Origin of the sequence: Agrobacterium vacciniicorymbosi, from assembly GCF_040427045.1 — a bacterium.
Classification (GTDB): domain Bacteria; phylum Pseudomonadota; class Alphaproteobacteria; order Rhizobiales; family Rhizobiaceae; genus Agrobacterium.
Genome location: NZ_JBETMF010000005.1, coordinates 57179 through 285074, shown reverse-complemented (window position 1 = coordinate 285074; position 227896 = coordinate 57179). Strand labels below are relative to the sequence as shown.

Genomic DNA, 227896 nt, shown 5'->3' with positions numbered 1-227896 from the left:
GGACCTGATCGCGGTCCACGCCCGTAACGATGAGCTTTGCCATCAGCGAGTCAAAAACGCCTGATATGGTGGAGCCTGATACAACACCGCTATCCAGACGGATGCCCGGGCCGGATGGCGGATCGAAAACCGTGATCGCGCCGGGTGTCGGCAGAAAGCCGCGACCGGGGTCTTCGGCATTGATGCGGAATTCCATGGAATGGCCGCGCGGCTCCGGCGTTTCCACAATGCGCAGCGGATGACCTTCCGCAACGCGGAACTGCTCGATGACGAGATCGATGCCCGTCGTCTCCTCGGTCACCGGATGCTCCACCTGAAGGCGGGTGTTGACTTCGAGGAAGGAAATCGTGCCATCGACGCCTAACAGGAATTCCACCGTGCCGGCGCCGGAGTAACCCGCTGCGGCGCAGATCGCCTTGGCCGCCTCATGGATTTTCTGGCGTTGCTCAGGTGTCAGGAAGGGCGCTGGCGCTTCTTCGATGAGCTTCTGATTACGGCGCTGGAGCGAGCAATCGCGCGTGCCCAGCACGACCACATTGCCGTGCTTGTCGGCAATGACCTGCACTTCGATGTGGCGCGGGCGGTCAAGGAACCGTTCCAGAAAACATTCGCCGCGTCCGAAGGCAGCTGTGGCTTCACGCACGGCGGATTCGTAGAGATCGGCGATCTCTTCCATTTTCCACGCAACCTTGATGCCGCGTCCACCACCGCCATGCGCAGCCTTGATGGCAACCGGCAGGCCGTGTTGTTCTGCGAATGCGACGACCTCAGCCGAGGTCGAAACCGGACCGTCGCTGCCAGCAACGAGCGGGGCACCAACGCTGGTGGCGATGCGCCGCGCTTCGACCTTGTCGCCCAGCACCTTGATGACATCAGGATCAGGGCCGATCCAGATCAGCCCCGCATCGATAACAGCCTGTGCAAACTCCGCGCGCTCGGACAGGAAGCCGTAGCCGGGGTGAACCGCATCGGCACCGGAGCGCTTGGCAATGGCAATCAGTTTTTCGATATCGAGGTAGGTTTCGGCAGGGCGCACACCCTCCAGCCCATAGGCCTCATCCGCCAGACGCACGAAAAGCGCATCCTGATCGGGATCGGCATAGACGGCCACGGAGGCGATATCGTAATCCCGGCAGGCGCGGATGATGCGCACCGCGATCTCGCCGCGATTGGCGATCAGCACTTTTTTCATGGCTTGTCTCCCGAAATTTCTGTGTTCTTTTTTACCGGAATGTCCGTGAATGGCCCGAGCGGGCGAAACTGGATTTTGGCGTTGATGGGTATCTGACCGGCCAGATCGAGGTGATATTCCGCAACGGCGCCGATGACAGGATATCCACCCGTCAGCGGGTGGTCGGCCAGAAACAGAACTGGCTGACCGCTATGCGGAATCTGGATTGCGCCGGTGGCCGTACCTTCGCTCGGCAGTTCTGCACTGTCCTTGCGTTCCACCGGCACCTCGCCTGCAAGGCGAATGCCGACGCGGCTGGACTGCGGCGTGACCTGCCAGTGCTGGCTTGTCAGCGTTTCGATGCCCGTTTGCGTGAACCAGTCGGTGCGCGGCCCGTAGACGACATCAAGCGTGACGACGTCGCCTGCCTTGGGCAGATCGAAAGCTGGAACCTCATCGATGGAGACACTGGAAAGTCCGCTTTTTTCATCGCGCAGATTGACCACGGAACCGGCCACCACACTCTCCGGTCCAACGACGGCCAGTGTATCGGTAGCAGAACTGCCCAGAACCGGCGCGACATCGAAACTGCCACGGACAGCGAGATAACAGCGCATGCCAGCCGAGGGATTGCTGAACGTTACGACATCGCCGGGTTCCAGCGAGATCGGCGCATAGGGGGTGGCTTCGAAGCTGTAGGCTTCAGATTTCACGGTGATCGTACAGGACGCGCCCGCAACGCCGATCACGGCGCGGCTTGAACTCCTGAAGGAAAAGCCGCCAAGCGTGAGTTCAAGGCAGGGAGTATTCGCCGGGTTACCGACGATGCGGTTTGCAGCGTTGAAGGCCGAACGGTCAAGAGCACCGGAGGCGGAGACGCCCTGCCCTGTCTGCCCGAAACGTCCGAGGTCTTGGAAGACTGCGGGCATGGGTGCTGCCAGCACTTCGAAATGTGCGGCATCACTGTTTGCGACAGCTTTGGCAGTAGCAGGTTTGGCAGCGGGAGCCTCGATGCTGCGTCCCGCCTTATCCATGTCGAAAAACCGGACACGGTAACCGGGCTGGAAGAGTGCACCCGGTTCGCGTTCGATATCCCACATTTTCAGTGGCGTGGTGCCAAGGATTTGCCAGCCGCCGGGGCTGTTTTGCGGATAGACGCCGCTGAAGGCACCGGCGAGCGCAACCGATCCGGCTGGAATACGGGTGCGTGGGCTTTGGCGGCGCGGCACATGCAGCGCGGGATCGCCACCCACGAGATAACCGAAGCCGGGGGCAAAGCCGCAAAAGGCAACGGTGAATTCGCTGTCCGTATGACGTCGAATGACCTCTTCGACGCTGAGCCCCGTCAGTTCAGCGACATCGGCCAGATCCTCGCCATCATAACGCACCGGAATTTCGACCAGCTTGTCGGATGGCGCAATCTTGGCAGAGAGATCGCGCGTGGCGATTTCGCCAGCCAAGGCTTCCGCCGTGATCCTCTCCGGCCGGAAACGGATCATCAACGTGCGGGCTGCCGGAACCGTCTCCTCGATACCGTCGATAGGGTCGGCCTCAAGCGATGCGAAGAGCGCAAGCGTCTGATCGAGATCGGCTAGCTCCACCAGAATGGTCGTGAGGCTGACGGGTAAAAAGCGCATCTTGTCCTCACGCATGATAGGCGGAATCGGGAATGTCGGTGATGAACATATGGCCGGGAGAATGGGTGATGGCAAAGGGTACGCCCGACGCCATGACCGCCGCCTGTGGTGTTACTCCGCACGCCCAGAAGACCGGCACTTCGCCGGGTTCGATCCGCACCGCATCACCAAAGTCAGGCTTGCCAAGATCGGCAATGCCGATTTCTGCTGGCGACCCGACATGCACGGGTGAACCGTGGACGGCGGGAAAGCGCCCGGAAATCGTCGCCGCATCCGCCACGCGCGAGGCGGGGATGGGACGCATGGACACGACCATGTTGCCCTTCAACCGACCTGCCGGACGACAGGGCTGATTGGTGAGATACATCGGCACATTGCACTTGTCCGTCATGTGGCGGATTTCGATGCCAGCTTCCACCATCGGCGTCTCGAAGGTGAAGCTGCAGCCGATGAGGAAGGCGACGAGATCGTCCCGCTCGGCCCATGCGCTGGTGGCATCCGCCGTTTCCTCGACCAGCTTGCCGTCGCGCCAGATACGGTAGAGCGGCAGATCGGTGCGAAGATCGGCACCGGGCGCAAGCAAGGTGGTCGGCACGCCCGGGTCGGACACATCCAAAACCGGACAAGGCTTGGGGTTGCGCTGCGCATAGAGCAGAAAATCGAAGGCCCAGTCGCGCGGCAGCACAATCATATTGGCCTGCGTGAAACCGGGGGCAATGCCGGATGTGGGCGCGACCAGACCGTTGCGGTAATCGGCCCGCGCCTTGCGGGCGGCTGTCGCATCCGTGTGGTTGAGATAAGATGTCGGGATCGTCATGGACGCTCCTTATGTGCTGGACGCGAAAGAACGGATATCGATGCCTTCGGCTTCGAACCGCTGCCTGATTTGCTGGGCAATGGCAACCGCGCCGGGACTATCGCCATGAACGCAGATGGATTGCGCCTCGATCTTGATGCTGCTGCCATCGATGGCTTCGAGCGTGCCTTCGCGGGCAAGCTGCACCATGCGGCCAGCAATTTTCTCCGCATCATGCAGCACCGCACCAGCCTCACGACGGGACACGAGCTGGCCTTGCGGCGTATAGGCGCGGTCGGCAAAGGCTTCCGCCACCACCGACAGGCCGGATTTGCGGGCAAGGTCGAGAATGGGCGCATTGGCCAGCCCCATCAGCACCAGCGATGGGTCGATGGCCTTGATGCCATCGATAACCGCCTGCCCCTGCTTTGAGTCATTGGCGATGCGATTGTAAAGCGCGCCATGCGGCTTGACGTAACGCACCGTTGTTCCGGCAGCGGCTGCAATGCCTTGCAGCGCGCCGATCTGGTAGATGACATCGGCAATCAATTCTTCCGACGTCACATCCATATCGCGCCGACCGAAGCCGACGCGGTCTGGATAGGAGACATGGGCTCCAACGACGACACCGTTTTCGGCGGCGGCTTTGACCGTGCGGTAAATGCCCGAGGGATCACCCGCATGGAAACCGCAGGCGATGTTGGCGCTGGAAACGACTGATAGCATCGCGCCATCGTCTCCCATGCTCCATGCACCGTAGCTTTCGCCAAGATCGCTGTTCAGATCGATGGAAGCCATGTCTCTCTCCTCATGCCGTCAAAAGTGCAAAAATGGGACCGATGGAGTTGTAGCCCATGTACCAGGTCAGTGCACAAACGATGATGCCGAGTACCAGAAGCCAGCGCGGATAACGATAGCCAGCCATCAGATCGGATCTTGCCCAAGCCGCGTAGATGAAGATGGACAGACCGATTGGAAGGATGAGACCGTTGAGGCCACCGACGAAAACCAGCATCTGTGCGGGCGGCGTGGTGATGACCAGATAGAAGAACAGCGAGACAGCGATGAAGATCACGGTTGCGATATTGCGACCGCGCTCGGTGATGTCCTTGTTGAAGACGGTGATGAAGGAAACCGATGTATAGGCAGCGCCGATGACGGAGGTGATGGCAGCGGCCCACAGAACCACGCCGAATATTCTCAGACCGATATCGCCTGCCGCGACCTGGAAGGCCTGCGCCGCAGGATTGGCACCTTTTCCAGAAACGTCGATCACAACGCCGTTGGCGACAACGCCCAGAATGGCAAGGAACAGCACATAGCGCATGACGCCTGTGACGGCGATCCCCGTCAGGGCAGCACGATTGACGGCACCGAGGTTCTCGGCACCAACCATGCCCTTGTCCAGCAAGCGATGCGCGCCGGAATAGGTGATATAGCCGCCAACGGTGCCTCCGACGATGGTGGTGATGGTTGCGAAATCGATGGTGGATGGCAGGAAGGTCTGGAACAGCGCTTCACCGACTGGAGGGCCGGACGCGAAGGCAACATAGATCGTCAGAACGATCATCAGAATACCCGCGAAGATGATGAACCGGTCAACCGCCATGCCTGCGCGTTTGGACAGGAAGATGCCGATAGCCAGAAGTGCACTTAGCGCTCCGCCCCACTTCGGATCGAGACCCAGCATAGCGTTGAGGCCGAGGCCGGAGCCGCCGATATTGCCGATGTTGAAGAAGAGACCACCGACGATGACCAGAATGGCCAGAACGTAACCCGAGCCGGGTATCGCTGCATTGGCGATATCGGAGGCCCGCATGCGGGTCAGCGTTACGATTCTCCAGATGTTCAGCTGTACGACGAAATCAATCAGGATCGACGCAAGGATGGCGAAAGCGAAGGCCGAGCCGAGCTTTGCGGTAAAGGTCGCCGTCTGCGTGATGAAACCGGGCCCGATGGCCGAGGTCGCCATCAGGAAGATCGCGGCCGTTAGCGACGCGCGCCTGGATTTGGCAAATTCGACAGTTTGGGCAATTTTTGTTTGCTCCATGGATGTTCTCCGCTCCATTGGCAATCCGCCCCTCGCGGATGCATTGAGGGGATTTTGGCCGCATCTACAAAATTGTCAATATTGTTGAACAATTAAATTCTATCGTTCTTTCATTCTGCGCAATATTTGGGACGAATGCGTTGAAAATAAGCAGGATTTTTACGTGTACTGCTCATAATTTGTGGTATTGCAACCGATATACAGGACGCCAACAACCGCGATTGCCCGCCACAGACGATCAGATGAAGGACCGCCATGACTGAACCTTTGCCGCTAGCGGACCGCGTGGCCAAAGACATTCGCGATCTTCTGATCATTGGTGCGCTGACGCCTGGCCAAAGACTGTCGGAAGCCGCCTTCAGCGAACGTCTGGATGTCTCGCGAAACTCCCTGCGGGAGGCCTTTCGGCTTCTGACCAAGGATGGGCTGCTGCGGCACGAGGCCAATCGCGGCGTGTTCGTCTCAGTGCCTAGCACGGAACAGATCATCGATATCTACCGCGTGCGACGCATGCTGGAATGTGGCGCCCTGCGTCAGGCCTGGCAGAAACATCCGTCGGTGGCCACCATGCGGCAGGCGGTGGAACATGCCAAGAAACAGCGCGAGTTGGGTGACTGGCGTGAAGTCGGCAGCGCCAATATGCGCTTCCACGCCGCCGTGGTCGATCTTTCCGACAGCAGCCGATTGAGCGATTTTTACGCGCGTGTCGCAGCCGAACTGCGCCTCAGCTTCGGGCTTCTGAACGATCCGGAACAGTTGCATTCTCCCTTCGTGGATATGAATGACCAGATACTCGGCCTCGTTGAAAGCAGCAAAGTGGCGGAAGCGGCATCGCAGATGGAGCTTTATCTGAACCTTTCCGAGCGCACCGTGCTGAAAGCGCTGGAACGCGCCGGGAAATAACTGCCCTATCCTGCACTGCGACATAGCAGTGGAAAGCGGCGGGCCAATATGCCATGACGGGCCGGGAATGCTGCCAAAGACGTGACGTCAGACGCAGCACCGGTTGCCAAACTGAATGAGTACGCCATGCAGGAAAACACCAACGGCTCCGTCATTGTTATTTCCAGCCACGTCATGCGTGGCTCCGTCGGCAACAGGGCCGTCGTTTTCGGGTTGGAGACCCTCGGTTTCCCGGTCTGGGCCGTTCCGACCATCGTCATGCCCTGGCACCCCGGCCACGGACCTTCGACGAGGTTGCGCTTCGACAACGGCGAATTCGACAAGGCCATGCAGGATTTGGCCGGCTCCAAATGGGCGGGCGAAGTCCGCGCCATCCTGACCGGCTATTTCGGCAGCGCCGATCAGGTGCACTCCGTCGCCCGGCTCATTCGAAGCATGAAAGAGCGCAACCCCGACCTCATCTATGTCTGCGACCCCGTGATGGGAGACAAGGGCGGGCTTTATGTGCCGATTGAAACGGCACAGGCCATTCGTGACGAGTTGGTGCCGCTGGCAACCGTCTGCACGCCCAACCGCTATGAGCTGGCATGGATGAGCGGTGCGGAGCTTGAGACCAACAACGAGATCATGGATGCGGCTTTGGCGCTTGGACCGGCGAAGATGCTGGTAACATCAGCCGTGCCGATGATGGCGGGCGGTATTGGCAATCTTTTCCTCAGCGGCCGTCACGCGCTGCTGGCCGAGCATCGCGCCATTGAGAATGTGCCGAATGGTCTTGGCGATCTTCTCGCCGCGCTGTTTCTGGCGCGGTTGCTGCAAGGCATGGACGATGAAAAAGCGCTACAACTGGCAACCGCCAGCGTCTTCGAAGTGCTGGCGCGCACCATGAAACGTGGCGTCAATGAGCTGACTTTGGAGACGGATGCGTCCAGTCTTTCCACACCCATGGCCATGGTTCAGATGCGTCATCTCTTGCATCCTTCGCGAAGCAAGCGCAAATAGCGGAGCGAAAAACGGGTTTCAACATAGGCCGGTTCATTGACGAGCCCGGCCACAAGACAACGGTACTGCGATATCATGAGCGATTTTCCAGAATACCTTCTCACCGGCTACACCAACTTCATGACCGGGCGTTACACCGATGAGCGCGAGAGATATCGCGCACTGGCAGATACCGGCCAAAAGCCGCAGACCCTCATTATCGCCTGTTGTGACTCCCGTTCCGCACCGGAAACCATTTTCGATTGCGGCCCGGGAGAACTCTTCGTCATGAGAAACGTCGCCAATATGGTGCCGCCCTTCGAGCCCGACGGCCAGTTCCACGCGACATCCGCGGCCATCGAATATGCCGTGCAGGTTTTGAAGGTCAAAGACATCGTGGTCATGGGCCACGGTCGTTGCGGTGGTATTCAGGCCGCGCTCGACCCCAACTTCGAATCCCTGTCGCCTGGCGATTTCATCGGCAAATGGATGAACATGGTCAAGTCAGCCGCCGAGCAAATCCAGAGCAACGACGTGATGACCGCCTCCGAGCGCCAGACTGCGCTGGAACGTGTGTCCATCCGCAATTCCATCAGCAACCTGCGCGCCTTCCCCTTCGTCAAGGCGCAGGAAGTGGCAGGCAAGGTCAAGCTGCACGGCGCCTGGTTCGATATTTCCACCGGCGAATTGTGGGTGATGGACGGCAAAACGGGCGACTTTCGCCGCCCGAATGCCTGATCAAGAACAGTGAAGCTATCGTTATGCTCACGACGCCGTCACCACGCACCTGATGCGGGGTGACGGAAGAGACCTCTAGGCCTATTGACCGTCGATAGCCTTGCCGATGTAAGCAATCGACTGCTGGTAAACGCTTGCCGCGTTCCAGCCCTGAATGGCAGAGAAGTTCGTCTGGCCCTGCTGATATCCCGCACCGCGCTGCCAGCCGTGACCGACGAGGAAGTTGGCGGTGGATGCCAGAGCATCGGCACGCGAGCCGACCAGATCGATGCGACCGTCACGGTCGAAATCGACGCCGTAGCGCACGACGTTGAGCGGCAGGAACTGCGTCTGGCCGATTTCGCCATGGGCAGCGCCCTTTGCAGTGATGCTCAGATTTCCGCTTCCCACCAGTTTCAGGGCTGCGTAGAGCTGTTCGGTGAAGTAGTCCGAGCGACGGCAGTCATAGGACAGCGTAGCGACGGCAGACAGCGTGTGCTGGTTGCCCATGAAGCCGCCGAAGCCGGTTTCCATGCCCCAGATGGCCAGAAGCGGGCCAGCTGGCACGCCGTAAGCGCGCTCGATATTGGCAAACAGCGCTGCATTGTTTTTCTTCATGGCCTTGCCACGAGAAATGATAGCCTGGCCGCCACGCTTCTGCATGAACTGGTCGAAGGAGAGTTTGAAGCTGTGCTGGCCACGGTCCGCACGGATCGTTGCCTGATTATAGGATACATTCGAGAAGGCACGGTCCAGAACGGAGGCGCTGACACCACGGCCAGCCGCTTCCTGCTTGAACGCGCCGACCCAGGCATTGAAGCCTGCCGATGTATTGCCGCATTGCGCCGCCAGAACCGGCGTCGCCGCCAGTGCCGCAACCATTACCACGCCAACGGAAAAAGCTTTCATTGCCCGCATCAGAATCTGCCTTCAATATTTTGGGATTATACCCAGCCCTGTCGCAACACCACAGAGAATTCGCCGAGTTTCAAATTGCCTAGCTATGTCATAACCGGCAAATAAACTGCCCGTGATAACAAAACATCAGAAAACCCGCCCATTCTAGCAGTGTAATGGACGGGTTATAGTTAATGTTTATTAAAAAACCGTATCAGGCTGCGGCCTTGCGCGGCTTGATCAGGCCACGATTGACGAGAAGCTCGGCAATCTGGATGGCGTTGAGGGCAGCGCCCTTGCGAAGGTTGTCGGAGACGACCCAGATGTTGAGACCGTTTTCAACGGTTGCGTCCTCGCGGATACGCGAAATATAGGTCGCATCTTCGCCAGCGCACTCGACGGGGGTGATGTAGCCGCCGTTTTCATGCTTGTCGATGACGAGGCAACCCGGTGCTTCGCGCAGGATGTCACGTGCCTGATCGGCGGTGATTTCGTTTTCGAATTCGATGTTGACCGATTCCGAGTGACCGATGAACACAGGAACGCGCACGGCGGTGCATGTCACCTTGATCTTCGGGTCGAGCATCTTCTTGGTTTCGGCCAAAACCTTCCACTCTTCCTTCGTGTAACCATCTTCCATGAACACATCGATGTGCGGAATAACGTTGAAGGCGATGCGCTTGGTGAACTTCTTGGCTTCGATCGGGTCTGCCACGAAAACCGCACGGGTCTGCTGGAACAGTTCGTCCATGCCTTCCTTGCCGGCACCGGAAACGGACTGGTAGGTGGAGACGACGACGCGCTTGATCTTGGCGAAATCATGCAGCGGCTTCAGGGCAACGACGAGTTGCGCCGTGGAGCAATTGGGGTTGGCAATGATGTTTCGCTTGGTGAAGCCTTCGATGGCATCGGCGTTGACTTCCGGCACGATCAAAGGAACGTCCTGATCGTAGCGCCATGCGGACGAGTTATCGATAACGACGCAGCCCTGCGCGCCGATCTTTGGCGACCACTTCTTGGAAACATCGCCACCAGCCGACATCAGGCAAATATCCGTATCGGAGAAATCGTAATTCTCCAGATTGGAAACCTTCAGCGTGCGGTCGCCGTAAGAAACTTCCGTGCCCTGGCTGCGGGCAGAGGCCAGAGGAACGACTTCGTCTGCTGGAAACCCGCGCTCGGCGAGAATATTGAGCATTTCACGACCGACATTGCCGGTAGCGCCTGCGATTGCAACTTTGAAACCCATGATAAAGCTCTCTTTCTGCCTCTCCTCTTTTTGGTGAGGGGAACCCGCATGACTGCGGCTTCCTTCTTCCCCGACCAAACCGGGGAGAGAGCGGCGGGCCAGAGACGTTAGACGGTTTTAATCGTCGTTTTGGCCGTAATTCGGATGAAACCAGAAAAGCGCGACAGATCACCGGCAGGCTCTGCCGGATTGTGCATGACAACCATGTCGTGGACATGTCTGATCAAGATCGTGCTCCTTTTCGTGGCAAAGCTATTATGGTGTTTGTCTTTTCTGTCAAGCGCAAACAGATGGCAATTCCGTTCGGACGCAGGCAAAGCCGCGCGGGATCGCAAGATTTATGATGCTCAACATTAGACTAAAGTCATAAGCCGAAAGCATCGCTCTTCCTTTTGTTAATTTTCTGTCAATCTGTGGTCAGGTGCATCGCGCCGAAAGGGCAGCCTGGAGGAGAGTCGGGCTGCTGCGATGTGTCGTTTTGACATCTGTGGAGGACAGACAATGGCGAATGTAGCAACGGCGACAGCGGAGAAGGCCCGTCCCATGACGGGGGAAGAGAAGAAGGTGATTTTCGCCTCTTCTCTGGGAACAGTGTTCGAGTGGTACGACTTTTATCTTTACGGCTCGCTGGCCATCTATATCGGTGCGAACTTCTTCAGCCAGTATCCGGAAACGACGCGCAACATCTTCGCACTTCTGGCCTTTGCCGCAGGCTTTCTCGTCCGTCCTTTCGGCGCGCTGGTGTTCGGGCGTCTTGGCGATATCGTCGGACGTAAATACACCTTCCTCATCACCATTCTGATCATGGGTTTTTCGACCTTCGTGGTCGGCATTCTGCCAGGTGCAGCGCAGATCGGCATCGCAGCCCCCATCATCCTCATCATCCTGCGCATGCTTCAGGGCCTGGCGCTGGGCGGTGAATATGGCGGTGCGGCAACCTATGTGGCTGAACACGCGCCCAATGGCCGCCGCGGTTATTACACCTCGTGGATTCAGACCACCGCAACGCTCGGTCTCTTCCTGTCTCTCGTCGTCATTCTGGGCGTCCAGTTTGCCGTCGGTCGTGAGGCCTTTGCCGATTGGGGCTGGCGCATTCCGTTCCTGCTGTCCGTCATCCTGCTCGGCGTGTCGGTCTGGATTCGTCTGAAGATGAACGAATCCCCTGCCTTCAAGAAGATGAAGGAAGAGGGCAAGACATCGAAAGCACCGCTCAGCGAAGCCTTCGGCCAGTGGAAGAACGCCAAGATCGCCATCATCGCCCTCGTCGGCGCCGTCATCGGTCAGGCTGTCGTCTGGTACACGGGTCAGTTCTATGCGCTGTTCTTCCTGCAAAGCATTCTGAAGGTCGACGGGCAGTCCGCCAACATCATGGTTGCCTGCGCCCTGCTTCTCGGCACCGGCTTCTTCGTTCTGTTCGGCTGGCTCTCCGATAAGATCGGCCGCAAGCCGATCATCATGGCAGGTCTCGTTCTGGCCATGCTGACCTACTTCCCGCTGTTCAAGGCACTGACATGGGCAGGTAACCCTGCACTCGCACAGGCTCAGGCCTCTGTTCGTGCGACCGTAACCGCTGCGCCTGGCGATTGCCGCTTCCAATTCAACCCGACTGGCACGGCGAAATTCACCACGTCCTGCGATATTGCCACCTCGTTCCTCACCAGAAACTCGGTGCCATACGATGTGGTGAATGGTCCTGCCGGCCAGCCCGCAACGGTCAAAATCGGTGACAAGACGATCACTGGCTACGACGCCGTCGCAGCGGGTGCCAATGCCGCCGCCAATGACCGGGCGTTCCAGAAGCAGATCAACATCGCACTTCATGACAGCGGTTATCCGCTGGTGCGTGGTGCCGCACAGGTGCCGGCTGCCAAGCTCGACGCCTTTATTGCTGCAAACCCTGAACTCGGCCTCAATGCCGATGCGGTTCGCGCAACACCGGCAAAGACGGTGCCAGCCGACAAGCTCGTGGCAGACAAGCTGATGACACCTGCGGAACTGAATGGCGCGGCAGACATGGCCGTCTACACCGTGGCTGGCGGTGGCGCCTTTGCCATGGTTGCCGATCCTGCGGCGGTCAACTGGATCGTCATCATCGCTGTTCTCACCGTACTCGTCATCTATGTGACGATGGTCTACGGCCCGATTGCAGCATTGCTGGTCGAACTCTTCCCGACCCGCATCCGCTACTCCGGCATGTCCCTGCCTTACCACATCGGTAACGGCTGGTTCGGTGGCCTTCTGCCCGCAACCGCATTCGCCATGAGTGCCGCCAAGGGCGATATCTACTACGGCCTCTGGTACCCGATCGTCTTCGCAGGCATCACACTGGTCTTCGGCCTGCTGTTCCTGCCAGAAACCAAGGACCGTGACATCCACAAGATGGAATAGTCTGCTGAAATGAAGGCACGCCTTCGCCCTCGACGTCATCCTCGCGCTTGTCCCGAGGATGACGACAGGGAAAGCCTAATAATGAAAAACCCGGTGATGATCTCGCCGGGTTTTTGTTTCTGAATCAGGCTGAAAGCTTTTGCAACTCGCCATTGACAAAATCCCGCCAGTCACGGTTCTGAACCAGCTCCGGCAAGAACAATCCCTCGACAGCGAAAAACGCGGCTGAAGGGTCATTGCCATCCACCCGCTTCGCCGCCGCCAGAATCTCATCGCGGCGTGGGTCGTTCAAATCACCGCGCTTGTGGATGGACGCAATCCAGAGCGCGACGACATAAGCGAATTCGGCAGCGTTACCGCCAGCCTCCAAGGTTTCCACTGCTGCTGCCAGAATGCGTTGCGGCAGTTTCTGGCTTGTATCCATGGCAATCTGTTCGTTGCGATGGGCAATGGTTGGGTTGGCGAAACGTTCGAGAAGCTGGTTTCTGTAGAATGGCAGATCGATGCCGGGAACCGGCTCCAGCGTTGCCGCAGCGGCCTGCATGTGCCGCTCGACGATTTGAACGAACTCCGGCACGGCCATGACGTCTCGAACGAACTCCAGATCATGCAGAATGCCCAGATGTGCGATCAATGTGTGAGAACCATTGAGCAATCGCAGCTTCATGTCTTCGTAAGGGGCAACCGCCTGTGCAAACACCGCGCCCGCCGCTTCCCATCGAGGTCTGCCGGACACGAAATCATCCTCGATCACCCATTGCATGAAGGGTTCGGTGTCGAGCGCTAAACTGTCTTCCACGCCCAACACCTGCGCTGCGCGCGCGCGCGTTTCATCCGTCGCGGCGGGCACGATGCGATCCACCATGCTGCATGGGAACCTGCCCTCTTCTTCTATCCAGCGCGCCAGCCCGGCGTCTCGCCGCCGCGCCATGTCCAGCACCAGACGGCGCACCACATGGCCATTAGATGGAAGATTATCGCAGCACAGAACCGTAAAAGGGGAAATGCCCCGCTCCCGGCGTCTGACCAGCCCCTCCACCAGAAAACCGATGGCACCGACAGGTGCCTGCGGGTTTGCAAGATCCGCGGCGATGGCAGGATGCTTGAGATCAAGGCCGCCCGTCACAGGATCGAGCCCATAGGCCTTTTCGCTCACCGTCAACGTCACGATGCGAATATCCGGGCTGGAGAGATAGTCGAGCACATCCTCCCGCTGGTCCGCTGCGCACAGCCAGTCAACCGTCGCGCCGATGACCTCGGCGCTGTCACCTTCAGCACTGCGCACCATGATGGAATAGAGCCCGTCCTGCTCAGCCAACGCCTTGACCGGCTCAGCCGAGCGCAGATTGACGGCAACGATGCCCCAGGGGCCAAAACTCGTTTCCAGCGCTTTTTGTGTGTAGACGGCCTGATGGCACCGATGAAACGCGCCAAGCCCGATATGGACGATGCCCGGTTTCAGCGCCTTGCGATCAAAGGCTGGAACCGAGACAGCCGCAGGCAGGGCGGCGGAGTTGGAAAGTCTGTTCATGGCGTTACACTCGACCAAATTGGGGATGAAGAAGCGCGCGCTCGATACCACGCAGTTCCGCCAGGCCCTTTAGCCGTCCGATGGCTGGATAACCGGGCTGTGCGCCGCGTGAGAGATCATCGAGAATTTCCTGCCCATGGTCCGGGCGCATGGCAATGCGGTGGTCCTCGCGACCCTCGGCACGCCTTCTCTTTTCCTCCTCCAGCAGCACCGCAATGACGGCCACCATATCGGTTGCTCCCTCGAGATGTTCGTCCTCGAAAAAGGAGCATGGAACGGTGTCCGTATCGCGCGTGACATTGCGCAGATGTACGAAATGAATGCGATCGGCAAAGCGCTTGGCGATGGCAGGCAGGTCATTGTCCTTATGCGCGCCAAGCGAACCGGTGCACAGCGTCACGCCATTTACCCGGCTATCGACCTGACCCAACATATGCGCATAATCCGCCTCCGTGGAGAGAATGCGCGGCAGGCCCAGGAGCGGCCAGGGCGGATCATCACCATGCGCGCAGATATTGATCCCCACCTCCTCGGCGACAGGCACGACCTCTGAGAGAAAATCCACCAGATTGGATTTAAGCCTATCGCGATCGACACCTTGATAGGTTCTGAGCTTTTCCAGCAGCTGATCCAGCGTATAACCATCTGCCGAACCGGGAAGGCCTGCACCGATATTGAGGCCCAGAGCGATGATCTTGGTGTCCGGCATATCAGAGAAACGCTTCGCAGCCTCCTCCACCAGCCAGTCCGAATAATCGGCCTTCGCGTCAGGCCGTTTCAGAATATGAATGTCAAAGGCGGCGAAATCGGTGAGATCGAAGCGCATGGCCTTGGCACCGTGGCGTGCTTCCGAGCGCAGGTCGGTGCGTGTCCAGTCCAGAACCGGCATGAAATTGTAGCAGACCGTGCGAATGCCGCTTGCTGACAGCCGCCGCAGGCTTTCTTGCCAATTGGCGATATGGGCCTTCCAGTCGCCCGTCTGGGTCTTGATATCTTCCGAGACCGGCACGCTTTCCACCACGTCCCAATAAAGACCACCGGCCCTGATCTCATCATGTCGCTTGGCAATCTCCTCTACGGGCCAAACGGCACCGGTTGCGATGTGGTGTAGCGCACTGACGATGCCCTCAGCGCCAGCTTGCGCCGCATCCCGCACCGTGACCTTATCGACCGGCCCAAACCAGCGCCATGTATGCTTCATTGTCTTGTCCTTCAGATATCAGTTGGAGCCGCCAAAGGTGATCTGCACCTTGCAGGCAACGGAACGGTCACCGGCCTGTTCGAAAGCCTCGACGGCCTTTTCAAGCGGAAATTCGTGGGAAATGATCGGGCGCACATCGATGGTGCGCGACGCGATGAGTTTGACGGCCTGCGCAAATTCCTGATCGAAACGCTGCGAGCCGCGCCAGACGATTTCCTTGCCAACCAGCGCATTGAGCGGGATCGTCATATCTCCCGTCACCCCCACCTGAACGATGGTGCCGCGTGGCTTGACGGCGGCAAATGCGGAGCGCAGCGCAGGTCCTGCGGCTGAACAGTCGAACACGACGTCGAAGACGCCTTTTCCTTCCTGATAGGGCGCAAGCCCTTGCGGGTCGGTCAGAACATTGACTGTGCGGCTGGCCCCCATGGCAGGCGCGCGGGAAAGCGCCGCATCGGCAAGATCGGTCACGACAATCTCCTCGGCACCGGCATATCGGGCAGCAGCCACCGTCAACAGTCCGATGGGACCGGCACCGGTAACCAGCACACGACGTCCGGTCAGATCACCCGCTTGGGCCACGGCATGCAGGCAGACGGCCAGCGGCTCGGCACAGGCTGCTTCTGCGGGCGTGGAGTTGCCGTCAAAAGCGAAGCATTGTTTGGCGGGCACCACCAGCCAGTCGCGGAACATGCCTTGTTCATGCGGCAGGCGCATGGCGCTGCCCATGAAGCGCATGTCGAGGCAATGGATCGGCTGCCCGACCTTGCAATAATGGCAGGTGCCGCAGGGTTGCGACGGGTTGACGGCGACCAGGGCACCGATGGCAAGGCCGCTGACGCCCTCACCCAGCGATTCGATATAGCCTGACGCTTCATGTCCTGAAATGATCGGCTCACGCACCTGAATGGGGCCGAAACCGCCATCCTGATAATAGTGCAGATCCGATCCGCAAATGCCGCCTGATGCCATGCGCAGCAGCACCTCTCCGGCACCCGCTTGCCTCACATCCTGTGTTTCGACCTTGATATCCTGTTTGCCGTAAAGACGCGCGACGCGGGTCAACATGCACTTTGCTTTCCTGTGTGTGGACGAAGAAACCCGCGCGACGGATCGCGCGGGCGTCGCTTTTTAGCGGATCAGCCCCATTTCCGTTGGCAACCACAATGTGATGGCGGGAATGAAGGTGATGAGGATGAGCGCCACGAAAAGTGGCACCAACCATGGCAGAATGGCCATCGTCGTGCGTTCCACCGACAATCGTGCCACCCGCGACAGGACGAACAGCACCATGCCCAACGGCGGATGCAGAAGGCCGATCATTAGGTTCAGCGTCATGATGAGGCCGAAATGCACGGGATCGATATCGAACTGCAGCACTAGCGGCAGAAGGATCGGCACCAGAATGGTGATCGCCGCAATCGTATCCAGGAAGCAGCCGACAAACAGCATCAGCAGATTGACCAGCACGAGGAATATCCACTTGCTGTCCGTCAGTGTCAGAATGGCGCTGGACAGCACCTGCGCCGCCTGACTGACCGTCAGAAGCCAGGCAAAGACCGAAGCCGCCGCCACGATGAAGAGAACCGAAGCGGTCGTCTCAATGGTGTCGAAGGTGGCTTTCGCCAGCGTCTTGAACGTCATGGTGCGATAACGCACAAGGCCGAGGAACAGGGACCACAGAACGGCTGCGACAGCGGCTTCCGTTGGTGTGAACCAGCCCATGGTCATACCGCCGATCAGAATGACCGGTGTCATCAACGCCATGACGGCGGAGAAGTCGAAATACCAGTCACAGGCAATCAGCACCGCAAGCACGATGACGATGGCAAGGTTGAGCGACATGCCGAACATCGTCAGCAGATAAATGCTGATCGGCACCAGCATGACGACGATGACTTCCAGCGATGCGCCGAAGATGGTGCGCAGGCTGAAAGGCGTATCCGAGCCCCAGTTCTTGATATAGGCGAAGGCGGCAACGGTAATCATCATCAACAGCGTCATGACGACGCCAGGAACGATGCCCGCCATGAACAGCGCGCCGATGGAGACATTCGCCATCATGCCATAGATTACGAATGGCAGGGATGGTGGAAAGATCGGGCCCAGCGTGGCCGAGGCGGCGGTGACGCCAACGGCAGCCTCCACCGGATAGCCATGGTCCTTCATGGCCTTGATTTCGATGGTGCCGATGCCGGCGGCATCGGCCAGTGCGGTGCCTGACATGCCGGAAAAGATCACCGAGCCGATGATGTTGACCTGCGCCAGACCGCCCTTCATCCAGCCAACGAGAGCAACCGCGAAGGAATAGATACGGCCCGTGACGCCCGCCACATTCATGAGATTGCCGGCCAGAATGAAGAAGGGCACCGCCAGCAACGGGAAGCTTTCCACACCGGCGATCAGGCGCTGTGCAGCGATGATATCAGGGGCGACATTGTAGGAGACGATGTAAAGCAGCGAAGACACCGCCATGGAGATGGCAACGGGCAGGCCGATGAGCATCAGAAGCAGGAATGAACCGATCAGAACCAGCATTTCACAGCTCCTCCAGATTCTGGAATTCCTCAGGCCGTTCCAAGACGGAATAACCGCGCCGCAGATTGGCGACGAAGACCTGAATGGACCGCAGGAACATCAAAACGAAAGCGGCAAACACCGTGTAAAAAACGATGCCGCGCGGCAGCGCCACCGTCACCATTTCCTCATCGGCAACGATTTCCAGATAGCGCCACATCAGCCATGATCCGTAGGCAAAGAAGCCGATGCGCAGCACATCGACGGCCAGCGACATGACCCGTGTCAGATGTGTAGGCAGATAATGGTAAAGCACATCCACCTGAATATGGCGCGACATGCGTACGCACATGACCGAGCCCAGGAAAACGACGCCGATCAGGCAGTTGACGGCTATTTCTTCCGTCCAGGCGTAGCTGTCGTTCAGCACATAGCGGGTGAAGAATTGCAAAAACACGCAGCCCGTCATGCCCCAGAACAGGCCAAGCGTGACCCAGTCTTCAAAGGCATAGACGGAAAGATCGGCATCGGGCGGTGCTTCATCGAATGTATGGGCGAGTTCCTCAGGTGACACCTGAGTATGAGTTTCCTGCGACATTGAATTGTCCCTGCTGAGAAGGAAGGGCGGCGCGGCCCGTAAACCGCGCCGGACGCGGCTTTACTTGATGGCGCGAATGGCTTCCCAATCGGCCTTTTCGTAACCGAAGTCCTCGAACTTCACCTTCTCGAGCACGTTCTTCTCAAAATCGGCCTCGTCGACCTCCGTCACCGACAGGCCTCGGGCCTTGAAATCATCGACCAGCTTTTTCTCACGCTCTTCGATGATCTTGGTCGTCTTGGTCGCTGCTTCCTGCATGACGTCAACGAAGATTTTCTTGTCTTCATCCGAGAGGCTCGCCCAGCGGCTCTTGGAAATCACCGTGTTGAGGTGATCGACAATATGGCCGGTGAGAACGATGTTCTTCTGCACTTCGAAGAACTTTTTCGCCTCGATGGTGGTCAGCGGGTTTTCCTGCGCATCGACCGTGCCGTTCTGGAGCGCCAGATAGACCTCGGCAAAAGCAATCGGCGTGGTGTTGGCACCGCAGGCGCGTGGCATGGCGAGATAGGCCGGAACATCGGGAACGCGCATCTTCACGCCTTCCAGATCACCGCAGGTGGCAATCGGCTTGTTGGCGGTGGTGTGGCGCGTGCCGTAATAGCTGACAGCGGCAATCACGTTGCCGGTCTTGTCCTGATATCCCTTAGCGAGCCGCTTGAAGATATCGCTTTTGGTATAGGCGATCAGGTGCTCAGGATTGCGGAAGATGTAAGGAAAATAGGTCACGCCGATAGGCTTGTAATCACGGGCGGCGAAGCTGGAGCCGGAAATGATCATATCGACCGTGCCGAGCTTCAGACCCTGATTGATATCGACTTCCTTGCCAAGCTGCGAAGCCGGGAAAACATCGATCTTGTAGCGTCCATCCGTGCGCTTTTCGATTTCCTTTGCGGCCCAGACGGATTCGGTGTGGAACGGTTCGGTGGTTTCATAGACATGCGCCCATTTCAGCGCCGTCTGTGCCTGCGCGGCGCAGGCGGATGCCAGTGCTATGGCCGTTGCACCCAGCAATGCGTATAATCTCGATGTCATCGTTTTCCCTCCCGGATTGATGTCATATGTCTGTTTTCCGGCACCGCCCTCTCTCCCGACGGCACCATCTTTTTCTTACGGCTCCTCTCCGAAGCTTTCAGAAAATCTCTTCTGCGACAGCGTCAGATGACGGCGCATCGCATCACGCGCACCAGCGCCATCATGGGCCGCAATGGCATCACGGATGATGCGGTGTTCTTCCAGCGCCAGCCGCCATGTGTGCGGGCCTTCGAAATGGCTGGCCAGTCGCTCGAAATAGGGCGTCATGCGCCGGTCGAAGATTTGGCCGGTCAGGCGGTGCAGCGTGGCATTGCCGATGATGTCGGTAATCGCGGTGTGGAAGGCACGGTCCTGAACCAGCATATCGACCGGATCGCCAATCGCCTTCTCCATCTGTCGAAGGCAGTCATCCAGACGCTCAATGCTTTCAGGCGTTGCCACGCGGGCAGCTTCCTCGGCAATCGCGCTTTCGATGATGCTGCGGGCTTGCAGGATTTCGAACGGGCTGTCGTTTTCATCGACAGGCAAAACAGTGGATGTCTGGCTGGGGCGCTGGCTGACATAGACACCCGATCCAACTCGGATCTGAATATGGCCTTCCACCTCCAGAACGATCAGCGCTTCACGGATGGTAGGGCGAGACACGGCAAACCGTTCGGCGAGATCACGCTCAGCCGGGAGTTTTGCACCCGGCGCCAGCTCTCCCGCTTCAATGAGTGCACGAATCTGGTCCGCGACCTGCCTGTGCAGGCGGCGCGGCTCCAAAGCCACGAACATGAAATCCTCCCACGATCCCATCTGGTAAAATGGTCTTACCAATTGCAACCCAGTAAAGACGAGATTTCATCAAAGTCAATTGCTGATTTATCGATTGTTAATATTTGCGGGCGTGCAGGTACCACGCCGTGTGCCATTCGGTGCACGGTCTTTCAGGCGATATGTGTGCCATAATTAATGTGGTACGCCGGATTCAGTTGCCCCGACGGACCGAGCGCTCACAGATGACGATAAGCGCGTTTAAAATAGATAAGGGCCTCTTCACCGCCATTGATGACGGTGTCCATTACATCGCAAATCAGAATGTCATGGGTGCCGCCATCATGAATGGTGCGAATGCGGCAATCGAAAGAGGCAAGTGCGCCGACGAGCAGCGGCGCACCGGTCTCGCGCGTCGTCCATTCGCCAGCCGCAAACCGCGCATCGATGGGGGTTTTCCCGCCGAACAGACTGCTCAAATTTTCCTGATCGGCAGCCAGCGTGTTGATGCAGACAACGCCGTTGGACACCACATATTTATAGGCCGAGGAGTTGCGGTTGAGGCAGACGAGCAAGGTCGGAGGATTATCCGAAACGCTGCAGACCGCGGTTGCCGCAAAACCGGCCTTACCTTCCGGCCCATCGGTGGTGACGATGTTGACGGCACCGGCCAGTTGCGACATGGCGTTGCGGTAATCCAGGCCGCGTTGTTCCGCAGTCTTCGTCTCCATGACGGCTTCCTCTTTGAGAGACAATGTCTGCATCTAACCAACCTTTCCTAAAACTTCATCAAACCAGTACGCAGGCGTCATCAAACGGCAAACGCGGCAGGCGACCAAACAGCTTGGATGGATCGCCATAGCCGAGATTGATCAGGAAATTGGATTTCCATGTCGTGCCGGCAAAAAACGCTTCGTCCACTTTGGGCTTTTCGAAACCCGACATCGCGCCCGTATCCAGCCCCAGCGACCGCGCCGCCAGAATGAGATAACCAGCCTGAAGCGTAGCGTTGCGAAACGCCGTTTCTTCCGCCACCGCCGGGCTGGAGGTGAACCACGATCTGGCATCCGCATGCGGAAACAGGGCCGGAAGCTTTTCGTAGAACTCGCTGTCGATGGCGGCAATGACGGTCACGGGTGCGGCCATGGTCTTTTCGAGATTGCCTGACGACAGCGACGGTTTCAGCTTTTCCTTACCCTCGGGCGAGCGCACGAACACGAAGCGCGCCGGGCAGCAATTGGCCGATGTCGGGCCCATCTTGGTCAGATCGTAAACTTCGCGCAGCAGCGCATCGCTGACCGGCTTGTCCAGCCAACCATTGTGAGTGCGTGCTTCCGTAAACAAGGTGGCCAGCGCCTGATGATCCAATGTCATGAAAAAACCCTCGCTCTATATCGATGCCGGGGCGAGCAGAAATTTCTCCAGCCCCGCGTTAAAACCAGCAACGTCGGTAATATTCACCGCGTGCGCGCCCTCATCGAACACGACAAGCTCCGCATTTGGCAAGCCCTCGGCCAGCCGTAAAGAGCGCGTGTAAGGCACCAGCAGATCGTCTTTTGCGGCGATGACGAGTGTCCTGTTCGCGACTTCGGCCAACCTTTCATCCACATCAAACGCCCTCAATGCCGCGATGCGGCGCAGCACATTATCCCTGCCCTGAAAATGCGCGACGCCATGCGCATCGTCTTTGGCCAGCCGTTCCGCGTTTTCCGACATCCATACCGCCGGATAGAGAAACAGCGGCTGTGCTTTCACGAAAGCTTCGACGCCAGAATTTTCCAGCAGCGAAATGCGCGTGTCGAAACAGCGCCCGGAATGGGCATCCCCCCTGCTCCAGGCGTTGATCAGCACCAGACGGTCGATCAGACCGGGTTTACGAAGCGCGATATCGAGCCCGACCAGACCACCGAGCGCATGGCCCATGAAGTGAAATTTCTCGAGGTTCAGCTCGCTGGCAATCTCCAGCACATCATCCGCCATGGCGGAAATGCCGCCATCCTGCGGCACTTCTCCACCGGTCCGGCCCGTGCCGCGATGGTCATAGGTGACGACCCGGAAATGCTGTTGCAGCATTTCCATCTGCGGCGCCCAATAGCTGCCCGATCCGCCAAGACCCGACGACAGAAGAATGGTGGGTGCGTCCGGCTCTTTTCGGCCCTGAACCTCGAAATACATCGTCACCGATCCCGCAGTCCCTTATTTGCCGATATGGGCGACAGTTGCGATCTCGATCAGCGCATCCGGCTTCACCAATCCGCACTGAATGCAATAACGCGCCGGTTTGTCGCCCGGAAAATATTCCGCATAGACCTTGTTCACGGCCTGATAATTGGCCCAGTCGGTGATGAAGATGTGGTTCATGGTTACGTCTTCCATGGTCCCGCCAGCGGTCTCGATCACAGACTTGATGGTTTCCAGCACGTGCCGCGTCTGAGCTGCGGCATCGCCCACATGGACGACATCATTGTTCTTGTCGAAGGGCAGCGTGCCCGACACATAAACGACACCATCCGCCAGTGTTCCCGGCGAAAAGGGTGCGATTGGCTTGGATGTACCCTCAGGGACGATAATGGTCTTCGGCATGGTCTGTTCTCCTCTTATAGCGTTGGTCAGTCTTCTATGGGTGCGGCCTGCGAGATGACGGCGCAGAAATCATTGACCGTCGCCACCCAGCCGAAAAATTTCTCGACATTGTAGACGGTCGCCTGCTGGATGAAATCCGGGCCCAGATGGTGGGTCGCATCTTCCAGCATCACGCCGAAATATTCGAGGTGGAAGGCATCGCGAAGCGAGCTTTCGACGCAGACATTGGTGGCGATACCGACGAAGACGAGGTTTCGAATGCCCCTCGCCCGCAACACGCTGTCCATATTGGTGTTGAAGAAACCGCTATAACGGGTCTTCGGCACCAGAATATCGCCCGGCTGCGGCTGGAGTTCGTCGACGATGGCATAGTCCCATGTGCCCTTGGCCAGCAATTTGCCTTGCAAATCCGGTCGCGCCCGCATGGTTTTCAGCGCATTGGACTTGTGCCAGTTGGGAGAGCCGGGACCGCCCGCCTCCACATAATCGCTGTCCCAGCCATTCTGGAAATAGATGACCTGCACACCTGCCGCGCGAGCGGCATCCAGCGTCTTGCCGATATTGGCGATGGTCGATTTCGCGCCCGATATGTCGAAGCCTGCGAGATCGACATAACCGCCTTCGGTGGAATAGGCGTTCTGCATATCCACAACCACGACGGCGGTTTCGCTTGGTTTCAGCGAAATCGGTTCAGGGCGCGCGGGAAGGGTAACGCTCTCGGAACGGCTTTTGGGTGGATGATAGCCAGCAACAACGGCGTCCGTCATTCTGCGGCCTCCAGAGCAGCCGTCACATGCTTGCGGCTTTTCATCAATGGCTGCACATATTTCCCGAACTTCTCGACGCCTTCCACGAAATCGTCAAAGGTCAGCATTACGCCGCCGGTGCCCGGCACCTCGCTCATCTCATCCAGCATGGCCGCGACCTCTTCATAGGAGCCGATGAGCGTACCCATGTTGATGTTGACGGCAGAAACCGGATTGGACATGTGCCGAACATTGGTGTCCGAGCCCGACTTGGTATCCACTGAGCTTTGCAGGCCGAGCCACTTGATAGCCTCCTGATCCGCACCCGCCTTGTAATGCTCCCATTTGGCCCAGGCATCCTCGGATTTTTCTTCCGCCAGCACCATGGTCAGCACCACGGAGCGCACATCGCGGCCCGTCTTTTCGGTCGCAGCCATGAGGCGCGTGTTCGTTGGAGCAAAGGCGGTGGGCGTGTTGACGCCAACGCCAAAGCAGAAGCTGTAATCCGCAAACTTGGCGGAAAAGGCCATGCCCTTGTCGGACGAACCGGCGCAGATGAGTTTCACATCTCCCTCCGGCACCGGCTTCATCCGGCAATCATCCATGGTGAAATATTTACCCTTGAGGTCGGACTGGCCAGTCGTCAGCAGGTCCTGAAGCACGGTGGTATATTCGCTGAGATATTCGTAGCGATCGCCAAAATAGTCGTCGCCGGGCCAAAGACCCATCTGGCTATATTCCGGCCGCTGCCACCCGGTGATGAGGTTGATTCCAAAACGACCTCCGGAAATGGAATCGATGGTCGTTGCCATGCGCGCAACGATGGCCGGTGGCATGACCAGCGTCGCCGTCGTGCCAAAAAGCTTGATCTTGGAGGTCACTGCAGCAAGCCCTGCCATCAGCGTGAAGGATTCCAGATTGTAGTCCCAGAATTCCGTCTTGCCGCCAAAGCCGCGCAGCTTGATCATCGACAGCGCGAAATCGAAGCCATATTTCTCCGCCGCCAGCGTGATCTGCTTGTTCAGTTCGAAGCTTGGCTTGTATTGCGGTGCGTTTTCCGAAAGCAGCCAGCCATTGTTTCCAATCGGAATGAAAACACCGATTTCCATTTGCATCCTCCAGTTCCTGTTCCCGTGTTGAACTTTTGAAAGATAAAATGCAGGTTCCGTGCCAGTCTCTGATGCCTAGTAAAAACAATGATTTATAAGGTAGCTGAAAAGCGGCGTTTATCAAATGATAAATTTTTTACCGTTTGATAAAAATACTGCTCATTAAATCGGCAGCTGTTTTTCGGTCATTTCAGGGAAATTTTGGGCGTATCTGAACCTCAAAACGCATCATGGCGAACGGTTGCTACACCGTCCGCCATGAGAAAACTCAGCCACTGGCTTTAATCGCCTCAGTCCATCTGGACATTCGCGTCCTTGACGACCGGTCCCCATTTGGCAATTTCCTGCGCCACATGGGTTTTCAGCTCGTCCGGTGACGAGCCAACGATCTTGGCGCTGAAGTCAGCCATGCGCGCAGCAACACCGGGGTCGGCAAGCGCCTTTTTCGCAGCCGCATTGAGCTTATCGACCGCTTCCGGAGGGGTTCCGGCTGGCGCAAACAAAGCGTTCCAGGTGTAGGTTTCATAACCCGGCACCGTTTCTGCAATCGTCGGAACATCCGGGAAAGACGAAGCCCGCTCCGCCGTCGTGACACCCAGCGCGCGCAGAGTGCCGGATTTCATGTGTCCTGAAGACGATGGCAAATTATCGAACATGATCGACACCTGGTTGCCCAGAAGATCGTTCAGCGCAGGCCCGGAGCCCTTATAGGGCACATGCTGCATGCTGACGCCCGTCATCGCCTTGAAGAGTTCACCCGAAAGATGGAGCGGCGTTCCGTTGCCGGAGGACGCATAGGCATATTTGTCCGGGTTTGCCTTCAGAAGGGCAACGAGTTCCGCAACGTTATTGACCTTTAGCTGCGGGTTGACCACCAGCACATTGGGCACGACGACCAAAAGGGAAATTGGCGCAAAATCCTTTTCAGGATCGTAGGGCTTGGTCTTGAGGATCAGCGGGTTGAGTGCGTGGGTGGCGACGGTACCCATCAAGACCGTGTAACCATCCGGCTCGGCCCGCGCGACCCGGTCTGCGCCAAGATTTCCGCCTGCGCCAGCCACATTTTCAACGACGACCTGCTGGCCGAGTTCATCACCCATTTTCTGTGCGATGACGCGAGCAACGACATCCGTGGACCCACCGGCAGCGAAGGGTACGACCAGCGTGATGGTCCGATCCGGGAAAGTCTGTGCCTGCCCTGTGCTGCTAAACGAAAGAAAGGACAGTGCAGATGCGGCGAGCGCCAGAGCAGCACGCCGTTTGAAAAGCGAATGTGTCATTGAACCTCCTGTAGAGTGGCCTCCCCGCCACCGTAACAGTGTAGCTCAACAGCGCTTGAGAGCAAGTTACGCGAAAGTCTATGCCTTCGCGCGCTGGTATCAGGCCATCATACGCTTTGCATGGGCATGCACTGCACGGAATGCGGCTTCGGCACCGGCAATGACCCTGCCCTCTTCCGCTTCGCTCAACTCGATGGCATCGAGCGCGGCCACGAATGTGCGCCAATGCAACCCGCGTCCTTCCGGTGCACCAGCCAGATGGCGCGCGCCGAATGTCTCTCCAAGGCCGAGTTTCGCTGCATCCTTCAAAAGAAAGGCAGCGCCGAGGTTGGACCCTTCCACGACATAAAGCCAGCCCAGAGCCTCTGGCAGATCGAAAGCAGCATCATTCTGGCTGAAGTGGACATTTTCGCTCTCAGGTGTCGAAATCTCCAGATCGGCAAGGTCCTGCTCGATGAAGCCAAGACGGCGGCGGCCCTTCAGGTCGGGAAGAAGTCCGTCCAGAGTTTCGTTGAAAAAGAAGACATCGAGGTCGTTGTGAAACAGATATTGTGTCTGCACGAATTTGCCGAAGTTCTCGCGGCTTTCGAAAGGTTTTGCAGACATGATGAAACCGTCAAGCACTTCATGGGCTTCACGCGTTGCTGCTTTCAGACGTTTCGTCCGGCTTGGTTCAAGCTCGGGTGTCTGAATGGCCAGTTCTGCAGCAGTCATGTCTTGATCCTTTTCGTCATCGCTCCAGCGCACATAAAAATCTTTCCTTTCAGAGTCAAATTTTATCGGCGCTATCTGTTCTTTAAATACATGCTTTTCATGAGCAAAGGGAATGACTGCTCGAAGATGGTGGCGATAGCCGTGTTCTCAGCAGCGCCATCAGCATGGGCTTGATCGAAAATTGCTTCGCTCGCGATTTCTCGGTGAGGCTGCGCAGATATCCTCCTGCCGATTGAATGGCGCTGGAACGCTCCAATATACACGCTATGATTGCGTTCGTGTTCTGTGATCCCATGGCTTTCTCCGCCTCATCATAAGCAGACTGGCTGATGGAGAGCATGGTTTTGACCACATTGGTGGCCTGTTTCAGGTCGTTCCAGCTCCTCACGGTGCCATTTGGGCCGTAGAAAGCGATCTCCGGGCAGGCCTTCAGCAGTGTTTGAAGATCGAAACCTTCACCTCTGGCTGGTTTGGTCACATCGATCTGATTGTTTCCCGCACTCCACTTTTTCAAAGCTGCTCGCCTTTCCACTTGCTCGGCAGCAGTGTGGCTTTCCTCGTTATCCACATGTTGCACTTCAATAATGGATTCGGATTCTGAACTCTGTATAAGCCGCTCATTTTGATAGGCATTGGCGCTTATTTTTTGTTTTTCTACATGTTTTTCCAACTGGTTAGCCATCTCCTCGCGCAAATGGCTCAAATCTTCCAAAACCAGTTCCAGATAAGGAGCCTTGGATTTACGATCGAGCGCGGAAGTGACGATGAGATATTGCTGGCGATAGCGATCCCAATCACCGTCGATGCCGTCGGCAATGGCGATCTCACCGAACTTGATAATGTCGCGACGGCAGAGGCTGATCTTTTCGCGCAGTCTTTGGAGCTGCAAACGCTCTTCGACGACCTGTTCGGCAATCGACTGGATTTCATCCGCACGCGCAATCAGGGGAGCGAGCGAAAACCCATATGCATCGCTGATACCACCGCTTCGGTCTTTGCGGGCATAGCGTTTTCCGTTCGGACTGTCCTTGCGCAGAATGAGGCCGGCTTCGACAAGTGCCGCGAGATGACGGCGCAAAGTTTGTTCCGGCATACCGTGGGCGCGAAGAGAAAGCTGCTGGTTCGACGGAAAGACCACCAGGCCGTTTTCCTCGGACAGTTCCGCTTTTGGGTAGAAACTGATCAGCGCGTTGAGCACAGCCAGTGATCTGTCGGATATACCGAGCAGAGGACGGGCTTCGCACGTGGCACGAAACAGTTTCCATTTATCGATCGACCGCGCAGGATCGATGTCTCTCGACGCGAACTGGCTTGCGAGAAGGCCAACAGAAACCCCTCGCCGCCCGAAAGGCGTCGTTACAATATGGCTATTCATGTCTTTCACCTTCAAAAAGGCAAAAGAAAATCGCTCACCGAAGAAATATCGATGCCAAGACTCTTGACTATGATTCGCGGAAATGAGATTCTTTGGGTGCTTAGATCAAAGAAAGGCTTCCGTGCGGCAACGTTCGGGGGCTTTTTTCTTTTGTGCTTGCTGCTCCTGTTAGTGGTTCAATCGAAATGGCTGCTTACTGTCTGGAGCTATGCTCTTCGAACAGCGATTGCAGATGCTCAAGAACGAAGGCAGCGAATTCCGGCGCTTGCCTACGGTCGATGGAAATATCGAGACGATTGTCGGTCTCGACGATCTTTGCGAGTTTCTGGCCGCTTTCAGTCGACAGAACGCCGGTCTTCTTAGGCTCTGCCTTGGGCTTCAGAAACTCGAGAATGGATTTAAACTTCTCTTCAGACGGAAGCCGAGCAACGGTCTCGTCGCGCAGATAAGCACGAGCGGCTTCATTGACCTTCGATGAAGAAAGCTGCTCAGCCAGATCCATCCAGTTGCGGCGTCCAACACCCGGCGCTGGGCCGATGCTGTCAACGATGTCATCAGGTATGCGTCCGACAACCGAGAGCATGTTGGACAAATCGCCCTTGTAGAGAGACATGGCCGCCATGATGGTTTCGCGGGTAAAGCGCATTTGAAGCTTCTGGGCAAAGCGCGCCTTCTCGATATAGCTCAGGTCACGGCGTTCGTTGTTTTCCTGTCCCTGCGCAACGACGAGCTGCTCATCCGTCAGGTTACGAACGACAGCGCGAACGGGAATACCGATCTCAGCCACGGCACGCAGACGGCGGTGACCGAAGGCGACCTGATAACGACCAGCATGCTCAGGGTGGGGACGAACGAGAATCGGAACCTGCTGGCCCTGCTCACGAATGGCTTCCACCAGACCGACATCAGCCTCGATGGAGGACGGCATACGGTCAGGGATAAAGGATGGATCGACATCAGCAGGATCGAGCGCAACGATGGTCAGGCCTTCGGCAAGCTTCTTCTCGATCTCTTCGGCGCGTTTGGAGCGCTCCGAAACTTCGTTCAGCGATTGACCGATCATACCAACGGGAGAATTCACGACATCCGTGACCAACTCCGGCGAACCGAGGATTGGACGGATACGTGGACGTGCGCGCTCAACAGGCGCTTCCGTGTTCTCGTTGGACTTACCGCCCAGATTGGCGAAGATTTCTTTTCTGCTCATGCGGCCCTACCCCAGGCTTTCTTGATCAAGCCTTCAATTTCGGCATTTACATTGGTCATGGATTCCAGCGCGCGGTCATAGGTGGACCGGGTGAACTGCGTGCGCTCCACCTCGAACAAGGTCTGGTTCGTCAGTCCAGCATCGGAAACGGCGGTGGTTTTGAGCATGGGATGGTTCAACACATGCTCACCGAAGATCGAGCGCAAAAACGCGACCATCTGGTTCTGCGGTCCGTCGCTGGGTTCAAAGCGGGTCACGAGATAACGCATCCAATGATAATCCGAACGTGCACCGGCTCTGCCGATTTCGGCCAGGAGATCACCGGTCATTGCCAGAAACTGGTTCATGGACATGACATCCAGCATCTGCGGGTGAACCGTCACCAGAACCGATGTTGCAGCTGTCAAAGCCGAAAGCGTCAGATAACCAAGCTGCGGTGGGCAATCGATAACGACCACGTCATAAAAGTTTTGCGCTTGGGCGATAGCTTGGCCAATACGGGCGAAGAACAATGTGTCCCCCGGCGCGCGGCGCATGAGAGCCCTTGGCGTATCATGCTCGAATTCCATCAGTTCCAGATTACCGGGAATGATATGGAGATCGGGAATGTAGGTTCCACGAACGATCTCGGCGATAGGGCGCTGCTCGCTATCGTAACGAATTGCGCCGTAGAGCGTCTCATTCGGCCCGACATCGAGTTCAGGCTGATGACCAAAAAGCGCCGACAAACTGGCCTGCGGATCAAGATCGATGGCAAGCACGCGGTAACCGCGCAGCGCCAAATATTGTGCAAGATGCGCAGATGTCGTTGTCTTGCCGGAGCCGCCCTTGAAATTCATCACAGCGATGACCTGCAAATCTTCACCTTCACGACGATGCGGAAGATAGCGACGCGTGCCGCGTGCGCCCTGATCAAGGAACTTGCGGATCTCGTGAATGTCTTCGACGGAGTAGCTTCGCCGTCCACCGCTTTGGGACGCGCTGAGGTCCGGCTGCTCGGCGGCGATCTGGCGAAGATAGGCTTCACCGATACCGATGAGCTTGGCGGTTTCAGACGGCGAAAAATTTCGCATGCTTTTTTCCGCAAGCGGTGCGAAGGTATTTGCGTTGTGCGCTTGCAGCTGCGCGGACAGCGCGGCCGAATGCTGTAGGATAAGGCCCGTCAAATCGGGTGCCTTGTCAGCAGATTTCAGATCGGCGCTTTGTGTCATATCTCGTCTTTTCCACTTGTTGGATCAGTTGCGTTTTTTTCCGCTGAAATCGGTTTTTTCCGCAACTGAGATATAAGCGCCGATTCTCTTTTTGGTGCAATAGCCATTCGTCCTGCCTAAACATGAATCTTTTCAGCCGGCTAAGAGTCATTTTTGATGTTGGAGATTGAAATATCTCAGCGTTTTTCATCTCAACCTCATCAGGAACGTATCGAGTTAGCCGCGGCTAACTCCCTGTCAGCGGCGATCCAGCTGTCACTTCTTCGACGTCGGAACCTTGTAGGCTTCATTGAATTGATGTTTGCCTTTGAAGGTCTTTTCAGGTCTTCTGCGCGGCGCATGAATGAAGAGGAGATATTAAGTGATCTATGATGTCGCTGTCGTCGGCTCCGGGTTCTCCGCAATCAGTCTCGTCACCAATCTTCTCCAGTTGCTTCCTGCCACGGCGTCAATTGCGATTGTGGGTGACGACTCCGCTTTTGGGCGCGGTACCGCTTATCGAACGGAGCTACATCTCCATCGCCTCAATGTGCCAGCTGCGCGCATGAGTGCCTTCACGGACAAGCCGAATGATTTTCTTGAGTGGCTGACGAAGAGAGGGCGCTCTGTCGATGGGAGCAGCTTTGCCTCCCGAAATGATTATGGTCTTTATCTCCGGGACACGCTGGCGTCTCAGTTGAGAAGCAAGCAGCAGCGCGCGCGGGTGGATTTCATTAAGGCCAAAGCCGTGTCCTGTTTGTCGCATAGTGATGAAGGGTCGGTTTTCAAACTGGGTGACGGTCGCGAGTTTCGCGCGCTCAATGTTGCCCTGTGTCTTGGTGTTGGCACCGCAAGTTTGCCGCGGCTAACTTCCGATGCGGATATTGCGCTGCTGCGGCGTGTGGTTCGAAATCCATGGCGGCTGGGTTGGCTGTCGCGGGTGAAGCCTGACGATACTATCGCCATTCTGGGGTCAGGACTGACGATGATCGACCAGGTCCTGTCTTTGCGCAACAAAGGACACCGCGGCAAAATCCATGTCCTGTCCCGGCGTGGGCTCGTGCCGCATTCGCATAGCACTGTGCCCGTTCCACCTGTGGAGCCCTCCATTGATATGTCGCGGCTTGAGATCAGCCAGATTCTGGCTGGGCTCAAAGCGCAGGTGAGGGGAGGCGTCGCGTGGCGAGCGGTCATGGATGGATTGCGACCGAAGACGCAAACACTCTGGCAAGGCCTGGGGCAAGAGCAACGCTCGCGCTTTCTCCGCCATGCCTTGGCATGGTGGAACATTCACCGCCACCGGGTCGCGCCGCAGGTCCACGAGGTGTTCGATGACCTCATGCAAGATGGGACGGTTATGGTTCATGCTGGTTTCGTATCTAAGATCTCACGCAGCGAGGACCAAAACATCCTGACCTTCCGCCAGCGTGGCTCAACTGAGGAGACATCGCTGGACTTCGACTGGCTTGTGAATTGTACCGGTATGGAGCGCGCCGGGATCGGTCACTCACCGTTGCTGCAGGATATGCAGAAGCAGAATATGCTCGACACGGATGCTCTCGGGCTGGGTATTCGTGTGGACGACCATTTCCGCGTTCTGTCCTGTGAGGGTGATCCACGGCAAGGGTTGTTTGCGGTAGGTGCCTTGACAGCGGGGCAGTTTTGGGAAATTACTGCTGTGCCTGACATAAGAATACAGACTCGCAAAGTGGCTGAAGAGATAGCCGAACTTTCAGCCAAGTCTCACGCGCAGGCTCTTCCAGAGTATACAGATTTGTCCATACGAAGTGGTGAAATGTAAATGCCGCTTAGGTTTCGTTTGGCGGTTTTTCGTCAACGAAAACAACGGCGTAAATTTCTAAAAAATTAAGTCAAAGTCAATGAATTTATGTGGGGAGCGACGAACATCGCTCCCCACATTTGTTTGGTCAAGCCACGCGCTTGAGAGCGTCGGCAATGATCGAAACAATATCGCCAATCTGGCTTTCCTCAACAATGAGAGGAGGCGACAGCGCAATGATGTCGCCCGTGACGCGGATCAGCAGACCCTTCTGGAAGCAGTCCACAAAGACGTCATAGGCGCGGGTGCCCGGCGCGCCATCACGCGGTGCCAGTTCGATAGCACCGACGAGGCCGAGGTTGCGGATATCGACAACATGCGGCAGGCCTTTGAGGGAGTGGAGGGCATTTTGCCAGGCTTCGGCCAGATCGGCGGCGCGGGTGAGCAGGCCCTCTTCCTCATAGATTTCCAGTGTTGCAATACCAGCGGCGCAGGCAACCGGATGGCCGGAATAGGTGTAGCCGTGGAAAAGCTCGATCTGGTTTTCTGGCCCCTGCATCAGAGCATCGTAAACAGCGCGCTTGGCGAAGACTGCGCCCATGGGGATTGCGCCGTTGGTGATGCCCTTTGCCGTGGTGATGAGATCGGGCACAACGCCGAAGTAATCCGTGGCGAAGGGTTTGCCGAGGCGACCGAAGCCGGTGATGACTTCATCAAAGATCACCAAGATGCCGTGCTTGTCTGCAATGGCGCGCAGACGCTCGAGATAACCCTTCGGCGGCAGGATGACACCGGCTGAGCCCGACATGGGTTCAACGATAACGGCGGCAATGGTTTCTGCGCCGTGCAGAGCGACCAGCCGTTCCAGATCTTCCGCCAGTTCCAGACCATGTTCCGGCAGGCCTTTCGAAAAGGCGTTGCGTTCCACGTCCAGCGTGTGGCGCATATGGTCAGCGGGAATTTGCGGAAAGACGCGGCGGTTGTTGACGAGGCCGCCGACAGAAATACCGCCGAAGCCGACACCGTGATAGCCCTTTTCACGACCGATGATGCGGCTGCGCGTTCCCTGTCCGATGGCACGCTGATAGGCAATTGCGATCTTCAGCGCCGTATCGACCGACTCGGAACCGGAGCCTGTGAAGAAGACGCGGTCGAGCTGCGCCTCTGCGCCACCGGGCGCATTGGCTGCCAGCTTCTCGGCAAATTCGAAAGCGATGGGGTGACCCATCTGGAAGGTCGGGGCGAAATCCATGGTCGAGAGCTGACGCTCTACAGCCTCCGTGATGCGGCGGCGGCCATGGCCGGCGTTGACGCACCACAGGCCCGCCGTGCCATCCAGAACCTTGTTGCCATCGACATCGGTGTAATACATGCCTTCCGCGCTCGCCAGAAGACGCGGCGAGGCCTTGAACTGCCGGTTAGCCGTGAACGGCATCCAGAAATTGGCAAGGTTGGGCATGTTGGGTTTGCTGCTGTGGTCCATCGAATTTCCCTCTTTGAGATGACGTATCAATCCTGACTTCTCTCGACCGAACAAGTCTTTTTCTTTCGTCCTCTAATTCATTGTAATCATTGAGGTGATCTGTAAGGTTTGCGATATATCGAACATATGCAAATCGCGGAGCTTAAGGTGGTCGTTGATATTGGTAACAGGTTGCGCCATCTGCGCTCCATTCACAAACTCTCACAACGCGAATTGGCACGACGTGCGGGCGTGACGAACTCAACGATTTCGCTGATCGAGTCCAACTCGGCCAACCCGTCCGTCGGAGCATTGAAACGCATCCTGGACGGCATTCCCATCGGGCTTGCGGAATTCTTTGCCTTCGAGCCGGACAAACCGCGCAAGGCTTTTTACGCCGCTGAAGAGCTGGTGGAGATTGGCAAGGGACCAATTTCCTATCGCCAGATCGGTGATAATCTGTTTGGCCGCAGCCTGCAGATTTTGAAGGAGTGCTACCAACCCGGTGCCGGAACTGGGCGCGTGCCCCTGGTGCATGAGGGAGAGGAGGGCGGTATCGTGCTGTCCGGGCGGCTGGAGGTCACCGTGGATGACGAGCGCCGCATTCTGGGGCCGGGCGATGCCTATTATTTCGAGAGCAGGCGACCCCATACGTTTCGATGCGTGGGGCCGGTGCCGTGCGAGGTGATCAGTGCCTGCACGCCTCCGAGCTTCTGATCGTGGTAGTATAAAAAGGTAGCCGACGAATTATTTTGTGTGGTTTATTAAGAGATCATGTCGGTGGCCATAAAAGGCGCCGATGCCAGAAAAGTTTTATTCTAAAACTGGTTGTATCCGCTGTTGTATTTCGCCTGTTAATTCTTCCTATTGCCACGTTAAGACACCGTTAACCCTCCTCAAGCGAGCATTAGCATATTCTTATTACCCGCTATCGGCGTGACTTTTTGCCGCCTGTGGGGTAGCATCGGCGATGCATCAGCCGGGAGGGAGCGAGCATGAAGTTCACCACAACAGGCTATGGAATGGTCGTTGCAGCCTTGATCTTTGCGCCGAGTATGGCAGTTGCGCAGGTCGCGACAACGGATTTCAACGTCCAGATCACCATTCAGGCGGAATGCCGGATCAACTCGGCCAGCGCGTTGAATTTTGGCACCCGCGGCGTGATCAATGGCAATGTCGATGCGCAAAGTCAGATCATCGTCCAGTGCACGAACAATACGCCCTTCTCAATCAGTCTGGGAATAGGGGCTGGTAATGGCGCTACGGTTGCGACCAGATTGATGACGTCTTCTGCTGCCGGTGCACCGACGATCGCCTATTCCCTCTATCGCGACTCCGACCGCGCGAATGTTTGGGGAGTGACAGAAAACGTCGACAGGCTGACGGGAACGGGGACAGGCGCGACCCAGTCCTTCAACGTTTATGGCCGCGTCGCAGCCCAGACGACGCCCGCGGCTGGCACCTATAACGACACCGTCAGGGCCACCATCAATTACTAAAACGCTCAAGGGAGGATTGCCTATGCGTCTTTTAACCTTAGCGGCTGTGTTCCTTGCCGGTCTGTCCGTGTCGCCGGTCAATGCTGCGTCGCTGCGGGTGTCGCCCGTCATTCTCGACCTCAAGGCCCCGACCGCATCGTCTACTTTGCGCGTATGGAACGATGCCAAAACGCCGATCAATGTTCAGGTGCGCATCTTCCGTTGGACGCAGGAGAACGGGTCGGATGTTCTGACCCCTGCAAATGATGTGGTTGCCAGTCCGCCGATGACGCTTCTAAAACCGGGCGCGGAAAATGTGGTGCGCATTGTCCGGCTTTCCAAAAAGCCGGTGAAAGCGGAAGAGAGCTACCGCATCATTGTCGATGAACTGCCGCCGACGGGTCAACAACCGTCAGGCACGATCAATCTCGTTCTCCGCCACTCGATCCCGGTTTTCTTCTCAGAGAATACGGCCAGTGAGGCGCAGACGGTCTGGTCGGTGACGCCACAGGCGAATGGCTACCGGGTGTCGGTTTCCAACAATGGCACCAAGCGACTGCGTGTCGCCAATCTGAAACTGCTGAATGAAAGCGGCAAACCCGTGGCGGGGCAGGATGGGCTGGTGGGTTATGTGCTGGGCAAATCCGGCGCCAGTTGGCTGGTTCCGGCGGCAGGCGGCAAGCGATCCGGTGGCGCATTGAAGATTTCGGCAGACAGCGAAGGCGGCCCCGTCAATGCGACGGCGCGCGTTACAGGCGGATAGCCTCGCTGTTTTGGCGATTGCAAGTTTGACGATCCTTTCATCGAGCCGTTTTTCCGTGGCGCAGGATGTTCCTGCGGCACCGCCCGTCTCTGTTGCCGCCGAACAGGCCGGACAGTTACAGCTCGAAGTGTACATCAACAATGTGTCCACGGAACTGATCGCTACATTTCGTCAAGACAGTGCCGGGTCGCTGCTAATCGAGCCACAACAGTTGACCAATGTCGGGATCACGCCGGTGGAAACTGCGAAGGCCGATAACGGCTGGATCGATATTTCCAAATTGCCCGGTGTGACGTCACGCTACGATGAAGCCAGCCAGTCCATCTATTTCGACCTGCCGATGGAGGCCCGCGCCAGCAAGGTGATCGATGTCTCGGGCCGTCCGAAGCCAGCCGAGGAGGATGAGGACGGCGAGAGCAAACAGAGGGTGGCGAAGGACATGGGTGCGCTCGTCAACTACACGCTCTATGGTGCCTCCGGTGGAAATCGCTGGTCTGATCTGACGGATTTCAACGGGGCCTCCGCTCTTCTGGAAAGCCGCGTGTTCGGGCCACTGGGGGTGATCTCGTCCTCTCAAATCCTGAGCACATCGCAAAACGAACAATTCGATACCAAGCGCCTGGATAGCTACTGGACCTATTCGGATGAGGAAAACCTGACCACCTACCGGGCGGGCGACATGATCACCGGCGGTCTTTCCTGGACACGACCGGCAAGGCTTGGCGGCATACAGATTAGGCGCAACTTCGATTTGCGGTCCGATATCGTGACCATGCCGCTGCCCGAATTTGCAGGTTCGGCGGCAGTGCCTTCGACCGTGGATGTCTATATAGATAATGTGAAGCGCATTTCTCAAAAAGTCCCCGAGGGGCCGTTCTCCATCACAAACCTTCCGGTCATCAACGGGTCGGGCAATGCACGGCTGGTCGTGCGCGATGCACTGGGCCGCGAGACCGTGTCGGAAACACCGTTCTTTGCCTCCACCAATCTTCTGGCTCCGGGCCTGCTGGATTTTTCCGCCGAGCTTGGTTTTGCGCGGCGCAATTACGGTCTTGAGTCCTTCGATTATGATGAAAGTCCACTCGGCTCGGCAACGGTCAGATATGGATATTCCGATAGGCTGACAATCGAAGGGCACGCGGAAGGGGGAGAGGATTTCTACAATTTCGGCGTCGGGGGCGTCTTTTCGATTGGCACCTACGGCTTGGGAACCCTGTCCGGTTCTTCCAGCCGATTTGGCGGTGAAAGCGGCTATCAGCTTGCCGCAAGTGCGGAAGCCGAGTTGTTCGGTATGAATTTCTTCGCGCGATCCCAGCGGACCTTTGGCGACTACAATGATCTGGCGTCCGTTTCCGCAGACACGAGCAAAATCCAAACGCCATCGGGATTGCTAAGTGCGCGTGCGCCGCGTGCCGTGGACCAGATATCGGTTTCCACCCCGCTCGTCTTCGATGAAACGAGCTTGAATTTTTCCTACACCCAGTTCGAAAGTGCTGATGGGCAAAAATCCCGGTTGCTGGGACTGTCGGCCACGCGTCCTCTGGGCGAAAACGGCAATATCTACGTCACCGCCTATAAGGACCTCGAAGACAAGAATTCCTACGGTATTTTTGCCGGGCTTTCCTGGGCTTTCGGGGGCGGCATCTCGACGTCGGCGGCTTTGTCGGGCGATGCCAACGGGTATTCGATGACGGCTGACATTGCCAAATCCGAAGAGCAGAAAGAGGGAAGTTACGGCTGGCGGATGCGCGGTTCCAGGGGTGCCAACGATATCATATCGGCAGCGGGCAGCTATCGCGGCAGCGTCGCGCGCGTTTCGGCGGGGGTCGATCAGTTCAACGGCTCGACGCAGGCTTATGGGCAGATCGAGGGCTCGATTGCCGTGGCAGGTGGGGACATATTCGTTGGAAACCGGATCGACGACGCTTTTGCTGTGGTGGATGCGGGAGCGCCGGGTGTAGAAATCCTGCTGGAGAACCGCCCCATCGGCCAGACCAACCGTCGCGGCAAGATATTGCTGCCCAATCTCAGATCGTATGATGCCAACAATATTACGCTGGACCCGAGCAATCTTCCTCTTGATGCAAAAATAGACCGCACCAAGCAGGTGGTCGTTCCGGCCGACAGGGCAGGGGCGGTTGTCGATTTTCAGGTGGAAACGCAGGGGCGCGTGGCGCTGATTACGCTGAGGGACGAAAGCGGAGAGTTCGTTGAGACGGGATCGACGGGCGTTACCGACGCAAAGGGCGATTTCGTCGTGGGTTATGACGGGCAGGCCTATCTCGATGATGTCGCGGACAGGCAACGTCTCACCATCACCCAACCGACAAAGGGAAAATGCGAGGCGGACGTGGTTGCGGTAGCGGGTGAGGAAAAACGCGTCACGCTGGATGCCATTTGCAGGAGTGTTCCATGATGAGGTTTAGCCATACCATAGTCGCTTTAAGCGCAATTCTTTGTGGCTCACCGGTCTGGGCGCAAACTTGCAGTTTCAGCATGTCCGACATGAATTTCGGCTTCGTCAATCTCGCTGGCGGTGCTTCTGCGAACAGTACGGGTACGCTCAACGTCACCTGCAACAACAACTCCGGCAGCGGTCTGTCGGTCCGCATTTGCGCAAACATCAATGCAGGAAGTGGAGGGCAGGTCAGCGGTGTCCGGCAGATGAAATTGGGCAGCACGTCCACCGCTCTCAATTATCAATTGTATCAGGATGCGTTGCGTTTAACGCCCTGGGGCTCGGTTGATCAGACGGCGATTGGCTCACCTCTGGTGATCGACATGCTGCTGCCAGCATTGATCAACAGTGCCACTTATACGGTTTATGGCAGGATTTCCGCCTCACAGGCCTCGGCAGCGAAGGGCCTATACACATCCAGTTTTGCTGGCATGGAAACCAGGTTCAACTACGCCGCATATACTCTTGGGGCTCCGAGCTGCACGGGGATGACGCAAGGCTTGACCCGTGTACCCTTTACCGTCACGGCGGCGGTCGAGCCGACCTGTATCGTGTCCGCGCAGTCGATCAATTTTGGCAGTCACGGCGTTCTCAGGACAGCCGTGGATGCAACGGGCTCTATCTCGCTGACCTGCACAGCCAATCTGCCTTACACTGTTTCGCTCAATGGCGGCCTGAGCAACAGCCCGCCGGCGGCGCGCCAAATGACTCGCTCAGGCGCTTCCGTGACCTATGGTCTTTATCGTGACACAAACCGGGCCAATGTCTGGGGAAGCGCTGCGGGACAGATCGCTTCCGGCACCGGAAATGGCACGGCGCAGACGCTGACGGTTTATGGTCGTGTTCCCGCGCAAAATACGCCTGCACCGGGACTCTATTCCGATACGGTGGTGGTGACCGTCAATTACTGAGCTTGCGTCGGTCGATGCGCGCACATCCAGTGACGGTAGAGTTGGGGCGAGGGTGTTTTCGCAAAACGGTATATTAACACGTCATCCCTAAACTGCGGGCTGGCCAAATGCCGGGCATCGTTCTGTCCGGTGTCGGCAGGTGAGACTGAAAGGCTCCGCCTTTGGCGTGTCAGCCCCGATGTTTCGAATGCCAGAACACAGTGAGCAAACGTTGAAGAGCATGGCGATATCAGGACATCGCACACGGCAGCTTCCGCAAGAATATGGGATCGTAAACCGATATGGCGATTAACGACACCACGTCTTACGAGCCGCATTACCGTGAGCAAGCCAGTGGACCGAAAAATCTCCTGCGCCTGGCGGCCCTGCTGTGGCGCAACATCCTGTTCATCGTCCTTATCGGCATCATCTGCGCGGCGCTGGCATTCGGCGTGTCTCTGTTGATCCCGAACTATTACGTCGCCACGTCGCAAATTCTGCTCGACCCGGAAGGTTCGCGCGTTCTAGAAAGCGATCTGCCGGGCCAGCCGAGGTCCGTGGATTCGCACGTCCTCAATCAGCAATACATCATCACATCCGCGCAGGTGCTTTCCCGCATCGTGGAGAGTGAGAAACTCTATGACGACCCGAAGTTCGGTGCGGCTAAGCCGTTTTATCCGGACAAGGAAAGCCGCAGCAATCTGGCGCTCGATGCGTTGCGCAAGGTCATATCCGTCGATGCTGCGGGCCGAAGCTACGTCGTCAACGTGATTGTCAGGTCCGACAGCCCGCAACGGGCCGCCGACCTCGCCAATCTCATCGCCAACACCTACACGCAAGTGCGCGTCGAAATGAACAGCGATGTTCTGCGCCGCACCGGTGGCGGGCTCGCTGCACAACTCGATCAGCTGCGCAAAGCCGTGGAAGATGGTGACCGCGCGGTTCAGGCCTATAGGGCAGAGCATAATCTGGCTGATATTCAGGGCCGCCCTGACGTCGAGCAGCGCATTGCAGACGCCAATACCGAGATTTCCCGACTGTCTGCGACGGTTGCCGAAAGCGAAGCGCTTGTCGCGGAACTCAACCGTGCGAGAAACGACCGGCAATATCTGCGTTCCATTCCCGACACATCGCTGACACCAGCGATTATTTCCCTGCGGGCGCGGTATCAGGAAAGTCGCGAAGAGGAATCCGTTCAGGCGAATTCGCTCGGCGCACAGCATCCGTCCTTGCAGGCGGCGCGCGCAAGAACGCAATCGCTTGCCAATATTCTCGATGAACAACTGCGCAATTTCGCAACCGCGACTTCAGGCAATCTGGAGCGGTTGAAGAACCAGCTGACGCTGCTCAGAACCAACGCCAATACCTTGAAGACCACGCTCAACAGCGATGAGCAGACCATGGTTCGCCTGCGCGAATTGCAGCGCAAGCTGGAAAGCGACAGGGCGGTTTATGAAGCATTTCTTTTGAGAACCAAGCAGCTTTCCGAGCAGCAGGGCACATCCAGCGAAAATCCGCAGATCATTTCCAGTGCAGAACCGCCATTGCGTGCCGCTGGCCCGCCGCGCGCGCTGATAACGGCGGGTGGTGGCATTCTGGGCCTTATTCTCGCTGCCGGACTTCTAATTTTGCGTGACCAGTTCCGCGGGCAGCAGGACGAGCCAAAACAGCTTGTCCGCACGCCTTTTGTTGCAAGCGGAGATGGCAATGGCACGGTCACGCTGTTACCGGCATCCGATAAGGTCGAGGCAGTTGCCGCACCTCCTGCCGCTCACCAACCGCGCCTCATTCGGGAAGCCGATACCAAGGCATTGAATGCACCTACCGTCGAGGATTTCGGCGGGCTTGCGGCGTTTGTCTCTTCGCATATCAAACCTGCGGCCAATCATGCCATTCTGGTCGTTTCCACCGGCCCTAAAAATCGCGCGCCCTATTCCGCTTTCAACCTTGCCGTCGAAGTGTCGAAGCTGGGACGGCGGGTTCTTCTGGTGGATGGAGCAACCCACGATCCGTTGTTGACGGCCATGCTTTTACCTGAGCAGAGTGCCGCTGAAACAGAAGCAGATGATTTTTACGGCGTGGAAGCCGTTCCCTTTCTCCAATTCGCACCGGCATATCCGCAGGGTGAGATCGCGATCCGCGACCCGAAGGACAAGAATGGCGACGCTTTCGATCTCATCGTGGTCGATGGTGGTGTGGCGGCGAAATCGCGCATTCGCCCAAGCCTTCGTCGGGATCTGGCTGAAGTGTTCCTCATGCAGCATGAAGACGATACCGGCAGTGTCGTCATCGCACTCGTCACGTTGGAAGAAAGCGGAATGGACGACATCAAAGTGTTACGCATGACGCGTTCCGGTCTGCAATATTGAGGGCTGACTTTGGCTGAGAACAACGAACGGGCGGCTATGCGCATCCCTTTTCTGCAGGGACGTTCCGTCACGGGCCTGAATGTCATCTTCAATATGGGCCTTCGCGGCTCCACGCTTGTTCTGCGTTTTGCGCTGTCGTTCTACATCGTCAAATTCATCGGCCTTGAAGCGGCAGGCGTTTATGGCCTGGCGCTCGGCGTCGTCAGTGCGGCACCGGCCATTCTCGGCTGGGGGCTGAACTATTTCATCTCCCGCGATATCAGCGGTAAAACCTCTGGAATAGCCGGTCTTTACATGAAGACAAGGCTGATGGTGACGGTGACGTCACTGGCCGCGATGACAGCCATCGGTCTGATCGCGGCCTATTTCATGGGTCACCCCGTGATACCGCTCTATTTCCTCATTCTGCTGGTCGTCTGGCTCGAGACCATCTCCTGCGACATTCATGTGCCGCTGATTGCGCAGGAAATGTCCAGCCAGGCCAATGTGCTGTTTTTCCTTCGAACATCATCGTGGATCGTGCCCGTTGTTGGTCTGGGACTGGCCTTTCCGTTTTTCCGCAACATCGAAACGATCATGGCAGCCTGGGCGCTGGGCTATATTCCGATGTTTGTTTGCCTTGCATTCTTCCTGCGCAACTGGCCGTTCCGGCGTATTTTTCAGACAAAAATGCGCTATCGCTGGGTCAAGAAGCGCATGCGTAAGGCATGGCTGATCTATATCAGCGATATGAGCAATGTCGGGCTCGTCTATGCCGACCGATACATCGTGTCGCTTTTGCTGACGCTCTCCCTGACCGGCGTTTACACATTCTACTGGTCGCTGGCGAATGCCTTGCAGACGCTGATTTCGACCGCAGTGCTGCAAGTGGCGATCCCCGCGCTTTTCAAAGCCTATAATACCGGCTCCATGAAGGAGTGGCGGGACGTGATGATCTGGCAGTTTACCAAGACGGCTGCCGTCGCATTCGGGCTCGGCGTGGCGATTTTCGTCAGCGGCAATATTCTCGTGCATCTGATGAACATGCCAGAGCTGGGTCAGCATCAGGGTATCTTTGCGCTTCTGCTGCTGACCGCGGTTGTGCGGTCCTGTACCGATCTCATGGGGCTTGGCCTCAACAGCTTGCGCAAAGACAGCCATTACGCCTTCGTGAACCTGTCCAGCGTGCTTTTGTCGATCGGCATGAGCGTCTTGTTGATCAGCACGTTCGGCTTCATCGGCGCCGGACTTTCCGCATTTTTCACAGCGCTTGTGACCGCGACGATTTCCAGCACCTTGCTGTGGCGGGCCTCGCGATCTTAAGGGCTATGAGACATTTTATATTGAAGAACCATTTTATCAGGGGCGATTGAAACCATGGCATCGGATCAGCCACAGCATTCTCTCGGACGTCGCATATTCAAAAAACTTTATCATGCCGTCATTCAAAGCCTGCCGATCAAGCAGGCGACGCAGCTGCAATATTACCGCTACCACAAATTATGGGCGAACCTCGACACTCCGAAGACGCTGAACGAGCATCTGGCCGCCCGCAAGATTGCCTGGACCGGGCCGGAGTCCGATCCGCGTCTTGTCATGCTGAGCGACAAGATTGCAGTGAAGGCGCATGTTGCGAAGGTTCTGGGTGAAAAATGGGTGACGCCCATCCTGTGGCGCGGCAAGAACCTTAATGACTGCCCACCGCTGCCATTTCCCTATGTCATCAAGGTCAATCACGGCTCGGACCGCAATATCTTCGTCTATGGTCCTGAGGATCTGGTCGGCGCCAAGGAAAAATGCGACGCTTGGCTGGCGGGGCGCACCGCTTGGCGCTTGGCGGAAGAGTGGTACAACCACATCGATCCCGAAATCTTTATCGAGCCTTTCATCGGTGACGATGGCGAAGCGCCTGTCGATTACAAGCTTTTCTGCTTTGAAAACGATATTCCCTGCATCCAGATCGATACGGCGCGCTTTACCGATCACCGCCGCTGCTTTTATGACGAGCACTGGAACAAGCTCGATTTTGGACATTATTATCCGCTCGAAACCGGCGAACTGCCACGCCCACCGCATCTGGAGGACATTCTGGCGGCTGCACGCACGCTGGCACAGGGTTTCGAATTCGTCCGTATCGATTTTTACGACAAACCATCCGGCCCTATATTCGGGGAAATGACCTTCAGCCCCACATCCAGCTTCGGTGCATTCAGACCACCCTCGACGGATGCGTGGCTCGGCACCTTCTGGAAGGAAAAGCCGAGGGGGACGTTCCACACCGGACAGGAATGACGCTTAACGCGTTGCGGCCGAAACCAAGATGGTTTCGAGCTGTCCGTAATAGCCGGATTGTTCGGCAGTACCCTTGAAGTTTGCCAGACCCGGAAAAATCTCGTCGCGTTTTTCCCACCAATGCCTTTGGCCGATGGACAGGGCATTCGCCATGAGTTCCGACAAGGCGTTTGGCTTGTCGGGATCGTAGAACCAGCCCGTCTGATGTTTGCGGATGATTTCCGTCGTACCGCCCCGCGCGGTGCCGATAACGGGAATGCCGTAAATTGGCGCTTCTACGAGAATACGGCTCTGCGGCTCGTGCCAGCGGGACGGCACGATGACGACATCTGCAACACGGTAAATCTCTTCCGGTCGAACGAAACCCTTGAAATCGACGGAGGCATCTTGCGACAGTTGCTTCAGCTTTTCCAGATCGCGCGGACGACCGCGTCCCGCGATGATCAACCTCGCATCCTTGTGGTTCGGCAACGATAGGAAGGCGTTGATCAGGTCTTTCACGCCCTTCTCATCTGCAAGAGAACCAAGATAGCCAAAGGTGAAAACCGGTGCGGCGGGGGCCTGTCTGCCCATCAGTGCCGTTTCGAAACTGCTTTCGGTCGCATTGGTGTTGTGCATGACGTGCCAGTCGGCATCCTGCAACACGCCATTGCTGAGAAATCTTTCCCGCAGAGCATCGCTGACGGCGATGACGGTCATATCGCTGCCGGTCAGTTCTCGTGTGCGGCGCTTCAGCAGTGAACAGTCGAGGCAGGGGCGTTTGCAATTGTCGCCATTGCGAAACATGCTGGTTTTGGGACAGAGCAGGCCGTAATCCCTGAGATGCAGGCAAATGGGGATGTTTGCCGTCCGTGCGGCAATGAAGAGCGCCGGCTGCATATAGGCGGAATTCTGGGCATAGATCAGGTCGAACTTTTCTTTGACCAGAAACTGGGTCAGCTGTTCAGGACAGATCGCCCCGAATGCCGTGCGCAGGTGCCAGCTGGCACGTCGCAGCAAACCGGCGGAAGATTTACGGGGTAGCGGCAGATAGCTATTGTTCCAGGGAAGACGAACGACGCGGATGCCGCCTTGCAGCCGGCTCTCACCCGGCGGAGCAATGGCATCGCCTTCTTTGCCCAGCGCCAGTACGGTGACATCGTGACGCTGCCCAAGCTCCATCGCACCCAGACGCGCTGAAATCTCTGCGCCGCCCTCCTCTTGTGGAGCGAAAGTTTGCGATACGATGCAGATTTTCAAATCCGCTTCCCTTTTCCGCGAAACGCGTCGTGTTTTTGCTTACCCGTACTTATGCCCGCTCAACTATTTAAATATATTGAATGGCAGCACAGCAAAAATCATAGTCTTGAGACGTCCCATCACAATAGAATGAGCGGAGCGCAGAACTTCGAAACACTCTTAAATGTTGTGTCCACGCTGCTTGCGAAATTAGATAGGGGGAAGAATATTTCGCTCCTTCTGTTCCATCTTGATTAAGGAATTTACGATTTAAGTTATCTGCGAAATGGCAGGTCGTCATTCGATGCGATGCTGTGAATGAGGTGGATCATGATGATTCTGCGCGTTTTTGAGACGATACCCGGTGGGACTGTGACCTATTTCAACGATGTCTTGGTGGGTGTGGAGCGCGTTGAGAGACGAAAAATCGCATGACGAATTTCATCAATGGCCGGTTTTTGACTCAGAAGACCAGCGGTGTTCAGCGGTTTGCGCGAGAGATCGTCAAGGCGCTGGACCGGTATCTGGTATCCACCCAAAGCACGGATGAATGGGTTCTGCTGGCCCCGAAGGGTGCCGTGCTGGATATGCAGCTTTCTTCGATCAAACAGAGGCATGAGGGTACCCTGTCTGGACATATTTGGGAGCAGACCCAGCTTTTTGCTGCGTCCCGCAAAGGCGGGCTGGTCAATCTCTGCAATAGCGGTCCTGTTCTGCATGGCAAAAGCCTGACGGTCATTCATGATGCGATGATTTTTCGCACGCCGGAGAATTTCTCAGCTGCCTACCGTATGGTGCACGGCGCGCTTGGGAATATTCTGGCACGTCGCGGCCGGATTGCGACCGTGTCGGAATTTTCGCGGCGGGAACTGACGCAGACCATCGGTGCAAAAAACGTTTCGATCATTCCCAACAGCTGCGAGCACATGGCATCCATCAAGTCGGATGAGACGGTGCTGCACCGTCTTGGTCTGACGCCGAAGACCTATTTGCTGTTTGTCGGCTCTCCGACGCCGAACAAGAATATTCTGCGCGGTGTCGAGGCCATCGGGATCATGGGTCAGAGAGCGCCGCAATTCGTAGTCGTTGGGGCCGCAGCCGCCAGTGTTTTCAAGGGGGATGCGGAGGCTGGACGCCCGAAAAACGAGCGGGTCGTCTTTACCGGTCGCCTGTCCGACGAGGAAATCGTTGCGCTTTATGCCAATGCCGGGGCGTTGCTGTTTCCCAGTCTCTATGAAGGATTTGGAATTCCGCCGCTGGAAGCAATGTTCCTCGGTTGTCCGGTTCTGTCCTCCAACATAGAGCCTGCGCGTGAAGTCTGTGGCGATGCGGCCATTTATTTCGACCCCAAAGATGCTCAGGACATCGTCAAGGCTGTTGATCATTTGACCGCAAATCCCGATCTGCGTGGTGAGATGATTGCGCGCGGACATGCAAGGGCAGCTGCATTTTCATGGGACAGAAGTGCAAGCGCCTTGCTGAAAGCTGTCTCCGATCTTTGATGCTATGTTTACACTTGCTGAAATAATATGAGATCAGCGTCACTCCCGGCCCCGCCGGATGATGAGTGCGTGATGGAGAAGAAACGAAACCCATGAAAATCTGTATCGTCGCACAGACATTTGCTCCCCAGGAGGAGGGCGGTGCAGAGATCGTGGCACGCATGTGCGCGGCAGAGCTAGCGCGCTATCACGATGTCATCATTCTTTCCCTGGGCCTTGAGGGCGACAAGGTTGCGCCTCCGGGTGAGAGCATCAATAGCGATGGCATCAGGGTTCTGCGCGTCAACTGGCACAATAGCTATCTGCCGGGTCCACGCAAACCGGCGGTCAGCAAGCTTGGCAAACTCGCATGGCATATTCGCAGCGCACTGGGTGCGACGTCTGCAAAAGAGGTGAAGGATCTGCTGCTGCGCGAGAAAGTGGACCTCGTTTACGCCCATAATTCCGCACGCATGCAGCCTGCGATTTTTGAGGCCACCAGCGCGCTTAACATTCCGCTCTGTCTGCATCTGCATGATTATGCCCTGCTATGCCCGAAATCGAGCATGTTCCGCAGTTCCGGCAATTGCGAAAAGCCGTGTCTGGAATGTCGCGTTCTGACCGCGCGCATCAAATCCAGCGATGGCGAAGGCGTGACGGCAATTTCGGTCAGCGATGCGCTGCGCCAGAGATTTTTGCGCAATGGTGTGCTGCCGAAAGCCGACTGGCATGTGCTTTTGAACGCCAATCGCAGCGAGACGCTGTTTCACGCGCCAATGGTTGGCCGTAAAAGCGGCACGAGCGAGCGTTTCACATTTGGATATCTTGGCGCTCTGGCTGAGGAGAAGGGTGTCGAGGATTTGATCCGGGCATTCCTGAAACAATCGCATCCTGAGCCCGCGACGTTGCTGATTGCCGGGCGCGGTCGTGAAGACTATGTGCGACATTTGAAATCACTGGTCGGAAACGCTCCCATAGAATTCCTTGGTTTCGTGCCACCGGAAGAGGTCTATAAGATCGCGGACGTCGTGGTGGTGCCATCACGCTGGCACGAGCCGCAAAGCCTGATCCTGATGGAGGCCGCAACCTATGGCGTGCCTGTCATCGGAACGGAACGCGGCGGCACACCGGAGATTTTGCGCGACCTTGGAACGGGCTGGTGTTACGATCCCGACCGGGAGAACTCTCTTGTCGAGACTTTGGAAAAAGCGCTCTCTATTGGGCATGAGCGCTGGTGGCTGGAACGGGACACACATTTTCCGGGCATTGTGGGCTTTCAGGGAACATCGGAAGTCTCCCATTATTACCAGCGGCTTAATGGCATTCTGGAAACAGCACTTGCTGCCAGGAATGTAGATTCAGCCTGATAATTGTTTGAGCAGACAACAACGTGTCATTATTGAGAGCAGGGTTTCAAGATTACTTAACCTGGGTGGCGCATTGTTGCGTTGTTTTTACTTGGTGCATCCATTGGAGGGTGGAATATGAATGCCGGTTTTGGTCTGCATCAGATGAAGGGACATAGCGCGCAAATCGCTGCTGATTATCCCGTTACCTTTGCAGATACGGTTGGCCTTTTCCGGCCTGCCGACTCCATCGCATTCGGAAATCTGTCTCAGCTGGAAGGCGTGTCGCCAGCAACGAATACGGCTGTTCTTTTTGTCGGCTCATGGGGTTTTGAAGAACTTTGCGCGCGTAAGTTCTGGCAAAGGCTTGCGGTCGAATTATCGAAGCGGGGCATGGCGAGCATGCGTTTCGATTATCCCGGTACGGGCGATGCGCTTGACCATCCAGATTACAGCACAGGCCTCGATGTCTGGCTCGACACGACAAGGGTCGCCGCAAAGACGTTAAAGGAACTGTCGGGCGCGGAGCGGATTCTGCTGATCGGCCATGGCATTGGCGGTGCTTTGGCATGGCGCGTGGCAGAGGCGATGGACGATGTTTCAGGTCTGGCACTGGCAGCGCCTGCGCTATCCGGTCGCCATTGGCTGCGTGAATTCGTGGCCTTGAGCCGCATCGCCAATCAAGGTGCGCTGCCCATGACGACCTCTGCTGGTCCGGCCATGGGCGAGCAAATCATTCCAGACCCGGTGGCCGCCGGATTGCGAAAGCTGACCATAGCGTCCGCCACCCGCGCGCCTGCACCTGATATTCTGTTGCTGCAACAGGAAAACCGCCACGCGGATGCGGAGTTTGCAGAGCATATCCAGACATTGGGTGTAACGACCCGGTCTCTGCTGTTTGAAGGATATGATCGCTTTATCCGCGATGTCCTGTTCTCTGTCCCGCCCACAGCTGCCATTGAAACTCTGGCCGATTGGGCCAGCGGTATTGCCGGGCGAGGCCCAGTTACGCCAGAACTTCAAGCCAAGCGGCGGGTTCCGTTGCCTACGGCGCTGGAAGGCTTGGGCTTCAAGGAAACGCCGGTTCGCTTCGGTGAGGAAAATCGCCTCTATGGCGTCTTGTCCGAGCCGATGGGACCGCGCACCGGCGCGACCGTGCTGGTGCTACCGACCGGCTATGAGCGCGCCTCCGGTTGGGGTCGCATTACCGCACGGCTTTGTAGAGATCTGGCAAAATCTGGCATCGCCAGCCTGCGTTTCGATATGGCGAATATTGCCGATAGCCCGCCTGTTCCCGGCCAGCCGGATCAGATCATCTATGGCGATGGGCAAATGGCGGATATCGATGACGCCATGGACTTCCTGGAAGAGCGGAACCTCTTTCCCGTTGTGGCCACCGGGCGATGCAGCGGCGGTTGGGCGGCATTTCGAAGTGGGGTGAGAGACAAACGTTTCAGCGGCGTCGTGCCGGTCAATGTGTTTGATTTTTATATCCCTGACGATGCCGACGTCGAAGCATTGCTGATTTCTTCGCGCCAGCCTCTTTCAAGCTATGGCGCAAAGCTGATGTCCGGCAAGTTCTGGCGCAGGGTTTTGAGCGGCGAAGTTCGTATCAGAAACGGTATCGTCAATCTCTGGGCCATGATCGTCAGCAAAGTCGTGTCCTTCACGACGCCGATCATGGTGCGTTTCCCGTTCCTGTCTGCCCGTTTCCATCAGCTGTCTCGGGATTTTACTGCGATTGCTGCCAATGATACGCGCATGTCGATCGTCTATACGGATGGCGATATCGGGGCTGCAATGCTGGAGACGAATTTCGGCCCGCGTGGTCGGCTGCTGACCAGCCGCTATGGCAATCCGCGCATCGTCTATATTGCCAACGCCGATCATAACCTTACGACCGCCGAAGCGCGTCACGCCTGGGCTGATGAGGTCAGGGCGATTGCGATGCAGTTTCCACCATCACGCTGAGCTCTAAGGCTCACCCGTGAAAGCGGCAGACCGTCTGACGAAAGTTTTCGTGGCGAAGTTGGTCTGGATGCGCGCAACGCCGGGTACTGTCGTCAGGAAATCCAGCAGCTGCTGATAGTGTGGCAAATCCCGTACCATGGCGTGGATGAGATAATCCGAGCTGCCGCTGGTCTGGTATCCGCCGACCACCTCCGGCATGGAGGCAACGCTGTGTTCGAAAGTAACCAGTGCATCCTTGATCTGACGTTCCAGGGTGACGGAAATGAAAACGCCCATGGTGCCGAGCAGGCGGTTTTCATCGAAAACGGCGGTATAGCCTCTGATGATGCCTTGCTCCTCCAGCTTGCGCACGCGCCGCAATGTCGGCGAAAAAGACAGACCGATGCGGTCGGCGAGATCGCGCCAGCTGATGCGGCCATCTTCGCCTAAAACATGCAGAATTTTCTGATCGAAGCTGTCGAGTTCCATATTGGATCAATTGATCTAATGTTTTGGAGAATGTTAGATCAAGCCTACGTTATTGGCAATAAATGTCAATCAAATTGGCTTTGTATCCTCGTGCTTGTGGTGTTACCGTTCATGAATGGCGGGCGTTCAAGCGCTGCCACGCACTGACCCTTGGAGGAGGGTGGGTGCGACATCAGGGCTCTTTCCAGGGAGGTGGAAAGTGACTGCATCAGACAGGATTGCTATCGGCGGTTTCACGCCAGCCTTCGTTTGGGAGGCGGCATGATCCTGAGTGAATCCCAGCAACAGATCAGAGATATGGCGCGGTCTTTCGCGCAGGAACGCTTGCTACCCGGCGCTGCCGAGCGGGACAGGCAAAGCCGTTTTCCACGCGATGAATTGCACGACATGGGACAGCTGGGTTTTCTCGGCATGCTGGTTTCGGAAGATTATGGTGGCTCTGACACCGGTGCGGTTGCCTATGTTTTGGCGCTGGAAGAGATTGCGGCTGCCGATGGTGCCTGTTCTACGATCATGAGCGTGCACAATTCGGTCGGCTGTGTGCCGATTCTGAAATTCGGGTCAGAGGCTCAAAAGCAGCGTTTCCTGCCGAAGCTCAGCAGCGGCGAATGGATCGGAGGGTTTGCACTGACAGAGCCGCAAGCCGGATCGGATGCTTCCAATCTCAAAACGCGTGCTGTGCGCGATGGCGACGATTACATCATCAACGGTTCGAAACAATTCATCACATCAGGCAAAAACGGCAATGTCATCATCGTCTTTGCTGTGACGGACCCTGACGCGGGCAAGAAGGGCATAACGGCCTTCATCGTTCCAACGGATACAACTGGCTATGAGGTGGTGAGGGTGGAGGAGAAGCTGGGGCTTCATTCCTCCGATACCTGCGAGATTGCCTTTACGGATATGCGAATCCCTGCCGCGTTGCGATTGGGTGACGAGGGTGAGGGATACAGGATTGCGCTTGCCAATCTCGAGGGCGGGCGCATTGGCATTGCGGCGCAAGCCGTTGGCATGGCGCGGGCCGCTTTTGAAGCGGCGAAGCATTATGCCGGGGAACGGAAGGCTTTTGGAAAGCCGATTGGCGAACATCAGGCCGTGGCCTTCCGGCTTGCGGATATGGCCACGCAGATCGAGGGGGCGCGGCAATTGGTGCTGCACGCCGCTGCTTTGAAAGAGGCGGGTGAGCCCTGTCTCATGCAGGCTTCCATGGCCAAGCTCTTCGCATCCGAAATGGCTGAACGGGTCTGTTCCGATGCCATCCAAATCCATGGCGGTTACGGCTACATGGCCGATTACCCGGTCGAGCGCATCTATCGCGATGTGCGGATTTGCCAGATTTACGAGGGGACGAGCGATGTGCAGCGGATGGTGATCGCGCGCAATTTATGAAGTTTGTCGACCGCTTGAGGAGGCGGATGTTCTGAGGAGGAGCGGACAGCGATGACGGAAACAACGCCTTTGAGCCTGCATGTGCCGGAACCTGCGGTGCGGCCCGGTGGGCAGCCGGATTTCTCCAATGTCAAAATACCCGCAGCCGGTGCTGTGCCGAGACCGGAAGTGGATGCCGCGCCGGAGACAATGCGCGATCTCGCTTACTCGATCATCCGGGTTCTGAACCGCCACGGCGAGGCAGTCGGGCCATGGGCGGGCACGCTTTCGGATGATGAGCTTCTGGTCGGGCTTCGCAATATGATGCGGTTAAGAGCGTTTGATGCCCGCATGCTGATGGCGCAGCGGCAGGGCAAGACATCTTTCTATATGCAGCATCTGGGCGAGGAAGCGGTCAGTTGCGCCTTCCGGAAGGCGCTGTCCAAGGGCGACATGAACTTCCCGACTTACCGGCAGGCCGGGCTTCTGATCGCCGACGATTACCCGCTCGTCACCATGATGAACCAGATTTTCTCCAACGAAAAAGACCCGCTGCATGGGCGGCAGATGCCGGTTCTTCATTCCTCCAAGGAACATGGGTTCTTCACGGTCTCCGGCAATCTGGCCACGCAATATGTGCAGGCCGTGGGCTGGGCCATGGCATCCGCCATCAAGGGTGATACCAAGATCGCGGCGGCGTGGATCGGTGATGGTTCGACGGCGGAATCGGATTTTCATTCGGCGCTGGTTTTTGCCTCTACCTATAAGGCGCCCATCGTCCTCAACATCGTCAACAACCAATGGGCCATTTCCACCTTTCAGGGCATCGCCCGGGGTGGATCGGGCACTTTTGCTGCGCGTGGCCTAGGCTTCGGCATTCCGGCACTGCGTGTCGATGGCAATGACTATCTGGCTGTCCATGCCGTGGCGAAATGGGCGGTGGAGCGCGCGCGGCGCAATCTGGGGCCGACGCTGGTGGAATATGTCACCTACCGCGCGGGCGCACATTCCACCTCCGATGATCCAAGTGCCTACCGCCCGAAGACGGAATCCGAGGCTTGGCCGCTGGGCGATCCTATTTTGCGGCTGAAAAACCATCTCATCGTTCGCGGAGTCTGGTCTGAAGAGCGGCATGAACAGGCAGAGGCCGAAATCATGGATGAAGTGATCGAGGCAAAGAAGGAGGCGGAAAGCCACGGCACGCTGCATGCCGGCGGAAAACCTTCCGTTCGCGATATTTTCGAAGGCGTTTACGCCGAAATGCCGCCCCATATTCGCCGACAGCGCCAGAAGGCAGGGTACTGACATGAGCAGAATGACCATGATCGAAGCGGTGCGCAGCGCCATGGATGTCTCGATGGGCCGCGATGACGATGTCGTCGTGTTTGGCGAAGATGTCGGTTATTTCGGCGGTGTGTTTCGCGCGACCCAGGGGCTTCAGGCCAAATATGGCAGGACACGCTGTTTCGATGCGCCGATCAGCGAATCCGGCATCGTCGGAACCGCCATCGGCATGGCAGCTTATGGGCTGAAACCCTGCATCGAAATCCAGTTCGCAGATTATATGTACCCGGCTTACGATCAGATCACGCAGGAGGCGGCGCGCATCCGTTATCGCTCCAATGGCGATTTCACCTGCCCCATCGTCATTCGTATGCCGACAGGCGGTGGCATATTTGGTGGGCAGACGCATAGCCAGAGCCCGGAAGCGCTTTTTACCCATGTCTGCGGGCTGAAAGTCGTGGTGCCCTCCAACCCCTATGATGCCAAAGGGCTGTTGATTTCGGCCATCGAAGACCCGGACCCGGTGATGTTTCTGGAGCCGAAGCGGCTCTACAACGGCCCCTTCGACGGTCACCATGATCGGCCAGTCATTCCATGGTCCAAGCACGATCTGGGGGAGGTGCCGGAAGAACATTATACGATCCCCATCGGCAAGGCGGAAGTCCGCCGGGCGGGCGCGCAGGTTACCGTCATCGCTTATGGCACGATGGTGCATGTGGCGCTGGCCGCTGCCGAAGAGACGGGTATCGATGCCGAGGTGATCGATCTGCGCAGCCTGCTTCCGCTTGATCTCGATACGATCGTGCAATCCGTCTCCAAAACGGGTCGCTGTCTGATGGTGCATGAGGCGACGTTGACCTCAGGTTTCGGTGCAGAGGTTGTTTCGCTGGTGCAGGAACATTGCTTCTATCATCTGGAAACGCCGATCATCCGCGTCGCCGGTTGGGACACACCTTATCCGCATGCGCAGGAATGGGATTATTTCCCCGGCCCCGCCCGCGTTGGCCGCGCACTGACCGAACTGATGGAGGCGTGACCATGGCGGAATATGTTCTGAAAATGCCTGACGTGGGAGAAGGTGTCGCGGAAGCCGAAGTGGTGGAATGGCATGTGAAACCGGGCGATCCGGTGCGCGAAGACATGGTTCTTGCCGCCGTGATGACGGATAAGGCAACGATTGAGATACCCGCGCCCGTGGCTGGCACCGTAACATGGATTGCCGTGGAAGTGGGGGAAACGGTTGCCGTCAAAGCGCCATTGGTCCGCATTGAAACGGAGGGCAGTGGTGATGTTGCCGTAGCGGAAAAGATGCCGGAAACGGAGAAGCCCGCTGCCGCACCAATTGCTGAACCGTTGAAGGCCGCAACTCCAAAGGCGCAGCCGGCTTCCGCCCCTGCAACGCTATCCGCGCAAAAACCTCTGGCCTCACCCGCCGTTCGTCGCCGTGCGCTGGATGGGGGGATCGACCTTCGCCAGGTGCAAGGCAGCGGTCCGGCAGGCCGGATAACGCATGAGGATATCGACGCATTTTCAGGCTCCGGTGTTCGGGAAGCGAAACCCGCCGGACCCATCAGAAAGACAGCGGTCGACGAGATCAAGATCACTGGCCTGCGGCGAAAAATCGCTGAGAAAATGGCGCTCTCCGTCTCGCGCATTCCGCACATTACCTATGTCGAGGAGGTGGATGTCAGCGATCTCGAGGAATTACGGGCGAAGATGAATGCCGGTCGCAAGCCGGAGCAACCCAAGCTGACCATTTTGCCGTTTCTGATGCAGGCAATCGTCAAAACTGTTGCTGAGCAACCGGCGATGAATGCGACGTTTGATGATGCGGCGGGTGTGATCAGCCGTTACAGCGCCGTCCATATCGGCATCGCAACCCAGACACCGGCGGGGCTTGTCGTTCCTGTCGTCCGCCACGCCGAGGCGCGGGGCATATGGGACTGCGCAACCGAACTTGCCCGCGTTGCCGATGCCGCCCGCAATGGCAGCGCGCAGCGGGAGGAACTGTCTGGCTCCACCATCACCGTCAGTTCGCTGGGTGCCATGGGCGGAATTGCCTCGACGCCCGTCATCAATCACCCCGAGGTGGCGATCATTGGCGTGAACAAGATCGTGACGCGGCCGGTTTGGGATGGCAGCCAGTTCATTCCACGCAAGATGATGAACCTGTCTTCCAGCTTCGATCACCGCATTGTCGATGGCTGGGATGCGGCGCATTTCATTCAGCGCATCAAAGCGCTGCTTGAAACGCCAGCCCTGATTTTCATTGAAAGCTGAGGCCGACATGAAAGAGATAAATTGCAAACTTCTCATCATTGGCGCGGGACCGGGTGGTTATGTCTGCGCCATTCGCGCGGGCCAGCTGGGTATCGATACAGTCATTGTCGAACAGGCAAAGTCTGGCGGCACATGCCTCAATGTCGGCTGCATTCCCTCCAAGGCGCTGATTCATGCGGGCGAAGAGTTTCACAAGGTTCGCCAGATGGCCGGGGACAAAGCCCTTTTCGGCATTCGGGTGCAGCAGCCGACGCTTGATCTGGCCGAGACGATGGTCTGGAAAAGCGGCATCGTCAGCCACCTGAGCAATGGCATTGTCGGCCTGTTGCAAAAAGCCAAGGTCAAGGTGCTGGAGGGCAAAGCAAGATTTCGAGACGGCAAAACCGTGCTGGTCGAGACAGAAACGGGCTCGCAAATCGTGCGGGCGGAAAACATCGTTATTGCCACCGGGTCAGCACCGGTGGAGCTGCCTGATCTGCCCTTCGGCGGCGATGTGCTTTCCTCGGCAGAGGCACTTTCATTGCAAGAGGTGCCGCGCAGGCTGGTTGTCGTCGGTGGCGGCTATATCGGGCTCGAACTGGGAACGGCCTTTGCCAAAATGGGCTCGGACGTCACGATTGTGGAGGCGACCGGGCAAATTCTTCCGCAATATGATGCCGATCTGGTGAAGCCCGTCGCAAAGCGGCTTTCCGAACTCGGCGTTACCGTGCTGACGAATATGATAGCCAAAAGCCTCGATAACAAGGGATTGGTTATTGCTGATCCCGATGGGAACCAACAAACACTACGTGCCGACAAGGTTCTGGTGACGGTCGGCAGAAGACCGCGCACGGATGGGCTTGGCCTCGAAGAACTCGGTCTCGATATGGCCGGGCGCTTAATTCGTATCGATGAGCGCTGCCGCACCTCCATGCGCGGCGTGTTTGCCATAGGCGATGTCACGGGTGAGCCGATGCTGGCGCATCGCGCTTCGGCTCAGGGTGAGATGGTGGCCGAGATTGTATCCGGCGCAAAGCGCGTGTGGGATAAGCGGTGCATTCCGGCTGTCTGTTTTACAGATCCGGAAGTGGTCAGTGTCGGTCTTTCGCCTGCCGAAGCGAGAGCGCAGGGCAATGAAGTGACAATCGGGCAATTTTCGTTCAGTGCCAACGGCCGGGCTATGACCATGGGGGATGAAAGCGGTTTCGTGCGAATTGTCGCGCGCGCCGATAATCATCTGGTGCTGGGCATACAGGCGGTTGGTTCTGGTGTCTCCGAACTGTCTGGCGCATTTGCGCTGGCTGTCGAAATGGGCGCTCGCCTCGAAGACATTGCGGGCACGATCCACACACACCCGACGCGAAGCGAGGCATTTCAGGAAGCAGCGTTCAAGGCGCTGGGCCATGGTCTGCATGGCTAGGCGTGGGCAGGGTTTAGGAGGGAGGCGGACATGACATCCATCGCATTTATCGGTCTTGGTCATATGGGCGGACCCATGGCCGCCAATCTCGTCAAAGCCGGGCACACGGTCAGAGGCTGTGATCTGGTGGATGAGTTGCTAGCTGAAGCCGCGGCGCGGGGTGTTACCGCCTGCGGCTCGATGGAAGAGGCCTTGCAAGGTTGCGATGTCGTCATCACCATGTTGCCCGCGGGGAAACATGTGATGGCCGTTTGGACCGAACTCGTGTCTTTCGTACCATCGGGAACATTGCTGATCGATTGCTCGACCATCGATATTGAAAGCTCCCGGAATGCGCATGAAATGGCCAAGGAGAAAGGCTGTCCGTCACTGGATGCGCCCGTATCGGGCGGAACCACGGGCGCACAGGCGGGCACCTTGACCTTCATGGTTGGTGGCGAGGCCGAAACCTACGCTAAGGCGGAAGCGATCTTGCAGACTATGGGCAAGCGGATCGTGCATTGTGGCGGCGCGTCGATGGGGCAGGCCGCTAAGATTTGCAACAATATGATCCTCGGGATATCGATGATTGCCGTCTCGGAGGCCTTTGTGCTGGCGGAAAAGCTTGGCCTTTCGCAACAGTCACTGTTCGATGTCGCGTCGGTTTCGTCGGGCCAATGCTGGTCCCTGACGACCTATTGCCCCGTGCCGGGCCCCGTTCCATCCTCGCCTGCCAATCAGGATTATCAGCCCGGTTTCGCCACGGCGTTGATGCTGAAGGATCTGCTGCTGTCGCAGGATGCGGCCAAAATGGCAGGGGCGCAAACACCGCTTGGCCATGAGGCTGCGGCTCTTTATCAGCGCTTCAGTGATGCCGGGGCTGGGGCAAAGGACTTTTCCGCCATCATCCAGACGCTACGCAAAGAAACGCCAGAATAAGGAGTGACCCTCATCCTGGCGTGGGAGATTTCTTGAAAAGAAATAATAATCAGCAGTGACCGGCGCGAACAGAGGCCAGATTGACGATCTCAGCGTTGGAAAGTTCAATTTCCATTTCGCTGCTCAAAGCAGACTGAAGGGCCTGTTTGGCGACGTCGATATACCAGCTGGCGGAAGGGGCACCCAGTGATTCTGCTACGCCTTCTGCGTAGGTCAGCATGTTGATGAGGGTGAGGAAATCTTCCTGGCGTTCATTGATCTGGGCGTCAGTATGAATGGATGTCATCGGTAAGCTCATCAAATTTCGGTTGCGATGAGTCATCCTATGCGCAGACGTTGCATTTAGCGCGTTGCAAAAGCGTTGCACACGCAGTGCTAGATTTCGATAAAATCATATTCGCTTTATACGGAAACTATAAGTACATCTGCCGAAATAGCGGCGTGGCGTTGAATTCCCAGTCTCTTACGTTTCTCAGCGGCAACTCTCGCTGCATCACTTGCAAGAGTGCGATCGCGTCCAGCTTTTTCTGATCGACCTGGCACCTTGCGAGAATGGGTTTTAGCACCTCGAATTCGATGCCTGACAAATCTGCGATACTCTTCCAGTTGCGCCTTTTGAAGAAAATCTTGCGGGCCGCATCTCGCAACGTCTGGCAAGTGGCTTCGCTTAACAATGCGAGATCGGATATTTTATCGATGGTGGCGTCTACATTCACAAGCGGAATGCTCAAGGCCGGATATCCAAGCTCGGCGGGGCAATAGGTCAGGGCGACATCCGCGTCATCAACACGTTTACCAGAGGCGAAATCCTCGAAGATTTTGCCGATGCCGATCATGCCAAAGGCCGCGCATTCCGCAGCTCGCAATGCGCCCATGCTGGCCGCACCGAAAACGGGAATGTCTTTCGACAGGGCAAACAGCAATTCCTTGTGCCAGACGGGGGCCGCCATAGCGAATTGGCCATCGATCAAGCCAATGGCGGTTGCGCCATCCGCCAAGGCCCGCATGACATCTCCCTGACAGGCGGGTGGACGCAGTTCGATGTCTGGCGCGGCGAAATCTTGAGCTTTCGGCAAGCTCGGCCCGACAAAGACGATCTTCATTACAAAGCCTTGGAAAGTGCGCGGCTGCCGAAGCGGCGATGGCGGTCGCCGTCCGGATTTTCAAGCTGCGGCGCGATGACCTTGACCACGGAGGCAGGCAGCCATTCGGGCGAGAGATCGACCGCGAACAGTTCGTGGATGCCGCAACTTTCCAGACGGGTCAGAACAGTTTGAAGCGAGGCTTTTGTTGATGTCGAATCCAGCGAAGGAAGATTGTTTAGGTCCTTGCAGGCTTCTGCATTCAACGCTTCGACCGACGCGATCTCTGCGCTTTGCGAGAATATATCCGGCAAAAGATCGTCTCTCGCCCCAGCGATGAATGTCATTCGAGATTGCACCGCCTCTGTGACTGCCCTCATGGCAGCGACTTCGGGCATGGTGGAGGCGCCAGCGCCGAGCGTTATATCGACATGGCGAATGGCGCGTGGATTTGTGCGGTTTTTCGGACCGAGAAGCGCGACGATACAGGGGATCGCCAAATCCGTGGTGATATCGAACAACACGATATCGAGACCGGCGCGATCTATCTTGTCCAGAGCTTCGCGAAGGTCGGGCTGGGTGATTGTCTTCGTATCGATGGCCGATCTGTATCGTTTGGCGGCTGGGGTCACCTGCCACAGGGTGAGCGCGTCGCGCTCCACCCGCTCCAGCAGGCCATGTAACAGAGCCTCTTCCCGCGTATTGCCTGAGGCTAGCCCATCGGAGGATTGCCAATAGCGTGGCGATAAAACCGTGCGGTCAAGATGGACCGCATCATATGGCAGCCATAAGGGTTTACCGGTGAGAAGATGATTGGCGCGCACCCAGCTTAAGTCTTCTGCTGGTGTTACCGCTTTTGCGTGAGGGGAAAGCAGGCAATCCAGCGTGTGGACGGTCTGTCCTTCCGCCTCGAGATTATTCCAGTTTGTGACACGCAATATGCACGCGGGATTGGTAGCGACCGACCGTTCGATAGCTTCCATGGCGGCCGATGTTTTGGCCGCGTTGTCATCCATCCCTTTGCCCTGGGCAATGACGATAGCCTTGGCATTGGGCGCATAAGCGCACCAGACGGCAATGCCGATATCATCCAGATCAGTCTGCCGGGCGAGCCGCGTAATGCCGAGGCGACGAAGAAAAGGCGAAACCCTTTCCAGAGTTTCGCCCGCAGAACATGCCCGTTGGTTATCGAGCTGCATGATTACTCATTACTTTCGTGAACGCTGCGGCGTTGACAGATATACCATGCAGCCAGTCTGAATGGCATATCGGTCAATGTGTCGTGGATACGGAGGTTTCTGTGTTCTTCTGTGTCTCGGCTGAAGCGCTGCCGCCCAGGGACTGAACCAGTTCCAGAACGCGACGACGGACGCGGCTGTCTTCGATGGCCGAGAATGCCTTTGCGAGCGACACGCCTTCCTTCGAGTTCATGAACTGTGACAGCACGCTTGGAACGGCGAGGGCCTTGTCTTCCGTCGCATCAGGCCCACCTTCGAAGAAGTAGGAGATGTGAACGTCCAGCAATTCTGAAATGTGCTGCAGGCGGCTTGCGCCAACCCGGTTGGTGCCCTTCTCGTATTTCTGAACCTGCTGGAACGTAATGCCCAGCCCGTCGCCAAGCTTTTCCTGGCTGAGGCCCAGCATCACGCGGCGCAGCCGAATCCGTGAGCCCACATGTATATCGGTCGAATTGGGTGACTTTTTCATGATGATGCAAGACTCCAAAAACGTAAAACTTAACGCATGATTGCCGTAAACTTCAGGCGACCGCAACGGGTCGGTAGAAGGAATCACAGGTGTATTTCAGTTATAGCTTAATCTGAGGTTGGGCGGTATGGCGAATGCTCGTTTTGACTTTAAAAACGTCCCAATTCACGTCCGATATTCCCGCCTAAATTTCAGCTCTCGCCCATTACTGCGCCTTGGCAGGTGGCATTGGCTTTAGCGTGTTCATCAATGCGCCGTAGGGCAGTAGCATGACGATGCCGACAAGCACTTTCACGGAGAGATCGCCCAGGGCCCAGGAAATCCAACGCGGAGCCTCGCTTGCGAAAATCCCGAGGATCGGGGCCTGTTCGATGGCGAAAGCATCATTGGGGCCGACGAAGGAGAAGGTGGCCGCAAAGGCAATCGAGAAGAACAGGGCGGTATCCAGCACTGAGCCGAGCATGGAGCCAGCCAGCGGTGCCCGCCACCAGCTTTGACGGCGCAGGCGATTGAAGACCGAGATATCCAGCAACTGACCGATGAGATAGGCCGTGCCCGACGCAATCGCGATGCGCGGTATGGATGTCCAGAAGGACAGCGTCACGCCGACGACGAAGCCTGCCAGCACGACTCGGCGAGCGATGGATGGCCCGAATTGCCGGTTGGTCAGATCGGTGATCAGAAAGGCGATGGGATATGTGAACGCACCCCATGTCAGCAGATCGCCGAGATTGATGCCGAACAAGGTTCCGGAAAGCGGGTGCTGAACGAGAATGTTCGATGCGACGACAACGAGGGTCATCAGGAGAACGTAAATGATGGTCGAGCGCAGGTAGGGCATTTTTTTATCCTGGGTGATGCCACCAGTTGGAGCCAAATGAAAACAAGCAAAAGGCTTGAGCGGCAGATGCCAGTCAAGCCTTCTGAAAGTACGTGATATTGAAACGGCTATTAAGCGGCTTCAACAGTCTTCTTTGCGATCTGACGACGCAGCAGACGAGCGCGCATCGAAAGGTCGTTTTCGCTGGCCTTCAGCAGGAACGCGTCGAGGCCGCCACGATGCTCAACGGAACGCAGAGCAGCTGCAGAAACGCGCAGACGGAAGCGCTGGCCGAGAGAATCGGAGATCAACGTAACCTGGCAGAGGTTCGGAAGGAACCGGCGCTTGGTTCTGTTGTTGGCGTGGCTGACGTTGTTGCCCGTCTGGACGCCCTTGCCGGTCAATTCGCATACACGGGACATGGGTACACCTATTTGTTATCGTCTGTTTCACCAACGGCTCGCTACCCGGCAAAATCCGGTGAGCAATCCAACTGGCAATGATTGGAAAGTTGCGGTTCTATAGTCAGACAGGAACTTCCAGTCAAGCCGCTCGCTCTTTTTTGTGAGCGATTTCGCCGGATTTCCACGTTACTCTGCTTTTTTATTGCCATAAGTCGGCGTATATCATCGCGGCAGAGGACAGCTTTTCCTGTCTGTCGAGGTGTTACCTGAATGAATGTCAAAGCACAAAGGTTTTTCGCAGCCCTTGCCATCACGCTTGCAAGCCTGTCGCCAGCCATGGCCGCGGAAACACGCCACGATAGCGAATACAGCATCAATCTGGGTCTTCTGCCCATTGCGCGCGCGAATTTTTCGACTCGTATGGAAGGCACGACCTATTCCATTTCGGGCTCGTTCAGTTCCGCAGGCATCGCCAGCGTACTGAAGGATATTTCCGGGCGCACAAATGTCTCCGGTGCCAAGCGTGGAAACCGCATGCAGGCCAACGAATATTCGCTGGTTTACAAGGATGGCAAGCGCACCCGCACTTATGATGTGCAGTACCGCAACGGTAATGTGACCTCCACGACCGTCGATCCCGCGCCGAAAACGCGGCCCGACAATTGGGTCGATGTGAAGGACCGCGATCTGCGCTCGGTGCTCGATCCGATTTCGGGGTTGATCTTTCCCGTTGGTGGCCGCATCTGCCCCAGCCGCCTGCCGATCTATGATGGGGAATCGCGTCTGGATCTGGTCTTGAGCTCCGGCGGCACCAAGCCTTTTGCGACCAATGGATTTACCGGTGACGCCATTGTCTGCAATGCGCGCTATGTGCCGAAGTCCGGTTTCCGCAAGGGCCGAAAAGACATTGAGTATCTGAAGTCGATTTCCATGGAAATCTGGTTTGCCAAGGCAAGCAATATGGATGTCTATGCGCCGGTCTACGCGCGTATCCCCACCAAGGTGGGTCAGGTCTATATCACCGCGACCAAATATGGCGGGTAAATTCGCCTGATTTTAAAATGGTTTTGGCCGCCCGGTTCTGCCGGGCGGCTTTTTAATTCTTATCGAGACCAGATGTATGCCTGACCGGTAAGATCACGCACCGGCAGCGAAATCGGTTGAGACTGATACCGAGCGCCATTCAGACAGTATCAAACCATCCTTGTGGTGTTTGTCCTCGATTGCAGCGACTGTATCGCTACCGAGCGGCAGGCGTACCGGTGGATTTGGCGCATCCGCGAAGGCTGTCAGAACGTCGGCCAGCTTCTGCGGATCTCCGGGCTGGTTGTGGCTGAGACCTGCGGCGATGGTACGGACTTTTCCCGCCGTTGCTTCGTAATCCTCGATGACCGTGTTGCTGACGGACAGCGAAGACGAGTCCAGAAAGTCCGTGCGGAAATATCCCGGCTCTACCACCGTGACCTTGATGCCAAGAGGTGCAAGTTCGTCATGCAGCGCTTCGCTTAATCCCTCGACCGCGAATTTGGTGGAGGAATAGACACCGAAACCTGCTGCCCCGCGATAACCCCCGATGGAGGAAATGTTGAGGATGCGGCCTGAGCGCGCTTTTCGCATGAAGGGCAGCACGGCGCGAGTGACATTCAGAAGACCGAAGACATTCGTGCGGTAAACGGCTTCGACTTCTGCGGGTGTTGCTTCTTCGACGGCGCCCATCAGGCCGAATCCGGCATTGTTCAGCAGGACATCGATCTTACCGAAGCGTTCGATTGCGGCATTGGCGGCGGCAACCGCCTGCTTGTCATCGGTAACGTCAAGGGCCACGGGCAACAGATTGGGGTGTTCACCAAAGCGCTCGCTGACGCTTTTGGGATTGCGGGCGGTGGCAACCACGGCATCGCCCTGTGCGAGTGCTCTTGTGGTGACCAGTGCGCCGAAGCCGCGGGAGGCACCAGTGATGAACCATACTTTCATGATCATTATCCTTCGATGAGTGTTTGGCGCTCAGCGCCGTTTCAGTGAAATAGGACTGTTGACGTATTGAGGGCGAAAGCCGGCCTCTCGGTGAGAGGCTCAGGGCAGGACCTCGGCCAACTCGATCAGATTGCCGAACGGATCGCAGAAAAAGGCGAGGCGGCGGCTGATGGCCAGAAGTTCGAACGGTTCGGTAACGATGGTGACACCACGGGACCGCAATTCCTCGACGGTGGCATCCACGCTTTCAACGCTCAGGCAGAAGTGGTGGTAGCCTGCATAGTTGAGGCTTTCGCCGAGATCGATATAGGGGCGAACCTCCTTGGGGGATGGATCTCCGCCGCCCAGAATTTCAACATAGAAATGGTCGTCCGTGGCAGGGGCGAGGTAGGCGAGCTGCTCATCGGCATAATCCCATTTGGCAACGACGCGGAAGTCGAGCTTTTCGACATACCAGCGCTTGGCTGTTTCGAGGTCCGGCGTGCGAACCGCGACGTGATGACCACGCATATCGGCAAAGGGCGATGTGCGATTATGTGCGGGAGGAATGAAGTCGGCCATTGTCCTGTCTCCTTGTTTTTCGGCACCAGCGCCGTTTACGAGGAGAAATCTGGACCTTTTTGATCTGAAGGATTAGATGGATAATGTTTTCATCAATGCTGAGTGAGATTCAGTAATGCGCTCAACAGATCTCTCAGAACTTGCGGCTTTCGATGCCGTTGCCCGTCATCGCAATTTCCGGCGCGCCGCAGAAGAGCGCGGCGTAACCGCATCTGCCATCAGCCATGCGGTCAGCAATCTGGAGGCACGCATTGGACTTCGTCTGCTGAACCGCACGACCCGTAGCGTATCGCTCACCGATGCAGGCGCGATGTTGATTGCTCAGTTGTCCCCGGCCTTCGGGGACATCGGTTCGGCGCTCGATGCGCTCAATCAGTTCAGGGACACGCCGTTCGGGAAGGTTCGCATCAATGCGCCCAATTCCGTGGCGCCCTTTGTTTTTCGTTCCGTGCTGGGGCCGGTGATTGCGCAAAACCCCAATCTGCAACTGGAAATCGTCGCGACGGATCGCCTCGTCGATATTGTCGAAGAGGGCTTCGATGCCGGAATTCGGCTTGGGGAAAGCCTTCGCGATGGCATGACGGCGGTCAAGATCAAGCCGCGATTGCGTTTTGCGGTGGTCGGTTCGCCCGCTTATTTCGAGCAGCATTCCCTGCCAAAGTCGCCTGCGGATCTTCGCCAGCATGTGTGCATCCGAAATATCTATCCAAACGGAAAAGCCTATCCGTGGGAGTTCAGCCGCGCGGGAAAGATCATCGAATTCGAGCCGACTGGTCCGCTTTCGCTGGATGATCATGAGTTGATGGTGGAAGCCGCGCTTTCCGGCGTCTGCCTTGCCTATGTCTGGGAAGAGCGTGCGCGCCCCTATATTGCCGATGGACGGCTGACGGAGTGCCTCGCATCCTGGAGTGCGCCGGAAGACTGGCTTTACCTTTATTATCCGACACGGAAATATCTGTCGGCAGGCGTGCGGGTGCTGATTGAGGCGCTTCGCGTTTGAGACGGCAATGGGCTCAGCCCGGTGACCAGCCGGGCTCTGCCATGACGAAGCTTTCAAAGACGAAGCCCGGTGAAACGGTGCAGCCGACAAGCGTGAAATCGCCGAGGCTTTCGGCGGCCTGCCAGCAATTGGCGGGGACGATAGCCTGCGGTCTTTCGCCTTCGAAGAGGGAAGGTCCGAGCTTTACCGTCTCCACGGATTTCCCATCCATGCTCAAGTGCAGCGCAAGCGGCGCACCGGCATAATGGTGCCAGATTTCGGCAGCGTCGATGACCCGGTGCCAGTGAGAGCGTTGGCCCTTCTCCAGCAGATAATAGATGGCTGTGGAATGGCCGCGTCCACCATCCGGCGCATCGCGAAAGGTCTGGCGGTAAAAGCCGCCTTCCGGGTGTGGCTCCAGTTTCAGTTCAGCAATGATGGCCTCAGCGGAAAGCACGCTTCCCGGCATCAGAAATTGTCCTTGCGGGTTCTGATTTCCGCAAACACTTCCGCATCCGTTGCACTCTCAAAGTTGAGATGGGCGCGGATGCTGGCATCGGCCACGCGCATATAGGGGTTTGTCTGTTTCTCAAGGCCGATTGTCGTGGGAATGGTGAAGTCTCCCCGGCTCCGCAAGTCTTCCACTTCGCGCGCGCGTTGCTGAAGCGCGGCGTTGTCTGGATCGACTGTCAACGCGAAACGGGCGTTGGAGAGCGTGTATTCGTGGCCGAAATAGACCTTGGTATCATCGGGAAGCGCCATGAGCTTCTGGAAGGAATGCCACATATCGGCAGCGGGGCGTTCGAACAGACGGCCACAGCCCATGGCAAACAGCGTGTCGGCGGCAAACAGCAGGGCGTCATCCGGCAGATAATAGCAGATGTGTCCGGCGGTGTGGCCGGGTGTGGCAATGATCTGCACGCGGCGTCCGGCAAGTTCGAACTCGTCACCATCAGCGGCAGATTTATCCAGCCCGGGTATAGCGACTGCCTCTTCATAAGGCCCATGGATTTCGCAGCCGAATTTTTCCTTTAGCGAAAGATTGGCCTCGACGTGATCCATGTGGTGATGGGTGGTGAAAATATGGGTCAGCGTCCATCCGCGACGGTTGAGCGCATCGATGATGGGGGCTTCCTCGGGCGCGTCTATCGAAATGGTGACGCCAGTTTCGCTATCATGCAGCAGAACACCGAAATTATCGCTGCGACAAGAAAAGACCTCTATTTCCAACGGCTTCATGTTTCCTCTCCATCTTCGCGCTTTCAGACCATGACTATGTTCTATGTAGACCCGTCAGCCTTGAAGTCCAACCGGGGACTGCTACATTCTGACCATGAACACCGATATTGTCGATCTGCGCGAATTTTACCATTCTCCGCTTGGCCGCTCCGCCGAGCAGGCGATTACCATGGCGCTATCGACGCTTTGGCCTCCCTTGCCGGACGAGCGGCTGGTGGGTGTGGGCTATGCGGTGCCGTTTCTGGAGCGTTTTCGGCGTGACACCGAGCGGACCTTCGCTTTCATGCCCGCCGGGCAGGGGGCGGTAAACTGGCCAGCTGGCGAGCTTTCTTCGACCGCGCTTGTTTTCGATGAGGAATTGCCGTTGCCCGATTCCTCGATTGACCGGGTTTTGATGGTCCATTCGCTGGAATTTGCGGAAAATCCGCGCGAGACTTTGAAAGAGTTCTGGCGGGTTCTGGCCCCCGGCGGAAGGCTGGTGATCGTGGTGCCGAACCGACGCGGCGTCTGGGCGCGAATGGAACACACGCCCTTCGGTTCCGGTCGACCCTATTCCCGCAGCCAGTTGACATCGCTTCTGCGCGAGACGAACTTCACCCCCGGTGCCACGGCCGAAGCGCTGTTTTTTCCGCCCTCGAAAGTGCGGTCCATCCTGCGGTTTCGGCGGTATCTGGAAACGACAGGCCGCAAGCTGTGGCCGGTCTTTTCCGGTGTGATTATCGTGGAAGCGCAAAAGCGGCTCTATCAGGGCTTGCCCGTCAGCCAGCGGGCGTCACGCCGCGTTTTCGTTCCCGTTTTAGCGCCTCAGGGTGTTCCAACCACAAGGACGTCGACGGAACCGGGAAAGCCTCGCTGACACTCGACAAATAGCACATTCCGGTCTAATGCCTGCGGCATTGTCTTGCCGGGTCACTGGCGTTTTTCCGAAGGTCGATGAAATGAGTGCAGAGCTTAACCAACCTGTTCCGCGTCCAGGTATTCTGGATATCGCCGCTTATGTTCCGGGTAAGGAGCATGCGGAAGGGGTGGCCAAGGTCTATAAGCTCTCCTCCAATGAAACGCCGCTTGGTGCAAGCCCAAAAGCCATAGAGGCCTTCAAGGCCGCCGCTTCCAATCTGCAAATCTATCCGGATGGACAGGCAACCGCGCTGCGTCAGGCCATTGCCGATGTTCATGGGTTGAATATCGCCAATATCATTTGCGGCAACGGTTCGGATGAGCTGCTGGGCCTGCTTTGCCACGTCTATCTGGGTGCAGATGATGAGGCGATCATCACCGAACATGGCTTTCTGGTCTACAAGATCCAGATCATGGGCGCAGGCGCAACCGTCGTGACCGTGAAGGAAAGGGATTGTACCGTCGATGTAGACGCAATCCTAGCCGCCGTGACACCCAAGACGAAGATGGTCTTCATCGCCAATCCCGGCAATCCGACAGGAACCTATGTACCGGTTTCGGAAATCCGCCGTTTGCAAGCGGGCCTGCCCACGCATGTCCTTCTGGTGCTGGATGCCGCCTATGCAGAATATGTCCGCAAGAACGATTATGAGGCGGGTCTGGAGCTTGTGTCCGGCAACGCCAATGTCGTCATGACGCGTACTTTTTCCAAGGTTTATGGTCTGGCGGCACTGCGTGTCGGTTGGATGTATGGTCCCGCCGCCATTATTGATGCGCTGAATCGTGTGCGCGGTCCCTTCAACATGAATGCCCCGGCCATTGCTGCCGGTGGAGCTGCGATACGCGATCAGGCGTTCATGCAACAGGCTGTGGCGCATAATCTGGAATGGCTGGACAAGCTGACCAGTGCGTTTACCGAACTTGGGCTGACAGTTACGCCGTCGGTTGCCAATTTCGTTCTCATCCATTTCCCTGACGTGGATGGTAAGCGCGCGGCAGAGGCGGACGAATTCCTGACGCGGCGCGGTTATATTTTAAGAGCCGTGCGCGGCTATGGTTTTGCCAATGCGCTGCGCATGACGGTCGGCTCGGAAGAAGCAAACCTCGGCGTTATCGCTGCTCTCACCGAATTTATGGGGCAGGCGTAATGAGTGATATTCTGTTCGACCGCATTGCCCTCATCGGCATTGGTCTCATTGGCTCGTCCATCGCACGCGATATCAAGGCATTGGGGCTTGCCCGCGAGGTCGTCATTTCTACCCGAAGCGAAGCGACGCTGAAGCGGGCGGAAGAGCTTGGGCTCGGAACGTCCTATACCGTCTCCGCAGCGGATGCGGTGAAGGATGCCGATCTGGTGATCGTGTCCGTGCCGGTCGGCGCGTCCGAAAGCGTGGCACAGCAGATCGCGCCGCATCTCAAAGCCGGTTCTATCGTGACCGATGTGGGCTCTACCAAGGCATCGGTGATTGCCCAGATGGCACCGCACATGCCTGACAATATCCATTTCATTCCAGGCCATCCGCTGGCAGGTACGGAAAAATCAGGCCCGGATGCCGGTTTTGAAGGCCTGTTTCATGATCGTTGGTGCATCTTCACACCGCTGCCGGGCACGGATGCGGTGGCACTCGGCAAGCTCAAGGCGTTCTGGGAAAAGCTCGGTTCGCGCGTCGATGAGATGGAGCCGGAGCACCACGATAAGGTTCTCGCCATCGTCTCGCATCTGCCGCACATCATCGCCTACAATATCGTTGGCACGGCGGATGACCTGGGCACGGTAACGGAATCGGAAGTCATCAAATATTCCGCCTCCGGTTTCCGTGACTTCACTCGTCTGGCCGCATCCGACCCCACCATGTGGCGGGATATCTGCCTGCACAACAAGGATGCCATTCTGGAAATGCTTGCGCGTTTCTCCGAGGATTTGGCCTATCTACAGCGAGCGATCCGTTGGGGTGAGGGCGACAAGCTGTTCGAACTCTTTACTCGCACGCGCACAATTCGCCGTTCCATCGTTCAGGCAGGACAGGATGTGGATGCGCCAGACTTCGGGCGCCATACGCTGGATCAGAAGAAATAATCTGCTTCAAACTGCGGAACGAAGGCCACGGCCTTCGTTCTACCTGAACATCAGATCGGCGGGATCTTTCCGAGTGGAATGAAGCCGCTGACGGTGGCACGACCGCGATCAACCACCAGATCGACCGATGCTCTATCGCCGCCTCCGGCGAGAGCGCCGAGCAGTTTGCGGGCCGTATCGATTGTCGAGCGCAATTGCGGAAAGGCCTGTTTGGCATTGTTGGCCCAATCCCCCAGCTTCTCGATCTCCAGCTTGAACTGGCCCGAGAGATAGCCTTGATCATCGAAGGAGAAGGGGCCTGTGATGCGCATGGTGCGGCCATCGCCAATATCCAGCATGACACGACGCAATTCACCGCTGGCACCATAAAGCCCGGTGCGATCACTGCCGTCGATCATGCCAGCCTTGCCGGCAAGCGTCACATCGGCAATCGCATTCAGGCGCGGCAGAAGCTGCGGCCAGTCCTTGATGACCGTGGATGCGTCGGTCAACGTCACGGCACCATCGAGGTCTGGACCATTCTGGCGCAGGTGAACTTCCGTCTTGGCGGCATCGAAATCGATTGTCTGGCTGGTGACCGAGGACACGGCGGTTGCCTTCAGCCCGTCGATAACCAGTGATGTGCGGTCTATACCTTTCAGCTTCGTCACGAGGCTGGATTGAAGGCTGGTCCATTGCGCGGAAATGTCGAGGCCATGGCCGGTCTTGATGGTGGCTGGCGAATCCAGTTCCCAGACGATGTGGCCGGGAGCATAAAGCTGCGCAGCCGAGCGAAGCGCGCCAAAGGAGGCGGTCATGTCGTTGCGGGTATTCTGGACATCGACCTTGGAGCAGAATAAGCCGATGCGGAAGGGGTAACCCCTGAAGGCGATATCGCGGCACTCACCGGTGACGCCAGCTGAGCCGCCGGGGGCCAGTGTGCGAATAACGGTTTCCTGAAGCCTGTGCGCGGCGTAAAACCAGCCCGCAGTGTAAATGGCAACGAAAACTATTATCCCAAGACCGAGAAAAAGGAATTTTCGACCGGTTCGGGATTGGCTTGACGCTGCCATGATGATCTCCAATGGTACACACAGGTGATTTGGTTTGGCTTGCGATATGGACGATTTTTGGGTCTTTGGCTACGGTTCGTTGATGTGGAACCCCGGCTTCCCGTTTGAGGAGCGCCAGCAGGCGCGTTTATATGGATACCGGCGTTCGCTGTGCATACGCTCGAATGTGTATCGCGGAACGGATGAAAATCCGGGATTGGTTCTGGGACTGGAACGCGGCGGCTCCTGCCTCGGCGTTGCATTCCGCGTATCGAATGCAGACCGTGAGCCCGTTCTCGATTATCTGCGCGAGCGCGAGCTTGTCAGCAACGTCTATAAGGAACGGGTCTTGTCCGTTGGCCTGTCAGATGGCAGGCGGCAGATGGCGCTGACCTATGTGGCAGACTGCAAGCATCCGCAATATATCGGTGATCTGGCGCTGGAAGATGCCGCAACCATCGTGCGCCATGCGTCAGGCCGCTCCGGCCCCAATGTCGATTACGTGTTCAACACCGTTGCACACCTGAAAGACATGGGTATCCGGGACGCGCTTCTGGAGCGTGTCGTCTCCAATGTTAAGGCTCAGTCTGCGGCCGTGCCCTGAAGTTCTGCCAGCCGTTTGACGGCGGTTGGCGGCATGGGAAGATCAGGATTGTTGCGTGCGGTTTCCAGCAGCAGCTCGTCGCTTGCCTTCTCCGTGACCTCGATCAGCTGCTTGAAAAAGACATCCGGGTCGAGACCGGGCTGAATGGCGGGCAGGATGCGGACCTTGAAGTGGCCGGGATAGCGCATTGTCGAGCGGCGCGGCCAGAACAGGCCGGGATGCATGGCGACAGGCACGACGGGGACTTTCAGGTCGCGGTAGAGCCGGGCGATGCCATAGCGATATTCAGGTTCGGCACCGGGTGGGCGGCGCGTGCCTTCCGGATAGATGATGAGTTCGCGCCCCTTGGCCATTTCTTCCTTGGCGCGCTCCATGACCTTGAGCATGACTTTGCCCCGCGCGGCGCGGTTGACCGGGATCATCCGCTGCTTGGCCACGTACCAGCCAAAAAGCGGTATCCACATCAATTCCCGCTTCAGAATGTAAACGGGGTCTTTGAGATTGGGCAGCAGCGCATAGGTATCCCAGAAGGACTGGTGTTTCGGCGCAAAGATGCAGCCGGATTCGGGAATGTTTTCCAGACCTTCAATCTCGAAGGTGGTCCCGACGATGACTTTCATCAGCCAGTGATTGGAACGCGCCCAGGCTTTCGGTATCTCAAATGCCATCTTGCGCGGCACGAGGAAATAGATTGGCGTCAGCACGACCATCCGCAGGATGAGGTTGAGATAGAACAGCGTGTTGAAGAGAATGGAACGCAGTCTGAGCATGAAAAAAGCTTCTCCAGGCGCATCCGTCTCAACGAAAGGAAGCAATCTCCGATGTCGTGCGCAGGGCTGAACGCCTACACGAAAACAGGGTGTTTCAGCAAGGCCAATCCGACGTTGAACACACGGGAGCAGTCAGGTCGCGGATGAGCCGTTGCGCAGGCCGTTACCCTTGCCAAGCCCGGTCAGATCGCGGGCGGCGGCGGCAACGAATTTGATATATTCGGAGATCATCGTGCGCACCACATCCGGGTTGGAAAACCAGTTGGTGCGGGCCAGATCAGAATTGATGACCGGATAGGCAATGAAGTTCGTGTCTGGGCTGGAACTGCGCAATTCATGCAGGCTGCGGTGCATGTGGTAGTTGTTGGTGACGACAACAACCGTTGCGTAACCGCGGTCCTTGATCCATTGCGCCGCTTCACTCGCGTTGCCAATTGTATCGACAGCCTGATAGCCCATGTCCACGCAGCAGGCGAAAAGATCGGACGAACTCTGCGTCATTTTTCGGATTTGTGCGCGGGTGGTGGAAGGATTGACGCCGGAAATCAAAAGGCGTTTGCCAACACCATCGCGCAACAGGCCAACGGCCTGATCAATTCTGAGATAGCCGCCGGTCAGGACGATGATGCCATCGGCCTTGGTTGAAGATGGTGGGCGCATCGAAGCGACCGAATCAGCGAACCACAAAAAACCGCCGAAAATGGCCCCCACAATAACCACAAAAATCAGGATGGCGGCCCGCACGAACCGGCGCAAACGCCCACGCCGCGAAAACCAGCGGTTTCGCGGCGTCTGTGTTGACTGGTCATCAGGGTCTGTGCGACTCATTGCCATGAGTTATCCATAAGCGTGGATTAAGGCAAGGAACAGGCGGTTGTGACGGCTCTGCGGCGCGCTTATTCAACCTCAAACGCCCTCGCTTTTCGACGGATCGGAACGCACGCGGTCGATGTCATCAATCGTGCGGATGACGGTGACGCGGGCGGTGATGGTGGTCAACAAAGCGATGATCATCATGGTCGCGAAAATCCCGAGATAACCATCTACTCCGACAGAAAACGAGCCGAATAGAGCGCTGGCCTGATCGCTCTGCGGCGTCGCCAGTGTGCGGGACTGCCAGAAGCCGGCGGCGAGAAAGACCAAGGCCGCGAGGGCACTTCCGGCGCCCGAACCCTTGAGACTGATCTTGAGGAAATGCTTTTGGAATTCGCGGGCGACAAAGCTGCTTTCTGCGCCGACGAAATGCAAAACCTCAACAATGTGTCGGTTGCCTGAAAGTGCACCGCGTGTGGCAAAAACCACCGTCAATACCATGGCGCTGAAAACGAGGACCAGCACGCCAAGGCCGATCATGACCGTGGTATGCGCCATGGAGACCAGGCGGTCCACCCATGTGCGGTGATCATCGAGAAACGCTTGTGGAATTTCGGTCTTCAGCATGGCGCGCATCGCCTCGAAGTCCGGCGGATTGCTTTCATCGATGGTGATGATGACGAGGCGCGGCACGGGCAGTTCCGAAAGGTCAAGGCCGGTGCCGAGCCAGGGCTCCAGCAGGCGCGCGGTGGCCGCATCATCCATGATCGTGCCTTCACGCGTGCCGACGAAGCTCAGCGCAAGATTGCGGGCTTTGTTCAGCGCTGCATTCATATCCAGCCCTTCCTCCGGCTTGATCTGAATGGTGATTTCACGCGAAATCTGGCTCTGCCATGTTGCGGCGGTGGCGCGCACCATGCTGACCGCGCCCAGCGTCAGACAGGCCAGAAACGCCATGATGGCAATGACGACGATCAGCGCATTGCCCTGAATATTGGATGGCGGCAGAATAGGTGCCATGGGCCTGATGCGCATCTGCGGCAGCTTGGGAGCTGGCTTTTGTTCGGGTTTAAGCGGTTTGCGGCTTATCTCATTCATAAACGTCAAGCCGTCCTTCCGTCAGGATCATCCGCCGCGCATCGATCTGATCCATCAGTCCGAAATCATGGGTGGCGATAACGACAGCCGTGCCCAGCCGGTTCAGCTCCAGAAACAGGTTGAGCAGACGCTTGGCCATAGGCGGATCGACGTTACCCGTCGGCTCGTCGGCCAGCAGAATTTCGGGCTGGTCCATCAGGGCGCGGGCAATGGCGGCACGCTGCTTTTCCCCGCCGGACAGGATCGGCGGCAAAACATTGATGCGCTCGCCAAGGCCAACCCATTTCAACAGCTCGATCACATCATTGCGATAAGCGCTCTCTTCCTTGCCGCGCACACGCAGCGGCAGCGCGACATTCTCATAGGTGGTGAGATGATCGAGAAGGCGGAAATCCTGGAACACGATGCCGACGCGGCGACGCAGCAGCGGCAATTCGCTGCGCGGAATGCGCGACACGTCCCGGCTGAACATGCGGATATGACCACGCGTCGGCTGCAGCGACATCAACAACAGGCGCAGAAGTGTGGTTTTGCCCGCGCCAGATGGGCCGGTCAGAAACTGGAACGAGCCCTTGGGGATATCGAAGGTCATATCCCGCAGGATTTCCGGGCCCATGCCGTACCGCAACCCGACATTTTCGAAATGGATCAACGAACTTCCAGTCTTTTGCTTTCGTGGCGCGTGATTTGCGTCATCGTTGGAGCCTTTTACACGCTAGGCGGCCCTGCGGGCGGCTCATCGAACGATCTTTGCAAAGCATTAACCAATTAAATTTACGACTAGGCAGGATTTCATTCAATGCCCAGTTTTTATCGGGCCGAAAACCTGACCGAGGGAACTTCATGGGTATGTTCCGTTCATCTCGCCGGCACGCGGCACTCGATTTGGACCTTTTGATGCCGGAAACGCCGCTTCGCCAGACATGGCGAACGCGCAACGGTGATGACATCGTAGATGCCGAGTTTGTCACGATAAAGGAAACGCCGTTTCGTGACTACGGAAACGACAATCGCCACAAAGCTTATCAACAGAACGAGTCGAAACCCGTTTCAGCCTTGAGCGCGCTGCGCTCGTTCATCGACTGGGTGGACAGAAAGCTATCCGGCCTTTCCGTCGATGGTTATTCGGCCATCGTGGCAGCCGCCGTTGTCGGCGTGTTCTTTCTGTCGGGCGGCTTTACCGTGATGATGCAGGAAAAATCCGCCACCGCGGCCCCGGTTTCCCCGCTGGGGATCAGCCACATCACCGTCACGCCGCAGGACGCGGGCGGTATGGAAGTGCTTGTCATCAACGGCATCGTTGAAAACAATGGCGGTGAGGTCGAGACCATACCGGCCATCCGCGCGGATTTGTTTGCGGCCAAGGGTGAGAAGGTCGCAAGCATGCTGATCGAGCCGCCTGTGACAGAGATCGAGCCGGGTCTGAGCCATGGCTTCTCAGCAAAATTGCGCCATCCCGGTGGAAAAACGCCGGAAATCAAGCTTTCTTTCGCGCAAACGGGTGTTTCCGAGCGCTGACTGTGCTACCGGACGCCCTTCGTTCCGTCCCTGATGCCCGTATTCTTTGATGCTGGCGCCGGATAAGCGCAGGAGAAGACATGCCCGTCGTTCGTGGAAAAAATATCGAGCCGCTTTATACTGCCGAGCAGATTGCCGAGCGTAATCGCGATCTGGCCAAGCGTATTGCAAGCGGTCCGACGAATGACTTGCTGGTCATTGCGGTTCTGAAGGGCTCCTTCATTTTCGCCGCCGATCTCATTCGCGCCTTGCATGACAGCGGGCTGGCTCCGGAAGTCGAATTCATCACGCTTTCCAGCTATGGCACCGGCACGGTGTCTCAAGGTGTGAGAATCGTAAAAGACATCGACAGCGATGTGAAGGACCGCGACGTTCTGTTGATCGACGATATTCTGGAATCCGGTCGCACGCTGCTTTTCGCAAAGGAACTGCTGTACGAGCGCGGCGCGCGCAACGTGTCAATTGCCGTTCTCCTGGACAAGAAAGTGAAGCGCAAGGAACAACTCGAAGCGGATTATGTCGGCTTCGAATGCCCGGATTACTTCGTCGTCGGCTATGGAATGGACGTGGCTTACGCCTTCCGCGAACTGCCTTTCGTCGGCGTCGTCACGGGTGACGCTGAGTAGAATGCCCGTCTCAATCTGAGACGACGCCGGGTGGTTACAGCCATGGATTGTTAACCATGCCACCCGGATAGCCCCGGCCATTTACCTCTTGCAAAGGGAAATGACCGAGTTTGTTGCTCGCTGGAATGAATACCAGGAGCGATGGAAAATGGCGAAGATTCTGATTACTGAAGACGAAGATGCGTTGCGCACCTTTGTAGCGCGTGCGTTACGTCTGGATGGGCACGAAACCTATGAAGCCGCCGATGGCGAGCAGGGATTCGAGAAGCTGAGCGAACACAAGTTCGACCTTCTCCTTTCCGATATCCGCATGCCGGTTATGGATGGCATCGAGCTGGCGCACCGCGCCGCATCGCAATTTCCAAGCCTCAAAATTCTGCTGATGACGGGTTATGCCGAGCAGCGCGAGCGCGCCGACGATTTGATGGAAAAAATCATCGATGTGGTGCCAAAGCCCTTTGCTCTGCCGGATATCCGCAAGGCTGTCGCCCGCGCACTGGCATCGGTTCCGGCATAAGTGATTTTCTGGATATGCTGAAACAAGGGCGGCTTGACCGCCCTTTTTCGTTGCGCCACCTATCGTCCCATAAACCGTGCAAGAAGTGCCGTGAAGCGTCCATAGGGCGGAGTGGCCAGGCGGGCGGGGTTGAACAGCCTGACTTTGGCGATACCCCGTGCATGGGAAAATCGCTTGAAGCCTTCATAGCCATGATAAGCGCCAAGGCCGCTGGGGCCGACACCGCCGAAGGGCAGGTCATTTTGTGCGATGTGCAACAGTGTCCCATTAACGGTCACATTGCCGGAGATCGTTTTTTCGAGAACCTTTTGCTGTGTCTCGGACTCATGCGTGAAAATGTAAAGCGCCAGCGGGCGGGGGCGCGAGCGGACGAAAGCGATGGCATCGTCCAGCGTATTATAGGGAATGACAGGAAGAACCGGTCCGAAAATCTCTTCCTCCATCAACAGGCAATCCGCCGGAGGATTGATCAGCAGGGTTGGCTGGAGGCCAAGGCCTGATTTTGGCAGCGGTATGTCAACCGTGCGGATATCGATACCGCGCTCCCGGCACTCATTCAGTCCCTTTAGGAGGCGTTCATGGGCCCTCGCGCCTACAAGGCTGGTAAAATGTGCCGATCCCGTAGCGCTCGGGTAGAAGCGTTGGACCTGTTCAAAAAATGCCTCAACAAACGAATCGAGTTTGTCTTTTTTGACAAGCACATAGTCCGGGGCGATGCAGGTCTGTCCCGCATTCATCAGCTTGCCAAAAACGATATCCTGCGTGGCGCTGGCGACTGGATAGTCCGGCGCGATGATCGTCGGCGATTTTCCTCCGAGTTCCAGCGTGAGCGGCGTCAGGTTGGCCGCCGCTGCCGCCATGACTTTCTTTCCGACATTGGTGGAGCCGGTAAACAGCAGATGGTCGAATGGCAGGGCGGAAAACGCAGCGGCTACCTCCACCCCACCCTCGATAACGGTCACCTCTTCGGGCTTGAAATACTCGGCAACGAGTTTTGCCAGCAATGCCGATGTTTCCGGAACAAGCTCCGATGGTTTGATCATCGCCCGGTTTCCAGCCGCCAGAATATCGATGAGTGGGCCGAGCGCGAGCAGCAGCGGATAGTTCCAGGGCGCCATGATGCCGACGACACCGAGTGGCTGGTGCTGCACCCAGTTGGACATTTGCAGGAATTCAATCGAGCGACCGCGCCGTTCCGGCCGCATCCAGCTGCGCAGATGGGAACGGGTGTGACGCAGGGAGCCCATCATTGGCACGATTTCCAGCATCGTCGTTTCGTGCGAGGAGCGGTGTCCAAAGTCTCTGGAAACCACCTCGCACAATTCGTTGCGATGGTTCTTCAGCAAACGGCCGATCCGGTCGAGCCTGTCACGTCGGACCGCCAGAGACGGAAACGGTTCTTGCTCGAAAGCTTGCCGCTGTTGCGTCAGCATCGTGTGAAGATAGATCTGCTCTTGGCCGCTGTCGTTCAAAGCCTTGCTCCGTTAGTCCAGTCTTGCCGCGACGCGAAGGCCGCGATGTAAATATCCAAATACCATTACGCCGCAGATGGCTGCAACCGATAATGGAATGAGGCAGAGCCATGCGACCGGGAACGGTCAGGCGACATGTCCCCGTCCAGGTCTTGGAGGCACGTTGCAATTCATCTTCAGAAAATCTTGCCCAGTGTTGGGGTAAAGACAAAAACTGTGGTATGCGCCAGCCAAACAACAGCAGGAGAATTTTCGTGAGCGAACTTACCGTAGCAGATGCAACCAACCGCATCTATGAATCGCTTCAGGCGGATAATGCCGATATCGACGCTCATATCGCAACGCTCAAGGCTGCGTTGATGCAGGCTGGTTTGAAAGAGGCCGTATTCGACCCGACGAGGCTGGTTCAGAACAATCGTTCCGGCAGGAAGCTAATGCAGGCTTATTTCCGGCAACGCGGCGTGACGGTGAAATTCTCAGGGTCCTAAGCCTTTTGTCGATGTCGGGTATTCAGCAATATTGATCATCTTCGATAAACAGGAATATCCGCATTTCCTTCACTCGGTTGTGGATCAGCGCGTTACATGGAAACTTCCCTATACCTTCCCGTAAAAGCCTTTCTCGAGTCCGCGGGCTATTTGGTGAAGGGTGAGATTGCCGGTTGCGATCTTGTGGGGATCAGCGGCGACGAGCCGCCTGTCGTCGTGATCTGCGAGTTGAAGATGAGCTTCAATCTGGAGGTCGTTCTTCAGGCTGTCGATAGGGCTGCAATCGCGGACGAGGTCTGGATTGCCGCAAAAATATCCGCCAAGGGCAGGGGGCGGGAGGCCGACAAGCGCTACCGCGATCTCTGTCGTCGGCTCGGCATAGGCATGCTCGGCATTTCCGACCGTGGAGATGTCAGCGTGATCGTCGCCTCCGTCACGCCAATGCCGAGGACCAATCCAAAGCGGCGATCAAGGCTTGTGCGAGAACACCAGAAAAGACGCGGCGATCCTGTTCTTGGCGGCAGCACGCGTGTGCCTGTCATGACCGCCTATCGCCAGCAGGCACTGGGCTGTGCCGCGGCTCTTTTGAACGGACCGCTGCGTGTACGCGATATTAGGGCCGGCGTTCCTGAAGCCGGTAAGATCCTGTTGTCGAATGTTTACGGCTGGTTCGAGCGCATGGACAGAGGCGTCTATGGCCTGACCGATGCTGGTCGCGACGCCCTTGTCCGATGGCCACAGGCGTAGCCGTAGAATTAGCGGTAACTTTCCGTCCGATTGCAACCAGACCCTTCAGCGTGTGCAGAAAACCAAAGCTTCATGAAGGGCTTGATCGCAGGCACCCAATCGATCTGACGAATTTCATCGATGATCGATTGGGCCGAGGCTAGCGTTCATAACGTCTGATCTAGTCCGCCGACGCTCGACTTAACTGCATCAGAATTTTACGCGCGCTGTCAGCGTTGCGTTGAAAGGCTCACCGATCTGGTTCCCGAAGGCGGTCCCGCCAATAGAGGACGTGTAATAAGTGCGATCAAAAATATTCTTCAGGTTGAGTTGAACGGTGATTGGGCGTTCAAGCTCGAACGTATAGGCGGCAAAGGCATCGACAACTGCATAGCCGGGTAAGAAATAGGAGTTGCTGTTGATACCGGCCCGGTCACCGACCGCTCTGATGCCGCCACCGACTTTCAGGGTATTGCCAGACGCGCTGACTTCTCCCACATCATAGGCAAGGTAAAGTGACCCTGTATGGCGCGCTACGTTCACGGGGCGTTTGCCAGCATTTTCACCTTCCAAAACCTTCGCATCGGTAAAAGCATAACTTGCGATGAAGTCTAGATTGTCTGTTAACGACCCGGCGACATCTACTTCCACGCCTCGTGCTCTGACCAACCCTGCGGTTTTGACGACGGTTCCTTCAGTATAGGCGACATTCTCCTTGTCGGATGTGTAGAGCGCAAGGTTGGCGGTCAGTCCCGAAGGCAATTCGAACTTCGAGCCGACCTCATAGGACACGCCTTCCTCCGGTTTCAGATTACCGTACTCGCTTGCAATGGACGATTGTGGACGGAAGGTCTTAGCGGCATTCGCGTAAAGCGAAACATCGGGCGCTAGCTTGTAAACAATACCCGCGTTGGGAACGATAGCATCGCCGAAGCTATCAGTATTGTTTTTTAAGGGCCTGCCTCTGCCAGCCAACAAATCGTAATATTGATAACGCAGTCCACCGACCACGATCCATTGGTCACTGAGGTGAACCGAGTCCTGTACATAGAATGACGCAGTAGACAGTTTCTCGGTCTGATCACTTTCGTTGATGGAAACCGTCGTGCACTCAGGCAGGTTGCCGTAGACAGGGTTGTAGATGTTGAAATTTATCGACGGATTGCACCGGATCATATTCGTGCGAAGCGTGTCGCTATAATCATAGGATGCTCCGATCAATATATCGTGCTGCATTCCGCCGATCTCGACGTCGCCAGTTAGATCTGCTCGAAGCGCGTGGTTGTAGATTGTGGAATAGTCTGTCGCGTCTGACCTGCGTCGCAAATCGCCGGTGGCGGCGATATATTCGGTGACACGCGCCTGATTGTCCGAATACACATTCCGGCTGTAGCTGTAATCGATGCCCAGCTTCCAGTTTTCCGACAATTCGTGATCGATCTCGACCTGAAACAGATCGGATTTTCCGTCGGTGATGTTATAGGGCTCATCGAAGCGTATTTTCCGGTCCACATTGACTGGGCGGCCTGTTGTGACATCGAAGATCGTGCCGCGATCAAACGGCACGCTGTAATCCTCGTGCATGTAGGTGGCCGTAATTTCCGTGTCTTCGCCTGTCCATGTCAGCGATGGAGAAATCAGCCAGTTCTTGGTTTCGCCGAAGTTGCGCCAATAATCGATGTCCTTATATTCCCCGATCAAACGATAGGAAAAGTCGGTGCCCTCAATCGGGCCTGTAAAATCCAGCCCCGTCGTGCCGCCGCCAAAACTGGAAAGACCGCCGTAGATTTCGCCGCCGAACGTATCTTGCGGTTTCTTTGTAACCACATTCACCATGCCGCCCGGATCAAGAATACCATAGAGCGTGGAGGAGGGGCCTTTAAGAACCTCCACCCGTTCAGTCATGGCGTTGAAGGAGCGCGGCAGGGCGGTCTTCAGCCCGTTCGTCAGGATCGACCCGTCGCGATTATCGCCAAAGCCACGGCGGATAACAGAGTCCTGAGTGCCACCCAGCGTATTCGTCTGGGTCACGCCGCTGATATTGCCCAGCGCTTCATCCAGATTGCTTGCATTCTGGTCTTTAAGAACCTGTTCGCTGACGACATTGACCGCCTGCGGAATGTCGATGAGCGGCGTATCCGTGCGCGTTGCCGTGCTGGTCGACTTCGGCTGATAACCCTGCGTCGCACCGGCACCGGTGACGACGATAGGCGCGAGAACGGTTGAGGGTTCTGAGGTGACAGGTTTGGCGTTGTCCGACTGGCGCGATGTCTTTTTGATTTCAGCACGTTCTTGCGCCTGCAACGGCAAGGCAACCATTGTTCCGGCAATGGCAATCACGGCCAAAGCCGTCGATCGATCAAGTCCATGAAATCTCATCGTCATTAGTCCCCACCAACGCTCGTCTTGTCATCAGAATGCTGGCCTTCTGTATTTCATGAATGTAGTAGTCAACTTTGTTCTGTGTAGCAAAGCTTTCGAGAGGCTCGATTTTTAGTGTTTCGAGGAGAGTTTGGCGGCCAAAAATCCGCGTACACAGCTTTGAAACGTGTCTGGAAAAGAAAATTCGAGCAGGATAATTGTTGACTACTACATTCATAAATTACAGATCAAGCGCATGCTTGCGGAAAGAAAACGGCTGAATTGATGCAATCCGATAACACTGACAATGCGCTGGATACCCAGCGGGTGACGGCAGGTTATGGACGCCTGAATGTTCTTGCCGATGTCTCCGTTATCGTTCCCAAAGGAAAGTTCACCGCTCTTGCAGGCCCGAACGGATCGGGCAAATCAACGTTGCTGGCCGTGCTGTCGCGCATTCTCAAACCATCCGGCGGAACGGTCCTTATCGACGGACAGGATGTGAACCGACTGCCGACAAAAGAGGTGGCGCGCAAGCTTGCCTTGCTTCCCCAGGCGCCCATCGTGCCTGAAGGTCTCAGCGTCTATGATCTGGTGTCACGTGGGCGTTATCCGCATCGCGGCATTCTCAAATCCTGGGATGAAGGGGATGAAGAGGCCGTCACCCAAGCCTTGCATATAACCGGCATCAGCGAACTTTCTGCACGGTCGGTAGATAGTCTGTCGGGCGGGCAGCGCCAACGTTGCTTTATCGCGCTTGCTCTGGCGCAGGATACGGCGACGATCCTGTTCGATGAGCCGACGACGTTTCTCGACCTGCGGTATCAGGTCGAGGTCATGGAGCTTCTGTCAAGCCTTAGCCGCAAGGCCAATCGAACCGTCGTTGCCGTTCTGCATGATCTGAACGCCGCCCTGCAATATGCGGATCGCATCGTTTTCCTCAAGGGCGGTGCTATTCATCATGTTGCCGAAACCGTCGATCAATGCTCTGCCCATCATATAGAAAGCGTTTTCGAGACGAAGGTCATCGCTGTCAGGCATCCGACGACCGGCAGGCCTGTCTTCCTGCCCGATCCGCATTCCGGAGCATCCGTGTTGTGACGGAGGCCTTCAACATACGGGGCTCGAAAACAGCACTTTACGGTCTATGGCTCCCCTGCGGCCTTGTTGTGCTGCTGGCTCTTGGCCTCATGCATCTGAGCGTCGGTGCAAGACCCATATCACCGCAACTGATCATCGACGCGTGGACGGCCCAAGACCATACCAGTTTCGAGCAACAAATCCTTCTCAAGCTCCGTCTGCCGCGCCTGCTGGCCGCAATTTTGTGCGGTGCGTCGCTCGGCATTGCAGGTCGGTTGCTGCAATCGATCCTGAGAAACCCAATTGCTGAACCGCATATTCTTGGACTGAATGCGGGAGCAAGCCTTGCCTTGGTGGCAAGCACGGCTATGCCTGCGAGCATGATGGTGTTTCCGGCCAGCCGCCCGCTGATTGCCGCGGCTGGAAGCGGCGTTCTTTTTGCGCTTGTTCTGTTTCTGTCATCGGCAGGACGTAGCGGGCTGACGATGACCAAAGTTACTTTCTGCGGCATAGCGCTGTCTGCCCTGGCCTCGGCCTGCGTATCGGCTATCCTCATTCTCGATCAGGAAACACTTGAACAGATGCGGTTCTGGCTGGCAGGCGATCTCTCTGGAATTTCCCTTTCCGATATTCAGACCGTCCTCCCCATCGTAACTGTTGCCGCAATAGCTGCCGCCTGGATCACCTTGCGACTGGATATCATGGTATTGGGAGACAAGGCCGCGACAAGCCTAGGCGTGCCGGTGCGCCAAACCAGACTGATCGGGCTGATAGCCACCGCGCTCTTTTGCGGCTCGTCCGTCTCGCTGTCAGGCCCCATCGGCTTCGTCGGCCTCATCGTTGGCGGTGTCGCCCATCGCATGACTGGTGGGCGGCACATGGTTTCCGTCCCGCTGGCGGCATTGCTCGGCGCCAATCTCATGATCGCTGCCGATATCGCCGCCAGAACCATTGCCGCACCTCAGGATCTGGCAACGGGGGTGCTGACGGCCTTCATCGGTGCTCCTGTCTTCATCGCAGTCGTTACGCGGGTGCTGCGATGAGTGTGAAAAAGCTGGGCGGCGGCTATCGCCTTGTTCAATTCCATGCCCTGAGCGTAAAGCTGCACCCGACAAGGTTGGCTGGAGCAACGGCCTTTTTGATAGTCCTTGCGCTTCTGATCCTTCTGGCGCTTGTTTCAGGAAGCGGGCGCGCTGGGATTGGCGACCTCGTGGTATTTGTCAGCGGTTCTGCCAAACCGGGGGATTTATCCATCATCGGTGACCTGCGGCTGCCGCGTACCGTCATGGCACTGAGTTGCGGAGCCATGCTTGGGCTTGCGGGTGCGGCGTTGCAATCCCTGACGCGAAACGGGCTGGCCGATCCGGGTCTGCTGGGCGTGCGAGAGGGCGCAGCCCTTGCTATCGTCACCGTCATCATCGCCTTTCCGCAAACACCTCTGGTGCTGCGGCCATTCATCGGCATAGCGGGCGGGTTTGCGGTTGCTGCCGCGGTTGCGATGCTGGCGGGATCGTTTTCCCGTCTGCGCTTCGTCTTGATCGGCATTGGGTTTTCTTGGGCTTTGTCCGCCGCCATCTCGCTGTTGCTGACGGTGTCGGATATCGACCGCATTCAGATCGCCCTGACATGGATGGCGGGAAGCCTGGCAACAGTCACGCCGGACATGCTCCCGATTGCGCTTACGGGCTTATGCGTCGGGGCCGCACTGCTGTTTGCCACAGCACGCGCAGCGGACGTGGCCACACTTGGAGACAGCGCAAGCATAGGACTGGGTGTTCGCGCCAAGGCACTTGCAATCATAAACCTTTTGGCCCCGGTTCTGATGACCGCGACCGCCGTCTCCTGCGTTGGAAGTATCGGCTTCGTCGGGCTTATTGCTCCGCACGCGGCAAGAATGACGATTGGCGGTGGCCAGACTGCATTGCTGACGGCAAGCATGCTGATAGGTGCAGCGCTAGTCGTTCTCGCCGACACCATTGGCCGCACCGCCGTCGCGCCGCTGCAAATTCCTGCTGGCATCGTCCTCGCACTCGTCGGTGTTCCGGTTTTACTCCTGCTCCTCTGGCGCCGCCGTGATCAATTGTGAAAGGTTTTCCATGATGCGCATGCTTGTTTTTACGCTTCTGCTTCTTGTCGTTCCTAACGTTGTGGCAGCGCAGGATACGCGAACGTTTCAGGACGATACCGGACGCACTGTTATCATTCCGAGCAGCCCGCTGCGCATCGCATCGCTCCACGATATCGACGTCACCATTCCGCTGATCGAACTCGGCATCACGCCCATTGCCAGCCATGGCAGGGTCGGTCTCGACGGCAAGCCCTATCTGCGCTCTAGCGCGATCCTGACCGGCGTCGATTTCGGCAATTCCGGCATGGCTTTTCTCGGTGCGGTGGACATAGACCTCGAGGCGCTGGCCGAACAGAAGCCGGACCTGATCATAACCGCTGCTGGCCGACCGACCCCCATCGCGACGCTGGAGAAAGTAGCGCCAACCGTGGAGATTGATCCCACCAGATTTGGAACGGCGCATGCCTATCGAAAACTGGCCGAATTGACGGGAACCGAAAACAGGCTCGCCATTCTCGACCAGAGATACCGGGCGGGAATTGAAGAACTCAAAACTGCGATCGACACTGGAAACATCTCCGTTTCCGTCATCCAGCCACTTAACGGAAAGATCAATATTTATCACACCTACCGGGCGCTGGGTCAGGTTCTGCGGGATGCAGGCTTCAAATTTCCGAAGATCATCGATGATATCCCTGAAGGCGGACGCATTGAGGTCAGCGGCGAGCGTCTTCCAGATGTCGATGCAGACTTCATATTCGACCCGTATCGCTCGGATACTGGCGGCACGTCGAAACAGGAAATCGACGCCATGGAGAAGGTCGTGCCGGATTTTTGCAGTTTCCTGAAGGCCTGTATCGCGGGTCACTACATCATGGTGTCCAGAGAAGAAGCGATTTCAAACAGTTATGCTGCCATGGCTCTGATGACAGCGGTCGTAAAATCTGCAATCGCACCACGACCAGGAATGAGGTAGAGCTTTCGACTTTAAAAACTGCGGTGCGTCAGGCAGTGTGCCTGAACCGCCCCTTTTAAAGTCACAAGCATGGTATCGACAGGTCATTCCGTTCAGAAGAAACGCCATATAGATCGCTTCGGAGAGCGATTGAAGAAGAAGCGAGACACGCTATCGCCCGGGCTTCTGGCCGTGGCCGAATATATCGACAAGCATCGACATGCGGTGCTGGCGCAATCCGCGCTGGAAATTGGCCGCGAGATTGGAACGTCGGACGCCACCGTCATCAGAGCAATACAGGCACTCGGTTTCGAAGGCCTCGTGGACCTCAAGGATACACTGGAAAGCCATCTCGGAGAAACGGATTCACCGTCCGAGAAAATGGCGGCGACCACCAACGAACTGCTTGATGACACCAATTCCGCAATCGACTTCGTGGTGGCCGATATGGGTCACGCCATGGCAGCCTTGTCCTCTGACGAAAACAGGGGCGCAGTTGCACTCGCGGTGAGCTTGTTATCGGATGCCAGAAAGATCGGCGTATTCGGAATTGGCGCCTCGGGTATCATTGGAACCTACGCCTCGCGCAACTTCGTCAGATCGGGCTTTCCGTCCTATTCGCTGAACCGGACAGGCATCATGCTGGCTGAACAGCTTCTTGAGATGGAGACAGGCGATGTCCTGCTGATCCTCGCTCAAGGTCGCCCGCACCGCGAGGTCATGACGGCGATTTCGGAGGCTGAGCGCCTCTCGATACCGATCGTCGCCATCGTTGGAAAACAAGAGACGGCTCTCGCTGCGCATGCCGCAGCAGCAATCGTTCTACCGCGTGCGAAGACTGAAAAGGTCGCCATGCACGGCGCTTCACTGGTCTGCGTGGAAGTATTGACCCTTGGCCTCGCCGCCAGAAACAGGGACAAAACGCTCGCAGCGCTCGACCGGCTGGTAGAGTTGCGCCAGCAGATCAGACCGAACAAGCGGTGAAGATTTCACGCTAAAAGCACGTCGTTATGTTTGCGGTTGTAAATCCAGTATCATTGAGGTGGTGAACCAAGGCTTCGATCTCGTAGATCCGGCACGGTGCACATGTTGCCGTGGCCGCTCTTGGGTCGAACAATGGAAACGGCGGACAAAGCGAGACCATTTGCGGCGATTCCGGCAAGGGCGAATCCGCTTTGGTCAGCCATGGTCGAATCCATCTCTTGCAACTCGACAAAGGCAATTCTTATCCGTCAGTCTTAGTCCTGTCTAAGAAACTGCGAAAGGCGGAAATGACCTTGTCGGGCGCTTCCGCATGGACGGCGTGATTGGCGCCCGGAACTTCGAAGAACTCGCCGTTTTGGACGCTTTCGGCAATCAGGCGTGAATGGTTGGGTGGGCAAATCCAGTCTTCGGCGCCGCAGATGACAAGCGTCGGTACTGAAATATCCTTCAAACGGTCACGCAAATCGTAGAGCCGCTCTTTGAACAAGGCGTTATGCGTCTCTGCGTGTAGATGCATGGTGCGGGTGCGCTCGAGTGCTGCGTCGGGATCGAACTTTTCGTAATAGAGAGGCTGCAGCGCCAGCCAGATCAGCCGCAGCTCGGTATCGTCGATGACCCGGTCGGAGAACATCTTGTCGAGCATGTCCAGCGATGCGCTCGGCGCCTTGTGGATGCGCTCCTTGAAGACAACCATAGCATCGTCCTCGTGATGATAACTTGCTGCCGTACCGCGCAGAATGAGGCGCGAGAGATTGTGGCCATATTTGACCGCGTATGTCAGCGCGATCATGCCGCCGAACGAGCCGCCTTCGAGAATGATCTTCCTGCCTCCGCAGAGATTGACGCGGAATGCCTCGACATCGTCTGCCAGTTGCTCGAACGTATAGGGCGGCGTCAGGCTGGTTTCGCCGCAGCCGCGCTGGTCATAGGCGATGACCCTGTAGTTGTCTGAAAGCACCTTATAGGCGTTGAACTCGCCTTTGCGATCGCCAATGCCCCGGCCACCGTGCAGGGCGATGATTGTTTCGGCGTCCGGATCACCAGCCTCGTCATAGACGAAAGTGGCGTCATTGAGGGTCACGGTCGGCATAGAATATCTCCTCTTTGTAGTGTCATACGCGCTTTGCTTGCTCATCAAGCTGCTCGGTTATCATCTGGTCGATGCTGTCTTCGACCAATGTCATCGGAACCGGGCCAAGCGCCAGAATGCGGTCATGGAAAGCGCGGATATCGAAAGCCTGACCGAGCATTCTCTCCACCTTTTCGCGTGCGCGCTCAATGGCCATCATGCCAAGATAATAGCCCAGTGCTTGACCAGGCCAGCTGATGTAGCGCTGGAGTTCGGCTTCGACGATCGACAGCGGCAAGCCAGTCTTTTCGCTCATGTAGTCGCGAGCGCGGTCGTAGCTCCAGCCCTTGGCGTGAACACCGACATCCACAACCATGCGTACCGCCCTGAGAGTCAGCAGGCTCCACATGCCAAAGATGTCATAGGGCGTCTCGTAGATGCCCATTTCCACGCCCAGCCGCTTTTCGCAATACAGCGCCCAGGCATTGCCATAAGCGATGCCATACGTCTGCGCCCGGAAAGGTGGTCGTGCAGTGTTTTCGGCAGCAAGCGACATTTGAAAGCAATGACCTGGCACCGCCTCATGCAGCGTTAGCACAGGCAAGATATAGAGCGGTCGTGATGCCAGATTGAATGTGTTGAGCAGGTATAGGCCCGGCGCGCCGGTGCCCATCGGGTAATTTGGTGCAATATTTTCTGGCACCGGCTCAATGGCAAAGCGGCGGCGTGGCAATAGGCCAAAAAAGCTGCCGAGCTTGGCCTCAACCTTTTTGGTTATCCATGCGGCACGCATCAGCAGGTCTTCCGCTGACGTTGGATAAAATTGCGGTTCAGATTTCAGGAAGGTCAGGAATTCCTCAAGCGTCCCCCCGAAACCACTGTCGCGAACAGCGGCAAGCATGTGAGCGCTGCAGGTTTCGACTTCGGCAAGCCCGAGCTCATAAATGTCTTCAGCGGGCATTTTGAGCGTCGTGAATTCCTTTACTTTGGCATTATAATAAGCAGGCCCTTTTGGAAGATCTATCGCGGCGATGCTCGTGATTGCGCTCGGAGCGTAAACATCTCGCATGAAAGCGAGAAGCCGGGCATGGGCAGGCAGAACGGCTTCTATTATCGCTGCCTTCGCCTCCTGCAAAAGCTCAGGCCGCACATTAACCGGCACTGTCTCCGGAAACGTGTGATAAGGCCGAAAGTAATCGGTCTCCTCCGGGCTCTGCGAAAGCACGGCTTGGATGGTGCGGATCGCTGCTGGCAGAACAATCTTTGGCTGGCTGAAACCGCGCGCCAACCCGGTCTCCATATTGGCGATCGCCTCGTCGAAATACCGTGGCACGTCGCGCATCATGCTGATCGCATCACGATATTTGTTTTCGTGGTCGAAGCTCTCCTCGCGAATGGAGGCCGCGGTGTCATCCCAGAAACTGGTGAAAGCGTTGAATGGACGCTCGTATTCTCGAAATATTTGAGAGAGCCGCAGAGCCTCCACTTGCTGGCGCAGAACAAGCCGGTCCTCGCGCTCGGTTGGCGATAGCTTACTGACATCCAGTTCATCAAGTTCGCGGAGAACCGTCGTCCAGAATGCCAGCTTTTCGGCTTGGCTTACTGGATCCAGTTTTGGAAGTACGCTTCTCAGCGGCACATAGGCGCCGAGTTCGCGCACCACATGCTGACGCCGGAACGACCATTCGCGCGCAGCGATATCGGCAAGTGTCCGGTCGGCGGGAAAATCGACAGTCGGCATGGCATTCTCGGGAAAAATAGAGAGGCCGCAAATTTGGCGGTGAGGCGGCACTTCGCACAGCAGGGCGCGAAGTGCCGGTTCCGTTAGTTTGCCGCTGGCTTCATGTCGAAGGCGCGAACCCAATCGTCACCGCGGGCCGCCCAGGTGATCTTTTTCGACATGCCATAGGTGGTCGGTTGCGTGTAAAGGAAGAGGGCAGGGGCGTCATCACACATGATTTCGGTTGCCTTTTTATAGGCTTCCAGCCGCTTGGTCTTGTCCATGGTCGAGCGGCCATCGGCCAGCGCTTTGCCAAAATCGGCGTTGTTCCAATAGGCGTACATGTTACCCGGTGCAAAAAGCGTCAGAAGGCCATCGGCATCAATGGTCGGCCATGCCTGGCTCAGCAGGCTCATTCGGCCCAGGTCCTTTGCCTTTAGATATTTGTCCATATAGGTGCTGAACTGCATCTCGGTGATCTTGGTCTTCACGCCAATCTCTTCCAACTGGCTCGCAACCGCCTGAACAACTTCTTCACCGTTCAAATAGGTGCCCGTGGGAACTTCCAATTCGATTGGCTCTGCTGGCGCCCCACCTGCTTTTTCCAGCAGCTCAGCTGCCTTGTCGGGATCATACGGATAAGCCTTGAGGTCTGGATTGAATCCGAAATAGCTTTTCGACGTCACCTGGCAATGTGCGACTTCCGCCTGATCGTTGAAAATAGCCTTGACGATGCCTTCCTTATCGACGGCGTAGTTCAGCGCCTGGCGCAACAGCTTGTTATCAAGCGGGGCTTTCAGCGTGTTGAATTTGATGAACACGGTGCGCGTGCTCGGCACAGCGCCCGCCTGTGCGTTACCACTGGTCTTGATGCGCTCGATCTCGGTGGTCGGGATTGAATTGATGAAATCGACTTCACCGGCCAAAAGGGCTGCAACACGACTTGCCGCATCTGGAATGACACGAATGATGTATTTGTCGAAGGCTGGCTTTTCGCCCCAGTATTTGGGATTGGCTTCGAGCGTGATGCTGTCACCGGCCTTGACCGACGATATCACATAAGGTCCGCCCGACGTGGTCTCTGTCGCCGGTTTGTGTTCGGCGGCCCATTTGGGCGGCAGCAGGAAGAACATCGACAGTTGGTCGATCAATGCCGGGTAAGGCGAGCTGGTTTTGATCTCGATTTCTGTCGGGCTGACGACCTTGACGTCGCTGATCAGCGTGAACCATGCCTTGATGCGAGCATTGACAGCCGGGTCGCGGACGCGGTCGAAATTCCACTTCACGGCTTCCGCATCGATCTTCTCACCGTCGTTGAAGCTGGCGTCGGAACGTAGCTTGATGCGCCAGGTCAGGTCATCAACATTGCTCCATTCCGTGGCAAGCGAAGGCGCGATCTTCAGATCGGGACCACGGAGAACCAGCGACGGATAGATGTGGCTGAGCAGGCTCAGATCCGTGCCGACCGAAGCCGTCATATGCGGATCGAACGTGTTCATCATATTCGTCACGGCAATCGTCAGCGTCTTTTCCTGCGCCAGCGCCGTGGATGAAATCAATGTGCTGATAGACAAGGCGGCAATCGCCGCCAAAGGCAGTTTACGTGTCATGTTCCGTCTCCTAATGACCTTGAATTATCTTGTCTTTTTCATGCCAGTCGTGCCTTCACAAGGAACCGGTTTTCCTCTTGCTCGTCTCCTTGAGAATAAGTATTTCGCATTTTCTGATATCGCGGCGGTGGCTATGCCACAGCCACATCTTTCAGATCACTTGGTGTCCACCGGCACCGAGTGACCGAGCGTATGCATCAACCTGTTGGCCCAGCCAAAAATCGCAGCCGAGTGAATAAGATCGACAATCTCGGATTTCGACATGCCGTGTTCGCGCAGTTTCTGGATCTGTTCCTTCGTCACCTGCGACGGCGTTTGCGACAGCGTTTTGCAGAAATCGACGATGGCTTTTGTCTTCTCGTCAAACGACCCATCAAGACCCCGGACATAGATTTCCTCGACCACTTCGTTGCGATCCGAAAGTTCGACGTAACGCCGCGCATGGACCGAAGCGCAATAGACGCAACGGTTGACGGCTGAGGCTACCAGCGCTCCCAATTCCCGTTCCGCGCGGTCCAGACCGCCCTTGGCGTACATAATGGCATTGAATAATTTTGTCCGTGCAACGTAGGATTCCGGATCATGTGCCAAGGTACGGACATAAGGCGATACCTTGGTGTTGGATGGCGTCACCTGCATGGCAGCCAGCTGTTCTTCCGTTGCCGTCGCGACATCGACCGGCTCGATATAAGGCGACCACGATAGTGCTTTGACCTTGAAACGCGCGCCGCTCATGCAACCTCTCCCAAGGCTTCGAGACCCACAATGACGCGGGCTTCAAAATTGACGAAGGCAATCAACTCGGAAAGCGCGATGATCTGCGGATTGCTCATGCCTGCCGCTTTCAGCGCTTCGATATCTGCTCTGGTGTTTTCGCGCGGTGTCTTGGTGACGAGATCGACGTGACGTAGAACAGCCCGCAGAAAACCATCAGCATCGACCGGGAGGTCTGCGCCACCGGCGATGCCAGACAGAAGTGGCGTGGCACCAGTCTGAATCAACATTTCATCATAGGCTTTTCCCAGATCGTTGTGCCCCAGGAAACGAGCCATTCGGGCAGCAAGTGCTGCGCGCAGCGCGTGGCCGAGATCGAAACCGTGTACCGGTGTTAAAACCGTTTGACGGCAAAGCTCGGTGCCATCAACGAAATCCGACCGTTCCCGGCGAATTTGATACAGTTCCGAGTCCGGCGTGATACCGGATAAACGATCGATCTGATCCATGTTCTCAGTCCTCATGTTGTCACCTGTCCGATCCGTCTCCACAGACGAACCGAGATTAGACAGGAATTGGGCGCGGTAGCCTGCGACAAAGTAGAGGCAGGCGCGATGTCGGTGAGCGCATTCGGATTTCCACCCTGGTCGATGCCATCGGCACCGGGGGAATACCAACTGCCAGTCGCTAGTACGGCCACGCCTTGCATCAACCCGGCATCCACGACCAGCGCAGCGATCACCCGACCGCGGTCATTATAAAGCTCGCAAAGGTCGCCATCACACAAGCTCAGGCTGGCGGCATCGGCAGCGCTCAGCGAAAACCGTTCAAAACCATGACGTTTTGCGTTCTGACTGACTGATCCATATTCCAGCTGGCTGTGAAGCCGGTGCGCCGGTTGAGGGGACAGCAGATGCAATCCGTGCTTTGTGGCAAGTGGTGCACCAAGCCATTCCGCAGGCGGAATCCACGCCGGATGGCCCGGCATGTCGTCATATCCGAATGCCGCAATCGTTTTCGAGCCAATCTCGATACGACCACTCGGCGTCTTCAGCGGTGCCGAGCCGGGATCACGGGTGAACCGACGGAAATGATTTGCTGGAGCCGGTGCATCCTCCCCCTCGTCGAGAGCGGCAAAGCCACGCATACGGAAGCTTGGGAAATCAGGGAGTTCCGGATAACGATCCCGATACCCTTCGTAGATTTTTGCCAGCCACTCCTCGATGGTCAGTCCGCAATCGAACTGCTGGCGAAAGCCCAAATGGTCGGCAACGAGGCAGTAGAATTCATGATCGCTCAGAACGTCGGCGGGTGGGTCCATCACCCGGCGACTGTAGATCAGCCAATTATCGCGCGAGGATGCGGCGATGTCGTCGCGTTCGAACGGAAGGGCGGATGGCAATACGATATCGGCCATCTTCGCTGTCGCTGTCCACATCGGTTCGGAAACGATGATGGTTTCGGGCTTGTGAAACGCCCTTCTCAGCCGGTTGAGGTCCTGATGATGATGGAAGGGATTGCCCCCTGCCCACCAGACCAACCTGATATCCGGCAGAGAGAGAACCTGCCCGTCATAATCCATTGTTCCGCCGGGATTTTCGAGAAGCTCGGTAATCCGCGCGACGGGAATATAGTGATCAACCGGATTACGGCCCTGATCGAAAGCCGGACCTTTCAGACGCCGGACAGGCTGGCCGACGGAGTTTACGGCCGTTAAGCCAAAGGCAAAGCCGCAGCCTGCCTTACCGACATGGCCCGCCATGCATGCAAGTGCAATTGCCGACCAGAACGGTTGCTCGCCGGACTGCGACCGCTGCAGCGACCACGCGACATTGATGAGGCTCGGTCGAGCATGCAGGCTTTGGGCGATTGCCACAATCGTGTCAGTGGGCACGCCCGAAATTGACGAGGCCCATGCGGCATCCTTGACCACGCCATCGATTTCGCCGGTCAGATATGTTTCAAGTTCCGAAAATCCGACTGTGCAGCGTATCAGGAAATTGCGGTCCAGAAGGCCTTGCGTGAGGAGGGTATGGCACATGCCGAGCATGACCGCCGCATCGGTATTGGGGCGAAGCGGGATATGCCGGACGTTTACCCCGGCCGGTGCATCGTTTGCTACGGGGCTGAAGATGACGAACTCGACGCCCTTTTCCTGGCAGCGCTTCAGCCATTCCGTGGCGCGGTGGCTGCCGGTCCCGCCCGCTTCCACCTGTGCATTGGTCAGGCGGAAGCCGCCGAACGCGACCAGCAGGTCGCAATGATCGGCAATGTCGTTCCAAGACGGCGACGTATCGCAGGCATCCTTGTAATCGGCGCCGAGCACATGTGGCAGCAGCACCCCGGCTGCTCCATAGGAATAGGTATTGACCGAGGAGGTGAAGCCACCAGCAAGATTGAGCAGGCGCTTGAGCTGGCTTTGTGCATGGTGGAAACGGCCAGCACTTGCCCAGCCATAGGAGCCACCAAAGATCGCCTGATTACCATGAGTGGATGATACGCGTCGGACCTCGTTGGCGACCAGAGACGCCGCCTGATCCCAGCCAACCTCTACGAATTCATCATCGCCGCGCAGTTGCCCAGTGCCAGCCAGCGGGCCGCGTTCCAGCCATGACTTGCGTACCATTGGTGTGCGAACCCGCTGCGGATGATCAGCCAGCGCCAGATAGCCGAACCCCATTTCCGACGGGTCGGGATCATGTCGGAATGGGAGGAGGCAGAGTTTGCCAAGCGCATCCGGGCCGACTTCATAAGTACCGAAATGCGTGGCGAACAGGTGCATCGCTTAGCCCCGCAACACGAAGTGACCGCCGCCGAGTGGCTGTAGTTCTGCGGTTTCGGAGGGTAAGTGTGTGCTGACGTCGAAAACCAACGGCTTGCGACCGCGCTCGATATCGGGATCAGGCACCGGAATAGCTGACAGCAGCGCCTGCGTGTAAGGATGTTGCGGGTTTTCGAAGATCGCTTCACACGGCCCGATCTCGACAATACGGCCACGCAACATGACGGCGACGCGGTGGCAAAGATAACGGATCATCGATAGATCATGGGCGATGAACAGATACGTCAGCCCCAACTCATCCTGCAAATCCTGAAACAGATTGACGATCTGCGCCTGGATCGACACATCGAGTGCCGTAATCGGCTCATCGGCAACGATGAAAGCTGGGTCTAGCGCGATTGCGCGAGCGATGTTCACGCGCTGGCGCTGCCCGCCGGAAAATTCGTGCGGGTATCGTTTCATGAAAGACGGATCAAGACCGACTTTCCTGAAGAGATTTGCAACTCGATCCTGTCTTTCGCTACGATTACCGCTCAGACCGTGCACGTCGAGAGGTTCGGCCACGAACTCGCCGACCGTCATGCGCGGATTGAGCGAGGCATACGGATCCTGAAAGATGATCTGCATGTCACGCCGGTAAGGCTTCAGCATCGACTTGGAAAGGCCTGTAATGTTCTGGCCTTTGAAAAGAATGTCACCGCCGCTTGGCGCTTCCAGTTGGAGGAGAACGCGGCCGGTCGTGCTTTTACCGGAGCCGGATTCGCCGACGAGACCAAGCGTTTCGCCCGGAGCAATGTCGAAGCTGACATTGTTCACCGCCTTCAATAACGGCGCATTACCACCCAGAAAACGTTTTTCGCCGCCATAGATCTTGCTCAGATGATGAACGGAGACGAGCGGCTGCGCGGCGGGCGAAAAAACCTGCATGTCAGTCATGGCTGGGCCTCCTGCTTAGCTAGCTCAGCTCTCAGATCGTACCAGGCTGCGACCTTGTGGCCGGGCACACTGCCGACAACATCGACCAACGGTGGCACCTGTTCGAAGCAGCGCGGCGTGGAGAAGGGATTGCGCGGTGCAAAAGGATCGCCGACTGGCGGCTTGCTCATGTCGGGCGGATTGCCAGGGATTTGATAGAGCCTGTTGACGCCGCGCTTACCGCCATGCGGCAGTGATCTCAGAAGGCCCCAGGTATAGGCGCTACGCGGATCGTGGAAGACAGGACGAACCGGGCCGCGTTCCATGATGCGGCCTCCATACATGACCTGAACCGTATCGGCGAGGCCGGCAACAACGCCCATATCATGCGTGATCCAGATAACGGTCGTACCGATGCGGCGCTTCAGATCCCGCACCAGATCGAGGATTTGTGCCTGTACGGTGACATCCAGAGCGGTCGTTGCCTCGTCGGCGATCAGCAGTTTTGGATTGCAGGATATGCCGATAGCAATCATCACCCGCTGCCGCATACCGCCTGAAAACTCGTGCGGGTACTGTTTCGCCCGGCGCGCGGCATCGGGAATGCCGACCAGTTCGAGCAGTTCGACAACGCGGTCGCGTGCGGTCCTTGCCGACATTCCAAAATGCCTGCGCAGCGGTTCGGCGATCTGGCGCTCGATGGTCAGCACCGGGTTGAGCGACGTCATCGGGTCCTGAAAAACAAAGCCGATCTCTCGCCCGCGCACTTCGAACAGTTCGCGTTTCGACAGCGTCAGCAGGTTGCGGCCTTTAAACAGAACCTCTCCGTCAACGATACGACCGGGTGGCGAGGCGATCAGCCCGACCATGGATAGCGCATGCACGCTTTTGCCCGAACCGGACTCGCCGACAATGCCCAGCGTCTCGCCTTCTTCCAGCGTATAGGAGACGTCATTGACGGCATGCACCGTGCCTGATGGTGTGTCGAATGCGACAGTCAGATTGCGGACTTCGAGCAATGGCGCCATGTGTGCCCCTCAGACCTCCAGATAACCGCCAGCGGAGCGCGTCAGATATTCGCGTCCGTCGTCGGTGATGAGAACGGTGTCGGAAATCTGCGTGGCGCAAACGCCGGGAACGCGGATATTCGGCTCGAATGTGAAAAGCATGCCGGGCTCAAGCACCAGCGTCGAAGCGGCATCGAGCGAGGAATGCTCATGCGCGCCAAGACCTATTCCGTGACCGATGCGGCCCGGAATATTGGCACCATAGCCCCGCGCCTTTAGACCTTCGCGGGTCTTTTCAAACAATTCCTTGTAAGGGGTGCCGGGTCTGATCAGCCGATCGACCTCATCGCGAATTTCCAGAATGGCGTCGAGCGCACGACGGTTGGCATCTGGCAATGAACCCATGGCGATGGTCCGCTCATTCTCCGCGTGAATGCCATTGGCAATCGTCCAGATCAGAACGGAGACTGCTTCACCGCGCTGTGGCTTGCGTTGAGTGGGATTATCACAGTTAAAGAACATGCGAGGGCCAGACAGAACCCAGGTGGCCATGCCGTTCTGGACGCCGCCTTCCAGTGAACCAAAATCGGCAACCTCGACATCCGGATATTCCGAAGCCCAGAGTTTGTTCATCTCGTGCATGGAGGCGATGGCGACTTCGCGCTCGTTTCCACCTGCGGCCAGAACGGACACAGCCGTATCCATGCCGTGGTCAGCGACACGCGCGGCAATGCGGGCATGCGCAATCTCGTCCGGGTCCTTTATCAGGCGGCAATGGTCGATCAGGTGGCTGGCATCGGCGAAATTCGAATCTGGCAGCGCCGCCCGCAGTTGCTTCATGCGCTGGATCGAGATGAATTCTTCTTCAATGCCAACAGTTTTTCCGGCAAGCCCGAGGTCACTGAGAATGGAGGCCAGCGCGTCCTGCCAGTTCGGGCCCATCGTCACCTTGGTGGACCAGGATCCATAAAGACGAATATCTGGAACCCAGGCGCTGGCGCGGCCATGGTCGTCGCGAAGTGCATGGACGAGCATGATCGGATCATGATCGCGCGTCAGGATGGCGATAACCGGATGTGAATAAATGATCGGGTTGAAGCCTGTGAAATAAAAGCTGTTTTCCGGCTTGAAGGACACGATCACGTCGATGTCGTGTTTCGCCATCTCAGCTTTCAGACGACCGACGCGCGGTGGCAGGGCGGAAGTTTGGATCATCGCATAGTCCTCAATTTCGGATCAAAATAGTCGCGCAGCCAGTCACCCAAAAGGTTGATGCTGAGCACGGTCAGCACGATGGCAACACCGGGGAAGGTGACGATCCACCAGGCGGTCGAGATATAGACTCTGCCATCGGCAAGCATTCGGCCCCAGCTTGGGTTGGGCGGTTGTATGCCGAGACCGAGGAAAGAAAGCGCCGCGTCCATGATGATGATACGGGCCAGTTCCAGAGTTGCGATCACCAGTACCGGCGTCATGACATTGGGCAGAAGATGCTTGATCATGATGCGCCAGGTGCCAGCGCCGATCGCGTGGGCGGATAGAATGAATTCGCGCTCGCGCAGGGCCAGAACCTGACCGCGGATGATGCGGGCGTAACGGAGCCAACTTGTCAGCGCAAGAACGATGATCAGGTTCCGTGTCGATGGCCCGAGTGCGGCCACGACCAGCAGCGCAAGCAGCATCAGCGGCAAAGCCAACTGAATATCGACGACGCGCATCAGAATGCGGTCGACGATGCCACGATAATAACCGGCAACGATGCCGAGCAGCGTTCCGACGATGCCGCCAAGCACGACCGAAGCTGCAGCAATCGCCAGCGTGATGCGGCTGCCGTGAATGATACGGGAAAGAACATCGCGACCGAGCTCGTCGGTGCCGAGCGGGTGGGCACCGGGTGAGAAAATGCCCGTCCATGTGGGTTCAGCCATGCGGGCGACCAGATTTGACCGCGTCGGCGACGGCAGGCCAAGATAAGGCGCAAACACCGCTGCCAGTACGAACACGACCACCAGTATGAAACCGAACAGACCGGCGCGGCTTTTGAGGAGAGCGAAGAAAAAGGATTTCATGGCATCGCTCCCTATCGCCGACGAATACGCGGATCGAGAACACCGTAAAGGAGATCGACCAGCAGGTTGACGATGATGAAGATTGCGGCGATCAGCGCGACACCGGCCTGGATGACCGGAAAGTCCTGAGACTGGATGGCCTGCATAATGACGCGGCCAACACCTGGCCAAGCGAACACAGTTTCGATGACAACCGAGCCGCCGAGCAACTCGCCGGCAATGATGCCGATCATCGTGACGACCGGGATCAGCGCGTTACGGGCGATATGCCAGAAGAACACGGTCCTTGGCAGGAGGCCCTTCGCCCTTGCCGTTCGGACGTAGTCCTCCCGCATGATGTCGAGCAGGGAGGAGCGCAGCAAACGCGCGATAGAAGCGGAAACGAAAACGGAAAGCGTCACCCCGGGGAGAACCAGATGAGCCCATGTTCCGGCACCACCGGTCGGCAGCCAGCCAAGATCGACTGCAAAGATCAAGATCAACATGATACCGAGCCAAAAGACGGGCGTCGCCTGACCCAGCAAAGCAGCCACCATGACGATGAATTCCGAAAGCGTTCCTCGCTTGAGCGCCGCGATTGCACCGCAAACCGCACCGATAATCGAGCCGAACACCAAAGCGGTACTGGCCAAAAGCGCCGTATCAGGCATACGTTCCAGCACGATCTCCAGCGCTGGCCGTCCCTGCTGAAAAGACATGCCAAAATCACCGCGCAGCATTGACAGAAGCGAGACGAAATACTGTTCGATGATCGGTCGATCCAGGCCGAGCGAAGCGCGGATCGTATCGATATCCTGCTGGCTTGCACCGACCGGCACCAGCAACACTGCGGGATCACCCAGAACGCGACTGACGAAAAACACGATCGTCACCACACCCCAGATGGCAAGGGTTGCTTCAGCCAGCTTGACGAGAAGGTAACGGCTCACGGCGTCCCTCCCACTGATGCGGTTCTGGCTAACCTCATTCCGCTGCACCTTTCGTCAAGGTCGGGATCAGTTCGGAGGAATCTGTCCATTCGTCACCCTGCAACTCCGGTGTCTGATAGGCGACCAGATTATCAAAATGGGTCTGACGATCGGCAACGAAGAGGCTGCGGGCAATACCGCGCGCCAGTCGGCGTCCGCCATCGCTAACCGCCGGAATATCGCCCGACAGCTTGCCATGGCTAAGCGAAGCCGGGTAATTGAAGCAATGAAGCAGGCGCAGAGCCGGGCTGCTTCCCGGTACTTTTTCGGTGAACTCAAAATCTGGACCGAGATATGGCGAGGTTGCCAGTTCGCCATTTTCCATGCCGGTTTCAGGCTCAAACACATCGCTCCAGAAGCGTATCTGCGAAGCGAAATTCTTCAGTTCAGGTCGCTCGGCAAGATCGACATTGAAGCCAGTTGCGAAAATCAGAAAATCATAGCGCATGTCGCCGCGAGCGGTTTCCAGAACCACGAGGTCGCCGTCTTCGCGTGCACCATTCACGCCTGTACCGAGAAAGAAGCGGCCGTTTGGGTGACGCGACACGCGCAGCGTGGAGTCGCGTGGCGGTGGCGTCTGGGCGCCGAGTGTGTGTTGCAGAAACTTCCACTTCCAGTCATCGCTCAAGCCAGCAAAGCCGTGCACGACACCCTGGCTGGAAATTCCCGTGAACTTGTTGATGCGCGGAAGATCCTTACGGCGGATGATCATGTCCACGCCTGCTGCACCCGCCTCAAGCGCGGTCGCAGCGTTGTCCATCGCCGAGGCTCCTGCGCCAACGACAGCGATGCGCTTGCCCTTCAGCGCGGCAAAATCGATATCATCTGCCGAATGCGCCCAGAAGCGATGGTCAAGCTTTTCTACGAAGGGCGGTACGTAACCGCTGCCTAGACCGTCACGGCCGGTCGCCAGCACAACATGCCGTGCGTACAGACGTTCTGTCGAGCTGCTGTCCATATCATTCGCGGTCACTGCGATCAGGGCGTCGCCGATAGGTTCGAGGTCGCTCACGGAAATGCGGTTGCGGACAGGAAGGCCGAGCACCTTGCGATACCAAACCAGATAATCCATCCATTGGCCCTTGGGGATTTTGCCGAGCACATCCCAGGCATCAGCGCCAAACTGTGCAACATACCAGGCACGAAAGGTCAGCGACGGCAGGCCAATGGCAGGGCCGGTCAGTTGCTTTGGAGAGCGCAGTGTCTCCATGCGTGCATAGGTAATCCATGGACCTTCAAACCCTTCTGGTGAGCGGTCCAGACAAATCACGTTTCGAATGCCCAGCATTTTCAGCGAGGCCGTAGCGACCAGTCCGCACATGCCCGCGCCGATCACTACGGTATCGTAAACACGCTGACCGTCATGTGTCGTCACCGGCACCCATTCCTTGGGCGGCAGTTCGAGCAAGGACAAGTCCTCGGCAAGTCTCTGTTCGAGATTGGTAAGACCAGTGACGGACGGACGGGGCTGCGCGTTCACGTCAAAACTCCTGTTCATGAGGATCGACACCAAAAGTGGCATCGGCAACACGTTCGAGATGCGCTGGATCATGCGCAACAAAACCGGGCATGCGGGCGGATGAAATGCGGATAATCAGTTGGATCAACTCGCGAGCGCTTTCAGGCAGTGGCTTCGATGCCGCAGAAAAAATGCCCCAGAGGAATGGAATGTCGACATCGAGAGGCTTGATCTCGATGTTTTTCAACTGCACGCCATATGCCGTCGCGGGCTCTACGATCGCGACGCCAAAACCGGTCGAGGCCAATTGCAGCGCGTTGATCGCTGCGTTCGTGTCGACCAGTCGAGCCGGCCGGACATTTGCGGCTGCCAAGGCCTGATTGACGCGACGCCGCAGCCGGAAAGGATTTGCCATGGTAATGACGCAGCGCTCTGCCAGATCGCTGATGGAAATCGTCTGCTTTTGGGCCAGCGGATCACTGCTCGATACAGCCGCAACGCAAGGCGACTGAAAAAGCCCATGAACTTCCAGACCGGGATGCTCGACGGGAAGCGATGCGACGCAAAAATCTGCGGTACGACCAAGAACCGATTGCACCGCAGCCTCTGCGGAAACACTGCGCAAATGCACGTTGCGCGGGGTGATGTTCTGCGACAGCTCTGCGAGTGCCAACGGCACGAGGCCACTTGCAAAGGCCGGAATTGCAGCGATCTCGATTGGCGACAGTTCTTCGGAGAGAATTGTCTTGGCCCGCTCCTGCAACTGGCCCATTCCACTCAGAAAACGCTCGGCCTCAGAATGAAAGGAAATCGCTTTGGGTGTTGGCGTAATTCTAGGTCCGTTACGCTCGAAAAGTGAGAAGCCAATTGAAGCTTCCAGCTCCTGTATTAGTCGCGTGACTTGAGACTGAGAACGGTCGAGCAATCGTCCAGCTGCTGTAATGCTGCCTGCCGACATAACTGCCAGAAACACTTCAAGCTGTTTGATTTCCATCATCGACCTATAATGCATATTTTGCAGCATTGGCTTCAATCAATTCAAATATTGCATGATCTGAAAAATATGCAATGATTATTTTTGCTCAATAATTGGGCTTTTTAGATCAATTTTTTGTTTTAGAAGGCGCTTTTGGAAAGTTCGTTCCGTCTTGTCAGGTCAAACGAAATGACCCTATGTTCAAGCACATTTCACACTGATCGTATGAGGGCGACCGTTCGAAGAATAGAGTGGAGTGATTGGTCTTCGTGGGAGAAGGTAGAATAAAGGACGGTCTTTATCCCGCGCCGCGACGTGCGCAGCGAGTTCACGCAGACTATGGGGTGCGTCTTCGTCTTACAGAAAAAGGGAGCACCCCAATGATGTAACCATAACGTGGAGTAGGCGGAAGCCATATGATGGCTCACTATATGAGCAATCTTTTAGTCCGCGCACTCTTGATAAAAATTCCCTTTTTTAGAGGCAAATTTACACAGACGTCGTCGCCTGTTTCAAACGGTCAAGCGATCTCACAAAGAGATTTGCCCTTCATCCTCGCCGTCCCAATATCGAATATTCTTGGCTTTGACGTGGATCATAACAACGCCCGGTGTTTCGATTCCATCAGGGAAATACCGGTCCAGGTCTTTTGTCCAATGGTCCGCAAATGTGGATTTGTCATCGATGAGCGTTGCTGATCCCTCGACAGTGAGGAACAGCGGCGAACCGCCCAGCATGCCGACCGCGCCTGTATAGGTCAGGCTGACATCGCTGTTTTCGTTGATTTCAGCAATTTTGCGCGACTGCTTGTAAGCGAAGAAATAGCTGTCTCCATCATACTCCACGTCGCCATTGTTGCTCATGGGGCGAGATGTAAGACTTCCAGCGTGGGAAGACGTCGTCAGCATCGCGAAATCAAGCTTCGCCATCTTTTTCGACAGGTCATGTAGGGTGAGTTCTGACATCATTGCTCCGGAGGTTCGGGTGAAGTGTCAAACCTAACCGCCGGATTTGCTGATAGTTCCGCTGCTCACGCGTAGCTCGTAGAAATAGCGTTATGTGTCTTGGCGGTCCCCGTCACCACCGCAACAGGTATCGTCCAAGAAGGCCGCCCACAAGTCCGCAGAGCAAAATACCGAGTGTGTACCATAGGGAGACGAAGGTCAGGCCGTTTTCAATGCAGCCCCAGCTGTAGACCCAGGCACCGATTGAACCTCCCGTCATGCCGGCAATGAGACCGGCGAGACGCGGGTGGGTGGGGGCGCCGCGCCGCAGGAACCAGAAGGTCGCTGCTATCAGCGGTGCACCGGTCGTCAGGATGATCAGCGGGCAAATCCAATAGGAAATTCCCATAATGAGCCTGCGATGCTCCTCAGGCGAGGACGCCGCGTTGAGCTGGATAATGCCGATTGCGAAGACAAGCCCATAGATGATCAGCGCCGGGAATGCTGCACCCACTGGTCTTCCACCGGGCCGCGCCACTTTCATCAACGCAATGACGCCAACAATCGACAGAAACAGCGGATACGCGGATTTCACCCAAAAAACGGGCAGCGAAATAGCGGTGGAAATGTCGGGCCTAAAACCGTGGCCGAGCAGGATGAATGCTGCTGATAGTGCCAGGCCCGGCAGGAGAGCAAGCGCCAGCAACCTGCCCAATGCGCCCTTGCGCACGGGCCGCAGGTCTCTCGCCAAGCCATCCATGAAATCATCCATCTTAGCCACGTTCGCCTCTCAATCTCGCAGCCAGTGCCTTGATACCTCGGTGGACACCGATCTTCACCATCGCTTCTGTCTTGCCACCGCTGGCGGCCGTTTCTGCGACCGAAAGGCCTTCCAGTCGCACCTGCCTGATCATCGTACCTTGCCATGCCGGGAGACTGGCCAGAAGCCGGTTCACATCCATGGTGGCCGATACCGCGTCCTCGCTATAGCCGTCCTCAATCTCCTCCACTGCCTCCAACCCAATGTGCGAACGGCGTCCGCTTCGTCGAAGATGATCCACCAGCTTGTGGCGGGCGATGGTGAAGAACCATGCCGTGAACGGCCGGTCTCGGTCATATGTTATGCGTCGCTGGTGCAGCGAAAGCAGTGCATCCTGCACCAGATCATCAACATCGGCAGAAGCGGAACGGCCAATCCGCCGGGCATAATAATTGCTCAGCAGATGCCGCAGCATATCGAGCAGACAGCGATATGCCGCCTCGTCTCCGTCGAGAGACAAGAGCATCAGCGCTTTCAGTTCGGACTCGGTCAGCTGCTTCATGTCGTTTCCGTCTCATACGGGCCTGCATAAAAACAGTTACACGCCTGCCGAAATAAAAGCGAGGAAGACCCGGGACAAGAAAACACGATCACATCGCCGTGATGACTGTAACCGCTTTTGCTGAATTCCGAATGATCTCCTGTGAACCACAGCCGTGGAGTGCGGCGGGCACATCAACTGGGAGAAACACAATGACCATTCGTCTTTTCAGCACTGCTGCCTTTGCAGCCCTTCTTGGCCTCTCGCTTGCGACCGGCGCGGCTCAGGCACAGACCAGCATGGACTCGATGAAGAAGCCCGATGCCATGAAAACCGACACGATGAGCAAAAATAGCATGAAGAACGACGGCATGAAGATGAGCAGTCGCAAGGCTAACTGCATGCACAAAGCGGGCATGGAAAAGAACAGCATGAAAAAATCCAACATGATGAAGTCCTGCGAGGCGATGAAATAACCTCTCGGCGCCCTCGCATGTTTGCGAGGGCGCCGCGTCAAGACCGACCCCGTCGTCATGAGGAATAGCCATGGACGCCTCCGCCAAGCCCGCTCCGACAACACGCATGCTCATCCGTCGCCATAGCCTGACCGTGCGCTTGTCACACTGGCTCAACGTGCTGTGCATGACGGTGCTCCTCTTCAGCGGCCTGCAAATATTCAACGCCCATCCGAGCCTTTATTGGGGCCAGTACGGTGCCGATAATGATCCTTCCTTCATCTCCATGGAGGCGGTCCAGGATGGTGATGCCGTCAAGGGCATGACTCACATCGGCGGCCTCTCCTTCAATACGACCGGTGTGCTTGGTGTTTCCAATGTCGATGGTGAGCCGACCGCCCGCGGTTTTCCCGCCTGGGCAACGCTGCCGAGTTATCAGGACCTTGCCACTGGCCGCCGTTGGCACTTCTTCTTTGCATGGCTGTTCGTTATCAACGGGCTGATCTATATGGCCTACGGCTTCATCGCCCGGCATTTCCGCCGTGACCTGCTGCCGCGTCGGGACGAGCTGACACCCGGCCATCTCGGACATGAGATTGCCGATCACGCGCGGCTGCGCTTCCCTAAAGGTGAGCAGGCTCGCCATTATAATGCGCTTCAAAAGCTCACCTATCTGCTGGTGATCTTTTTGCTGCTGCCGATGATGATCGGCACAGGCCTTACCATGTCTCCGGGGTTCGATGCTTTCGCGCCATGGCTGCTCGATCTGTTCGGTGGGCGGCAATCGGCACGCACGCTGCATTTCATTACCGCTAACGCACTTGTCGCCTTCGTTGTGGTGCATGTCGTCATGGTGCTGGTTTCCGGTGTCTTCAACAACATGCGTTCGATGATCACGGGCCGTTACGCCATTCAAGTGGAGCCGAAGCCATGAGCCGCCTCATTACTCGCCGCCGGTTTCTGATTGGCTCGACATTGACAGCCTCGGCGCTCGGCCTCAGCGGTTGCGATGCGCTTGTCGAAAATCCCAGTGTGCAACAGGCTTTACGCATGGCCGAGGGGCTGACGATGCGCACACAGCGCCTGTTGCTGGGGGATAATACGCTGGCCCGCGAATTCACCGTGGCGGACATCTCTCCGACTTTTCGCGCCAACGGCACCAGTATGCCCGATAGCCCGCAATATCAGGACCTGCTCTCCCAGAAATTCTCGCAATGGCAGCTGGACATCGGCGGTCTCGTCGAACGGCCAGCCAAATTGTCGCTCGCGGCGCTGAAGGCGATGCCATCGCGTACGCAGATCACCCGCCACGACTGCGTCGAAGGCTGGAGTGCCATCGGTCAGTGGACTGGCGTGCCGCTTGGCGCACTGCTGGACAAGGTGGGGTTGAAACCGGAAGCCCGCTACATCGTTTTCCACTGCGCGGACGAATACGAAAAATCCCTTGATGGCAGTGGCTGGTATTATGAAAGCATCGACCTTGTTGACGCTTTTCATCCTCAGACCATCCTCGCCCATTCCATGAACGGTCACGATCTGGAAGTACCGCATGGCGCGCCGCTCAGGCTGCGGGTCGAACGGCAGCTCGGTTACAAGCAGGCGAAATACCTCATGCGCATGGAAGCCGTCGCCGATCTCTCGGGCATCTATGGCGGGAATGGCGGCTTCTGGGAAGACCGCGGCTACGAGTGGTACGCCGGCATCTGATGTTCAACAGGCCGGCAGTATTTGCCGTCCCTTGTGAAAAACCGGTGGATTTCCAACCCGCATCTGCCGGTAGTTTGAAACGATAGGGCTCTGAAAGGAAGAAGATATGCTATCCATTTCCAAGATTGTTTCGAGAACCGGCACATCGGTCATCGCAGGCACGCTGTTGGCCATGTCTGCGGGCTTCGCCGCGCAGGCCGCCGATCAGGTGCGGGTTCGCGGTACCGTCGAAAGCTTCGAGGGCAAGACCCTGTCGGTCAAGACGCGCGAAGGCACGGACGCCAAGATCATGCTCAAGGATGACTGGAAAGTTTCAAGCGTTGCCAAGGCCTCGGTCGATGACATCAAGCCGGGCGATTTTGTCGGTATTGCTTCGATGCCAACGGCAAGCGGTGGTGACGGCGCGCTCGAAGTGCTGATTTTCCCTGCCGCCATGAAGGGCACCGGCGAAGGCAGCTACGCCTGGGATTTGAAGCCCAACAGCTCCATGACCAATGCCACCGTCGCCGATGCGGTTAAATCGGTCGATGGCCGCACCGTGACAGTCACCTATAAGGGCAAGGAAAAGAAGATTTCGATCCCTGACGGTACGCCGGTTGTTACATTCGCGCCTGCTACCGAAGCCGATCTCAAGGCAGGTGCCACCGTGTTCGTGCCATCTGAGAAGGCAGCCGATGGCTCCATGTCGAGCGGTCGTGTCGTCGTCGGCACCAATGGGGTAGTGCCACCTATGTAATTTTCAAACCGCAAAAAGTGGCGCCGCAATCCTGCGGCGCCACTGGCTCAATATGCCGTAGTTCGTGTGCTGACGATGGAATTCACGCGCGAATCCGACATCGATGTCCGAGAAAAATGTATCGTTGGGGCAGGCGGCCCAGAGCGCAAACCATCAAGGCGAAGGCTCTGTGAAGCGCGCCTGTTCAGCTAATGATTGTGCCCGTTGGGTTGGCTTTTCAAAGCAACCTTGGATCAATCGGAAGTCGACTATTTTTTGGCGCAGCACCAAGTTGTGATCTGTTTAGGCGCTTGGGTCTTGCCCATTCTTGTCTGGCTTCTTCAGAAAGTACGAGTCCATGTCCGGGTCTGTCGGGCGCGTAGGCATAGCCGTCGCGAATTTCGATGGGTGTTTCCACCAGATGATCGAAATTCTGGAAGGAATATTCCAGCCATTCGACCTCTGGAAGCGCTGTGGCCATATGGACGCCAACTTCGAGGAAGGTGTTGCCGAGGCTGATCGGTATGCCCATTTCTGCGGCAAGCCAGCCGATGCGCATGACATCCGTCACCTGCCCGTGCACATTGAGGAGGTCCGTACCATGGTTTTCGAGAAGGATGCGCTTTCCTGGCATGTCGAGATATTCGCCGCTGTTGATCTGGGTCCAGTTGACCGCATGACGCAGAGTGCGCAGGCCTTCGAAATCATGGCGCAGAATAGGGTCTTCGACCCAGAGCAGGTCGTGCCCGGCGTCGCGAATGGCGGTCAGCTTGACCAGCGCCTCTTTCGAGTTCCAGGCCTCGTTGGGATCGATCATGATCAGCGAACCTTTCGGTACTGATTGCTGGAGCAGATCGAGCCGCTTCAGATCACGACTGAAATCGGGATGGCCGACTTTGATCTTGAACGCCGTATATCCAATGCTGGCAGCATGAGAGAAGAGCGCACAGAATGCCTCATCGCTCAGGTGAAAATCAAGGCCGCTGGCATAGGCACGGACGCGATCACGTTTGCTTCCCAGTAACTGGTGCAGCGGCATGCCGGCCTGTTTGGCGGCGAGATCCCACAGCGCAACTTGCAGTGCTTCGTGGAACGGCAGCGAAAATGCGCGCTGGTTTCCGCCACGCGGTCGATTGACACGATGCACGAGGCCTATAGCTTTCTGGCCCTTGAGCGTTGGCCAAGCCTCGTTCTCAAAAACGGCCTCTATCTCTGCCTGATCGGGCAGTGGATGGAAAAGTGTCTGGATGAATCCGAGCCCAACTTCGCCAGTTTCGGAGATCAATTCCAGTGCGGCGACATTGGTGTCGTCAGCACGAACCTGGCTGTCTCCAATTACACGGTCGCGAGCAAACTGAAATCGCGTTATACGGAATTGAGTAATGGTCATGACGAGCTCTCTGATCGCTTAAAAACTTACACTGATCTATCAGAAAGGAATTTTTCTGTCATCATGAAAAAATCGTTCGAGCGGCAAAGTGCGAAATCAGGTGCCAGTGAAGCGAGTGCGCAACGTCTCAGCGATGTCGCCTACGAGAGAATTCTGGAAAGTCTTTTCGAGCGCAAGGTGCCCGTTGGCGCCTTCATTTCTCAAAACGAACTTTCGGTCATCGTCGATGTGCCGGTCGCGCCGTTGCGCGATGCGTTGCGGGTGCTGGAGGCGGAGGGCATTCTGACCATCCATCCACGCTCAGGAATTCAGTTCATTCGTCCGGGTCTCGAACTCACTCGCTCGACCTATCAGTTTCGCTCCATTGTTGAGCGCGCAGCCGTGCGTGTCTTTGCCGAAGAGGCCGACGAGAACATTACGAATGCCCTGGAAGTGCGGCATTCACGCCTTTTGCGGCGCGTCGAGCGGGATGGTATCGGCCCTGAGCAGCTTCTTGAAATGGATGCGCTTGAGCTGGATTTACACGGTGAAATCATCCATGCTTTGCGCAATCCGCTGATAGAGAGCGCGTACCGACGAATGCACAATTACCTGCGATTGCTACGGTTGGAGCGGAAGGTGACGGCGCCGATTCTGATCCGGACACTGAAAGAGCATCTCGATATTCTGGAGGCCTGCGGCACAAGAAATGCAGATGCGGCAGAGAAAGCCTTGCAGGCGCATTTTCAAGCTGCGATGCAGCGTAACCTCGGTCTTGTATGAATTAGCAATCATTAAATTCAGAAGCGTGGATGTGCGTTGTTGCAGAGCCTGAGAATTGGTGTTAGCGTTTACTGATCGATCAGATTGGGAGTCTGATATCTTGGGAGGTTTCGATGCATCTGAGCAAACGTGAATTTATGGCAGCAAGTGCAGTGCTGGCTTTTGCCGCGAGCCTGCGCAGCGCCAACGCAGCGACAGCAATCAATTATTGGCATCATTTCGCCAGCCAGTCGGAAATGGCAGGGTTGACCAAAATCATTCAGCTCTTTGCAGCTGCAAATCCAGATATCTCCGTAACGCAGGAAAGCATACCGAATTCGGAATATATGGCGAAAGTATCGTCTGCGGTGGTGGCGGGTGGTCGTCCTGACACCGGGATGGTTGTCGCCGAACGTTTTGCCGATCTGACGGCAATGGGCGCGCTTGTCGACATCAGCGAGCGGGTTAACAAGTGGGAAGGCAAGGCCAACCTGCCGGACAACCGCTGGGCCGGGATGTCGCATGATGGCGCTATCTACGCCGTGCCCGCCTATGCCTTCGTTGACTGGATGTATTATCGGAAAGATTATTTTGAAGAAGCAGGCATCTCGGCCCCGCCCAAAACCTTTGACGAGTTTCTGACGGTCTGCCGCAAGCTGACTGATCCCGCCAAGAACCGCTATGCATTTGGCATGCGCGGTGGCGCGGGCGCTTTCAAATACGTTATCGACGTGATGGAGGCCTTCGGCTCGCCGCTCGTCAAGGATGGGCAGGCCGCTATCGACAAGCCGGCGGCAGTCGAAGCGATTACCTTCTATGCCGACTTGTTCCGCAAAGAAAAGGTTGTTCCACCGAGCGCGCCAAACGATAGCTATCGCCAGATCATGGAAGGCTTCAGAACCGGACAGACGGCGATGATCTGGCACCATACCGGTTCGCTGATCGAAATTTCGACCGCGCTCAAACCCAACGTACAATTTGCCACCGCACCTATGCCGGCCGGTCCCAAGGCGCATATTGCGCGTGTTGCTTATGCTGGCAACGGTATCTTCAAGGAAGATAATGTCGAGGCGGCATGGAAGTGGATCAGCTTCTGGGGGCAGACCGATGCGGCCATTGCGCTTCTCGAAGCAACGGGTTACTTCCCCGCATCAACTGCCGCATTGAAAGACGAACGGATCACCGGAAATCCGATTTATGCTGCGGCAACGCAGACGCTGGAATTCGGGCGTTTGCCGAACAGCTTCGTCGGCGCAGCCGGATGGTCGGAAAATATCGTCAATCCAACATTCCAGTCGGTTTTGACAGGCCAGTTGACGCCAGAACAAGCCGTTGATCGCATGATCGAGGGACTTGAAGCTGCCCTTCGCTAATCTCGTTCAGGCGCGGTACGCCACAGCGTATCGCGCGCGCCAAGCAGGGACGGCGTCAGCGCCGCGTTTCAATGACCTCACATTCAAGACGCCATCCTTTTAGCAGTCTCGGAGAAATCTCGGAAACGCGTTACTGGGTGTATCTTCTTCTTCTGCCAAGCCTTCTGCTTCTGTTTCTCGTGGTGGCTTACCCGACGATCTATGGGTTTTTCATCAGTGTGCGCGAAATGCGCCTGACGCGACCAGCTCTCAATGGTTGGGTGGGGATGAAGCACTACGTCGCGATGATGTCGGATCGCGTTTTCTGGATTTCGCTGAAGAACACCGCGATCTGGGTTGTCGCAGCTGTAACGATCGAGATGGCACTCGGCTTCATCGCAGCCGTTGCGTTGAACCGTAATGTGCCGGGAACGAAGATTTTCGGTGTGCTCATTCTGCTTCCGTATTTCCTGCCGAATGTCGTGGCGGGGCATATGTGGGCGCTTCTTCTCGACCCACGGCTTGGTGTCATCAACGACATTCTCGTTCGGCTTGGGTTCCTGAGTGCTTACAAGGCCTGGTTTGCCGATCCCAACACCGCTCTCGCCGCAACCATTCTTGTCGAGGCATGGCACGGCTTTCCATTCTTTGCACTTCTGTTTCTGGCCGGTCTCAAAGGCATACCGGAGGATCTATACAAGGCCGCAGCCGTCGATGGTGCTGGCGCCTTCACGAAGTTCAGATTGATCACCGTGCCCATGCTGAAAACGGTCATCACTGCTGCGGTCATCCTGCGCGTCATCAGTCTCGTCAACTCGCCTGATCTCTTGCTGGTGCTGACAGGCGGTGGCCCCGGCAATGCCACGCAGGTCCTGTCGCTTTATGCGTTTCAGACGGCTTATCGCGACTTCAATTTCGGTTACGCAGGCGCGCTTTCCGTTGTGATGTTCTTCATCCTGATGGTCTTCGCAACGATTTACATCCGCCTGTCGCGCATAACGAAAGAATGAGCCATGTTTAAAAGCAATCGCAGCAGGCGAATGGCCGCCGACATTCTGACCTATGTCGTTCTGTTCACTCTGGCGGCCTTCTGCCTCGGCCCCATGGTCTGGATGTTTCTGACGTCTTTGAAGACAGAGGCCGATATCGTCACCTCCCAGATGCAATATATTCCACAGCACATCACGTTCGAAAACTATGTGGCGATCTGGACCCAATCGAACTTTCCGGTGCTGATTACCAACAGCCTTATCGTCACCACTGTTACCGTTGCCATCTGCGTCGTCACCGGCACGCTCGCCGCTTACGCCTTTTCGCGTCTGGTGTTTCGTGGCCGGAATAACATCATGCTGGGATATTTGCTCATTCGCATGTTCCCCGCGGTAATGATGATCATCCCGCTTTATGTCATGATGCGAACGGTTGGGTTGGTGGATAGCCGGTTTGGCCTGGCTCTCGCCTATACCAGCTTCCTGTTGCCGCTTTTCGTGTGGATGCTGAAGGGCTTTTTCGATGCCGCACCCAAGGAGCTTGAGAGTGCAGCGCGCATCGATGGATCGACGCGTCTCGGCGCCATGGTGCGCATCGTCCTGCCTTTGGCCAGAAACGGGCTCGTGGCAAGCTCCGTCTTCATCGCCATTGCCGCGTGGAACGAGTTCATCTTCGCTCTCATGCTAACAACAGGCCAAGGCTCTCGCACATGGCCCGTCGGGCTTCAGTTGATGGTGGGAGAGTTCCAACTTCCATGGGGCGTTCTGGCCGCAGGCGGCATCCTCAGCATTCTTCCCGTCATGCTTCTCTTTGCGATCGTCCAGCGGGCAATGGTTCAGGGGCTGACCGCCGGAGCCATCAAGGGCTAAAGGAACAACATAAATGGCAACGCTTTCACTCAACAACGTTCGCAAGTCTTATGGTGCACTCGAAGTGCTGCATGGCATCGACATCGAGCTTGAAGACGGCGGTTTTCTTGTGCTGCTGGGGCCTTCCGGCTGCGGCAAGTCCACGCTTCTCAATATCATCGCCGGTCTTGATGAAACCTCGAGTGGTGACATCGCCATAGGCGGGCGCTCGGTTTCTAATTTGCCGCCGAAGGATCGCAATATCGCAATGGTGTTTCAGTCCTACGCGCTTTACCCGACGATGTCGGTGGAGCGAAATATTGGCTTTGGCCTGGAAATGCGCGGCATCGACGCTGCACAACGGCGCGAGGCCGTTACGCGTGCGGCGGATATGCTGCAGGTCACGCATCTGCTGGATCGCAAACCGGCAAACCTCTCCGGTGGCCAGCGCCAGCGTGTTGCGATGGGTCGTGCAATCGTCCGCGACCCGGATTTGTTTCTGTTCGATGAACCTCTTTCAAATCTGGATGCCAAGCTCAGGGTGGAGATGCGGACCGAGATCAAGCGCCTGCATGAACGATTGGGCACGAGCATCGTCTACGTCACCCATGACCAGATAGAGGCAATGACACTCGCGACCAAAGTGGCCGTCATGAAAGGCGGACACATTCAGCAACTGGCCGATCCGCGCACGATCTATGAACGCCCGGCCAACATGTTCGTCGCCGGTTTCATCGGTTCACCTGCGATGAATTTTTTGAAAGGGCGACTGGTGAGTAGCGAGTCTGGTTGGCAATTCAAGGCAGAAGACGTTTTGCTTGACCTTGGCCGCAGCGATACGAAACTGACAGAACAAGACGTGATCCTCGGTGTTCGCCCGGAAGAATTGAAAGTCGCCCACGACGACAAGGCCAAAGTCTTCCGCGGCCACATCGATGTCGTTGAGCCCACCGGTCCAGACACCATGCTCACCACCCTCATAGGCGGCCAAACCGTGATTGCACGAATAGAGCCGCGTTTTGCCGGAAAAAGAGGGGACTCAATCTCTTTCACCGTCGATCCTGAAAGCGTCAATCTCTTCGACCCGCAGACGCAGATCAGACTACCTTGGTGAAGCAATCGAATATGAGAATGCGGAGACTATCGCCATGCCGGTAAAAGAACGTATGGGCAGCAATCGGCAGGAATCCTTTCCATAGTTTAGGAAAACTAAATTATGGACGGCGTTGCCGACGCTCAAGAGAGATGAATCACCAGAGTAGAGGCACTGTCATCGCGGTCCAGTTCCAGCAGGCCTCCTGCCGTGAGAAGCAAGCAGTCTGTGGGAGCCAGAAATTCCAGCCCGTCCTTTTTGCAGGCGTTGAGGGCGAACACGAGTGTCACGCCGATATTGACTGCCTCGACTGGTCCCGATGGCTGACGTGTAACCGAACATGTCGCCTTACCACGGCGTGTCATGATGTTGAGATCGGTGATGGGCCCACCCAGCAGCATTGCCGTTGTGGGTGCGTCGGCGGCGAAGCTGTGCGGTGGTGAATCTGGCTGTAACTCAACTGGGTCTGATCCTTCGACGGAAAGCAAAATGCCCTCTCCGTCTAAGACAATCAGAGTTCGATCGACGTTTTCGAAGGTGGAAAAGGCTCCGTCCTCGACAACGGCAGCCATGCTGATACGCCAGTCGAAATCATCAAGGGATGCGTTCGAAGGAAAGACGGCGATCTCCACCGTCTCTCCCTTGCCGTTTTTCCACGGCATGCGCTTGTAATCACTGGCCCGCAGGATTTTCATGGGGGTTCAGTTCCCCAGAATGCCGGGCAGGCGAAGACCCTTTTCCTTGGCGCAATCCAGCGCGATGTCATAGCCCGCATCGGCATGGCGCATGACGCCGGTGGCCGGGTCGTTCCACAGCACCCGCTCGATACGACGTGCGGCATCATCCGATCCGTCGCAGCAGATGACCACACCCGAGTGTTGCGAAAAGCCCATGCCAACGCCGCCGCCATGGTGCAAGGATACCCATGTCGCGCCTGACGCGGTGTTGAGAAGTGCGTTCAGGAGCGGCCAGTCGGACACGGCGTCCGAGCCATCCTTCATGGCTTCCGTCTCGCGGTTGGGTGAGGCGACGGAGCCTGAATCGAGATGGTCGCGGCCAATGACGACGGGGGCGGAAAGTTCGCCGTTCTTGACCATTTCGTTAAACGCCAGCCCGAGGCGGTGGCGATCACCCAGGCCGACCCAGCAGATGCGTGCTGGCAGACCCTGAAACGCGATACGCTCGGCGGCCATGTCCAGCCAGTTGTGCAGGTGCTTATTGCCGGGCGTCAGTTCCTTGACTTTGGCGTCGGTCTTGCGAATGTCTTCCGGATCGCCCGACAGCGCGGCCCAGCGGAACGGGCCGATGCCGCGGCAGAACAGCGGGCGGATATAGGCCGGTACGAAGCCCGGAAAGGCGAAGGCATTTTCCAGGCCCTCATCCTTGGCAACCTGGCGGATGTTATTACCGTAGTCGAAGGTCGGGATGCCCATGTCCTGGAAGGCGATCATCGCTTCGACATGTTCGCGCATGGAAGCACGCGCCGCCGTCTCAACCGCTTTCGGATCGCTCTCGCGCTTTTCCTTCCACTCAGCCATCGTCCAGCCCTTGGGCAGATAACCGTTGATGGGATCATGTGCCGAGGTCTGATCTGTGACCATATCCGGGCGGATGCCGCGACGGACCATTTCCGGCAGAATTTCCGCGGTGTTACCGAGAAGGCCGACCGATTTGGCCTCACCAGCGGCGGTCCAGCGCTGGATCATCTCCATGGCTTCATCAAGCGTTTCGGCGCGGGCATCGACATAGCGGGTGCGCAGGCGGAAATCGATGGAATCGGGATTGCATTCGATAGCAAGGCAGCAGGCACCGGCCATGACGGCGGCGAGTGGCTGGGCACCGCCCATGCCGCCGAGACCACCGGTCAATACCCATTTGCCCGTGAGGTTGCCGCCATAATGCTGGCGACCGGCCTCCACGAAGGTCTCATATGTGCCTTGTACGATACCCTGGCTGCCAATGTAAATCCACGAGCCAGCGGTCATCTGGCCATACATGGCAAGACCCTTCTTATCCAGCTCGTTGAAATGGTCCCAGGTTGCCCAATGCGGCACGAGGTTGGAGTTGGCGATGAGAACGCGCGGCGCATCCTTGTGTGTGCGGAACACGCCGACCGGCTTGCCGGACTGCACCATCAGCGTTTCGTCTTCGTTGAGGTCACGTAGCGTTTCGACAATCTTGTCGAAATCCGCCCAGGTGCGGGCGGCACGGCCAATGCCGCCATAAACCACCAGCTCATGCGGGTTTTCCGCCACTTCAGGGTCGAGATTGTTCATCAGCATGCGCAGCGGCGCTTCGGTCATCCAGGATTTCGCCGTCAGTTCGGTGCCGCGAGCAGCGCGCACGTCGCGAATGTTGTGACGAGGATTGGTCATTTCGTTTCCCCTCTTTGTGTAGAAAGTGTCAGCGCAAACGCTTCGATGCGCGCAAGAATGTCTTTGAGATGAAGACGGAGAGTCTCGGCCTTGGCTTCGTGATAAGCAAAGGGCGTAGCTTCGGTCGTCAAATGAGTGGACTGCGCCAGTTCCATCTGAATGGCGTGAACGCCGGTCTCTGGTCTGCCATAATGACGTGTCGTCCAGCCGCCCTTGAAGCGACCGTTCAGAATGCTGGTGTAACCTTGCGCCTTGGAGGCCACGTCGAATGTTGCCGCTTCGATAGCCGGATCGCAGGTCTTGCCCATATCCGTGCCGACATTGAAGTCCGGCAGCTTGCCTTCAAAGAGGAACGGGATATGCGAGCGAATGGAGTGGCAATCGTAGATAACGGCTACCCCATGAATTGCCTTGACCCGCTCTACCTCTGCCAAAAAAGCCGCATGATAGGGCGCATGGAACTCGGCCAGACGTGCGGCGATATCCGCTTCCGTCGGCTCCTGATTGTCTTTCCAGATCGGTAGGCCATCGAAATCCGTATCTGGAATAAGACCCGTGGTGTTCTGGCCGGGATAAAGGCTCGCGCCTTCAGGGTCGCGATTGGCATCGATGACGTAGCGGTGGAAGGTGGCGCGCACGGTCGTCACGTCAGGCAGCAGGCCGTCATAGAGGCGGTGGATGTGCCAGTCGGTATCGGCGAGCAGACGACCGGTGTCGTTCAGTCGATCCCAGATCGCAGGCGGCACAAAGGTGCCAGTGTGTGGGAAACCGAGAATAACGGGTGATGAACCCTGTTTGACTTCAAAGACGCTCATTTACGCCTCCAGAACCGGAAGAATACCCGAAGAAACCGCAGCGTTGAGCGCACCGGTGGCGATCAGATCGCTGGCCGCCTTCAGGTCGTTTGCCATGTAGCGGTCGATTTCCAATGTCGGCACGACCTTGCGGATTGCAGCGATGGCATTGGTCAGTTCCGGGCTGGTGGTAAGCGGTGCACGGAAATCGATACCTTGCGCCGCCGTCAGCGCCTCAATGCCGATGATGGAGAAGAGATTGTCGGTCATCTGCAACAGGCGGCGGGCACCATGGCAGGCCATGGAGACATGGTCCTCCTGATTGGCCGATGTCGGCGTGGAATCGACGGAAGCCGGGTGCGACATCTGCTTGTTTTCAGACATCAGCGCGGCAGACGTCACCTCGGCAATCATCAGGCCGGAGTTAAGGCCGGGCTTCTTGGCGAGAAAGGCGGGCAGCCCGTAGCTGAGCGCGGGATCAACCAGCAGCGCAATACGGCGCTGTGCAATCGCACCGATTTCGCAGATGGCGAGCGCGATCTGGTCGGCAGCAAACGCCACCGGTTCGGCGTGAAAATTGCCGCCGGAAACGACGGAATTGTCCGAAAGCACCAGCGGATTGTCCGTTACCGCGTTGGCTTCGATTTCGAGCGTGCGAGCAACCGAGCGCAGAAGATCGAGGCAGGCGCCATCGACCTGCGGCTGGCAGCGGATGCAATAGGGGTCCTGAACGCGCTCGTCGCCTTCGATATGGCTGTCGCGGATGACCGAGCCTTTGAGCAGGCCGCGCAAGGCAGAAGCCGCATCGATCTGGCCCTTGTGGCCACGAAGCGTGTGGATATCGGGATGGAAAGGTGCAGATGAGCCCATGGCGGCATCGGTGGAAAGAGCGCCGGTAATCAGGGCTGATTGGGCGGCGCGGTGGGCGCGGAACAGCCCAGCCAGCGCAAGCGCTGTGGAAACCTGCGTGCCGTTGATGAGCGCGAGGCCTTCCTTGGCGGCTAGAATGACGGGTGTGAGACCGGCTCGCTCTAGGGCTGTGCGGCCATTCAGCCGCTCGCCATCGAAGAAAGCTTCCCCTTCGCCCATCATCACCGCAGCCATATGCGCCAGCGGCGCGAGGTCGCCGGATGCGCCGACAGAGCCTTTTTCCGGAATGACCGGGATGACGCCCTTTTCCAGCATGGATTCGATCAATCGCACCAGTTCAAGCCGCGTGCCGGATGCACCGCGCCCCAGCGAGATAAGCTTCAACGCCATGATCAGACGCACGATGTTGTCCGCCAGCGGCTGGCCGACACCGCAGCAATGGGAAAGGATGAGGTTGCGCTGCAGGGTGGCGACGTCGGCAGCATCGATCTTGATGCTCGCCAGTTTGCCGAAACCGGTGTTAATGCCGTAGACAGGCGCGTTGCCAGCGGCAATCTCGGCAATCCGGGCTGCGGCCTTTTCGATGCCCGCGTCGAAGGAGCGGTCGAGACGGGCGGGCTCGCCTGTCCAGTAAATCTGCTCCAGCTCTTTCAGGGAAACGTGGCCGGGCGTGAGGGTGATGGTCATCGATCTATTCTCTTTCCCTTGAAGACATGTGTGAAAAGCGGGTTGAAGCCGATGCGATAGACGAGCTCGGCGGGGCTTTCGATCGACCAGACGGCGAAGTCCGCAGACTTTCCGACCTCGATCGTGCCGGTTTCCCCCAGCAGGCCAAGCGCGCGGGCGGCTTCGCGTGTCGCACCGGCGACGCACTCTTCGACGGTTAGGCGAAACAGCGTTGCTGACATGTTCATCGTCAACAGCAGCGAGGTGAGCGGGGATGTTCCGGGGTTGCTATCGGTGGCAATTGCAATGCGCGTTCCCGCTGCCCGAAGGGCAGCGACCGGCGGCTTACGGGTCTCGTTGATGGCGTAGAAAGCACCGGGCAGCAGCACCGCAACCGTTCCGGCCTCCGCCATCGCACGCGCGCCGTCTTCGTCCAGATACTCCAGATGATCCGCCGAGAGCGCGCCATAGGAGGCGGCGAGCTTTGCGCCGCCGAGATCGGAAAGCTGCTCCGCGTGGAGTTTGACGGGAAGGCCCAAAGCCTTGGCTTCATCGAACACGCGAACGATTTCGTCCGGCGAGAATGCGATCCCCTCGCAGAAACCATCGACCGCATCAATCAGCCGTTCCGCGCGACCCTGCCGCAGCCCAGGAAGCACGACTTCATCGATATAATCAGCGTTGCGGCCTGTGTACTCGACCGGCACAGCGTGGGCAGCCAGATAGGAGGTGACGACGCGGACTGGCCGGATCGTTTCCAGCATGCGGGCGGTCTTCAGCATGCGCAGTTCGGCAGCGATGTTGAGACCGTAACCGGATTTGATCTCGATGGTCGTTACACCTTCCGCAAGCAGCGTATCGAGACGGGGCAATGCCGCCTCGACAAGTTCTTCCACCGAAAGCGCGTTGGTTGCCTTGACGGACGAAACGATGCCTCCACCGGCGCGCGCAACTTCTTCATAGGTCGCACCCTCAAGGCGCATTTCAAATTCGCGGGCGCGATTGCCGCCATAGACGAGGTGGGTGTGGCAGTCGATCAGGCCGGGTGTCAGCCAGCGCCCGCCGAGATCGTGAACGGTCACGCCCTTCGCCATGTCGGCTGGCACAGCATCCGCGTCGCCCACCCAGGCAATCCGACCGTCCCTCACGGCGATAGCGCCATTTTCAATCACGCCGAGGCCTGTCTTCGCGGCGTCGAGTGTCGCGATGCGGGCGTTGAGCCACAGGCTGGGCGGCGCATCAGCGGACCTGTTTATCGAAAAATTGTTTCCGGGCATCAGATTTACGCCTTTCATTTGCCGATAACATGTCTATACATAATAAGTGTCTTGGCAAGACAAAAATTGAAATCGCCGCGAGATGATGGTCTGGATGTCTCGCAATCGGGAGAAGGCTAAATGAACGCGATCCATGCAAAATCAGCGCTGTTGACCAGCGGCTGGGCGCGCGACGTGCGTTTCGAGATCATGGACGGAACGATCCATTCGCTGACGGTTGGTGTCGAGCCGCAACCCGGCGATGACCGAAAATCCGTGTTGCTGCCAGCCATGCCCAACCTGCACAGCCACGCATTCCAGCGTGCGATGGCGGGTCTGGCCGAAATCCGTGGGCCTGCCGACGACAGCTTCTGGAGCTGGCGCACCGTTATGTACAAGTTTGCCCTGTCTATGACGCCGGATCACGTCGAGGCGGTCGCAGCACAGCTTTATATGGAAATGCTCGAAGCCGGCTTCTGCCGTGTCGGCGAGTTTCATTATCTGCACAATGATCAAGACGGTTCTCACTACGCCAACATCGCCGAGATGGCGGAACGCATCGGCGCTGCTAGTGCTGCCACCGGTATCGGTCTGACATTACTGCCGGTCTTTTACGCCCATTCCGGATTTGGCGGTCAGGCACCTCTCGAGGGGCAACGGCGCTTCATTCATTCCGTTGAAAGTTATGGGCGGCTGATGGAGGGCGCCGCCAGTGTGGTGGCAGGCTTGCAGGGCGGCGTTCTGGGCATAGCCCCACACAGCCTGCGCGCAGTAACGGGTGCAGAACTTGAGGCCATCCTTCCGCTCGCTGCCAATGGGCGGATCCATATTCACGTTGCCGAGCAAGTGAAAGAGGTTGAAGATTGCGTTGCATGGTCGGGCGCAAGGCCTGTCGAATGGCTCTTTGACCACGCGGCTGTCGATGATCGTTGGTGCCTGATCCACGCGACACATATGACTGCCGACGAAACGCGCAGAATGGCAAGAAGCGGTGCTGTTGCAGGGCTGTGCCCCATAACCGAAGCCAATCTGGGTGACGGCGTTTTCCCTGCGCCGTCCTTCCTTGAAGACGGTGGACGCTACGGCATCGGGTCGGATTCGAACATCCTGATCTCTGCGCCGGAAGAGTTGCGAATGCTGGAATATTCACAGCGTCTGGCACTGCGGGCGCGTAATGTGGTGGCCGATGCGGGCGGTTCCACAGGGCGCAAGCTGTTCGAACAGGCGCTCTTGGGCGGCAATGCCGCGCTTCAATCCAAATGCGGACTCGTAGAAGGCGGTGCAGCCGATATGGTGGCGCTGGACACGAGTGCTGTACCTTATCTCTCCGAGGACCAGCTGCTCGACCACTGGGTGTTTGCTGGCGGTGTTATGGTGGATGCCGTCTGGTCTGCGGGGCGCAAACAGGTCGAAGGCGGGCAGCATGTTCGCCGCGCCGAAATTTCCCGCCGATTTCATGCGGCAATGGCTGATCTTCTGTCGCGCTGATGTTCCCGTTTCACCCGGTTTGAGTTAGGTCTATCGCTTGGATTCCATTGAGAGCGACCACGCGTGACAAAAGACACAGGCAGGGATGAAACCCTTCACCAGCGCATATTGAACGACATCGAAGGTCGCATCATGTCCGGAGAATGGCAGCCTGGCCATAGGCTTCCGTTTGAGGTGGACATGGCTGCCGCCTATTCCTGTTCCCGCATGACCGTCAACAAGGTCATGAGCCAGCTTGCCAAATCCGGGCTGATCGAGCGACGCAAGAAATCCGGTAGCTTCGTAACGCAGCCACGCGCCCAATCTGCTATTCTCGATATCCATGATATCAAGGAGGAGGTCCGGACCCTCAATCTAGCCTATCGCTACAAGGTGCTGTCGCTGAAGAAGCGGCAGGCGAGCGCAGAGGACAGCACCCGCCTGACCCTGTCCAAGCCGCATGCCGTGATTGAGGTGACATGCCTGCACTATGCAGGTGAACAGCCATTTTGCCTGGAAGAGCGCCTCATCTCTCTAGCCGCCGTGCCGCAGGCGGCTGATTTTGATTTCGAAAGCCTGGCGCCCGGTCCCTGGCTGTTGTCGCAAATTCCATGGACGACCGCGGAACATCGCATTCAGGCAATTACAGCAGGACCAAAAGAGACGAAGAACCTCGACATTTCCCCAAAAGATGCGTGCCTTTTGATCGAACGTTTGACTTGGGGCCCGAACGGCCCGGTGACCTATGTGCAACTGACCTATCCCGGCAATCGCCATGTGGTTACCGCGCAATTCAAGCCCGGTGGATGATCGAAGAGGCGACTAGCGTCGCCTCAAGCCGCCGAGGAATATCTCGCGATTGACTGCGCTGGCAGAAGCCTCAGAACGTCTTCGGCAAATGCGTTTGCATTTTGCAGGGCTTTGTCGAGGTTACTGACCTGAGAGGGGCTCATCATGTGGAGGTAGCCGCCGAATTCGAACATGTCCCGGAAGGCGGCGCGTTCGATGATAGGGGTGTTCAGCACGTTCACGTCGCGTTTTGCCAACAATGCCTTTGCCGCCAGCAGCGCGCGTGTCGTGACCATGGAGTTGACGCGGGAAAGGACGACGGAATGGGGGATTTTGATGGAGGCGCGGTCGTCGAGATAGCGGAGGAGTTCAAGAACCTGTGCCCCGCCCTGTGCATCCATGGTGCTTCCCTGAACGGGTATCAGCACATGGTTTGAAAGGCCGACCGCTGTTGCGAGAAGGGGAGACTGGGCGCCGGGGAGATCGATGATGACGTGGTCGAATTTTCTGCGGTTGTCCAGAACATGCTGCTGCAGGCTGGATGCGGAAACATAGGTGATGACGGAGAGGTCGACACGATAGTCGGCTGCTTCCCGCCACTTGGAAAGCCAGCGCTGCGGATCGGTATCGATAACGCAAATCTTCAACCCGCGACGTGCCAGTTCCGAAGCCAGCAGCAGAACTGCCGTCGTTTTGCCAGCGCCGCCCTTAGTATTTGCGAAAGTAATAACCGCCATAACCATATCCCGTAATGGGTGCGGCGCTCATCGCCCATGTGAAGCGCCAGAATCATGGCGCTCATCAATCATTAACCAATATGGTTAACAGGGACTGAAGATTGCAGGGCTACTTCCGGTTAGCGGCGACGGTCTTCCGAGAGGATTTCACGGGCGATATGATCTAGCGGAACGGTTTTATCGACGCCGCCGTGCGCAATCGCTTCTTTGGGCATGCCAAAGACAACGGACGAAGCCTCGTCCTGCGCGACGGTGAAAGCGCCAGCCTGATGCATTTCAAGCATTCCACGCGCGCCATCATCGCCCATTCCTGTCATGATCACGCCCATGGCGTTGGAGCCTGCCGAGCGCGCAGCGGAACGGAAAAGCACATCCACCGAGGGGCGGTGACGGGAGACGAGGGGGCCGTTTCGAACGGAAACATAATAGCGTGCGCCCTGCCGTTCCAGCAGCATGTGCTTGTCGCCGGGAGCAATCAGCACATGACCGCGCAGAACCGGATCGCCATCCTCCGCTTCCTTGATTTCGACCTCGCACAGCGTGTTCAGACGTCTGGCAAAGGCGGCGGTGAATTTTTCCGGCATATGCTGGACGATGACCATGCCCGGCGAATTGGCAGGCAGTTTTTCCAGCATCTCACGCAAGGCTTCTGTACCGCCGGTCGAGGCACCAACACAGACGACCATTTCTGTCGTTCGCGCCATGGCGCGGCCAGAGGGCGGCGGGGGTAAAACGGCATCTGCGGTCAGCTTGGCCTGCGGTCCGCTCGCAGCCGCAGACCGGGCAGCTTTGACGCCCGTCACCCTCGCATGGGCAGCACTTTTCACGACTTCGCAAATGCGCAGAGCCGACTCTGCCAGATGATCGGCAGCACCGATGCGTGGTTTGAGAATGATATCTACGGCCCCTGCTTCCAGTGCCTGAAGCAGTGTTTCCGAGCCTGCTTCCGTCAGTGAAGAACACATGACGACGGGTATGGGGTGTTGCGACATGATTTTGCGCAGGAAGGTAATGCCGTCCATTCGCGGCATTTCCACATCCAGCGTTATCACATCAGGCAAGTCTTCCTGTATCTTCTTGGCGGCCATATAGGGATCGGATGCTGCGCCGATCACCTCTATGGCAGGGTCGGCCTCAAGCACCGCCGTCAGTGTCTGACGCACACTGGCAGAATCATCGACAATCAGGACACGCGTTTTTTTCACCATGTTACGCCATTACTGTTTCATAAATACGGTATTGGCAACCTGCTTGACGGGAAGATTGATGCCGGTCACGCTTTCAGAATGGCCAATCAGAAGATAGCCGCCGGGCATCAGGCATTTGCACAGCTGGGTCAGCACATGCGCCTGCGTCTTCTTGTCGAAGTAGATCAATACGTTTCGGCAGAAAATGATCTGATAGGGATCGCCCACATCATAGCTGGGGTTCATGAGGTTGAGCCTGGCGAAACCGACTTTCGAGCGCAGTTTGGGTGTTATGCGCACCTCGTCGCGGTGCTTGTCCCTCGCAGGCATCACGTATTTTCGTGCGAGATCTGAGGGGACGGGTTCGACCAGATCTCTGGCATAAATGCCGCTATGCGCCTTTTTCAGCACATCCGTGGAAAGGTCGGTTGCCAGAATGCTGTAATCCGAGATGACCTTTCTCTCGACAGCCTCAGCCATGACCATGGCCATGGTATAGGGCTCCGCTCCGGTCGAGCAGGCAGCACTCCAGGCCCGAATGCGCTGATGCCCCTTCTCCACCAAGGCGGGCATGGCGACCTGTTCCATAAAGTCGAAATGGTTCGGCTCGCGGAAAAAGTCGGTTTTGTTGGTCGTCACCACATCGATGAGGAAAACGGATTCTGTTTCCATACCGCCATGGCGAAAGAGAAAGTCGCAATAGGCGCTGAAACTTGGGCAGCCAGTGGCCCTCAGCCGCTTGCGCAAACGGCCTTCCAGCATTGAGCGCTTGCTGTCTGGCATTTTGATGCCGCAATAATTGTAAATGAACTCGGCAAGCTGACGAAAATCTCGCGAACTCAGATTGTCGTCAAACATACTGTAAGCGGGGGCATTCAAATGTCTTTACTCCATTAAGCAGCGCGAACAGGGCCATTGTTGATTTGGGCAAGGCTACCGGCCTCGCTGGAGAAAAGCTCGGCAAGGTCGATGATGACGACGAAGTCACCTTCGCGCCGGACCACGCCAGCGATGTAGGCCGAATTCCAGCGCACACCGATATCAGGTGCGGTCTCGATGTTCTCGTGCCGGAAGGGGGTGACTTCAAAGACCTTGTCAGCCACCAGCCCCAGTGCCAGAAATTTGCCACCCACAGGAATGTCCAGCACCAGAATGCGGGTATGCGGCGTCTTGACCGTTCTGCTCATGCCAAGACGCAGGCGCAGGTCGATGACTGGCACGCCGTGTCCGCGCACATCCCTGAGACCCAGCAGGTAATCCGGCCCATGGGGGATTTTGAACGCCTCTTCATGGTCGAGAATTTCTCGCACGACATCGACGGGGACGGCGAAGACCTCCTCGCCGAGACTGAACGTTACATACTGGGTGTCAGAAGATGTGATAGCCATGGTTTAAGCGCTTTCCCGGAAATCCGCGTCGTTGGCATCAGGACCGCCCATGGACATGTCCAGTGCGAAACCCTTTGCGCGTTCCTGTTGTGTCCTCACGGTATGATCGTAGGTAGCCTTGCGAGCTGGTGCCTTCTGAGGCGCTCTATGCTGCTGGAATGCAGGCTGCTTTGCAGCAGATGGTGTTGCACGACCATTGCTACGCTCGACTTTGAAGAAGGCGATGCTCGTCTGCAACTCTTCGGCCTGTGCTGCCAGTTCCTCGGATGTCGCGGACATTTCTTCAGACGCACTGGTGTTCTGCTGTGTTACCTTGTCCAGCTGCTGGATCGCTTCGTTGATCTGGCCAGCACCAATGTCCTGCTCGCGGCAGGCTGCAGAAATCTCGGCAACCAGTTCTGCGGTCTTGCGAATATCCGGTACCAGACGGTTCAGCATTTCACCGGCATCGGCGGCAGCCTTTACCGTATCGCTGGACATGGAGCTGATTTCCGCAGCGGCTGACTGGCTGCGCTCGGCAAGTTTGCGAACTTCGGAAGCAACGACCGCAAAGCCCTTGCCATGTTCACCGGCGCGTGCGGCTTCAACGGCTGCGTTCAGGGCGAGAAGGTCTGTCTGGCGCGCAATTTCCTGAACGATGGAAATCTTTTCAGCAATCGTGCGCATGGCGACAACGGCCCGTCCAACGGCGGCGCCACTGGCTTCCGCGTCCGTGGAGGACTGACGTGCGATCTTCTCCGTCTGTGCAGCGTTTTCAGCGTTCTGGCGAATATTGGCGGCCATCTGTTCCATCGAAGCGGATGCTTCTTCCGTGGAGGATGCCTGTTCGGTTGCGCCCTGGGAGACCTGTTCGGAGCTTGCAGACAGTTCCTGGCTACCGGTGGAAACGTTCTCTGCAGCCGAGATGGAATCGGACACGACGCCGCGCAGACGCTCGATCATCGTGTTGACGTGCTCGAGAAGCGTGCCGATTTCATCGCGCGTGGTGATGACGGCCATGTTCGTAAGATCGCCTTCGGAGACATTGCGAACGGACGTGATCGCTTTGTTAAGGCCGCGGCTGATGGAGATGGAAATCAGGACCGCTGAAATCACAGAGATGATGGCGGCGACGACAGCCAGGCTGAGAAGTGTCGTGAAGGTGTTGTTGTAAGCGTCTTCGCTTAGCTTGTCAGATGCCGTAATACCTTCTTCCGTCAAGACGGCGAGGTTTTCGGTCATGGCATCGAGCTTTTCTGACGCAACAGTTCCGTCGTTCTGGTTGAGTTCCAGTGCCTGCTCACGATTGTTGGCTTTTACCAAATTGATGACGCGATCCTGAAGGGCTGTGAAGTCACCCCAGAAATCGCGGATCTCAGCCCATTTCGGCTTGAACTCGTCAGACGCGCTCTGCTCGCCAGCTGTAAGGGCGTCTGTAAAGTTTTTGCGCTCGGTTTCGATCATCTTCAACGCGTTTTGCACGCGCTCAGACGATGTTGAAAGAAGCAAATCGCTTTCGGCAAGACCAAGGCCGTCGAACGCGCCTGCAATATCATTGGCGATGTCGTCCTGTCGGATCGGGCCGCTGATCATGCTGTCCTTGAGACCGTCCATCTGTCTTAAGCCGTTAATGCCGAAGACAGCGCATGCGCCCATAAGAAGGACGAGAAGTCCAAATATCAGGCCGAGTTTCAGTTTGATTGTAAGCCGCATGGTAGGTCCTCTATGCAACGATTGAGACGATGAACATCCGGGTGTTTGCCACCCCGAAATCGCGGCTTAAGTGATACACTCACTCTCCGCGACAGGTTGCACGACAGTCATCGTCGCATTGTTCTCAAGGGTTCGGAAAAAGTTCTCCGAACCCTTTTTTTGGTTGTTGTCACGCGCTTTCGCGGAAGTCGGCGTCGCTAGCATCCGGGCCGCCCATCGACATATCAAGCGCGAAACCCTTTGCGCGGGCCTGTTGTGCCTGAATGGACTGATCTGGACGGCTCGCGGCGGCTGTGGGCTTTGCTACGGCACGATGTGCAGGAGCAGCGGCGCGTGGGGCAGCATAGGTGTTTTGTGCCTGTCGCGCGTCGCTGCGCTCCACCCTGAAGAATGCAATGCTTGCCTGAAGTTCTTCTGCCTGCGCTGCCAGTTCTTCCGATGTTGCGGACATTTCTTCCGAAGCGCCAGAGTTCTGCTGAGTCACTTGATCGAGTTGCTGGATCGCCTCGTTGATCTGGCTTGCGCCAATATCCTGTTCGCGGCATGCGGCAGAGATTTCCGATACGAGTTCGGCAGTCTTGCGGATGTCTGGAACCAGACGGTTCAGCATTTCACCGGCTTCGGTCGCAACCTGAACCGTTTCGCCAGAGAGCGAAGAAATTTCAGCGGCTGCGGCCTGGCTGCGTTCTGCGAGCTTGCGGACTTCAGATGCGACGACTGCAAAGCCCTTGCCATGTTCCCCGGCGCGTGCGGCTTCCACAGCGGCATTGAGAGCGAGAAGGTCGGTCTGACGGGCGATTTCCTGAACGATGGAAATCTTCTCGGCAATGGTGCGCATGGCGTGGACAGCACGGCCAACAGCCTCGCCGCTGGCTTCGGCGTCCTTGGAAGACTGGCGCGCAATCTTTTCCGTCTGGGCGGCGTTGTCGGCGTTCTGTTTGATGTTGGCGGCCATCTGCTCCATCGAAGCGGATGCTTCTTCAGCAGAGGATGCCTGTTCGGTTGCACCATGCGAAAGCTGTTCAGAGCTTGCAGACAGTTCCTGGCTACCGGAAGAAACATTGTCGGCAGCCGACAGCGCATCGGCAACCACACCACGCAGGCGTTCGACCATACGCTGGAGCGCCATTCCCAGTGTATCTCTGTCGGAAAGTGGCTTTGGCGTAATCGTCAGATCGCCATTTGCGATGAGGTCGGCAACCTCAGAGGTTTTCCGCAGATTAACGACCATGCTGCGCATCGCCAGGCCGAGGGTGTCCTTGTCGGACAATGGCTTTACATCTTCCGACAAATCGCCAGCAGCAATCGTGTTGGCGACGTTGGCGGTAGCGCGCAGATTGGCGGTCATGACGTTCATGCTATCGACGAGATCTTTGATTTCGTCATTCGTTTTGATTTCGATATTCTGATCCAGATCGCCAATAGCAATATTGCGTGAGGCGAAGATTGCCTTGGAAAGGCCGCGGTTGATGCCAAAGGCAATGAAGAATGCGGCTACAATTGCGATGACGATGGCTACTCCAGAGATCGTCGTGATCATCGTCCAGGTGTCGCTGTAAAGGGTGTTGGTGTCGGTATCGGCCTTTCTCATCTGGCCCTTGTTAGCTTCCACCCGCTGATCGATGATGCCACCGATCTTGTCGCTGGCCTGGCGGCCTTCATTTTTCGCCATGGTCAAGCCGGCCTGCATATCTCCCGACCGGACAAGTTTGCGGATCTGGTCATCGATCTGGAAAAGATTATTTCCAAGGGCTTCAACTTCGCGCCATTGCGCCCGACCCTCGTCTGTCGATGCTGCCTTTTCAAGCCATTCAACTTTTTCGAGGAATTCCTTGCGATACATATCGCTGTTTTGAATGGACTTTTCAGCGATAGTCAGGTTGTCGGCCGTTGTCATGTTCATTTGCGAACGGGTCAGGCGAAGCTGAATTCTGCCCACTTCCTGAGCTGCTTCAAGGCGAGCTGCTGGGCCAGCGATAAGATCGGTGATCGCGTTGTTGAGGTTATTGAGGCTGTTTAACGAGTAAACTGACGTTCCGGCCATCATTAAAATGATGACCCCGAATGCAATTGCTAGCTTAAGTTTGATGGTCAGGCGCATGAAACAGATCCTTTATAATACTATCTAAAATACAGCCCTCATCATAATTTGGCTGCCGATTGGGAACCCGCTTCGTAAAAATGAATACGAAGCGGGGATATTTGGGCGTTACGCGCTTTCGCGGAAGTCTGCGTCGTTGGCATCTGGTCCGCCCATCGACATATCAAGCGCGAAACCTTTTGCGCGCCTGTTGTGACTGAACCGAATGATCTGGAGCAGGGCGACGCACTGGAGCCGACTTTGCGGCAGGGCGAGGCGCAGGAGCCGCAGAGCGTGCAGGAGCCTGTGCCCTTGGAGCATGGCTCGCGCCAGCACGGTCCACTTTGAAGAAGGCGATGCTTGCCTGAAGCTCTTCGGCCTGTGCTGCCAGTTCTTCAGATGTTGCAGACATTTCTTCGGAAGCGCCGGAGTTCTGCTGCGTGACAAGGTCAAGCTGCTGGATGGCTTCGTTGATCTGGCTGGCACCGATATCCTGTTCGCGGCATGCGGCAGAGATTTCCGAGACGAGTTCGGCAGTCTTGCGGATGTCGGGAACCAGACGGTTCAGCATGTCGCCGGCTTCGGTCGCAACCTGAACCGTTTCGCCAGAGAGCGAAGAGATTTCAGCGGCGGCGGCCTGGCTGCGTTCTGCCAGCTTGCGGACTTCGGAAGCAACGACCGCAAAGCCCTTACCATGTTCACCGGCGCGTGCGGCTTCAACAGCGGCATTGAGAGCGAGAAGGTCGGTCTGGCGTGCGATTTCCTGAACGATGGAAATCTTCTCGGCAATGGTGCGCATGGCCGAAACAGCACGACCCACGGCTTCGCCACTGGCTTCCGCATCCTTGGAAGACTGGCGAGCAATCTTCTCGGTCTGGGCAGCGTTATCGGCGTTCTGCTTGATGTTGGCTGCCATCTGCTCCATCGAAGCGGATGCTTCTTCGGCAGAGGATGCTTGCTCGGTTGCACCCTGTGAAAGCTGTTCAGAGCTAAATGACAGTTCCTGGCTACCGGAAGACACGTTATCTGCGGCGGAAATTGCATCTGTAACCACGCCACGCAGACGCTCAACCATTGACCTCAAGGCGATGCCCAGAACGTCGCGGTCTGAAAGCGGCTGCGGAATGCTGGTGAGGTCGCCATTGGCAATCTTGTTTGCAACACTCGATGTTTCTCTCAGATTGGCAACCATGCTGTACATCGCCAGCCCCAACGTATCCTTTTCGGAAAGAGGGATGACATCCTTGGTCAAATCTCCTGCCGCAATCGTATTTGCGACTTCTGCAGTCGAGCGCAGGTTAACGACCATGTTGCGCATCGCCAATCCGAGCTTGTCCTTCTCGGAAAGCGGCTTGACGTCCTGCGAAAGGTTTCCTGTCGCGATTGTATCGGCAACATCAGCCGTTACACGCAGGTTTCCAGTCATCGCGTTCATGCTGTCAACGAGTTCTTTGATCTCGTCAGCAGAGTTGATTTCGACTGTCATGCTCAGGTCGCCAACAGCAACGGCATTTGCCAGTTCAACAGCGGAAACGATATTGCGTTTGATAGCGCGCGTAATGATGACGACAATTGCGATTGCAAGGAGCGTAATGGCGATGCTCACGCCAATCATGATCATGGTCAGCTGGCTGAATAGGTCTAGGCCATCCTGCTTCAATTGTGCTGCTGCTGTCAGTTGATAGTCCGAGAGCTTGGATATGCCTTCTGTCGTAGGGTCGATGGACTGATAGAGATCATTCTTTGCGAAGGTTTCGAGCGCCTGGGTGTCGCGATTGACCAGAATCTTCCTCAGGCGTTCAGCAGCCTGATTGGCATGTTTCATTTCTTCCTTGACGGTTTCAACGATTTTGGCTTCGTCTTCCGTCAGTTTGGTCGAGAGGTAAGCCGACCAATGCTGTTTGATCGCGTCCGTGGCATGGTCGAGATTTTTCAACGCAACGTCAAAGTCAAGAGTGCCGTTCATCAGTTTTTGAGTCGTATCGACGACGTTGATAGCATAGGCGTCGGCGACAACATTCAACTGCTGAAGAGGGACGACACGATCGTCATAGATCGTCGACATAGAGTTCGTCATGCTGCTCATGCCGTAATAACCTGCCCCACCCACCGCAGCAGCAATGCACAGTCCAGATGTAATCTGGATCGCTAGGATCTTGGCGGCGATGGACCGAAACATTGGCCGGGACTTCATTTTGCTCATTCCCCAAACTCTTCGAAATGTTGAATATTCGTCGATCATATTGCGGGGCCTACGCACGGCAGGCCCCGCAGGAGTTTGAATTACGCGCTTTCGCGGAAGTCAGCGTCGTTGGCATCTGGTCCGCCCATCGACATATCAAGCGCAAAACCCTTGGCGCGTGCCTGCTGTGACTGAACCGAATGATCTGGAGCAGGGCGACGCACTGGAGCGGACTTTGCGGCGGGGCGAGGTGCGGGAGCCGCAGAGCGTGCAGGAGCCTGTGCCCTTGGAGCATGGCTTGCGCCAGCACGGTCCACTTTGAAGAAGGCGATGCTTGCCTGAAGCTCTTCGGCCTGTGCTGCCAGTTCTTCAGATGTTGCAGACATTTCTTCGGAAGCGCCGGAGTTCTGCTGCGTGACAAGGTCAAGCTGCTGGATGGCTTCGTTGATCTGGCTGGCACCGATATCCTGTTCGCGGCATGCGGCAGAGATTTCCGAGACGAGTTCGGCAGTCTTGCGAATGTCTGGAACCAGACGGTTCAGCATTTCACCGGCTTCGGTCGCAACCTGAACCGTTTCGCCAGACAGCGAAGAGATTTCAGCGGCGGCGGCCTGGCTGCGTTCGGCCAGCTTGCGGACTTCAGATGCGACGACCGCAAAGCCCTTGCCGTGTTCACCGGCACGAGCGGCTTCGACAGCGGCGTTCAGAGCGAGTAGGTCTGTCTGGCGAGCGATTTCTTGAACGATGGAAATCTTTTCAGCGATAGTGCGCATGGCCGAAACAGCACGACCAACGGCCTCGCCACTGGCTTCCGCATCCTTGGAAGACTGGCGAGCAATCTTCTCGGTCTGGGCGGCGTTGTCAGCGTTCTGCTTGATGTTGGCAGCCATCTGTTCCATCGAAGCGGATGCTTCTTCAGCAGAGGATGCCTGTTCGGTTGCGCCCTGCGAAAGCTGTTCAGAGCTTGCAGACAGTTCCTGGCTACCGGAGGAAACGTTATCGGCGGCTGCGAGTGCATCGCCTACAACGCCACGAAGACGCTCAACCATGCGCTCCAGGGAAATGCCGAGCGTGTCCTTGTCGGAGAGCGGCTTCGGCGTGATCGTCAGATTACCGTCTGCGATTTCGTTGGCAACACTTGCGGTATTGCGCAGATTTCCGGTCATGATGTTGATGCGATTGACCAGATCCTTGATCTCGTCATTGGTCTTGATGTCGACATCCTGATTGAGGTCACCAACTGCGACGGCTTCAGCAACGGTCATGATCTTGCGCAGGCCATTGCTGATACCGACCGCGATCCAGAGTGCCGTACCTGCTGCGATGACGACAGCAATGATGGAGGCAGAAATCAGCAGAAACCGAGTGTTCTCATACTCGCTGGCAGCAGCTTGCTTTGCATTTTCAAGGCGGGTGCGGTTGTACTTGACTGTTTCATCAAGCTTCTGGGTGAGTTCGTTGGCTGCTACGCGACCGTCTCCACCGGAGTAAGCTGCCGCCGCTGCCGTGTTGCCTTCTGCAACAAGCTGACGGACACGGTCATCGCTTTCCTCGAACTTTTTCGTAGCAGCCTGAAGCGCTACCCATACAGACTGCATTTCCGGCGGTGCGGTGCTTGCCATGTCGTTGATGAGCGTGTTGAGCTGCTCACGGCTTTCGTTGCCTGCCGTCTTGAATGTCTGTACTTCTGCTGGAGATGTAGCGAGAATGATGTTTTTCTGCGCGCGTACCGTGACCAGTGCCAGTGCGTTGATCTGATGGACCTTGTCGAGACGAACGACGGTACCTTCCACCACCTGGTCCATTGCATCCTTTGCAACGCCAAGGCTAAAGATGCCGTATCCAGCAGTTCCCGCGAGCATCAAGATTAGGAATCCGAATGCGACGGCTAGTTTCATTTTGATGGTAAATCGCATTTTAGAATTCCTTAGAGTTCTACGATGTTGTTGCGGGAAGTGCCTTTCACGGATGTGTCGGGCTGTGACGTGAAGATCGCATTGAGATTGGGAAGGATGACGAATTCGCTTCCGCGTTTGACGAGGCATTTGATGTAGTCCGGCCTCCACCGCATGCCGACGCTTGGCGGCTGCTCGCTGGCGGATTTGGAGAAGGTCGTGACCTCGTAAACCTTGTCCGTGCGCAGGCCGACCAGCGTCCGTTCGCCTTCAATCGGTAGCTCGATGACAATGATGCGGCTGTCGATGGTTTTTTCAGCAGCACCCATGCCGAAGGCCAGACGGATATCGGCCAGCGGAATGACCTTGCCACGAAAATTGATGACGCTGGCCACGAATGGCTTGCTGCCGGGAACGGCGGTTTCAGGCAGAAGATCGAGAATTTCCTGAACCTGCACGGCTTCGATGGCAAAGGTTTCACCTTCGATGCTGAATGTCAGGACTTCGAGGTCGTCGCTGCTGCCCCACACGTCTTCGGGCTGTTTCAAAAGTGGCTGGTTCATCCGGCAATACGCATTTGCGCCTCCTGCTGCTGGCCTGCGGCCACGAGGTGTCCGACATCGAGAATGAGGGCGACGCTGCCATCACCCAGAATGGTTGCGCCTGAGAAGGTCGCGACATCGTGGTGCAGTTTCGACATCGCCTTGATGACCGTCTGGTGGTCGCCGATAATCTGATCGACGACGAGACCGACACGCTCCGATCCGGTGGAGATGACGACGACTTTCTGGAACTGGTCGGGCTTGGTGCCCGTATGGAAAAGCTCGCGAAGGCGAATGAACGGAACAAGGCTTTCCCGCAGCGAAATGAACGAGCGTCCGCGCGACTTGACGTCATTTTCAGGAGAAAGCTCAAGGCATTCTTCCACCGCAGACAGCGGAATGACGTAGCAGCCGGAGCCGACCCGCACGAGGAGGCCGTCGATGATCGCCAGCGTAAGCGGAATGGCAAGCGTGATTTCCGAACCTGCGCCGGGCGTGCTGGTGACGTTGATCGTTCCGCGCAGGGCTTCGATGGTCTTCTTCACCACATCCATGCCAACGCCGCGGCCGGACAGATTGGTGACCTGAGCAGCGGTTGAAAAACCGGGCTCGAAGATCATCTGCAGAAGTTCCTGATCCGTCAGCGTGGCGCCCGCTGCAACGAGGCCGGAGGATTCTGCCTTTGCCCGTACCCGCTGGCGATCAATCCCGCGGCCATCGTCGCGAATGGTGATGGTTACATCGCCGCCGGTCTGACGTGCGATCAGGGTTACCTGACCGGCAGGGCTCTTGCCCGCTGCAATACGTTCATCCGGGGTTTCAAGACCGTGGTCGCAGGAATTGCGCACGAGGTGCACGAGCGGATCGGCAAGACGTTCGATGACGGCCTTGTCGACTTCGGTGCTTTCACCTTCTGTCACAAGCTCGATCTGCTTGCCGGTTTCGCGCGCGAGATCGTGGACGAGGCGGCGGAAGCGGCCGAACAGCTGCGTGATGGGCACCATACGAAGCACCATCATCGTGTCGCGAAGCTCGCCAGAAAGGCGTTCTACATCTTCCGAGACGGAACGAAGCTGAATATCGACGCTGGTATTGGCCAGCTGCGACAGACGCGACTGGGCAATGACGAGTTCGCCGACGCGGTCCATCAATTCGTCAAGGCGCTCGGCAGGAACGCGAACGTTTTCGGCGCTCTTGTTCTGCTTGCCATCGGCGTTGGCTTGCGCGGCGGCAGGGTTTGCCTTGGCCGCCTCTTCGACCGGTGCCGGTGGCGGCACGATTTCTGCGGATGGAGCAGGCTCGCTCGAGATTTTTTTGACGTCGATTTCCATGTCGTCCATGACGAAGATGAAAACGTCGTCGATGGCCGAGCGCGGTTGATCCGTTGTCAGCGTAACCGACCAGGACAAATAAAGGTTGGTCGGGTCAATCGTATCAAGCGCGGGAATGCCTGCCGTGTTCGCAGCAATCGTGCATTCTCCAAGCTCAGCCAGTTCGTCCAGCAGGCCCAGCGGGTTGGTGCCATTGGCCATGGCATTGGCAGGCAGGCTGAAATCGATCTGCCATGTAGCGACGGATGGTTCGTCAGCCTTGGCGACCGCGGCTTTCTGGGACGTGTGCTGGACGGTGCTTGCGCCGGTTCCAACAGCTGCTTCCAGCTTTGCGAGCAGGCGATCACCCGTCTCAGGAAAAGCGGTTGCAGGATTGTCTACGAGGCGTCGCATGTGATCCTGAGCCTCAAGGACGGCTGCGATCAGTTCGCTGGTTGCAGGCACTTCTCCCTTGCGGACGCGGTCGAATGCGGTTTCGCAATGGTGGGTAAAGGCGGCCAATGCCTCGAAACCGAACATGGCTCCGGACCCCTTGAGGGTATGCAGGCCGCGGAATACGGCGTCGATCTGCCCTTGATTGGACAGGTCATGCAACAGGTCGAGCAGGCCGCTTTCGATCTGTTCGAAAAGCTCGGCTGCTTCTGTTCTGAAAACCTGAATGGGGTCCAGTATGGTCATCTACCAAGAACCTTCCTGACGATTTTGACGAGATTTTCCGGATCGAAAGGCTTGGTAACCCAGCCAGTGGCACCGGCGGCTTTTGCGCGTGCTTTCATATCCGCATCGGATTCCGTGGTCAGGAAGATGATCGGAATACCCGTATGAGCAGGCGACTGGCGCAGTGCCTCGATCATTTCCAGGCCGTTCATGTTCGGCATGTTGAGATCGGTAACGATGAGGTCGAATGAGCCGCCTTTTGCCTTGGTCAGACCATCTGCACCATCGACTGCTTCCGTGATCTGATATCCGGCATTCGTCAGGGCGATCTTCGTTGTCATTCTGATGCTTGCAGAATCATCGACGGTAAGAATGTTGGCGCTCATTGAATTTCCTTTCCATGCAGCCAGAAGAGGCGAGACGCCTCATCCATAGTCGTGAGGAAACCACCGCGCCGAAGCGTATCGACAATGCCGGGAGAGGCGGGTTTCGTCAGTGTGATGTATTTGCCTTCCGTCCGGGCATAGACTCTGGATGCCTCGATGAGCTGGATGAAGCTCAGATCGGCCTGAGCATCGTCAGGAATATCGACGGTGATGGCTTTGTTCGTCTTCAAAGCGTCGAGGAGGCTTTCATGCACGGCAGCCGCGCCGCGTATGGAAAGCGAGGGAGGTAAAGAGAGCAGTTCTGGTGTCATCAGTTTTTCCTAAACATCCTCGATCGTCTTCGATTCTATTTTCGCGTGCATGCTGCTTGACGCCGGACACGGTCCGGCAATCCTGCAATGGCTGCATTCTGGAGGCCTTTCGGCGGTAGGTCGGGTCTCAAGCGGAATGGCACAGGGCAACGAGCACGAAGTGAAAGACAAGTCTTTCGCTACCAAAGTAAGTCCTTGGTAAAGCCCAATGAAATTCAGAAACGTCCACGACTTCGCCGTCCCTGCCGAAGCAAGAAAGCGTTCCAAATCGATACATTTTTTGAGATTCGAGTCGGCGTCATGCAACTCGTCACGATAGGGTCACACTCATGACCGTCGTCATTATGTGTTTTGCATAGCTATCATATTAGCTTATTGATATCGTTCGATTGGTTAAGGCGTGGTTAATTGCGGTTGCGATTAGTCGCACGTATTTTAAGAGTTGTGGCGATATTGCCTTAATTTATTGAAATCTTTCAAAAATATGTTTTTCACTACTTTTGATATACATCAAGTCTGGCTTTGGTTGTTTAAATTTGATTTGTATTGTCGGGTTTTTACAGCCGCTTCAATGCGGTGAAATCTGCTGCAATACATGTTTTCCATTTGAACTCCTCTTAAAATAGATGTGTGCATCGATGATGGAATTTTAGGGCCAGCGACCTCTCATCGTGTTTGTTGTAATCTCGGCTCAAATTCGCCTGCTTGCCACCACGGCTATAGCAATGCCGGGCCAAAGCATACATCTAAAATATTGATTTAATTTACTTATTGAGCGCACGGTTTTTTTATCGATCATGCTGTTGCAGAACCATGATGTTTCGCATAGGTTTTTACGGCAACGTTTCAGTGAGGGAGGAGACTCATGCGCATTCGTTCTATTTTGGCCGCCTTGGCGGCTGGTGTCATGCTTCCGGCAGGTATAGCCGGAGCCACTGACCTCGAAGTGACGCACTGGTGGACATCGGGTGGTGAAGCCGCCGCGGTGGGAGAGCTGGCCAAGGCGTTTGATGCAACTGGAAATAAATGGATCGATGGCGCAATTGCTGGTTCCGGTGGTACCGCAAGGCCAATTATGATCAGCCGCATCACCGGCGGTGACCCAATGGGTGCAACCCAATTCAACCATGGGCGTCAGGCAGAAGAACTCGTTCAGTCGGGTCTGATGCGGGATCTCACGGATGTTGCGGAAAAAGGCAACTGGAAAGAGGTCATCAAGCCGGCCAGCCTGCTCGATAGCTGCACCATAGATGGCAAGATTTACTGCGCGCCTGTCAATATTCACTCCTGGCAGTGGTTGTGGCTTTCCAATGCTGCCTTCAAAAAGGCTGGCGTTGAAGTTCCGAAAAACTGGACTGAATTCATTGCCGCCGCTCCAGCGCTTCAAAAGGCTGGCATTCAGCCGCTCGCCCTGGGTGGGCAGGCTTGGCAGGCCAATGGTTTGTTCGACACGCTGATGATTTCGCTGGGCGGCAAAGACCTTTACGAAAAAGTCTATAAGGATAAGGACGCCGACGTCGCCGCTGGCGCGGACATGCAGAAAATCTTCGCTGCTGCCGATGAAGCCCGTAAGCTGACCAAGGGTTCGAACGTTCAGGACTGGAACCAGGCAACCAACATGGTCATCACCGGCAAAGCCGGCGGTCAGATCATGGGTGACTGGGCGCAGGGCGAGTTTCAGCTTGCCAACCAGAAAGCTGGCACGGACTATACTTGCCTCCCAGGGCTCGGCCTCAATGAATATTTGACAGCCAATGGCGACGCTTTCTATTTCCCGCTGCTGAAAGACGAAGCCAAGTCCAAGGCGCAGGAAGTTCTTGCCGAAGTCATCGTCGATCCCAAGACGCAGGTTGCGTTCAACCTGAAGAAGGGTTCCTTGCCGATCCGAGGCGACGTTGACCTTGGTGCGGCCAATGACTGCATGAAGAAGGGCCTGGCCATTCTGGCGAAGGGCAGTGTTCTTCCCAGCACCGATCAGCTGATTTCCGCCGATACGCAAAAGCAGAAAGAAGATTTGATGGCGGAGTTTTTCGCCAACGCATCTCTGACGGCTGAAGCGGCCCAGAAGCGTTTCGCTGATATCATCTCTTCTGCAGACTGATTGTACTGTCTGAACCGGGCGGTTCGCCTCACGGTTCAGACACCTCCTTGCCAGACCTTAAAACGCTGTTGTGGCGTGTCTGGAATGTGCCGCGGAATGGCTGCAAGCTACCCGCTGCACAATCAACCATTATGATTGATAGGGAGTGGTCATGGCAGTCAAAAGCCATTCTGGTCGTCCAAACCAGCTGTTCCGCAATCTGAATTCTAAGATTGCATCGATACCCATGATCCTGACCGCGATGGTCATCTTCCTGGGCGGAACGATCTGGACAGTCGTTTATTCCTTTACCAATTCCAAGCTGTTGCCGCGTGCGAACTTTATCGGCTTCGAGCAATATGAGCGTCTGTGGGCGGCACCGCGCTGGATCATTTCCATCCAGAACCTGGCCATTTATGGTATTCTTTCGTTGATCTTCAGCCTTGTCATCGGCTTCGTGCTAGCAGCGCTTATGGATCAGAAAATTCGCTTTGAAAATACATTCCGAACGATCTTCCTTTATCCCTTTGCCTTGTCCTTCATCGTCACCGGTCTTGTGTGGCAATGGCTGTTGAACCCGGAATTCGGCATTCAGTCCGTGGTCCGTTCGATGGGCTGGGAAAACTTCACATTCGATCCGCTCTATAATTCCCAGCTCGTTATCTACGGTATTCTCATTGCCGCGCTGTGGCAGGGAACAGGTCTTGTGATGTGCCTTATGCTTGCGGGTCTGCGCGGCATCGATGAGGACATCTGGAAGGCATCGCGAGTGGACGGCATTCCCATGTGGAAGACCTATATTCTCATCGTTATTCCCATGATGCGCCCCGTCTTCATCACCACGCTGGTCATCATCGCCAGCGGCATCGTCAAGGTCTACGATCTCGTTGTCGCGCAAACCAGCGGCGGTCCCGGCATCGCATCGGAAGTGCCTGCGAAATATGTCTATGACTACATGTTTCAGGCGCAGAATCTGGGGCAGGGCTTTGCCGCTTCCACCATGATGCTGCTCACCGTTGCCATCATCATCGTTCCATGGGCTTACCTCGAATTTGGAGGGCGCAAGCGTGGCTAATATCTCGACGCTCAACACTGTTGCTGCAGGCGTGGATGCCGTTTCGAACGACGTCAGCGGTCCGCGCGGACGCAAACCGCGCAAGCGCCTGTCCCGACGCAATATCATACTCTACGGCACGCTGACCGTTGCTGCTCTCTATTACCTGCTGCCGCTTTACGTGATGGTCGTTACATCGCTGAAGGGCATGCCGGAAATCCGCATGGGCAATATTTTCGCCCCACCGCTGGAAATCACCTTCGAGCCCTGGGTCAAGGCCTGGGCCAATGCCTGCACAGGCTTGAACTGCGATGGCTTGTCGCGCGGTTTCTGGAACTCAGTGCGGATCATGATCCCATCTACCATCGTATCGATCGTGATCGCTTCAGTTAGCGGTTATGCGTTGGCGAACTGGAAGTTCAAAGGGTCTGAGTTCTTCTTTTCCATTCTCATCATCGGTGCGTTCATTCCCTATCAGGTCATGATCTATCCCATCGTGATCGTGTTGCGTGAACTGGGTATCTACGGCACGCTTACGGGACTTGTCATCGTTCATACGATTTTCGGCATGCCGATCCTCACGCTACTGTTCCGCAACTACTTTGCCGGTCTGCCAGAGGAGTTGTTCAAGGCGGCGCGTATCGACGGTGCGAATTTCTGGCAGATCTATTTCCGCATCATGGCGCCCATGTCGCTGCCGATTTTCGTGGTGGCCATGATTTTGCAGGTTACCGGTATCTGGAACGACTTCCTGTTCGGCGTCGTCTTCACCAGACCGGAATATTACCCGATGACGGTTCAGCTCAACAATATCGTCAACTCGGTTCAAGGCGTGAAGGAATACAACGTCAACATGGCGGCAACCCTTCTCACCGGTGCCGTTCCGCTGTTCGTCTATTTCGTTTCAGGCAGACTTTTTGTCCGCGGCATCGCCGCAGGCGCAGTCAAGGGTTAAGCTTCATGAATAAAAGCGTCTCCATTCGCGACCTGTCTTTGTCATTCGGTGCGGTCAACGTGCTGACAGATCTTAATCTCGATATTTACGAAGGTGAGTTTCTCGTTCTTCTCGGCTCGTCCGGCTGCGGAAAATCCACATTGCTCAATTGCATCGCCGGACTTCTGGAGCCGACGGAAGGGCAGATATTCATCAAGGACCGCAACGTCACCTGGGAAGAGCCGAAAGATCGCGGCATCGGTATGGTGTTCCAGTCTTACGCGCTCTACCCGCAGATGACGGTGGAAAAGAACCTGTCTTTTGGCCTGCAAGTAGCAAAGGTACCAAAGGATGAGATCGACCGGCGCGTGAAGCGCGCGGCGGGCATTCTGCAGATCGAGCCGCTGCTGAAAAGAAAGCCCGCCGAGCTTTCGGGCGGGCAGCGTCAGCGTGTGGCCATCGGGCGCGCACTGGTGCGCGACGTGGATGTGTTCCTGTTCGATGAGCCACTGTCCAACCTTGATGCAAAACTGCGCTCGGAACTGCGCGTAGAAATCAAACGGCTCCACCAGTCGCTGAAAAACACAATGATCTACGTCACGCATGACCAGATCGAAGCGCTGACGCTGGCAGACCGCATCGCCATCATGAAAAGCGGTGTCATCCAGCAGTTGGATGATCCGATTTCGATCTACAACAAGCCGAAGAACCTGTTCGTTGCCGGTTTCATTGGTTCCCCGTCCATGAATTTCCTGCGCGGCGAACTGGCTGATAAAAACGGCAAGGTCGAATTCGTGGCCAATGGCGTCAGCTTCACCCTCGATGGATATGATGCCTCCACGCCACTCACCGCAGGAACCCCTGCCGTTCTCGGCGTGCGTCCGGAGCATGTGCGAGTCGATAACGACATCACTGGTGGCGACATCCACGACGCTGTGGTCGATATCGAAGAGCCGATGGGTGCGGATAACCTTATCTGGCTCAAGCTCGCCGGTCATACGCTTTCGGTTCGCGTTGGCGGGCACCGGCGCTTCTCGCCCGGCACGAAGGTCAAGCTCGCCTTCGATATGTCCATGGCCTCACTGTTCGATGCGACGACGGAAGAGCGCATCTAAGACAACCCTTCATTCCACCAGACACCGTCCCAATGTCAGGAGAGACAGATGACGAAACTCGGCTTTCAACTTTACAGCGCGCGCAACTTCCCGCCGCTTTCGGATATTCTCAAGAAGCTTTCAGCGGCAGGCTACGCCCATGTCGAAGGCTTCGGCGGCATTTACGGCACAATGGACGATGCTGCACTCAAGGCTCTGCGCGCCGACCTCGACGCCAATAATCTGACCATGCCGACCGGCCATTTCGGTCTAGACATGCTGGAGAAAGAGCCGCAGAAAGCGCTGAACATCGCGAAAATTCTGGGCGTTGAAACGATCTATTGCCCGCACCTCATGCCTGATCAGCGCCCAACCGACGCCGCTGGCTGGTTGGCTTTCGGCAAGCGTCTTCAGGAGGCTGCCAAGCGCTACCGCGACGCAGGTCTGGCCTTTGGCTGGCACAACCACGATTTCGAATTCGTGAAGCTGGAAGACGGCTCCACACCACAGGAGCAAATCTTTGAAGGCGGACCTGAGCTGGAGTGGGAAGCGGACATTGCCTGGATCATTCGCGGCAAGGCCGATCCGCTTGAATGGATCGAACGTTACGCCAGCCGCATCACGGCTGTGCATGTGAAGGACATCGCGCCAGCCGGTGAAAATACGGATGAGGACGGCTGGGCGGATGTTGGCCACGGCACGGTGGACTGGAAAGGTCTTGTCGATGTGCTGAAGAAAACCGCCGTCAAATATTATGTCGTCGAACATGACAATCCAAAGGATGTCGACCGTTTGATCACCCGATCGATCGCATCCTTCAACAGCTACTAATCCAAAATCCGGAGTGACATTCATGGCCAAGGAACTTGGCGTCGGCATCATTGGATGCGGCAATATCTCAACGACCTATTTTTCGCTCTCCCCGCTTTTCAGGGGCCTGAAGGTTCTGGCCTGCGCAGACCTTAACCGCAGTGCCGCAGAGCTGAGAGCCGAAGAATACGGTGTCAAAGCGCAATCCATCGAGGAACTGCTTCAGAACGACGAAATCGATGTGGTGGTGAACCTTACCATCCCATCCGCCCACTTTGGTGTCTCGAAGGCCATTCTCGAAGCGGGCAAACATGTCTACTCGGAAAAGCCGCTTGTGCTCACGCTGGAAGAAGGCGAAGAATTGCGGCGTATCGCAACGGAAAAGAAGCTCGCCGTCGGTTGCGCACCGGATACGTTTCTCGGTGGCGCGCATCAGCTTGCCCGCAAATATATCGATGAGGGCAAGGTTGGGCGCATCACTTCCGGTACATGCCATGTCATGAGCCCCGGCATGGAAATGTGGCACCCCAATCCCGGCTTCTTCTTTCTCGCCGGTGGCGGCCCGATCCTTGATCTTGGTCCCTATTACATCGCCAATCTCATCAATCTGATCGGGCCCGTCAAACGCGTCGGTGCTTTGACCTCCATGGCAAATCCAACCCGTACCGTCACCAGCCAGCCGCTGAACGGTCAAATCATTCCAGTCGAAACGCCTACGAATATCCATGCTCTTCTGGAATTCGTAAATGGCGCGACGATCACGCTGTCAGCCAGCTGGGATGTCTGGTCTCATCGCCACGCCAATATGGAGCTCTATGGCACTGAAGGTTCGATTTATGTGCCGGACCCCAACTTCTTCGGCGGTGTTGTCGAGGCCAGTGGTCGCGATAAGGACATCAAGCCGCTCGAAAACTGGGATCATCCCTTCGGCATCGCCAATCAGGAAAGCCCGCAGGGTGCGCGCGCGAACTATCGCACGGCAGGTCTGGCAGACATGGCCATTGCATTGACCGAGGGACGCGATGCACGGTGCTCGCTGGATCGTTCGCTGCACGGTATCGATGTCATGACATCGATCCTGAAATCGGGTGAGGAAGGTCGCTTCGTCGAGTTGACCACCACCTGCACCCAGCCAGCGGCATTGGGTATCGAGGAAGCAAAATCCCTGCTTCGTTGATGGCTAAAGGCGGGCGCAGCAGGCTGCCCCGCCTTTTCACGCGGTAAGAATATCGGTCCGGATAGCTGCTTTCAGTGGCAGATGGTCGGATGCAATGCGTGACAGCGCGCTATCATGCGCTGTCACATTATCGATCAGGCCAACGCGGTTGGAAATGATCCTGTCCAGCGCCAAGACCGGCATGCCCGATGGAAAGCTTGGAACGGCGGGCGGCAATGTGCCGAAAGCTTCGCGGAATGTATTGAGGGAAGAGCCATTCCCCAATCGCCACTCGTTGAGATCCCCAAGCAGGATGGTTGGCTGTTCGTCACGCGTGCTCAACAGTTCCACCAGTGCTTTAGCCTGTTGCGCGCGCGAGTGGCGAAGCAGACCAAAATGTGCGGCAATGATGCGCAGCGTTCCGCCCAGCTTCAGTTCTAATTCCACAACCAGCGCTCCGCGAGGTTCCAGACCGGGAAGCTTGAGGCGGTGCACGTCGCGAACGGCACCTTCCTTGAACAGAACGACATTGCCGTGCCAGCCATGCGCCTTTGTGCCGGCCGCAATGGGAACCGGTACAAGTCCGCAATCCCGCTCCAGTCTGATAAGATCGAGCAGGCCCGTACGTTCGCCGAACCGGCTGTCGGCTTCCTGTAAGGCTATGATGTCGGCACCGATTTCCTGAATGACGTGGCAGATGCGATCCGGATCGAATTTGCGATCCCGCCCGACACATTTATGGACATTGTAGGATGCAATAACGGGAAAGCCCTCTTCGCTGCATGTGTCGCTTTCACTCTGACGTTTCTTGCGATTGCGAAAGGATGTGATGAGAACCGAGGAAAGGCTTTCCGGTTTCGTGCGCATCATTTTCTTGTCTCGCATCAAAAATCCTCATTCCTCAATCACTTCAGCCGATTTCGCAAAGCTATAATGCGAATATACGACGGTCTTGCCGGGCTCCTTAAAGATACGGCGATGCCAGCCATAAAACCCGTTCGAACAGGCGAAGGACAAATGGCCTTGCCCGCAGTTCTTCCAGCTTCACCGGCGTCGCCTGTTCCATGGCTTCCGCCATTCTTTCGGAAACCGCGTGGGCAAACCTGTCATCGATAACTTCTATGTCCACCTCAAAGTTCAATCGCAATGACCGTGGATCGAGATTCGATGATCCGACATAGGACCAGCGGTCGTCGATGACGAGGAGTTTGGAGTGATTGAACGCGCCCGTGGCACGCCAGATGCGGCATTGGTTTCTCAGTATCTGATCGAACTGCGCGGTCATTGCATGGTCGACAAGCGTCAGATTGTTGTTTGCGGGAACAATGATATCGACCTGTACTCCGCGCCGTGCGGCGGTCGTCAGCGCCGAAATCAGCTCCCTGTCCGGCAGGAAATAGGGGGACATGATGCGAATGGACGAGCGCGCGACCGAAAACGCGCCCATCAGCATCTTGTGGCTGGTCTCGATGCTGTTATCCGGCCCCGATGGCACCACGCGGCCAAACACCGCTGAGCCCGGCTTGCCCTCAGGAAGGGTGACATCCCAGACCGGACCATCAAGCAATTCACGGGTGGTGAACCGCCAGTCCTCAGCCGCAACTGTAAACAGATCAGCGACGAGCGGACCTCTCACCTTGAAATGGGTGTCACGCGATTGGCGGTCACCGAAAAACTCGGCGGTAAAGACTTCGCGAATGTTCATGCCGCCGGTAAAGGCTATCCGCCCGTCGACCACCAGAATCTTGCGGTGCGTTCTCAGATTGGCATAGGGCAGGCGCAATCCCATGATCACGTTGCCGTTGAAAACGGCGGCATGGATATCCGCTTTCTTGAGGCTCGGCATGATGCTGGGAACGGAATAACGCGCCCCGACCGCATCGACCAGCACCCGCACCTCGACGCCGCGGTCGCGCGCTTGCGCCAGGGCCTCCACAAAGCGCAGCCCGATCCGATCCTGATCGAAGATATAGGTTTCCAGAATGATGGATCGTTTTGCGTTGCTGATGGCTTCCAGCATGGCGGCATAGGCGATGTCGCCGGAGATGAGCGGTTCGATCTCGTTGCCCGTCGTCAGGGCGTTGCGGGTAACCCGGTCGCCTACGTTTTTCATGGCGACGAAACGGCGACCAAAACGCTCCACCACAAGATCATGGTCTGCATCGAAACGGGCGACGCGATCCATGATCGTGCCATGCATCAGCGAGCGCTGCTGGCCCAATGTACTGCGGCGGATGCGGTTGATGCCGGCGATTCCGTAAATCACGGCCCCCACGACGGGTGAAAGCAGGATCACGCCGACCCAGCCCAGCGCCGTGCGCACCTCCTGCTTCGTCATCGTCGCATGAATGGCGGCACTGGCACCCATGATGACAGATAGCGTCGCCAATATGTGGGGCCAATAAGTCGTAAACAGATCAATCATATAGGGAATATAATGGAGTTCGACTTTGCTGCAAGTCGGACGGCTCGCAGGCCGGGTAGCGATGTGTTAAGGCTTTGTCAGCTATAATCATTGCCAGAATTTCAACGAAACCGATGACCTCATGACCGTCAATCAGGACACATTTGCCGGAAATTGGCTGCCGATCGCAAGTCGACAGACTTGTAATCAAATCGGAATTATTTTACCACCGTGTCACATCCTGCAAACCGGTGAAACGCCATGCGTTTGAGACATATTGCGCTGCTTGCCTGTACCGCTCTCATGCTGGCAGGCTGTAACGAAACGCTCGAAACCGTCGAGCGGGACGTTTCCCATGTCAAAAACAAAGTCGAGTACCCGCTGTCTCCGTCCATTTTGGCCGAGATGGACAAGAAGAATATGGATCGCAATGCGCCGATCATGATCCGTATCTTCAAGGAAGAGGGTAAGCTCGAAATCTGGAAAGCCAAGCGCGACAATCGTTTCGATATGATCGCGTCATACGATATTTGCGCGTGGTCGGGTAAGCTTGGACCCAAGGTCAAAGAAGGCGACCGTCAGGCGCCTGAAGGTTATTATAATCTGACACCGGGGCACCTGAACCCGAATTCCAACTATTATCTTGCCATCAACACGGGTTTCCCGAACCGATACGATCAGGCCAATGGCCGCAACGGCACGAACCTGATGATCCACGGCGCCTGTTCGTCTTCCGGCTGCTATTCCATGACCGATGCGCAGGTGCTGGAAATCTACGGCTTTGCGCGTGACGCCTTCAAGGGCGGCCAGAAGACCGTGCAGCTTCAGGCTCTGCCGTTCCGCATGACAGCGGAAAACATGGCGCGCCACCGCAACAGCGAGCATTTCGAATTCTGGAAAATGCTCAAGGTCGGCTACGACAATTTCGAAGTCACCAAGCGCCCGCCCGAGGTCAATGTCTGCGAAAAGAAATACGTCTTCAACCAGCAGACGGCAGGCGGCCAGTTCAACGCCTCTGCGGTCTGCCCGCAGATGAGCACGCCGCCAGCGCTGGCGAGTGCGCTTTCAAGCTACGAGAAGACCTATGATGTTGCCTATGATAAGGCAGCAAAGAAGCTCGATGGCATGGTCTGGTATGATCCGAGCGAAGCCGAGCGCAAGGCGCTGGTTGCCGAAAAGCGCAAGGGACGCGAGCCTGCCTATGCGCCGACCGGCTCCGCCCTTAAGGCTGGCAAGCTGATGAAAGAAACAGAGTTTGCTGCGCTGATGGAGAAGAAGGCCGCAAAGGGTCTGACCGCTCCAGCTGCGACCGCCATTGCATCCTCCGCAAACCCGCGCGCGACGGTCGCTCCGACCGCGACGACGCAGCAGCCCGCAACGGCCCGTCCGGCAGCCCCAACTATGGTGGCTTCCGCAGCCCCGTCACCTTCGGGCCCGCAGGTCGCAGCGGCACAAAGTGTACCGGTTCCCGCTGTCAATCCACTGGCCTTCACGGCACAGCCATCTGCTGAAGACGCCCAGAAGAAACCGTTCTGGAAGTTCTGGGCCAAGGAATGACGGCGTCCGTTCAGGATATCTACGATTTAAGGGGGCTGAAATGCCCCCTTCCTGTTTTGAAAAGCCGCAAGAAACTGTCCACTATGAGCGCGGGCGAAGAGCTTTGGGTCGAAACCAGCGATCCGCTGGCCGTCATCGACATACCGCATATGTGCCGCGAAGACGGGCAAGATCTCCTGGAAACCGTCGCAACAGACGGTGGACACAGGTTTCATATCCGCAAGACATAAGCCGCATCAGACGCCGCGTTTGTTGCCCCACAGTAAAACATGCAGTTGCGGCAGCACGCGAACATCGAACCAGCGGTCGGCGCTGACCTTGTCCACCAGCCATAACATCCGGTCCATCACACCATCAATATCGACCACCGCATTGTCGTCATCCGGCGGCGGTGGCGTATGGTTTCCGGGTTGTAGGTAGACCGGAATATGGGGATAGCGTGACGACGCAGCCTTGGCATAGTCGTAATCGACATCATCGAAGATCACGAATTTCAACGCGATCTGCGGTGTTTGCCCGGCTGCATCAAGACAGGCTTCGAAAGCTGCCCAGTCCGTCTGCATGCTGCTGGAGGGTGGTTTGGGGCTGAGAACCAGATAGTCCAGATCGGCAAACCAGTCTTTCGCGATGCTCCCCTGTGTTTCCAGCGCGAAACGGTAACCTTCGCCGTGCCCTTTCTTGATCAAAGCCCCAAGTGGCTGAATGGCCGGGTTGCCGCCGGAAAGGGAAACGGTTAGCGGTTTGCCGCCGGAAAGCCGCGTCACCTCCTGCCAGATGGCATTGACAGACATGGGTTTCCAGTCATCCCGGTATTCGCTATCGACCGCATGCAGCGTATCGCACCACGAACAGCGGTAATCGCAGCCGCCAGTCCGCACGAAGACGGTGGGAACGCCAATCAGCAGACCCTCGCCCTGAATGGTAGGGCCGAAGATTTCACTGATGCGGATCGGGGCGTCTTTGCGGTCGCTCATGGCTGGGGCCGGGGCCGATATTCCGCCCAGGTCTTTGCGGTCTCGCTAACCCGCACGGCGCTGGTTTCCGGCAGCCGTTCCTTGCACCAGTCGTAGAAATGCTGGGCGAGACGCTCCGCCGTCACCATGTCATGACCGAGAACGTCGTTCAGGTGCCGGTGGTCGAAGTGGTCATCGATGTAATGCTTGAGCGGCGTAAGTTCCTGATAATCGCGAACGAAACCATGCTCGTTCAGTTCCTCACCCGAAAGCTCCACCTCGACGATGTAATTGTGACCATGCAGCCGCGCACATTGATGATCTGCGGGCAGGCCTTTCAGTTGATGCGATGCGGAAAAATGAAATTCCTTGGTGATACGAAACATTACCGCACCTCTTGCGCGGCATAGGCGCTGGTGGCAGCCTTCCAGAAATCTGGGTCTTCATAATCCGTTGGATCATCGACGCCAGCCAGATGAAACGCTTCGCGCCGTTCTACGCAGGTGCCACAGCGTCCGCAGTGGCGCGGTCCGCCCTTGTAGCAGGACCATGTGTCGGCAAAGGGGGTGTTGTGCTTTGCGCCATCGGTCACGATGTCGGCCTTGGAAACCGTGACGTAGGGCGCGAAAAGCTTGACGCTGGCATAGCCTTCCAAAGCGTGGCGCTGCATCTCGTTGAAACTGTCGATAAAACCGGGACGACAGTCCGGATAGATGAAGTGGTCGCCGCCATGGACCGCGATGGCCACGGCATCCGCCTGCTGGGCTGCTGCCAGACCAAAGGCGATGGTCAGCATGATGGCGTTGCGGTTGGGAACGACGGTGGAGCGCATCGTTTCCTCGGCATAATGGCCGTCGGGAACCTCGACATCATCCGTCAATGCGGAACCCGTCAGATGTTCGCCGATGGTGCTGATGTCGATGATGTGGTGCGGAACGCCGAGGCGCTCTGCGCAGTGCGCCGCAAAGTCCAGTTCTTTCTTATGGCGCTGGCCATAATCGAACGAGACGAGGGCTAAAAGTTCATGTTCCGCAGCAATTCTATGCGCGAGCGAAACGGAGTCCAATCCGCCGGAGCAGATGACGATAGTCTTCATAATTCAGGATCCCTTGTTTTGACCGGGTGGGCTGCGACCGGATTACGGTGCGGCTTCTAACCCATGTCGGGACCGTTGTGAAGGGGCGCGGACACGATCTGGCTCGCGCCTCCTTGAAAGGTTATGGCGTGACTATTCGACGATGATGGTCAAGGTGGTGCCGGTGTAAACCGGGCGGACCTTGACGCCATTGGCATTTATGGAGGCGAAAGAGCCAGTCAGGCCATCAGCCGACAGCACATCAAATCGCGTTCCCGCCGCTGGCGCATCGCCCTCGAAAGTCAGCTCAAGCGTGGCATTTTCTATGTCGGCCTTGCCCTTGATGTGCAACGCGGTTTTCTTTGCATCAAGAGAGAGAGTACCACCTGTCTGGCTGTAGTTACCGTTGATACCGACCGCATCGGATGCGGCAAGTTTCAGCACTCCGCCGGACACCAGAACGCTGCCGGTTCCGAGTGCGGTTTTGGACGCTGCCGCCAACGTCCCGTCTTTGAGAACAGTACCGCCGGAATAGCTGTTGGCACCAGTCAGCTCCAGTGCGCCGGTGCCGGATTTTTCCAGACGGCCTGTGCCTGCAATATCATTCGTCCAGCGGTCTTTGGTGTTGAATCCGCCAGCGGCTGCGTCCATCGCCACATTCACGTCGCCATCGAACGATCCATAGCCGGAAGCCGCGGATACGAGATTGATACGGCCCCAGCCATTGCTGTCATCCAGAAGAGGATAGCCGGACTCTATGCCGGTGGAAAAGAGAACCGCACGGCGTTGGGCAGCGTCGAGATAGGGGAGGCGCGTTTCCAGTAGGACTTCGGCACCCTGCGGCACGACCATGGCCAGGTTCGGAGCGGACAGATCACGCTTGAAAGAGTAGGTCATACGCTTGCGATAGTCAGCCTTATTGGTGCTCTCATCTGCGAAGCGGTCTGTGGCGATATCGGCGCTGTGTGCGAAGGCTTCGAGAGTCTGGCCCTGCGGCAAACGCTTGGTGAGATAGGCCTTCACCTCATCATGCGCGGCCTTTTTCACATCGGCCACTTTCGGGTCTTGCAAGACGGCAGCAGCAATGGCGGTGGCGGTGATGCGCCCGCCGATGACATCGAGTGGCGAGTGCATGCCTGCCACGATGCGGGTTTCGCCAAGCTGCGAGGCTTTTGTCAGCAGTTCGGAAAAACGCTCCGGTACGGCATAGGCATAGGCGATTGCCGCCAGATAGGCGGCATTGGTGTGGCCGCTTGGAAATCCACCATCCTTGGCACGACCACGGTTTTCGCGCGCATAGCGCAAGGCGGGCACGGTGACGTCAGGCTCAGACTCGTAGCGCTCGAATGTCTTGTCGCCGATGGTTTCAGTGCCGGTCTCGATCACCTCGCCCTTGGCACTCATGCGCCATGGACGTGGCGTGGAGTAAAAGTATTTGGAGGGCGAGGTCGTGCCCTCCGGGCCGCGCATCAGCGCCATGAAGGCGACGAAATTCTTCAGCTCCGAGTCCGGCGAACCTGCTTCGGTTCCCTTATCGTCTTCCCGCTTGGTGATGACCTCGTTGACGTTGAAGTTGCTCAGCGTGTGGTTGATGGTGGTGGTCGCACCAGCGCCCTCCCGATACCAATCCGCCAGCGGTCCCAGGCCTTCGATGACGCTGTAACCTTGCGAGCGACGGTCGTTGAGATAGGCGTCCAGAGCGGCAGCGTCCGTGCGGTTCTTTCCGGTGACGGAAAGCACGTAACGCATATTCTCCGTCCAGACGTCTGGGTTCAGGACTGTGACTTTGCTGTAGTCTTTCGGGCCATCGCCGTTCGCGCCGCCATTGGCCCAGTTCTCATCACCCAGCGTCCAGATGTGGTTGAAGCCGGACAGGATTTTGATGACGGGATTATCCTTGTCGTCATAGGCGTTGACGCTTTCGCCCTTGGCGTTCTTGCCCGTCTGGTTGTGATAGTTTTCCGCCACAGGCAGCGGATATGCGACCGAGGGTGCAGGGACGGCAATGCTGTAGCCGTTGCCGGAAGGCTCGGCAGCGTCAAACGCTTGCGCATGTGTTGCGATGCCGAATGCAGCAACTGATGCAAGCAGGGTTGAGCGGAAAAGTGGGAAATATGCGCGTAGCTTGGCCATGACAGCCTCCTCAATTCATTTATCGCAATATGTCTTTGCGAGACACGTCATAGCCGGACGTGAGTCGATGCTGGGCAAAATGCCCAGCGATCATGACAATTTGTTTACAGCGATTGACGAATGAGATGAATGCGGCTGCATCTCAGGCGATGCCCGCGTCGTCCGGCGCGGAACTCATCCGGTGGCGGCCGATGGGAAGCATGATCGGCCTGCCCGATGTGGGGTCGGTGATGATGCGGCTTTCAAGCCCAAAGACCTCACGCACATTCCGTTCGGTCAAGACCTGCTCCGGCGTGCCGATGACATGCAGACGTCCGGCTGCCATGGCCACCAAGTGGTCCGCATAACGTGCAGCGAGATTAAGATCATGCAGCACCATGACGATGGTCGTACCGCGCGTGCGATTGAGGTCCGTCAGAAGGTCCAGAACCTCTACCTGATGGCTGATGTCTAGAAAGGTGGTCGGCTCGTCCAGCAACAGGATTTCGGTTTGCTGCGCCAGCGCCATGGCAATCCACACACGCTGCCGCTGGCCGCCGGAGAGCTCATCGACGGGCCGTTCCGCCAGTTCAAAGGTCTTCGTCGCCTCAAGTGCGGCTGCGACCGCTTCATCATCCTTTGTGGTCCAGCGGGACAAAAGTCCCTGATGCGGGTGGCGTCCTCTGCTGACGAGGTCGGCAACGGTTATGCCTTCCGGCGCGATTGGCGATTGCGGAAGCAGGCCCAGCGTCTGCGCAAGCTTGCGAGGGGCCATGCTGTGAATGGATTTCCCGTCCAGAAAAACGTGCCCCCGGCGCGGCGAAATAAGCCGTGACATGGTGCGCAAAAGTGTGGATTTACCGCACGCATTGGCCCCGACAATCACCGTGATCTGACCCGGAGGAACGGTGAGATCGAGCCCATCCAGAATGACATTGTCACCATAACCGGCGGAAAGTTGGCTGGCGGTAAGGGAATGGGCTGTCAAAGCGAGCCTCCGGTCCGGTTGACGCGAATGATCAGGAAAATCAGATAGGGTGCGCCGAGTGCCCCGGTGACGACACCGACGGGATAGCGGCTTGGCAGCAGGAATTGCCCGGCATAATCCCCGGCCAAGACAAGCAGCGCGCCGATCAGGGCGGCGGGGATAAGCAATGAGCCGCTGGGTCCGACGACCCGGGCGGCAATCGGTCCTGCGAGGAAGGCGACGAAAGCGATTGGTCCTGTAACAGCTGTGGCAAAGGCAATCATGCCCACAGCGGCCACGATGACCACGATGCGGGTGACGCCGACCCGCACGCCAAGTGCTGCGGCAGTGTCATCGCCCAGCCGCAACGCTTCCAGATCACGCTGGCGACTCAGCAGCAGACCGCCGAAGATGGCAAGCCCCAGGAGCAGCGGCAGGACTTGAGAAAGCTGCGCGCCATTGACGCTGCCCGTCAGCCAGCGCATCGCCTCTTGCAGGTTCCAAGCGGGTGCTGTTGACAGAATATAGGCGATGACGCTTTCCAGCATGGCGGAGACACCGATGCCGACGAGGATAAGCCGTGTTCCGGCAACCCCATTGCGAGAGGATAGCGCATAGACCGACAAAGCGACTCCGAGACCGGCAACCACCGCGAAGACCGAGACGACTGGCCCTTTCAGCGACAGCACGACAATGGCGAACACCGCTGCCGCGCTGGCACCGGAGCTGATGCCAATGATGTCGGGGCTCGCGAGTGGATTGCGCAGCATGATCTGAAAGGCAACGCCGCCAAGGCCGAAACTGAGGCCTGCGAGAACGGAAAGCAGCGCTCGCGGCAGCCGCAACTGGCCAACGGTAAAGCTTGCCCCCGCCACATCTTCACCCAGCAGAACGCGCAGCACGTCCGCGGGTGGGGTCAAGGACTGACCGAGAACAAGGGTAAGCGAAAATATGGCAATCAGCAGCGTGGCAAGAACCGCAATCACCGTCATGCGTCGGCGCGCGTGTTTTTTGCGCTGTTCCACGATGGAATCGATGATCGGGGACAGCACCGTCATAGGTCACGTACCCGCTGGCGTCTGACGACCCAGATGAAAAACGGTGCGCCGATCAGCGCTGTTACAATGCCGACATCAAGCTCCGCCGGGCGGGAAACGATGCGCCCGACAATATCGGCGGCAAGCAACAGGCATGCGCCGCCCAGCGCCGAAAATGGCAAAAGCCAACGGTGATCGACGCCAACCAGCAGGCGGCAGAGATGCGGCACGATAAGCCCCAGAAAGCCAATTGGCCCGCAGACCGCAGTCGTCGCTCCGCAAAGCGTGATTGCCCCAAGAGCCGAAAAAGCGCGGGCGATGGCCACACGTTCACCCAGCCCGGCGGCAAGTTCATCACCCAAGGCGAGAGAGTTTAGTTTTCTGGCCGAGAGGAGGCTGATGAGGAAGCCGACGGCCAGAAAGGGCAATATGTGCGAAATACGGTCGAAGGTCGCGCCGCCAACGCCGCCGATCTGCCAGGACCGAATGCCGCCAGCGATGTCGTTTCGAGGCAGCACGACCGCGATGACCAGCGAAGAGAAGGCGACAGAGGTCGCTGCGCCAGCAAGTGCCAGCTTGAGAGGCGTCGCACCGCCGCGACCCAGCGAGCCTATCGTGTAAACAAAAACCGCCGAACAGCCAGCGCCAATGATCGCCGTCCAGATGAAGGCATTGGCTGAGGCGATGTTGAACCATGCAACGCCGATAACGACGGCCAGCGAAGCGCCCATATTTACGCCCAAAATACCCGGATCAGCCAGCGGATTGCGCGTGACGCCTTGCATGATTGCGCCGGAAAGCCCCAGCGCCGCGCCCGCGACCATGGCAAGCACCGTGCGTGGAATGCGAACCGCAACCGCCGCCTGACCGATATTCTCCACCTGTCCGCTAAGTGCCAAGAGAATGTCGCCCCAGGCAACATCACGCGTACCGACGGCGACGGATAGCATGCACAACAGAAAAAGAGCGGCCATCAGCGCCAGAAGCCAGAGTGATCTGACGCTGTTCGAGCGCTTCAGAAGGACACCCGGCGCTTTCTGCCTGACGTATCGAAACGTCATTATTGTTTTCCAGCCTTCTCCACGGCCTTGGCAAGCATGCCGACGTAGTCTTTCAAAATCCACGAAATTGAAAGCGGTGTCGGATTGGCTGCCGTGCCCAGCGGATTTCGACCCAGCATGACGATGGAATCATGCTCGACCGCGGGCATTCTGGACAGAAGCGGATCGGCCTTCACCGCGTCCAGCAGTGCTTGGCCGCCATAGGTCACGACGATATCCACGTCGTCAAACGCATCCACCCGCTCCGCGCTGACGCTCGAGGCAAACTGGCCGGGCGTCGTTGCTTCCCTGACGCTTTTGGGGGATGACAAACCGAGATCGGCGAAGAATTTCACGCGGGTATCATTGGCGGTATAGAAATTGACCGTGCTGAGATTGGTCGTGTCCAGATGGGTGACGAACATGGCCGATTTGCCTTTGAGTTGGGGAACCTCGGCAATGACTTCAGCAATTTCAGCTTCCGTGCGTTTGATCAGTGCCTCGCCTTCCTCGGCCATGCCGAGACCAGCGCTGTTGAAGCGGATCATGTCCCGCCAATCGGTTGCCCACGGCGATTCTGGATAGGCGACGACAGGGGCGATCTGGCTCAACGTGTCATAGTCGGCTTGGCTCAGGCCGGAATAGGCAGCCAGGATGACATCCGGCTTCGTCGCAGCGACGGCTTCGAAATCAATGCCATCGCCTTCATCGAAGAGAACGGGCTTGTCCGCACCAAGTGCCTTCAGCTTCTCCGCCACCCAGGGAAGAATGCCGTCACCGTCATCATCGCCGAAATTGGCCGAGGCAAAGCCGACCGGGATGATGCCCAGCGCTAGCGGCACCTCGTGGTTTGCCCATGCAACAGTCGCCACGCGCTCGGGCTTCTTGGGAATCGTGGTCGTGCCGAAGGCATGTTTGATGACGATGGGGTAGGAAGTGTTCTCCCCGGCCAAGGCGGCATTGCCCATCACAAGCGATAGAAGCGTTACAATCACGGGCGCAAAAGCGCGGACGAAGCGCAGCATTGGCGACACTCTCTCGACGTTAAAAGTTGACTTCAAGTCTCAGCTTCACTCTACAAGGTCAAGACCCATGTGGGAGAAGCGTCGCCAAGAGCGGCGAAGTTTCCATGGTTTTTTACAAAACCGTGGAATTGTACAATACCAGACTAACGCCCTCAAGTTATCAGCCCATCAAGGGGGGCAACTGGATTTTCACCCAGCTTGCCAGACACAGCAACATGAGTTCTGGAATTTGATCATGACCATCGAAACGACAAGCGCAGACCGAACACAGTCGCAACGCCGATATCGCAGCGCCCTCTTGCTCGGCTGCACAGCGCTTGTCGCCTTCGCCCCTGTGCGCCTGCTGGCTCAAGATGCCGCCGAACAGGGTGGTAGCACGGTGCTGGAGACGATCACGGTTCAGGGCACGGGTGGGGATGACGACGAGCGGTCCATCGTCGCCCGAAAGACGACTGGCGCTGGAAAGATGCCAAGTGAGGTGCTGACGACACCCGCCTCAGTTTCCGTCATCACCGCAAAAGAAATCAAAGAGCGCGCTGCGACAAGCGTCGAGCAGGTCGTGCAATACACCGCAGGCGTGGTTACCGATTTTTATGGTTCGGACGATCGATATGACTTCTTTGATATAAGAGGCTTCACGCCTTACACTTACCGAGACGGGCTAGCAATCGGTAGGACGTTTGCTGGAATTCGCGAAGAACCCTACGCATTTGAGCGGATCGAGGTTCTAAAAGGTACCAGTTCCTCTGGCTTCGGTGCGGCTGAGCCCGGTGGGTCAGTAAATTACGTTACTAAATTGCCAAAAAGCGAGCGGTTCGGCGAAGCTTATGTGACTGGTGGGTCGTTTAATCACAAAGAGGTCGGTCTCGATTTTGGCGACAATATTACTGACGACGACACATTATCATATCGTTTGACCGGCCGACTTCAAGATGCCGACGCTGAGTACGACCACTCTAAGGATAACGAGAAGTTCATCATGGGCGGTCTAACATGGCGTCCCACAGATGTGACAAGCCTGTCTTTTGTCTTCGATCACCTTAACAGAGATGGAGTACCTGGCAGCGGTGGCCAACCACTTGGTACGAATTTCGACAGAGACATGTTCTTTGGCGAACCTGATTACTATTTCAAGAATACCAACCGTAACACCTACAGCGTAATGTTTGACCACGATTTTGGTGGCGGCTTGAGCTTTGGCTCCAACGCACGTTACAGTAAATCGAGCGATGCATTTGGTAGTGCGTATCTTAGCAGAACGCGCACAGACGGCTCGAACATCGCGGACCGCTACTTTTTTGGTAGCGACAAAGCAACTGAGCAGTTTATCATCGATGCAAACCTGCTTTACGAAACGAATTTTGAAAATATTGAAAGCCGAACGCTTGCAGGCGTTGAATATAGCAATTTCGAATCTCAAACTGATGGATTATATATTCCAGCTGCATATCAAGCTGGTGGATCGACACCGCCTATCAACTGGCTAAATCCAATCTATTCGGGTGGACCGAATTCCACCACGCCGGACTCGAGTTCGACAAACGATCAGAAAAGTAAGTCCATCTATCTACAGCAGGACCTCACGTTTTCGGATAAGTTAACCGTGAGCTTTGGTCTCCGTAATGACTGGCTTGATCTTAGTCAGGAAGGCTGGTCTTTGAATCGTGCAACCGGAGTCGTGTCGAGTTCGTCCGGTTCAGACGATCATAGTGAGTTTACTAAACGCTTTGGTCTAAGTTATAAAATTACCGAAGAGTTAGCGACTTACGCCAGTTATGCTGAGTCCGTAGCCCCTCCCGGTATCGGAACAGAACCCACTACAGGTAAGCAATACGAAATCGGCGTAAAATATCGGCCGGATGCTTTTCCCGCATTGTTCACGGCATCTATTTACGATCTGACAAAGGGAAACATTACCGTTTATGACAGCGTAACGTATCTACCTGCTTCGGTCGAAAAGGTTCGGCATCGTGGCTTTGAGTTAGAAGCTAAGGCGGAACTCACTGATAACATCAACCTGATTGCAGCCTATAGCTACATCGACTCCAAAATCGAAGAGCCCGGCGGCTCAAATGATGGGCACCGTCTCATGCGGGTTCCCAAGCACCTGGCTTCCGTTTGGGCAACTTATACCCTGGAGGGTGAAGGTGCTCGCGGTGACATGACGTTTGGCGTTGGTGCGCGTTACACCGACAGCTATTTTACGAACATTCAGAATACAATCGCTTCGGAAAGCGCTGTCATATTTGACGCGGCGTTCACTTACAAAATCAAGGAAAACACGACACTGCAACTCAACGCCAGCAATCTGTTCGATGAAAAGCATGTCGCAAGTCAGGATAGCGGGGGGGTGTACTACAACCCCGGCCGTGCGATCTACGCGACATTGCGTCAGACCTGGTAACGCAAGAAGGTCCATCCGCCTAAATGCGGGTGGACCTTTTACTCGACCTGCCGCATACGCCGCCATGCGGCAGGTGTTTCACCCGCCACCTGCCGGAACGTTTTCGTCAGATGGGCCTGATCTGAAAAGCCGAGTTGGGCTGCGATGGCGGCGACGCTGAGGTCGCTTTCGGTTAGCATGCTCTGGGCGAGGCTGATGCGTTTGCCGAGTTGCCATTGCAATGGTGTTTTGCCCGTCGTTTGCTTGAAGACATTGGCAAACCAGCTTTCCGAAAGCCCGACCGTTTCCGCCATCTCGCCCACCGTCATGCGGTAATCGGCGCGTGCATTAACCACGGCAATGAGCTTGTTCATCTGCGCCTGCGTCAGTCTCGCATTCGTCTGCTCGATGGGCTCTCCGCCGATGTCGAGTAGACCGGTGACGATGCTGCCGACAAGGCTTTCTGCATAGATGGCATGTTTCGACGGCGTGGATACTTCATCCACCAGCAGGCTGGCCAATGCCTCGATGGCGCCTGCGTCCTGTATCTCCACGGGTCGCCGCAAGGCGGTAAGCGCGACTGAGGTTCCGACCGAGGGGGATAGATATTTCAGCATCCGGTCTTTGTGCAGATGGATATCGAGATGTGAGAAGCGATGGAAAGACGTAAAACTCGTCCATAGCGGAACGCCTGCGGGAACATAAATCGCTCTCTTCATCGGGCGATAATGTTCCGCAACGCTGCTGTCGCGGTTTGTCATGCGAATGTGGGATGAGACGTCGTTGAAGAAGATGACGATGCGAGGGTCGGGAGACAGGTAATAGCCTGTGGCGCCCGAATGTCCTTCCGCGTCCCAGAATACGCTGATCAGCCCATCCAGCCCACGCCATTTGGCGGGTCCAATAGCGCGGATGCCATCGGTGAAGCATGTCATCGAGTGGAGGTATGTCACAGTCGTAAACCTGTCTCATCGGTTTTCAAGACTGGCATTTTACGCGAATTCGTTGCAGTTCAGACGCCGCTCCGCCAGCTTTCAAGCAGCGACAATAGCGGAGAAAATTCGCGAGAATGGATGCCATATTATGATAAGAATTATCATGTTTATGGCTTATAGCAAGTTACGCAGGTCATAATAAGCTGATCATCATTCACGCACGGGAACCTAAAGCGTGAAAAATGGTGGTTATTGCCGCACATATTCTGGAAATCTCTCGCTGATCAAACCGGTAATCGAAAGAGTACCGGAGAGATGTTTGCGCAAGGCTGCCGCTGCTTCTGCCGGGTTTTCCGACCGGATACCATCGATGATCGACTGATGATCTCTCAGTACCGTCTGCATTTTTCCGGGCATGGGCAGGTTCAGCCGCCGCAGGCGATCCAGATGCACGCTTTGCCTGCGCACATTGGTCCAGAGGTCGAGGATATCCGCCCGCTCATAGAGTTTCCTATGAAACTCCCGGTCGGCGGCGTCGAAACTGTCATAGGTTTCCGGTGACGCGAAGATTTTTTGTTTTTCGAGAATATCGGTGAGTTCGGCGGCGGTGGCGGCAGGGCTGTCTTTCGTCAAACGCGTGACAGCCTCCAGCTCCAGTGAAAGCCGCAGAAACTGTGCCTGCTGGGCGTGGCGAATATCGATCTTGGAAACGACAGTCGCATATTGCGGGTAGACATCCACCACGCCGTCTTCCTGTAAGCGCATCAATGCATCGCGCACCGGTGTCTGGCTGACCCCGAACTCGAGTTGTAAAGACGCGCGCGACAGCACGGTTCCCGGAACAAGCTCCACAGTCAGAATGCGCCTGTGCAATATCTCGTAAATCTGAAGCGCCACCTGTCGTGAGCGATCCAGCATCGTGTCTCTGATCATGAGTTCTTCGACCTCTTCCAAGGCTTTACCTTAGAACCATTAAATCACAATTTCACCATTGATGCACTGATGTTTTAGTGCTTCAATGCATTTACGTCTTGAGGAGGGCAGGGGGACTTCGCTGGCTAAGGCCAGCTGTTCCTATGAGGAGTTACAGAGCAGGCATCATGGAAAAGAAAAAAACAGCAGACATGCTGCGCAGCGCACGGTGGTTCGCGCCGGATGATTTGAGAAGTTCCGGTCACCGGTCTCGAACCATGCAGATGGGTTATGCGCTTGAAGAATGGACGGGCAAACCCATCATCGCCATTCTCAACACCTGGTCGGATGCAAATCCTTGCCACGCGCATTTCAAACATCGCGTGGAAGATGTGAAGCGCGGCATTTTGCAGGCGGGCGGCTTTCCCTTGGAACTGCCAGCCCTGTCGCTTTCGGAAAGCTACGTGAAACCGACCACCATGCTATATCGCAATATGTTGGCGATGGAGGCGGAGGAGCTTCTGCGTTCCCACCCTGTCGATGGCGCGGTGCTGATGGGTGGCTGCGACAAGACCACGCCGGGTCTTGTGATGGGGGCGATCAGCATGGGCTTGCCCATGATTTATCTTCCGGCTGGGCCGATGTTGCGTGGGAACTATCAGGGAAAGCCCCTCGGTTCCGGTTCCGACGCATGGAAATATTGGGATGAGCGCCGGGCTGGAAATCTGACAGAAAATGAATGGGTCGAGGTAGAGGCTGGCATCGCCCGTTCTTACGGTCACTGTATGACCATGGGCACCGCCAGCACCATGACGGCGATCGCCGAGGCGCTGGGGCTGACGCTGCCGGGTGCCAGCTCCATTCCGGCGGCTGATGCTAACCACATTCGCATGTCGTCAGCCTGCGGCAGGCGCATTGTCGAGATGGTGTGGGAAGACCTGACGCCAAACCAGATCCTCACGCAAGCCGCCGTGAACAACGCCGTAGCCGTTGCGATGGCCACGGGCTGTTCCACCAATGCCGTGGTGCACCTACTGGCGATGGCGCGCCGTGCAGGCATTAAGCTGACGCTGGAGGATCTGGATCGCGCGGGACGGACTACGCCCGTGCTCGCCAATATCCGGCCCACCGGCAAAACCTATCTGATGGAGGATTTCTATTATGCGGGCGGTCTGCGCGCCCTCATGGCCAAGCTGGGCGATAGGCTCGATCAGACGGCGCTGACCGTTTCCGGACTGTCGCTGGGTGAGACGCTGAAGGGAGCGGAATGCTTCAATGATGATGTCATTCGCTCGCTGGATAATCCCGTTTATCACGAAGGGTCTCTGGCCGTTCTGAAGGGCAATCTCGCGCCGAATGGCGCCGTCATCAAACCGGCCGCCTGCGATCCCAGATTTCACAAGCACCAGGGCCCGGCACTCGTCTTCGACACATATCCGGAGATGAAGGCTGCGGTGGATGATGAAAATCTCGATATCACGCCGGATCATGTCATGGTCTTGAGGGGTGCGGGGCCGCAGGGTGGGCCGGGTATGCCGGAATGGGGCATGCTGCCCATTCCAAAAGCGCTGTTGAAACAGGGGCATCGCGATATGCTTCGCCTGTCCGACGCACGCATGAGCGGCACCAGTTACGGCGCCTGCATTCTGCACGTCTCGCCGGAGTCCCATGTTGGCGGACCTCTGGCGCTGTTGCGCAATGGCGATATCGTCAAGATCGATCTTGAGGCGCGCACCATCGACATGCTGGTAGACGAAGATGAGCTTGCCCGCCGTCGTGCCGACTGGGTCCAGCCAGCCGACAAGATTGGCCGTGGTTATGGCTGGATGTTCGCGCGCCACGTTGCGCAGGCCGATACGGGCGCGGATTTCGATTTTCTGGAAACGGGCTTTGGCAAGACCGCTGCCGAACCCGATATTTATTGATAGGGATAAGATCGATGACAGATTACGTTTTGAGCGACGCCACCCGCCAGAAGCTGATGGGCGTGGCGACACCGACCATTGCCACGGCGCTTTTCAAGCGCGGACTGCGCAACCAGTTCATTCAGGATGTGCGACCGCTTTCTGCAAAAAAACGAAACATGGTCGGGCAGGCGTTTACGCTGCGCTATATTCCGGCCCGGGAAGATTTAAACCCGCTGAGCGTTTTTCAAAACCCTGAACATCCGCAGCGCGCAGCTGTCGAAGCCTGCCCGGCTGGACAGGTTCTGGTGATGGATAGCCGCAAGGATGCTCGGGCAGCATCCGCTGGGTCCATTCTGGTTTCGCGTTTGATGGTGCGCGGCGCTGTGGGCGTCGTGACGGATGGCGGCTTTCGGGATAGCCCTGAAATTGCCGATCTTGACATCCGCGCCTATCACAACAGGCCGTCTGCCCCCACTAATCTGACGCTCAATCAGGCCATCGACATCAATGTGCCGATTGGCTGCGGCGATGTCGCCGTGTGGCCGGGAGATGTCATTGTTGGTGATGATGAGGGCGTTATCGTCATTCCAGCTGCAATTGCCGATGAAATTGCTGATGAAACCGTTGAAATGACTGCCTATGAGGACTTCGTCACCGAAAAGGTTTTGGGTGGAGCCACCATCATTGGCCTCTATCCCGCAACAAGCGACGCGCCGCGTCAGGAATTTGCGGAATGGCGTAAAGCCAAGGGTCGCTGAATCTATTGGCTAGACGACAAACCACACGATTTTTCGCGTGGTTTGTCGTCCCACAAATCCACATGGAACCAAAAGACGATCTTCGATGTTGTTGAGGCATAAAGCTCAATACATTCAGGAGATTATTGATGAGACGGGTTGCCGTTGGTGCCGCCGTGGGCGTTGCTCTGTGTTTTGTTACCGCCGCTGTGGCTCAGGATATTGAAGTCAGCAGCCTGGATATAAAGCAGACAAGCATGAAGCACGAGAACACGCAGCCTGTTGCCAAGGATCCGCGCTACATTGTTGATGTCAGCGGAAAACAGGTTCGTCTTGTGGGGCCTCGGTTCTTTGCTGATAATTCCAATGAAGTTGAACTCCTCGGTCGTGCGCAAGCTCTCCTGCGGGAAGAAGCCAGGTCTGAAATCGCGTCTCGATAAGAAGCTTACCCGAAATATGAAGCGGCCAGTGCTGAGGGCAATGCCAGTATGAAGAATTCTCCTGCGGATCAGGGCGCGAAAACCGATCCGAAATGGCGCCTTATCCGGCAGGACGATGCCGAAGCGGGAAAGCCGACATTTCCTGAATTGTTTTTTGATCTCGTATTTGTATTTGCGCTCATTCAGTTGTCCCACACCTTGGCTAAGGATTTCGGTTCGACGGCCCTTCTGGAAGCAGCACTTCTTATCCTTGCGCTCTGGTGGCTCTGGATTCAGATCACCTGGCTCACAAATCTCCTGAATACCGAGGCCGGGCTTGTCCGCCTTTTCCTGTTTTCAATGATGTTTACAGGGGTTTTGCTTGCCATAGCCTTGCCGAAAGCTTTTCAGGAACAGAGCCTTATCTTTGCGGTGATTTATAGCGGTATGCAGATCATGCGTTCGCTTTTCGCCCTTTATGTTTTCAAAGGCGTGGATCACGAAAACTCGCTAACCTTTGCGCGAATGGCCTTGTGGCTTGGTATCTCCAGCATCTTCTGGATCGCAGGCGGTCTGTCGGGCACTCTTTTCTGGCAAATCGGATTTTGGGCCGTCGCCATCGGTATCGAGTATCTAGGGCCAGTGACGAAGTATTATTTCCCGGGACTAAAGACCGGCAAGGATGAAAGGCTGCATCTTTCGGGAGAGCATCTGGCGGAACGTTGCGCGCTGTTCGTCATCATCTGCCTGGGCGAAACGATCCTCACCACCGGTCGCACCGCAACCGATTATATGAATTCCAGCCTGACCTTCGTCGTGTTTTGCTCGGCCTTTGCCAGCACGGTTTTGATGTGGTGGATTTATTTCCATCACGGGCAGGAAAAGGTGTCTGAAAAGGCTGAGGAAACCGCAGAGCCGGAAAAGATTGCGCAGAACCTCTTCAACTACGGTCATTTGCCAATCGTGGCCGGCATCATCCTCACGGCTGTAGGTGAAGATTTCAGCCTGTCGCATAGCCATGAGCATTCCACACTGCGTGAGGCGCTGGCGATTGTTGGAGGGCCGATCCTTTTTCTGGCAGGAAATATCGGGGTGAAGATCGCGTCTTCCCACATTCGCCCGGTATCGCATTTCGTCGGTATCGCTGTGCTTGCCGTGTTGCTGCTTTTGCAAGGCATGCCGCTTTACGCTCTGCAAATCTCCGCCGTAAGCGTCCTTCTACTGGTCGCAGTCTGGGAGTATCTCGCCTTGAGAAAGAGTGCGCCAAGCGCGGCTTAAGGCTGCGTAAGCATTCCGCTTGCCAAGGCTCGAAATGCATCAAGCGCTTTGGGCAGCACGGCCTGTGGCTCGTCACTGGCGGCAACCCACAGGGCCGCGTTAAGGGCGGCACCATTCAGCAAGCGCGAGGCAGCTTCCGGGTCCACCGGCCTGACGGTGCCATCGGCAATCAAAGCCTCCATCTTCTCCATTGTCGCTTTCAGACAGCTGTTCTGGCTTGGCCATTTGGAGGGGTCACCGAGGACGGCTGGTCCATCCAGAAGCACGATGCGCTGAACCTCGCCTTCCAGCGCCATCTCGATATAGGCGATGCCTTCCGCCATCAGAGCGTCCCAGTCATTTTTCTCACGCATTCCTTGGGCCTGCGCCCTCGCTGCCAATTCTCCGTCAATTTCATCGACAACGGCCTGGAGCAATCCGGTCTTGTCTCCGAAGTGATGATAGAGTGCTCCGCGCGTTAGGCCAACGGATCCGGTCAGATCGTCCATGGAGGCGCCTGCAAATCCTTTTTCCGCAAAGGTCTTACGCGCTGCTGAAATGAGCTTGCGCCTCGTTTCCATTATCATTTCTGAACGCGTTTTTCCGGCCATTCTCAATTCCAATAAAAGGCATACGTGGCGTATGTAAGTTGACATACGCCACGTATGTTATTATTTGGCATACGTGACGTATATCAAAGCTCGACCTCGCTTGAAAGCGAAACCGATATCAAGGAGAAAATGATGACAAATAGACAGGCTATTTTTCCCGAGAACCGCCACGCACTCTATGAAAAGCATGGATACTCCGCCGCCATCCGCTCCGGCGATCTGCTCTTCGTTTCCGGTCAGGTCGGCAGCCTTGCTGATGGTTCGGCAGAGAAAGACTTCCGCAAGCAGGTGGAGCAGGCCTTCACCAATTTGAAGGCCGTTCTGGCCGCTGCCGGCTGCACGCTTGATGATATCGTGGATGTTACGACGTTCCACACCGATCCCGAGGCGCAGCTCGAAACGGTCATGGACGTGCGCAAAACCTTCATCGGGGAGCCGCCTTATCCGAACTGGACTGCAGTCGGAGTAACATGGCTCGCTGGTTTCGATTTCGAGATCAAAGTGATCGCACGTATTCCAGGTGCCTAATCAATATCGCTGCGGCAGCAGATGATTGCTGCTGGCGCGGCGCGTTTTTCGCTCAAGCGAGGAAACGAGTTTCAAACGCTTCCAAAGCAATTGGTCGCCCGAAATAATAGCCTTGAAAGGCGCTGCAGCCGCATTCGGTCATGAAGCGCAATTGCTCTTCGGTTTCGATGCCTTCGGCGAGAATGTCCAGACCCAGATCATGCCCCATCTGGCATATGTTTCGCGCCATCAATGCCCCCCGTTCGGTCGTTGTCGCACGCACGAAGCTGCGATCGATCTTCAACTGCTGAAGGGGAAGCTGGCGCAAATAGCTCAAAGACGAGTAGCCCGTACCGAAATCATCGAGCGCAATGCCGATGCCCTTGTCTTTCAGGGCCTTGATCTTGTCTATGAGTTCGTTGACCTCGGACACGAACATCGTCTCGGTCAGTTCCAGTTTCAGCGACCTTGGCGCAACCGCGGATGCTTCGAGCGCCGACATGACATTCGCTACGAAATTTTCCTGGAAGAACTGATCCGGGCTGACATTGATCGCCAGAACAATGTCTTTTGTCTCATCCTTCGTGGCCCACTTGGACAGGGTTTCAATCCCCTTGCTCAGAACCCAGCCACCCACCTCGGGCATGAGACCGGCGCGTTCCGCCAATGGAATAAAATTATCTGGCGCGACATAGCCAAGGCGTGGATGCTTCCATCTGAGCAGCGCTTCCGCACCAATCAGACGACCGGAACGATCGACTTGTGGCTGAAAGAACAGTTCGAGCTGCTCCTTGGCGACTGCTGTGCGCAACTCGCGGACAAGCCTGCTATCGGGACCGAGCTTTCGCTGCAGAAGCAGGATGCCGCCGCACAATACGGCACTCGCAATCGCCGCGTGGGCCCAGGCCGTAATCGTTCGAATTTCATCCGGCAATGGTGTTGCGAAGCTAAATCGCATCGGGCTTGCTGAAAATAGTATGAAGCCCAGAATGGATGTAATGATTATTCCAAGCTGAAGGCGCGTTGGGTCCAGCTGAAGATTCGCGAAGCCAGCCAAGGCGATGATCAACAGGTAAATATGCGAAACTCTAGGGACTGAATCATCAGGCACATCAAAGAGCAATGAAAAGCAGACAATGAATAAAACGCATGCGACTTGAGAGACCAGCATGCCGGAGGATATGTGTCCCCGTTTTGCTGCTATCCATCCCGCAAATATGATGGCGCACAACAATCCTTCGATCATTACCAGTGGCCAGTGCTGCATCAGCACAAAAACCACCAGCCACGCTCCGCTCACCGCGACGCCAACGGGAAGAGCGATACGACAGATGAATTGAAGGTGCTGAAAATGCTGTTTTTGAGTCAGGTAATGGTTGGTGCTGGGTGATTTAAACAATGGAACTCGCCACATGCTGATTGTGATGAGCTTATCAGGAATAACGCATGAAATCGACTGAACTCAGAAAATTATTTTGCATCCGATAAACTATTTTATTTTTATTGACGGATTTACTAAGATTTTAAGTGTTTGCATCGAAAGGCGTAGGAAAACTCAAAGTATCGTTCGCAAAGTGCATCTGGTGGATATTTCAACAATGCTCTGTTTTTCCCGAATCGCGACTCGTAAGGCAAAATTTAAAGGCTAGTTTCCCTTCAATTCATGCTTCTACTGCATTAATGCGCTTGAACGCAATCGTCACCTTCATGCCGTGACCGAGCTCGGATTCTACATCAATTTCTGCTTTGGCGTTTCGCCGCACCGACTCAACAATCATGGCGCTCAGTTTACCGCGCTTAGGCCAATCCGCTGCGTCAGAAAGTCCTACACCGTCATCCGTGACGATGATCTTGCAGCCTTCGTCATCCACAGTGCAACGGACGCCGATCAGGCCGCCATCGCGACCGACGAATGCGTGTTTCAGCGCATTGGTCATAAGCTCGTTGATGACGAGACCGACGGGCATAGCCACGTTGACCGACACCGGCCATGTATCGATCTTCAGTTCCAGCCGAATTCCCTCGACGGCGTGAGCGGCCATGACCGAAGACGCGATCTGGCTGACATAAATGCCCAGATCGACAGTCTCGGTTTCCTTGCCGCCATATAGGGATTTATACAGGATCGAAAGTGCGTCGATGCGGCCTGCCAATCTGCCAAACTGTGCGCTTTCTTCCTCGCTTTGAACATTGCGGGCTTCCATACGGATCAGCGCGGTGATCATCTGGAGATTGTTCTTTACGCGGTGTTGCAGTTCCTTCAGCAACACGTCCTTTTCGGCGACTGTCTCGCTCAAGACAGCGGTGACGTCGGCCCTGTCGCGTGCAGACATGGCCAGCAGCCGGAACAGCGGCTTTTCGGAGTCGTCGACAATCGTGTTCGACCAGACGTCGACGACACGGGTCGCCTCTTCCGTTTTGATGGTGAACGCACCGAGATATTCCTCATTTTCCAGCAGGGCATCGGAAAGCTCAGGCCCGTCAACCAGTGGTGCGCTTGAAGGAAGGATCGACCACGGCTTGCCTTGAATGGTTTCGGCGGTCAGATCCGTCAGGCGCTCGAATTCGATGTTGCCGTAAACGATAAGCTCTTCCTTGCCAAACTCCGCAACCGCCACTGCGAATGGAACATGGTCGAGAAACTGCCGGAACCGATCGTCATCCAGCGCTTCGGCAAGATGCGGTAAATCGGCGATGTTGGCAGGTGTCGGCGGCAGGTTGTCTGTTTCATTCATAAGGAAATGCTTTCGGTGAACGCCAACCCATATCACGGCGTCTACACTCCTCACACTGGTTTTTACGAGCGTCCGTGTGAGCCCATTTCCGCTGAAACTGCGGCTATCGCTTTCTCTTCAGCTCATCGCGGTCGATGCCGAAATGATCCAGGATCATGTGGACGTTTCGGCGGTGCGACTTGAAATAGACATCGAACACGTCGCCGACGAGCGGGAAACTGCCGATGACCGAATCTGCAGCGACATTGCCGAGCATGCGGATGAGTTTTTCGCGCGGCACGCCAAGCCGACGGGCTTCGTTGACGATGTAAAGACCGACAAGCGCGCCAGCACCATCTCCGATGAGAGGCACCAGACCCATGATGGAATCTGCACCAAAGCGAATGCGGGTGCCGGGGATGCCGATTGCCGTATCCATAAGACGGGCAATGCCGGACAGACGCTTCAAGCGGCGAAGTCGCTGTGCGCTATCGATGAATTCGTCGGAGGCACCCTCAGCTGCCCGGCTCGCATTCCATGTTCTCGTTGCCATTTGACACTCCTACACGGAAAACAGAAATCCATGTCCGCTATAGATGAATGGGGTGGGGGAGGGCCTCATTCAAGAGTGGGGGCACGAATAGCTTTGTCGGCTCAACAAAACAAAGGCTCACCGTCAGACGCCGAGATAGCGATCCTGAACATCGGCGGCCAGATCGCCGCTCGTTCCCTGCCAGACGCTTCGTCCGTTTTCAAGAATGACGCAGCGGTCGGCAACGGGCAGAAGTTCAGTTAGTGTCTTGTCCACCACGAGAATGGACAGGCCTTCGGCTTTGAGCTGGCGTATCGCCCGCCAGATATCCTGCCGGATGACGGGGGCGAGGCCTTCTGTCGCTTCATCGAGGATGAGAAGCAGCGGATTGGTCATCAAGGCGCGGCCGATGGCCAGCATCTGCTGTTCGCCGCCGGATAGCGATTTGGCCATCTGGGCATGGCGCTCCTGTAGGCGCGGGAAAAGCGCATTGACCTTTTCCAATGTCCATGGGCCGGGTCTCGCTGCCGCGACCAGATTTTCGTGGACGGATAGATTGGGGAAACAACGCCGCCCCTCCGGCACAAGGCCGACGCCCAGACGCGCGACCTTGTAGGGCGCGAGACGGTCGGTTCCTTTACCGCTGAACGAGATGCGACCGGTCTTCGGCGGCATGAGGTTGCAGATCGACTTGATCGTCGTCGATTTGCCCATGCCGTTGCGGCCCATCAGCGCCACGACTTCGCCTTCGGCCACGCTGAAATCGACACCGAAAAGCACCTGGCTGGCACCGTAATAGGTGGTGATATCCTGCACATTCAACAGCATCAGGCATGATCTCCAAGATAGGCGGTGCGGACTGTCGGGTTGTTGCGGATTTCATCCACCGTGCCCGTTGCGATGACCTTGCCGTAAACGAGAACGGAAATCCTGTCTGCAAGCGCAAAGACCGCATCCATATCGTGTTCCACCAGCAGGATCGGCGCTTCGTGACGCAGCGTATCGAGGAAGCCGATCAGCTTTTTCGACCCTTCCGGCCCCATGCCCGCCATCGGCTCATCGAGCAGGAAGGCTTTTGATTGAAGCGCCAGCGCCATGGCGATTTCCAGCTGTCGCCTTTCACCATGCGAAAGTTCGGCGGTCGGCAGGCGCGCGCGATCAGCAAGGCCGACCCTTTCGAGAATCGCCATAGATGGATCGACCAGCGATTTGTCCTGCATGACCGGTTTGAAGAAACGAAAGCTCGTCCCCTGCTTAGCCTGCACCGCCAACATGACGTTGCGCAGTGCAGAAAATTCCGGTGCGAGCGACGATACCTGAAATGTTCGCCCCAGCCCGCGTTGTGCGCGCTCAGCGGTGTTGAGCGCACCGATATCTTCACCGGCAAAGCGGATTGTGCCGGAATCCTGTCTAAGCGTGCCGCAAATCTGGTGAATGAGCGTGGACTTTCCAGCGCCATTGGGACCAATCAGCGCGTGAATTTCGCCGGTGCGAAGATCGAGCGTCACGCCATCCGTTGCGCGCAGCGCGCCGAAATTCTTGACGAGATTGTCTATCTGAAGAACTGCGTCAGCCATGTTTTGCCTTTCCGGCCAAAAGGCCGAGCAAGCCACCCCGGGCAAACAGCACTACACCGAGAAGGATGAGCCCAAGAAAGAACTGCCAGCGTTCTGTCAGTCCGCCCAAGGCGAATTCGAAGGCCACGAATAGGGCGGCCCCGGCAAGCGGGCCAAACAACCTTCCCGTTCCGCCGAGAATGATGAGGACGATCAATTCACCTGACATGTGCCAGGACAGCATTGAGGGGCTGACGAAGCGGTTGAGATCGGCATAAAGCGCGCCAGCCAGAGCGGTGATCATAGCCGAAATGACGAAGCCCACGAGGCGGATGCGGTAGGGATGGATGCCGACGGTCGCAACGCGGGTTTCGTTTTGTCGGGCCGCCTGCAAGGCTGCCCCGAAGCGGGACGCGCGGATCAGCGCGAAGAGGCCGATGGCCGCGATCAGCACCACGTAACTGACGAGGAAGAAGCTGAGCGGCTTCATGGTGTTGATGCCCGGGAGCTGGTTGCGCACCAGAATAGACAGGCCATCCTCACCGCCATAGGCAGGCCATGAGATCGCGAAATAATAGACCATCTGCGCAAAGGCGAGGGTGATCATGATGAAGTAGACACCGGTCGTGCGAAGGCTGATGAGGCCGATCAAAAATGCGACCAGACCGGATGCACAGGCCGCAACGATCCAGATGACCGGCATCTGTACCGTGCCGGGCAGGCCGAAGACCATCGGTTCGCCGGAAAAGCCGTGGCTTGCGAGAATACCGGCAGCATATCCACCGATGCCGAAAAAGGCAGCATGACCGAAGGATACGAGGCCTCCAAGGCCGAGCGCTAGGTTGAGGCCGAGCGCGGCCAATGCCAGAATGGCGATGCGCGTGGCAAGTGTCACGTAAAAGGGTTGGCCGAGCGCGTTTGCGGCCAGCGGCGCTGCCAGTAGCAAGGCAGCAAGCAGCAGATTGACTGTGTTTTCACGGGTCAGCATGGGGCCTCACGCATGGGCTGGCGGAAAGAGCCCGCGCGGTTTGACAGCCAGAATTATGGCCATGACGACATAGATCAGCATGGATGCCGCAGCACCACCGATCATGCCTGCCTGCGACGGATCGACAAAAAGACTGAGCAGTTGCGGCAGCAAAAGGCGTCCCAGCGTATCGGTGATGCCGACCAGAAGGGCGCCATAGAGCGCACCCTTGATGGAGCCGATGCCGCCAATGACGATCACGACGAAGGCGAGGATCAGCACCGGTTCGCCCATGCCGACCTGCACCGATTGCAGCGCGCCCACCAGCGCACCGGCAAGACCTGCCAGAGCTGAACCGAGCGCAAAGACCAATGTGTAGAGCGTGCGGATATCCACACCGAGTGCCCCGATCATCTCGCGGTCGCTTTCGCCAGCGCGAATGCGCATTCCGAGACGCGTCTTGCCGATGAGGAGGTAAAGACCGAGCGCGACGAATGCGCCGACGGCGATGATAGCCAGACGATAGACCGGATAGCTCGCATCGCCCGGCAGCGTCACCGCGCCTTGCAGAAGCGGCGGGATATCGAGGTAGAGCGGGAAAGATCCGAATATCCAGCGGGTGCCTTCCGAAAAGATCAGGATGAGCGCAAAGGTGGCCAGAACCTGATCCAGATGGTCCCGGTCATAGAGTCGCCGGATAACGGCGAGTTCGACAATCGCACCAGCCGCTGCCGCACAGATGAGGCTTGCGACGAGGCCAAGCCAGAATGAGCCGGTCCAGGCGGCGACGGTGGCGCAAGCAAATGCGCCAACCATGTAGAGCGAGCCATGAGCGAGGTTGATCAGCCCCATGACGCCGAAGATCAGCGTCAACCCGGCAGCCATGAGAAACAACATGACGCCGAGCTGGATGCCGTTCAGCAACTGTTCGATAGCAAGTGCAATGGTCACGCTGTGGCCTTAGATCTTGCAGTCTTGGGCGTAGGCGTCACCGTGATCGGAGAAGATTTTCTCAACCGTCTTGTTGGTCAGCACGCCGTCTTTCTTCACCACTTCGGTGATGTAGAGATCCTGGATCGGATGCTGGTTGGTGTTGAACTTGAAGTTGCCGCGCGGAGACTTGATATCGGCCTTCAACAGTTCGGCGCGGAAAGCGTCTGTATCCTTGACGCTGGCCTTGGCAGCAGCAGACAAGATCAACTGTGCCGCATCGTAAGCCTGAAGGGCATAGATGGACGGCAGGCGGTTATATTCCTTTTGGAAATCGGCAACGAATTTCTTGCTGACCTCGGTATCGAAATCCGGCACCCACTGGCCGGATGCCTTGGCGCCAATGGCCGCATCACCAATGGCAGGCAGAACATCCTGGCTGAAGGAGAAGCCGGGGCCCATGACCGGAATTTTGACGCCCGACTGTGCAAACTGCTTCATGAAGGCAATGCCCATGCCGCCGGGAAGGAACGTGAAGATGCCATCGGCACCGGATGCGCGCATCTGGGCAATTTCGGCGGCATAGTCCGTCTGTCCCACCTTGGTGTAGACCTCGGAAACCACCTCACCCTTGTAGTAGCGCTTGAAGCCAGCCAGCGAATCCTTGCCTGCCGGATAGTTCGGCGCCAGGATGAACATCTTCTTGAAGTCCTTGTTGGCATATTGGCCCATGGCTTCGTGAAGATTGTCGTTCTGATATGCGGCGTTGAAGTAAAGTTTGTTGCAGCCCTTGCCAGCCAGTGCTGCCGGTGCGGCATTGGTCGAGACATAGAACTTGCCCTGTGCGACGGCGCCCGGAACGACGGCCATCAACAGGTTCGACCAGACGATGCCGGTCAGCACATCGACATTGTCGCTCTGGATCATCTTGTCGGCAATCTGGACGGCGAGTTCCGGCTTCTGAGCGTCGTCTTCCGTCACAACGGTGACGTCCTTGTTGCCGGACTGCTTGATGGCCAGCATGAAGCCGTCACGCGTATCGACGCCGAGACCCGCACCGCCGCCCGAAAGCGTTGTAATCATGCCGATTTTCAGCGGTTCGGCCACGGCCAGGCTGGATACGCCAAGGCTGAGCGCCATCGTGGCGGTGACAAGCATCTTCCTCATTGAGATATTCCCCTTTTTGGTTTTCTACTCTGCCCGGCTGGCTGCCGGGTGGAACCATTACCTTCCACAAACACGGAAAGACTTGCAATGTCACAACATGACGAAAGTTGGATATAAGCCGATTACATCGTCTGAGCGGGCTTCAGTCTGAAGCGCTGGATTTTGCCGGACTCGGTTTTCGGCAAGGCATCGGTGAAGGCGACAGAGCGCGGATATTTATACGGCGCGATGACGGCCTTCACATGCTCTTGCAATTCTTTCGCCATCGCATCGCTGGCTTCATATCCCGGCCCAAGCACGATATGGGCCTCAACGATCATGCCGCGCGCGTCGTCGGCAGCGCCGATAACCGCACATTCCGAAACGGCGGCGTGTTTGAGAAGCGCTGCCTCGACTTCCGGACCGGCAATATTGTAGCCGGCGGAAACGATCATGTCGTCGGAGCGGGCGGCGAAATGGAAATAGCCATCGTCATCCTGCACGAACGTATCGCCCGGCAGGTTCCAGCCATTGCGAACGAATTTCCGCTGGCGGTCGTCGGCAAGATAACGGCAGCCGATTGGTCCTTTGACGACCAGATGGCCGGGCGTACCGCGCGGCACCTCGTTCATGTCGGCATCCACCACCATCGCCTCATATCCGGTCAGCGGCTTGCCGGTGCATCCCGGTTTGAAATCGTCCTGGCGGTTGGAGATGAAGATATGCAGCATTTCTGTGCCGCCGATGCCATCAAGGATCGGCTTGCCGGTCTTCTTCACCCATTCGTCAAAGACCGGCGCGGGCAGCGTTTCTCCGGCGGAAACGGCAATTCTGAGCGAGGACAGATCGGCGCCTGCATCCATCGCGGCCATCATTGCGCGATAGGCGGTGGGGGCCGTAAAACAGATTGTCGCTTTGTAAGTCTCGATGATCTCGATCATCTTGGGCGGCGTGGCCGTTTCCAGAAGGGCGGCACTCGCGCCAAAACGCAAAGGGAAAACGGCGAGGCCGCCGAGGCCGAAGGTGAACGCCAAGGGTGGCGAGCCGACGAAGATATCCTCCGGCTGAACATTCAGCACTTCCTTTGCGTAGGCATCGGCAATGATGAGAATATCGCGGTGGAAATGCATCGTCGCTTTGGGGACGCCGGTTGAACCGGAGGTGAAGCCGAGCAAAGCGACGTCATCGCGGCCGGTTTTGACCGCTTCGAACCGAACCGGCTTGTTGAGTGCTGCCCGGTCCAGTTCGGCATCATGGTTGGCGGTGCCATCGAAACCGATGACCTGGGTCAGGTAGTCGCTTTCCTTGGCCGCCATCACCAGCTCATCCATCAGGCGGGTGTCGCAGAGCGCGATGGTGATTTCGGCCTTGTCGATGATCTTGGTCATCTCGCCAGCACGCAGCATGGGCATGGTGTTGACGACGACCGCACCTGCCTTCATCGCAGCCAGCCAGCACGCGACCATGGCAGGATTGTTGGCGGAGCGGATCAGAATGCGGTTGCCCGGCTTGACGCCATAATCCTCGATCAGCGCCCGGGCGATGCGGTTCGTCCAGTCGGCAAGCTCTTTGTAGGTGCGACGACGGCCGTTGCCGATGAGGGCGGTATGATCGCCGAAACCGCGCTCGACCATCCGGTCGGTCAGCTCGACGCCTGTATTCATCCACTCGGGGTAATCGAACCCATCGAGCTTTATTTCCGGCCATTCTTCGAAGGGCGGAAGATTGTCGCGGGCAAAGGTATCCTGATGGCCTGACGGTCCCAGCATAGTTATGTTCCCAGTTATTCTTATCGATGTGGCTTTTTGCCTTTTGTCCAGAATTGCACCGGAATTTGGCTCTGGCAAGAGAGAAAGTTTAAGTTTGTAATATTTTTTTTGAAATCTTAAATTGGAATCCTGGCGTTTAAAATATATGCAAATTTGATTGCCTACACGCCGATTTACCGGGCAATGAGATTTTTGAGATGCGCCGGAAATTCGTTGTTTTTAAAGGATATTTTGAGGCTAGTTGGCCTTAGTGCTTTGTTGCCAAAATCTAGTTCAGGCATTCTGCATCCTGCCGAGGCAAACATGCGTCGGCGCTAAAGAGCAAGTTCTTTTGATTTTAATGGTGGTGGCAGAGCGCCAGATAAGAACATCGAGATTTGAGCAAGGCTCTGTGTCTCTTACACGCTCGTGGAGGCTGCCCATAACTGCGCTAAGGATTGACGCGTGTCAGGTAATCAAGCCGGGGATACTGCCTTTAAAGGTCGTCGCCTTCATCGGCAGAGAGATGGTTGTGCGCCGACCGTTTGACCTGTCCAACATGGGTGAGAAGGCCGGAGACCACGATGGGGTCCACATCCGCCATCATGTCTTCCAGCCAGCCTCCATGCGCTTCCGCCATGGCTTCGAATATTGTCCGGCCCTTGTCTGTCAGGCATGCGACGATGACGCGTCGGTCATCGGCTGGCCGTTCGCGCAGCACGAGGCCGTCCAATTCCAGTCGTTCAACGAGGCCGGTGATGTTGCCATTCGTGACCATGGTGCGTTTCGACAATTCGCCAAGACGCAAACCTTCCGGCTCCCGGTACAGCTGGGATAGCAGATCGAACTGCGGCAGGGTGGCCCCGAATTCACGGCGCAGGCGGCGGCGTATTTCCTGCGAGATCAGCTTGGTGGTGGACAGCAGGCGCAGCCAGAGGCGAAGCTCCTGCTTCTTGCCCTCTTGCGTATCGCTGATAATGATTTCGAGATCGACCGCCGACATAGTCCCGCCCCTTTCACGCCTTGAATGGCAAATACCGACTTACGTCAACATGTTTGAACATTCAAAGAACATCTGGCATATCAGCGCATCGCAATCTTTGCTAGCCAGAACAGCGGGTGAAGCAAACTTCATTCCCTGCAGAATTTATATTTTTATTCGGACGCAGAGCGATTCCTGCGTCCGAATAATTGAAGAGGCATCGGCCCTCAACTATCGGGGAAAATATTCGTCTGCGTTGCTACGCGGCGATAGGCGGCGCCTGCGGTAAACCCGCCATCAATGACAAAGTCTTCGCCGGTGATGAAGCTGGATGCGTCAGACGCAAGAAACAGCACTAACTCGGCGATTTCCTCTGGCTTTCCGCTGCGCTTCATCGGTGTCATCTCGATCATAGGCTTGAGATGCGGGCTTGCGGCATTGAGGCCGGTGACGACGAGGCCCGGGCAGACGGCGTTGACGCGGATGCTCTTCGAGACCAACTCCATGGCCGCACTGCGGGTAAGGCCGCGAAGGCCCCATTTGCTGGCGGTATAGGCCGGATCATAGTGGCCGGAAAAGCCGCTATTGGAGGAGATGTTGATGATGGAGCCACCGCCGCTTTCCGCCATGCGGTCGGTGACCGCCTGAATGCCGAGGAAGGCGCCGGTCAGATTGACCTTGAGGACACGTTCCCAGGCTTCCAGACCTGTCGAGGCAACCGTCGAGCGGTTGATGATGCCGGCATTGTTGACGAGGATGTCGATGCGGCCTTTCCACTCGGTAGCAAGGGTAACGACCCCTTCCCAGCTTGCTGGGTCGGTCACATCGAGATGGACATAGCGGGCTTCGAATCCGTCATCTTGCAAGGCCTGCGCCAGAGCGCAGCCTTCATCGGCCAGCAAATCGGCGATGATGACGGCTGCACCCTTGGATGCAAACAGCCGCGCTTCGGCTTCGCCCTGTCCGCGTGCACCCCCGGTAACGATGGCCAGACGGCCTTTGAGATCGCTCATGCTCAAGCCCTCGCTTCGATGGTGGTCTGGCGCTGTTCGCCAAGACCTTCGATGCCAAGTGTCATGACCTGACCCGGCTGAAGGAAGACCGGTGTCGGCTTGATGCCCATGCCCACACCCGGCGGCGTGCCGGTGGCGATGATATCACCCGGCATCAGCGTCATGAACTGGCTGATATAATGGACGAGATGGGCCACACCGAAGATCATGGTGGAGGTATTGCCGGTCTGGCGGCGCTGACCGTCGACATCGAGCCACAGCGCAAGATTCTGCGGATCGGCAACCTCATCACGGGTGACCAGCCATGGGCCGATCGGTCCGAAGGTGTCGTGGCTCTTGCCCTTGGTCCACTGACCGCCACGCTCCGACTGGAAGGCGCGCTCGGAGACGTCATTGACGACGCAATAACCGGCGACATAAGACAGCGCATCGGCTTCGCTCACATATTTGGCGTGCTTGCCGATGACCACGCCAAGCTCGACCTCCCAGTCGGTCTTGGCAGAGGTACGGGGTATCTCGACATCGTCATTCGGGCCGACAACAGCGGTCGTGGCCTTCATGAACAGGATTGGTTCGGGTGGTGGCTCCTTGCCCGTCTCCTTGGCATGATCAGCATAGTTCAGGCCGACGCAGATGAACTTGCCGACATGGCCGACGCAGGCACCGACGCGGTCAGCGGAAACGACCGGCAGGCTTGTCGGATCGACGGCACGGATTCGGGAGAGAGCCTCATCACCAAGCGTTTCGGCTGCAATGTCCGATACGACGCCGGAGAGATCGCGCAACGTGCCATCGTCTGCGAGAAGTGCGGGCTTTTCAGCGCCGAAGGCTCCAAGTCTCAACAGTTTCATTCTGCTCTCCTGAAGCCGGTGAGAACGCTGTCATCGACGTCGGGCAGATTGACGACGATATTGTCCGGCGTGCGGGTCGTCAGCCAGACCAGCTCTTCCGTCGTGGACATGTTGACCTCGATATGCGGCCAGTTCGGCGGCACAAAGATGAAGTCGCCCTCTTCCATGTCGAGGAACTCCTGCCAGTTCTCGCCAAAATAGATGCGCGCCTTGCCTTTGAGCACATAACCGCCGGTCTCGGCCTCGCCGTGGTGGTGCGGATAGGAGCGGTAGCCGGGGTCGTTGGAGACCTTGCCGAACCAGATTTTGGTGGCGGGCGTGTGCTGCGGGCTGACGCCGGAGATGCGCACGCAGCCGCCGGACTGGCCGGTTCCTGTGTCTTCCTCACCCTTGCGGGTAATCACGGGCCTGACGTTGCTGGTCATCGAATTCTCCTCCTCTTTGAATGGTGATCAGTCAGGCACCACGGCCAGCGACTGGATCTCGATCTTGGCGCGGTCTTCCATCAGCGCCACGACCTGAACGGCGGCCATGGGCGGGAAGTGGCGACCGATGATCTCGCGGTAGATGGCACCGATTTCCCGCATGCGGGATTTGTAGGCCTCGCGGTCGGTAAAATACCATGTCATCTGGATGAGATGCTCCGGTTTGGCATTGGCCGCTTCCAGCACGCTGACGATGTTCAAGAGCGTCTGGCGCACCTGATCGACAAAATCGTCGGAATGGAACTGGCAATGTTCATCCCAGCCGATCTGGCCGCCGACCTGAACGATGCGTCCACGGGCGCTGATACCGTTGGAATAGCCGATGGGCTTTGCCCATCCGTCCGGCTGGATGATTTCATGCATCATGTCTTGGCTCCAGATAACGTGTCAGGCCTGCGCGGATATCGTCGGGCCAGGGATGGGATTTATGGTCAGTGAGGGACGTCATGACGATGCGCTGGCGCACCGTCCAGATGATGTCACCATTGACGGTCACGATAGTTTCCAGATCGAGCGAGGCGCGACCGATGGAGCGCACATGCACGGCAAAATCCAGGACATCGCCGTAAACGGCTGGCTTCTTGAACTCGAGGTTCATGGTCACGGTCGGCAAGCCCAGCTTGCGCTCGAACATGATCTCTTTCCAAGTGATGCCAAAAGAGGCGAACATCGCTTCGTTGACGTCGACCAGCATGGACAGATAGGCCGGATGGTAGGCGATCCCGGTCAGGTCGCAATCGCCGAAACGCATCGGCTTGGAATGGGTATAGGGCATGTGTCTTCTCGCTTTTTAACTCGCTCAGCCAACCATGATTTCGCCACCGGCAATGGCAATGGCCTGTCCAGTGATCGAGCCTGCGCCCGGTGAGGCAAGCCACAACACGGTATCGGCCACCTCCTGCGGCTGGATCAGGCGTGCCTGAGGATTGGATCTGGTGAACTCGGCCAAGGCCTCATCGCGGCTGCGCCCTGTCTTTTCGATGATTGTCTCCAGCGAGCGCTGGATGATCGGCGTATCGGTAAAGCCCGGGCAGACGGCATTGACCGTCACGCCCTTCTTGGCCAGCTCCAGCGCGAGCGCCCGCGTCATGCCGATGACGCCATGCTTGGCGGCGCAATAGGCAGAGACATAGGCGTAGCCGGTCAAACCCGCCGTCGACGCAATGTTGACGATACGGGCACCGGCGCCATGGGCTTTCAGATCGGCAAGGGCCGCCTGCGTGACATTGAAGACCCCGGTCAGATCGACCGACAGCACATGGCTCCACATGTCGAGCGTGGTCTTTTCGAAGGACGCACTTGGAGCCTCGCCGGCATTGTTGACCAGAATGGAGATGGCCCCGAACGCTTTTCGCGCGCGCTCCAGACCACTCGCAATCGCGTCCGGCTGGGTGACATCGAAGCCATCGAGAACGAGGCAGTTGCTGCCGATGGCAGTGGCCACGTCTTCCAGCGGCTGGCGACGACGCCCGGCGAGCGTCACCTTCGCCCCAGCTTTTGCCAGGGTCATGGCAATGGCCGCACCGATGCCGCTTCCAGCTCCGGTCACCAGCGCATGGTGGCCTTCAAGGGTCTGCTTTACCATGTCAGCCTCACTTTGCCGCCGCTGCGCGGTCGAGATTGGCTTCGTATTGTGCTTTCGCCGACATATATTGCTTGGGCCATTCAACGGATTTCAGGCCGATCCTGGCCGCTTCATGCAAAGTCCAGGATGGATCGGCAAGATGCGGACGGGCAACGGCGCACAGATCCGCACGACCGGCCGAGATGATCGAGTTGGCATGATCGGCCTCCGAGATCGCACCGACGGCAATGGTCGGAATGCCGATTTCGTTGCGGATCTTGTCCGAGAACGGCGTCTGGAACAGACGGCCATAGACGGGCTTTTCTTCCTTCGACACCTGACCCGAGGAGCAGTCGATCAGATCGGCCCCCGCATCCTTGAACATCTGCGCATAGATCGCCGCATCCTCTGGCGTATTGCCGCCCTCTGCCCAGTCATGGCAGGACAGGCGAACCGAGATCGGCTTGTTTTCAGGCCAAGCGGCACGCACCGCTGCAAAGACCTCCAGCGGATAGCGCGCCATGTTCTCATGGCTGCCACCGTATTCATCCGTCCGCAAATTCGTTAGTGGCGACAGGAAGCTCGACAGCAGATAGCCATGGGCGCAGTGCAGCTCCAGCCAGTCGGCCCCGGTTTCGGCGGCACGCTTGGTGGCGGCAACGAAGTCGGCTTTGACGCGGTCCATATCGGCCCGGTCCATCGCTTTGGGCACGACGCTGTGCTTCAGGTAAGGGAGCGCTGAGGCCGAGAATAGCGGCCACACGCCGGTCTCCAGCGGCTGGTCGATGCCCTCCCAGGCCAGTTTTGTCGCGCCCTTGCGCCCGGCATGGCCCAGCTGAATGCCGACCTTGGCAGCACTATTGGCATGGGCAAAGGCCACGAACCGTTTCCAGCCCGCAATCTGCTCGTCGTTCCACAGGCCAAGGCAACCGGGGGTGATGCGGGCATCCGGCGATACGCAGGTCATCTCCGCAAAGACCAGACCCGCGCCACCCATGGCGCGCGCGCCCAGATGCACCATGTGGAAATCATCGAGCAAACCATCGGTCGCCGAATACATCGCCATCGGTGAGACGACGATGCGGTTGGCAAGCGTGGTGCCGCGCAGCGTATAGGGCGTAAACATCGGGGGCAGGCAGCGTTCATTGTCCTTCACCTGCAAACCGGATTGCTGGGCAAACCAGTGCTCATAGCCCTCCAGCCAGTCCTTGTCGCGCAGGCGCAGGTTCTCGTGGCTGATGCGCTGCGAGCGGGTGAGCATCGAATACATGAACTGCTCGGGCGGCAGGGTATCGGCATAGCGCTGCCCCACCACTTCGAACCATTCCATGGCATTGCGTGCAGCATTCTGGATGCGGGCGACATCGACGCGGCGAATATCCTCATAGGTTTTGAGAACATCGGCAATGCTGTCCTTGCCGTGCCCGGCCTTGTTGAACTGGTTGGCGAGCTCGATGGCGTCATCGATCGCCAGCTTTGTGCCGGAGCCGATGGCAAAATGGGCGGTATGGGCAGCGTCACCCATCAGCACGACATGGGAATTGCCATTGAAATGGCTCCACTTGCCGCAGATCAGCCGAGTAAAGTTGAGCCAGGCGCTGCCACGCATGTGGCGCGCGTTCGTCATGAGCTCAGAACCTTCGAGCGTTTCGGCAAACAGGTCCTGACAGAAGTCGATCGATTGCTGCTGGTCCATCTGGCCCAGCCCATGCGCCTGATAGGCCTCTTCCGTCGTCTCGATGATGAAGGTCGAGGTATTCTCATCGAACTTGTAGATATGCGCCTGAAACCAGCCATGGTCTGTCTTGCGGAAGTCGAAGGTGAAGGCATCGAACAGCTTGTTGGTGCCAAGCCAGATGTAACGGTTGGGCCGCACCACCAGATCAGGCTCGAAAATCTCCTGATACTTGTTGCGGATTTTCGAGTTCAGGCCATCCGAAACGATCAGAAGATCGGCGTCGGGATATTCCAGATCACTTTGAACCTCGGTCTCAAAGACTAGCTCCACGCCCAGCGCTTCGCAGCGCGCCTGCAAAATGTTGAGCAGCTTCTTGCGGCCAATGCCGACAAAGCCGTGGCCGGTGGTGCGCTGGCGCGTGCCCTTGAACAAAACCTCGATATCGTCCCAGTGGTTGAAGGCCTGCTGGATCTCGTCGGCGCTGTCCTTGTCCCAGACCTGCATGGAGGCCATGGTCTGGTCTGAAAACACCACGCCCCAGCCAAACGTATCGTAGGGACGGTTGCGCTCGACCACGGTCACCTGATGCTCAGGATGCAGCTTCTTCATCAACAAGGCGAAATACAGCCCCGCAGGACCCCCACCAATACAGACGATACGCATGTCACCCTCCGTAGCTTTTTCGACAAAATCATCGAGATAGCAATATTGTTTGAAGGTTAAACTAAATTTGGATTTTACGCTTGTCAATCGAAAGCGGAGGAGCCGTGAAAATATTTTAGGCTTCAAATATGTAGAGGCGTAAGGTGGTATTGGATTCACCAAGGCGCGCTGTCGGGCCTTGGTGATCTTGTCCATGCAGCAGCGTTTTAGGCGGGATCGCTCCAGCCGTTCGGAGGGCCGAAGTTGGCCATGGCGTCTTCTGGGCCCCAGGTTCCCGGCTCATAGGTCGCCGGGGTGGACTTATCATCCAGCACGGGCTCGACGATGCGCCAGGCAATTTCACTGGCATCCTGCCGTGTGAAAAGCTGGCCGTTGCCGTTCATCGCGTCACTGATGAGGCGCTCATAGGGCTCCATGTCGCCCTGATCGTCATCGACGGCATAGAGCTCGATTTTTTCTCCCTGCATGGCATCGCCTGCCGCCTTGCGCCGAGCGCCGATGGCGACGGAGACTTCCGGCGCAATGCGAAAGCGGATGTAATTGGCGTCCGCAGGCTTGATGTCATCGAAGACATTGAGCGGTGGTGGCTTCAAGCGGACAACGACTTCCGTTGCGTGGACGGGCAGGTTTTTGCCAGCACGGATGAAGAAGGGCACATCCTTCCAGCGCCAGGTATCGACGAAGAACCGTACTGCGGCGAAGGTTTCCACGCTTGAGGCCGGCTGAACGCCGGGCTCGGAAAGGTAGCCTTCAAACTGGCCGCGCACGACATCATCCTTCGTCAATGTGCGGATTGCCTTCAGAACCTGTACTTTTTCATCGATCAGGTCGTCAGCCGAGCGCCCGGATGGCGGCTCCATGGCCAGAAGCAGTAGAATGTTGAGGAGGTGGTTCTGGATGACATCGCGGATGCAACCGACTTCATCATAGAACCGCCCGCGCCCCTGTACCCCAAAGTCTTCCGCCATCGTGATCTGGATGCTTTCGATATGATCGCGGTTCCATATTGGCTCAAGAAATGAGTTGGCAAAACGGAAATACAGCAGGTTCTGGATCGCTTCCTTGCCGAGATAATGATCGATCCGATAAATCGATTTTTCTTCGAAAACGATATGCAGAACGCGGTTCAGCCATCTCGCCGATTGCAGGTCGCGCCCGAAAGGTTTCTCCACCATCAGCCGCGCGCCCGTGGCTCCGCCGGATTGTTCCAGCCCCTGCACCACAGGCTCGAACATGCTGGGTGGTACGGCCAGGTAATAGAGCGGATGCCGGCCGGGGCCGATTGCGTCCTTCAGCTTGTCGAATGTCGATTGATTGCGGTAATCGCCGCTGACATAGCGCAGCAAGGAGGCAAATTTCGTGAAGACACCTTCATCGATGGTGCCGACGGCTTTGGTTATGCCCTCGCGGGCGCGGGCCTGAAGTTGCCCGACATCCCAATCTTCAAAAGCGATACCGATGATCGGCTCGTTCAGCATGCCCCGCGCCACAAGGGCGTAAAGCGCTGGAAATATCTTCTTGTAGGCAAGGTCGCCAGTTGCCCCGAACAGCACCAGCGTATCGGATCGTGTCTCGGTCATGGTCATGTCCTCGATTGTGCTCAGGCGCCAGATTTCGGCTTTTCATGGTGCCCACCGAAGGCAAACCGCATGGCTGAGAGAAGCTTGTCAGCGTAAAGCGACTCGCCTTGCGAGCTGAACCGCTGGAACAGAGCGGAGGACAGGACCGGGGCGGGGACGCCGGTATCGATGGCGGCCTTGAGCGTCCAGCGTCCTTCACCGGAATCCGAGACCCGACCGCCATAGCCCGCCAGCTCTGGGTCCTGCTTCAAAGCGTCCGCTGTGAGGTCGAGAAGCCACGAGCTGATGACGCTGCCGTGCCGCCACACTTCCGAGACCGCCGCCATGTCGATATCGAACTGATAATATTGCGGCGTTGGCAGCGGGCTTGTTTCCGCATCCACATCTCGGGTCTTTTTACCGGCATTTGCGGCTTTCAGGATGTTCATTCCCTCGGCGTAAGCTGCCATCATGCCGTATTCGATGCCGTTATGGACCATTTTCACGAAATGGCCAGCACCCGTCGGGCCGCAATGCAGATAGCCGAGATGGGCAGTGCGCAAACCCTCGCTCGCCGCCTGTGTGTCTGGCGTGTCGCCTGGAGCCAGCGTCGCGAAGATGGGGTCGAGGTGACGCACGGCCTCATCCGGTCCGCCGATCATCAGGCAATAACCGCGCTCCACGCCCCAGACGCCGCCGCTGGTGCCGACATCGATATAGTCGATGCCCTTGGCGCGCAGTTGTTCGGCCTTGTCCACATCGTCATGGTAATAGGAGTTTCCACCATCGATGATGATGTCGCCCGCTGTCATCAAGGCCGCGACCTTGTCGACATTCGCGCCGGTGATGGCTGCGGGGAGCATCAGCCATGCACATGCGGGCTTTTGAAGTTTGGAAACGAAGTCTTCCATGGAGGTCGCGCCGACAGCGCCCTCGGAAACAAGAGCAGCAACGCTTGCCGGGTTGATATCGTAGACGACGCATTCATGGCCGCCTTTCAGCAGGCGCCGGACCATGTTTGCGCCCATTCTGCCCAGTCCCATCATTCCGATCTGCATGTGATTTTCCTTGTGAAATTCCGGATGTGTTTCGCGGCGTGCGGATCAGTAGGGAGGTGAGAATGTCGGAGCACACCGTGGGTGAGAATAAACACCATATGGCTCAGGGAGGTTCCGGCGGATTGGAATGTTCGAAGCGCAGTCGCTGGAACTGCGTGTTCAGGCTGTTATCTGCCATCCCGTTCTCCCGGTTTCTGGGCAACAGTATCACCAAACTTCACCAGCAATTAAGACATATCGATGTTGTGATTGACATAGGTGGCAACGGAGAGAGTTGACGAATTTTTCCGCCCTCAAAAGGGGTGAAAACATTTGGTCATTGGAACATTTGACGGTGGAGCGGGCTTTTCCACAATGACGTCGCAACCGCGAACATGTCGAGGAGCTTCCCCCATGCAGGACCAATCTACCGTTTCACCACAGAAATCTGTGCCGCCGCCACGCGACCCGCATTTGCGGGAGCTTGCCAATTGCATCCGGTTTTTGTCCATGGACGCCGTTCAGCAGGCAAAGAGCGGTCACCCCGGTATGCCGATGGGCATGGCGGATATCGCAACCGTCTTGTTTTCCGAGTTCATGACCTTCGATCCGAAGGACCCACATTGGTTTGACCGTGATCGGTTCATCATTTCCAACGGTCACGGTTCCATGCTGCTCTACAGCTTGTTGTATCTCACCGGTTATGAAGACATGACGCTGGAGGAGATCAAGCGTTTCCGCCAGATCGACAGCCGCACGGCAGGCCACCCCGAATATCACCACGCCACCGGCATAGAGACCACAACCGGGCCGCTCGGGCAGGGGCTTGCAAATTCCGTTGGTTTCTCATTCGCCGAGAGAATCATGAACGCGTCATTTGGCGATGATCTGGTCGACCATTTCACCTACGTCTTTCTGGGCGATGGATGCCTGATGGAAGGGATCAGCCAGGAAGCGATATCCTTCGCCGGACATCGCAAGCTGGGGCGTTTGATCGCGTTCTTCGACAACAATTCGATTTCCATCGATGGTGCGACCAAGCTCGCTGAGTCCGACGATCAGGTTGCGCGTTTCCGCGCGTCCAATTGGCATGTGGTGGAAATCGATGGCCACAACACGGATGCCATTCGTGACGCCATTATCGAAGCCAGGAACGTGACCGATAAACCAACGCTCATCTCCTGCCGCACGATCATCGGGTTTGGTTTTCCAACAAAGGCGGGCACCCAGAAAGCGCATAGTGATGCACCCGGAGAAGAAGAAATCGCTGGAGCCCGCAAACTGCTCGACTGGTCGTCACCGCCTTTTGAAATTCCGCAGAATTTGCTGGATGACTGGCGCAAGATCGGTGCCAAGGGCCGTGCGAAGCGACAGGAATGGCTGGACCGGGTTGAACAAACCAAGGGAGACCTGGGAGCGGATTTCAAACGCCGGATGGATGGTGAGCTACCCGATGGATGGCGCGAAGCGATTTCCGGTGCGAAGACGGAATTGCTGAAAAGCGAGAAGGATTTGGCGACGCGTCAATCCAGCGGCATCGTCCTCAACCATTTGTTTGATGCTATCCCTGAAATGCTGGGCGGCTCTGCCGATTTAACGCCGTCCAACAATACCAAAGCGAAGAACCAGACCGATATCGAGCCCGGTGCGTTTTCCGGGTCCTATATCCATTACGGCGTGCGCGAACACGGCATGGCGGCGATCATGAATGGCATCGCTCTTCATGGCGGTCTCATCCCTTATGGCGGTACGTTTCTGACCTTCTCGGATTATTGCCGCCCGTCCATTCGTCTTGCGGCCATGATGGAAATTCGAACGATCTTCGTGATGACCCATGATTCCATCGGTCTCGGCGAAGATGGGCCGACACACCAGCCGATAGAGCATCTCAGCGCGCTGCGGGCTATTCCCCAACTGGCCGTCTATCGTCCCGGCGATGCCATTGAGACTGCCGAGTGCTGGGAATCCATTCTGGACGAACCACGGCAGGCAGCCCTCATTGCTCTCTCTCGCCAACCCATGCCTTTGCTAAGGCGCGAGCCGGGCGATGCCAATCTATCTGCCAAAGGTGGCTATGTGCTGCTGGATGCTGAAGGCGGGCAGCGGAAGCTGACGATCTTTGCCTCGGGTTCCGAGTTGCAGCTGGCGGTCAAGGCACGCGATGTTCTCCAGAGCGAGGGTGTGCCGACGGCTGTCGTTTCCATGCCGTGCAGACTGTTGTTCGAAAAGCAGGACGTGGCCTATCAGCGGTCCGTGATCGGTGAAACCCGAGCCCGTGTCGCGGTTGAAGCCGCAGTGCAGGATTCCTGGGATCGCTATATCGGGCTCGATGGCAAGTTTGTCGGCATGCACCGTTTCGGCGCGTCCGGAAAGATCGAGGATGTCTACAAGAAGTTCGACATCACAACCGAAGCTGTCGTCACCGCTGCACGGGACGTGATCAAACAGTTGGGGCAGTAACCCAAATAGGCGTTTACCCGTTTCGAGCCGGGGGCAGATACTCCGGCTCGAGGTAACGGGTCAGCATCTTGACCGTTTCTTCGGTCACCGCTGCGCGCTCATCTTCTGGCAGCCTGCAAGCATAGACAATCAGAGCCTGAGCAGCCTCAACACCCACTGACGCGTGAAGGTCCCGGGCGTTGCGAAGCGTGGGCATGCGCAGTTCAAGTAAGTGCGAGATCAAATATTTCGTATGATCGAGCAAAGCCGTACTTTTATCTGTGTTGTTGCTACGAACGGCTCGCAGGACATGATGAAAGGCCGGATTGGCCTCATGAAACATCAATGTCGCGCGCACGATCCAGTCGATGGCATCGCGAAGGGGCCACTCGGCAATGCCCTCCTGCTCCTGCAGGCCTATCAAACCTTCGATTTCGGCGACATATTTCTCTGCCATCGCTTCCACCAGCGCCTGCTTGTTGGGGAAGAACTTGTAGAGCAGGCCTACTGATGTCTTTGCGCGTGCGGCGATGGCATTGGTGGTCGCGTTATCAACGCCAACCTCGACGAACACCTCAACCGCTGCATCCAGCAATTGCTGCACGCGGCGGCGGCCACGTTCCTGAACCGGCGCGCGCCGGGGCACAGACGAGGGCAGGTCGGCATCATCAATGGTTGGTCTAGAAGGCATCAGCGCGGTTTTCCTGAAAATCAGACTTTACGCGCATATCAAATCTCTGCGCTTGACGGCAGCCCCTATTATGAATAAAAAGAGAGTAATTACTCTCCTTATTTCATAGCAACTTTCACTGGCAGGTCTCCCATGAAAATACTGCGCGGTAAGACGGTCCTCATCACAGGCGGGGTATCGGGTATCGGCCTGTTGCTGGGGCGCAGGTTTCTGGCTCAGGGCGCAGCGCATCTGGTGATCTGGGACGTGCAGCAGCAGGCTCTGCACGACATTGTTTCTGAGTTGACGGGGCAAGGCTTCCACGTTTCCGGCTATCTTGTGGATCTGGCCGATCCAGCACGGATCACAGCCGCAGCAGAAGAAATGCGGGCTGCGGGCGTAGAGGTTGATATTGTCATCAACAATGCCGGCGTCATTATCGGAAAAACTTTTGCGGAACACAGCACCAGAGACATTGCGCTGACGATGGATGTCAACGCAGCAGCGCCGCTTTACGTGGCAAGAGAATTCCTGTCCGGCATGATTGCCCGCCGCAGTGGCCACATCGTCAACATCGCCTCCGCAGGAGGTATGGTTTCCAATCCCAAAATGTCGGTCTATTGCGCCAGCAAATGGGCCATCATCGGCTGGTCCGATTCCTTACGTATTGAGATGGAGCAGGAAAAGACCGGTGTCGGTGTGACGACGGTGACGCCTTACTACATCAATACCGGTATGTTTGCCGGTGTCCGCTCACCGTTCATTCCTATTTTGGACGCGGAGTATGTTGCAGACCGCATCATTGCTGCGGTCAAATCCAACCGTATTTTTCTGCGTCTGCCATGGATCATCAACTTTTTGCCGCTGCTGCGTGGGCTTTTGCCGGTCCGCTGGTTCGACAGGATTGGTGGGCAATGGCTCGGAATATATCACACGATGGATGACTTCCGCGGCCGCAAGTAGGTTTGCAACGGGTCTCTGATGGTGGTTTTGCCCGCATGATTTTTCATCACATCTACATTACCCATGCGTCATATGCATGGCGGTCGTGAATCCTTGTCTGTTATCAAGCAGCTCAATAAGGCCTATATCTCAACCATCGAAACGACGTTGGAACCGAAGCCTGGTTGCTAACGTCAAGAGGCCTCACGAAAGGGGATCATCATGAACGTAGCACGCTCTTTCAACAACTGGCGCAAATACCGTCAGACCGTAACCGAACTGGGCCGCATGAGCTCGCGCGAACTTCAGGACCTCGGCATCAACCACGCCGACATCCGCAGCGTAGCCCGCGCAGCAGTTGGCCGCTAAGCTTCGGCTTTGAATTTTGCTTTATGACGAAAACGCCCGCTGATGAAGCGGGCGTTTTCGTTTCAGCGCGATAGAAATCCTGCATAACTCTAGCCATGCGTTTCGCGCATGTCTGTACTGCAAGGAAATCTATTTAATAGGCGGCGAAAATTGCTATCTTAATCTCATCGAAGCGATGCACCTCCTCCCGCAAAGCTTCGAATTCAGGTAGCCCTATCCTCCTCCCAAGGGCGCCTGTCGGAACAGCGGCACTCCTCCTCCCAGTCGCTGTTCGGTTCTTTTTGGAAAGCCTGCCGCACCTCCTCCCGCGGCAGGCTTTTCTGCTTTAGAGCCACCCTTTTTCTACAATCCCAAATCCAGTTGCGGCGCTTGGACTCTTTCTTCCGTGTCGAGCGATGACAGCGTGACACCCAGCAGCCGAACCGGTCGTTTGAATGGGAAGACGGAGGCAAGCAATGTTTCGGCCATCTCAACAATCGTATCGAGGTCAGAAATACCCACTGACACCGTCTTGCTGCGGGTTGCCTGCGTGAAATCCGAATATTTGATTTTGACGGTCACCGTCTTCCCGGTGATGTCGTGCGCCTCGCAGTGCCGCCATACCTTTTGCGCCAGCGGTCGCAGTTCCGCTTGGGCAAGGCCCAGATCATCGACATCCTCCACAAATGTATCCTCGGCTCCAATGGATTTTCGAATGCGGTTGGGCTTGACCTGACGGTCGTCGATCCCGCGCGCAATGCCGTAAAAATAGGGGCCGGATTTGCCGAAGTGCTGCTGAAGAAAGGCGAGGGGCTTGGATTTGAGATCGAGCCCGGTCTCGATGCCATGTCGCCTCATCCGCTCTGCCGTGGCCGGTCCTACCCCATGGAACTTCTTGACGGGAAGCGCTTCGACAAAACCGGGTCCATTTTTCGGCGTGATGACCGCCTGGCCGTTCGGCTTGTTCAGGTCGCTTGCCATCTTCGCCAGAAATTTATTGTAGGAGATACCGGCGGACGCATTGAGGCCGGTAACAGCCTTGATCTTGGCACGAATTTCCAGTGCGATATCGGTCGCGATCTCCATGCCTTTCAGATTTTCTGTGACGTCGAGATAGGCTTCATCCAGCGAGAGCGGTTCTATCAAAGGCGTATACTCCGCAAAAATCTCTCTGATTTGTTGCGAAACCTGTCGGTACACCTCAAAGCGAGGCGGTACGAAAATCAGATCGGGACATTTTCGTTTGGCGGTGACTGACGGCATGGCCGAATGCACACCAAATGTTCTTGCCTCATAGCTGGCAGCAGCCACGACGCCGCGCGCCGCCGACCCACCAACAGCGAGCGGTTTTCCACGCAGGTCGGGATTGTCCCGCTGTTCCACGGATGCGTAAAAAGCATCCATATCGACATGGATGATCTTGCGGACGGGCTGTGTAGGAATGGCGCTCATAAGACGATCGAGATGCTGAAACAAAAAGAGAACATATCAGCAAACGCAAAGATGTCCAACATCTCCAAAAGCGGTTTTAGTCACCGGCGCTAAGGCTGCTGCCGCAAGCCATCCATGACGAGACGAACGATCCTGTGCGCCCGCTCGCGCCAATCGGGTCCATCTGGAATCGAGTAGATGCCGAACAGCGCGTTGAGAACATCCGCGGGCTGGATGTCTCCCTTGATGGCTCCGGCTTCGACCGCATTGTCGAGAAGCTTTCCAAATGCGGACTGCAGAAGATTTGAGCCTTCGGCAAAAAGCGTGGAATTGGATGTGAACAGCAGTTTCAGGCTGCTGGCCATGCCGCGCTTGGCTGCCATATAGCCAACGAACCGCAGCATCCATTCTTCAAGCGCAGCGTCTGGCGCTTTTTCTGCCATCAACTCGGTGGCAGCCGTGGCTATCAGCTCGAGTTCACGGCGATAAACGACTTCAACCAGATGTTCGCGGGTTGGGAAGTGCCGGTAAAGCGTGCCGATGCCGACGCCTGCGCGTCGCGCGATATCCTCGAGTGAAGCGGCGGCGCCCTGTTCCGCAAAAGCACTTGCTGCGACTTCGACCAGCTTTTCACGATTGCGACGCGCGTCAGCACGCAACTGGGTCGGCGCAGGCGATTGCGACGGGCGCTCCTTCGGCACTTTAAATTCACTCCACACGAAAAGGCTTGACGAATGATCGCAAGTCACTAGATTAAACGGAGGCGCCTCCGGTTATGCGTGGCGCCGTTCAATCATTAGTTCAAATCGGGGGCAGATGTCATGCCGAAATCACACGAGGGGCCGGCCGAATAATCGCAATGTCGGAACCATCCGGCATTCTTGAGGTTTAGGCGTTCAATCCAGCGCCGCAAGCAGGAGCCTGTAATGACCCAATCCATCGACATCAGCCTCCATAACGACCCCGGCGGACATTCGTTCCCTCTCTGTCGCCCCAACTCTCGGCTGGCCTTAAAGACCGTGCCAGAGGAAATACGTGTGCCGGTGAAGGCGTTTTCGACGGATAGCCCCGCCGAAATCCTCGATTTCGCACTTCAGGTGGCCAAGAGCGGTTGCCAGGTGGCGCTCTGTACGCTGGTCGAAATTCGCGGCGGGTCATCTCGTCCGCTGGGCGCGCATATGGCTGTCGCCAGTGACGGGCGCTATTGCGGCTATGTATCCGGCGGCTGCACCGAGGCAGCTGTTGCGGCGGAAGCGTTGCAGGCAATCGAAACCGGTCACGACCGTTTCGTCATGCTGGGCGAGGGATCGCCCTTCTTCGATATCGTGCTTCCATGCGGGGGCGGCATTACTGTTGCCATCCACCTTCTTCGCTATCTCGAGCCGATTTCCGCCGTTCTGGAGGCTATGAAAAGCCGAAAGCAGGCGCAGCTGTCTTACGCTTCCGGTCGGGAAGCCCTGTCACTCGGTGCCACGTCGGCTCAGACGGGTTGGGACGGAGATACCTTCGTCACCAGCTATCGCCCCGCCGTCCGTGTGGTGTTGTTCGGCCGCACTCTGGAGGTTGAGATGGCATCGAAGGTAGCGAAGGCGGCAGGTTACGAGGTCGTGCTTTACGAGCATGCTGCGGGCGACGCGTCTGTAATCGATGCGAATACCGCCGTGGCGCTTCTTCAGCATGATCTCGAGCTGGAAATGCCTGTGCTGGAGGCGTCATTGAAGGCTCGGCCTTTCTATATCGGCGCGCTTGGCAGTTCCCGCACCCACGAAAAACGTGTGGAGCGGTTGCGCGAGAGTGGCCATTCGGATGAGGCAATCGACCGGATCAAGGCGCCAATCGGGCTTTTCGGGCGCGCGCGTGACGCTCATTCGCTGGCGCTGTCGGTTGTTGCCGACATTGCCGCCAGTCGGCAGACCGCGCTGATGGCGGACTGAACAACGTAGACATCCCGCCGGGCCATGTCCGTGCGGCATCAAGGCAAGCAGACCGTCCTCCATTGAGGACCTGAACCCGTAGGCACCTCACCGTCCTGCGAACCATCATCACATCCATACGTTTCAGCCAAGGGAGATGTCCTATGCATTTTACCATCAATGGAGAAGCGATAGAGGTCGAGGCGGACATCCGCACGTCTCTGCTCGATCTCATGCGTAACACTCTGGGTTTTACGGGGACGAAAAAAGGATGCGACCAAGGCGCGTGCGGTGCCTGCACCGTGCTTGTCGATGGCGAGCGCATCAATTCCTGTCTCGCGCTTGCGGTTCAATATCAGGGCCGCAGCATCACGACAGTCGAAGGGCTTGCCGACAATGGCAATCTCAATGCCTTGCAGAAAGCCTTCATTGAGCATGACGGCTTCCAGTGCGGCTATTGCACGCCCGGGCAGCTCTGTTCCGCCATCGGGATGGCAGGCGAGATCGAACGCAACATTCCGAGCGCCGTCACCAGCGATCTTTCAGCAGGCAGCATTCCGGTCAGCGACACCGAAATCCGCGAGCGTATGAGCGGCAATCTCTGTCGATGCGGCGCCTATAACGGCATTGTCGAAGCCATTTCCGAAACCTTGGCACATCAGACTGTGATGCCGACCGAAGAGAGGGCACGGGCATGAACATTTTCTCCTATCATCAGGCATCAGATGCGGCTTCCGCCATTGCGCTCAAACAGGCAGGCCCTGCCGCGAAATATCTGGGTGGCGGCACCAATCTTGTCGATCTCATGCGCGAAACGGTCGAAAGGCCGGAAACGCTCGTCGATATATCGCATCTGCCAAGCACCATTGAGCAGCGCGCCGACGGCAGTCTGCTGATCGGTGCCGGAGTGAAGAATACGGCCCTTGCAGCCCATGATGCTGTGCGCGCTCGTTTTCCGCTTCTGTCCCGCTCTATTCTCGCCGGGGCAAGTGCGCAAATCCGCAATGTGGCGACGGTTGGCGGCAACATTCTTCAGCGTACCCGCTGTCGGTACTTTTACGACAATGCCGCCCGTTGCAACAAGCGACAGCCGCATGCGGGCTGTGATGCTTTGGGAGGTTTCAATCGCTACCACGCAATTCTCGGCGCATCCGAAAGCTGCGTGGCGAGCCATCCGTCTGACATGTGTGTGGCGCTCGTTGCACTAGATGCCGTCGTTCACCTTCAGGGACCGGCGGGCACTCGCAGCATGCCACTGCGTGACCTTCACCGTCTGCCCGGCGACCGACCCGATGTGGAGACCGAATTGCAGCCGGATGAGCTGATTACGGCGGTCGAAATTCCGCCGCTCGCTTTCGCGCGGCGGTCTGCATACCGAAAGGTGCGGGACCGCGCGAGCTACGCTTTCGCTCTCATTTCCGTTGCTGCGGCTCTGGATGTGGACGACGCCGGTATCGTGAAGGACGTCAGGCTGGCGCTTGGCGGTGTTGCCCACAAACCATGGCGCGCCTTGAAAGCCGAGGCGGCTTTGAGAGGTCAAAAGGCGGATGCGGATCGTTTCCGCGCTGCTGCCGAAGCGGAACTCGCGGATGCCGTTGGCCTGCGTGATAACGCGTTCAAAATCGAACTGGCGAAACGAACCATCGTTGCCGTTCTTGAAGAATTGAAGGGAGAAAACGCATGAGCGCCGAAACCCAAACGCTGCCAGAAGCAGGCAAGCCGGGCCGCTGGCAGCCCGCCGTTACGTCTGACCCGATGCTGCGCAAACACGGCACGCTCGGCCAGCCGGTATCCCGTATTGATGGGCCGATGAAGGTTCAGGGCAAGACGCGTTTTGCTGCAGAGTTTCCTTATGACAACATCAGCTATGCAGCGCTGGCCTTCAGCACCATTGCGCGCGGTCGCATCACCGATCTGGATGTGAAGGCGGCAGAGGCGGCACTAGGCGTCATTCTTGTTATGACCTATCAGAATGCGCCACGCATGAAGGCGCCGTCATTGATGATGTCATCGCCGACTGCGGCGGGTTCCAGCGATCTTCCGGTCATGCAGAACGATGAAATCCACTGGAACGGCCAACCAATCGCCCTGGTTCTGGCGCAAACGCAGGAACAGGCGGACTATGCCGCTTCGCTCATCAAGGCGGACTATGCGGTGCTGCCAGCGGTAACGTCTTTCGATGAGGCGAAGAAAACACCGCGCCAGCTGGACAACCTTCTTGGTCAACCGCCCGTCGTGGAAATTGGCGATGCCGAGACGGCGCTCGCCAACGCCGAGGTCAAAGTCGATGTCATCTATCGGACGCCGCGCCACAATCACAATGCCATCGAGCTGCATGCGGCAACGGTTGCCTGGAACGGTGACGAGTTGCGTTTGCATGATGCCAGCCAGTTGCTGGACCTGACCAAAGGTCAGCTTGCCGATATCTTCGATCTCGATCTGGACAAGGTCCATGTGACATCTCCCTATGTCGGTGGCGGTTTCGGCGGCAAGTGTCTTTGGGACCACCAAATCCTCGCCTGTGCTGCGTCGAAGCTGGCCGAACGACCGGTGCGGATCATGCTGTCTCGCGAAGGCGTGTTTCGTATCATTGGCGGTCGCACGGTGACGGAGCAACGGGTGGCGCTCGGTGCCAAATCCGATGGCACGCTGGATGCGCTGATCCACACGGGAACGGCGGCGATGACGCTGCACAATTCCTGCCCGGAACAGTTTACCTTTCCAGCAAAGCACCTCTATTCCGCCAGGACCTTCCGCTTAGCGCAGGATGTCGCCGACATGGACATGCTGGTCAACACCTTCATGCGTGCCCCCGGCGAATCCGTCGGCACTTTCGCCCTGGAATGCGCGCTGGATGAACTGGCCGACAAGCTGGCAATGGACCCGATCGAGCTGCGTCGCCGTATCGAACCGGAAAAAGACCCGACGAGCGGCAAGCCGTTCTCGTCACGTTATCTCATCGAAGCCTATGAGAAAGGTGCCGAAAAATTCGGCTGGGATCGCCGAAGCCAGACCCCACGCCAGAAGCGCGAAGGTGAATGGCTGATTGGCATGGGTTGCGCCACTGCGACCTATCCCTACCATCGTTTTCCCGGTGGTGCGGCGAGGATCAAGCTGACGGCAGAGGGCCATGTCACGGTATCGACCGCCGTGCACGACATGGGCATGGGAACGGCCACGGCTCAGGCTCAACACATCGCTGCGCGGTTGGGTGTGCCGCTCGACCATGTGACCTTCGAATATGGCGATAGCAACCTGCCGCGTGGGGTGATTGCTGGTGGCTCGACACAGACCGCCTCGATTGGCGGTGCCGTCATCGCTGCGACGGAAGTCTTTGTCGAGGAGCTGATCAAGCTCGCCGGCAATGACTCGCCACTGGCCGGTCTGTCGCTTTCCGAGGTCGAACCTCGGGACGGTGGTCTTAGCCATATGGACGACGAGAGCCGCTACGAGAGCTATCAGTCCATATTGCGCAGGGCAGGGCGTGAAGAGCTGGTATGTGAAGCGGAAGGACCAGCACCGGCGGAGATGCAGGCTTTTTCGATGCACTCCTATGGCGCACAGTTCTGCGAGGTGCGGGTCAGTGCGCTAACGGGCGAAACGCGGGTGTCGCGGTTCCTCGGCTCCTTCGATGCCGGGCAGATACTGAATGCCAAGATGGCAACCAGCCAGTTCAAGGGCGGCATCATCATGGGCATCGGCCTTGCACTCACCGAAGAAACCAATTTCGATGAGAGAACAGGCCGCGTCGTCAACGCTTCGCTGGCGGATTATCATGTACCGGTGCAGATGGACGTCCCACCCATCGACATCATCTACACCAACAAGCCAGATCCACAGGCACCCATGGGCGCACGCGGCATAGGTGAGATTGGTATAACGGGTGTCGGAGCGGCGATTGCAAACGCGGTCTACAATGCGACGGGCTTGCGGATTCGTGATCTGCCGCTTACGCTGGATAAGGTGATGGCTGGTTTGTGACCACGCCATTTTGGGCAAGATTGAACTGAAGATTTACGCGGGGCGATCATGCTCCGCGTATTTTTTGTCGAACTACCTTGATCAAGCAGCGAATACTCGCTCGCCACCAATCCACGTACTTCTCATATGATGGTCATCGGTCAGAACCACGAAATCGGCGTCGTAACCGGCTTTCAAACGGCCTTTATGATCTGACACACCGATGGCCTCTGCCGGGTAAAGGCTTGCCATGCGCACGGCTTCTTCGAAATCGAGCCCGAGCTGACGATGGACGAAAAGCACGGATGACAGCATGTCGATATCGGCCCCCGCCAGCGTGCCGTCCGCCAGCGTCAGACGCCCGTCCTTGCGATAAATCTGACGGTCGTTCAGCGTCAGGCCGGTCAAATCGGTGCCGATGGTGGACATGGCGTCGGTGACGATGAATACTCGGCCCGGTCCACGCTTTGCTCGCAGCGCAAGGCCCATCGAGGCGGGGTGGACGTGGAAACCATCGGCAATGATGCCAGTCGAGAGATTGCCGAGATCGAGCGCTGCGCCGACGAGGCCGGGCGAACGATTTTCCAGCGGGCTCATGGCATTGAACAGGTGGGTCACGGTTCGCGCACCAGCTTCGGCATAGGCTTTTGCCGTCTCATAGGGCGCATTGGTGTGGCCAAGGCTGACGGCAAATCCGGCTTTCGCCAGCGCTCTGACCTGCTCCTCAGTCGTGTTTTCAGGCGCGACCGTAATCATCAGCGCTTCGAAGCTGTGGCCGATGGCCAGCAGGCGTTCGAGATCCACATCTTCCATAGACCGGATCAGCCCCGGATGATGGGTGCCCTTGCGGGCAACGGAAAGATGCGGCCCTTCCAGATGCAGGCCTAGAAAGCCCGGAACCTTCGCTGCCTTTGCTTTCAACCCGGCTTCAATGGCCGCTGCCGTTATCTCGCGCGTGTCGGTAATCAGAGTAGGTAAAAGTGCGGTCGTTCCGAATTTCGCATGGGCGGCGCAAATCTGCCGGATGCCTTCGACAGACTGATCGTCGTTCAGCATCACGCCGCCGCCGCCGTTAACCTGCAAATCGATAAAGCCCGGCACGATGATCGCTCCGCCAGCATCGACCTGCTCTATGCCGGATGGCAGTTCCCCCTGCGCCACCACGCCCGCCACCTTGCCGCTGTCGATCAGCAAGGCGCTGTTGTCGTGCCACTGCAAACCATCGAAAATCCGGGCATTGGTCAGTGCTTGAACCATGATCAGCGGGTCTCCGTGACTTTCTTGAGGGCGGCTGGCGCGTCAGGATTAAAGCCGCGCGAACGCGACCATGCTTCTACGAAACCATAAAAGGGCACGATGAGGGCAAGGGAATCTGTCAGCGGATGGCCGGTTTCGACGAAGGGCAGGCGGCGCGCATGGGCCGCACCATCGGCAGTGATGAAGGCAAGCGCGCCCTTTTCTGCAAGACTGTCGGCGGTGCTGCGCACGGAGGAGAGGGCCGCGTCACGCGCCGCAAAGGTCACGACAGGGAAGCGCCGGTCTACCAGAGCCACCGGTCCATGCAGCACCTCGGCGCTGGAATAGGCCTCGGCATGCATTTCCGATGTCTCCTTGAATTTCAGCGCAGCCTCGCTGGCAATGGCCAAGGACGGGCCACGACCGAGCATGTAGAGCGATTCTGCCTCACCCAATTCCGCTGCCAATTCGTGCCAATCCAGCTTTATTGCTTCGGCAAGCTTTTCAGGCAGGTGCTGGATTGAACGCTGCAAATCAGCATCTGCGGTCCATTCGCCAAGGATTGCGAGGCCGGCCAGCACCGAGTTGAAGAAGGATTTGGTGGCCGCGACCGCAAGCTCCGGCCCGGCATTGATATCGACGGCATGAGCCGAAGCATCAGATAGCGGCGAGGGCTGAGTGTTGGTCAGCGAAATCGTCAGCGCTCCGGAGGCTGCTGCCGATTGGGCAAGCGCCACGATGTCCGGGCTTTTGCCCGATTGCGAAATGGAGATTGCTGCCGCCTGATCGAGCTTCAACGATTTGCCGTAGATGGAGGCAAGCGATGGACCGATGGAGGCCACGGCGCGGCCTGCCTGTTGCTCGATAGCGTATTTGAGGAAATGCGCTGCATGATCGGAAGACCCGCGCGCGATGGTGATGAGAAAGGCGGGGTCACGCTCGCGCAACGCCTTACCCGCTGCGTGTAGCGCATTCTGCGAGCGGCTCAGCAGACGGCTGGCGGCATCGGGAATTTCATCGATTTCCTGGCGCATATGGGTTGGCATAGCATTCTCTCTTCCTGTGGTGCCGGCCTGCAAATCAGCCGCCCATCCGGGTCATTCTGTCAGTGTCATTTCAGCGACGAAGTCATAGGCGTCACCGCGATAGAGCGAGCGGGTGAGTTCCACCACCCGGCCAGACTCCAGATAGGATATCCGCTCAATAGCAAGGCCCGCCGACCCCTCGGGAACGGCCAGCAGGCCCGCATCCTCGCGGCTGACATTGCAGGCGGAGATGCGCTGCACGGCGCGAACCGGCTTGTGACCGGTGCGGTGAAGCTCAGCATAAAGCGAGGTTCCGACCGCCTTCGGGTCCGGCAGAATATCGGAGGCGAGGCTGGCGCGCTCGATTGCAAGTGGCAATTCATTGGCAATGCGCAGGCGCTCCAGCCGTGCGACCATCATATCAACCTTGAGGCCCAGCATCATCATTTCATCGGATGAGGGATGAAACAGCCCACGCGCCAGCCATTCGGAACGGGTAACGTAGCCCCGCCGCGCCATGTCTTCTGTGAAGGATGTTAGTCGCGACAAAGGCTGTTGCAGGCGCGAGACCGGCTTCATGACGAAGGTGCCCGACCCATGCTTGCGGGTCAAAAGCCCATCCTTGACCAAATCATCCACCGCCTTGCGCACGGTGACCCGGCTGACATTGGCAAATTCTGCCAGATCGCGCTCAGGGGGCAGGGCCTGTCCATGGCTCAGTTTGCCGGAAAGAATGGCCTCTTCCAGCGATTGCCGCAGCTTCATGTAAAGCGGGCCGGATCCGTTGGATTGCAGATCGGCTGGCGACAGGAACTGGGACAGGGTTTCCGTCATGCCGCCCCCTCTTCCACGTGGGCAAAAGCGTTTTTCGCAAGTGCGATGGAGCCGGCCAGTGCATCTTCCAACGGTTGAACGAGGCGTTCGCGATGGCGTTGCGCCAGATAGGGTGCATATAGCGCTGATAATCCGCCGAGAAGGCAGAGCCTGCCGCCATCCGTCAGCTCAGCGACGCGGTCCAGAGAGAGGTCGATGTCGCCAGCAGACTGAAGCAGGATTGCCAGGGCCGCTTTATCGCCCGCAGCGGCAAACTCAAACACGCGGGGTGCATAGCGGCCATAATCACCGGGCTTTGCGGCTTGCGAAAAGGCGACCATCTTGCGAGGCTCATTGTTGAAATCGTCCAACAGCACACGGGTCATTTCAGTCTTTTGCGAAATTCCGTCATAGGCCAGCAAGCTTTCCTGCAAGGCCAACTGGCCAAGCCGCGCACCGCTTCCCAAATCACCGAGATGATAGCCCCATCCACCGATGTAGCGGATGTCGGCACCTGTGCGGGCGATATAGATTGTGCCGGTGCCCAGAATGGCCACCGCGCCATTGCCTTCACCGAGAGCGCCCTGCAAAGCGATCAGCCCATCGGACTCGATGATCGAGTGATGGAAGGGCAGGCGCGGCATGACGTAGGCGACAGTATTTTCGACGTGGTTGCCTGCAAGCCCGAGAAAGGCGTAGGCCTCTTTCACGAGGCCGATATCGAGACCCGCATCTGCAAAAGCCGCTGTCGCAGCTTCTGTAATGTTGAGAATAGCCCTGTCGGGCGCGGTCATGATGTTGGACGCGCCGCTTTTGCCACGACCGAGAATTCTGCCGGTTGCGTCTGCGACTGCTGCCCGGCAACTCGTGCCGCCGCCGTCGACTCCCACGAGATATCGCTGCATGAAATTGTCTCCTGCTGCGAAGATACCAAAAAAATACCAATTTCCAAGTGGTAAAGCGAAAATTTCTGAGATTGCGGTAATTCGCAATAATACCACTGCTTTGCGTCCTTTTCACATTTGGCTGTGTTCAATAAATAAACCATTTCTTAAAAGACGCTGGACAATTGGTATTTTTTTGGCATTAAATCCTGGTGCAGGGAGTTTTTGGATGAGCGCAAGCGGAACGGAAGGTTTGCACGAAAAAGCGAAGGGCCTCGACACCATGGTGCCGGGGGATGTTCTGTCGCTTTTGAGTTCGGGCCAACAGGAAGCCGCACGGACCGTGGATGCGGTGCGTGATGCGATAGCCGTAGCTTCCGCGCTCGCAGCCGACGCTATCGCGTCCGGTCACAAGCTTGTTTACGCCGGTGCGGGAAGCTCCGGGTTGATGGCGATGGCGGATGGGTTGGAATTGCCCGGCACATACGGCATCGGACGCGACCAGATCGCCATCCTGTTTGCAGGCGGCGCCAGCAATTTGTCCGATATGCCGGGCGCGCCGGAAGACGATGTCGATCAGGCGCGATTGGATGCCGAAGGAGCAATTGGTGCAGGAGATTGCATTGTTGCGATTTCCGCCAGTGGCTCGACCCCTTATGCGTTGGCCGTCGCAGAGGTCGCCCGGAAGAAGGGCGCGCGGGTGGTGGCGATTGCCAATAACCCTGATGCCAGACTTTTCGACGATTGCGATGTTGCGATATTGTTGCGTACACCGCCGGAGTTCGTATCCGGCTCCACCCGCATGGGTGCAGGCACAGCGCAGAAAATCGCGCTCAATATGTTCTCGACACTGATGGCGATCCGTCTTGGCCATGTGCATGACGGCTATATGGTCAATTTGCGTGCAGACAATAAAAAGCTTATCGAGCGCGCCGCACGCATCGTATCGGGCGTGACGGGTGTGGATATGAACGAGGCTGGACGTTTGGTGGAAAAGGCGTCCGGCTCCGTCAAGATCGCGATTCTGCTGGCGGCAGGCGCGAAAGACAAGAATTCAGCCGAAACCATGCTTGAGACAAGCGGCCAGAATGTTCGGCGCGCGCTTCAGCTGATCGGCGAATGAGACTGCAACAACCATAGTTGATGAACGCCGTGGCGGCGTTACACCAAGAGGGAGAACAATATGATCCGTAATCTCACCAAGGCCCTGGCTCTGGGCGCAAGCCTGTTTGCCTATGCTGGCATGGCATCGGCAGCAGACGTAACGCTGACCATTGAAAGCTGGCGCAACGACGATCTGGCCATCTGGAAAGACAAGCTCATTCCGGCTTTCGAAGCCAAGAACCCGGGCATCAAGCTCCAGTTCCAGCCCATGGCGCCGACCGAATACAATGCCGCACTGAATGCCAAGCTGGAATCCGGTTCCGCTGGCGACCTCATCACTTGCCGCCCCTTCGATGCCTCGCTTGAGCTGTTCAAGAAAGGCTATCTGAGCGATCTGTCCAAGAATCCCGGTATGGAGAATTTCTCCAACGTCGCGAAAACCGCATGGTCGACAGACGATGGCGCTCAGACTTTCTGCGTACCCATGGCGTCGGTTATCCACGGCTTCATCTACAACAAGGAAGCCTTCGATACGTTGAAAATCGAGGTTCCGAAGACCGAGGCTGAATTCTTCGCTGCACTCGACAAGATCAAGGCTGACGGCACCTATGTTCCGATGGCCATGGGCACCAAGGATTTGTGGGAAGCCGCGACCATGGGATACCAGAACATCGGACCGAATTACTGGAAGGGTGAGGAAGGCCGTCTGGCGCTGATCAAGGGCGAACAGAAGCTGACCGATGCCGATTGGGTCAAGCCTTATGAAGTGCTTGCCAAGTGGAAGGATTATCTGGGCGACGGCTTCGAAGCCCAGACCTATCCTGACAGCCAGAATATGTTCACGCTTGGCCGCGCTGCTATCTATCCCGCTGGTTCCTGGGAAATCTCCGGCTTCAACACGCAGGCCCAGTTCAAGATGGGTGCTTTCCCGCCGCCAGTCGAAAAGGCGGGCGATACCTGCTACATCTCTGACCATACCGACATCGGCATGGGCGCCAATGCCAAGTCCAAGCACCCGGCAGAAGCTGCCAAGTTCCTGGAATGGGTTGCCTCTGCGGAGTTCGCCGATCTCTATGCTAACGCGCTGCCGGGCTTCTTCAGCCTGAACAAAACGGCTGTAAAGATGGCCGATCCGCTTGCCCAGGAATTCGTGTCCTGGCGCGAAAAGTGCAAGCCGACGATCCGCTCCACCTATCAGATCCTGTCACGTGGCACGCCTAACCTCGAAAACGAGACCTGGGTTGAATCCGCCAACGTGATCAACGGTACGGACACACCGACCGTTGCTGCTGAGAAGCTGCAGAAGGGTCTCGACAGCTGGTACAAGCCTGCAAAGTAAGTCTGGGTTTGTGCATGGCGATCGAAAGTCGCCATGCACATTCAGCCTATCGACCATATCCAGCCTGAGCATCTTGCCGTTATTGGCAAGCTGTCTCAGGCGCGGATTGCTGGCAGCATCCATGCGCATGGCGCGATGATTGATTTTCCTTTTAGACAGTTCGGACCGATCCCATGAGCGCCGATATCACTTCCAACGATCAAAGATCGATCAGGCGGCCGTTTCGCTGGCATATTCTCATATTCATGCTGCCGGCATTTCTGGTCTACACGGCTGTCATGATCATTCCGCTTGGCAGCACCTTATGGCTCTCCTTCTTCCGGGAAGTGGACGGTCAGAGAATTTTCGTCGGCATGGAGAATTTCAAAGCGCTGTTCTTCGAAGATCGCTGGTCCGTCAGCTTCTGGAATGCGCTGGTCAACAACATCTACTTTTTCATCATCCACATGCTGGTGCAGAACCCCATCGGTGTTGCTCTCGCGGCCTTGCTCTCGTTACCCAAGCTGCGCTTTTCGGCCTTTTACCGAACCGCCATCTTTCTTCCGACGCTGCTCTCCTTCGTGATCGTCGGCTTCATCTGGAAGCTGATCCTTTCGCCGCTCTGGGGTATCGCGCCGACGCTGCTGGATTTCGTTCATCTGAAATTCCTGTTTGCCCCATGGCTCGGCAGGCCGAATTCCGCCCTCATCGCCGTATCGCTGATTTCGGTCTGGCAATATGTCGGCATTCCCATGATGCTGATCTATGCGGCGCTTTTGAACATTCCCGATGAGGTGATCGAGGCTGCCGAGATGGATGGGATTACGGGCTGGAGCCAGTTCTGGAAGATCAAGCTGCCGCTCATTCTTCCCGCCATCGGCATCATCTCCATTTTGACATTCGTCGGAAATTTCAACGCCTTCGACCTGATTTACACAGTGCAAGGCGCGCTTGCCGGGCCGGATGGATCCACCGATATTCTGGGAACGCTGCTCTATCGAACCTTCTTCGGCTTCCAGCTTCAGCTCGGGGATCGCTCCATGGGCGCGACGATTGCGACAGTGATGTTCCTCATCATTCTCGCCGGTGTCAGCTTCTATCTCTTTGCCATTCAGCGCCGCATGCGCCGATATCAGTTCTGAGAGGGGAAGCAGACATGTCGAAAGCCCGTTCCTCCATCGCCCGCACGGTCGCAGCCCACGCGATCCTCCTCACCTATACCGCCATCGCGCTTTTTCCGGTGGTGCTGACGATCATCAATTCGTTCAAGTCGCGAAACGCCATCTTCCGCAATCCCATGCAGGTGCCGCTGCCATCGACCTTCGATCTGGTGGGTTACACCACCGTACTGGGGCAGAGCGATTTTGTGCATTACCTGCAAAATTCGTTGATTGTCACCGTCGTGTCGATTGCGCTTGTTCTGCTCTTTGGGGCGATGGCGGCCTTTGCGCTGTCGGAGTATCGCTTCAAGGGCAACACCTGGCTTGGGCTTTATATGGCGCTGGGTATCATGATCCCCATTCGCCTTGGCACCATCGGTATCTTGCAGGGCATGGTGGCAACGGGGCTGGTCAACACGCGCACTGCCCTTATTCTGGTCTATACGGCGCAGGGCCTGCCGCTTGCGATCTTCATCCTGTCGGAATTCATGCGGACGGTTTCCGATGATCTGAAGAATGCCGGGCGTATCGATGGGCTGTCGGAATACAAGATTTTCTTCCGCCTCGTCCTGCCGCTCATCCGCCCATCCATGGCAACGGTGGCCGTCTTCACCATGATCCCGATCTGGAACGATCTGTGGTTCCCGCTGATCCTCGCGCCCAGCGAAGCGACCAAGACAATCACGCTCGGGGCGCAAATCTTCATCGGCCAGTTCGTAACGAACTGGAATGCGGTTCTGGCAGCGCTTTCGCTGGCGATTGCCCCGGTTCTCGTCCTTTACACCATCTTCTCGCGGCAATTGATCCGCGGCATCACGGCAGGAGCGGTGAAATGAGCGAACAACCTCTCAAGGTTCTGGTTGCCGGCCTCGGAAATATGGGCATGAGCCATGCGCTGGCCTATGCCGCCAATCCGGGCTTCGAGATCGTCGGCCTCGTCAATCGCTCCACACCCACTTTGCCTGCTCCGCTTTCGAGCCACGTAATCCTGCCATCCTTCGAGGATGCGCTGGCGGAGTTGAAGCCGGACCTCTGCTCGATCAATACCTATTCCGATAGTCACGCCGCCTTCGCCATCAAGGCTATGGAAGCGGGGTGCCATGTCTTTGTTGAAAAGCCGCTGGCAACCACGGTGGCCGATGCAGAACGTGTCGTTGCCTGCGCCCGCGCCAATGGTCGCAAACTGGTGGTCGGTTATATTCTGCGCCACCATCCATCATGGATGAAGCTCATCTCGCTCGCTCGTGAGCTTGGTGGCCCTTACGTCTTCCGCATGAACCTCAACCAGCAGTCATCGGGTAAGACATGGGCGACGCACAAGGCTCTGATGCAGACCACACCGCCGATTGTCGATTGCGGGGTGCATTATGTCGATGTCATGTGCCAGATCACGGATGCCAAGCCGGTGTCGGTTCGCGGCATGGGCCTGCGTCTCTCCGATGAAATCGCGCCTGACATGTATAATTATGGCCACCTTCAGGTCACCTTCGACGATGGCTCCATCGGCTGGTACGAGGCGGGATGGGGCCCGATGATTTCGGAAACGGCATTCTTCGTCAAAGACGTGATGTCGCCGAAAGGCTCGGTCTCCATCGTGATGGACCCGAATGCCAAATCCGACGATATCGATACGCATACGAAGACCTCAACCATCCGCCTTCACAAGGCGCAGACGGGACCGGATGGCCAGTTCATCCAGCCGGATCAGTTTCTGCAGATGGAGGGTGAGCCGGGGCATCAGGAGCTGTGCGACCGGGAACAGGCCTATGTTCTCAAAGCCATCCGCGAAGATATCGATCTCAACCGGCACATGACCGATGCTGTCCAATCGCTGCGTATCTGCCTTGCGGCGGATGAAAGCGCGCGAACCGGCCGCATGGTCGATCTTTGAATCTGGAGAAAATCCTTGGGTAATCTGACACTCAAATCCGTCGCGAAATCCTTTGGCACTGTCGATGTGCTGAAAGGCATCGATCTGGAGGTCAAGGACGGCGAGTTCGTGATCTTCGTCGGGCCATCGGGTTGCGGCAAATCCACCTTGCTGCGAACAATCGCGGGGCTTGAAGATATTAGTTCCGGCGAAATCGTTATCGATGGTCGGGAAGTGTCTGCGGTGCCCCCCGCCAAGCGCGGCATTGCCATGGTTTTCCAGTCTTATGCGCTTTATCCGCATCTGACGGTGAAAGACAATATGGGTCTCGGTCTCAAGCAGGCGGGAACGCCGAAGGATGAAATAGAGGCGCGGGTCGCCAATGCGTCCTCCCTGCTCTCGCTCGGACCTTATCTGGAACGGCGTCCGGCGGAACTGTCCGGCGGTCAGCGTCAGCGCGTCGCGATTGGCCGTGCTATTGTGCGCGAACCAACGCTTTTCCTGTTCGATGAGCCGCTTTCCAACCTTGATGCAGCACTGCGCGTCCAAACGCGCCTGGAGATCGCCCGTCTCCATCGCCGCCTGAAGGCGACGATGATCTATGTGACCCATGATCAGGTCGAGGCGATGACGCTGGCCGACAAGATCGTCGTTCTCAACGCCGGTCGCATCGAGCAGGTTGGTTCGCCCATGGAGTTGTATAACCGCCCGGCCAATCTGTTCGTCGCAGGCTTCATCGGCTCTCCGCAGATGAATTTCATTGATGCCGAACGGCTGGGTGAAAACGGCTACAAAACTCTGGGTATTCGTCCTGAACACATCGTGCTGTCTCGCGATAGCGGCACATGGTCCGGCAAAGTCGTGCATGTCGAGCATCTGGGTGCAGATACAATCGTCTATCTGGAAAGCGATGCCATCGGCCTTCTGACGGTGCGGCTGTTTGGTGAACACGCCTATGCGCCTGACGATGTGGTTTATGCCTCGCCCAGTGGCGACGCCACGCATCGGTTTGACGCTGCCGGCAACGTCATTCGATGATCCCTTGTTTTGCCTTCGTAAAATCGCTGCTTCAGGTCTCCCATGGCTGATATTTTGCTGGAAGTCTGTGTCGATGACATTGCCGGTCTCAAAGCCGCAATCAAAGGCGGTGCGGACCGGATCGAGCTTTGCAGCGCGCTTTCCGTCGGCGGGCTGACGCCATCGGTGGGGTTGATGAGCCTTGCCGGACGTTCACCCGTGCCCTGCTACGCGATGATCCGACCGCGTGTCGGTGACTTCGTCTATTCCGCCGACGAACTGGCGGTCATGGAAGACGATATAAGGTTTGCGGCATCCTGCGGCATCGCAGGTGTTGTTTTCGGCGCCAGTCTGCCCGATGGGCGGCTGGATCAGAACGCTTTGATGCAATTGTCAGAGGTGATCGGCTCCATGCCGCGCACCTTGCATCGCGCTTTCGATCTCGTGCCGGATATGGAAGAGGCAATCGAGATCGCCATATCCTGTGGTTTCGAGAGAATATTGTCCTCGGGTCGTGCGGTGTCGGCGTCAGATGGAATTGATGACCTCAAGACGGCGATAAAGACTGCTGCCGGGCGGATTTCGATCATGCCGGGCTCTGGCGTGAATCTCAAGACGATCGATAGTTTGCTTGCTAAGCTCGATGTTTCGGAAGTGCATTCCTCTTGCTCCTCGAGCGTCGGTTCAAACAACCCTGCGGTCGTCGATTTTGGCTTCTCCGCCTCTGCAATCAAGCAGACCGATGCGACCATTGTCCGCGCCATGAAAAACCGGATTGCATCGCGGACCCAGTAGAGCGTCCACGTCTCGCACTTTAGCGTCAATGCATAAAATTCGCGCACGATCAAAAATTAAGCTTGACGCTTCCTCTTTTTACGGATTGATTTGAACCAATAGATAATTGGTACGAACCAATGACCGATAACTCCAAAATCCTCGGACCGGAAAACGCCAATTACGCACTCGAGCGATTGCGTGAGCTAATTGCCGTTAGCGCCTTCGGTCGAGACGGGAAATTGCCGACCGAGCGGACGCTATCGGAGCGTCTCGGCGTGGGCAGGCGCGAAATTCGTCGGGCGCTGGAAGTGCTTGAGGCGGAAGGTCTGATTTGGCGCAAGCAGGGTGCAGGCACATTTCTCGGTCAAAAGCCGGACAGTTGGGGCGACCATGCGGCAAGCCTCGTTGACGGAACCAATTTCATGGAGATCATGGAGGTTCGCCTTCGTCTTGAGCCGCAGTTGGCGCAGCTCGCAGCCATGCGCGCCAAGCCTTCCGATATCGCCCGCATGCGCGAGACATGCTCCAAAATTTATGAGCGCACGGATGCCGACTGGCGTGAATTGTGGGATGGCTCGCTGCACAGGTTGATTGCCCAAAGTGCCGGAAACCAGCTGTTTCTCTCGCTGTTCGACGTGGTGAACCGCGTTCGCCAGGACCCGTCCTGGCAGGCGGTGCGAGAACGCGCCCGCCGCATTGACAGGACCTTGAAGGAATCGCGCGACCAGCACGACGAGATTATCGACGCGATTGCCGAACGTGACCCGTCCAAAGCGGGTGAGGCGATGCGCAACCATCTGCTGACGCTTCAGGAACGCCTTATCCGCCAGACCTCCATGGATCACCTTGATCACTCATCCAAGGGAGATGGCTGACTGACAGATGCGGGGAAGCCCCTCCGCAACGGCAAGAACCGGAAAACCGGCTGCCACACAAACCGACCAGAGGAACAAAGACATGAAAAGACAGATAAAATTTTCCGGTTACGTGCTGGCAGCAGCACTCCTTTCATCCACACTTCACGCGGCAGACATCCGTATCGGTTTGCAGGATGATGCCGATGTGCTCGACCCTGCCCAGTCCCGCACCTTCGTCGGACGCCTCGTCTACACCAGCATGTGCGACAAGCTCGTCGATCTCGACAACAACCTGGCGGTCGTTCCGCAATTGGCAACGAAATGGGCCTGGGGTGATAATGGCAGCACGCTGACCATGGATTTGCGTGAAGGCGTTGTCTTCCACGATGGAACGCCTTTCAATGCTAAAGCCGCCGTCTATACCATCGAACGCAACATGACGATGCCGGAATCGCGTCGCAAGAGCGAGCTTGCCTCGGTCGCGAAAGTCGAGGCAACGGCTCCGTATCAGATCAAGTTTACCCTCAAAAGCCCCGATGCGAGCCTTCTGGCGCAGCTTTCCGACCGCGCGGGCATGATGATTTCTCCGAAGGCCGGAAAAGAGCTTGGCGCCAATTTCGGCTCGAAGCCGGTTTGCGCGGGGCCATTCAAATTTGTCGAACGCATTCAGCAGGACCGCATCGTGCTGGAGAAGTTCGCGGATTACTGGAACAAGGACAACATCTTCCTCGACAAGGTCACGTTCCTTCCGATCCCGGATACGACCGTGCGCCTCGCCAATCTGCGCGCCGGTGACCTCGATATGGCAGAGCGCATTTCCGCGGCTGACGCCGCATCGGTCAAGGACGACCCGAAGCTGACCTATGGCGAGGTTGTCGGTCCCGGCTACATGGCCATGTATGCCAATATTGGAAATGGCGCGCGTGCCGACAATCCGTTCGGCAAGGACAAGCGTTTGCGTCAGGCATTTTCGATGGCGATCGACCGCGAGGCGATCAATCAGGTCGTGTTTGAGGGAACTGCGTTGGCTGGAAATCAGCCTTGGCCTTCGACCAGCCCGTGGTTCAACAAGGATATCCCGGTGCTAGCCCGCGATGTTGAAAAGGCAAAGGCGCTGATGAAAGAGGCTGGCTACGACCGCTTCGAAATCGAGTTGCAGCACGCCAACAACACCACACAGACCCAGATGATGCAGGTCATTCAGGCCATGGTGGCGGAAGCGGGCTTCGACGTAAAGCTGAAGGCAACGGAATTTGCGACGCTGCTGTCCGAGCAGACGGCAGGCAATTACGTGCTTTCGCGCTCAGACTGGTCGGGCCGGTCCGACCCGGATGGCAATATCCACCAGTTCGTGACCTGCAAAGGCGGCATCAACGACACGAAATATTGCAATCCGGAAGTGGACAAGCTGCTGAACGAAGCTCGTGCTTCGACAGACAATGCGGTGCGCAAAGAGAAGTATGACGCGGCGACCAAGATTCTCGATGAGGATCTTCCGCTGATCTATCTGGGCCACCAGGCCTATCTCTATGCAACGTCGAAAGCCGTCACCGGTTTCCAGCCTTCCTCTGATGGCATGATCCGTCTGACCGGCGTGAAAAAGGGTTCGTAAGACGACGATTGTTTTCCCGATGCGTGGTGCGTGCCGCGTATCGGGAAATCCCGACACGGCCTGCGCGCCACAAGGATCATCCCATGCACATATACATCGGCAAGCGGCTTCTGGTGGCCATTCCGACGCTGCTCATCATCTCCATTTTCGTGTTTTCTCTGCAAAAACTGCTTCCCGGAGACCCTATTCTCGCCATGGCGGGTGAGGAGCGCGACCCTGTTGTTATCGAGCTTTTACGGGAGAGATACCGGATGAATGATCCTTTCATCTACCAGTATTTCTATTGGCTCGGCTCCGTGTTGCAGGGTGATTTCGGAATTTCGCTCAGAACTAACCAACCGGTTCTTGAACTGATCGGCCAGAAGCTTCCTGTCACGATCCAGCTTGCGCTCATGTCGATGTTTTTTGCGCTCATTATCGGCGTACCGATTGGTATTCTGGCCGCGGTCAAGCAGAACACATGGATCGACTATGTCTCCAACATCGTCGCGCTGTCAGGACTTTCGATCCCGAACTTCTGGCTGGGCATTATGCTTATTCTCCTGGTTTCGGTGCAGCTGGGATGGCTGCCCGCATCGGGCTACGAGTCGATTTTCGTTGATCCCGTACGGTCGATCCAGACCATGATCATGCCGTCCTTCGTTCTGGGAAACGCCCTGGCGGCAACGTTGATGAGGCACACACGCTCGGCCATGCTGTCCGTCATGAAGTCGGATTACATCCGCACGGCGCGCGCAAAGGGTCTCTCCAACTGGCAGGTCATTTTCAGCCATTCTTTCCGCAATGCGCTTTTGCCCATCATCACGCTTGCCGCGCTGTTGTTTGGCGAACTGCTGGCCGGTGCCGTGTTGACCGAACAAATCTTCACCATTCCGGGCTTCGGCAAACTCATCGTCGATGCCGTCTTCACGCGTGATTACGCCGTCGTCCAGGGCGTCGTTCTGTGCACCGCTGTCGGCTTCATTCTCATGAACCTGCTGGCCGATGTCGTCACCGTGTTGCTCAACCCCCGTATGAGGACTGCGATATGAGCGCCGCCATAGAGACAGGTCCAGTCGCCCAAAAGTCCGAGAGCCGCGCCTGGAAAAAAATGAAGCGCAACAAAAGCGCCATAGCCGGGCTGATCATCATAACATTCTTCGCGCTGCTGGCTGTCGTCGCACCGCTTTTGCCGCTGGCTGATCCCTATGCCACAAGCTGGAGTGCAATCCGCAAGGCACCGTCGCTCGCGCACTGGATGGGCACGGATGATATCGGGCGAGACATTCTCTCGCGCATGATCTGGGGTGCACAGGCTTCGCTCATGGCGGGCGTGATTTCCGTTGCCATCGCGGTTGCGGCGGGTGTGCCGCTGGGGCTTGTATCGGGCTATTTCGGCGGCTGGATCGATCAGGTCATTTCGCGCATCACGGAAGCCTTTCTGGCAATGCCCTTCCTGATCATGGCGATTGCGCTTGCCGCATTTCTGGGCCCAAGCCTTAGCAATGCAATGATTGCGATTGGTCTTTCCGCCATGCCGATCTTCATCAGGTTGACGCGTGCTCAGGTTCTGGCGGTGAAAACCGAAGATTACATCGAGGGCGCGCGTTCGATTGGTCTCGGCCACCACGACATCATGCTGCGTTACATTCTGCCCAACATCATACCGCCGATCATCGTGCAGGCAACGTTGACGGTGGCCACTGCCATCATCGCAGAAGCCAGCCTTTCGTTTCTGGGCCTTGGCCAGCAGGCTCCGGCGGCGAGCTGGGGATCGATGTTGAACGTGGCCAAGAACTACCTTTCACAAGCGCCATGGATGGCCATGTGGCCGGGCGCCGCAATCTTCCTCGTGGTTATCGGCTTCAACCTCCTGGGCGATGGCCTGCGCGATGCGCTCGACCCACGCGAACACTGACATTTACGGACCGAAGGACATAGACATGACTGCATTCACAACCCGCCCCGAAATCCTCGGTACGTTCGGCGTCGTGACCTCCACGCACTGGATCGCCTCTTCCGTTGGCATGAGCATGCTCGAAAAAGGCGGCAATGCTTTCGACGCTGCTGTCGCCACCGGCTTTGTTCTGCAAGTGCTCGAGCCGCATCTGAATGGTCCGGGTGGCGATATGCCCGCGGTGATCTACTCCAAGAAAAAGGACAAGGTGGAGGTTATCTGCGCGCAGGGCCCTGCACCTGCCGGTGCGACCATCGAACATTATAAAAGCGAAGGCATCGACATCATTCCAGGCGACGGCTTGCTGTCGACCGTCATTCCCGGTGCCTTCGATGGCTGGATGCTGATGCTGCGTGATTACGGCACCATGACCGTGCGAGAGGTGCTGGAGCCAGCTATCCACTATCTGGAAAACGGCCACCCCATGTTGCCGCGTGTCTCGGCCTCTATCGCTGGCTTGGCAGACTTCTTCGAAAAGGAATGGCCGACGTCTTATGAAACATGGGTGCCGGGCGGTTCCGTGCCGCAGCCATTTTCCAACTTCAAGAACCCGGTTCTAGCGGAGACGTGGAAGCGGATCGTAAAAGAGGCAGAGGCGACGAGCGACCGTGAGGCCGGGATAGAGGCGGCACGCGATGCCTTCTATCGCGGCTTCGTCGCCGAAAAGATCGCCGACTATCTGAAAGACGCCGAAGTCATGGATGCGAGCGGCGCGCGCCATAAGGGTGTGCTGACCGCCGACGATATGGCCAATTGGCACGCGACGATAGAAGCGCCAACGACCTATGATTATCATGGCTGGACGATTGCCAAGACCGGACCATGGGGGCAGGGGCCTGTTCTGCTGCAATCCCTGGCGCTTCTCAAGGGCATCGATATCGCAAAAATGGACCCCGCCGGTCCGGACTTTGTGCATACGGTGGTGGAAGCCATGAAGCTCGCCTATGCCGACCGCGAAGTCTATTACGGCGATCCGGAATTCGCGCAGGTTCCGGTCGAAACCTTGCTGTCCGATGGCTATAATGACGAACGTCGTAAACTGATAACGCAGCAGGCTTCGATGGACTTGAGGCCGGGCCTCATTCCCGGTTTCGATAATCAGCGGAACCTGACACTTTCCATGCTCAACTCCATGCAAGGCACCGGCGCGGTTTATGAGCCGACGATGTCGCATCTCACCGAAAAGCGGGGCGATACCGTCCATATCGACGTCATCGACCGCGAAGGAAACATGGTGTCGGTCACACCGTCTGGTGGCTGGCTGCAAAGCTCACCCATCGTGCCGGGCCTTGGTTTCTGCCTCAATTCGCGCGCGCAGATGTTCTGGCTCCAGCCGGGGTTGCCGACCTCACTTGCGCCGGGCAAGCGCCCGCGCACGACATTGACGCCCTCTCTTGCCCTGTTTGAGGGTCGCCCGACGCTTGCCTTCGGCACGCCTGGTGGAGATCAGCAGGATCAGTGGCAGCTTTCCTTCTTCCTGCGCTACGCGCATTTCGGCCTCAACCTTCAGGAAGCCATCGACCTGCCGCTGTTCCACACGTCGCACTTCCCCGGCTCCTTCTATCCACGGACAAGACAGCCCGGCAATGTGATGATCGAGACAAGTATCGGGCAGGGTGTTCTGGATGAGTTGAAGCAGCGTGGGCACGATATTACGCCTGCTGATCCATGGACAGTCGGCCGTTTGACGGCGGCTCGACGTGACGCGGATGGTCTGTTGCGGGCCGCAGCGACACCACGCCTGATGCAAGCCTATGCAGTGGGGCGATGAGCATGGCCGCAAACAGTGAGCGCAATGAAGAGCCAGTTCTTCGCGTCCGGAATCTGACCACGTCTTTCCGGATCGATGATGAATGGAAAAGCGTCGTTCGAGATTTGTCATTTGAGGTGAAGGCAGGAGAAACGGTCGCCATTGTCGGCGAGAGTGGGTCTGGAAAAAGCGTGACCTCCCTGTCCCTCATGCGCTTGTTGGACCCTAAGAACAGCCGGATCGAAGGCAGTGTCGAGTTGAACGGCAAGGACATCCTGTCGCTTTCCGAACACGACATGCGCCATGTGCGTGGCAACGACGTCGCTATGATCTTTCAGGAGCCGATGACGTCGCTCAACCCCGTCTTCACGATTGGGCGGCAGATTTCCGAGGTTCTCGTTCGTCACAAGGGGCTGGACAAAGCGCAGGCGAGAGCCGAGACGATCCGTCTGCTCGAGAAGGTTCGTATTCCCAATGCGTCCAGCCGCTTTGACGAATACCCCCACCAGTTTTCCGGCGGAATGCGCCAGCGTGTGATGATCGCCATGGCACTTGCATCGCGTCCCAAGCTATTGATTGCGGACGAGCCGACCACGGCGCTCGACGTGACAATCCAGGGCCAGATCCTCGATCTCATCAAGACGCTTCAGGAAGAAGAGGGCATGGCCGTTCTCTTCATTACCCATGATATGGCCGTGGTCGCAGAGATCGCCGACAGAACAATCGTGATGTTTCGGGGTGATCAGGTGGAAACTGGACAAACCGCCGACATCTTCCATCGTGGATCGCACCCCTATACCCGCGCGCTTCTGGCGGCGGTGCCGAAACTCGGCTCCATGGAAGGACATGAGCGGCCACTGCGGTTTCCAAAAGTCGATATGACGACGGGTGCTGTGGGCGACAGCCCTGAGCTTGGCGATACGGTTATGGGTGGAATGACGCCGGTTCTGTCGGTCAAAAATCTCGTCACACGCTTTGCTATTCGGTCGGGAATGTTCGGGCGCGTGACAGGTGCTGTGCATGCTGTGGAGAATATCAGCTTCGATCTGTTTCAGGGCGAAACCCTCTCGCTCGTCGGTGAATCCGGATGCGGTAAATCCACGACTGGTCGGTCCATCACGCGTTTGGTCGAACCACTGTCGGGCGAAGTCTCGCTTGATGGCTACGACGTCTTGCGGCTGGATCCGCAAGGGCTTCGCGCCATGCGGCGCAGCGTGCAAATGATCTTTCAGGACCCGTTTTCCAGCCTCAATCCCCGTATGACGGTTGGCGCTGCCGTGGCGGAACCAATGATCAAGCATCGCACGGCAACATCGTCGCAGGCGCGCAAGAACGCCGCTGATCTTCTGGAGAGGGTTGGGCTCTCACCTGCGATGATGGATCGCTATCCGCACGAGTTTTCAGGCGGCCAGCGGCAACGCGTGGCTATTGCCAGAGCGCTAGCGCTCAACCCCAAGGTCATTGTGGCGGATGAAAGCGTTTCCGCCTTGGACGTTTCGATCAAGGCGCAGGTCTGCAATCTGCTAATGGACCTTCAGGAACAGTTCAAGATCGCTTTCCTCTTCATCAGCCACGACATGGCGGTGGTAGAGCGCGTCAGCCACCGCGTGGCCGTCATGTATCTGGGCGAGATCGTCGAGATCGGCCCCCGCGCGGATATCTTCGCCAACCCGCAACATCCCTATACCAAAAAGCTGATGGCGGCGGTTCCAGTGCCCGATCCGGCCCGGCGTGGAATTCGCCGCAATGCTGGCACGGACGAGCTGAAAAGCCCGGTCAGGCCTGTGGGGTACGAGGCGCCCACGAGGCTTTATACCGAGGTTTCGCCGGGACATCTGGTGCTGAGCTGACCGCGGAACGGCATTTGTAGGGTGCATCGCAAGCCTCAATCACGGTTGGGTTGACCTGATTAACCCATTGTTAATCATACATTTAAGCTTTTAGTCAAATTCGAATGAAATCTCGATTTTGCCTTATCTTCGCATGATTTCCCGCCATAACGGGCGTCAACGAGGTGCCTGTCCGGGGTAGCTCTGCAAATGCCTTAAGCCCTCTCATCGTCAAGTGGGCGGACAATGTATGGAGTATAAAATGTCCTATGGTCTGAAATCCTTCGCCACCGTTTTGCTGGTCTCGTTTGCAGCAGCTCCTGCAATGTCTGCAGATTTGAACTCCTATGAGGCTCCTCCTGCCTACAACGAAGCCCCCGCCTCGACGTCCTGGACGGGTGCTTACGTCGGCGGTCACATTGGCGCGGCGATGCCAAGTGCAAATCCTTTCCGCAGCGGCAAGGGTTTGGCACTGGGTGCGCAGGCGGGTTACGATTATGACCTGGGATCTGCAGTCGTCGGCGGTGAAGTCGAAGCCACGCATCTTGGCGATGCGCAGGTTAAAGTTCCCAATGGTCACCTGAAGGAGCGCTGGCGCGCTGCCGTAAAGGCAAAGGCTGGCGTCAAGCTCGACCAGACGCTTGTTTACGGAACGGCCGGTGTGACAGTCACAAGTCTGCGTGATGGCAATGGAGTCACAGGTCCTGATGGCATGAAGGAAGGCTATCTGCTGGGCGCTGGCGTCGAGCATCGCTTCACGCCGCAAATCTCCGGCAAGGTCGAATATAATTATGTTGCGACCGGTGACGTGCGCACCTTTGCCAATGGTTCCGCATCCCACACAGACCTGAGCGACAATGTCGTCAAGGGTGGCGTGAACTATCGTTTCTAATGTCTGAAATGTAGTGGCAGCGTAACGCTGCCACTACGCCCGACCAAGCCTTTTCGCCAGCATCAGCCGAGACATGACGACGATCACGCCGACAATGACCGTGACGGCGATAAACAGGAAAGCGGCGGCAGCAATTGCGGGGCTGATATTTTCCCGGATGCTGGAAAACATCTGCCGTGCAAGCGTTCTCTGATTGGGACCTGCCACGAAAAGTGTCAGCACCACCTCATCAAGCGAGGTTGCAAAAGCCAGAACGGCCCCCGATAGAACCCCCGGCATGGCAAGCGGCAAAGTCACGCGTCGAAATACCGTAATTGGAGAAGCACCAAGGCTCTCTGCGGCAAGCTCTACGCGCTTGTCGATGCCGTTCAAGGCACCGGTAACGCTCACAACAACGAAAGGAACGGCGACGACGGTGTGTGCGATGATCACGCCCAGATAACTGTTCGTCAGGCCAAACCGCGCAAGCAGCACCTGCATGCCGACGCCGAGGACAACGGCTGGAACGACCATCGGCAGAAGAAACAGCGTTCTCATCGTTCCACGAAAGAAGATGAGCCGGTTGCGCAAACCGAGTGATGCTGTTGTGCCCAACACTGTTGCGAGCAGGGTCGTACCGGTGCCGATGATCAGGCTATTGACGATGGCGCGCCGCCAGGCATCCGCCGTGAACAGCTCTTCGAACCAACGCAGCGACCAGGATGGTATCGGATAGGTGAGGATGACGCTCGACGTGAAGGCGAGCGGCAGGATGGCAATGAGCGGTGCCACAAGGAACAGCATGGCCAGTGCCGCGAAGGTGAATTTGGTGAGTTTCATCGGCATGGCTCAATACCTTTCCGATTCTTCGGCAGAAAGCCGCGCATAGACACTGTAGAGAAGCAATGTCGCGATGAGCAGCACGACGCCCAGTGCTCCCGCCATGCCCCAATTTGCCGAGCCGATGGCATAAAAGGCGATGATCGAGGAGATCATCTGATCGCCCGGCCCGCCGATTAGCGCAGGCGTGATGTAATAGCCGATGGCTGAAATGAAGACGAGCAGACTGCCCGAAGCAACACCGCGCAGGCTGAGCGGCAGAAGCACGCGCAGAAAGGCACGCAGCGGATGAGCGCCAAGAGATGCTGCTGCTGGCATAAGGTTTTTCGGTATGGTGATCAGCACGGAATAGATCGGTAGCACCATGAACGGCAAAAGCACATGGGTCATGGCGATGATGACGCCTGTGCGGTTGAAGATCAGTGGCAGCGGCCCATCGATCAGGTCGATTGCCTGCAAAGCATCGTTGATCAGCCCTTTTTCCTGCAACAGAATGAACCAGGCCGCCGTGCGCACGAGAAGTGAGGTCCAGAGCGGCAGCAATACGGCTCCCAGCATAAGGTCTCGTTTCCAGCCGGTCAGTGATGCGGCAATGATCGCGTAGGGGAAGCCGATACAGGCACAGGCGAAGGTGACGAGAGCTGCAATCCAGAAGGTGCGCACGAGAATGACGCGGTTGACCGATTGATCGGCGGGCAGGTGTTCGATTTCGCCTGAAGCGTTACGACCGAGATCGACGGCAGCCAGCAGATTGCGGTCGGTCAGCGGCGAGAGCGCATCGGCGATGGCCAGCCAGAAATCGGGCTTTTCCCAGCGCTTGTCTATGGAAACGAGATCGGCTGGCGGGTTTGCGGGCTCTCCGAGCGCGCTGGTGGTTTTGGACATCAGCGTGCGGAAACCAGAGCGCGCGCTGTTGAGACGACGCACCATATCACCCAATGCCTGATCGTCATTGACGGCCTTCAAGTCATCCATCAACGCCGTTTGCATGGCAGCGGTCGGTGGGGATATGCGGTCCCATTCCGGCAGCACTTCGGCGCTACGTGGCAACAGGCGCAGCACTGCCGTATCTGACACCGACTGCGACATCATGCTGAACAGTGGCCAGACGAAAAAGCCGATAACGAAAATCAACAACGGCGCAAGCAACAGCAGCGACCGGCTGGTTCGGGAGGTGATTGCGCTCATGGTGCTATGACCCGGCAATCATCTGCTGAAAAGGCGGCATAGACCTTCGTCCCCGGCTGAAACTCCCGTGACCGACGCCCCAGTTTCGCAATCAGCTGATGCGACGCATTCTGCAACTGCACCCGCAAATGATCACCCTGATAAACGGAGTCTGTTACCTCCGCCTCCAGGCAGTTGCGCGCATCACCACGGACCTCGGTGAGATCGACCCGTTCAGGGCGAATGGAAACATAGACGTTTTGGCCGGAGGAAACATTGGCGGAAACGACGGACACGACTTCAGCGCCGGAGGGTAGTCGCACCACCGCTTGCCCAGCCTGGATCGTTTCAACGACGCCTTCGACCAGATTGGTTTCGCCGATGAACTCCGCGACGAACTTCGTCGCGGGCTCGTCATAGACCTGTCGCGGTGTTCCAATCTGCTCGATCTTGCCCTTGTTGAACACCGCAACCCGGTCAGACATGGTCAGCGCTTCAGACTGGTCATGGGTAACGAAAACGATGGTCAGGCCGAGACGACGATGCAGGTCGCGAATATCGAGCTGCATCTGTTCGCGCAACTGCTTGTCGAGCGCGCCAAGCGGCTCGTCCATGAGAACGACGCGGGGCTCGAAGACCAGCGCACGGGCCAGTGCCACACGCTGCTGCTGGCCACCGGACAGTTGCGAAGGGCGACGGTTTGCGAAGGCTGATAGCTGCACCATGTCTAGCGCACGCGCCACGCGTTGTGCAATCTCCGCTTTGTTCATGCCGCGCATCTGGAGCGGGAAGGCGACATTGTCTCCCACCGACATATGCGGAAACAGCGCGTAGCTTTGAAACACGACGCCCATGTCGCGCTTGTAGGTGGGCACGTTGTTGATGGCTGTACCGTCCAACAGAATATTTCCGGAGGTTGCCTGCTCGAAACCGGCAAGCATCATCAGCAGTGTGGTTTTGCCCGAACCGGAGGGGCCGAGCAGGCTGACGAATTCGCCCTTATCGATGCCGAGATCAAGGTTTTCGACCACGCAGAGCGGGCCATAAAATTTTGTAATATTGTCAAATCGAATGAATTCCGCCACGGAACACTCCATCACTTGAGGCAGGAGGCGGCGCTCCCAAAAATCGGGAGATCGCGTCTGGCAAAAGGAGAAGGGTACCTGCGCGGCACCCTTCTGCGAGGATTGTCTTACTTGGCAAGCCAGGCGTTGAAGCGCTGGGTCAGTGTTTCCGCATTGTCGATCCAGAAATCGACATTCAGCGGAATGGAATCCGTCATGTTTGCCGGATCAGTTGGCAAATCCTTGGCGAATTTCTCTGGTACCTTTGACGCGGCCGCCTTGTTGGGCAGGCCGTAAGCCACGAATTCCGGCAGCTTGGCCTGATTTTCAGGCAGGCTTGCAAAGGCGATGAAGTCCTGCGCGGCATCCTTGTTGGCGGCATCCTTCAATACGACCCAGCTATCCACGGCATAGATGCTGCCCGGAAAGACGACTTTGAAATTCTTGCCTTCAGTGCGGTTGATGCCGGTGATGCGACCGTTATAGGCCGATGTCATCGCGACTTCGCCGGACGCCAGGAATTGCAGTGGCTGCGCGCCAGACTCCCACCAGACGATGTTGGACTTCAGCTCATCGAGCTTCTTGAACGCGCGTGTCACGCCTTCTTCGGTTGCCAGCACGTCGTAAAGCTCGTCTTTCGAAACGCCATCGGCAAGCAATGCGAATTCGAGCGTGTATTTCGGGCCTTTGCGCAGGGACCGCTTTCCGGGGAATTTCTTGACGTCCCAGAAATCTGCCCAGGATGTCGGGCCTGCCTTCAGCTTGTCCGCATCATAGGCAATAGCGGTGGACCATACGATGGCGCCCACGCCGCAGTCATTGACGGCGGAATCGAGGAACTTGTCCTTGCCGCCCATCTTGTCCCAGTTGATCTTTTCATAAAGGCCATCGGCGCAACCGAGCGCCAGTTCTTCAGCCTCTACCTGCACGGCATCCCAGTTGGGAGCGCCAGCCTTGACCTTCGACTGAATGACGCCGATGCCGCCATCCCAGGCTTCGTCGAGAACCGGTTTGCCGGTCTTTTCAGCGAAAGGCTTGAAGTAGATGTTGCGTTGAGCGTCCTGATAATTGCCGCCCCAGGAAACGACGGTCAAATCCCGTGCGAAAACCGGAGAGACGAGGCTTGCGGACAATACGACGGCGACAGCCGTCATGACGCTGGATTTCATAAATTTTTTCATTGTATTCCCCTTTTCTTGGTTATTGCAGGAAACCTGCAGTCCCGTTTTGATGGTGCTTTATGTAAACCGCTCTCACCGTCGCCTTTGGCGTATCGATGTTGCGCAGTCTTTCCGGTTGTTGCGTCCATTTCCCCTTGGATGCCTGCAACCGATAGAGATGTTGCGATGCCTGCCGGTTCGGCAACGACTCGCAATCAGACGTGCTGCCCTCCATTGATGTGGATTTCTGCGCCGTTGATATAGGAGGATGGTTCAGTGCAGAGGAAGTAGATGGTTTCAGCCACTTCCCGCGGGTCTCCCAGCCTTTGCATTGGTACTTCCGCCGCGACCAGCGCATCTGTTCCGGGCGAAAGGATTGAAGTTTCGATCTCTCCGGGAGCAATCGCGTTGGCTCTGACCCCTCGGCGACCAAATTCATGGGCCATTTCTCTCGTCAGTGAGCCGAGCGCTGCCTTGGACGCCGCATAGGCGACACCGGCGAACGGATGGACGCGTGTTCCGGCAATGGAAGTAACATTGACGATGGACCCTTTGGCCGCCTCAAGCTCCGGCATCAGGGCGCGGGCAATAAGGGCTGTGGAGACGACATTGACATTCAGTACTTGCGTCCAGATGTCCGCGTCTGTGCCCATGACGCCAAGGCGGCTTTTTTCCGGGCCTTTGGGTGAAATGCCGGCATTGTTGACCAGCGCATGCAGTCGACCATTGGGCAGGCGTTCGCGCACGGTTTCTGCAAGGCGGTCGATCTGCGTCAAATCCGCGAGGTCCGCCTGAATATGGCTTTCGCGGGCCGATGGCCAGGCGCACTCTTCGGAAAAAGGCTGACGGGAAACGGTGAGAATGCGCCAGCCTTTGGACTGAAAGAGCTTGACGGTTGCGTGTCCGATGCCGCGGCTTGCACCAGTCAATAACATGTAGCGGCGTTCTTCGGTCATGCGAACATTCTCCGTTGATGCTTGATACATCGTAATAGGGGATTTTTGAAATGCAAGCTTTCTGTGGTGAAAACTATGCCTGACGCAGTTGCCGCTCGTCTCCCCGTTCCAGACGTTCAAGAATAGGTCTGCCACCCAGCAGAATATCGTCAACGATGGCCATGGCAGCAGCGGGGGAATCGTGACGTTTCAGCGCCTCGATCACGGGATAATGATGGTCTATCATTTCCCGCCCACCCTGGACATAGGCATCGGAGATATGCGGCCCCATCTGCAGCCAGAGGCGTCTCAAAATACCATTCAACAGCGGAAGCTGGGCGATTTTCGGCAGCATGAAGTGGAAAGCCTGATTGAGTTCGGTGCCGCGCAGTCGGTCGCCGTCAGCAATTGCCTGCTCGTTTTCCCGTACAATACGCTCCAAAACATCGATATCAGCGCTGGTCGCCACCTGTGCTGCGGTTTCCGCTGCCAGTCCTTCGAGCTTGATGCGGATTGCGCGAATTTCCTTGTAGCGGGTCTCGCTCATTCCAGGAATGCGGATGTCACGCGGAGAGCGGAAGATGATGGCTTCATCATTGGCGAGCCGCAATATCGCATCTCGGATAGGGGTCACGCTTGTACCGAACTGTTCGGCAAGGTCGCGAATTTTTAGACGGTCGCCCGGCTGGAATTGCCCCTGAATGAGCGCATCGCACAGCTTGCCGTAAACGGCGCTGTTGAGATTTTCATATTCCAGTGTGGAAAATTCAGGCATTCGCTGGTCCAGATTTCGAATATTATGATATTTGATGCATCTTTTCTTGCGTGATGCAAGCTTCGTTTGCTAATGTTCTCACAGAGTGATCGGGAATGCATCGGGCTTCGGCTGCAAAACATGATTTTTTGGCAGCGAAGGCCTTTGGGAGACGCGGGCTAACAGCGCGCAATGGAGGACGCATGACGGAGCCATCGGCTGCTACCAAGAAACCGGACTCCATGTTGGCCACATGGAATGTGACATCGCTCGGTGAGGCCGAGGTTGCCGTCCAGCGTATTTATGGATTTACCGGCACCGTGAAGCGGCTTTCCAGTGAGCGCGATGAAACCTTTCTCTTTACGCGCGAAGACGCAACGGAGTTCGTTCTCAAAATCGCCAATCCTGCCGAAGACCCCGTTGCACTGGATTTTCAGGATGGCGCGTTGCTGCATCTGGCCTCGGCAGCACCAAATGTTCCCGTGCCGCGACTTATCCTGACAAATGACGGTGAGTGCAGCCACACGCTGGACACTCATGACGGCCCACGGATCATGCGTTTGCTGACATTTCTGCGCGGTGAATTGCAGTACCGTACGCAAAGCTGCGAAGCGCAGAGCCGCAATGTCGGGCGCGCGCTGGCTGAACTGGGTATCGGTCTGGAAGATTACGATGGACGCCCGCCTGTCGGAAAGCTGATGTGGGACATTTCCCACACGCTCGATCTCACAGGGGTCATTGACCATGTCGCGCCGGAGCGTCGCGGGCGAGTGGAAGCGATACTTCGTGAATTCGAGCGCGCCCTGCCTGCTATTCAGGGGCTCGCGCGTCGTCAGATCATCCATAACGACTTTAACCCGCATAACATTCTGCTCAACCCGGCAAAACAGACCGAGGTCGCCGGTATCATCGACTTCGGTGACATGGTGTACGCACCGCTCGTCAACGATCTTGCCGTGGCGCTCTCCTATCATCTGGCAACAGACAACTGGGCTGCGCGAACCGGCGCTTTTCTCGACGGCTATCTCTCGGCGCGCACGCTCGAACCTGATGAACTGGAGCTTCTGCTCGTGCTGACCCGCGCGCGGCTGGCCATGTCGATCATCATTGCGGAATGGCGCTCGGCGCGGGTGCCGGAGAATGCCAGCTACATCATGCGCAACCACGCTTCTGCCTGGCAGGGCATCCTCAACATTTCCGATTTAACACCGGCGCGGCTGAAGACGCTCGTGCCCAACCTTTCCGAGGCTTGAATCATGTCGATGGTAAATGCTTTCTCGCGCGAAGATTTTGACCGGCTGGATGAGACGGAACGTGCGCTCATCGCCCGTCGGGAAAAGGTATTGGGGCCAGCGTATCGCTTGTTTTACGAAAAGCCATTGCACCTGGTGCGTGGTGAGGGTGTGTTTCTCTACGACAGCGCCGGAGAAAAATATCTCGACGCCTATAACAATGTCGCGTCGCTCGGACATTGCCACCCGCGTGTTGTGGAAGCGATCACCAAGCAGACCGCCGTTCTTAACACCCACACACGTTATCTGCATGAAGGCATCGTGGATTATGCCGAAGCTCTGACTGCGACCTTTCCAGACGCGCTTAGCCAGGCCATGTTTACCTGCACAGGCAGCGAAGCTAACGATCTTGCCGTGCGCATTGCCCGCTTCGTCACCGGCGGCACCGGAATCATTGCCACCGAACTTGCCTATCATGGCCTGACGAGTGCGACGGCAGAATTTTCGCCATCGCTCGGTGAATCCGTCACGCTCGGCCCGCATGTTCGCACCATCCCTGCACCAGATAGCTATCGGAACTCACCGGAAGAGGTTATGGAAAAATTTGGTCGTGATGTGCGTGCCGCAATCGCGGACCTGAAACGTCACGGCATTAAGCCAGCCATGCTGATCACCGATACTATCTTCTCGAGCGATGGAATTTTTGCCGGGCCGAAGGGTTTCCTGAAGCCAGCAGTAGATGCAATTCACGAAGCGGGCGGTCTCTTCATAGCCGACGAAGTGCAGCCGGGCTTTGGTCGCACCGGCGAAACCATGTGGGGTTTCGAGCGGCATGGCGTTGCTCCCGATATGGTGACGATCGGCAAGCCAATGGGCAACGGTTACCCCATGGCAGGCATCGTGCTTCGCCCGGAAGTTATTGCTGACTTCGGCCCGCGTGCCAGATACTTCAACACCTTTGGCGGCAATCCGGTAGCGGCTGCCGCAGGCAAGGCCGTGCTGGATACGATCCACATCGAGGGCCTTCAGCAGAACGCGCTTGAAGTTGGGCGCTACCTGATGGATGGTTTGAAAAGCCTCTCTCACCCGGCAATCGGGGATGTCCGCGGCTCGGGCCTGTTCATCGGCGTCGAGATTGTCGGTGACGCTTCAACCAAGCGCCCGGATGCAGCTTTGACGACCCGCATCGTCAACGGTCTGCGCGACCGCCGCATCCTTATCAGCGCCTCCGGCCCCAATGCCAGCATTCTGAAAATCCGGCCACCGCTGGTTTTCTCGCGCGAAAATGCCGATCTTCTGGTGGATACGCTGGGTGAGGTTTTGAAGACGGTCTGATTGGATGCTGCGACAGCGCGAATTCAGCGTGTTGTCGCAGCAAACTTCCGTTCAAGATGGGCACCGAAAATCGTCAGCGGGCAGCACATCACGAAGTACAGTGCGCCGACGATGCTGAATACCGTCAGTGGCTCGAATATCTGGTTGGAGATGATGTTGCCTGCTCGCGTCAGTTCCGTGAAGCCGACGATGGATGCCAACGACGTTCCCTTGATCAGCTGCACCAGAAAACCCACGGTTGCGGGAAGCGAGATGCGGATGGCCTGGGGCAGGACCACATCTTTCGTACGGTGATAATAGCGGAGGCTTAGCGCCTTGGCGGCTTCGATCTGGCCTCTCGGCACGGCCTCGATGGAGCCGCGCCAAATTTCACCCAGATATGCGCTGGCATGGAGCGTGAGGCCAATCGCCACCGCGACCCAGGCATCCAGCCGGAAGCCGATAAGAGCAAGGCCATAATAGACCACGAAAAGCTGCATTAGAAGCGGGGTGCCCTGAAACACAGCGATATAGCCTGAGGTCAGTTTCTCCAGCACAACAATGCCTGATGTTCTGGCCAGTGCAACCAGCAGGCCCGCGATGCAGCCGCAGACAAAGCCGACGGCAGATAGAGCGACCGTCCATTTCAGCCCGATCAGCAGGAAGACAAATTCATCGTAACCCATGACCAGCTCCTACTTGACGGGATAGGCGAAGTAGCGCGCCGAAAAGAATGAAAAGAGGCGCATCATCATCCACGACATCACCAGATAGAGGGCCGTGATGGTGAAATAGATTTCGAAGCTTCGGAAGCTTTCGGATTCGATCCGCTGAGAAACGGAGGTCAGCTCGTAGGCGGAGATTGCCGAGGCGATGCTGGTAGACAGTGTCAGAAGAACGAACTGGCTTGTCAGCGATGGATAGATGGCGCGAAGGGCGGGCTTGAGAATGATCAGCCGGAAAACCTGCGCCTTGTGCAGGCCAAGCGCCAGACCGGCCTCCATCTGCCCCTTCGATATTGACTGGACGCCACCGCGGATGATTTCGATTGCGTAGGCTCCGCCATTGATGCCGAGCGCAATGATGGCGGTGGGTGTCGGGTCGAGACGGACACCGGCGAGCGGCAGCGCAAAATAGATGAAGAAGATTTGCACCAGAAATGGCGTGTTGCGGATCAACTCTACGAAGCCAATGACGAGCCAGCGGACGGCTTTGAACCTGGAGTCGCGTAACGCCACACCGCCAATGCCGATGATGATGGCGAGAACCATGCCGCATAAGGCAAGCGTGAAGGTGCCGAGGCAGGCCGATAGCAGGCTCGGCAAACCGTCGATGACGGGTGTGAAATCCAGCTGGTAATTCATGACGCTTCTCTGGTTCGCTCGGTAGAGGGTGCGGCTTTGGTGACCATGCCAGCCATGGCCTCCACGGCCAGTTCGTAACCCGCCGCTCCAAAGCCGATCATGATGGCCGTGGCGACGCGGGAAATGAGAGAATTGTGGTAGATGCTCTCGCGGGCGTGGACATTGGAAATATGAAGCTCGATCTTCGGCGGATCGAATGTCTTCAGCGCGTCGAGAAGTGCAATTGAGGTGAAGGTGTAACCGGCAGGGTTGATGATGATGCCGCACGCTTCGTTGCGCGCCTGATGGACGCTCTCGACCAATTCGCCTTCGAAATTCGTCTGGCGAAATTCGACATTGAAACCAAGCGTTTGAGCCTTCGCAATGCACCGCTCTTTGATGTCCAGCAGCGTCGTCGTGCCGTAGATAGACGGTTCGCGTTGGCCCAAGAGGTTGAGATTTGGTCCGTTCAAGATGAAAATGGTTTGGCTCATGGTCGTACTCTTGGACTAGCGCCGAGATGATCTCGCAAGCATGAGAAGGGTGCCGGTGGACATCAGGCGATGTCCACCGTTTCTGTCAGCAGGGCCGACCGAAGTTTACTTTGCGGTGAAAGAAATGCCTTCAAGACTCTCGGGGAATTCCGGCACGGGAACCTTCATCCACTTGTCGTAGACCGTCTTCAACTCACCATTTGCCTTGATCTTGTCGATAAAGGTGTTGAGAGCGGCGTTGATTTCCTTTTCTCCAAGACGCGTGCAGGCGCCGTTGTAGAGCTTCTGGAATTCAAGCTTGTTTTCGAACTCACCCGGACGGGCCTTCTCAACCCGGTCCATGTAGAAAATGTTGCCGCCCAGCGCCTGAACCTGGCCAGAGGCCAGAGCCTGAACACTCGCCGCATCACCATCATATCGGCGGATGGTTGCGGTCGAAGGAGCATTCTTCGTTACCTGCGTATCCTGCGCAGCACCCTTTGCAACGGATATCGTCAGGTTCGCCATGTCCTCATTGGTCTTGATCGACATGGATTTGGGGCCAATCAGTACGATGGCATTTGCGACGTAAGGCTTGCTGAACTGTACGGCTTTGGCGCGATCCGGCAGCATGGCCATGGTTGCAAAAAGCAGATCGACGCGGCCACTCGTCAGAGCGGGAATACGGTTGTTCACTTCCAGCGGAACGAATTCCACCGGTACACCCAGTTCCTTTGCGAAAAGCGTGGCGATGTCGGCATCAAGCCCGTCCTGCTTTCCGGCGCTGGTCACAAATCCCCATGGCGGATTGTCGCCCTGGATGCCGACAATGAGTTTGCCCCTGGCCTTGATCTCGTCAGGCGTGATGGCCGCTGCCGGCTGCGCGAGGCCGAGGCCCGCTGATAGGATGGCTGCGCCAAGCATAAGGTGCCGACGCGTCAACTTCGATTTGAACATGTTATTTCCTCCTCCTGTAACGGCGGTCGTAAAACGACCGTGCAGCTATTCCTCACCTTTGACTGCTGGGAGGCATGGTTGCAGAGAGCGAAACATAAATCAACATAGTTTTTTAAAAACATATGATGATAATAATTATAACGACTAAAAATAATTCCTTATGTTTTGCTTTTTGCGGCGTAGCGCTGTGCACAGGCAAACGACGACCGTCACGATGGCGATCGTTTCAGTCCTGATCTGGATTTAAAAGACGTGGGAGTGGCAACCGCGCGGGGCGATTACGGAATAAACCCGCTTTGCAAAACATGATCGACGCCGCTCTTTATGTGCTTGCGTACGATTGCTTTGGCACCCTCGACGTCTTTTTTGAGCGCCGCTTCGAAAAGCA

At 57.0% G+C, this 227896-nt stretch carries 215 protein-coding genes and 4 pseudogenes (2 of these 219 cut by a window edge); 88 read left to right on the top strand and 131 right to left on the bottom strand.

Features of this window, described 5'->3' with window-relative positions:
• The 5 genes in view from ABUK73_RS10590 to ABUK73_RS10570 are tightly spaced (at most 10 nt apart) and all read right to left on the bottom strand, a layout consistent with a single transcriptional unit that may run on beyond the window.
• A protein-coding gene (locus tag ABUK73_RS10590; protein ID WP_353577242.1) for an acetyl/propionyl/methylcrotonyl-CoA carboxylase subunit alpha crosses the window boundary here: on the bottom strand, nt 1–1192 show its 5' portion. Its footprint begins 533 nt before the window's first position; 1192 of the gene's 1725 nt are visible here — the first part of the coding sequence; it begins with the start codon at nt 1190–1192; the stop codon falls past the left edge of the window.
• Nucleotides 1189–2808, bottom strand: a complete 1620-nt coding sequence (locus ABUK73_RS10585; RefSeq protein WP_353577241.1) for a 5-oxoprolinase subunit B/C family protein — start codon at nt 2806–2808, stop codon at nt 1189–1191. The genes ABUK73_RS10590 and ABUK73_RS10585 overlap by 4 nt, the downstream gene beginning before the upstream one ends.
• A gap of 7 nt (nt 2809–2815) precedes the next feature.
• Nucleotides 2816–3625 (bottom strand): putative hydro-lyase, encoded by an 810-nt coding sequence (locus ABUK73_RS10580; RefSeq protein WP_353577240.1) that lies wholly within the window; start codon nt 3623–3625, stop codon nt 2816–2818.
• 9 nt (nt 3626–3634) lie between these two features.
• On the bottom strand, nt 3635–4402 hold the full coding sequence (locus ABUK73_RS10575; protein WP_353577239.1) for a LamB/YcsF family protein: 768 nt from the start codon (nt 4400–4402) through the stop codon (nt 3635–3637).
• Between the two features lie 10 nt (nt 4403–4412).
• Entirely contained in the window at nt 4413–5654 is a 1242-nt protein-coding gene (locus ABUK73_RS10570; RefSeq protein ID WP_353577238.1) for an NRAMP family divalent metal transporter, read from the bottom strand.
• A 255-nt stretch (nt 5655–5909) separates the two neighbouring features.
• Here ABUK73_RS10570 and ABUK73_RS10565 point away from each other — a divergent pair, with 255 nt between their 5' ends.
• From ABUK73_RS10565 to ABUK73_RS10555, 3 genes are all read left to right on the top strand, one after another.
• Nucleotides 5910–6557: a GntR family transcriptional regulator gene (locus ABUK73_RS10565; RefSeq protein WP_353577237.1), complete on the top strand. Its 648-nt coding sequence runs from the start codon at nt 5910–5912 to the stop codon at nt 6555–6557.
• A gap of 126 nt (nt 6558–6683) precedes the next feature.
• Nucleotides 6684–7559 carry a pyridoxal kinase PdxY gene (gene pdxY / locus ABUK73_RS10560; RefSeq protein WP_113086839.1) on the top strand — a complete coding sequence of 292 codons (876 nt, stop codon included), beginning with the start codon at nt 6684–6686 and terminating at the stop codon, nt 7557–7559.
• 75 nt (nt 7560–7634) lie between these two features.
• The gene (locus tag ABUK73_RS10555) at nt 7635–8276 is read left to right on the top strand and encodes a carbonic anhydrase (RefSeq protein WP_113086761.1); all 642 of its coding nucleotides are present in this window, start codon (nt 7635–7637) and stop codon (nt 8274–8276) included.
• Nucleotides 8277–8357: 81 nt separating this feature from the next.
• Here the strand turns inward: ABUK73_RS10555 and ABUK73_RS10550 are convergent, their stop codons facing one another.
• Both ABUK73_RS10550 and ABUK73_RS10545 read right to left on the bottom strand, forming a co-directional pair.
• Nucleotides 8358–9173: a lytic murein transglycosylase gene (locus ABUK73_RS10550; RefSeq protein WP_113086760.1), complete on the bottom strand. Its 816-nt coding sequence runs from the start codon at nt 9171–9173 to the stop codon at nt 8358–8360.
• Between the two features lie 193 nt (nt 9174–9366).
• Nucleotides 9367–10401, bottom strand: coding sequence for an aspartate-semialdehyde dehydrogenase (locus ABUK73_RS10545; RefSeq protein WP_353577236.1), 1035 nt, complete (start codon nt 10399–10401; stop codon nt 9367–9369).
• Nucleotides 10402–10902: 501 nt separating this feature from the next.
• Here ABUK73_RS10545 and ABUK73_RS10540 point away from each other — a divergent pair.
• Complete coding sequence (locus ABUK73_RS10540) at nt 10903–12789, top strand: MFS transporter (protein WP_353577235.1); 1887 nt, start codon at nt 10903–10905, stop codon at nt 12787–12789.
• Nucleotides 12790–12913: 124 nt separating this feature from the next.
• On the opposite strand, the gene ABUK73_RS10535 is transcribed toward ABUK73_RS10540, so the two are convergent.
• The 18 genes from ABUK73_RS10535 to repA form a co-directional block, all read right to left on the bottom strand.
• Complete coding sequence (locus ABUK73_RS10535; RefSeq protein WP_353577234.1) at nt 12914–14320, bottom strand: mannitol dehydrogenase family protein; 1407 nt, start codon at nt 14318–14320, stop codon at nt 12914–12916.
• A gap of 4 nt (nt 14321–14324) precedes the next feature.
• On the bottom strand, nt 14325–15521 hold the full coding sequence (gene uxuA / locus ABUK73_RS10530; protein ID WP_353577233.1) for a mannonate dehydratase: 1197 nt from the start codon (nt 15519–15521) through the stop codon (nt 14325–14327).
• Between the two features lie 18 nt (nt 15522–15539).
• The gene (locus ABUK73_RS10525; protein WP_353577232.1) at nt 15540–16589 is read right to left on the bottom strand and encodes an L-idonate 5-dehydrogenase; all 1050 of its coding nucleotides are present in this window, start codon (nt 16587–16589) and stop codon (nt 15540–15542) included.
• Between the two features lie 63 nt (nt 16590–16652).
• Nucleotides 16653–18059 (bottom strand): TRAP transporter large permease, encoded by a 1407-nt coding sequence (locus ABUK73_RS10520; RefSeq protein WP_353577231.1) that lies wholly within the window; start codon nt 18057–18059, stop codon nt 16653–16655.
• Nucleotide 18060: 1 nt separating this feature from the next.
• The gene (locus ABUK73_RS10515; protein WP_353577230.1) at nt 18061–18636 is read right to left on the bottom strand and encodes a TRAP transporter small permease; all 576 of its coding nucleotides are present in this window, start codon (nt 18634–18636) and stop codon (nt 18061–18063) included.
• A 60-nt stretch (nt 18637–18696) separates the two neighbouring features.
• Entirely contained in the window at nt 18697–19671 is a 975-nt protein-coding gene (locus tag ABUK73_RS10510; RefSeq protein WP_353577229.1) for a sialic acid TRAP transporter substrate-binding protein SiaP, read from the bottom strand.
• Nucleotides 19672–19746: 75 nt separating this feature from the next.
• Nucleotides 19747–20448 carry a FadR/GntR family transcriptional regulator gene (locus tag ABUK73_RS10505; RefSeq protein ID WP_353577228.1) on the bottom strand — a complete coding sequence of 234 codons (702 nt, stop codon included), beginning with the start codon at nt 20446–20448 and terminating at the stop codon, nt 19747–19749.
• 218 nt (nt 20449–20666) lie between these two features.
• Entirely contained in the window at nt 20667–21191 is a 525-nt protein-coding gene (locus tag ABUK73_RS10500) for a flavin reductase (protein WP_353577227.1), read from the bottom strand.
• Nucleotides 21192–21216: 25 nt separating this feature from the next.
• Nucleotides 21217–21801, bottom strand: coding sequence for a malonic semialdehyde reductase (locus ABUK73_RS10495; RefSeq protein WP_353577226.1), 585 nt, complete (start codon nt 21799–21801; stop codon nt 21217–21219).
• A gap of 15 nt (nt 21802–21816) precedes the next feature.
• Nucleotides 21817–22602 (bottom strand): pyrimidine utilization protein D, encoded by a 786-nt coding sequence (rutD, locus tag ABUK73_RS10490; protein WP_353577225.1) that lies wholly within the window; start codon nt 22600–22602, stop codon nt 21817–21819.
• Between the two features lie 21 nt (nt 22603–22623).
• A complete protein-coding gene (rutC, locus tag ABUK73_RS10485; protein ID WP_113086748.1) occupies nt 22624–23010 on the bottom strand; it encodes a pyrimidine utilization protein C in 387 nt (128 codons plus the stop codon).
• A 26-nt stretch (nt 23011–23036) separates the two neighbouring features.
• On the bottom strand, nt 23037–23777 hold the full coding sequence (gene rutB / locus ABUK73_RS10480) for a pyrimidine utilization protein B (protein ID WP_353577224.1): 741 nt from the start codon (nt 23775–23777) through the stop codon (nt 23037–23039).
• Complete coding sequence (gene rutA, locus ABUK73_RS10475; RefSeq protein ID WP_353577223.1) at nt 23774–24865, bottom strand: pyrimidine utilization protein A; 1092 nt, start codon at nt 24863–24865, stop codon at nt 23774–23776. Before rutA ends, rutB begins: the two co-directional genes overlap by 4 nt.
• Nucleotides 24866–25155: 290 nt before the next feature.
• Nucleotides 25156–26145 carry a Bug family tripartite tricarboxylate transporter substrate binding protein gene (locus tag ABUK73_RS10470; RefSeq protein ID WP_113086745.1) on the bottom strand — a complete coding sequence of 330 codons (990 nt, stop codon included), beginning with the start codon at nt 26143–26145 and terminating at the stop codon, nt 25156–25158.
• Nucleotides 26146–26244: 99 nt separating this feature from the next.
• A complete protein-coding gene (locus tag ABUK73_RS10465) occupies nt 26245–26859 on the bottom strand; it encodes a biliverdin-producing heme oxygenase (RefSeq protein WP_353577222.1) in 615 nt (204 codons plus the stop codon).
• 97 nt (nt 26860–26956) lie between these two features.
• Nucleotides 26957–28234, bottom strand: coding sequence for a plasmid replication protein RepC (gene repC / locus ABUK73_RS10460; protein WP_353577221.1), 1278 nt, complete (start codon nt 28232–28234; stop codon nt 26957–26959).
• Nucleotides 28235–28427: 193 nt separating this feature from the next.
• The gene (gene repB / locus ABUK73_RS10455; RefSeq protein ID WP_353577220.1) at nt 28428–29441 is read right to left on the bottom strand and encodes a plasmid partitioning protein RepB; all 1014 of its coding nucleotides are present in this window, start codon (nt 29439–29441) and stop codon (nt 28428–28430) included.
• Complete coding sequence (gene repA, locus ABUK73_RS10450) at nt 29438–30652, bottom strand: plasmid partitioning protein RepA (protein ID WP_353577219.1); 1215 nt, start codon at nt 30650–30652, stop codon at nt 29438–29440. The genes repB and repA overlap by 4 nt, the downstream gene beginning before the upstream one ends.
• Before the next feature lie 156 nt (nt 30653–30808).
• On the opposite strand from repA, the gene ABUK73_RS10445 reads away from it, so the two are divergent.
• Together ABUK73_RS10445 and ABUK73_RS10440 are read left to right on the top strand one after the other, a co-directional pair.
• Nucleotides 30809–31024 carry a hypothetical protein gene (locus ABUK73_RS10445; RefSeq protein WP_353577218.1) on the top strand — a complete coding sequence of 72 codons (216 nt, stop codon included), beginning with the start codon at nt 30809–30811 and terminating at the stop codon, nt 31022–31024.
• Nucleotides 31014–32432: an FAD/NAD(P)-binding protein gene (locus ABUK73_RS10440; RefSeq protein ID WP_353577217.1), complete on the top strand. Its 1419-nt coding sequence runs from the start codon at nt 31014–31016 to the stop codon at nt 32430–32432. The genes ABUK73_RS10445 and ABUK73_RS10440 overlap by 11 nt, the downstream gene beginning before the upstream one ends.
• Nucleotides 32433–32559: 127 nt before the next feature.
• On the opposite strand, the gene ABUK73_RS10435 is transcribed toward ABUK73_RS10440, so the two are convergent.
• Nucleotides 32560–33894 carry an aspartate aminotransferase family protein gene (locus ABUK73_RS10435; RefSeq protein WP_353577216.1) on the bottom strand — a complete coding sequence of 445 codons (1335 nt, stop codon included), beginning with the start codon at nt 33892–33894 and terminating at the stop codon, nt 32560–32562.
• A gap of 147 nt (nt 33895–34041) precedes the next feature.
• Between ABUK73_RS10435 and ABUK73_RS10430 the strand changes: the two genes are divergently transcribed.
• From ABUK73_RS10430 to ABUK73_RS10395, 8 genes are all read left to right on the top strand, one after another.
• Nucleotides 34042–34590: a cupin domain-containing protein gene (locus ABUK73_RS10430; RefSeq protein ID WP_113086837.1), complete on the top strand. Its 549-nt coding sequence runs from the start codon at nt 34042–34044 to the stop codon at nt 34588–34590.
• Between the two features lie 278 nt (nt 34591–34868).
• The gene (locus ABUK73_RS10425; protein WP_353577215.1) at nt 34869–35372 is read left to right on the top strand and encodes a Csu type fimbrial protein; all 504 of its coding nucleotides are present in this window, start codon (nt 34869–34871) and stop codon (nt 35370–35372) included.
• Between the two features lie 22 nt (nt 35373–35394).
• On the top strand, nt 35395–36114 hold the full coding sequence (locus ABUK73_RS10420) for a fimbrial biogenesis chaperone (RefSeq protein ID WP_353577214.1): 720 nt from the start codon (nt 35395–35397) through the stop codon (nt 36112–36114).
• Nucleotides 36086–38530 carry a fimbria/pilus outer membrane usher protein gene (locus ABUK73_RS10415; protein ID WP_353577213.1) on the top strand — a complete coding sequence of 815 codons (2445 nt, stop codon included), beginning with the start codon at nt 36086–36088 and terminating at the stop codon, nt 38528–38530. The genes ABUK73_RS10420 and ABUK73_RS10415 overlap by 29 nt, the downstream gene beginning before the upstream one ends.
• Nucleotides 38527–39483, top strand: coding sequence for a Csu type fimbrial protein (locus ABUK73_RS10410; RefSeq protein ID WP_353577212.1), 957 nt, complete (start codon nt 38527–38529; stop codon nt 39481–39483). The genes ABUK73_RS10415 and ABUK73_RS10410 overlap by 4 nt, the downstream gene beginning before the upstream one ends.
• Nucleotides 39484–39764: 281 nt before the next feature.
• Nucleotides 39765–41831 (top strand): exopolysaccharide transport family protein, encoded by a 2067-nt coding sequence (locus ABUK73_RS10405; protein ID WP_353577211.1) that lies wholly within the window; start codon nt 39765–39767, stop codon nt 41829–41831.
• Nucleotides 41832–41840: 9 nt separating this feature from the next.
• A complete protein-coding gene (locus tag ABUK73_RS10400; RefSeq protein ID WP_162727690.1) occupies nt 41841–43133 on the top strand; it encodes a lipopolysaccharide biosynthesis protein in 1293 nt (430 codons plus the stop codon).
• Between the two features lie 54 nt (nt 43134–43187).
• Complete coding sequence (locus ABUK73_RS10395; protein ID WP_353577210.1) at nt 43188–44102, top strand: ATP-grasp fold amidoligase family protein; 915 nt, start codon at nt 43188–43190, stop codon at nt 44100–44102.
• Nucleotides 44103–44105: 3 nt separating this feature from the next.
• Here the strand turns inward: ABUK73_RS10395 and ABUK73_RS10390 are convergent, their stop codons facing one another.
• Complete coding sequence (locus tag ABUK73_RS10390; RefSeq protein ID WP_353577209.1) at nt 44106–45341, bottom strand: glycosyltransferase; 1236 nt, start codon at nt 45339–45341, stop codon at nt 44106–44108.
• A gap of 410 nt (nt 45342–45751) precedes the next feature.
• Between ABUK73_RS10390 and ABUK73_RS10385 the strand changes: the two genes are divergently transcribed.
• The 3 genes from ABUK73_RS10385 to ABUK73_RS10375 all read left to right on the top strand — a co-directional run bounded on the left by ABUK73_RS10385 (nt 45752) and on the right by ABUK73_RS10375 (nt 50118).
• Complete coding sequence (locus ABUK73_RS10385) at nt 45752–46822, top strand: glycosyltransferase family 4 protein (protein WP_353577208.1); 1071 nt, start codon at nt 45752–45754, stop codon at nt 46820–46822.
• 92 nt (nt 46823–46914) lie between these two features.
• Nucleotides 46915–48168 carry a glycosyltransferase gene (locus tag ABUK73_RS10380; protein WP_353577207.1) on the top strand — a complete coding sequence of 418 codons (1254 nt, stop codon included), beginning with the start codon at nt 46915–46917 and terminating at the stop codon, nt 48166–48168.
• A gap of 117 nt (nt 48169–48285) precedes the next feature.
• Nucleotides 48286–50118 carry an alpha/beta fold hydrolase gene (locus ABUK73_RS10375; RefSeq protein WP_353577206.1) on the top strand — a complete coding sequence of 611 codons (1833 nt, stop codon included), beginning with the start codon at nt 48286–48288 and terminating at the stop codon, nt 50116–50118.
• Nucleotides 50119–50121: 3 nt separating this feature from the next.
• On the opposite strand, the gene ABUK73_RS10370 is transcribed toward ABUK73_RS10375, so the two are convergent.
• Nucleotides 50122–50586 carry an Lrp/AsnC family transcriptional regulator gene (locus ABUK73_RS10370; RefSeq protein WP_113086727.1) on the bottom strand — a complete coding sequence of 155 codons (465 nt, stop codon included), beginning with the start codon at nt 50584–50586 and terminating at the stop codon, nt 50122–50124.
• A gap of 261 nt (nt 50587–50847) precedes the next feature.
• Between ABUK73_RS10370 and ABUK73_RS10365 the strand changes: the two genes are divergently transcribed.
• Genes ABUK73_RS10365 through mmsB form a run of 6 tightly spaced genes read left to right on the top strand, consistent with a single transcriptional unit; the run spans nt 50848 to nt 57835 of the window.
• Nucleotides 50848–51975: an acyl-CoA dehydrogenase family protein gene (locus ABUK73_RS10365; RefSeq protein WP_353577205.1), complete on the top strand. Its 1128-nt coding sequence runs from the start codon at nt 50848–50850 to the stop codon at nt 51973–51975.
• Nucleotides 51976–52026: 51 nt separating this feature from the next.
• Complete coding sequence (locus ABUK73_RS10360; protein WP_353577204.1) at nt 52027–53259, top strand: 3-methyl-2-oxobutanoate dehydrogenase (2-methylpropanoyl-transferring) subunit alpha; 1233 nt, start codon at nt 52027–52029, stop codon at nt 53257–53259.
• Between the two features lies 1 nt (nt 53260).
• Nucleotides 53261–54274, top strand: a complete 1014-nt coding sequence (locus ABUK73_RS10355) for an alpha-ketoacid dehydrogenase subunit beta (protein WP_353577203.1) — start codon at nt 53261–53263, stop codon at nt 54272–54274.
• Between the two features lie 2 nt (nt 54275–54276).
• The gene (locus tag ABUK73_RS10350; RefSeq protein ID WP_353577202.1) at nt 54277–55518 is read left to right on the top strand and encodes a dihydrolipoamide acetyltransferase family protein; all 1242 of its coding nucleotides are present in this window, start codon (nt 54277–54279) and stop codon (nt 55516–55518) included.
• Nucleotides 55519–55525: 7 nt separating this feature from the next.
• Complete coding sequence (gene lpdA, locus ABUK73_RS10345) at nt 55526–56917, top strand: dihydrolipoyl dehydrogenase (RefSeq protein WP_353577201.1); 1392 nt, start codon at nt 55526–55528, stop codon at nt 56915–56917.
• Between the two features lie 30 nt (nt 56918–56947).
• A complete protein-coding gene (gene mmsB / locus ABUK73_RS10340; protein WP_353577200.1) occupies nt 56948–57835 on the top strand; it encodes a 3-hydroxyisobutyrate dehydrogenase in 888 nt (295 codons plus the stop codon).
• Between the two features lie 49 nt (nt 57836–57884).
• On the opposite strand, the gene ABUK73_RS10335 is transcribed toward mmsB, so the two are convergent.
• From ABUK73_RS10335 to rpmB, 6 genes are all read right to left on the bottom strand, one after another.
• The gene (locus ABUK73_RS10335; RefSeq protein ID WP_113086720.1) at nt 57885–58121 is read right to left on the bottom strand and encodes a hypothetical protein; all 237 of its coding nucleotides are present in this window, start codon (nt 58119–58121) and stop codon (nt 57885–57887) included.
• Nucleotides 58122–58248: 127 nt separating this feature from the next.
• Nucleotides 58249–58938 carry a TfuA-like protein gene (locus ABUK73_RS10330; protein WP_353577199.1) on the bottom strand — a complete coding sequence of 230 codons (690 nt, stop codon included), beginning with the start codon at nt 58936–58938 and terminating at the stop codon, nt 58249–58251.
• A complete protein-coding gene (locus ABUK73_RS10325) occupies nt 58938–60116 on the bottom strand; it encodes a YcaO-like family protein (protein WP_353577198.1) in 1179 nt (392 codons plus the stop codon). The genes ABUK73_RS10330 and ABUK73_RS10325 overlap by 1 nt, the downstream gene beginning before the upstream one ends.
• 73 nt (nt 60117–60189) lie before the next feature.
• Nucleotides 60190–60624 carry a helix-turn-helix domain-containing protein gene (locus ABUK73_RS10320; protein ID WP_113086835.1) on the bottom strand — a complete coding sequence of 145 codons (435 nt, stop codon included), beginning with the start codon at nt 60622–60624 and terminating at the stop codon, nt 60190–60192.
• Between the two features lie 205 nt (nt 60625–60829).
• Nucleotides 60830–61465 carry a queuosine precursor transporter gene (locus ABUK73_RS10315; protein ID WP_353577197.1) on the bottom strand — a complete coding sequence of 212 codons (636 nt, stop codon included), beginning with the start codon at nt 61463–61465 and terminating at the stop codon, nt 60830–60832.
• Between the two features lie 110 nt (nt 61466–61575).
• Entirely contained in the window at nt 61576–61866 is a 291-nt protein-coding gene (gene rpmB / locus ABUK73_RS10310; RefSeq protein ID WP_353577196.1) for a 50S ribosomal protein L28, read from the bottom strand.
• 252 nt (nt 61867–62118) lie between these two features.
• Here rpmB and ABUK73_RS10305 point away from each other — a divergent pair, with 252 nt between their 5' ends.
• Nucleotides 62119–62892 carry a DUF3108 domain-containing protein gene (locus ABUK73_RS10305; protein WP_353577195.1) on the top strand — a complete coding sequence of 258 codons (774 nt, stop codon included), beginning with the start codon at nt 62119–62121 and terminating at the stop codon, nt 62890–62892.
• Nucleotides 62893–62985: 93 nt separating this feature from the next.
• Here the strand turns inward: ABUK73_RS10305 and ABUK73_RS10300 are convergent, their stop codons facing one another.
• Nucleotides 62986–63822: an SDR family NAD(P)-dependent oxidoreductase gene (locus tag ABUK73_RS10300; RefSeq protein ID WP_353577194.1), complete on the bottom strand. Its 837-nt coding sequence runs from the start codon at nt 63820–63822 to the stop codon at nt 62986–62988.
• A gap of 99 nt (nt 63823–63921) precedes the next feature.
• Nucleotides 63922–64383 (bottom strand): VOC family protein, encoded by a 462-nt coding sequence (locus tag ABUK73_RS10295; protein ID WP_353577193.1) that lies wholly within the window; start codon nt 64381–64383, stop codon nt 63922–63924.
• Nucleotides 64384–64498: 115 nt separating this feature from the next.
• Between ABUK73_RS10295 and ABUK73_RS10290 the strand changes: the two genes are divergently transcribed.
• Entirely contained in the window at nt 64499–65383 is an 885-nt protein-coding gene (locus ABUK73_RS10290; protein WP_353577192.1) for a LysR family transcriptional regulator, read from the top strand.
• Nucleotides 65384–65396: 13 nt separating this feature from the next.
• Here ABUK73_RS10290 and ABUK73_RS10285 read toward each other — a convergent pair whose 3' ends face one another.
• Both ABUK73_RS10285 and gloB read right to left on the bottom strand, forming a co-directional pair.
• Nucleotides 65397–65831, bottom strand: coding sequence for a cupin domain-containing protein (locus ABUK73_RS10285; protein WP_353577191.1), 435 nt, complete (start codon nt 65829–65831; stop codon nt 65397–65399).
• Nucleotides 65831–66601, bottom strand: coding sequence for a hydroxyacylglutathione hydrolase (gene gloB, locus ABUK73_RS10280; protein ID WP_353577190.1), 771 nt, complete (start codon nt 66599–66601; stop codon nt 65831–65833). Before gloB ends, ABUK73_RS10285 begins: the two co-directional genes overlap by 1 nt.
• Before the next feature lie 94 nt (nt 66602–66695).
• Between gloB and ABUK73_RS10275 the strand changes: the two genes are divergently transcribed.
• The 3 genes from ABUK73_RS10275 (at nt 66696) to ABUK73_RS10265 (ending at nt 69575) form a co-directional block, all read left to right on the top strand.
• The gene (locus ABUK73_RS10275; RefSeq protein WP_353577189.1) at nt 66696–67457 is read left to right on the top strand and encodes a class I SAM-dependent methyltransferase; all 762 of its coding nucleotides are present in this window, start codon (nt 66696–66698) and stop codon (nt 67455–67457) included.
• A gap of 82 nt (nt 67458–67539) precedes the next feature.
• Nucleotides 67540–68646, top strand: coding sequence for a histidinol-phosphate transaminase (gene hisC / locus ABUK73_RS10270; RefSeq protein WP_353577188.1), 1107 nt, complete (start codon nt 67540–67542; stop codon nt 68644–68646).
• Entirely contained in the window at nt 68646–69575 is a 930-nt protein-coding gene (locus ABUK73_RS10265) for a prephenate/arogenate dehydrogenase family protein (RefSeq protein ID WP_113086707.1), read from the top strand. Before hisC ends, ABUK73_RS10265 begins: the two co-directional genes overlap by 1 nt.
• A 50-nt stretch (nt 69576–69625) precedes the next feature.
• Here ABUK73_RS10265 and ABUK73_RS10260 read toward each other — a convergent pair whose 3' ends face one another.
• Nucleotides 69626–70627 carry a DUF2125 domain-containing protein gene (locus ABUK73_RS10260; protein ID WP_353577187.1) on the bottom strand — a complete coding sequence of 334 codons (1002 nt, stop codon included), beginning with the start codon at nt 70625–70627 and terminating at the stop codon, nt 69626–69628.
• Nucleotides 70628–70673: 46 nt separating this feature from the next.
• Here ABUK73_RS10260 and ABUK73_RS10255 point away from each other — a divergent pair, with 46 nt between their 5' ends.
• Entirely contained in the window at nt 70674–71210 is a 537-nt protein-coding gene (locus ABUK73_RS10255; protein ID WP_353577186.1) for a gamma-glutamylcyclotransferase, read from the top strand.
• On the opposite strand, the gene ABUK73_RS10250 is transcribed toward ABUK73_RS10255, so the two are convergent.
• The 4 genes from ABUK73_RS10250 to ftsE all read right to left on the bottom strand — a co-directional run bounded on the left by ABUK73_RS10250 (nt 71189) and on the right by ftsE (nt 74543).
• Nucleotides 71189–71980: a lysophospholipid acyltransferase family protein gene (locus tag ABUK73_RS10250; protein ID WP_353577185.1), complete on the bottom strand. Its 792-nt coding sequence runs from the start codon at nt 71978–71980 to the stop codon at nt 71189–71191. The genes ABUK73_RS10255 and ABUK73_RS10250 overlap by 22 nt on opposite strands.
• A 132-nt stretch (nt 71981–72112) precedes the next feature.
• On the bottom strand, nt 72113–72814 hold the full coding sequence (locus ABUK73_RS10245) for a YdcF family protein (RefSeq protein WP_113086704.1): 702 nt from the start codon (nt 72812–72814) through the stop codon (nt 72113–72115).
• 72 nt (nt 72815–72886) lie between these two features.
• Complete coding sequence (locus tag ABUK73_RS10240) at nt 72887–73891, bottom strand: cell division protein FtsX (RefSeq protein WP_353577184.1); 1005 nt, start codon at nt 73889–73891, stop codon at nt 72887–72889.
• Nucleotides 73884–74543, bottom strand: a complete 660-nt coding sequence (gene ftsE / locus ABUK73_RS10235; RefSeq protein ID WP_113086702.1) for a cell division ATP-binding protein FtsE — start codon at nt 74541–74543, stop codon at nt 73884–73886. The genes ABUK73_RS10240 and ftsE overlap by 8 nt, the downstream gene beginning before the upstream one ends.
• Nucleotides 74544–74740: 197 nt before the next feature.
• Between ftsE and ABUK73_RS10230 the strand changes: the two genes are divergently transcribed.
• The 3 genes from ABUK73_RS10230 (at nt 74741) to ABUK73_RS10220 (ending at nt 76552) form a co-directional block, all read left to right on the top strand.
• Entirely contained in the window at nt 74741–75409 is a 669-nt protein-coding gene (locus ABUK73_RS10230; RefSeq protein WP_353577183.1) for a hypothetical protein, read from the top strand.
• 80 nt (nt 75410–75489) lie between these two features.
• Nucleotides 75490–76035 (top strand): hypoxanthine phosphoribosyltransferase, encoded by a 546-nt coding sequence (hpt, locus tag ABUK73_RS10225; RefSeq protein WP_113086701.1) that lies wholly within the window; start codon nt 75490–75492, stop codon nt 76033–76035.
• A gap of 148 nt (nt 76036–76183) precedes the next feature.
• The gene (locus ABUK73_RS10220; protein WP_113086831.1) at nt 76184–76552 is read left to right on the top strand and encodes a response regulator; all 369 of its coding nucleotides are present in this window, start codon (nt 76184–76186) and stop codon (nt 76550–76552) included.
• A gap of 59 nt (nt 76553–76611) precedes the next feature.
• On the opposite strand, the gene ABUK73_RS10215 is transcribed toward ABUK73_RS10220, so the two are convergent.
• On the bottom strand, nt 76612–78024 hold the full coding sequence (locus ABUK73_RS10215; RefSeq protein WP_353577182.1) for a coniferyl aldehyde dehydrogenase: 1413 nt from the start codon (nt 78022–78024) through the stop codon (nt 76612–76614).
• 221 nt (nt 78025–78245) lie between these two features.
• On the opposite strand from ABUK73_RS10215, the gene ABUK73_RS10210 reads away from it, so the two are divergent.
• Entirely contained in the window at nt 78246–78512 is a 267-nt protein-coding gene (locus ABUK73_RS10210) for a hypothetical protein (protein WP_353577285.1), read from the top strand.
• A gap of 96 nt (nt 78513–78608) precedes the next feature.
• The gene (locus tag ABUK73_RS10205) at nt 78609–79259 is read left to right on the top strand and encodes a DUF2161 domain-containing phosphodiesterase (RefSeq protein WP_353577181.1); all 651 of its coding nucleotides are present in this window, start codon (nt 78609–78611) and stop codon (nt 79257–79259) included.
• Between the two features lie 189 nt (nt 79260–79448).
• Here ABUK73_RS10205 and ABUK73_RS10200 read toward each other — a convergent pair whose 3' ends face one another.
• A complete protein-coding gene (locus ABUK73_RS10200; protein ID WP_353577180.1) occupies nt 79449–81623 on the bottom strand; it encodes a TonB-dependent siderophore receptor in 2175 nt (724 codons plus the stop codon).
• Between the two features lie 261 nt (nt 81624–81884).
• Here ABUK73_RS10200 and ABUK73_RS10195 point away from each other — a divergent pair, with 261 nt between their 5' ends.
• The 5 genes from ABUK73_RS10195 (at nt 81885) to ABUK73_RS10175 (ending at nt 86686) form a co-directional block, all read left to right on the top strand.
• Complete coding sequence (locus tag ABUK73_RS10195; RefSeq protein WP_353577179.1) at nt 81885–82700, top strand: ABC transporter ATP-binding protein; 816 nt, start codon at nt 81885–81887, stop codon at nt 82698–82700.
• The gene (locus ABUK73_RS10190; RefSeq protein ID WP_353577178.1) at nt 82697–83722 is read left to right on the top strand and encodes a FecCD family ABC transporter permease; all 1026 of its coding nucleotides are present in this window, start codon (nt 82697–82699) and stop codon (nt 83720–83722) included. Before ABUK73_RS10195 ends, ABUK73_RS10190 begins: the two co-directional genes overlap by 4 nt.
• Nucleotides 83719–84765: a FecCD family ABC transporter permease gene (locus tag ABUK73_RS10185; RefSeq protein WP_353577177.1), complete on the top strand. Its 1047-nt coding sequence runs from the start codon at nt 83719–83721 to the stop codon at nt 84763–84765. Before ABUK73_RS10190 ends, ABUK73_RS10185 begins: the two co-directional genes overlap by 4 nt.
• 13 nt (nt 84766–84778) lie before the next feature.
• Nucleotides 84779–85723 carry an ABC transporter substrate-binding protein gene (locus ABUK73_RS10180; protein ID WP_353577284.1) on the top strand — a complete coding sequence of 315 codons (945 nt, stop codon included), beginning with the start codon at nt 84779–84781 and terminating at the stop codon, nt 85721–85723.
• A gap of 129 nt (nt 85724–85852) precedes the next feature.
• Complete coding sequence (locus ABUK73_RS10175; protein WP_353577176.1) at nt 85853–86686, top strand: MurR/RpiR family transcriptional regulator; 834 nt, start codon at nt 85853–85855, stop codon at nt 86684–86686.
• A 241-nt stretch (nt 86687–86927) separates the two neighbouring features.
• Here ABUK73_RS10175 and ABUK73_RS10170 read toward each other — a convergent pair whose 3' ends face one another.
• The 16 genes from ABUK73_RS10170 to ABUK73_RS10095 all read right to left on the bottom strand — a co-directional run bounded on the left by ABUK73_RS10170 (nt 86928) and on the right by ABUK73_RS10095 (nt 104241).
• The gene (locus ABUK73_RS10170; protein ID WP_353577175.1) at nt 86928–87776 is read right to left on the bottom strand and encodes an alpha/beta fold hydrolase; all 849 of its coding nucleotides are present in this window, start codon (nt 87774–87776) and stop codon (nt 86928–86930) included.
• Between the two features lie 22 nt (nt 87777–87798).
• Nucleotides 87799–89496 (bottom strand): DUF885 domain-containing protein, encoded by a 1698-nt coding sequence (locus tag ABUK73_RS10165; protein WP_353577174.1) that lies wholly within the window; start codon nt 89494–89496, stop codon nt 87799–87801.
• Nucleotides 89497–89579: 83 nt separating this feature from the next.
• Nucleotides 89580–91085, bottom strand: coding sequence for an ABC transporter substrate-binding protein (locus ABUK73_RS10160; protein ID WP_353577173.1), 1506 nt, complete (start codon nt 91083–91085; stop codon nt 89580–89582).
• A gap of 156 nt (nt 91086–91241) precedes the next feature.
• Nucleotides 91242–91820 carry a peroxidase-related enzyme gene (locus tag ABUK73_RS10155; RefSeq protein ID WP_353577172.1) on the bottom strand — a complete coding sequence of 193 codons (579 nt, stop codon included), beginning with the start codon at nt 91818–91820 and terminating at the stop codon, nt 91242–91244.
• Nucleotides 91817–92308: a CMD domain-containing protein gene (locus ABUK73_RS10150; RefSeq protein ID WP_353577171.1), complete on the bottom strand. Its 492-nt coding sequence runs from the start codon at nt 92306–92308 to the stop codon at nt 91817–91819. Before ABUK73_RS10150 ends, ABUK73_RS10155 begins: the two co-directional genes overlap by 4 nt.
• Nucleotides 92309–92319: 11 nt before the next feature.
• Nucleotides 92320–94581 carry a molybdopterin-dependent oxidoreductase gene (locus ABUK73_RS10145; RefSeq protein WP_353577170.1) on the bottom strand — a complete coding sequence of 754 codons (2262 nt, stop codon included), beginning with the start codon at nt 94579–94581 and terminating at the stop codon, nt 92320–92322.
• A 3-nt stretch (nt 94582–94584) separates the two neighbouring features.
• Nucleotides 94585–95517: an ABC transporter ATP-binding protein gene (locus ABUK73_RS10140; protein WP_353577169.1), complete on the bottom strand. Its 933-nt coding sequence runs from the start codon at nt 95515–95517 to the stop codon at nt 94585–94587.
• Nucleotides 95514–96524, bottom strand: a complete 1011-nt coding sequence (locus tag ABUK73_RS10135) for an ABC transporter ATP-binding protein (RefSeq protein WP_353577168.1) — start codon at nt 96522–96524, stop codon at nt 95514–95516. Before ABUK73_RS10135 ends, ABUK73_RS10140 begins: the two co-directional genes overlap by 4 nt.
• Before the next feature lie 9 nt (nt 96525–96533).
• On the bottom strand, nt 96534–97718 hold the full coding sequence (locus tag ABUK73_RS10130; RefSeq protein WP_353577167.1) for a M24 family metallopeptidase: 1185 nt from the start codon (nt 97716–97718) through the stop codon (nt 96534–96536).
• Nucleotides 97715–98572 carry an ABC transporter permease gene (locus ABUK73_RS10125; RefSeq protein ID WP_113086685.1) on the bottom strand — a complete coding sequence of 286 codons (858 nt, stop codon included), beginning with the start codon at nt 98570–98572 and terminating at the stop codon, nt 97715–97717. The genes ABUK73_RS10130 and ABUK73_RS10125 overlap by 4 nt, the downstream gene beginning before the upstream one ends.
• An 11-nt stretch (nt 98573–98583) precedes the next feature.
• Entirely contained in the window at nt 98584–99501 is a 918-nt protein-coding gene (locus ABUK73_RS10120) for an ABC transporter permease (protein ID WP_353577166.1), read from the bottom strand.
• Nucleotides 99502–99535: 34 nt separating this feature from the next.
• On the bottom strand, nt 99536–101038 hold the full coding sequence (locus ABUK73_RS10115) for an NAD(P)/FAD-dependent oxidoreductase (RefSeq protein ID WP_353577165.1): 1503 nt from the start codon (nt 101036–101038) through the stop codon (nt 99536–99538).
• Nucleotides 101022–101993 (bottom strand): LysR family transcriptional regulator, encoded by a 972-nt coding sequence (locus ABUK73_RS10110; protein WP_353577283.1) that lies wholly within the window; start codon nt 101991–101993, stop codon nt 101022–101024. Before ABUK73_RS10110 ends, ABUK73_RS10115 begins: the two co-directional genes overlap by 17 nt.
• A gap of 512 nt (nt 101994–102505) precedes the next feature.
• Nucleotides 102506–102940, bottom strand: a complete 435-nt coding sequence (locus ABUK73_RS10105) for a pyridoxamine 5'-phosphate oxidase family protein (RefSeq protein ID WP_353577164.1) — start codon at nt 102938–102940, stop codon at nt 102506–102508.
• Nucleotides 102941–103052: 112 nt separating this feature from the next.
• Nucleotides 103053–103691 carry a DUF1109 domain-containing protein gene (locus ABUK73_RS10100; RefSeq protein WP_353577282.1) on the bottom strand — a complete coding sequence of 213 codons (639 nt, stop codon included), beginning with the start codon at nt 103689–103691 and terminating at the stop codon, nt 103053–103055.
• Nucleotide 103692: 1 nt separating this feature from the next.
• A complete protein-coding gene (locus tag ABUK73_RS10095; protein WP_353577163.1) occupies nt 103693–104241 on the bottom strand; it encodes a sigma-70 family RNA polymerase sigma factor in 549 nt (182 codons plus the stop codon).
• Between the two features lie 191 nt (nt 104242–104432).
• Between ABUK73_RS10095 and ABUK73_RS10090 the strand changes: the two genes are divergently transcribed.
• The 4 genes from ABUK73_RS10090 to ABUK73_RS10075 all read left to right on the top strand — a co-directional run bounded on the left by ABUK73_RS10090 (nt 104433) and on the right by ABUK73_RS10075 (nt 107118).
• Nucleotides 104433–104696, top strand: a complete 264-nt coding sequence (locus tag ABUK73_RS10090; protein ID WP_353577162.1) for a pentapeptide MXKDX repeat protein — start codon at nt 104433–104435, stop codon at nt 104694–104696.
• Between the two features lie 70 nt (nt 104697–104766).
• Nucleotides 104767–105609 carry a cytochrome b/b6 domain-containing protein gene (locus ABUK73_RS10085; RefSeq protein ID WP_353577161.1) on the top strand — a complete coding sequence of 281 codons (843 nt, stop codon included), beginning with the start codon at nt 104767–104769 and terminating at the stop codon, nt 105607–105609.
• Nucleotides 105606–106382, top strand: a complete 777-nt coding sequence (locus ABUK73_RS10080; protein WP_353577160.1) for a molybdopterin-binding protein — start codon at nt 105606–105608, stop codon at nt 106380–106382. Before ABUK73_RS10085 ends, ABUK73_RS10080 begins: the two co-directional genes overlap by 4 nt.
• Before the next feature lie 106 nt (nt 106383–106488).
• Nucleotides 106489–107118: a hypothetical protein gene (locus tag ABUK73_RS10075; RefSeq protein ID WP_454892354.1), complete on the top strand. Its 630-nt coding sequence runs from the start codon at nt 106489–106491 to the stop codon at nt 107116–107118.
• Between the two features lie 217 nt (nt 107119–107335).
• Here the strand turns inward: ABUK73_RS10075 and ABUK73_RS10070 are convergent, their stop codons facing one another.
• The gene (locus ABUK73_RS10070) at nt 107336–108244 is read right to left on the bottom strand and encodes a mandelate racemase/muconate lactonizing enzyme family protein (protein WP_353577159.1); all 909 of its coding nucleotides are present in this window, start codon (nt 108242–108244) and stop codon (nt 107336–107338) included.
• Between ABUK73_RS10070 and ABUK73_RS10065 the strand changes: the two genes are divergently transcribed.
• From ABUK73_RS10065 to ABUK73_RS10045, 5 genes are all read left to right on the top strand, one after another.
• A complete protein-coding gene (locus ABUK73_RS10065; RefSeq protein ID WP_353577158.1) occupies nt 108239–109249 on the top strand; it encodes a GntR family transcriptional regulator in 1011 nt (336 codons plus the stop codon). The two genes, ABUK73_RS10070 and ABUK73_RS10065, sit on opposite strands and share 6 nt — an antisense overlap.
• Before the next feature lie 113 nt (nt 109250–109362).
• Nucleotides 109363–110601: an ABC transporter substrate-binding protein gene (locus ABUK73_RS10060; protein WP_353577157.1), complete on the top strand. Its 1239-nt coding sequence runs from the start codon at nt 109363–109365 to the stop codon at nt 110599–110601.
• Between the two features lie 71 nt (nt 110602–110672).
• On the top strand, nt 110673–111590 hold the full coding sequence (locus ABUK73_RS10055) for a carbohydrate ABC transporter permease (RefSeq protein ID WP_353577156.1): 918 nt from the start codon (nt 110673–110675) through the stop codon (nt 111588–111590).
• Nucleotides 111591–111593: 3 nt separating this feature from the next.
• On the top strand, nt 111594–112439 hold the full coding sequence (locus ABUK73_RS10050) for a carbohydrate ABC transporter permease (protein ID WP_353577155.1): 846 nt from the start codon (nt 111594–111596) through the stop codon (nt 112437–112439).
• Nucleotides 112440–112452: 13 nt separating this feature from the next.
• Entirely contained in the window at nt 112453–113532 is a 1080-nt protein-coding gene (locus ABUK73_RS10045; RefSeq protein ID WP_353577154.1) for an ABC transporter ATP-binding protein, read from the top strand.
• 122 nt (nt 113533–113654) lie between these two features.
• Here the strand turns inward: ABUK73_RS10045 and ABUK73_RS10040 are convergent, their stop codons facing one another.
• The 5 genes from ABUK73_RS10040 to hutI are packed head-to-tail and all read right to left on the bottom strand — an operon-like array spanning nt 113655 to nt 119493.
• Entirely contained in the window at nt 113655–114206 is a 552-nt protein-coding gene (locus tag ABUK73_RS10040; protein ID WP_353577153.1) for a HutD/Ves family protein, read from the bottom strand.
• 6 nt (nt 114207–114212) lie between these two features.
• Nucleotides 114213–115886 carry a urocanate hydratase gene (gene hutU, locus ABUK73_RS10035; protein ID WP_353577152.1) on the bottom strand — a complete coding sequence of 558 codons (1674 nt, stop codon included), beginning with the start codon at nt 115884–115886 and terminating at the stop codon, nt 114213–114215.
• Nucleotides 115883–116701 carry an N-formylglutamate deformylase gene (hutG, locus tag ABUK73_RS10030; RefSeq protein WP_353577151.1) on the bottom strand — a complete coding sequence of 273 codons (819 nt, stop codon included), beginning with the start codon at nt 116699–116701 and terminating at the stop codon, nt 115883–115885. The genes hutU and hutG overlap by 4 nt, the downstream gene beginning before the upstream one ends.
• Nucleotides 116702–118237 carry a histidine ammonia-lyase gene (hutH, locus tag ABUK73_RS10025; RefSeq protein WP_353577150.1) on the bottom strand — a complete coding sequence of 512 codons (1536 nt, stop codon included), beginning with the start codon at nt 118235–118237 and terminating at the stop codon, nt 116702–116704.
• Nucleotides 118234–119493, bottom strand: a complete 1260-nt coding sequence (gene hutI / locus ABUK73_RS10020) for an imidazolonepropionase (protein WP_353577149.1) — start codon at nt 119491–119493, stop codon at nt 118234–118236. Before hutI ends, hutH begins: the two co-directional genes overlap by 4 nt.
• Nucleotides 119494–119613: 120 nt before the next feature.
• On the opposite strand from hutI, the gene ABUK73_RS10015 reads away from it, so the two are divergent.
• Together ABUK73_RS10015 and hutC are read left to right on the top strand one after the other, a co-directional pair.
• Nucleotides 119614–120960, top strand: coding sequence for a formimidoylglutamate deiminase (locus ABUK73_RS10015; RefSeq protein WP_353577148.1), 1347 nt, complete (start codon nt 119614–119616; stop codon nt 120958–120960).
• Nucleotides 120961–121023: 63 nt separating this feature from the next.
• Nucleotides 121024–121749 carry a histidine utilization repressor gene (gene hutC, locus ABUK73_RS10010; protein ID WP_353577147.1) on the top strand — a complete coding sequence of 242 codons (726 nt, stop codon included), beginning with the start codon at nt 121024–121026 and terminating at the stop codon, nt 121747–121749.
• Nucleotides 121750–121772: 23 nt separating this feature from the next.
• Here the strand turns inward: hutC and ABUK73_RS10005 are convergent, their stop codons facing one another.
• The 14 genes and pseudogenes from ABUK73_RS10005 to ABUK73_RS09950 all read right to left on the bottom strand — a co-directional run bounded on the left by ABUK73_RS10005 (nt 121773) and on the right by ABUK73_RS09950 (nt 136116).
• Entirely contained in the window at nt 121773–122465 is a 693-nt protein-coding gene (locus ABUK73_RS10005; RefSeq protein WP_113086669.1) for a ParA family protein, read from the bottom strand.
• A 119-nt stretch (nt 122466–122584) separates the two neighbouring features.
• Nucleotides 122585–123673 carry a protein-glutamate methylesterase/protein-glutamine glutaminase gene (locus tag ABUK73_RS10000; protein ID WP_353577146.1) on the bottom strand — a complete coding sequence of 363 codons (1089 nt, stop codon included), beginning with the start codon at nt 123671–123673 and terminating at the stop codon, nt 122585–122587.
• Nucleotides 123674–123682: 9 nt separating this feature from the next.
• Nucleotides 123683–124510: a CheR family methyltransferase gene (locus tag ABUK73_RS09995; RefSeq protein ID WP_353577280.1), complete on the bottom strand. Its 828-nt coding sequence runs from the start codon at nt 124508–124510 to the stop codon at nt 123683–123685.
• 35 nt (nt 124511–124545) lie between these two features.
• On the bottom strand, nt 124546–125040 hold the full coding sequence (locus ABUK73_RS09990) for a chemotaxis protein CheW (protein ID WP_113086666.1): 495 nt from the start codon (nt 125038–125040) through the stop codon (nt 124546–124548).
• Nucleotides 125041–125043: 3 nt separating this feature from the next.
• Nucleotides 125044–126111: pseudogene (locus ABUK73_RS23375) on the bottom strand (methyl-accepting chemotaxis protein); the annotation flags it as partial.
• Between the two features lie 132 nt (nt 126112–126243).
• A pseudogene (locus ABUK73_RS23370) lies at nt 126244–126732 on the bottom strand (MCP four helix bundle domain-containing protein); the annotation flags it as partial.
• A 378-nt stretch (nt 126733–127110) separates the two neighbouring features.
• Nucleotides 127111–128263: pseudogene (locus tag ABUK73_RS23365) on the bottom strand (methyl-accepting chemotaxis protein); the annotation flags it as partial.
• A gap of 84 nt (nt 128264–128347) precedes the next feature.
• Nucleotides 128348–128776: pseudogene (locus tag ABUK73_RS23360) on the bottom strand (methyl-accepting chemotaxis protein); the annotation flags it as partial.
• Between the two features lie 220 nt (nt 128777–128996).
• The gene (locus tag ABUK73_RS09975) at nt 128997–131006 is read right to left on the bottom strand and encodes a HAMP domain-containing methyl-accepting chemotaxis protein (RefSeq protein ID WP_454892353.1); all 2010 of its coding nucleotides are present in this window, start codon (nt 131004–131006) and stop codon (nt 128997–128999) included.
• A gap of 89 nt (nt 131007–131095) precedes the next feature.
• Nucleotides 131096–132910 carry a methyl-accepting chemotaxis protein gene (locus ABUK73_RS09970; RefSeq protein WP_353577143.1) on the bottom strand — a complete coding sequence of 605 codons (1815 nt, stop codon included), beginning with the start codon at nt 132908–132910 and terminating at the stop codon, nt 131096–131098.
• Between the two features lie 11 nt (nt 132911–132921).
• Complete coding sequence (locus ABUK73_RS09965) at nt 132922–133452, bottom strand: chemotaxis protein CheW (protein WP_353577142.1); 531 nt, start codon at nt 133450–133452, stop codon at nt 132922–132924.
• The gene (locus tag ABUK73_RS09960; RefSeq protein WP_353577141.1) at nt 133449–135440 is read right to left on the bottom strand and encodes a chemotaxis protein CheA; all 1992 of its coding nucleotides are present in this window, start codon (nt 135438–135440) and stop codon (nt 133449–133451) included. The genes ABUK73_RS09965 and ABUK73_RS09960 overlap by 4 nt, the downstream gene beginning before the upstream one ends.
• Complete coding sequence (locus tag ABUK73_RS09955; protein WP_113086660.1) at nt 135437–135805, bottom strand: response regulator; 369 nt, start codon at nt 135803–135805, stop codon at nt 135437–135439. The genes ABUK73_RS09960 and ABUK73_RS09955 overlap by 4 nt, the downstream gene beginning before the upstream one ends.
• Nucleotides 135802–136116, bottom strand: a complete 315-nt coding sequence (locus ABUK73_RS09950; RefSeq protein ID WP_353577140.1) for an STAS domain-containing protein — start codon at nt 136114–136116, stop codon at nt 135802–135804. Before ABUK73_RS09950 ends, ABUK73_RS09955 begins: the two co-directional genes overlap by 4 nt.
• A gap of 865 nt (nt 136117–136981) precedes the next feature.
• Here ABUK73_RS09950 and ABUK73_RS09945 point away from each other — a divergent pair.
• The 6 genes from ABUK73_RS09945 to ABUK73_RS09920 all read left to right on the top strand — a co-directional run bounded on the left by ABUK73_RS09945 (nt 136982) and on the right by ABUK73_RS09920 (nt 143265).
• Nucleotides 136982–138217, top strand: a complete 1236-nt coding sequence (locus ABUK73_RS09945; protein WP_113086658.1) for an ABC transporter substrate-binding protein — start codon at nt 136982–136984, stop codon at nt 138215–138217.
• 151 nt (nt 138218–138368) lie between these two features.
• Nucleotides 138369–139271, top strand: a complete 903-nt coding sequence (locus tag ABUK73_RS09940) for a carbohydrate ABC transporter permease (RefSeq protein WP_353577139.1) — start codon at nt 138369–138371, stop codon at nt 139269–139271.
• Nucleotides 139264–140205, top strand: a complete 942-nt coding sequence (locus ABUK73_RS09935; protein WP_113086656.1) for a carbohydrate ABC transporter permease — start codon at nt 139264–139266, stop codon at nt 140203–140205. Before ABUK73_RS09940 ends, ABUK73_RS09935 begins: the two co-directional genes overlap by 8 nt.
• A 5-nt stretch (nt 140206–140210) precedes the next feature.
• Nucleotides 140211–141299, top strand: a complete 1089-nt coding sequence (locus tag ABUK73_RS09930; protein WP_353577138.1) for an ABC transporter ATP-binding protein — start codon at nt 140211–140213, stop codon at nt 141297–141299.
• Between the two features lie 48 nt (nt 141300–141347).
• Entirely contained in the window at nt 141348–142109 is a 762-nt protein-coding gene (locus ABUK73_RS09925) for a sugar phosphate isomerase/epimerase family protein (protein WP_353577137.1), read from the top strand.
• A gap of 22 nt (nt 142110–142131) precedes the next feature.
• Nucleotides 142132–143265: a Gfo/Idh/MocA family protein gene (locus ABUK73_RS09920; RefSeq protein ID WP_353577136.1), complete on the top strand. Its 1134-nt coding sequence runs from the start codon at nt 142132–142134 to the stop codon at nt 143263–143265.
• Between the two features lie 36 nt (nt 143266–143301).
• Here the strand turns inward: ABUK73_RS09920 and ABUK73_RS09915 are convergent, their stop codons facing one another.
• Together ABUK73_RS09915 and ABUK73_RS09910 are read right to left on the bottom strand one after the other, a co-directional pair.
• Nucleotides 143302–144111 (bottom strand): endonuclease/exonuclease/phosphatase family protein, encoded by an 810-nt coding sequence (locus tag ABUK73_RS09915; RefSeq protein WP_353577279.1) that lies wholly within the window; start codon nt 144109–144111, stop codon nt 143302–143304.
• 97 nt (nt 144112–144208) lie between these two features.
• The gene (locus tag ABUK73_RS09910) at nt 144209–145669 is read right to left on the bottom strand and encodes a phospholipase D-like domain-containing protein (protein ID WP_353577135.1); all 1461 of its coding nucleotides are present in this window, start codon (nt 145667–145669) and stop codon (nt 144209–144211) included.
• A gap of 240 nt (nt 145670–145909) precedes the next feature.
• Between ABUK73_RS09910 and ABUK73_RS09905 the strand changes: the two genes are divergently transcribed.
• Both ABUK73_RS09905 and ABUK73_RS09900 read left to right on the top strand, forming a co-directional pair.
• Nucleotides 145910–147205: a L,D-transpeptidase family protein gene (locus ABUK73_RS09905; protein WP_353577134.1), complete on the top strand. Its 1296-nt coding sequence runs from the start codon at nt 145910–145912 to the stop codon at nt 147203–147205.
• Nucleotides 147202–147435 (top strand): sulfurtransferase TusA family protein, encoded by a 234-nt coding sequence (locus ABUK73_RS09900; protein WP_353577133.1) that lies wholly within the window; start codon nt 147202–147204, stop codon nt 147433–147435. The genes ABUK73_RS09905 and ABUK73_RS09900 overlap by 4 nt, the downstream gene beginning before the upstream one ends.
• A gap of 6 nt (nt 147436–147441) precedes the next feature.
• Here ABUK73_RS09900 and queE read toward each other — a convergent pair whose 3' ends face one another.
• The 8 genes from queE to ABUK73_RS09860 all read right to left on the bottom strand — a co-directional run bounded on the left by queE (nt 147442) and on the right by ABUK73_RS09860 (nt 155414).
• Entirely contained in the window at nt 147442–148179 is a 738-nt protein-coding gene (gene queE, locus ABUK73_RS09895; protein ID WP_353577132.1) for a 7-carboxy-7-deazaguanine synthase QueE, read from the bottom strand.
• Nucleotides 148176–148544, bottom strand: a complete 369-nt coding sequence (gene queD / locus ABUK73_RS09890) for a 6-carboxytetrahydropterin synthase QueD (protein ID WP_353577131.1) — start codon at nt 148542–148544, stop codon at nt 148176–148178. The genes queE and queD overlap by 4 nt, the downstream gene beginning before the upstream one ends.
• Nucleotides 148544–149254, bottom strand: coding sequence for a 7-cyano-7-deazaguanine synthase QueC (gene queC, locus ABUK73_RS09885; protein WP_353577130.1), 711 nt, complete (start codon nt 149252–149254; stop codon nt 148544–148546). Before queC ends, queD begins: the two co-directional genes overlap by 1 nt.
• A gap of 132 nt (nt 149255–149386) precedes the next feature.
• On the bottom strand, nt 149387–151366 hold the full coding sequence (locus tag ABUK73_RS09880) for a phosphatase PAP2 family protein (RefSeq protein WP_353577129.1): 1980 nt from the start codon (nt 151364–151366) through the stop codon (nt 149387–149389).
• Nucleotides 151367–151508: 142 nt separating this feature from the next.
• Entirely contained in the window at nt 151509–152333 is an 825-nt protein-coding gene (locus tag ABUK73_RS09875; protein ID WP_353577128.1) for an ABC transporter ATP-binding protein, read from the bottom strand.
• Nucleotides 152330–153370, bottom strand: a complete 1041-nt coding sequence (locus ABUK73_RS09870; RefSeq protein WP_353577127.1) for a FecCD family ABC transporter permease — start codon at nt 153368–153370, stop codon at nt 152330–152332. The genes ABUK73_RS09875 and ABUK73_RS09870 overlap by 4 nt, the downstream gene beginning before the upstream one ends.
• Nucleotides 153367–154410 (bottom strand): FecCD family ABC transporter permease, encoded by a 1044-nt coding sequence (locus tag ABUK73_RS09865; RefSeq protein ID WP_353577126.1) that lies wholly within the window; start codon nt 154408–154410, stop codon nt 153367–153369. The genes ABUK73_RS09870 and ABUK73_RS09865 overlap by 4 nt, the downstream gene beginning before the upstream one ends.
• Nucleotides 154410–155414 carry an iron-siderophore ABC transporter substrate-binding protein gene (locus ABUK73_RS09860; protein WP_353577125.1) on the bottom strand — a complete coding sequence of 335 codons (1005 nt, stop codon included), beginning with the start codon at nt 155412–155414 and terminating at the stop codon, nt 154410–154412. Before ABUK73_RS09860 ends, ABUK73_RS09865 begins: the two co-directional genes overlap by 1 nt.
• Before the next feature lie 235 nt (nt 155415–155649).
• On the opposite strand from ABUK73_RS09860, the gene ABUK73_RS09855 reads away from it, so the two are divergent.
• Nucleotides 155650–157818 carry a TonB-dependent siderophore receptor gene (locus ABUK73_RS09855; RefSeq protein ID WP_353577278.1) on the top strand — a complete coding sequence of 723 codons (2169 nt, stop codon included), beginning with the start codon at nt 155650–155652 and terminating at the stop codon, nt 157816–157818.
• 38 nt (nt 157819–157856) lie between these two features.
• Here the strand turns inward: ABUK73_RS09855 and ABUK73_RS09850 are convergent, their stop codons facing one another.
• Nucleotides 157857–158750: a helix-turn-helix domain-containing protein gene (locus ABUK73_RS09850; protein ID WP_353577124.1), complete on the bottom strand. Its 894-nt coding sequence runs from the start codon at nt 158748–158750 to the stop codon at nt 157857–157859.
• 231 nt (nt 158751–158981) lie between these two features.
• Nucleotides 158982–159665, bottom strand: coding sequence for a GntR family transcriptional regulator (locus ABUK73_RS09845; RefSeq protein ID WP_353577123.1), 684 nt, complete (start codon nt 159663–159665; stop codon nt 158982–158984).
• A 167-nt stretch (nt 159666–159832) separates the two neighbouring features.
• Between ABUK73_RS09845 and araD the strand changes: the two genes are divergently transcribed.
• The 4 genes from araD (at nt 159833) to ABUK73_RS09825 (ending at nt 163985) form a co-directional block, all read left to right on the top strand.
• Nucleotides 159833–161569 carry an L-arabinonate dehydratase gene (gene araD / locus ABUK73_RS09840; RefSeq protein ID WP_353577122.1) on the top strand — a complete coding sequence of 579 codons (1737 nt, stop codon included), beginning with the start codon at nt 159833–159835 and terminating at the stop codon, nt 161567–161569.
• A 14-nt stretch (nt 161570–161583) separates the two neighbouring features.
• Complete coding sequence (locus tag ABUK73_RS09835; protein ID WP_113086637.1) at nt 161584–162309, top strand: ribonuclease activity regulator RraA; 726 nt, start codon at nt 161584–161586, stop codon at nt 162307–162309.
• 128 nt (nt 162310–162437) lie between these two features.
• Nucleotides 162438–162728, top strand: coding sequence for a hypothetical protein (locus ABUK73_RS09830; protein WP_353577121.1), 291 nt, complete (start codon nt 162438–162440; stop codon nt 162726–162728).
• A gap of 48 nt (nt 162729–162776) precedes the next feature.
• Nucleotides 162777–163985 (top strand): low temperature requirement protein A, encoded by a 1209-nt coding sequence (locus tag ABUK73_RS09825; protein ID WP_353577120.1) that lies wholly within the window; start codon nt 162777–162779, stop codon nt 163983–163985.
• Here the strand turns inward: ABUK73_RS09825 and ABUK73_RS09820 are convergent.
• The gene (locus ABUK73_RS09820; RefSeq protein WP_454892352.1) at nt 163982–164545 is read right to left on the bottom strand and encodes a TetR/AcrR family transcriptional regulator; all 564 of its coding nucleotides are present in this window, start codon (nt 164543–164545) and stop codon (nt 163982–163984) included. The genes ABUK73_RS09825 and ABUK73_RS09820 overlap by 4 nt on opposite strands.
• Before the next feature lie 162 nt (nt 164546–164707).
• On the opposite strand from ABUK73_RS09820, the gene ABUK73_RS09815 reads away from it, so the two are divergent.
• Nucleotides 164708–165103, top strand: coding sequence for a RidA family protein (locus ABUK73_RS09815; protein WP_353577118.1), 396 nt, complete (start codon nt 164708–164710; stop codon nt 165101–165103).
• Nucleotides 165104–165155: 52 nt separating this feature from the next.
• Here the strand turns inward: ABUK73_RS09815 and ABUK73_RS09810 are convergent, their stop codons facing one another.
• The 19 genes from ABUK73_RS09810 to gnd all read right to left on the bottom strand — a co-directional run bounded on the left by ABUK73_RS09810 (nt 165156) and on the right by gnd (nt 184528).
• On the bottom strand, nt 165156–166040 hold the full coding sequence (locus ABUK73_RS09810) for a putative bifunctional diguanylate cyclase/phosphodiesterase (protein ID WP_353577117.1): 885 nt from the start codon (nt 166038–166040) through the stop codon (nt 165156–165158).
• Between the two features lie 703 nt (nt 166041–166743).
• Nucleotides 166744–167817: a sensor histidine kinase gene (locus tag ABUK73_RS09805; protein WP_353577116.1), complete on the bottom strand. Its 1074-nt coding sequence runs from the start codon at nt 167815–167817 to the stop codon at nt 166744–166746.
• Between the two features lie 103 nt (nt 167818–167920).
• Entirely contained in the window at nt 167921–168349 is a 429-nt protein-coding gene (locus ABUK73_RS09800; RefSeq protein ID WP_353577115.1) for a DUF4112 domain-containing protein, read from the bottom strand.
• A gap of 123 nt (nt 168350–168472) precedes the next feature.
• Nucleotides 168473–169156, bottom strand: coding sequence for an ABC transporter ATP-binding protein (locus ABUK73_RS09795; RefSeq protein WP_454892351.1), 684 nt, complete (start codon nt 169154–169156; stop codon nt 168473–168475).
• Nucleotides 169156–169905, bottom strand: coding sequence for an ABC transporter ATP-binding protein (locus tag ABUK73_RS09790; RefSeq protein ID WP_353577114.1), 750 nt, complete (start codon nt 169903–169905; stop codon nt 169156–169158). The genes ABUK73_RS09795 and ABUK73_RS09790 overlap by 1 nt, the downstream gene beginning before the upstream one ends.
• Nucleotides 169898–170872: a branched-chain amino acid ABC transporter permease gene (locus ABUK73_RS09785; protein ID WP_353577113.1), complete on the bottom strand. Its 975-nt coding sequence runs from the start codon at nt 170870–170872 to the stop codon at nt 169898–169900. Before ABUK73_RS09785 ends, ABUK73_RS09790 begins: the two co-directional genes overlap by 8 nt.
• A 6-nt stretch (nt 170873–170878) precedes the next feature.
• The gene (locus ABUK73_RS09780) at nt 170879–171802 is read right to left on the bottom strand and encodes a branched-chain amino acid ABC transporter permease (RefSeq protein ID WP_353577112.1); all 924 of its coding nucleotides are present in this window, start codon (nt 171800–171802) and stop codon (nt 170879–170881) included.
• Nucleotides 171803–171811: 9 nt separating this feature from the next.
• Complete coding sequence (locus tag ABUK73_RS09775; protein WP_353577111.1) at nt 171812–172948, bottom strand: ABC transporter substrate-binding protein; 1137 nt, start codon at nt 172946–172948, stop codon at nt 171812–171814.
• Nucleotides 172949–173070: 122 nt separating this feature from the next.
• The gene (locus ABUK73_RS09770) at nt 173071–174696 is read right to left on the bottom strand and encodes an AMP-binding protein (protein ID WP_353577110.1); all 1626 of its coding nucleotides are present in this window, start codon (nt 174694–174696) and stop codon (nt 173071–173073) included.
• Between the two features lie 475 nt (nt 174697–175171).
• Nucleotides 175172–175678, bottom strand: coding sequence for a MarR family winged helix-turn-helix transcriptional regulator (locus ABUK73_RS09765; protein WP_353577109.1), 507 nt, complete (start codon nt 175676–175678; stop codon nt 175172–175174).
• A gap of 206 nt (nt 175679–175884) precedes the next feature.
• Nucleotides 175885–176670: an SDR family NAD(P)-dependent oxidoreductase gene (locus ABUK73_RS09760; protein ID WP_353577108.1), complete on the bottom strand. Its 786-nt coding sequence runs from the start codon at nt 176668–176670 to the stop codon at nt 175885–175887.
• Between the two features lie 2 nt (nt 176671–176672).
• Nucleotides 176673–177521, bottom strand: coding sequence for a fumarylacetoacetate hydrolase family protein (locus ABUK73_RS09755; protein ID WP_353577107.1), 849 nt, complete (start codon nt 177519–177521; stop codon nt 176673–176675).
• Nucleotides 177518–177946: a cupin domain-containing protein gene (locus tag ABUK73_RS09750; protein WP_353577106.1), complete on the bottom strand. Its 429-nt coding sequence runs from the start codon at nt 177944–177946 to the stop codon at nt 177518–177520. Before ABUK73_RS09750 ends, ABUK73_RS09755 begins: the two co-directional genes overlap by 4 nt.
• Nucleotides 177947–177973: 27 nt before the next feature.
• Nucleotides 177974–178369 carry a RidA family protein gene (locus ABUK73_RS09745; protein ID WP_062448574.1) on the bottom strand — a complete coding sequence of 132 codons (396 nt, stop codon included), beginning with the start codon at nt 178367–178369 and terminating at the stop codon, nt 177974–177976.
• On the bottom strand, nt 178362–178781 hold the full coding sequence (locus ABUK73_RS09740) for an acyl-CoA thioesterase (RefSeq protein ID WP_353577105.1): 420 nt from the start codon (nt 178779–178781) through the stop codon (nt 178362–178364). Before ABUK73_RS09740 ends, ABUK73_RS09745 begins: the two co-directional genes overlap by 8 nt.
• 24 nt (nt 178782–178805) lie before the next feature.
• Nucleotides 178806–179591, bottom strand: coding sequence for an SDR family NAD(P)-dependent oxidoreductase (locus ABUK73_RS09735; RefSeq protein WP_353577104.1), 786 nt, complete (start codon nt 179589–179591; stop codon nt 178806–178808).
• A 7-nt stretch (nt 179592–179598) separates the two neighbouring features.
• Nucleotides 179599–181911, bottom strand: a complete 2313-nt coding sequence (locus tag ABUK73_RS09730; protein WP_353577103.1) for a bifunctional salicylyl-CoA 5-hydroxylase/oxidoreductase — start codon at nt 181909–181911, stop codon at nt 179599–179601.
• Between the two features lie 206 nt (nt 181912–182117).
• Nucleotides 182118–183491, bottom strand: a complete 1374-nt coding sequence (zwf, locus tag ABUK73_RS09725) for a glucose-6-phosphate dehydrogenase (RefSeq protein WP_353577102.1) — start codon at nt 183489–183491, stop codon at nt 182118–182120.
• Between the two features lie 20 nt (nt 183492–183511).
• Nucleotides 183512–184528, bottom strand: coding sequence for a phosphogluconate dehydrogenase (NAD(+)-dependent, decarboxylating) (gnd, locus tag ABUK73_RS09720; RefSeq protein ID WP_353577101.1), 1017 nt, complete (start codon nt 184526–184528; stop codon nt 183512–183514).
• Between the two features lie 393 nt (nt 184529–184921).
• Here gnd and tkt point away from each other — a divergent pair, with 393 nt between their 5' ends.
• A complete protein-coding gene (gene tkt, locus ABUK73_RS09715) occupies nt 184922–186967 on the top strand; it encodes a transketolase (protein WP_353577100.1) in 2046 nt (681 codons plus the stop codon).
• 13 nt (nt 186968–186980) lie between these two features.
• On the opposite strand, the gene ABUK73_RS09710 is transcribed toward tkt, so the two are convergent.
• On the bottom strand, nt 186981–187637 hold the full coding sequence (locus ABUK73_RS09710; protein ID WP_113086614.1) for a TetR/AcrR family transcriptional regulator: 657 nt from the start codon (nt 187635–187637) through the stop codon (nt 186981–186983).
• Between the two features lie 132 nt (nt 187638–187769).
• Between ABUK73_RS09710 and ABUK73_RS09705 the strand changes: the two genes are divergently transcribed.
• Together ABUK73_RS09705 and ABUK73_RS09700 are read left to right on the top strand one after the other, a co-directional pair.
• Nucleotides 187770–188579 carry an SDR family oxidoreductase gene (locus ABUK73_RS09705; protein ID WP_353577099.1) on the top strand — a complete coding sequence of 270 codons (810 nt, stop codon included), beginning with the start codon at nt 187770–187772 and terminating at the stop codon, nt 188577–188579.
• Nucleotides 188580–188780: 201 nt separating this feature from the next.
• A complete protein-coding gene (locus tag ABUK73_RS09700; RefSeq protein ID WP_113086612.1) occupies nt 188781–188927 on the top strand; it encodes a DUF1127 domain-containing protein in 147 nt (48 codons plus the stop codon).
• A 342-nt stretch (nt 188928–189269) separates the two neighbouring features.
• Here the strand turns inward: ABUK73_RS09700 and dinB are convergent, their stop codons facing one another.
• Both dinB and ABUK73_RS09690 read right to left on the bottom strand, forming a co-directional pair.
• On the bottom strand, nt 189270–190358 hold the full coding sequence (gene dinB, locus ABUK73_RS09695) for a DNA polymerase IV (protein ID WP_353577098.1): 1089 nt from the start codon (nt 190356–190358) through the stop codon (nt 189270–189272).
• An 89-nt stretch (nt 190359–190447) separates the two neighbouring features.
• A complete protein-coding gene (locus ABUK73_RS09690; protein ID WP_353577097.1) occupies nt 190448–191038 on the bottom strand; it encodes a TetR/AcrR family transcriptional regulator in 591 nt (196 codons plus the stop codon).
• A gap of 225 nt (nt 191039–191263) precedes the next feature.
• On the opposite strand from ABUK73_RS09690, the gene ABUK73_RS09685 reads away from it, so the two are divergent.
• The 4 genes from ABUK73_RS09685 to ABUK73_RS09670 all read left to right on the top strand — a co-directional run bounded on the left by ABUK73_RS09685 (nt 191264) and on the right by ABUK73_RS09670 (nt 196231).
• Nucleotides 191264–192271, top strand: coding sequence for an XdhC family protein (locus ABUK73_RS09685; RefSeq protein ID WP_353577096.1), 1008 nt, complete (start codon nt 191264–191266; stop codon nt 192269–192271).
• 143 nt (nt 192272–192414) lie between these two features.
• Entirely contained in the window at nt 192415–192948 is a 534-nt protein-coding gene (locus tag ABUK73_RS09680; RefSeq protein ID WP_353577095.1) for a 2Fe-2S iron-sulfur cluster-binding protein, read from the top strand.
• Nucleotides 192945–193934 carry an FAD binding domain-containing protein gene (locus ABUK73_RS09675; RefSeq protein WP_353577094.1) on the top strand — a complete coding sequence of 330 codons (990 nt, stop codon included), beginning with the start codon at nt 192945–192947 and terminating at the stop codon, nt 193932–193934. Before ABUK73_RS09680 ends, ABUK73_RS09675 begins: the two co-directional genes overlap by 4 nt.
• The gene (locus ABUK73_RS09670) at nt 193931–196231 is read left to right on the top strand and encodes a xanthine dehydrogenase family protein molybdopterin-binding subunit (protein ID WP_353577093.1); all 2301 of its coding nucleotides are present in this window, start codon (nt 193931–193933) and stop codon (nt 196229–196231) included. Before ABUK73_RS09675 ends, ABUK73_RS09670 begins: the two co-directional genes overlap by 4 nt.
• 81 nt (nt 196232–196312) lie before the next feature.
• On the opposite strand, the gene nagA is transcribed toward ABUK73_RS09670, so the two are convergent.
• The 4 genes from nagA to ABUK73_RS09650 are packed head-to-tail and all read right to left on the bottom strand — an operon-like array spanning nt 196313 to nt 200189.
• The gene (gene nagA / locus ABUK73_RS09665; RefSeq protein ID WP_353577276.1) at nt 196313–197473 is read right to left on the bottom strand and encodes an N-acetylglucosamine-6-phosphate deacetylase; all 1161 of its coding nucleotides are present in this window, start codon (nt 197471–197473) and stop codon (nt 196313–196315) included.
• Nucleotides 197470–198492: an SIS domain-containing protein gene (locus ABUK73_RS09660; protein WP_353577092.1), complete on the bottom strand. Its 1023-nt coding sequence runs from the start codon at nt 198490–198492 to the stop codon at nt 197470–197472. The genes nagA and ABUK73_RS09660 overlap by 4 nt, the downstream gene beginning before the upstream one ends.
• Before the next feature lie 51 nt (nt 198493–198543).
• Nucleotides 198544–199305 (bottom strand): GntR family transcriptional regulator, encoded by a 762-nt coding sequence (locus tag ABUK73_RS09655; protein ID WP_353577091.1) that lies wholly within the window; start codon nt 199303–199305, stop codon nt 198544–198546.
• Nucleotides 199302–200189 carry a BadF/BadG/BcrA/BcrD ATPase family protein gene (locus tag ABUK73_RS09650; protein ID WP_353577090.1) on the bottom strand — a complete coding sequence of 296 codons (888 nt, stop codon included), beginning with the start codon at nt 200187–200189 and terminating at the stop codon, nt 199302–199304. The genes ABUK73_RS09655 and ABUK73_RS09650 overlap by 4 nt, the downstream gene beginning before the upstream one ends.
• A 208-nt stretch (nt 200190–200397) precedes the next feature.
• On the opposite strand from ABUK73_RS09650, the gene ABUK73_RS09645 reads away from it, so the two are divergent.
• The 15 genes from ABUK73_RS09645 to ABUK73_RS09575 all read left to right on the top strand — a co-directional run bounded on the left by ABUK73_RS09645 (nt 200398) and on the right by ABUK73_RS09575 (nt 216290).
• Entirely contained in the window at nt 200398–201291 is an 894-nt protein-coding gene (locus ABUK73_RS09645; RefSeq protein ID WP_353577089.1) for an N-acetylmuramic acid 6-phosphate etherase, read from the top strand.
• Nucleotides 201292–201351: 60 nt separating this feature from the next.
• A complete protein-coding gene (locus tag ABUK73_RS09640) occupies nt 201352–202611 on the top strand; it encodes an ABC transporter substrate-binding protein (RefSeq protein ID WP_353577088.1) in 1260 nt (419 codons plus the stop codon).
• A gap of 33 nt (nt 202612–202644) precedes the next feature.
• On the top strand, nt 202645–202788 hold the full coding sequence (locus ABUK73_RS09635; RefSeq protein WP_353577087.1) for a hypothetical protein: 144 nt from the start codon (nt 202645–202647) through the stop codon (nt 202786–202788).
• Nucleotides 202785–203732: a carbohydrate ABC transporter permease gene (locus tag ABUK73_RS09630; RefSeq protein ID WP_353577086.1), complete on the top strand. Its 948-nt coding sequence runs from the start codon at nt 202785–202787 to the stop codon at nt 203730–203732. Before ABUK73_RS09635 ends, ABUK73_RS09630 begins: the two co-directional genes overlap by 4 nt.
• Before the next feature lie 14 nt (nt 203733–203746).
• Nucleotides 203747–204586, top strand: a complete 840-nt coding sequence (locus tag ABUK73_RS09625; RefSeq protein WP_113086598.1) for a carbohydrate ABC transporter permease — start codon at nt 203747–203749, stop codon at nt 204584–204586.
• Entirely contained in the window at nt 204583–205641 is a 1059-nt protein-coding gene (locus ABUK73_RS09620; protein WP_353577085.1) for a Gfo/Idh/MocA family protein, read from the top strand. The genes ABUK73_RS09625 and ABUK73_RS09620 overlap by 4 nt, the downstream gene beginning before the upstream one ends.
• 15 nt (nt 205642–205656) lie before the next feature.
• On the top strand, nt 205657–206658 hold the full coding sequence (locus ABUK73_RS09615) for an ABC transporter ATP-binding protein (RefSeq protein ID WP_353577084.1): 1002 nt from the start codon (nt 205657–205659) through the stop codon (nt 206656–206658).
• A 42-nt stretch (nt 206659–206700) separates the two neighbouring features.
• Nucleotides 206701–207432: a copper homeostasis protein CutC gene (locus ABUK73_RS09610; protein WP_353577083.1), complete on the top strand. Its 732-nt coding sequence runs from the start codon at nt 206701–206703 to the stop codon at nt 207430–207432.
• A 119-nt stretch (nt 207433–207551) separates the two neighbouring features.
• Nucleotides 207552–208289 (top strand): FadR/GntR family transcriptional regulator, encoded by a 738-nt coding sequence (locus tag ABUK73_RS09605; protein ID WP_353577082.1) that lies wholly within the window; start codon nt 207552–207554, stop codon nt 208287–208289.
• Nucleotides 208290–208371: 82 nt separating this feature from the next.
• Complete coding sequence (locus ABUK73_RS09600; protein WP_353577081.1) at nt 208372–209883, top strand: ABC transporter substrate-binding protein; 1512 nt, start codon at nt 208372–208374, stop codon at nt 209881–209883.
• A gap of 83 nt (nt 209884–209966) precedes the next feature.
• Nucleotides 209967–210914, top strand: coding sequence for an ABC transporter permease (locus ABUK73_RS09595; protein ID WP_353577080.1), 948 nt, complete (start codon nt 209967–209969; stop codon nt 210912–210914).
• Nucleotides 210911–211780, top strand: a complete 870-nt coding sequence (locus tag ABUK73_RS09590) for an ABC transporter permease (RefSeq protein ID WP_353577079.1) — start codon at nt 210911–210913, stop codon at nt 211778–211780. The genes ABUK73_RS09595 and ABUK73_RS09590 overlap by 4 nt, the downstream gene beginning before the upstream one ends.
• A gap of 25 nt (nt 211781–211805) precedes the next feature.
• Entirely contained in the window at nt 211806–213590 is a 1785-nt protein-coding gene (locus ABUK73_RS09585) for a gamma-glutamyltransferase family protein (RefSeq protein ID WP_353577078.1), read from the top strand.
• 2 nt (nt 213591–213592) lie between these two features.
• A complete protein-coding gene (locus tag ABUK73_RS09580; protein ID WP_353577077.1) occupies nt 213593–215419 on the top strand; it encodes an ABC transporter ATP-binding protein in 1827 nt (608 codons plus the stop codon).
• A gap of 241 nt (nt 215420–215660) precedes the next feature.
• Nucleotides 215661–216290, top strand: coding sequence for an outer membrane protein (locus tag ABUK73_RS09575; protein ID WP_353577076.1), 630 nt, complete (start codon nt 215661–215663; stop codon nt 216288–216290).
• A 33-nt stretch (nt 216291–216323) separates the two neighbouring features.
• Here the strand turns inward: ABUK73_RS09575 and ABUK73_RS09570 are convergent, their stop codons facing one another.
• The 6 genes from ABUK73_RS09570 to ABUK73_RS09545 form a co-directional block, all read right to left on the bottom strand.
• Nucleotides 216324–217115, bottom strand: a complete 792-nt coding sequence (locus ABUK73_RS09570) for an ABC transporter permease (protein WP_353577075.1) — start codon at nt 217113–217115, stop codon at nt 216324–216326.
• Between the two features lie 3 nt (nt 217116–217118).
• Nucleotides 217119–218297, bottom strand: a complete 1179-nt coding sequence (locus tag ABUK73_RS09565) for an ABC transporter permease (RefSeq protein WP_353577074.1) — start codon at nt 218295–218297, stop codon at nt 217119–217121.
• Nucleotides 218294–219373, bottom strand: coding sequence for an ABC transporter ATP-binding protein (locus ABUK73_RS09560; RefSeq protein WP_454892356.1), 1080 nt, complete (start codon nt 219371–219373; stop codon nt 218294–218296). Before ABUK73_RS09560 ends, ABUK73_RS09565 begins: the two co-directional genes overlap by 4 nt.
• A 95-nt stretch (nt 219374–219468) precedes the next feature.
• Nucleotides 219469–220521: an ABC transporter substrate-binding protein gene (locus tag ABUK73_RS09555; RefSeq protein ID WP_454892350.1), complete on the bottom strand. Its 1053-nt coding sequence runs from the start codon at nt 220519–220521 to the stop codon at nt 219469–219471.
• A 194-nt stretch (nt 220522–220715) separates the two neighbouring features.
• On the bottom strand, nt 220716–221456 hold the full coding sequence (locus tag ABUK73_RS09550; protein WP_162727685.1) for an SDR family NAD(P)-dependent oxidoreductase: 741 nt from the start codon (nt 221454–221456) through the stop codon (nt 220716–220718).
• Between the two features lie 73 nt (nt 221457–221529).
• Complete coding sequence (locus tag ABUK73_RS09545; RefSeq protein ID WP_353577072.1) at nt 221530–222210, bottom strand: GntR family transcriptional regulator; 681 nt, start codon at nt 222208–222210, stop codon at nt 221530–221532.
• 182 nt (nt 222211–222392) lie between these two features.
• Between ABUK73_RS09545 and ABUK73_RS09540 the strand changes: the two genes are divergently transcribed.
• Complete coding sequence (locus tag ABUK73_RS09540) at nt 222393–223442, top strand: phosphotransferase (protein WP_353577071.1); 1050 nt, start codon at nt 222393–222395, stop codon at nt 223440–223442.
• 3 nt (nt 223443–223445) lie between these two features.
• Nucleotides 223446–224756, top strand: coding sequence for an aspartate aminotransferase family protein (locus ABUK73_RS09535; RefSeq protein WP_353577070.1), 1311 nt, complete (start codon nt 223446–223448; stop codon nt 224754–224756).
• 23 nt (nt 224757–224779) lie between these two features.
• On the opposite strand, the gene ABUK73_RS09530 is transcribed toward ABUK73_RS09535, so the two are convergent.
• From ABUK73_RS09530 to ABUK73_RS09510, 5 genes are all read right to left on the bottom strand, one after another.
• Nucleotides 224780–225421, bottom strand: a complete 642-nt coding sequence (locus ABUK73_RS09530) for an amino acid ABC transporter permease (protein WP_113086582.1) — start codon at nt 225419–225421, stop codon at nt 224780–224782.
• Between the two features lie 9 nt (nt 225422–225430).
• On the bottom strand, nt 225431–226099 hold the full coding sequence (locus ABUK73_RS09525; RefSeq protein WP_353577069.1) for an amino acid ABC transporter permease: 669 nt from the start codon (nt 226097–226099) through the stop codon (nt 225431–225433).
• Nucleotides 226096–226572, bottom strand: a complete 477-nt coding sequence (locus tag ABUK73_RS09520; protein WP_353577068.1) for a type II 3-dehydroquinate dehydratase — start codon at nt 226570–226572, stop codon at nt 226096–226098. Before ABUK73_RS09520 ends, ABUK73_RS09525 begins: the two co-directional genes overlap by 4 nt.
• Nucleotides 226573–226677: 105 nt before the next feature.
• Complete coding sequence (locus tag ABUK73_RS09515) at nt 226678–227508, bottom strand: transporter substrate-binding domain-containing protein (protein ID WP_353577067.1); 831 nt, start codon at nt 227506–227508, stop codon at nt 226678–226680.
• A gap of 278 nt (nt 227509–227786) precedes the next feature.
• A protein-coding gene (locus tag ABUK73_RS09510; protein WP_353577066.1) for a GntR family transcriptional regulator crosses the window boundary here: on the bottom strand, nt 227787–227896 show its 3' end. Its footprint extends 565 nt past the window's final position; 110 of the gene's 675 nt are visible here — the last part of the coding sequence; the start codon falls outside the window, past its right edge; it ends in the stop codon at nt 227787–227789.

Excerpts from the sequence above, each read along its gene's own strand:
- ABUK73_RS10585 (WP_353577241.1), bottom strand. The coding sequence starts at position 2,808 with ATGCGCTTTTTACCCGTCAGCCTCACGACCATTCTGGTGGAGCTAGCC.
- ABUK73_RS10580 (WP_353577240.1), bottom strand. The coding sequence starts at position 3,625 with ATGACGATCCCGACATCTTATCTCAACCACACGGATGCGACAGCCGCC.
- ABUK73_RS10575 (WP_353577239.1), bottom strand. The coding sequence starts at position 4,402 with ATGGCTTCCATCGATCTGAACAGCGATCTTGGCGAAAGCTACGGTGCA.
- ABUK73_RS10570 (WP_353577238.1), bottom strand. The coding sequence starts at position 5,654 with ATGGAGCAAACAAAAATTGCCCAAACTGTCGAATTTGCCAAATCCAGG.
- ABUK73_RS10565 (WP_353577237.1), top strand. The coding sequence starts at position 5,910 with ATGACTGAACCTTTGCCGCTAGCGGACCGCGTGGCCAAAGACATTCGC.
- pdxY (WP_113086839.1), top strand. The coding sequence starts at position 6,684 with ATGCAGGAAAACACCAACGGCTCCGTCATTGTTATTTCCAGCCACGTC.
- ABUK73_RS10555 (WP_113086761.1), top strand. The coding sequence starts at position 7,635 with ATGAGCGATTTTCCAGAATACCTTCTCACCGGCTACACCAACTTCATG.
- ABUK73_RS10550 (WP_113086760.1), bottom strand. The coding sequence starts at position 9,173 with ATGCGGGCAATGAAAGCTTTTTCCGTTGGCGTGGTAATGGTTGCGGCA.
- ABUK73_RS10545 (WP_353577236.1), bottom strand. The coding sequence starts at position 10,401 with ATGGGTTTCAAAGTTGCAATCGCAGGCGCTACCGGCAATGTCGGTCGT.
- ABUK73_RS10540 (WP_353577235.1), top strand. The coding sequence starts at position 10,903 with ATGGCGAATGTAGCAACGGCGACAGCGGAGAAGGCCCGTCCCATGACG.
- ABUK73_RS10535 (WP_353577234.1), bottom strand. The coding sequence starts at position 14,320 with ATGAACAGACTTTCCAACTCCGCCGCCCTGCCTGCGGCTGTCTCGGTT.
- uxuA (WP_353577233.1), bottom strand. The coding sequence starts at position 15,521 with ATGAAGCATACATGGCGCTGGTTTGGGCCGGTCGATAAGGTCACGGTG.
- ABUK73_RS10525 (WP_353577232.1), bottom strand. The coding sequence starts at position 16,589 with ATGTTGACCCGCGTCGCGCGTCTTTACGGCAAACAGGATATCAAGGTC.
- ABUK73_RS10520 (WP_353577231.1), bottom strand. The coding sequence starts at position 18,059 with ATGCTGGTTCTGATCGGTTCATTCCTGCTTCTGATGCTCATCGGCCTG.
- ABUK73_RS10515 (WP_353577230.1), bottom strand. The coding sequence starts at position 18,636 with ATGTCGCAGGAAACTCATACTCAGGTGTCACCTGAGGAACTCGCCCAT.
- ABUK73_RS10510 (WP_353577229.1), bottom strand. The coding sequence starts at position 19,671 with ATGACATCGAGATTATACGCATTGCTGGGTGCAACGGCCATAGCACTG.
- ABUK73_RS10505 (WP_353577228.1), bottom strand. The coding sequence starts at position 20,448 with ATGTTCGTGGCTTTGGAGCCGCGCCGCCTGCACAGGCAGGTCGCGGAC.
- ABUK73_RS10500 (WP_353577227.1), bottom strand. The coding sequence starts at position 21,191 with ATGCAGACATTGTCTCTCAAAGAGGAAGCCGTCATGGAGACGAAGACT.
- ABUK73_RS10495 (WP_353577226.1), bottom strand. The coding sequence starts at position 21,801 with ATGACATTGGATCATCAGGCGCTGGCCACCTTGTTTACGGAAGCACGC.
- rutD (WP_353577225.1), bottom strand. The coding sequence starts at position 22,602 with ATGTATTTCGAGGTTCAGGGCCGAAAAGAGCCGGACGCACCCACCATT.
- rutC (WP_113086748.1), bottom strand. The coding sequence starts at position 23,010 with ATGCCGAAGACCATTATCGTCCCTGAGGGTACATCCAAGCCAATCGCA.
- rutB (WP_353577224.1), bottom strand. The coding sequence starts at position 23,777 with ATGACGGACGCCGTTGTTGCTGGCTATCATCCACCCAAAAGCCGTTCC.
- rutA (WP_353577223.1), bottom strand. The coding sequence starts at position 24,865 with ATGGAAATCGGTGTTTTCATTCCGATTGGAAACAATGGCTGGCTGCTT.
- ABUK73_RS10470 (WP_113086745.1), bottom strand. The coding sequence starts at position 26,145 with ATGACACATTCGCTTTTCAAACGGCGTGCTGCTCTGGCGCTCGCCGCA.
- ABUK73_RS10465 (WP_353577222.1), bottom strand. The coding sequence starts at position 26,859 with ATGACTGCTGCAGAACTGGCCATTCAGACACCCGAGCTTGAACCAAGC.
- repC (WP_353577221.1), bottom strand. The coding sequence starts at position 28,234 with ATGAATAGCCATATTGTAACGACGCCTTTCGGGCGGCGAGGGGTTTCT.
- repB (WP_353577220.1), bottom strand. The coding sequence starts at position 29,441 with ATGAGCAGAAAAGAAATCTTCGCCAATCTGGGCGGTAAGTCCAACGAG.
- repA (WP_353577219.1), bottom strand. The coding sequence starts at position 30,652 with ATGACACAAAGCGCCGATCTGAAATCTGCTGACAAGGCACCCGATTTG.
- ABUK73_RS10445 (WP_353577218.1), top strand. The coding sequence starts at position 30,809 with ATGTTGGAGATTGAAATATCTCAGCGTTTTTCATCTCAACCTCATCAG.
- ABUK73_RS10435 (WP_353577216.1), bottom strand. The coding sequence starts at position 33,894 with ATGGACCACAGCAGCAAACCCAACATGCCCAACCTTGCCAATTTCTGG.
- ABUK73_RS10425 (WP_353577215.1), top strand. The coding sequence starts at position 34,869 with ATGAAGTTCACCACAACAGGCTATGGAATGGTCGTTGCAGCCTTGATC.
- ABUK73_RS10420 (WP_353577214.1), top strand. The coding sequence starts at position 35,395 with ATGCGTCTTTTAACCTTAGCGGCTGTGTTCCTTGCCGGTCTGTCCGTG.
- ABUK73_RS10415 (WP_353577213.1), top strand. The coding sequence starts at position 36,086 with ATGCGACGGCGCGCGTTACAGGCGGATAGCCTCGCTGTTTTGGCGATT.
- ABUK73_RS10410 (WP_353577212.1), top strand. The coding sequence starts at position 38,527 with ATGATGAGGTTTAGCCATACCATAGTCGCTTTAAGCGCAATTCTTTGT.
- ABUK73_RS10405 (WP_353577211.1), top strand. The coding sequence starts at position 39,765 with ATGGCGATTAACGACACCACGTCTTACGAGCCGCATTACCGTGAGCAA.
- ABUK73_RS10395 (WP_353577210.1), top strand. The coding sequence starts at position 43,188 with ATGGCATCGGATCAGCCACAGCATTCTCTCGGACGTCGCATATTCAAA.
- ABUK73_RS10385 (WP_353577208.1), top strand. The coding sequence starts at position 45,752 with ATGACGAATTTCATCAATGGCCGGTTTTTGACTCAGAAGACCAGCGGT.
- ABUK73_RS10380 (WP_353577207.1), top strand. The coding sequence starts at position 46,915 with ATGAAAATCTGTATCGTCGCACAGACATTTGCTCCCCAGGAGGAGGGC.
- ABUK73_RS10375 (WP_353577206.1), top strand. The coding sequence starts at position 48,286 with ATGAATGCCGGTTTTGGTCTGCATCAGATGAAGGGACATAGCGCGCAA.
- ABUK73_RS10370 (WP_113086727.1), bottom strand. The coding sequence starts at position 50,586 with ATGGAACTCGACAGCTTCGATCAGAAAATTCTGCATGTTTTAGGCGAA.
- ABUK73_RS10365 (WP_353577205.1), top strand. The coding sequence starts at position 50,848 with ATGATCCTGAGTGAATCCCAGCAACAGATCAGAGATATGGCGCGGTCT.
- ABUK73_RS10360 (WP_353577204.1), top strand. The coding sequence starts at position 52,027 with ATGACGGAAACAACGCCTTTGAGCCTGCATGTGCCGGAACCTGCGGTG.
- ABUK73_RS10355 (WP_353577203.1), top strand. The coding sequence starts at position 53,261 with ATGAGCAGAATGACCATGATCGAAGCGGTGCGCAGCGCCATGGATGTC.
- ABUK73_RS10350 (WP_353577202.1), top strand. The coding sequence starts at position 54,277 with ATGGCGGAATATGTTCTGAAAATGCCTGACGTGGGAGAAGGTGTCGCG.
- lpdA (WP_353577201.1), top strand. The coding sequence starts at position 55,526 with ATGAAAGAGATAAATTGCAAACTTCTCATCATTGGCGCGGGACCGGGT.
- mmsB (WP_353577200.1), top strand. The coding sequence starts at position 56,948 with ATGACATCCATCGCATTTATCGGTCTTGGTCATATGGGCGGACCCATG.
- ABUK73_RS10335 (WP_113086720.1), bottom strand. The coding sequence starts at position 58,121 with ATGACATCCATTCATACTGACGCCCAGATCAATGAACGCCAGGAAGAT.
- ABUK73_RS10330 (WP_353577199.1), bottom strand. The coding sequence starts at position 58,938 with ATGAAGATCGTCTTTGTCGGGCCGAGCTTGCCGAAAGCTCAAGATTTC.
- ABUK73_RS10325 (WP_353577198.1), bottom strand. The coding sequence starts at position 60,116 with ATGCAGCTCGATAACCAACGGGCATGTTCTGCGGGCGAAACTCTGGAA.
- ABUK73_RS10320 (WP_113086835.1), bottom strand. The coding sequence starts at position 60,624 with ATGAAAAAGTCACCCAATTCGACCGATATACATGTGGGCTCACGGATT.
- ABUK73_RS10315 (WP_353577197.1), bottom strand. The coding sequence starts at position 61,465 with ATGCCCTACCTGCGCTCGACCATCATTTACGTTCTCCTGATGACCCTC.
- rpmB (WP_353577196.1), bottom strand. The coding sequence starts at position 61,866 with ATGTCCCGTGTATGCGAATTGACCGGCAAGGGCGTCCAGACGGGCAAC.
- ABUK73_RS10305 (WP_353577195.1), top strand. The coding sequence starts at position 62,119 with ATGAATGTCAAAGCACAAAGGTTTTTCGCAGCCCTTGCCATCACGCTT.
- ABUK73_RS10300 (WP_353577194.1), bottom strand. The coding sequence starts at position 63,822 with ATGAAAGTATGGTTCATCACTGGTGCCTCCCGCGGCTTCGGCGCACTG.
- ABUK73_RS10295 (WP_353577193.1), bottom strand. The coding sequence starts at position 64,383 with ATGGCCGACTTCATTCCTCCCGCACATAATCGCACATCGCCCTTTGCC.
- ABUK73_RS10290 (WP_353577192.1), top strand. The coding sequence starts at position 64,499 with ATGCGCTCAACAGATCTCTCAGAACTTGCGGCTTTCGATGCCGTTGCC.
- ABUK73_RS10285 (WP_353577191.1), bottom strand. The coding sequence starts at position 65,831 with ATGCCGGGAAGCGTGCTTTCCGCTGAGGCCATCATTGCTGAACTGAAA.
- gloB (WP_353577190.1), bottom strand. The coding sequence starts at position 66,601 with ATGAAGCCGTTGGAAATAGAGGTCTTTTCTTGTCGCAGCGATAATTTC.
- ABUK73_RS10275 (WP_353577189.1), top strand. The coding sequence starts at position 66,696 with ATGAACACCGATATTGTCGATCTGCGCGAATTTTACCATTCTCCGCTT.
- hisC (WP_353577188.1), top strand. The coding sequence starts at position 67,540 with ATGAGTGCAGAGCTTAACCAACCTGTTCCGCGTCCAGGTATTCTGGAT.
- ABUK73_RS10265 (WP_113086707.1), top strand. The coding sequence starts at position 68,646 with ATGAGTGATATTCTGTTCGACCGCATTGCCCTCATCGGCATTGGTCTC.
- ABUK73_RS10260 (WP_353577187.1), bottom strand. The coding sequence starts at position 70,627 with ATGGCAGCGTCAAGCCAATCCCGAACCGGTCGAAAATTCCTTTTTCTC.
- ABUK73_RS10255 (WP_353577186.1), top strand. The coding sequence starts at position 70,674 with ATGGACGATTTTTGGGTCTTTGGCTACGGTTCGTTGATGTGGAACCCC.
- ABUK73_RS10250 (WP_353577185.1), bottom strand. The coding sequence starts at position 71,980 with ATGCTCAGACTGCGTTCCATTCTCTTCAACACGCTGTTCTATCTCAAC.
- ABUK73_RS10245 (WP_113086704.1), bottom strand. The coding sequence starts at position 72,814 with ATGGCAATGAGTCGCACAGACCCTGATGACCAGTCAACACAGACGCCG.
- ABUK73_RS10240 (WP_353577184.1), bottom strand. The coding sequence starts at position 73,891 with ATGAATGAGATAAGCCGCAAACCGCTTAAACCCGAACAAAAGCCAGCT.
- ABUK73_RS10230 (WP_353577183.1), top strand. The coding sequence starts at position 74,741 with ATGTTCCGTTCATCTCGCCGGCACGCGGCACTCGATTTGGACCTTTTG.
- hpt (WP_113086701.1), top strand. The coding sequence starts at position 75,490 with ATGCCCGTCGTTCGTGGAAAAAATATCGAGCCGCTTTATACTGCCGAG.
- ABUK73_RS10220 (WP_113086831.1), top strand. The coding sequence starts at position 76,184 with ATGGCGAAGATTCTGATTACTGAAGACGAAGATGCGTTGCGCACCTTT.
- ABUK73_RS10210 (WP_353577285.1), top strand. The coding sequence starts at position 78,246 with ATGCGCCAGCCAAACAACAGCAGGAGAATTTTCGTGAGCGAACTTACC.
- ABUK73_RS10205 (WP_353577181.1), top strand. The coding sequence starts at position 78,609 with ATGGAAACTTCCCTATACCTTCCCGTAAAAGCCTTTCTCGAGTCCGCG.
- ABUK73_RS10200 (WP_353577180.1), bottom strand. The coding sequence starts at position 81,623 with ATGACGATGAGATTTCATGGACTTGATCGATCGACGGCTTTGGCCGTG.
- ABUK73_RS10195 (WP_353577179.1), top strand. The coding sequence starts at position 81,885 with ATGCAATCCGATAACACTGACAATGCGCTGGATACCCAGCGGGTGACG.
- ABUK73_RS10185 (WP_353577177.1), top strand. The coding sequence starts at position 83,719 with ATGAGTGTGAAAAAGCTGGGCGGCGGCTATCGCCTTGTTCAATTCCAT.
- ABUK73_RS10180 (WP_353577284.1), top strand. The coding sequence starts at position 84,779 with ATGCGCATGCTTGTTTTTACGCTTCTGCTTCTTGTCGTTCCTAACGTT.
- ABUK73_RS10170 (WP_353577175.1), bottom strand. The coding sequence starts at position 87,776 with ATGCCGACCGTGACCCTCAATGACGCCACTTTCGTCTATGACGAGGCT.
- ABUK73_RS10165 (WP_353577174.1), bottom strand. The coding sequence starts at position 89,496 with ATGCCGACTGTCGATTTTCCCGCCGACCGGACACTTGCCGATATCGCT.
- ABUK73_RS10160 (WP_353577173.1), bottom strand. The coding sequence starts at position 91,085 with ATGACACGTAAACTGCCTTTGGCGGCGATTGCCGCCTTGTCTATCAGC.
- ABUK73_RS10155 (WP_353577172.1), bottom strand. The coding sequence starts at position 91,820 with ATGAGCGGCGCGCGTTTCAAGGTCAAAGCACTATCGTGGTCGCCTTAT.
- ABUK73_RS10150 (WP_353577171.1), bottom strand. The coding sequence starts at position 92,308 with ATGGATCAGATCGATCGTTTATCCGGTATCACGCCGGACTCGGAACTG.
- ABUK73_RS10145 (WP_353577170.1), bottom strand. The coding sequence starts at position 94,581 with ATGCACCTGTTCGCCACGCATTTCGGTACTTATGAAGTCGGCCCGGAT.
- ABUK73_RS10140 (WP_353577169.1), bottom strand. The coding sequence starts at position 95,517 with ATGACTGACATGCAGGTTTTTTCGCCCGCCGCGCAGCCGCTCGTCTCC.
- ABUK73_RS10135 (WP_353577168.1), bottom strand. The coding sequence starts at position 96,524 with ATGGCGCCATTGCTCGAAGTCCGCAATCTGACTGTCGCATTCGACACA.
- ABUK73_RS10130 (WP_353577167.1), bottom strand. The coding sequence starts at position 97,718 with ATGATCCAAACTTCCGCCCTGCCACCGCGCGTCGGTCGTCTGAAAGCT.
- ABUK73_RS10125 (WP_113086685.1), bottom strand. The coding sequence starts at position 98,572 with ATGAAATCCTTTTTCTTCGCTCTCCTCAAAAGCCGCGCCGGTCTGTTC.
- ABUK73_RS10115 (WP_353577165.1), bottom strand. The coding sequence starts at position 101,038 with ATGAACAGGAGTTTTGACGTGAACGCGCAGCCCCGTCCGTCCGTCACT.
- ABUK73_RS10110 (WP_353577283.1), bottom strand. The coding sequence starts at position 101,993 with ATGGAAATCAAACAGCTTGAAGTGTTTCTGGCAGTTATGTCGGCAGGC.
- ABUK73_RS10105 (WP_353577164.1), bottom strand. The coding sequence starts at position 102,940 with ATGTCAGAACTCACCCTACATGACCTGTCGAAAAAGATGGCGAAGCTT.
- ABUK73_RS10100 (WP_353577282.1), bottom strand. The coding sequence starts at position 103,691 with ATGGATGATTTCATGGATGGCTTGGCGAGAGACCTGCGGCCCGTGCGC.
- ABUK73_RS10095 (WP_353577163.1), bottom strand. The coding sequence starts at position 104,241 with ATGAAGCAGCTGACCGAGTCCGAACTGAAAGCGCTGATGCTCTTGTCT.
- ABUK73_RS10090 (WP_353577162.1), top strand. The coding sequence starts at position 104,433 with ATGACCATTCGTCTTTTCAGCACTGCTGCCTTTGCAGCCCTTCTTGGC.
- ABUK73_RS10085 (WP_353577161.1), top strand. The coding sequence starts at position 104,767 with ATGGACGCCTCCGCCAAGCCCGCTCCGACAACACGCATGCTCATCCGT.
- ABUK73_RS10080 (WP_353577160.1), top strand. The coding sequence starts at position 105,606 with ATGAGCCGCCTCATTACTCGCCGCCGGTTTCTGATTGGCTCGACATTG.
- ABUK73_RS10075 (WP_454892354.1), top strand. The coding sequence starts at position 106,489 with ATGCTATCCATTTCCAAGATTGTTTCGAGAACCGGCACATCGGTCATC.
- ABUK73_RS10065 (WP_353577158.1), top strand. The coding sequence starts at position 108,239 with ATGCACGAGGCCTATAGCTTTCTGGCCCTTGAGCGTTGGCCAAGCCTC.
- ABUK73_RS10060 (WP_353577157.1), top strand. The coding sequence starts at position 109,363 with ATGCATCTGAGCAAACGTGAATTTATGGCAGCAAGTGCAGTGCTGGCT.
- ABUK73_RS10055 (WP_353577156.1), top strand. The coding sequence starts at position 110,673 with ATGACCTCACATTCAAGACGCCATCCTTTTAGCAGTCTCGGAGAAATC.
- ABUK73_RS10050 (WP_353577155.1), top strand. The coding sequence starts at position 111,594 with ATGTTTAAAAGCAATCGCAGCAGGCGAATGGCCGCCGACATTCTGACC.
- ABUK73_RS10045 (WP_353577154.1), top strand. The coding sequence starts at position 112,453 with ATGGCAACGCTTTCACTCAACAACGTTCGCAAGTCTTATGGTGCACTC.
- ABUK73_RS10040 (WP_353577153.1), bottom strand. The coding sequence starts at position 114,206 with ATGAAAATCCTGCGGGCCAGTGATTACAAGCGCATGCCGTGGAAAAAC.
- hutU (WP_353577152.1), bottom strand. The coding sequence starts at position 115,886 with ATGACCAATCCTCGTCACAACATTCGCGACGTGCGCGCTGCTCGCGGC.
- hutG (WP_353577151.1), bottom strand. The coding sequence starts at position 116,701 with ATGAGCGTCTTTGAAGTCAAACAGGGTTCATCACCCGTTATTCTCGGT.
- hutH (WP_353577150.1), bottom strand. The coding sequence starts at position 118,237 with ATGACCATCACCCTCACGCCCGGCCACGTTTCCCTGAAAGAGCTGGAG.
- hutI (WP_353577149.1), bottom strand. The coding sequence starts at position 119,493 with ATGCCCGGAAACAATTTTTCGATAAACAGGTCCGCTGATGCGCCGCCC.
- ABUK73_RS10015 (WP_353577148.1), top strand. The coding sequence starts at position 119,614 with ATGAACGCGATCCATGCAAAATCAGCGCTGTTGACCAGCGGCTGGGCG.
- ABUK73_RS10005 (WP_113086669.1), bottom strand. The coding sequence starts at position 122,465 with ATGGCGGTTATTACTTTCGCAAATACTAAGGGCGGCGCTGGCAAAACG.
- ABUK73_RS10000 (WP_353577146.1), bottom strand. The coding sequence starts at position 123,673 with ATGGTGAAAAAAACGCGTGTCCTGATTGTCGATGATTCTGCCAGTGTG.
- ABUK73_RS09995 (WP_353577280.1), bottom strand. The coding sequence starts at position 124,510 with ATGTTTGACGACAATCTGAGTTCGCGAGATTTTCGTCAGCTTGCCGAG.
- ABUK73_RS09990 (WP_113086666.1), bottom strand. The coding sequence starts at position 125,040 with ATGGCTATCACATCTTCTGACACCCAGTATGTAACGTTCAGTCTCGGC.
- ABUK73_RS09975 (WP_454892353.1), bottom strand. The coding sequence starts at position 131,006 with ATGAAGTCCCGGCCAATGTTTCGGTCCATCGCCGCCAAGATCCTAGCG.
- ABUK73_RS09970 (WP_353577143.1), bottom strand. The coding sequence starts at position 132,910 with ATGCGATTTACCATCAAAATGAAACTAGCCGTCGCATTCGGATTCCTA.
- ABUK73_RS09965 (WP_353577142.1), bottom strand. The coding sequence starts at position 133,452 with ATGAACCAGCCACTTTTGAAACAGCCCGAAGACGTGTGGGGCAGCAGC.
- ABUK73_RS09960 (WP_353577141.1), bottom strand. The coding sequence starts at position 135,440 with ATGACCATACTGGACCCCATTCAGGTTTTCAGAACAGAAGCAGCCGAG.
- ABUK73_RS09955 (WP_113086660.1), bottom strand. The coding sequence starts at position 135,805 with ATGAGCGCCAACATTCTTACCGTCGATGATTCTGCAAGCATCAGAATG.
- ABUK73_RS09950 (WP_353577140.1), bottom strand. The coding sequence starts at position 136,116 with ATGACACCAGAACTGCTCTCTTTACCTCCCTCGCTTTCCATACGCGGC.
- ABUK73_RS09945 (WP_113086658.1), top strand. The coding sequence starts at position 136,982 with ATGCGCATTCGTTCTATTTTGGCCGCCTTGGCGGCTGGTGTCATGCTT.
- ABUK73_RS09940 (WP_353577139.1), top strand. The coding sequence starts at position 138,369 with ATGGCAGTCAAAAGCCATTCTGGTCGTCCAAACCAGCTGTTCCGCAAT.
- ABUK73_RS09930 (WP_353577138.1), top strand. The coding sequence starts at position 140,211 with ATGAATAAAAGCGTCTCCATTCGCGACCTGTCTTTGTCATTCGGTGCG.
- ABUK73_RS09925 (WP_353577137.1), top strand. The coding sequence starts at position 141,348 with ATGACGAAACTCGGCTTTCAACTTTACAGCGCGCGCAACTTCCCGCCG.
- ABUK73_RS09920 (WP_353577136.1), top strand. The coding sequence starts at position 142,132 with ATGGCCAAGGAACTTGGCGTCGGCATCATTGGATGCGGCAATATCTCA.
- ABUK73_RS09915 (WP_353577279.1), bottom strand. The coding sequence starts at position 144,111 with ATGCGCACGAAACCGGAAAGCCTTTCCTCGGTTCTCATCACATCCTTT.
- ABUK73_RS09910 (WP_353577135.1), bottom strand. The coding sequence starts at position 145,669 with ATGATTGATCTGTTTACGACTTATTGGCCCCACATATTGGCGACGCTA.
- ABUK73_RS09905 (WP_353577134.1), top strand. The coding sequence starts at position 145,910 with ATGCGTTTGAGACATATTGCGCTGCTTGCCTGTACCGCTCTCATGCTG.
- ABUK73_RS09900 (WP_353577133.1), top strand. The coding sequence starts at position 147,202 with ATGACGGCGTCCGTTCAGGATATCTACGATTTAAGGGGGCTGAAATGC.
- queE (WP_353577132.1), bottom strand. The coding sequence starts at position 148,179 with ATGAGCGACCGCAAAGACGCCCCGATCCGCATCAGTGAAATCTTCGGC.
- queD (WP_353577131.1), bottom strand. The coding sequence starts at position 148,544 with ATGTTTCGTATCACCAAGGAATTTCATTTTTCCGCATCGCATCAACTG.
- queC (WP_353577130.1), bottom strand. The coding sequence starts at position 149,254 with ATGAAGACTATCGTCATCTGCTCCGGCGGATTGGACTCCGTTTCGCTC.
- ABUK73_RS09880 (WP_353577129.1), bottom strand. The coding sequence starts at position 151,366 with ATGGCCAAGCTACGCGCATATTTCCCACTTTTCCGCTCAACCCTGCTT.
- ABUK73_RS09870 (WP_353577127.1), bottom strand. The coding sequence starts at position 153,370 with ATGACGGTGCTGTCCCCGATCATCGATTCCATCGTGGAACAGCGCAAA.
- ABUK73_RS09865 (WP_353577126.1), bottom strand. The coding sequence starts at position 154,410 with ATGACGTTTCGATACGTCAGGCAGAAAGCGCCGGGTGTCCTTCTGAAG.
- ABUK73_RS09860 (WP_353577125.1), bottom strand. The coding sequence starts at position 155,414 with ATGCTGCGCTTCGTCCGCGCTTTTGCGCCCGTGATTGTAACGCTTCTA.
- ABUK73_RS09855 (WP_353577278.1), top strand. The coding sequence starts at position 155,650 with ATGACCATCGAAACGACAAGCGCAGACCGAACACAGTCGCAACGCCGA.
- ABUK73_RS09845 (WP_353577123.1), bottom strand. The coding sequence starts at position 159,665 with ATGATCAGAGACACGATGCTGGATCGCTCACGACAGGTGGCGCTTCAG.
- araD (WP_353577122.1), top strand. The coding sequence starts at position 159,833 with ATGGAAAAGAAAAAAACAGCAGACATGCTGCGCAGCGCACGGTGGTTC.
- ABUK73_RS09835 (WP_113086637.1), top strand. The coding sequence starts at position 161,584 with ATGACAGATTACGTTTTGAGCGACGCCACCCGCCAGAAGCTGATGGGC.
- ABUK73_RS09830 (WP_353577121.1), top strand. The coding sequence starts at position 162,438 with ATGAGACGGGTTGCCGTTGGTGCCGCCGTGGGCGTTGCTCTGTGTTTT.
- ABUK73_RS09825 (WP_353577120.1), top strand. The coding sequence starts at position 162,777 with ATGAAGAATTCTCCTGCGGATCAGGGCGCGAAAACCGATCCGAAATGG.
- ABUK73_RS09820 (WP_454892352.1), bottom strand. The coding sequence starts at position 164,545 with ATGGAAACGAGGCGCAAGCTCATTTCAGCAGCGCGTAAGACCTTTGCG.
- ABUK73_RS09815 (WP_353577118.1), top strand. The coding sequence starts at position 164,708 with ATGACAAATAGACAGGCTATTTTTCCCGAGAACCGCCACGCACTCTAT.
- ABUK73_RS09810 (WP_353577117.1), bottom strand. The coding sequence starts at position 166,040 with ATGCGATTTAGCTTCGCAACACCATTGCCGGATGAAATTCGAACGATT.
- ABUK73_RS09805 (WP_353577116.1), bottom strand. The coding sequence starts at position 167,817 with ATGAATGAAACAGACAACCTGCCGCCGACACCTGCCAACATCGCCGAT.
- ABUK73_RS09800 (WP_353577115.1), bottom strand. The coding sequence starts at position 168,349 with ATGGCAACGAGAACATGGAATGCGAGCCGGGCAGCTGAGGGTGCCTCC.
- ABUK73_RS09795 (WP_454892351.1), bottom strand. The coding sequence starts at position 169,156 with ATGCTGTTGAATGTGCAGGATATCACCACCTATTACGGTGCCAGCCAG.
- ABUK73_RS09790 (WP_353577114.1), bottom strand. The coding sequence starts at position 169,905 with ATGGCTGACGCAGTTCTTCAGATAGACAATCTCGTCAAGAATTTCGGC.
- ABUK73_RS09785 (WP_353577113.1), bottom strand. The coding sequence starts at position 170,872 with ATGCTGACCCGTGAAAACACAGTCAATCTGCTGCTTGCTGCCTTGCTA.
- ABUK73_RS09775 (WP_353577111.1), bottom strand. The coding sequence starts at position 172,948 with ATGAGGAAGATGCTTGTCACCGCCACGATGGCGCTCAGCCTTGGCGTA.
- ABUK73_RS09770 (WP_353577110.1), bottom strand. The coding sequence starts at position 174,696 with ATGCTGGGACCGTCAGGCCATCAGGATACCTTTGCCCGCGACAATCTT.
- ABUK73_RS09765 (WP_353577109.1), bottom strand. The coding sequence starts at position 175,678 with ATGTCGGCGGTCGATCTCGAAATCATTATCAGCGATACGCAAGAGGGC.
- ABUK73_RS09760 (WP_353577108.1), bottom strand. The coding sequence starts at position 176,670 with ATGAGCGATCTCAAAGGCCGTCTGGCCATCGTTACCGGGGGTGCACGC.
- ABUK73_RS09755 (WP_353577107.1), bottom strand. The coding sequence starts at position 177,521 with ATGAAACTGTTGAGACTTGGAGCCTTCGGCGCTGAAAAGCCCGCACTT.
- ABUK73_RS09750 (WP_353577106.1), bottom strand. The coding sequence starts at position 177,946 with ATGACCAGCAACGTCAGGCCCGTGATTACCCGCAAGGGTGAGGAAGAC.
- ABUK73_RS09745 (WP_062448574.1), bottom strand. The coding sequence starts at position 178,369 with ATGCATGAAATCATCCAGCCGGACGGATGGGCAAAGCCCATCGGCTAT.
- ABUK73_RS09740 (WP_353577105.1), bottom strand. The coding sequence starts at position 178,781 with ATGCCCTATACCCATTCCAAGCCGATGCGTTTCGGCGATTGCGACCTG.
- ABUK73_RS09735 (WP_353577104.1), bottom strand. The coding sequence starts at position 179,591 with ATGGTAAAGCAGACCCTTGAAGGCCACCATGCGCTGGTGACCGGAGCT.
- ABUK73_RS09730 (WP_353577103.1), bottom strand. The coding sequence starts at position 181,911 with ATGCGTATCGTCTGTATTGGTGGGGGTCCTGCGGGGCTGTATTTCGCC.
- zwf (WP_353577102.1), bottom strand. The coding sequence starts at position 183,491 with ATGACCGAGACACGATCCGATACGCTGGTGCTGTTCGGGGCAACTGGC.
- gnd (WP_353577101.1), bottom strand. The coding sequence starts at position 184,528 with ATGCAGATCGGAATGATGGGACTGGGCAGAATGGGCGCAAACATGGTC.
- tkt (WP_353577100.1), top strand. The coding sequence starts at position 184,922 with ATGCAGGACCAATCTACCGTTTCACCACAGAAATCTGTGCCGCCGCCA.
- ABUK73_RS09710 (WP_113086614.1), bottom strand. The coding sequence starts at position 187,637 with ATGCCTTCTAGACCAACCATTGATGATGCCGACCTGCCCTCGTCTGTG.
- ABUK73_RS09705 (WP_353577099.1), top strand. The coding sequence starts at position 187,770 with ATGAAAATACTGCGCGGTAAGACGGTCCTCATCACAGGCGGGGTATCG.
- ABUK73_RS09700 (WP_113086612.1), top strand. The coding sequence starts at position 188,781 with ATGAACGTAGCACGCTCTTTCAACAACTGGCGCAAATACCGTCAGACC.
- dinB (WP_353577098.1), bottom strand. The coding sequence starts at position 190,358 with ATGAGCGCCATTCCTACACAGCCCGTCCGCAAGATCATCCATGTCGAT.
- ABUK73_RS09685 (WP_353577096.1), top strand. The coding sequence starts at position 191,264 with ATGACCCAATCCATCGACATCAGCCTCCATAACGACCCCGGCGGACAT.
- ABUK73_RS09680 (WP_353577095.1), top strand. The coding sequence starts at position 192,415 with ATGCATTTTACCATCAATGGAGAAGCGATAGAGGTCGAGGCGGACATC.
- ABUK73_RS09675 (WP_353577094.1), top strand. The coding sequence starts at position 192,945 with ATGAACATTTTCTCCTATCATCAGGCATCAGATGCGGCTTCCGCCATT.
- ABUK73_RS09670 (WP_353577093.1), top strand. The coding sequence starts at position 193,931 with ATGAGCGCCGAAACCCAAACGCTGCCAGAAGCAGGCAAGCCGGGCCGC.
- ABUK73_RS09660 (WP_353577092.1), bottom strand. The coding sequence starts at position 198,492 with ATGCCAACCCATATGCGCCAGGAAATCGATGAAATTCCCGATGCCGCC.
- ABUK73_RS09655 (WP_353577091.1), bottom strand. The coding sequence starts at position 199,305 with ATGACGGAAACCCTGTCCCAGTTCCTGTCGCCAGCCGATCTGCAATCC.
- ABUK73_RS09650 (WP_353577090.1), bottom strand. The coding sequence starts at position 200,189 with ATGCAGCGATATCTCGTGGGAGTCGACGGCGGCGGCACGAGTTGCCGG.
- ABUK73_RS09645 (WP_353577089.1), top strand. The coding sequence starts at position 200,398 with ATGAGCGCAAGCGGAACGGAAGGTTTGCACGAAAAAGCGAAGGGCCTC.
- ABUK73_RS09640 (WP_353577088.1), top strand. The coding sequence starts at position 201,352 with ATGATCCGTAATCTCACCAAGGCCCTGGCTCTGGGCGCAAGCCTGTTT.
- ABUK73_RS09635 (WP_353577087.1), top strand. The coding sequence starts at position 202,645 with ATGCACATTCAGCCTATCGACCATATCCAGCCTGAGCATCTTGCCGTT.
- ABUK73_RS09630 (WP_353577086.1), top strand. The coding sequence starts at position 202,785 with ATGAGCGCCGATATCACTTCCAACGATCAAAGATCGATCAGGCGGCCG.
- ABUK73_RS09625 (WP_113086598.1), top strand. The coding sequence starts at position 203,747 with ATGTCGAAAGCCCGTTCCTCCATCGCCCGCACGGTCGCAGCCCACGCG.
- ABUK73_RS09620 (WP_353577085.1), top strand. The coding sequence starts at position 204,583 with ATGAGCGAACAACCTCTCAAGGTTCTGGTTGCCGGCCTCGGAAATATG.
- ABUK73_RS09610 (WP_353577083.1), top strand. The coding sequence starts at position 206,701 with ATGGCTGATATTTTGCTGGAAGTCTGTGTCGATGACATTGCCGGTCTC.
- ABUK73_RS09605 (WP_353577082.1), top strand. The coding sequence starts at position 207,552 with ATGACCGATAACTCCAAAATCCTCGGACCGGAAAACGCCAATTACGCA.
- ABUK73_RS09600 (WP_353577081.1), top strand. The coding sequence starts at position 208,372 with ATGAAAAGACAGATAAAATTTTCCGGTTACGTGCTGGCAGCAGCACTC.
- ABUK73_RS09595 (WP_353577080.1), top strand. The coding sequence starts at position 209,967 with ATGCACATATACATCGGCAAGCGGCTTCTGGTGGCCATTCCGACGCTG.
- ABUK73_RS09590 (WP_353577079.1), top strand. The coding sequence starts at position 210,911 with ATGAGCGCCGCCATAGAGACAGGTCCAGTCGCCCAAAAGTCCGAGAGC.
- ABUK73_RS09585 (WP_353577078.1), top strand. The coding sequence starts at position 211,806 with ATGACTGCATTCACAACCCGCCCCGAAATCCTCGGTACGTTCGGCGTC.
- ABUK73_RS09580 (WP_353577077.1), top strand. The coding sequence starts at position 213,593 with ATGGCCGCAAACAGTGAGCGCAATGAAGAGCCAGTTCTTCGCGTCCGG.
- ABUK73_RS09575 (WP_353577076.1), top strand. The coding sequence starts at position 215,661 with ATGTCCTATGGTCTGAAATCCTTCGCCACCGTTTTGCTGGTCTCGTTT.
- ABUK73_RS09570 (WP_353577075.1), bottom strand. The coding sequence starts at position 217,115 with ATGCCGATGAAACTCACCAAATTCACCTTCGCGGCACTGGCCATGCTG.
- ABUK73_RS09565 (WP_353577074.1), bottom strand. The coding sequence starts at position 218,297 with ATGAGCGCAATCACCTCCCGAACCAGCCGGTCGCTGCTGTTGCTTGCG.
- ABUK73_RS09560 (WP_454892356.1), bottom strand. The coding sequence starts at position 219,373 with ATGGAGTGTTCCGTGGCGGAATTCATTCGATTTGACAATATTACAAAA.
- ABUK73_RS09555 (WP_454892350.1), bottom strand. The coding sequence starts at position 220,521 with ATGAAAAAATTTATGAAATCCAGCGTCATGACGGCTGTCGCCGTCGTA.
- ABUK73_RS09550 (WP_162727685.1), bottom strand. The coding sequence starts at position 221,456 with ATGACCGAAGAACGCCGCTACATGTTATTGACTGGTGCAAGCCGCGGC.
- ABUK73_RS09545 (WP_353577072.1), bottom strand. The coding sequence starts at position 222,210 with ATGCCTGAATTTTCCACACTGGAATATGAAAATCTCAACAGCGCCGTT.
- ABUK73_RS09540 (WP_353577071.1), top strand. The coding sequence starts at position 222,393 with ATGACGGAGCCATCGGCTGCTACCAAGAAACCGGACTCCATGTTGGCC.
- ABUK73_RS09535 (WP_353577070.1), top strand. The coding sequence starts at position 223,446 with ATGTCGATGGTAAATGCTTTCTCGCGCGAAGATTTTGACCGGCTGGAT.
- ABUK73_RS09530 (WP_113086582.1), bottom strand. The coding sequence starts at position 225,421 with ATGGGTTACGATGAATTTGTCTTCCTGCTGATCGGGCTGAAATGGACG.
- ABUK73_RS09525 (WP_353577069.1), bottom strand. The coding sequence starts at position 226,099 with ATGAATTACCAGCTGGATTTCACACCCGTCATCGACGGTTTGCCGAGC.
- ABUK73_RS09520 (WP_353577068.1), bottom strand. The coding sequence starts at position 226,572 with ATGAGCCAAACCATTTTCATCTTGAACGGACCAAATCTCAACCTCTTG.
- ABUK73_RS09515 (WP_353577067.1), bottom strand. The coding sequence starts at position 227,508 with ATGTTCAAATCGAAGTTGACGCGTCGGCACCTTATGCTTGGCGCAGCC.